This is a genomic window from Flavobacterium praedii, assembly GCF_026810365.1.
GTDB lineage: Bacteria > Bacteroidota > Bacteroidia > Flavobacteriales > Flavobacteriaceae > Flavobacterium > Flavobacterium praedii.
In genome coordinates, this window is record NZ_CP113948.1 from 1,531,717 (window position 1) to 1,762,402 (window position 230,686).

200 protein-coding genes and 2 tRNA genes (2 of these 202 running past the window's edge) are annotated in these 230,686 nt (G+C 33.3%); 120 read left to right on the forward strand and 82 right to left on the reverse strand.

Going from position 1 to position 230,686, the window contains the following annotated elements:
* Window positions 1-383 (forward strand): peptide chain release factor 2 gene (prfB, locus tag OYT91_RS06495; RefSeq protein ID WP_281239989.1); it begins 716 nt to the left of the window's first position. Within the gene, window positions 1-383 belong to an annotated coding region that runs on past the window's edge; the region does not span the whole gene.
* Between the two features lie 92 nt (window positions 384-475).
* On the opposite strand, the gene OYT91_RS06500 is transcribed toward prfB, so the two are convergent.
* From OYT91_RS06500 to OYT91_RS06530, 7 genes are all read right to left on the reverse strand, one after another.
* Entirely contained in the window at window positions 476-1,186 is a 711-nt protein-coding gene (locus tag OYT91_RS06500) for an aromatic aminobenezylarsenical efflux permease ArsG family transporter (RefSeq protein ID WP_281239990.1), read from the reverse strand.
* A 112-nt stretch (window positions 1,187-1,298) separates the two neighbouring features.
* Window positions 1,299-1,598, reverse strand: coding sequence for a hypothetical protein (locus OYT91_RS06505; protein ID WP_281239991.1), 300 nt, complete (start codon window positions 1,596-1,598; stop codon window positions 1,299-1,301).
* A gap of 172 nt (window positions 1,599-1,770) precedes the next feature.
* Window positions 1,771-2,745 (reverse strand): permease, encoded by a 975-nt coding sequence (locus OYT91_RS06510; protein ID WP_281239992.1) that lies wholly within the window; start codon window positions 2,743-2,745, stop codon window positions 1,771-1,773.
* Window positions 2,746-2,760: 15 nt separating this feature from the next.
* Window positions 2,761-3,147, reverse strand: a complete 387-nt coding sequence (locus OYT91_RS06515; protein WP_281239993.1) for a rhodanese-like domain-containing protein — start codon at window positions 3,145-3,147, stop codon at window positions 2,761-2,763.
* A 7-nt stretch (window positions 3,148-3,154) separates the two neighbouring features.
* Entirely contained in the window at window positions 3,155-3,388 is a 234-nt protein-coding gene (locus tag OYT91_RS06520) for a thioredoxin family protein (protein WP_281239994.1), read from the reverse strand.
* A gap of 82 nt (window positions 3,389-3,470) precedes the next feature.
* Window positions 3,471-3,776: an ArsR/SmtB family transcription factor gene (locus OYT91_RS06525; protein WP_281239995.1), complete on the reverse strand. Its 306-nt coding sequence runs from the start codon at window positions 3,774-3,776 to the stop codon at window positions 3,471-3,473.
* A 78-nt stretch (window positions 3,777-3,854) separates the two neighbouring features.
* Window positions 3,855-4,769, reverse strand: coding sequence for a phospholipase A (locus tag OYT91_RS06530; RefSeq protein ID WP_269222558.1), 915 nt, complete (start codon window positions 4,767-4,769; stop codon window positions 3,855-3,857).
* Between the two features lie 316 nt (window positions 4,770-5,085).
* Here OYT91_RS06530 and glgP point away from each other — a divergent pair, with 316 nt between their 5' ends.
* From glgP to OYT91_RS06550, 4 genes are all read left to right on the forward strand, one after another.
* On the forward strand, window positions 5,086-6,750 hold the full coding sequence (gene glgP / locus OYT91_RS06535; RefSeq protein WP_281239996.1) for an alpha-glucan family phosphorylase: 1,665 nt from the start codon (window positions 5,086-5,088) through the stop codon (window positions 6,748-6,750).
* Window positions 6,751-6,955: 205 nt separating this feature from the next.
* The gene (locus OYT91_RS06540; protein ID WP_281239997.1) at window positions 6,956-8,584 is read left to right on the forward strand and encodes an acyl-CoA carboxylase subunit beta; all 1,629 of its coding nucleotides are present in this window, start codon (window positions 6,956-6,958) and stop codon (window positions 8,582-8,584) included.
* Between the two features lie 430 nt (window positions 8,585-9,014).
* The gene (locus tag OYT91_RS06545; protein ID WP_281239998.1) at window positions 9,015-9,653 is read left to right on the forward strand and encodes a hypothetical protein; all 639 of its coding nucleotides are present in this window, start codon (window positions 9,015-9,017) and stop codon (window positions 9,651-9,653) included.
* Window positions 9,654-9,834: 181 nt separating this feature from the next.
* Entirely contained in the window at window positions 9,835-10,266 is a 432-nt protein-coding gene (locus OYT91_RS06550; RefSeq protein ID WP_281239999.1) for a DoxX family protein, read from the forward strand.
* A gap of 107 nt (window positions 10,267-10,373) precedes the next feature.
* Here the strand turns inward: OYT91_RS06550 and OYT91_RS06555 are convergent, their stop codons facing one another.
* Window positions 10,374-11,423, reverse strand: coding sequence for an AMP-binding protein (locus OYT91_RS06555; RefSeq protein WP_269222553.1), 1,050 nt, complete (start codon window positions 11,421-11,423; stop codon window positions 10,374-10,376).
* A gap of 40 nt (window positions 11,424-11,463) precedes the next feature.
* Window positions 11,464-12,378: a CPBP family intramembrane glutamic endopeptidase gene (locus OYT91_RS06560; protein ID WP_269222552.1), complete on the reverse strand. Its 915-nt coding sequence runs from the start codon at window positions 12,376-12,378 to the stop codon at window positions 11,464-11,466.
* 104 nt (window positions 12,379-12,482) lie between these two features.
* On the opposite strand from OYT91_RS06560, the gene OYT91_RS06565 reads away from it, so the two are divergent.
* Window positions 12,483-12,824: an ArsC/Spx/MgsR family protein gene (locus tag OYT91_RS06565; RefSeq protein WP_281240000.1), complete on the forward strand. Its 342-nt coding sequence runs from the start codon at window positions 12,483-12,485 to the stop codon at window positions 12,822-12,824.
* 80 nt (window positions 12,825-12,904) lie between these two features.
* Window positions 12,905-15,400, forward strand: a complete 2,496-nt coding sequence (locus tag OYT91_RS06570) for a TonB-dependent receptor (protein WP_281240001.1) — start codon at window positions 12,905-12,907, stop codon at window positions 15,398-15,400.
* 72 nt (window positions 15,401-15,472) lie between these two features.
* Here the strand turns inward: OYT91_RS06570 and OYT91_RS06575 are convergent, their stop codons facing one another.
* A complete protein-coding gene (locus OYT91_RS06575; protein WP_115810362.1) occupies window positions 15,473-15,640 on the reverse strand; it encodes a hypothetical protein in 168 nt (55 codons plus the stop codon).
* A 291-nt stretch (window positions 15,641-15,931) separates the two neighbouring features.
* On the opposite strand from OYT91_RS06575, the gene OYT91_RS06580 reads away from it, so the two are divergent.
* Complete coding sequence (locus tag OYT91_RS06580; RefSeq protein WP_281240002.1) at window positions 15,932-17,359, forward strand: L-serine ammonia-lyase; 1,428 nt, start codon at window positions 15,932-15,934, stop codon at window positions 17,357-17,359.
* A 168-nt stretch (window positions 17,360-17,527) separates the two neighbouring features.
* Here the strand turns inward: OYT91_RS06580 and OYT91_RS06585 are convergent, their stop codons facing one another.
* From OYT91_RS06585 to OYT91_RS06595, 3 genes are all read right to left on the reverse strand, one after another.
* Window positions 17,528-19,471, reverse strand: coding sequence for a KUP/HAK/KT family potassium transporter (locus OYT91_RS06585; RefSeq protein ID WP_281240003.1), 1,944 nt, complete (start codon window positions 19,469-19,471; stop codon window positions 17,528-17,530).
* Window positions 19,472-19,582: 111 nt separating this feature from the next.
* A complete protein-coding gene (locus tag OYT91_RS06590) occupies window positions 19,583-20,269 on the reverse strand; it encodes a response regulator (RefSeq protein ID WP_281240004.1) in 687 nt (228 codons plus the stop codon).
* Window positions 20,262-21,374 carry a sensor histidine kinase gene (locus OYT91_RS06595; RefSeq protein WP_281240005.1) on the reverse strand — a complete coding sequence of 371 codons (1,113 nt, stop codon included), beginning with the start codon at window positions 21,372-21,374 and terminating at the stop codon, window positions 20,262-20,264. Before OYT91_RS06595 ends, OYT91_RS06590 begins: the two co-directional genes overlap by 8 nt.
* 321 nt (window positions 21,375-21,695) lie before the next feature.
* Between OYT91_RS06595 and panB the strand changes: the two genes are divergently transcribed.
* The 11 genes from panB (at window position 21,696) to OYT91_RS06650 (ending at window position 35,800) form a co-directional block, all read left to right on the forward strand.
* Window positions 21,696-22,514 (forward strand): 3-methyl-2-oxobutanoate hydroxymethyltransferase, encoded by an 819-nt coding sequence (gene panB, locus OYT91_RS06600; RefSeq protein WP_269222546.1) that lies wholly within the window; start codon window positions 21,696-21,698, stop codon window positions 22,512-22,514.
* A 30-nt stretch (window positions 22,515-22,544) separates the two neighbouring features.
* Window positions 22,545-23,234: an RluA family pseudouridine synthase gene (locus tag OYT91_RS06605; protein ID WP_281240006.1), complete on the forward strand. Its 690-nt coding sequence runs from the start codon at window positions 22,545-22,547 to the stop codon at window positions 23,232-23,234.
* Window positions 23,235-23,304: 70 nt separating this feature from the next.
* On the forward strand, window positions 23,305-24,633 hold the full coding sequence (locus OYT91_RS06610; RefSeq protein WP_281240007.1) for an aldehyde dehydrogenase: 1,329 nt from the start codon (window positions 23,305-23,307) through the stop codon (window positions 24,631-24,633).
* Entirely contained in the window at window positions 24,624-25,361 is a 738-nt protein-coding gene (locus OYT91_RS06615; RefSeq protein WP_281240008.1) for a nitroreductase family protein, read from the forward strand. The genes OYT91_RS06610 and OYT91_RS06615 overlap by 10 nt, the downstream gene beginning before the upstream one ends.
* 29 nt (window positions 25,362-25,390) lie before the next feature.
* On the forward strand, window positions 25,391-26,158 hold the full coding sequence (locus OYT91_RS06620) for a DUF2189 domain-containing protein (RefSeq protein ID WP_269222543.1): 768 nt from the start codon (window positions 25,391-25,393) through the stop codon (window positions 26,156-26,158).
* Window positions 26,159-26,327: 169 nt separating this feature from the next.
* On the forward strand, window positions 26,328-30,281 hold the full coding sequence (locus OYT91_RS06625) for a PAS domain S-box protein (RefSeq protein WP_281240009.1): 3,954 nt from the start codon (window positions 26,328-26,330) through the stop codon (window positions 30,279-30,281).
* Window positions 30,278-31,129: a KPN_02809 family neutral zinc metallopeptidase gene (gene ypfJ / locus OYT91_RS06630; RefSeq protein ID WP_281240010.1), complete on the forward strand. Its 852-nt coding sequence runs from the start codon at window positions 30,278-30,280 to the stop codon at window positions 31,127-31,129. Before OYT91_RS06625 ends, ypfJ begins: the two co-directional genes overlap by 4 nt.
* Before the next feature lie 196 nt (window positions 31,130-31,325).
* The gene (locus OYT91_RS06635) at window positions 31,326-32,615 is read left to right on the forward strand and encodes a DEAD/DEAH box helicase (RefSeq protein ID WP_269222539.1); all 1,290 of its coding nucleotides are present in this window, start codon (window positions 31,326-31,328) and stop codon (window positions 32,613-32,615) included.
* 879 nt (window positions 32,616-33,494) lie between these two features.
* The gene (locus tag OYT91_RS06640) at window positions 33,495-33,833 is read left to right on the forward strand and encodes a type II toxin-antitoxin system RelE/ParE family toxin (RefSeq protein WP_281240011.1); all 339 of its coding nucleotides are present in this window, start codon (window positions 33,495-33,497) and stop codon (window positions 33,831-33,833) included.
* Entirely contained in the window at window positions 33,817-34,122 is a 306-nt protein-coding gene (locus OYT91_RS06645) for a type II toxin-antitoxin system RelB family anti-toxin (protein ID WP_281240012.1), read from the forward strand. Before OYT91_RS06640 ends, OYT91_RS06645 begins: the two co-directional genes overlap by 17 nt.
* Before the next feature lie 289 nt (window positions 34,123-34,411).
* Window positions 34,412-35,800 (forward strand): hypothetical protein, encoded by a 1,389-nt coding sequence (locus tag OYT91_RS06650; protein WP_281240013.1) that lies wholly within the window; start codon window positions 34,412-34,414, stop codon window positions 35,798-35,800.
* Between the two features lie 259 nt (window positions 35,801-36,059).
* On the opposite strand, the gene OYT91_RS06655 is transcribed toward OYT91_RS06650, so the two are convergent.
* The 3 genes from OYT91_RS06655 to OYT91_RS06665 all read right to left on the reverse strand — a co-directional run bounded on the left by OYT91_RS06655 (window position 36,060) and on the right by OYT91_RS06665 (window position 39,422).
* Window positions 36,060-36,776 carry a pseudouridine synthase gene (locus tag OYT91_RS06655; protein WP_281240014.1) on the reverse strand — a complete coding sequence of 239 codons (717 nt, stop codon included), beginning with the start codon at window positions 36,774-36,776 and terminating at the stop codon, window positions 36,060-36,062.
* Window positions 36,777-37,178: 402 nt separating this feature from the next.
* Entirely contained in the window at window positions 37,179-37,787 is a 609-nt protein-coding gene (locus OYT91_RS06660; RefSeq protein WP_281240015.1) for an REP-associated tyrosine transposase, read from the reverse strand.
* A 99-nt stretch (window positions 37,788-37,886) separates the two neighbouring features.
* Window positions 37,887-39,422 (reverse strand): YifB family Mg chelatase-like AAA ATPase, encoded by a 1,536-nt coding sequence (locus OYT91_RS06665; RefSeq protein ID WP_281240016.1) that lies wholly within the window; start codon window positions 39,420-39,422, stop codon window positions 37,887-37,889.
* A 482-nt stretch (window positions 39,423-39,904) separates the two neighbouring features.
* Between OYT91_RS06665 and OYT91_RS06670 the strand changes: the two genes are divergently transcribed.
* From OYT91_RS06670 to OYT91_RS06705, 8 genes are all read left to right on the forward strand, one after another.
* Complete coding sequence (locus tag OYT91_RS06670; protein ID WP_281240017.1) at window positions 39,905-42,901, forward strand: amidohydrolase family protein; 2,997 nt, start codon at window positions 39,905-39,907, stop codon at window positions 42,899-42,901.
* Window positions 42,902-42,914: 13 nt separating this feature from the next.
* Window positions 42,915-44,222 (forward strand): amidohydrolase family protein, encoded by a 1,308-nt coding sequence (locus OYT91_RS06675; RefSeq protein ID WP_281240018.1) that lies wholly within the window; start codon window positions 42,915-42,917, stop codon window positions 44,220-44,222.
* An 8-nt stretch (window positions 44,223-44,230) separates the two neighbouring features.
* Window positions 44,231-44,608 (forward strand): PH domain-containing protein, encoded by a 378-nt coding sequence (locus OYT91_RS06680; RefSeq protein WP_269222530.1) that lies wholly within the window; start codon window positions 44,231-44,233, stop codon window positions 44,606-44,608.
* Between the two features lie 189 nt (window positions 44,609-44,797).
* Complete coding sequence (locus tag OYT91_RS06685) at window positions 44,798-45,808, forward strand: dipeptide epimerase (protein ID WP_281240019.1); 1,011 nt, start codon at window positions 44,798-44,800, stop codon at window positions 45,806-45,808.
* Between the two features lie 5 nt (window positions 45,809-45,813).
* Window positions 45,814-46,884 carry an aminotransferase class I/II-fold pyridoxal phosphate-dependent enzyme gene (locus OYT91_RS06690; protein WP_281240020.1) on the forward strand — a complete coding sequence of 357 codons (1,071 nt, stop codon included), beginning with the start codon at window positions 45,814-45,816 and terminating at the stop codon, window positions 46,882-46,884.
* Between the two features lie 360 nt (window positions 46,885-47,244).
* Window positions 47,245-48,561: an ammonium transporter gene (locus tag OYT91_RS06695; RefSeq protein ID WP_281240021.1), complete on the forward strand. Its 1,317-nt coding sequence runs from the start codon at window positions 47,245-47,247 to the stop codon at window positions 48,559-48,561.
* Between the two features lie 533 nt (window positions 48,562-49,094).
* Entirely contained in the window at window positions 49,095-50,420 is a 1,326-nt protein-coding gene (locus tag OYT91_RS06700) for an ammonium transporter (protein WP_269222526.1), read from the forward strand.
* 235 nt (window positions 50,421-50,655) lie between these two features.
* Window positions 50,656-53,553: an aminotransferase class III-fold pyridoxal phosphate-dependent enzyme gene (locus OYT91_RS06705; RefSeq protein WP_281240022.1), complete on the forward strand. Its 2,898-nt coding sequence runs from the start codon at window positions 50,656-50,658 to the stop codon at window positions 53,551-53,553.
* A gap of 55 nt (window positions 53,554-53,608) precedes the next feature.
* Here the strand turns inward: OYT91_RS06705 and OYT91_RS06710 are convergent, their stop codons facing one another.
* From OYT91_RS06710 to OYT91_RS06720, 3 genes are all read right to left on the reverse strand, one after another.
* Window positions 53,609-55,633, reverse strand: coding sequence for a protein-disulfide reductase DsbD family protein (locus OYT91_RS06710; protein WP_281240023.1), 2,025 nt, complete (start codon window positions 55,631-55,633; stop codon window positions 53,609-53,611).
* 9 nt (window positions 55,634-55,642) lie between these two features.
* Window positions 55,643-56,953, reverse strand: a complete 1,311-nt coding sequence (gene tilS, locus OYT91_RS06715) for a tRNA lysidine(34) synthetase TilS (RefSeq protein WP_281240024.1) — start codon at window positions 56,951-56,953, stop codon at window positions 55,643-55,645.
* 85 nt (window positions 56,954-57,038) lie between these two features.
* Window positions 57,039-58,328, reverse strand: coding sequence for an anthranilate synthase component I family protein (locus OYT91_RS06720; RefSeq protein ID WP_281240025.1), 1,290 nt, complete (start codon window positions 58,326-58,328; stop codon window positions 57,039-57,041).
* Window positions 58,329-58,794: 466 nt separating this feature from the next.
* Here OYT91_RS06720 and OYT91_RS06725 point away from each other — a divergent pair, with 466 nt between their 5' ends.
* Window positions 58,795-59,172, forward strand: a complete 378-nt coding sequence (locus OYT91_RS06725) for a DoxX family protein (RefSeq protein ID WP_269222524.1) — start codon at window positions 58,795-58,797, stop codon at window positions 59,170-59,172.
* 172 nt (window positions 59,173-59,344) lie between these two features.
* On the opposite strand, the gene lpdA is transcribed toward OYT91_RS06725, so the two are convergent.
* A complete protein-coding gene (gene lpdA / locus OYT91_RS06730) occupies window positions 59,345-60,748 on the reverse strand; it encodes a dihydrolipoyl dehydrogenase (protein WP_281240026.1) in 1,404 nt (467 codons plus the stop codon).
* Between the two features lie 536 nt (window positions 60,749-61,284).
* Between lpdA and OYT91_RS06735 the strand changes: the two genes are divergently transcribed.
* Window positions 61,285-64,104: a starch-binding protein gene (locus OYT91_RS06735; protein ID WP_281240027.1), complete on the forward strand. Its 2,820-nt coding sequence runs from the start codon at window positions 61,285-61,287 to the stop codon at window positions 64,102-64,104.
* A gap of 330 nt (window positions 64,105-64,434) precedes the next feature.
* Here OYT91_RS06735 and OYT91_RS06740 read toward each other — a convergent pair whose 3' ends face one another.
* On the reverse strand, window positions 64,435-64,893 hold the full coding sequence (locus OYT91_RS06740) for an Lrp/AsnC family transcriptional regulator (protein ID WP_269222521.1): 459 nt from the start codon (window positions 64,891-64,893) through the stop codon (window positions 64,435-64,437).
* 445 nt (window positions 64,894-65,338) lie between these two features.
* On the opposite strand from OYT91_RS06740, the gene OYT91_RS06745 reads away from it, so the two are divergent.
* Complete coding sequence (locus OYT91_RS06745) at window positions 65,339-66,541, forward strand: aminotransferase class I/II-fold pyridoxal phosphate-dependent enzyme (protein ID WP_281240028.1); 1,203 nt, start codon at window positions 65,339-65,341, stop codon at window positions 66,539-66,541.
* A 77-nt stretch (window positions 66,542-66,618) separates the two neighbouring features.
* Here OYT91_RS06745 and OYT91_RS06750 read toward each other — a convergent pair whose 3' ends face one another.
* Both OYT91_RS06750 and OYT91_RS06755 read right to left on the reverse strand, forming a co-directional pair.
* On the reverse strand, window positions 66,619-66,846 hold the full coding sequence (locus tag OYT91_RS06750; RefSeq protein ID WP_281240029.1) for a CDGSH iron-sulfur domain-containing protein: 228 nt from the start codon (window positions 66,844-66,846) through the stop codon (window positions 66,619-66,621).
* Between the two features lie 379 nt (window positions 66,847-67,225).
* Entirely contained in the window at window positions 67,226-69,157 is a 1,932-nt protein-coding gene (locus OYT91_RS06755; protein WP_281240030.1) for an amino acid permease, read from the reverse strand.
* Between the two features lie 924 nt (window positions 69,158-70,081).
* Between OYT91_RS06755 and OYT91_RS06760 the strand changes: the two genes are divergently transcribed.
* Entirely contained in the window at window positions 70,082-70,489 is a 408-nt protein-coding gene (locus OYT91_RS06760) for a hypothetical protein (protein ID WP_281240031.1), read from the forward strand.
* Between the two features lie 21 nt (window positions 70,490-70,510).
* Here OYT91_RS06760 and OYT91_RS06765 read toward each other — a convergent pair whose 3' ends face one another.
* Window positions 70,511-70,753, reverse strand: a complete 243-nt coding sequence (locus OYT91_RS06765; protein ID WP_281240032.1) for a hypothetical protein — start codon at window positions 70,751-70,753, stop codon at window positions 70,511-70,513.
* A gap of 3 nt (window positions 70,754-70,756) precedes the next feature.
* Window positions 70,757-71,092: a helix-turn-helix domain-containing protein gene (locus OYT91_RS06770; protein ID WP_281240033.1), complete on the reverse strand. Its 336-nt coding sequence runs from the start codon at window positions 71,090-71,092 to the stop codon at window positions 70,757-70,759.
* A gap of 569 nt (window positions 71,093-71,661) precedes the next feature.
* Here OYT91_RS06770 and OYT91_RS06775 point away from each other — a divergent pair.
* The 13 genes from OYT91_RS06775 (at window position 71,662) to OYT91_RS06835 (ending at window position 86,330) form a co-directional block, all read left to right on the forward strand.
* Window positions 71,662-73,134, forward strand: coding sequence for a glycoside hydrolase family 10-like protein (locus tag OYT91_RS06775; protein WP_349293196.1), 1,473 nt, complete (start codon window positions 71,662-71,664; stop codon window positions 73,132-73,134).
* Window positions 73,135-73,377: 243 nt separating this feature from the next.
* Window positions 73,378-74,712: an MFS transporter gene (locus OYT91_RS06780; protein ID WP_281240035.1), complete on the forward strand. Its 1,335-nt coding sequence runs from the start codon at window positions 73,378-73,380 to the stop codon at window positions 74,710-74,712.
* A 395-nt stretch (window positions 74,713-75,107) separates the two neighbouring features.
* A complete protein-coding gene (locus OYT91_RS06785; RefSeq protein WP_281240036.1) occupies window positions 75,108-76,706 on the forward strand; it encodes a glycoside hydrolase family 3 protein in 1,599 nt (532 codons plus the stop codon).
* A gap of 124 nt (window positions 76,707-76,830) precedes the next feature.
* On the forward strand, window positions 76,831-77,469 hold the full coding sequence (locus OYT91_RS06790; protein ID WP_269222511.1) for a peroxiredoxin: 639 nt from the start codon (window positions 76,831-76,833) through the stop codon (window positions 77,467-77,469).
* Window positions 77,470-77,553: 84 nt separating this feature from the next.
* A complete protein-coding gene (locus tag OYT91_RS06795; RefSeq protein ID WP_281240037.1) occupies window positions 77,554-77,862 on the forward strand; it encodes a thioredoxin family protein in 309 nt (102 codons plus the stop codon).
* Window positions 77,863-77,930: 68 nt separating this feature from the next.
* A complete protein-coding gene (locus tag OYT91_RS06800; RefSeq protein WP_281240038.1) occupies window positions 77,931-78,188 on the forward strand; it encodes a DUF6952 family protein in 258 nt (85 codons plus the stop codon).
* Window positions 78,189-78,565: 377 nt separating this feature from the next.
* A complete protein-coding gene (gene tpx / locus OYT91_RS06805) occupies window positions 78,566-79,063 on the forward strand; it encodes a thiol peroxidase (RefSeq protein ID WP_269222509.1) in 498 nt (165 codons plus the stop codon).
* An 8-nt stretch (window positions 79,064-79,071) separates the two neighbouring features.
* On the forward strand, window positions 79,072-79,446 hold the full coding sequence (locus OYT91_RS06810; RefSeq protein WP_269222508.1) for a diacylglycerol kinase family protein: 375 nt from the start codon (window positions 79,072-79,074) through the stop codon (window positions 79,444-79,446).
* Window positions 79,447-79,464: 18 nt separating this feature from the next.
* Window positions 79,465-81,909, forward strand: a complete 2,445-nt coding sequence (locus tag OYT91_RS06815; protein WP_281240039.1) for a DNA translocase FtsK — start codon at window positions 79,465-79,467, stop codon at window positions 81,907-81,909.
* Window positions 81,910-82,293: 384 nt separating this feature from the next.
* Window positions 82,294-82,935 (forward strand): outer membrane lipoprotein periplasmic chaperone LolA1, encoded by a 642-nt coding sequence (gene lolA1, locus OYT91_RS06820; protein ID WP_281240367.1) that lies wholly within the window; start codon window positions 82,294-82,296, stop codon window positions 82,933-82,935.
* Between the two features lie 8 nt (window positions 82,936-82,943).
* Entirely contained in the window at window positions 82,944-84,392 is a 1,449-nt protein-coding gene (locus OYT91_RS06825) for an LptF/LptG family permease (RefSeq protein ID WP_281240040.1), read from the forward strand.
* A 1-nt stretch (window position 84,393) separates the two neighbouring features.
* Window positions 84,394-85,527 (forward strand): 3,4-dihydroxy-2-butanone-4-phosphate synthase, encoded by a 1,134-nt coding sequence (gene ribB, locus OYT91_RS06830; protein WP_269222507.1) that lies wholly within the window; start codon window positions 84,394-84,396, stop codon window positions 85,525-85,527.
* Window positions 85,528-86,245: 718 nt separating this feature from the next.
* A tRNA-Ser gene (locus OYT91_RS06835) sits at window positions 86,246-86,330 on the forward strand.
* A 304-nt stretch (window positions 86,331-86,634) separates the two neighbouring features.
* Here OYT91_RS06835 and OYT91_RS06840 read toward each other — a convergent pair.
* Entirely contained in the window at window positions 86,635-87,333 is a 699-nt protein-coding gene (locus OYT91_RS06840) for a DUF1826 domain-containing protein (protein WP_281240041.1), read from the reverse strand.
* A gap of 607 nt (window positions 87,334-87,940) precedes the next feature.
* Between OYT91_RS06840 and OYT91_RS06845 the strand changes: the two genes are divergently transcribed.
* From OYT91_RS06845 to OYT91_RS06865, 5 genes are all read left to right on the forward strand, one after another.
* Window positions 87,941-89,482 carry a pyruvate kinase gene (locus tag OYT91_RS06845; RefSeq protein ID WP_281240042.1) on the forward strand — a complete coding sequence of 514 codons (1,542 nt, stop codon included), beginning with the start codon at window positions 87,941-87,943 and terminating at the stop codon, window positions 89,480-89,482.
* Window positions 89,483-89,550: 68 nt separating this feature from the next.
* Window positions 89,551-90,111 carry a DUF6642 family protein gene (locus OYT91_RS06850; RefSeq protein ID WP_281240043.1) on the forward strand — a complete coding sequence of 187 codons (561 nt, stop codon included), beginning with the start codon at window positions 89,551-89,553 and terminating at the stop codon, window positions 90,109-90,111.
* A gap of 66 nt (window positions 90,112-90,177) precedes the next feature.
* A complete protein-coding gene (locus OYT91_RS06855; RefSeq protein ID WP_281240044.1) occupies window positions 90,178-90,738 on the forward strand; it encodes an AraC family transcriptional regulator in 561 nt (186 codons plus the stop codon).
* 125 nt (window positions 90,739-90,863) lie between these two features.
* Complete coding sequence (locus OYT91_RS06860) at window positions 90,864-93,278, forward strand: heavy metal translocating P-type ATPase (RefSeq protein ID WP_281240045.1); 2,415 nt, start codon at window positions 90,864-90,866, stop codon at window positions 93,276-93,278.
* Between the two features lie 71 nt (window positions 93,279-93,349).
* The gene (locus OYT91_RS06865; RefSeq protein ID WP_281240046.1) at window positions 93,350-93,586 is read left to right on the forward strand and encodes a heavy-metal-associated domain-containing protein; all 237 of its coding nucleotides are present in this window, start codon (window positions 93,350-93,352) and stop codon (window positions 93,584-93,586) included.
* On the opposite strand, the gene flxY is transcribed toward OYT91_RS06865, so the two are convergent.
* The 31 genes from flxY to flxA all read right to left on the reverse strand — a co-directional run bounded on the left by flxY (window position 93,583) and on the right by flxA (window position 123,807).
* Window positions 93,583-94,881: a flexirubin biosynthesis putative acyl-CoA ligase FlxY gene (gene flxY / locus OYT91_RS06870; protein WP_281240047.1), complete on the reverse strand. Its 1,299-nt coding sequence runs from the start codon at window positions 94,879-94,881 to the stop codon at window positions 93,583-93,585. The genes OYT91_RS06865 and flxY overlap by 4 nt on opposite strands.
* Complete coding sequence (locus OYT91_RS06875) at window positions 94,878-96,542, reverse strand: C45 family autoproteolytic acyltransferase/hydrolase (protein WP_281240048.1); 1,665 nt, start codon at window positions 96,540-96,542, stop codon at window positions 94,878-94,880. The genes flxY and OYT91_RS06875 overlap by 4 nt, the downstream gene beginning before the upstream one ends.
* A 19-nt stretch (window positions 96,543-96,561) precedes the next feature.
* Entirely contained in the window at window positions 96,562-98,082 is a 1,521-nt protein-coding gene (locus OYT91_RS06880) for a phytoene desaturase family protein (RefSeq protein ID WP_281240049.1), read from the reverse strand.
* Complete coding sequence (locus tag OYT91_RS06885; RefSeq protein ID WP_281240050.1) at window positions 98,079-101,837, reverse strand: 1-acyl-sn-glycerol-3-phosphate acyltransferase; 3,759 nt, start codon at window positions 101,835-101,837, stop codon at window positions 98,079-98,081. The genes OYT91_RS06880 and OYT91_RS06885 overlap by 4 nt, the downstream gene beginning before the upstream one ends.
* 4 nt (window positions 101,838-101,841) lie before the next feature.
* Window positions 101,842-103,023: a DUF2062 domain-containing protein gene (locus tag OYT91_RS06890; RefSeq protein WP_281240051.1), complete on the reverse strand. Its 1,182-nt coding sequence runs from the start codon at window positions 103,021-103,023 to the stop codon at window positions 101,842-101,844.
* Between the two features lie 129 nt (window positions 103,024-103,152).
* A complete protein-coding gene (locus OYT91_RS06895) occupies window positions 103,153-103,635 on the reverse strand; it encodes a hypothetical protein (RefSeq protein ID WP_281240052.1) in 483 nt (160 codons plus the stop codon).
* Window positions 103,636-103,866: 231 nt separating this feature from the next.
* On the reverse strand, window positions 103,867-104,238 hold the full coding sequence (locus OYT91_RS06900; protein WP_281240053.1) for an ApeI family dehydratase: 372 nt from the start codon (window positions 104,236-104,238) through the stop codon (window positions 103,867-103,869).
* Window positions 104,239-104,241: 3 nt separating this feature from the next.
* The gene (locus tag OYT91_RS06905; RefSeq protein WP_269222461.1) at window positions 104,242-104,841 is read right to left on the reverse strand and encodes an outer membrane beta-barrel protein; all 600 of its coding nucleotides are present in this window, start codon (window positions 104,839-104,841) and stop codon (window positions 104,242-104,244) included.
* A 17-nt stretch (window positions 104,842-104,858) separates the two neighbouring features.
* A complete protein-coding gene (gene lolB2 / locus OYT91_RS06910; RefSeq protein WP_281240054.1) occupies window positions 104,859-105,494 on the reverse strand; it encodes a flexirubin biosynthesis protein LolB2 in 636 nt (211 codons plus the stop codon).
* Entirely contained in the window at window positions 105,472-106,107 is a 636-nt protein-coding gene (gene lolA2 / locus OYT91_RS06915) for a flexirubin biosynthesis/transport protein LolA2 (protein WP_281240055.1), read from the reverse strand. The genes lolB2 and lolA2 overlap by 23 nt, the downstream gene beginning before the upstream one ends.
* On the reverse strand, window positions 106,097-106,870 hold the full coding sequence (locus tag OYT91_RS06920; protein ID WP_281240056.1) for a polysaccharide deacetylase family protein: 774 nt from the start codon (window positions 106,868-106,870) through the stop codon (window positions 106,097-106,099). The genes lolA2 and OYT91_RS06920 overlap by 11 nt, the downstream gene beginning before the upstream one ends.
* Complete coding sequence (locus tag OYT91_RS06925; protein ID WP_281240057.1) at window positions 106,867-107,931, reverse strand: beta-ketoacyl synthase chain length factor; 1,065 nt, start codon at window positions 107,929-107,931, stop codon at window positions 106,867-106,869. Before OYT91_RS06925 ends, OYT91_RS06920 begins: the two co-directional genes overlap by 4 nt.
* 9 nt (window positions 107,932-107,940) lie before the next feature.
* Window positions 107,941-109,143 (reverse strand): beta-ketoacyl-[acyl-carrier-protein] synthase family protein, encoded by a 1,203-nt coding sequence (locus tag OYT91_RS06930; RefSeq protein WP_281240058.1) that lies wholly within the window; start codon window positions 109,141-109,143, stop codon window positions 107,941-107,943.
* Between the two features lie 79 nt (window positions 109,144-109,222).
* Window positions 109,223-109,480 (reverse strand): ApeE family acyl carrier protein, encoded by a 258-nt coding sequence (locus tag OYT91_RS06935; RefSeq protein ID WP_219318555.1) that lies wholly within the window; start codon window positions 109,478-109,480, stop codon window positions 109,223-109,225.
* A 2-nt stretch (window positions 109,481-109,482) separates the two neighbouring features.
* Window positions 109,483-110,100, reverse strand: coding sequence for a 3-oxoacyl-ACP synthase (locus tag OYT91_RS06940; RefSeq protein WP_281240059.1), 618 nt, complete (start codon window positions 110,098-110,100; stop codon window positions 109,483-109,485).
* Complete coding sequence (locus OYT91_RS06945; RefSeq protein WP_281240060.1) at window positions 110,100-111,230, reverse strand: beta-ketoacyl-[acyl-carrier-protein] synthase family protein; 1,131 nt, start codon at window positions 111,228-111,230, stop codon at window positions 110,100-110,102. Before OYT91_RS06945 ends, OYT91_RS06940 begins: the two co-directional genes overlap by 1 nt.
* A gap of 1 nt (window position 111,231) precedes the next feature.
* Window positions 111,232-111,681 (reverse strand): acyl-CoA thioesterase, encoded by a 450-nt coding sequence (locus OYT91_RS06950; RefSeq protein ID WP_281240061.1) that lies wholly within the window; start codon window positions 111,679-111,681, stop codon window positions 111,232-111,234.
* The gene (locus OYT91_RS06955) at window positions 111,656-112,939 is read right to left on the reverse strand and encodes an ABC transporter permease (protein WP_281240062.1); all 1,284 of its coding nucleotides are present in this window, start codon (window positions 112,937-112,939) and stop codon (window positions 111,656-111,658) included. The genes OYT91_RS06950 and OYT91_RS06955 overlap by 26 nt, the downstream gene beginning before the upstream one ends.
* On the reverse strand, window positions 112,929-113,627 hold the full coding sequence (locus tag OYT91_RS06960) for an ABC transporter ATP-binding protein (RefSeq protein ID WP_281240368.1): 699 nt from the start codon (window positions 113,625-113,627) through the stop codon (window positions 112,929-112,931). Before OYT91_RS06960 ends, OYT91_RS06955 begins: the two co-directional genes overlap by 11 nt.
* 66 nt (window positions 113,628-113,693) lie before the next feature.
* Window positions 113,694-114,335, reverse strand: coding sequence for a hypothetical protein (locus OYT91_RS06965; RefSeq protein WP_281240063.1), 642 nt, complete (start codon window positions 114,333-114,335; stop codon window positions 113,694-113,696).
* 31 nt (window positions 114,336-114,366) lie between these two features.
* Complete coding sequence (gene darH / locus OYT91_RS06970; protein WP_281240064.1) at window positions 114,367-115,365, reverse strand: BtrH-related acyltransferase DarH; 999 nt, start codon at window positions 115,363-115,365, stop codon at window positions 114,367-114,369.
* Window positions 115,365-115,769, reverse strand: coding sequence for a flexirubin biosynthesis protein DarG (gene DarG / locus OYT91_RS06975; protein ID WP_269222453.1), 405 nt, complete (start codon window positions 115,767-115,769; stop codon window positions 115,365-115,367). The genes darH and DarG overlap by 1 nt, the downstream gene beginning before the upstream one ends.
* A gap of 9 nt (window positions 115,770-115,778) precedes the next feature.
* A complete protein-coding gene (locus OYT91_RS06980) occupies window positions 115,779-116,249 on the reverse strand; it encodes a hotdog family protein (RefSeq protein WP_281240065.1) in 471 nt (156 codons plus the stop codon).
* Window positions 116,250-116,260: 11 nt separating this feature from the next.
* Complete coding sequence (locus OYT91_RS06985) at window positions 116,261-116,701, reverse strand: hotdog family protein (protein WP_281240066.1); 441 nt, start codon at window positions 116,699-116,701, stop codon at window positions 116,261-116,263.
* Window positions 116,701-117,834: a dialkylresorcinol biosynthesis protein DarB gene (gene darB / locus OYT91_RS06990; RefSeq protein WP_269222451.1), complete on the reverse strand. Its 1,134-nt coding sequence runs from the start codon at window positions 117,832-117,834 to the stop codon at window positions 116,701-116,703. Before darB ends, OYT91_RS06985 begins: the two co-directional genes overlap by 1 nt.
* A gap of 6 nt (window positions 117,835-117,840) precedes the next feature.
* Window positions 117,841-118,746 (reverse strand): NADPH-dependent FMN reductase family protein, encoded by a 906-nt coding sequence (locus OYT91_RS06995; protein ID WP_269222450.1) that lies wholly within the window; start codon window positions 118,744-118,746, stop codon window positions 117,841-117,843.
* A 298-nt stretch (window positions 118,747-119,044) separates the two neighbouring features.
* On the reverse strand, window positions 119,045-119,926 hold the full coding sequence (locus tag OYT91_RS07000; RefSeq protein ID WP_281240067.1) for a lysophospholipid acyltransferase family protein: 882 nt from the start codon (window positions 119,924-119,926) through the stop codon (window positions 119,045-119,047).
* Between the two features lie 61 nt (window positions 119,927-119,987).
* Window positions 119,988-120,239: a phosphopantetheine-binding protein gene (locus OYT91_RS07005; RefSeq protein WP_269222449.1), complete on the reverse strand. Its 252-nt coding sequence runs from the start codon at window positions 120,237-120,239 to the stop codon at window positions 119,988-119,990.
* On the reverse strand, window positions 120,208-121,467 hold the full coding sequence (locus tag OYT91_RS07010) for a beta-ketoacyl-[acyl-carrier-protein] synthase family protein (RefSeq protein WP_281240068.1): 1,260 nt from the start codon (window positions 121,465-121,467) through the stop codon (window positions 120,208-120,210). Before OYT91_RS07010 ends, OYT91_RS07005 begins: the two co-directional genes overlap by 32 nt.
* 15 nt (window positions 121,468-121,482) lie before the next feature.
* On the reverse strand, window positions 121,483-122,214 hold the full coding sequence (gene flxB, locus OYT91_RS07015) for a flexirubin biosynthesis SDR family reductase FlxB (RefSeq protein WP_281240069.1): 732 nt from the start codon (window positions 122,212-122,214) through the stop codon (window positions 121,483-121,485).
* Window positions 122,215-122,286: 72 nt separating this feature from the next.
* Complete coding sequence (gene flxA, locus OYT91_RS07020) at window positions 122,287-123,807, reverse strand: flexirubin biosynthesis tyrosine ammonia-lyase FlxA (RefSeq protein WP_269222447.1); 1,521 nt, start codon at window positions 123,805-123,807, stop codon at window positions 122,287-122,289.
* Between the two features lie 205 nt (window positions 123,808-124,012).
* Here flxA and OYT91_RS07025 point away from each other — a divergent pair, with 205 nt between their 5' ends.
* From OYT91_RS07025 to OYT91_RS07095, 15 genes are all read left to right on the forward strand, one after another.
* Window positions 124,013-125,080, forward strand: a complete 1,068-nt coding sequence (locus tag OYT91_RS07025; protein WP_281240070.1) for a class I SAM-dependent methyltransferase — start codon at window positions 124,013-124,015, stop codon at window positions 125,078-125,080.
* 99 nt (window positions 125,081-125,179) lie between these two features.
* Window positions 125,180-126,418 (forward strand): NAD(P)/FAD-dependent oxidoreductase, encoded by a 1,239-nt coding sequence (locus OYT91_RS07030; protein ID WP_269222444.1) that lies wholly within the window; start codon window positions 125,180-125,182, stop codon window positions 126,416-126,418.
* A 183-nt stretch (window positions 126,419-126,601) separates the two neighbouring features.
* Complete coding sequence (locus OYT91_RS07035) at window positions 126,602-127,036, forward strand: hypothetical protein (protein ID WP_281240071.1); 435 nt, start codon at window positions 126,602-126,604, stop codon at window positions 127,034-127,036.
* A gap of 104 nt (window positions 127,037-127,140) precedes the next feature.
* The gene (locus OYT91_RS07040) at window positions 127,141-127,473 is read left to right on the forward strand and encodes an ArsR/SmtB family transcription factor (protein ID WP_281240072.1); all 333 of its coding nucleotides are present in this window, start codon (window positions 127,141-127,143) and stop codon (window positions 127,471-127,473) included.
* A gap of 29 nt (window positions 127,474-127,502) precedes the next feature.
* Window positions 127,503-127,973 (forward strand): DUF6428 family protein, encoded by a 471-nt coding sequence (locus OYT91_RS07045; protein ID WP_269222441.1) that lies wholly within the window; start codon window positions 127,503-127,505, stop codon window positions 127,971-127,973.
* A gap of 214 nt (window positions 127,974-128,187) precedes the next feature.
* On the forward strand, window positions 128,188-128,820 hold the full coding sequence (locus OYT91_RS07050; RefSeq protein ID WP_281240073.1) for an arsenate-mycothiol transferase ArsC: 633 nt from the start codon (window positions 128,188-128,190) through the stop codon (window positions 128,818-128,820).
* A gap of 122 nt (window positions 128,821-128,942) precedes the next feature.
* Entirely contained in the window at window positions 128,943-130,022 is a 1,080-nt protein-coding gene (arsB, locus tag OYT91_RS07055) for an ACR3 family arsenite efflux transporter (RefSeq protein ID WP_281240074.1), read from the forward strand.
* A 469-nt stretch (window positions 130,023-130,491) separates the two neighbouring features.
* Window positions 130,492-130,782, forward strand: a complete 291-nt coding sequence (locus tag OYT91_RS07060; protein ID WP_281240075.1) for a hypothetical protein — start codon at window positions 130,492-130,494, stop codon at window positions 130,780-130,782.
* Window positions 130,783-130,885: 103 nt separating this feature from the next.
* A complete protein-coding gene (locus OYT91_RS07065; RefSeq protein ID WP_281240076.1) occupies window positions 130,886-131,359 on the forward strand; it encodes a lipocalin family protein in 474 nt (157 codons plus the stop codon).
* A gap of 32 nt (window positions 131,360-131,391) precedes the next feature.
* Window positions 131,392-132,138 carry an SDR family NAD(P)-dependent oxidoreductase gene (locus OYT91_RS07070; protein WP_281240077.1) on the forward strand — a complete coding sequence of 249 codons (747 nt, stop codon included), beginning with the start codon at window positions 131,392-131,394 and terminating at the stop codon, window positions 132,136-132,138.
* Between the two features lie 219 nt (window positions 132,139-132,357).
* Window positions 132,358-133,353, forward strand: coding sequence for an NADP-dependent oxidoreductase (locus tag OYT91_RS07075; protein WP_281240078.1), 996 nt, complete (start codon window positions 132,358-132,360; stop codon window positions 133,351-133,353).
* A gap of 23 nt (window positions 133,354-133,376) precedes the next feature.
* On the forward strand, window positions 133,377-134,063 hold the full coding sequence (locus tag OYT91_RS07080; protein ID WP_281240079.1) for a type 1 glutamine amidotransferase domain-containing protein: 687 nt from the start codon (window positions 133,377-133,379) through the stop codon (window positions 134,061-134,063).
* A gap of 4 nt (window positions 134,064-134,067) precedes the next feature.
* The gene (locus OYT91_RS07085) at window positions 134,068-135,450 is read left to right on the forward strand and encodes an NAD-dependent succinate-semialdehyde dehydrogenase (protein WP_281240080.1); all 1,383 of its coding nucleotides are present in this window, start codon (window positions 134,068-134,070) and stop codon (window positions 135,448-135,450) included.
* Between the two features lie 16 nt (window positions 135,451-135,466).
* Window positions 135,467-136,069, forward strand: a complete 603-nt coding sequence (locus OYT91_RS07090) for an SOUL family heme-binding protein (RefSeq protein WP_281240081.1) — start codon at window positions 135,467-135,469, stop codon at window positions 136,067-136,069.
* Window positions 136,070-136,150: 81 nt separating this feature from the next.
* A complete protein-coding gene (locus OYT91_RS07095) occupies window positions 136,151-137,251 on the forward strand; it encodes an alkene reductase (RefSeq protein ID WP_281240082.1) in 1,101 nt (366 codons plus the stop codon).
* Between the two features lie 823 nt (window positions 137,252-138,074).
* Here the strand turns inward: OYT91_RS07095 and OYT91_RS07100 are convergent.
* The 3 genes from OYT91_RS07100 to OYT91_RS07110 form a co-directional block, all read right to left on the reverse strand.
* Entirely contained in the window at window positions 138,075-138,380 is a 306-nt protein-coding gene (locus OYT91_RS07100) for a type II toxin-antitoxin system RelE/ParE family toxin (RefSeq protein ID WP_281240083.1), read from the reverse strand.
* Entirely contained in the window at window positions 138,374-138,592 is a 219-nt protein-coding gene (locus OYT91_RS07105; RefSeq protein ID WP_269222422.1) for a hypothetical protein, read from the reverse strand. The genes OYT91_RS07100 and OYT91_RS07105 overlap by 7 nt, the downstream gene beginning before the upstream one ends.
* A gap of 383 nt (window positions 138,593-138,975) precedes the next feature.
* Window positions 138,976-139,527, reverse strand: coding sequence for a DUF4494 domain-containing protein (locus OYT91_RS07110; protein ID WP_269222421.1), 552 nt, complete (start codon window positions 139,525-139,527; stop codon window positions 138,976-138,978).
* A gap of 710 nt (window positions 139,528-140,237) precedes the next feature.
* Between OYT91_RS07110 and OYT91_RS07115 the strand changes: the two genes are divergently transcribed.
* Complete coding sequence (locus OYT91_RS07115) at window positions 140,238-140,672, forward strand: acyl-CoA thioesterase (RefSeq protein WP_269222420.1); 435 nt, start codon at window positions 140,238-140,240, stop codon at window positions 140,670-140,672.
* 22 nt (window positions 140,673-140,694) lie between these two features.
* Window positions 140,695-141,084 (forward strand): DUF1398 domain-containing protein, encoded by a 390-nt coding sequence (locus OYT91_RS07120; protein ID WP_281240084.1) that lies wholly within the window; start codon window positions 140,695-140,697, stop codon window positions 141,082-141,084.
* Window positions 141,085-141,153: 69 nt separating this feature from the next.
* Here the strand turns inward: OYT91_RS07120 and katG are convergent, their stop codons facing one another.
* Window positions 141,154-143,370, reverse strand: coding sequence for a catalase/peroxidase HPI (gene katG, locus OYT91_RS07125; protein ID WP_281240085.1), 2,217 nt, complete (start codon window positions 143,368-143,370; stop codon window positions 141,154-141,156).
* 238 nt (window positions 143,371-143,608) lie between these two features.
* Between katG and OYT91_RS07130 the strand changes: the two genes are divergently transcribed.
* The 21 genes from OYT91_RS07130 (at window position 143,609) to OYT91_RS07230 (ending at window position 168,378) form a co-directional block, all read left to right on the forward strand.
* Complete coding sequence (locus tag OYT91_RS07130; RefSeq protein ID WP_281240086.1) at window positions 143,609-143,974, forward strand: iron chaperone; 366 nt, start codon at window positions 143,609-143,611, stop codon at window positions 143,972-143,974.
* Between the two features lie 8 nt (window positions 143,975-143,982).
* Window positions 143,983-144,348, forward strand: a complete 366-nt coding sequence (locus tag OYT91_RS07135) for a VOC family protein (RefSeq protein WP_281240087.1) — start codon at window positions 143,983-143,985, stop codon at window positions 144,346-144,348.
* A 327-nt stretch (window positions 144,349-144,675) separates the two neighbouring features.
* The gene (locus OYT91_RS07140; RefSeq protein ID WP_281240088.1) at window positions 144,676-145,362 is read left to right on the forward strand and encodes a hypothetical protein; all 687 of its coding nucleotides are present in this window, start codon (window positions 144,676-144,678) and stop codon (window positions 145,360-145,362) included.
* Window positions 145,363-145,364: 2 nt separating this feature from the next.
* Window positions 145,365-145,952: an outer membrane beta-barrel protein gene (locus OYT91_RS07145; RefSeq protein ID WP_281240089.1), complete on the forward strand. Its 588-nt coding sequence runs from the start codon at window positions 145,365-145,367 to the stop codon at window positions 145,950-145,952.
* Between the two features lie 550 nt (window positions 145,953-146,502).
* Window positions 146,503-146,802 carry a nucleotidyltransferase family protein gene (locus OYT91_RS07150; protein WP_269222414.1) on the forward strand — a complete coding sequence of 100 codons (300 nt, stop codon included), beginning with the start codon at window positions 146,503-146,505 and terminating at the stop codon, window positions 146,800-146,802.
* On the forward strand, window positions 146,795-147,148 hold the full coding sequence (locus tag OYT91_RS07155; RefSeq protein ID WP_269222413.1) for a HepT-like ribonuclease domain-containing protein: 354 nt from the start codon (window positions 146,795-146,797) through the stop codon (window positions 147,146-147,148). Before OYT91_RS07150 ends, OYT91_RS07155 begins: the two co-directional genes overlap by 8 nt.
* A 591-nt stretch (window positions 147,149-147,739) precedes the next feature.
* Window positions 147,740-148,264, forward strand: a complete 525-nt coding sequence (locus tag OYT91_RS07160; RefSeq protein WP_281240090.1) for a GNAT family N-acetyltransferase — start codon at window positions 147,740-147,742, stop codon at window positions 148,262-148,264.
* 515 nt (window positions 148,265-148,779) lie between these two features.
* Entirely contained in the window at window positions 148,780-151,287 is a 2,508-nt protein-coding gene (gene nirB / locus OYT91_RS07165; RefSeq protein ID WP_281240091.1) for a nitrite reductase large subunit NirB, read from the forward strand.
* A 300-nt stretch (window positions 151,288-151,587) separates the two neighbouring features.
* A complete protein-coding gene (gene nirD, locus OYT91_RS07170) occupies window positions 151,588-151,965 on the forward strand; it encodes a nitrite reductase small subunit NirD (protein WP_281240092.1) in 378 nt (125 codons plus the stop codon).
* Window positions 151,966-151,996: 31 nt separating this feature from the next.
* Window positions 151,997-152,584, forward strand: coding sequence for a DUF4202 domain-containing protein (locus OYT91_RS07175; protein WP_281240093.1), 588 nt, complete (start codon window positions 151,997-151,999; stop codon window positions 152,582-152,584).
* Between the two features lie 406 nt (window positions 152,585-152,990).
* Window positions 152,991-154,742: a sensor histidine kinase gene (locus tag OYT91_RS07180; protein WP_281240094.1), complete on the forward strand. Its 1,752-nt coding sequence runs from the start codon at window positions 152,991-152,993 to the stop codon at window positions 154,740-154,742.
* A gap of 343 nt (window positions 154,743-155,085) precedes the next feature.
* Window positions 155,086-155,745, forward strand: a complete 660-nt coding sequence (locus tag OYT91_RS07185) for a response regulator transcription factor (protein WP_281240095.1) — start codon at window positions 155,086-155,088, stop codon at window positions 155,743-155,745.
* Window positions 155,746-156,225: 480 nt separating this feature from the next.
* Entirely contained in the window at window positions 156,226-156,639 is a 414-nt protein-coding gene (locus OYT91_RS07190) for a c-type cytochrome (protein WP_281240096.1), read from the forward strand.
* Between the two features lie 388 nt (window positions 156,640-157,027).
* Window positions 157,028-158,506: an MFS transporter gene (locus OYT91_RS07195; protein WP_281240097.1), complete on the forward strand. Its 1,479-nt coding sequence runs from the start codon at window positions 157,028-157,030 to the stop codon at window positions 158,504-158,506.
* Between the two features lie 432 nt (window positions 158,507-158,938).
* Window positions 158,939-162,454, forward strand: a complete 3,516-nt coding sequence (locus OYT91_RS07200; RefSeq protein ID WP_281240098.1) for a nitrate reductase — start codon at window positions 158,939-158,941, stop codon at window positions 162,452-162,454.
* Between the two features lie 259 nt (window positions 162,455-162,713).
* The gene (locus OYT91_RS07205) at window positions 162,714-164,141 is read left to right on the forward strand and encodes a rubredoxin (RefSeq protein WP_281240099.1); all 1,428 of its coding nucleotides are present in this window, start codon (window positions 162,714-162,716) and stop codon (window positions 164,139-164,141) included.
* Between the two features lie 675 nt (window positions 164,142-164,816).
* Window positions 164,817-165,677 (forward strand): hypothetical protein, encoded by an 861-nt coding sequence (locus OYT91_RS07210; protein ID WP_281240100.1) that lies wholly within the window; start codon window positions 164,817-164,819, stop codon window positions 165,675-165,677.
* A gap of 221 nt (window positions 165,678-165,898) precedes the next feature.
* Window positions 165,899-166,144 (forward strand): type II toxin-antitoxin system ParD family antitoxin, encoded by a 246-nt coding sequence (locus OYT91_RS07215; protein WP_269222403.1) that lies wholly within the window; start codon window positions 165,899-165,901, stop codon window positions 166,142-166,144.
* Entirely contained in the window at window positions 166,144-166,443 is a 300-nt protein-coding gene (locus tag OYT91_RS07220; protein ID WP_281240101.1) for a type II toxin-antitoxin system RelE/ParE family toxin, read from the forward strand. The genes OYT91_RS07215 and OYT91_RS07220 overlap by 1 nt, the downstream gene beginning before the upstream one ends.
* 521 nt (window positions 166,444-166,964) lie before the next feature.
* Window positions 166,965-167,801, forward strand: coding sequence for a helix-turn-helix domain-containing protein (locus OYT91_RS07225; protein ID WP_281240102.1), 837 nt, complete (start codon window positions 166,965-166,967; stop codon window positions 167,799-167,801).
* Between the two features lie 76 nt (window positions 167,802-167,877).
* Window positions 167,878-168,378: a cupin domain-containing protein gene (locus OYT91_RS07230; RefSeq protein WP_281240103.1), complete on the forward strand. Its 501-nt coding sequence runs from the start codon at window positions 167,878-167,880 to the stop codon at window positions 168,376-168,378.
* A 99-nt stretch (window positions 168,379-168,477) separates the two neighbouring features.
* On the opposite strand, the gene OYT91_RS07235 is transcribed toward OYT91_RS07230, so the two are convergent.
* Entirely contained in the window at window positions 168,478-169,788 is a 1,311-nt protein-coding gene (locus OYT91_RS07235; protein ID WP_281240104.1) for a M28 family metallopeptidase, read from the reverse strand.
* 129 nt (window positions 169,789-169,917) lie between these two features.
* Complete coding sequence (gene cobA / locus OYT91_RS07240; RefSeq protein ID WP_281240105.1) at window positions 169,918-170,760, reverse strand: uroporphyrinogen-III C-methyltransferase; 843 nt, start codon at window positions 170,758-170,760, stop codon at window positions 169,918-169,920.
* Window positions 170,761-171,235: 475 nt separating this feature from the next.
* Between cobA and OYT91_RS07245 the strand changes: the two genes are divergently transcribed.
* Window positions 171,236-174,235, forward strand: a complete 3,000-nt coding sequence (locus OYT91_RS07245) for a SusC/RagA family TonB-linked outer membrane protein (protein ID WP_281240106.1) — start codon at window positions 171,236-171,238, stop codon at window positions 174,233-174,235.
* A gap of 10 nt (window positions 174,236-174,245) precedes the next feature.
* A complete protein-coding gene (locus OYT91_RS07250; RefSeq protein WP_269222396.1) occupies window positions 174,246-175,607 on the forward strand; it encodes a RagB/SusD family nutrient uptake outer membrane protein in 1,362 nt (453 codons plus the stop codon).
* 298 nt (window positions 175,608-175,905) lie between these two features.
* Here the strand turns inward: OYT91_RS07250 and OYT91_RS07255 are convergent, their stop codons facing one another.
* Together OYT91_RS07255 and rocD are read right to left on the reverse strand one after the other, a co-directional pair.
* Complete coding sequence (locus tag OYT91_RS07255; RefSeq protein WP_281240107.1) at window positions 175,906-176,868, reverse strand: arginase; 963 nt, start codon at window positions 176,866-176,868, stop codon at window positions 175,906-175,908.
* Window positions 176,869-176,941: 73 nt separating this feature from the next.
* On the reverse strand, window positions 176,942-178,225 hold the full coding sequence (gene rocD / locus OYT91_RS07260; RefSeq protein WP_281240108.1) for an ornithine--oxo-acid transaminase: 1,284 nt from the start codon (window positions 178,223-178,225) through the stop codon (window positions 176,942-176,944).
* A gap of 239 nt (window positions 178,226-178,464) precedes the next feature.
* Between rocD and OYT91_RS07265 the strand changes: the two genes are divergently transcribed.
* From OYT91_RS07265 to OYT91_RS07295, 7 genes are all read left to right on the forward strand, one after another.
* Complete coding sequence (locus OYT91_RS07265; RefSeq protein WP_281240109.1) at window positions 178,465-178,917, forward strand: Lrp/AsnC family transcriptional regulator; 453 nt, start codon at window positions 178,465-178,467, stop codon at window positions 178,915-178,917.
* 11 nt (window positions 178,918-178,928) lie between these two features.
* Complete coding sequence (locus OYT91_RS07270; RefSeq protein WP_281240110.1) at window positions 178,929-180,020, forward strand: cyanophycinase; 1,092 nt, start codon at window positions 178,929-178,931, stop codon at window positions 180,018-180,020.
* Window positions 180,021-180,048: 28 nt separating this feature from the next.
* The gene (locus OYT91_RS07275; RefSeq protein WP_281240111.1) at window positions 180,049-180,915 is read left to right on the forward strand and encodes a cyanophycinase; all 867 of its coding nucleotides are present in this window, start codon (window positions 180,049-180,051) and stop codon (window positions 180,913-180,915) included.
* A 1-nt stretch (window position 180,916) separates the two neighbouring features.
* Window positions 180,917-183,115: a penicillin acylase family protein gene (locus OYT91_RS07280; RefSeq protein WP_281240112.1), complete on the forward strand. Its 2,199-nt coding sequence runs from the start codon at window positions 180,917-180,919 to the stop codon at window positions 183,113-183,115.
* 95 nt (window positions 183,116-183,210) lie between these two features.
* Window positions 183,211-183,984 carry a dienelactone hydrolase family protein gene (locus OYT91_RS07285; RefSeq protein ID WP_281240113.1) on the forward strand — a complete coding sequence of 258 codons (774 nt, stop codon included), beginning with the start codon at window positions 183,211-183,213 and terminating at the stop codon, window positions 183,982-183,984.
* A 29-nt stretch (window positions 183,985-184,013) separates the two neighbouring features.
* On the forward strand, window positions 184,014-185,030 hold the full coding sequence (locus OYT91_RS07290; RefSeq protein ID WP_281240114.1) for a M28 family peptidase: 1,017 nt from the start codon (window positions 184,014-184,016) through the stop codon (window positions 185,028-185,030).
* 240 nt (window positions 185,031-185,270) lie between these two features.
* Window positions 185,271-186,368: a PAS domain-containing sensor histidine kinase gene (locus OYT91_RS07295; RefSeq protein WP_281240115.1), complete on the forward strand. Its 1,098-nt coding sequence runs from the start codon at window positions 185,271-185,273 to the stop codon at window positions 186,366-186,368.
* A 207-nt stretch (window positions 186,369-186,575) separates the two neighbouring features.
* On the opposite strand, the gene OYT91_RS07300 is transcribed toward OYT91_RS07295, so the two are convergent.
* The 5 genes from OYT91_RS07300 to OYT91_RS07320 all read right to left on the reverse strand — a co-directional run bounded on the left by OYT91_RS07300 (window position 186,576) and on the right by OYT91_RS07320 (window position 189,577).
* A complete protein-coding gene (locus OYT91_RS07300; RefSeq protein ID WP_281240116.1) occupies window positions 186,576-186,788 on the reverse strand; it encodes a hypothetical protein in 213 nt (70 codons plus the stop codon).
* Between the two features lie 333 nt (window positions 186,789-187,121).
* Window positions 187,122-187,195 (reverse strand) — tRNA-His (locus OYT91_RS07305).
* Window positions 187,196-187,272: 77 nt separating this feature from the next.
* Window positions 187,273-187,989, reverse strand: coding sequence for a bacillithiol biosynthesis deacetylase BshB1 (gene bshB1, locus OYT91_RS07310; protein ID WP_281240117.1), 717 nt, complete (start codon window positions 187,987-187,989; stop codon window positions 187,273-187,275).
* Between the two features lie 80 nt (window positions 187,990-188,069).
* Window positions 188,070-189,146, reverse strand: coding sequence for a chorismate-binding protein (locus OYT91_RS07315; RefSeq protein WP_281240118.1), 1,077 nt, complete (start codon window positions 189,144-189,146; stop codon window positions 188,070-188,072).
* Window positions 189,147-189,148: 2 nt separating this feature from the next.
* Entirely contained in the window at window positions 189,149-189,577 is a 429-nt protein-coding gene (locus OYT91_RS07320) for a hotdog fold thioesterase (RefSeq protein ID WP_281240119.1), read from the reverse strand.
* Between the two features lie 117 nt (window positions 189,578-189,694).
* Here OYT91_RS07320 and OYT91_RS07325 point away from each other — a divergent pair, with 117 nt between their 5' ends.
* The 6 genes from OYT91_RS07325 to OYT91_RS07350 all read left to right on the forward strand — a co-directional run bounded on the left by OYT91_RS07325 (window position 189,695) and on the right by OYT91_RS07350 (window position 200,999).
* Entirely contained in the window at window positions 189,695-191,227 is a 1,533-nt protein-coding gene (locus OYT91_RS07325) for a hypothetical protein (RefSeq protein WP_281240120.1), read from the forward strand.
* Between the two features lie 192 nt (window positions 191,228-191,419).
* Entirely contained in the window at window positions 191,420-193,267 is a 1,848-nt protein-coding gene (locus tag OYT91_RS07330) for an endonuclease (protein WP_281240121.1), read from the forward strand.
* Window positions 193,268-193,379: 112 nt separating this feature from the next.
* Complete coding sequence (purL, locus tag OYT91_RS07335; RefSeq protein ID WP_281240122.1) at window positions 193,380-197,033, forward strand: phosphoribosylformylglycinamidine synthase; 3,654 nt, start codon at window positions 193,380-193,382, stop codon at window positions 197,031-197,033.
* A gap of 267 nt (window positions 197,034-197,300) precedes the next feature.
* Complete coding sequence (locus OYT91_RS07340; protein WP_281240123.1) at window positions 197,301-197,744, forward strand: hypothetical protein; 444 nt, start codon at window positions 197,301-197,303, stop codon at window positions 197,742-197,744.
* 194 nt (window positions 197,745-197,938) lie between these two features.
* Window positions 197,939-199,720 carry an AMP-dependent synthetase/ligase gene (locus OYT91_RS07345; RefSeq protein ID WP_281240124.1) on the forward strand — a complete coding sequence of 594 codons (1,782 nt, stop codon included), beginning with the start codon at window positions 197,939-197,941 and terminating at the stop codon, window positions 199,718-199,720.
* Between the two features lie 229 nt (window positions 199,721-199,949).
* Complete coding sequence (locus OYT91_RS07350) at window positions 199,950-200,999, forward strand: proline iminopeptidase-family hydrolase (RefSeq protein ID WP_281240125.1); 1,050 nt, start codon at window positions 199,950-199,952, stop codon at window positions 200,997-200,999.
* 82 nt (window positions 201,000-201,081) lie between these two features.
* Here the strand turns inward: OYT91_RS07350 and OYT91_RS07355 are convergent, their stop codons facing one another.
* Window positions 201,082-201,543 carry a VapA/VapB family virulence-associated protein gene (locus OYT91_RS07355; RefSeq protein WP_281240126.1) on the reverse strand — a complete coding sequence of 154 codons (462 nt, stop codon included), beginning with the start codon at window positions 201,541-201,543 and terminating at the stop codon, window positions 201,082-201,084.
* Window positions 201,544-201,990: 447 nt separating this feature from the next.
* Here OYT91_RS07355 and OYT91_RS07360 point away from each other — a divergent pair, with 447 nt between their 5' ends.
* From OYT91_RS07360 to OYT91_RS07380, 5 genes are all read left to right on the forward strand, one after another.
* A complete protein-coding gene (locus OYT91_RS07360) occupies window positions 201,991-202,458 on the forward strand; it encodes a MarR family winged helix-turn-helix transcriptional regulator (protein ID WP_269222374.1) in 468 nt (155 codons plus the stop codon).
* Window positions 202,442-204,832: a 3-hydroxyacyl-CoA dehydrogenase/enoyl-CoA hydratase family protein gene (locus OYT91_RS07365; protein ID WP_281240369.1), complete on the forward strand. Its 2,391-nt coding sequence runs from the start codon at window positions 202,442-202,444 to the stop codon at window positions 204,830-204,832. The genes OYT91_RS07360 and OYT91_RS07365 overlap by 17 nt, the downstream gene beginning before the upstream one ends.
* Before the next feature lie 72 nt (window positions 204,833-204,904).
* Window positions 204,905-206,086: an acetyl-CoA C-acyltransferase gene (locus OYT91_RS07370; protein ID WP_281240127.1), complete on the forward strand. Its 1,182-nt coding sequence runs from the start codon at window positions 204,905-204,907 to the stop codon at window positions 206,084-206,086.
* Window positions 206,087-206,128: 42 nt separating this feature from the next.
* Window positions 206,129-206,476 carry a four helix bundle protein gene (locus tag OYT91_RS07375; RefSeq protein WP_100431394.1) on the forward strand — a complete coding sequence of 116 codons (348 nt, stop codon included), beginning with the start codon at window positions 206,129-206,131 and terminating at the stop codon, window positions 206,474-206,476.
* 38 nt (window positions 206,477-206,514) lie between these two features.
* Window positions 206,515-208,305: an acyl-CoA dehydrogenase FadE gene (locus tag OYT91_RS07380; RefSeq protein ID WP_281240128.1), complete on the forward strand. Its 1,791-nt coding sequence runs from the start codon at window positions 206,515-206,517 to the stop codon at window positions 208,303-208,305.
* 141 nt (window positions 208,306-208,446) lie between these two features.
* Here the strand turns inward: OYT91_RS07380 and OYT91_RS07385 are convergent, their stop codons facing one another.
* From OYT91_RS07385 to OYT91_RS07400, 4 genes are all read right to left on the reverse strand, one after another.
* Window positions 208,447-209,691: a BamA/TamA family outer membrane protein gene (locus OYT91_RS07385; RefSeq protein ID WP_281240129.1), complete on the reverse strand. Its 1,245-nt coding sequence runs from the start codon at window positions 209,689-209,691 to the stop codon at window positions 208,447-208,449.
* A gap of 38 nt (window positions 209,692-209,729) precedes the next feature.
* Window positions 209,730-210,818, reverse strand: a complete 1,089-nt coding sequence (locus OYT91_RS07390) for a calcium:cation antiporter (RefSeq protein ID WP_281240130.1) — start codon at window positions 210,816-210,818, stop codon at window positions 209,730-209,732.
* A gap of 154 nt (window positions 210,819-210,972) precedes the next feature.
* Window positions 210,973-211,479, reverse strand: coding sequence for a DUF4251 domain-containing protein (locus tag OYT91_RS07395; RefSeq protein WP_281240131.1), 507 nt, complete (start codon window positions 211,477-211,479; stop codon window positions 210,973-210,975).
* Between the two features lie 34 nt (window positions 211,480-211,513).
* Window positions 211,514-211,945 carry an META domain-containing protein gene (locus OYT91_RS07400; protein ID WP_281240132.1) on the reverse strand — a complete coding sequence of 144 codons (432 nt, stop codon included), beginning with the start codon at window positions 211,943-211,945 and terminating at the stop codon, window positions 211,514-211,516.
* Between the two features lie 127 nt (window positions 211,946-212,072).
* Between OYT91_RS07400 and OYT91_RS07405 the strand changes: the two genes are divergently transcribed.
* The 4 genes from OYT91_RS07405 to OYT91_RS07420 all read left to right on the forward strand — a co-directional run bounded on the left by OYT91_RS07405 (window position 212,073) and on the right by OYT91_RS07420 (window position 215,180).
* Window positions 212,073-212,597 carry a DUF8685 domain-containing protein gene (locus OYT91_RS07405; protein ID WP_269222366.1) on the forward strand — a complete coding sequence of 175 codons (525 nt, stop codon included), beginning with the start codon at window positions 212,073-212,075 and terminating at the stop codon, window positions 212,595-212,597.
* Window positions 212,598-212,668: 71 nt separating this feature from the next.
* The gene (locus OYT91_RS07410; protein WP_269222365.1) at window positions 212,669-213,196 is read left to right on the forward strand and encodes a superoxide dismutase family protein; all 528 of its coding nucleotides are present in this window, start codon (window positions 212,669-212,671) and stop codon (window positions 213,194-213,196) included.
* 8 nt (window positions 213,197-213,204) lie between these two features.
* Complete coding sequence (locus OYT91_RS07415; protein WP_349293197.1) at window positions 213,205-213,780, forward strand: YdeI/OmpD-associated family protein; 576 nt, start codon at window positions 213,205-213,207, stop codon at window positions 213,778-213,780.
* Window positions 213,781-213,977: 197 nt separating this feature from the next.
* The gene (locus tag OYT91_RS07420) at window positions 213,978-215,180 is read left to right on the forward strand and encodes an LETM1-related biofilm-associated protein (protein ID WP_281240133.1); all 1,203 of its coding nucleotides are present in this window, start codon (window positions 213,978-213,980) and stop codon (window positions 215,178-215,180) included.
* A 53-nt stretch (window positions 215,181-215,233) separates the two neighbouring features.
* Here the strand turns inward: OYT91_RS07420 and can are convergent, their stop codons facing one another.
* Together can and OYT91_RS07430 are read right to left on the reverse strand one after the other, a co-directional pair.
* Window positions 215,234-215,872, reverse strand: a complete 639-nt coding sequence (gene can, locus OYT91_RS07425) for a carbonate dehydratase (RefSeq protein WP_281240134.1) — start codon at window positions 215,870-215,872, stop codon at window positions 215,234-215,236.
* Between the two features lie 589 nt (window positions 215,873-216,461).
* A complete protein-coding gene (locus OYT91_RS07430) occupies window positions 216,462-216,932 on the reverse strand; it encodes a Dps family protein (RefSeq protein ID WP_281240135.1) in 471 nt (156 codons plus the stop codon).
* Window positions 216,933-217,071: 139 nt separating this feature from the next.
* Between OYT91_RS07430 and OYT91_RS07435 the strand changes: the two genes are divergently transcribed.
* Entirely contained in the window at window positions 217,072-218,013 is a 942-nt protein-coding gene (locus OYT91_RS07435; RefSeq protein WP_281240136.1) for a hydrogen peroxide-inducible genes activator, read from the forward strand.
* 867 nt (window positions 218,014-218,880) lie between these two features.
* Here OYT91_RS07435 and OYT91_RS07445 read toward each other — a convergent pair.
* Entirely contained in the window at window positions 218,881-219,078 is a 198-nt protein-coding gene (locus OYT91_RS07445; RefSeq protein WP_269222360.1) for a hypothetical protein, read from the reverse strand.
* A 151-nt stretch (window positions 219,079-219,229) separates the two neighbouring features.
* Window positions 219,230-219,889: a tRNA (5-methylaminomethyl-2-thiouridine)(34)-methyltransferase MnmC2 gene (mnmC2, locus tag OYT91_RS07450; RefSeq protein WP_281240137.1), complete on the reverse strand. Its 660-nt coding sequence runs from the start codon at window positions 219,887-219,889 to the stop codon at window positions 219,230-219,232.
* Window positions 219,890-220,199: 310 nt separating this feature from the next.
* Between mnmC2 and OYT91_RS07455 the strand changes: the two genes are divergently transcribed.
* Window positions 220,200-221,267, forward strand: a complete 1,068-nt coding sequence (locus OYT91_RS07455) for a branched-chain amino acid aminotransferase (RefSeq protein WP_269222358.1) — start codon at window positions 220,200-220,202, stop codon at window positions 221,265-221,267.
* Window positions 221,268-221,341: 74 nt separating this feature from the next.
* Here OYT91_RS07455 and OYT91_RS07460 read toward each other — a convergent pair whose 3' ends face one another.
* Entirely contained in the window at window positions 221,342-221,722 is a 381-nt protein-coding gene (locus tag OYT91_RS07460; protein ID WP_269222357.1) for a pyrophosphohydrolase domain-containing protein, read from the reverse strand.
* A gap of 81 nt (window positions 221,723-221,803) precedes the next feature.
* Here OYT91_RS07460 and OYT91_RS07465 point away from each other — a divergent pair, with 81 nt between their 5' ends.
* On the forward strand, window positions 221,804-221,992 hold the full coding sequence (locus OYT91_RS07465; RefSeq protein WP_269222356.1) for a hypothetical protein: 189 nt from the start codon (window positions 221,804-221,806) through the stop codon (window positions 221,990-221,992).
* Window positions 221,993-222,127: 135 nt separating this feature from the next.
* On the opposite strand, the gene OYT91_RS07470 is transcribed toward OYT91_RS07465, so the two are convergent.
* Window positions 222,128-224,164 carry a dipeptidyl-peptidase 3 family protein gene (locus tag OYT91_RS07470; protein ID WP_281240138.1) on the reverse strand — a complete coding sequence of 679 codons (2,037 nt, stop codon included), beginning with the start codon at window positions 224,162-224,164 and terminating at the stop codon, window positions 222,128-222,130.
* Between the two features lie 215 nt (window positions 224,165-224,379).
* Between OYT91_RS07470 and OYT91_RS07475 the strand changes: the two genes are divergently transcribed.
* The 4 genes from OYT91_RS07475 to OYT91_RS07490 all read left to right on the forward strand — a co-directional run bounded on the left by OYT91_RS07475 (window position 224,380) and on the right by OYT91_RS07490 (window position 227,043).
* On the forward strand, window positions 224,380-225,486 hold the full coding sequence (locus OYT91_RS07475) for an SRPBCC family protein (RefSeq protein WP_281240139.1): 1,107 nt from the start codon (window positions 224,380-224,382) through the stop codon (window positions 225,484-225,486).
* A 63-nt stretch (window positions 225,487-225,549) separates the two neighbouring features.
* Entirely contained in the window at window positions 225,550-226,092 is a 543-nt protein-coding gene (locus OYT91_RS07480; RefSeq protein WP_269222354.1) for an RNA polymerase sigma factor, read from the forward strand.
* A 33-nt stretch (window positions 226,093-226,125) separates the two neighbouring features.
* Complete coding sequence (locus tag OYT91_RS07485; RefSeq protein ID WP_281240140.1) at window positions 226,126-226,548, forward strand: hypothetical protein; 423 nt, start codon at window positions 226,126-226,128, stop codon at window positions 226,546-226,548.
* A 36-nt stretch (window positions 226,549-226,584) separates the two neighbouring features.
* A complete protein-coding gene (locus OYT91_RS07490) occupies window positions 226,585-227,043 on the forward strand; it encodes a sensor of ECF-type sigma factor (protein WP_269222352.1) in 459 nt (152 codons plus the stop codon).
* Window positions 227,044-227,101: 58 nt separating this feature from the next.
* Here OYT91_RS07490 and OYT91_RS07495 read toward each other — a convergent pair whose 3' ends face one another.
* Window positions 227,102-228,166, reverse strand: coding sequence for a sialidase family protein (locus OYT91_RS07495; RefSeq protein WP_281240141.1), 1,065 nt, complete (start codon window positions 228,164-228,166; stop codon window positions 227,102-227,104).
* A gap of 115 nt (window positions 228,167-228,281) precedes the next feature.
* On the opposite strand from OYT91_RS07495, the gene OYT91_RS07500 reads away from it, so the two are divergent.
* Together OYT91_RS07500 and OYT91_RS07505 are read left to right on the forward strand one after the other, a co-directional pair.
* The gene (locus OYT91_RS07500) at window positions 228,282-229,499 is read left to right on the forward strand and encodes a hypothetical protein (RefSeq protein ID WP_281240142.1); all 1,218 of its coding nucleotides are present in this window, start codon (window positions 228,282-228,284) and stop codon (window positions 229,497-229,499) included.
* 124 nt (window positions 229,500-229,623) lie between these two features.
* A protein-coding gene (locus OYT91_RS07505) for a KUP/HAK/KT family potassium transporter (protein ID WP_269222349.1) crosses the window boundary here: on the forward strand, window positions 229,624-230,686 show its 5' portion. 908 nt of this gene lie beyond the right edge of the window; the window shows 1,063 of its 1,971 coding nt (coding positions 1-1,063); its start codon is at window positions 229,624-229,626; its stop codon lies off the right edge, out of view.

Here is a 230,686-nt window from a genome sequence, read left to right on the forward strand (position 1 = left end):
GTTCCAGTGGTGCTGGTGGTCAAAATGTAAACAAGGTAGAAACCAAAGTACAATTGACACATAAACCAACCGGAATTCAGATTCAGTGCTCCGAAACACGCTCGCAACATGATAATAGAAATCGAGCGATGCAAATGTTACGTTCGCAATTGTATGAAATTGAGTTGAAAAAGCAACAAGAGCAACGTTCTGACATCGAAGCTGGAAAGATGAAAATTGAATGGGGGTCGCAAATACGCAATTATGTAATGCAACCTTATAAACTAGTCAAAGACGTTCGTACTGGACAAGAAACTAGCGATGTTGATAGCGTAATGAACGGAAACATAGACGGATTCCTAAAAGCATACCTCATGATGATGGGACAGCGCGAAGAGGAATAAATCCCTACTATGTATAACGAAATAACATTAAAAATGCCTTTCAAAACTTCTGAAAGGCATTTTTTTATCAATACAATTTAACAATCGTACTACTAACCAATAATTTTTAAATAAATATTTATGTAATACACTCCTGTAATTATAAAAGTAAATCCAGTAATTAACCGCATCACTTTCTCCACTTTTCGGATAGCATGAAAGTACTTTCCTAATTTCTCCAAACTAAAGGCAATCACAAAAGCAAAAAACAACACTGGCAACCCAGTTCCCAAAGCAAATACAATTGGCAAAGCCAAACCTTCATTTGCCGAAAGTGTCATCGGAATAAGCATTCCAAAAAATAATGCGCCACTGTAAGGACAAAAAGCCAAAGCAAACAAAGCGCCTAAAAGAAAAGAGCCAAAAACACCTTGGGTCCTAAATTTTTCAGATAATTTCTCGGTCAGATTTGCATTGGATAAAAAATTCAATTTAATAACATCCAGCAATACAAGACCAATTACAATCATTACTGGACCTATAAATTTCTCTCCATTTCCTTGAAGTAATTTGGCAACTTGAAATTTACTTAGCCCAAAATAAACAAGAGCTCCAATTGAAGTATAGGTGAAAACCCTTCCAAAAGTATACAGCAATACGCTCAAAATCACCTTATATTTACTATTTACAGTTTTGGAGATGTAGGCTGTAGCAGTAATATTTGTTGCCAAAGGACAAGGACTGACCGCCGTAAGCAAACCCAATGCAAAAGCAGCCAAGAGCGGTACATCATTGTTTTGCGCCAACTCATTCAGCCATTCCATGTTATTTGAAGGATTCTATTTTTTTCTTCAACTCTTTGACAAATTTTTCCTTATCCCCAGCATTCATAAAAGCCAAATCTGAGACATCTTGTTTCTTTAGGGTTTTAGGATTTTACAGAAATAGCGCCGTACCAGCAGCTTCAAATTGAGTAGCTATTTTTTCATTCTTCTTATCATCAACATTCACTAATAAAAAAGGAACATTTGGAAAACTTTTTAACGTTTCAAGGGTTAATTCCTCAATTTTAATACAAGTTGCGCAACGATGATCCGAATGAAATTGAATAATTTCAATTGTTGCAGGAGCTTTGCTTTTTGTTGTAACTGCTATTTTACCTTGAGCAACTATATTTACAGTTACAAACAAAAGTATTAAAGTTAAAAAAACAGGCAGTAAGATATTCTTTTTCATTTTTATTAGTTTTTATATGTTGCTGAATTAATTATTGTCATTGTTATTCTCATTGCTCTTAGACTCATCGTTTGATTTCTTTTTCTGAAATTGAAGTTTATAAACTACCCAACCAAAGCCTACTATAATATGGAGCAATACGATTCCGAAAATTATTTTTTCCATTTTAATATTATAAAATTATATTGAACAAATAACCAGATAGAATCATAAAGAAGGTAATTGTTCCAAAATAAATAGCTATCATTTTTAAATTCATTACTTTTTTAAGAAGCATTGCTTCTGGTAATGATAAGCCAATTACCCCCATCATAAAGGCAATAGCCGTTCCAAGAGGAACTCCCTTTGCAACCAAAACTTGAACAACCGGAATAACACCTGCAGCATTACTATACATCGGAACACCAATGATTACAGCCAAAGGCACAGCATACCATTGTCCTTTATTGATGTATTGTTCAAAAAAACCTGTGGGCAAAAATCCATGCATTAATCCGCCAATGGCAATACCGATAATAATATAAAGAGAAACTCCCTTTACAATAGCAAAAGCTTCTTTTAAAATAGCAGGAAATCGTTGTACTAATGTTAGCCTATCTTCTTCTAATTCGTCTTCTGTTTGAGCGTTTGCAATTATATTTTGAACCCAAGGCGATAATTCTTTTTCCAATTTTAATTTACCTAACGTAAAACCGCCAATTACTCCTAAAACAATACCTGAAATAACATAGATTGCCGTTATCTTAAATCCAAAAGCGCCTAAGAAAATAGCAATTGCCACTTCATTTACTAATGGAGCAGTAATCAAATACGTAAAAGTAATCCCAAGTGGAATGCCTCCTTTTACAAAACCAATAAATAATGGAACGGATGAACACGAGCAAAAAGGAGTGATAACCCCAAAAGCAGAAGCAAACAGATATTCTAATCCGTACAATTTATTTCGACTTAAAAAATTCCGAACTTTATCGACTGGAAAATAAGAATTCACAATACCCATTACCGTTGTGATTACATAAAGCAATAAAGCAATTTTTAAGGTATCAAAAACAAAGAAATTTAGAGCATCTCCAAATTTGGTATGTTGTTCAACTGAGAACAGTGAATAAATAAGCCAATCTGCGAAATTTTGTAACCAGTCAAACATAACAAGTTATTTAAATTAACAACCAGAGCACGAACAAGAATGAGAATTACCATTAATCAACACAGAGGAGGCATCACCTATAGTTGGAAATCCTTTTTGTACCCAGCGAATGATACCATGTTTCATATTAACTACTTGGTCATAACCGTTATTTATCAAAAAGGCCGCAGCTCTTAAACTACGCACACCACTTTTACAAACAACCACTACTTCCCTATCCCTTGGAATTTCGGCAAATCGTTCTTCGAATTCGGTTAGTGGGATATTCACAATATTAGGCACATTATAAGCCAATTGTGCTACTTCCTCTTTTTCTCGAACATCTACTAATAATGCGCCATTATTAATCCACAATTGTGTTTTGGTTGGGCAAATTTCTTTTACCAAAGTTTGATTTTCCATTCTATATTTATTTTAAAAATTCTTTAATTTCATTAACCTGCGCAATCCTTCCTTTCACTTTGACAACTTCGTCAATCATTAATACAGGAGTTGTCAAGATATTATACCGCATCATTTCTTCAATATCTTCAATTTTGATTACTTGAGCTTCAATACCTAATTGTTTAACCGCTTCTTCTGCATTATTAAATGTTATTTTACATTTAGGACAACCAGGCCCTAAAACCTTAATAGTTTTCATTGTTTTTACTTTTACAAATCATTCGTAAAATTACGAACAATTATTTTACTATTCGTTCTTTTGCGAATAATATTTTAGCAATTTATTTCAAGAAAGTGACAAATAGTTTTTTAGCCAAAAGCCAATTTTCTTTGTTTATACAATATTTAACCGTAGGAGGTGTAATATCCCCTTGAATAAGACCAGCGTCTTTCAATTCATTCAAATGTTGGGACAAAGTAGATTTTGCAATAGGCAATTCTTCGGCCATATCGCCATGATAACAGCAAGACTGAGTATCCAATAACTCCAAAATAGCAATACGAACGGGATGTCCCAAAGCTTTGGCAAAACGAGCCATTTGTTTCTGATCTATTGTAAAATAATCTTCTTTTATATTTTTTTCCATCAATTAATTTATCAATTCGCAAATATACGAACAAAATAAAAAAAAATCATTTATATCTTACTAGATTATCAATGCTCTTTATTGCCATTCAATTAATGAAACTCCAACACCAACTGTCGTTTGATCGTGATTATAATCAATCAATGAATTTCCATATCCGTGTGAAACCTGCAAATAACCTCTCAGATTTCCTTTTATAGGATAAGCCCAAGAAAAAGTGGAACTTCCTCTCATTTTACCATTAAAACTAAAATTATGACTTCCAATAAATGTATAAACACTTCGGTTTTTAGAATAAATAATATTTACGTCAGCGTTCCCTATGTAGTTTGAAATATCCGGATTATCACCTTTGGATTCAGGAATTACATACCAAGGTCTTACATAAATATTCCAATTTTTCCGTTCAAATCCCGTCATCAATATAACTCGGTTCCAACTTCTTGTATACGGAAAACCTTTACCATTAGATTCATGATCAAACGAGACGCCAATCATTCTGGTTTTAAAACCAAAAACATTAAACTTAACTGGAAAATTTAATATAATTTCCGGCTCATAATTTATTTCACGGAATGGACGAGATAATTTTTCATTATAAATTTGCCAATGTGATATTTGAGTGTAAGCTACCCATAAATCGGCTTTTCCCCATAAAAAACCTTGTAGAATTTTGGTTTTGAAACTCAATTGAAATTTCATTTCTACTACATCATAATCGACTTTTGTTGGCGGAATATATTCTGGCGAGGTATTTCCTGAATGTGGTTGCTCATTTGGATTACTTGTCCACACAAATGGCAAAACATAAATTGCTTTGTATGGTGTTACCAAAAAAGTTCCTCTTGCAGCAGTAGAATCTAATTCCCAACGCGCAACCATCGTTTTTAGTTCAACTTTATCATTAAACAATGCTTGAACTTGAGCATTTGATGCAGAATAGAAAAGTAGAAAAAGGAATATAAACAAATATAGTTTTATAGGTGTTTGCACAGTTTTAAATTTTAAATAAAAATAGTGCCATTACAAACCAAACTGTTATATATTTAGTTTAATATATTGCATAATTCACATATTTTACTCTTCGATCCCCTTTATAAAATAAGAATAATTTACAAATCACAATTACAAAAAACTCTTTTCGTATAAAAATCCAATTCTTTTATATATTATGTCATAACTAAAACGATATAGAATAATAAACTGATAAATAACACCTTAAAAACAAAATATCTAGCCTTTATAAATCTACATCACAAACAAATTCTTTAAATTTGTTAGGTATCAAACTTTAAATACCAAATATATTATGAGCAAGAATTTACCAGAAAAATACAGACATCCCTATACATTTGACAAAAAATACAAAAAATCAGCGGTTTACTTTTCAATGGAATTTGCAATCGATCAATCTCTTAAAATTTATTCTGGAGGGCTAGGTTTTCTAGCAGGATCGCACATGCGCTCTGCATATGATTTAAAACAAAACTTAATCGGAATTGGGATTTTATGGAAAAAAGGATACTATGACCAATATCGAAAAGAGGATCTCTCCATGGGTTCTCTTTTTAGAGACAAAAGTTATAGTTTTCTGGAAGACACCAACATAAAATTCACAATAAAGATAAACAATCACGATGTTTGGATCAAAGCTTTTTTCTTGAAACCAGAAACTTTCGGAACGGTTCCCATGTTTTTCCTATCAACCGATTTGCCAGAAAATGATTATTTGGCCAAATCAACCACTTTTAGATTGTACGATTCTGATCCAAGTGCAAAAATTGCACAAACCATGGTTTTGGGATTGGGTGGTGCCAAATTACTCGATGCATTGGATTACGAACCCGATATTTATCATTTAAATGAAGCGCATGCCGTTTCTTGTGTTTTTCATCTATACAACAAATTCAAAAGTGTTGAAAAAATTAGAGAGAAAATGGTTTTCACCACGCACACTCCGGAAGAAGCTGGTAACGAAAAACATGATATCAATTTATTGAACAGTTTAAGCTTTTTTGATGGAATTCCACTTGAAAAAGTACGAGAGATAACTGGAATAAAAGACAATACTTTCAATCATACTATGGTTGGATTGAGATTAAGCCACAAAGCAAATGGAGTCTCCAAATTACATGGAGAAGTATCTCGGGATATGTGGAAAGAAGTACCTGGTGTTTGTTCAATTGACCATATTACCAATGCCCAAAACAAGAAATATTGGGTAGACCCTTGGCTTGACAATGCTCACGCTACCAAAGACAGAGAAGCATTAATCGACAGAAAAAAGAGATTGAAAACCAAACTTTTTGAATTGGTAGCCGATCAAACTGGTAAAATGTTTGATCCTGATATTCTGACCATAGTTTGGGCAAGACGATTTGCCGATTACAAAAGACCTGATTTGATTACTCGCGATTATGACAAATTCAAAAATCTAATGAATAACAAAGAAAGACCGGTCCAAATTATTTTTGCAGGAAAACCATACCCAATGGATTATGGTGCTATTCATAATTTTGACAATCTTTCGCACATGAGTAAAGACATCAAAAATATGGCCGTACTTACGGGATACGAATTAAAATTATCCCGTCAATTAAAAAAAGGATCAGATGTTTGGCTGAACAATCCAAGAGTAACAAGAGAAGCCTCTGGAACTTCTGGAATGACAGCAGCAATGAATGGATCCATAAATTTCTCTACCAATGATGGATGGATTCGCGAATTCAAAGAGATGAACAAGACTCAAAATTCTTTTGTATTACCAATTGTCGATCACAATTTACCAATTTACCAACAAGACCAAATGGACTTGGATAATTTATATCAAATGCTAGAAAACGAAATTCTACCCTTATATTATGATACTCCAGAAAAATGGTGGACTTTAGTAGAAACCAGCATGAAACAAATTGTACCCTATTTTGATTCGGCTAGAATGGTTGATGAATATTACACTAAAATGTACAATTAAAATTCAATGCCAAAATTAAATCAAACATTGACTTAATAAAAAAAACAAAACCTCGTTATTTACAAAAATACGAGGTTTTTATTTTTATATAATTTTAAAGAACATTAAATTGCTAAAAATTTAAAAATGACGATTAAAATGCAATAATTTCAATCGTTTTCGTAAATTAGCATTTATTACAAAAAAAAAACATCTCTAAATAAGCATGGATTTAAACTTCAACAAAAACGAAGATCATAATAAACTATTATTGTCTGAAATGAGACAAAAATTAGCCAAAGTCAAATTGGGTGGTGGCGAAAAACGAATCGAAAAACTTCATGCCGAGGGCAAAATGACCGCTCGAGAACGCATAGATTATTTGCTGGATGAAAATGCAAAATCGATCGAAATTGGTGCTTTTGTTGGCAAAAAAATGTATCCAGAACACGGAGGCTGTCCATCGGGAGGTGTAATTGTAAAAATAGGATACATAAAAGGAAAACAATGCATAGTTGTTGCCAATGATGCTACCGTAAAAGCGGGTGCTTGGTTTCCTATAACAGCAAAGAAAAACCTTCGAGCTCAGGAAATAGCTATGGAAAACCGTTTGCCAATCATCTATTTAGTCGATAGTGCTGGTGTTTATTTGCCTTTACAAGATGAAATTTTCCCAGACAAAGAACATTTTGGTCGCATCTTTAGAAACAACGCTCAAATGAGCAGCATGGGAATCACCCAAATTGCTGCTGTTATGGGAAGCTGCGTTGCTGGCGGTGCTTATTTACCTATAATGAGCGATGAAGCATTAATCGTAGACAAAACTGGAAGTATTTTCTTGGCAGGAAGTTATTTGGTCAAAGCAGCCATTGGAGAAAGTATTGACAATGAAACTTTGGGCGGTGCAACAACACATTGCGAAATCTCTGGAGTGACAGACTATAAAGCCAAAGACGATAAAGATGCTTTGGACAAAATAAAAAATATTGTTGATAAAATCGGTGATTTTGACAAAGCAGGATACAATCGAATAAAATCTGAAAAACCAGCTTTGGACGAAAAAGAAATCTACGGAATTTTGCCAAAAGCCAGAAACGAACAATATGACATGATGGAAATCATCAATCGATTGGTCGATAATTCCGAGTTTGAAGCGTACAAAGAAGGATATGGTCAATCATTGATTACCGGTTATGCCAGAATTGACGGTTGGGCAGTAGGAATTGTGGCGAATCAAAGGAAAGTAGTAAAGACTACCAAAGGCGAAATGCAGTTTGGAGGAGTTATCTATTCGGATTCTGCAGACAAAGCGACTCGTTTTATAGCTAATTGTAACCAAAAGAAAATACCATTGGTTTTTGTACAAGATGTCACTGGTTTTATGGTAGGTTCCAAATCCGAACATGGTGGCATAATAAAAGACGGCGCCAAGATGGTAAATGCCGTATCCAATTCGGTAGTACCAAAATTCACCGTCATTGTTGGAAACTCTTATGGAGCAGGAAACTATGCGATGTGTGGAAAAGCATTTGACCCACGATTGATATTTGCATGGCCAAGTGCTGAATTGGCTGTAATGGGAGGAACACAAGCTGCAAAAGTATTGGCGCAAATTGAAGCTTCATCCTTAAAAGGGAAAGGAGAAATTGTGGACGAAGCCAAAGAAGCCGAATTGTTTGCCAAAATTAAAGCCCGTTACGATGAGCAAGTTTCTCCTTATTATGCAGCTGCCCGTTTGTGGACAGATGCCATAATTGATCCATTAGAAACTAGAACTTGGATTTCTATGGGTATAGAGGCGGCTAACCACTCTCCTATCGAAAAGAAATTTAATTTGGGTGTGATTCAAGTATAAATCACCTTACATTAAACCAAAAAATACATTATACTATTTCCTAATTTTTAATGAGTTGAATAGGAATTTTCAATTAAGTAATACTATTGCATTTTGGTTTTAAAAAATGTATTTAAGCCCCATTTTAAACAAAAAAAAATCAATTGAATTCAGATACAATAGATTTAAAATATCAATTCTAGTTTAGCAATGAATTCGTAAAATCATATCTATTATCTTTTAGATTTTTTCGCATTAGAAATTAAAATATATTTTCTGTCAAATGCAACAAATTAGACAGTTTAAAAGATCGCTAGGCAGTTTAAAATTAAACCAATAATCCTATGTTTATATAAAAAAAATGACTAAATTGTAATAGATATTACCTACTGGCCCCAAAGTACTTTTTTTTCGGTTTTATTAAACAAAACTTCAAAAAGACCCAGTAAAGATGGAAGCAAAAAGAAATCTATTCTATCTTATATATGTAATGTTTTTTATTACTCATTTGATGTTGGCACAAAATGAAGCCAAAAAATATTTTTCATCAAAAGACTACCAAAAAATATATTTTCAGACCGGAATTAATCTATCAATACCGGCTCATGACGATTTAATGCGTACCCATTTATTTGCTATTGGAATTAATATAAGAATAGCAAAAATAATTTCAGATAAATTAGAAATTGGTGTTCGAATGGATTACGACTACAGATTTTCTAGAAAAAATATTCCTGATTCAATACCACTATTTAAAGCTGCTCACCGTAATTTTAGTATTGCCAGTTTTAAACCAAACTTACAATTAAATTTGAAAAAAAATTGGTATTGGGGTTTAGAAACAGGAATAGGATTTGTATTTTCAGATGAAGATAACAAAACAGGTTTTGGATTTGTTGAAGAATACGATGGAAATACCCGAATTGGATCTTGTTCTGCACTATATATTGGTAAACATATTTCATTAGACACAAAAATCAACAAACTTGATTTGTCTCTAAATTGGTCTAATTTTTTTACTGAAAAACATGCTGAAAATTTTGCCTGCATAAAATTAAATTACAGTTTCGATAAAATAAATAATCATTAAAATTCAATTATGATAAAACAAAAAAAGATAGTAGAGATTTATAAAATCTCATTTATTATTACAAAAAAATAACAATCAATTCATAGGAAAATCTTATTGTAAAATAAAATTAATACTTGTTTTAAAAACATATATCATTAATTATTAACAACTTAGTACTTAAATTTCTAACTTATATATTATGAACAGCGTAAAACATTTAAATAAATGGGCCAATGCGCACACTTATTTACCAGTTGATTTATTTCGGATGGCTTTGGGTGTTTTCTTATTTATTAAAGGAATTATTTTCATCACAAACATCCAGTATTTAGTTGATTTAATATCGCCAATTGACAATATTAACAAAGGGGTCTTTGGATGGTTTATCATTCATTATATTGCTTCAGCACATTTTCTTGGAGGAATATTAATTTTCTTTGGATTACTTACACGTTGGGCAATAATAGTACAATTGCCAATTCTTATTGGCGCAGTAGTGATAAATTTTATGGGAGACATGCACCATCAAAACTTACTTTTAGCCATTCTTACTCTTTGTGTATGTATTCTTTTCTTAATTTATGGTAGTGGTAAAAATTCGGCAGATTATTTTTTTAAAATGGAACAGTAGATCCTACTGAAAACTATTAAATAAAAAAACTTCAAATGGTTGAAACCAATAAAAAAGAGAGGACAAATCCTCTCTTTTTTATATCATAGAACATTAAAATACTATTTTTATGCTACCAATTCTTTGCTTTCTGTTCTCATTATTTTCCCAGTTGCAGTTTCTTTAAACTTAGGAATAAATACGATATCCTTTGGTTTTTCATATCTGTCTAAAACATCAAAAATAGAATTATCAATATTTATAGGTTCTCCCTCTACAAATAGCACAACTTTTTCACCTAAATTTTCATCTTGCAATCCATCAACAAAATAGCGTCTTGGAATCAATGTAGACAATTTACTTTCTACTTGTTCGGGCATGATTTTTATACCTCCACTATTGATTACATTATCATAACGTCCTAACCAAATAAATTGAGTATCAGAAATAAGTTTAACAATATCATTAGTAACGATTTTTTCATTTCCAATATTTTTAGCCAAAATTTCTAAACATTGATTTTCATTTTTAGAGACCGTAACATTAGGCAATGTTGTAAAAGCCTCTTGACCCACTTTTTTTGCAGCAATATGAGTTATTGTTTCTGTCATACCATAAGTTTCATAAATCTCTATTGGTAATTTCACCAATTCTTGTTCTAATGACTTATGAATTTTAACTCCACCAATAATTACTTTTTTGATATTCGTTAATTTATTTATTGAATTTTTTGCTTGAAGTGGCACCATAGCTGCAAAATCATACTTTTCATCATTATTTTCTAATGGATAAGAACTTGGTGCTACAAAATCCATATCCAACCCTAAAATAAAAGAGCGCACAAACATCATTTTTCCAGCTATAAAATTTACAGGTAAGCAATGTAATACCCTGTCTCCTGGCTGTAAACCAAAAAAATCACCTGTAGAAATAGCTGATTGCACCATGGCATTTTTTTCTATTCTTATTGTTTTTGCATCTCCAGTTGTCCCAGAAGTATACATATCGATATATGACTTGTCATCAAACCAATCTAAAAGAAAATCTCCAACAGCTTGTTCAAAATCTTCACCTTCTTTAATAAAACTATAAGCAACTCTGCATAAATCTTCTTTTGTCAAATGATACCCATTTAATTTAAATTGGTTGTGTACATTTTTGTATGTTACTGTATTCATGATAATTATATTAATTGTTTTTAGATTATTATTTTCTTAACTATACTATGGATCCCGTTAATTTTCCTTTCCAATCCGACCATCTGTATTTTAACCCAAATATAATTAAAAGTAAAGGATAAACAACAATTACAGGAAAGATAATATCAAATCCTGCTTCAGGTTTGGACACATCTTTTAGAATAGAATAAGTTTGAAAAGCTGACCAGTCCGATGTAACTAACAATGCGCCGATTAAATTATTAGCTGCATGAAACCCCAATGCTAATTCCATTCCTTCATCCATCAAAGTAAGAATTCCAAGAAAAAAACCAGTACCTATATAGTATATCATAATAACATTTCCCATTTTTAAAACTTCAGGATTGGATAGATGCATTAATCCAAAAATAATGGAAGTCATCAATAAAGGAAACCATTTATTCATGGATAAATTTGCAAAACCCTGCATTAAATATCCTCTAAAAACTAATTCTTCAACACTAGTTTGTATGGGAATTAATAATGTAGCCACAACAACCAAAATCAAAAAGGGAAAGAGTTGAAAATTAATCTTAAAATCTACTGGAAACAAATAATAAGAAACGATTGTAGAAATTAAAGTAATTAATGTCCAAACCCCAAAAGAGAAAAATACTCTTTTCCAATCGATTTTATATCTAGAGGTAACTATCGAAAGGAGTGATTGATGATGTAAAAAACGAACAACAAAATAAATTCCGATTAAAGCAAAAACAAACGAAATAAGCAATAAGAATAAATTCAAATTAGGTTCGAAAAAATGAAATAGTTCTTCATCATTTTTAGGATATACTTTCCCTTTAAACATCGTTTGGTATAATAACGCTAAAAACATGGGGATTTGCCCTATTAAAGAAGCAATAATTATAATAATGGATCCTAATAGATACTTCCCAAATTTGTTGTTTTTATCAATCCCCTGTTCTATAAACATTTAATATTTTTTCAATAATTATTCTTGCTTTCTTTTTGCAAATGGTATTTTTGTTGGCGCTAAAATAGTGTAATATTTCAGTTCAAACTAATTCCAATATTAAAATGATACAAGTTTACCATAATCAACGTTGCGGAAAATCAAGAAATTGCTTGCTTTTTTTAAAAGATTCAAACACTCCATTTGAAATCATCAACTATCTAGAAACCCCACCTAATGCTGAAAAATTAAAAGAAATACTTCAAAAATTGAATTTTTCTGCTATTGAATTAGTCCGTCAAAAAGAAAAAATTTGGATCGAAAAGTACAAAGGAAAAATTTTAACTGAAGATGAAATCATTCAAGCCATGATAGAAAACCCAATTCTTATCGAAAGACCCATTTTAATCAAAGAAGACAAAGCAATCATAGGCCGTGATTTGGAAAAAGTTAATTCGTTTTTATAAACATTAACAAAAGATTAAGATTCTAACTTTAAACTATTTTTCTTTTCCATCATCTTATTTGGAAATCTTACTCAATACTAATGAAAAAAATTAAACTTACTGCACTGCTTTTATTTCTATTTATTGGACTTTCAAACTTTGCACAACAAGGACCACCAGCCATTAACAAAATTAAAGTAACTGGAAAAATTGTTGACAAAAAAAGCAATCAACCACTTGAATACGCTACCATTACATTAAAAAACATCAAAAATCCAAAGGCCTTAACTGGAGGAATAACAAACAGCAAAGGTGAATTTGAAGCTGATGTTATCCCTGGAATTTACGACATTACAATTGAATTCATTTCATTTAAGCATGTCGATATAAAAGGGAAAAATATTACCGAAAAAACTTCATTAGGAACCCTAGCACTTGAAGATGATGCTTCACAATTAAACGAAGTTGTTGTTCGTGCCGAAAAATCATCAGTAGAAATTAAGCTGGACAAGAAAGTCTATAACGTTGGTCAAGATATGATGGTAAGAGGCGGAACTGTGAGTGATGTTTTAGACAATGTTCCTTCTGTTTCAGTTGATACCGAAGGAAACGTTAGTTTAAGAGGAAGTGATAATATCCGAATTTTAATTGATGGAAGACCCTCTTATGCAGTCAACATTGCTGAAGCGTTAAAACAACTTCCTGCAGATGCCATTGATAAAGTAGAAGTTATCACCAATCCATCTGCACGATATGATGCAGAAGGTGGTTCAGGAATAATCAATATCATCCTTAAAAAAGGTAAAAATCAAGGCTTCAACGGAACTATCATAGCTTCAACTGGTATTCCAGAAACGTATGGTTTAAGTGCCAATGTGAATTACAAAACAGAAAAATTAAACTACTTCACTACTGCAGGTTATAATCATAGAACAAACGAAGGTGGAGGTAAAACCAATTCAGAATATTTTAATAATGACGGTACCATTAAAAACTTCTTAAATGAAGATCGCAACACAAAGAGAACCAGAGATGGTTTTAATGGAAGAGCCGGTATTGAATGGACAATTGCGCCAAATATGTATTGGACAAATGCCATCAATTATGAAAAGAATACGGGTGAAGACAATGATTTAATTAACTACAACAATTATGATGCGGCTCATAATTTTACAGGTACAACTTACCGTTTAAATAATGGAGATACCGGTAGCGAAAACACCTCATTTACTTCAAACTTAATTAAAAATTTCAACGACAAAGGGCACAAACTTACCATTGATGCTTCTATTTCAAGAAATACGGATGATAGCCAAAGTATTATTACAGATTCTAACAATTATAATAATACTTTAAATAATCAAATTCAAAAACAAGCACAGTTACAGGCAGATTACGTTCTTCCATTAGGTGAAGGAAGTCAGTTTGAGGCTGGATACAAAGGAAGTTTTGGAGATTTAAACAACGAATATTATGTTCTTGACGATCAAGGAATCAAAATCAATAACTTGTCTAATACTTTAGAATACAAAGAAAATATCAATTCACTTTATACCCAATATGGTTTCAAGAAAAATAAATTCTCTTATTTATTTGGTTTACGTTGGGAAGACACCAATGTTCAAGTAAATTTATTGGATACCAACGATTTCAACACTAAAAAATACAACAACTTTTTTCCGAGTGCTTTTATTAGTTATGAAGTTTCAGATCAAAGCAACATTACTACAAGCTACAGTAAACGTTTGACAAGACCAAGAGGTCGTTTCATGAATCCAGCTGTAAACTATTCAAGTATCGTGAATATTTTTCAAGGAAACCCAGACCTAGACCCTTCCCTAACAGACAAATTTGATTTTGGTTTTATCAAGCGTTGGAAAAAAATAACATTCAACACTTCTGCTTATTTTGAAAGCACAAAAGATGTTTTCAGCTTTGTACGATCTCCTACAGGTGACATTGTAACGCCTGATGGTAAAGTAGTAACGCCTATGCCTGGCGAAGTAATTGAAGGTATTCCTGTTATAAAAAGCAAACCAATTAACTTAGGAAAAGAGCAAAAATATGGTTTTGAGTTTACATTAAATTACAACCCTTTTAAAATATGGAGAATAAATAGTAATTTTAATTTGTATAATGTAAAAACAACAGGAGAACACAGTTACACGGATACAAAAGGAAATTTGATAATACAAAATCTAGACAATCAAGCCAATACTTGGTCTGCAAGAGTTAGTTCAAAATTAACATTACCTTACAAAATCGACTGGCAATTGAATGCTAATTACAATGCCGAACAAAAAACGGCACAAGGAAAAAGTTTAGATCAGTTTAGTATGAACACCGCTTTTAGCAAAGATTTACTAAAGGATAAAGCAACATTAGCTTTTAATATCAGTGATATTTTCAATACTAGAAAAATGAGGTCATACACCTATCTTGATAATCAATCTTCGTATGGTGAAATGCAATTTCGTAAACGTCAATTCAATTTATCATTCACTTACCGTTTTAACAAATCGAAAAGTGAAAAAGAAAAGAATGCGCAACCTAAAAATGAAGGTGGTGGAGATGGTGGATCAGATTTCCCAGGATAATCTCAAATTAAGTATAAAAAAAAGGATTCGTAATTACGAATCCTTTTTTATTTTGACAAAGTAAAAAAAAGACTAAGCTTCTTCTTCTTTTTGTTTTGCTTTCTTTTCTTTATAAGCTTCCCAAGTTGCTCCACCTACCCAATAGGATACGAAACCAACTAAAAAAAACATTAACCAAAATCCCATTGTAAGGATGGTTAAGAAAAGTAAAAAGCCTAAATACTGTTGAAATTCAAACATGTTTTCCGGAATTTTTGAATGAAGCAACAAATATATGTTTTTATATCTTTTTGTACCAATAAAAAATACAAAAAGTATAAAGCTATTTTTATTGGTTAATAGCTTTGTATGTCAAAATCATTTCTCAAAATGCATAATTCTATTTTTTATGAAACAATAGATTTCTAACAATACTTTAAATCGGCTGCCCATTTTTACCCTAAACATTACCAAATTATCATTTTTAACAGAAATTTTCAATTTTTATACATTAATTAATAGCTATATTTGTTCATCAAAAAAATAAATTTTATGGAAGAATGCATCTCTGTTTTTGATATGTTAAAAATTGGTATTGGGCCATCAAGTTCTCATACACTTGGTCCTTGGAGAGCAGCTGAACGTTTTTTAAAAGAACTACAAAATGAATATGACATCAATACAATAAATAGAATAAAAGTTGATTTATATGGTTCCCTTTCGTTAACGGGCAAAGGACATGCAACCGATTTAGCAATCATGCTTGGCTTAAGCGGTCAAGATCCTGAATACATTCCTGTTCAAAATATTGATGAAATTATTAAATCCATTGAAAATAAAAATGAAATTCATTTAAGCAATCAATTTTACATTCCTTTTAATGTACATCAAGACATCGTTTTCAATAAAAACTTTCTTCCTTTTCATGCCAATGGACTCACCTTTACAGCTTACTTTAATGATGAATCCGAATATAGTTCTACCTTTTATTCTATTGGTGGAGGATTTGTAGTCAAAGAAGAAAGAGAAAATGCCCAAAAGAAAGAAGCAATTAAATGTGCTTTTCCCTATCCGATTGATAAAGCTACTGAGCTTTTAGTTTATTGTGCAAAAGAAAATAAAACCATTTCGGAAATCGTTTATGAAAACGAAAAATCGATGCGAACAGAAGCAGTTATTAATCACGAATTAATACGCATTTGGCACACTATGTTAGAATGTATGTATATTGGTTGTCACTCTGAAGGCATACTTCCGGGTGGATTGAATGTACGCAGACGTGCTTTCGATATGCATCAAAATTTGATTGGTTTGTCTAATTATTCCAATCCACAAGAATGGTTAGAAGAAATAAGAAAAACCGAAGTTAAGTTTCGTCAAATTCTAAAATGGGTAAGTTGTTTTGCCTTGGCCGTAAACGAAGTAAATGCAGCATTAGGACGCGTTGTAACAGCTCCAACTAATGGAAGTTCAGGGGTTATTCCTGCCGTATTAATGTATTATTTGGTTATTGAAAATCATCAAGCAGGTGAAAAAGAGATCAAACAATTTTTGATGGTTGCAGGTGAAATAGGCAGTATTTTCAAAAAAGGATCTACTATATCTGCAGCAATGGGCGGTTGCCAAGCCGAAATTGGTGTTTCTAGCGCAATGGCCGCGGCCGCATTATGCGAATTGATGGGCGGGACACCAGACCAAGTTTTAATGGCTGCCGAAATAGCGATGGAACATCATTTGGGATTGACCTGTGATCCTATTGGTGGCTTGGTTCAAATTCCTTGCATTGAAAGAAATACCATGGGCGCTATAAAAGCCATTAATGCAGCTGAACTAGCCTTAGAAACCAATGCGAAAAATGCAAAAGTATCTTTGGACAAAGTAATAGATACCATGTGGCAAACTGCAAAAGATATGAATTCTAAATACAAAGAAACTTCGGAAGGAGGACTTGCAATTGCTGTAAATATGGCCGATTGTTAAGAAAGTTTTATGTCGCAGTAAGAGTTTCCGAATAGCTGAAATAAAAACAGAATATACATGAATAAAAAAATCAGATTAAGATGCCATAACATCTAATCTGATTTTTTTATTCCTTTCTGAAAACGAAATTATAATTTATCCTTATTTCAGAAAACAAAAATTAAAAAACTAATTAACCACTTTTCGTTCCAAATCTAATTTAGCAATAGGTTGATAAACGATTGGAATTTCTTCAATCACAACATCACTTTTATCTAGACCAAAAGCTCTAGTATCCGAGAGTGACATGTTTTTTAGGATGTAGTAGGAATTCAATAAAAGTCCATCTCTTACAGCAAATTCATTTTCTACCGACAAGAATTTTTCAATAATTACAAATTTAAAATCAGGTTCTGGATTGTATTTTGTTGAACCATCAGCACGAATATGTAAATTCAGTTCTTTGTTGTCAACTAGATTTTGAACAATTCTTTTGAAATACAATTCCACTTTTGGTTGAATTCTGAAACCAATATTTAATACAATTTTGATCACTTTATCATCCAATAATTCAATAACTTCATAATTCAAATCAAAAGGGGAATTGGTTCTATTGATATGGAAAAACCAATACACATCAGCTCTTTTTGGCTTTTTAGAAAAGATTGAATTCAATATTTTCTCTTCAATTTCATAATTCCGGTCTGCTTTTGACAGGTAAATTAAATGAGTAGAATACTTCGGAATGGAAACATCATTACTTAATTCCTCAAATCTCGTAGTATATTCCGTTAAATTGGTGAATTTTACAAATTTATTATTGATTTTTCGAGAAAAGAACCAAACATACATGGTCATAAATATGAAAAGCTCAAAAAACAAAAACATCCAACGTTCTTTTATTTTTACAATATTGGCCACAAAAAATGCAATTTCAATAGCTGCAAAAACGGTTATGATCACACCAATAAGAATTCTATTCATCTTTTTGATATAAATCAAATAATAATTTAGAAGAACAGTGGTCATCAACATCGCTATGGTTATCGAAAATCCATAGGCAGCTTCCATGTTTGCAGAAGTTCTAAAATACAAAACCATCAAAATACAACCAACCCACAAAATGGTATTCACCGATGGAATATAGATTTGACCTTTCAAGTTGGTTGGGTTTTTCATTGTAACTCTAGGCCAAAAATTAAGGGAAACTGCTTCGTTAATTAAAGTAAATGATCCACTAATCAATGCTTGAGAGGCAATAATGGCAGCAAAAGTAGCTATTATAACTCCTGGTACCAGAAACCATTGTGGCATAATAGCATAAAAAGGGTTTTTCCCTTCCAAGAAATGATTACTTTGATTCATTAACCAAGACGCTTGCCCTAAATAATTAACAACCAATGCTACTTTTACAAAAGTCCAAGTAACGCGAATATTTTTTTTACCACAATGCCCTAAATCCGAATATAAAGCTTCTGCCCCTGTCGTACAAAGAAAAACAGCTCCTAAAAGCCAAAAACCATGAGGATATTCTACTAATAATTCATAAGCATACATGGGATTCAAAGCGGTTAAGATAGCAGGATGCTGCAAAATCTGAGTAAATCCTAAAACAAAGAGCATAGAAAACCAAACCACCATGGCCGGGCCAAAAAAGAATCCCACTTTTTGAGTACCAAATCGTTGAAAAAAGAACAGACCCGATATAATTACGATGACAATAGGCAAAATTGGAATATTTGGCACAACATCCCCCAATCCTTCAACGGCCGAAGTAACAGAAATTGGAGGTGTAATAATTCCATCTGCCAACAACGTTGTTGCTCCTAAAATGGTCGGTATAATTAATTTTCCTTTACCAAATCTTTTGACCAAAGCATAAAGAGAAAAAACGCCTCCTTCACCATGATTATCGGCAGAAAGTGTTAGCAAAACATATTTAAAAGTGGTTTGAAAAGTTAGTGTCCAAAAAACACATGAAATTCCACCATATACTAATAATTTTGATATTTCTCTTTGCCCAATAATGGCTTTCATTACATATAGCGGACTGGTCCCAATATCTCCGTAAATAATACCGAGTGCTACTAAAAGTGACGCTGCAGTTACTTTTTGAACTGTTGATTTATTCATTTTATTCTATTATTTATTCATTTAATTCATTCCTTTTAAGCCAAAGCAAACCCCATACGGGATGCTTTGAACACTCCATATCACAAACTTGTAAAGTCTATTTATTTGATTTTAACTTGTATTAAATCGGTATCCTACCCCCGATTCGGTGATAATAAATTTAGGTCGGTTAGGATCCTCTTCAATTTTCTTTCGAAGTTGCGCTACAAAAACACGTAAGTATTGTGTTTGATCTGCATAACTATTTCCCCAAACCTGTTTCAACAAATATTGATGGGTTAATACACGTCCTTCATTTTTTATAAAAATAGAAAGTAAGTTGTATTCGGTGGTAGTAAGTTTTAAAATCTCATTATTCAATCTTACAATTCTAGACGAAAAGTCAATAGAAACAGACCCAAATTCGATTATAGGATCCTTTTCAATACTGACTAAATTTCGTAGAGCTGTTCGAATTCTAGCTAGTAATTCTTGTGTACGAAAGGGTTTAGTCAAATAATCATTTGCACCGTTGTCAAGAGCTTTTACAATTTCATCTTCGGTACTTTTAACCGTTAATATTATTATTGGATTTTTGTACCATTCTCTTAATCTTTTCAAAACATCTTGTCCATCTTCATCGGGCAAACCCAAATCAAGGATAACCAAATCAGGCTGATAATTCGCAACCATAGCCATTCCTTCTTTTGCATTTACAGCAAAAATTGTTTTGTAATCATTAGAATTTAAAGTAATTTCAAGTAGTTTTCTAATCTGAATCTCATCATCAATTACTAAAATTTGAGCACTATTATTCATTTGAAATTTCTTTAGTATTCATAATTACTGTTTGAAAACTAAGGGTAAAAATAGAACCCCCTTCTTCTCTATTTTCAAGTTTTACTTTTCCATGTTGGGCTTCAACAAAACCTTTTACGATAGACAAACCTAGTCCTGTACCGCCCGTTTTAGAGTTTTGCAATCGGTAGAATTTATCAAAAACTTTATCAATTTCATTTTCTGGAAACCCAATTCCATCATCGGTAATAGTAATCACACAGGGGCATAATTTATCAGGATTGTAATCAAAATCGACATCCAGATTATAAGAAACCTTGATTTCTATTTTAGCGCCTTTGGGTGTGTATTGAGAAGCATTAAAAACCAAATTAAAAATTATCTGTTGCATCAAACCATAATCCAATTTAAAAAGGGGTAAATTTTCGTCTGTTTTTACAACCACTTTATGAAATTTTAAATCATCTTTTAGGTGATCCAAAACATTATAAATTAATTCTTCAAGATCACACCAATCCATTTTGGGCTGAATAACGCCCGATTCCAAACGAGACATGTTGAGTAAATTCTCTACTTGGTGATTCAATCGCAAGGAAGCTTTTTCTATTTCTGCATATAAATTTTCTTTATTTTCTTCCGAAATAGGTACCGATTTGCTTTGAATAGTATCAATAGCTCCCATAATTGTAGATATCGGAGTTCTCAATTCATGCGATAAAGAATCGAGCAGCGCATTGTAAAGTTTCATCGTATTAACTCTAAGTTCTTTTACCTGTAAAATCTTTTCGGCTCTTCTAATTTTATGGGTTAAAACCGCATTTACAAGAGTAATAATGAAGAATAAAACCAACAACAAAGAGTCTTCTGCATCACTAATATGAAAAGTATAATACGGTTGAATGAAGAAAAAATTTAATATCAATGTACTCAAAATAGCGCTAAGTAATAATGGTTTGATGGCCAAAAACATGGACAACACTGAAACAACCACCAATAAAATATAACCAACAATTTTAAAATCTAAATAATCTCTGGTAAACAAACACAACAAAGCAACAATCCCAACCGACAAAATGCTTATTAAATATTGGTTTTTAATTTTAATTTGATCCAAAATACTACTCATATCCTTGTGTTAATTTGTTAAGGCAAAGTTAAAGGATATGATGTAAGTATTTTATAATATATCAAACTAGGATATAAAGATTTTATAAAGATTTAATTTTTACTCAAAACCAGTTTTTTGTTTTTTAGAAAATTAAATTATAAACTTTTTTTTAAAAGAATATCTTAAAAATATATTAGTAAAATAGCAATCTCATAATTTCAACAACCTAATTTTTGATATTCCTTATAAAAATTCAATTTAAAAAAATTCAATTTATTACTTTTACAGTCTGAAATTAAAATCAATACCGAGCGTTTCGGAATTAAAATCATAATCACAATGTCTGCAATAAAAAAAGATTACAAAAGAATTACCACTAAGTCTTTGATCGAGATGAAATCCAATGGGGAAAAAATCTCTATGTTAACAGCTTATGATTATACGATGGCCAAAATCGTGGATACTGCCGGAATTGATGTAATTCTAGTGGGAGATTCGGCTTCAAATGTTATGGCAGGTCATGAAACAACATTACCAATCACTTTAGATCAAATGATTTACCATGCTTCATCTGTGGTTAGAGCTGTCGAAAGAGCTTTGGTAGTAGTTGATTTACCCTTTGGAAGTTACCAATCTGATTCTAAAGAAGCTTTACGCTCTTCAATCAGAATTATGAAAGAAAGTGGTGGTCATGCTGTAAAATTAGAAGGTGGCAAAGAAATCAAAGAATCGATCAAAAAAATCTTAAATGCAGGAATTCCAGTTATGGGACATTTGGGATTAACACCTCAATCTATTTATAAATTTGGAACTTATACGGTACGCGCCAAAGAAGAACAAGAAGCCGAAAAATTAATAGAAGATGCCAAATTATTGGAACATTTAGGATGTTTTGCATTGGTCCTTGAAAAAATACCAGCTCATTTAGCCAAACAAGTTGCAGAAAGCATTTCGATACCGGTAATCGGAATTGGTGCTGGTGGCGGTGTAGACGGACAAGTATTGGTAATTCATGACATGTTGGGAATGAATAATGAATTTAGCCCTCGTTTCTTAAGACGTTATATGAATTTATACGATGGAATGACAACTGCTATCAGTCAGTATGTCGCCGATGTAAAATCGGAAGATTTTCCAAATTCAAATGAACAATATTAAGACTCCTAGCCCCCGAATAGGGAATCTATAATGAAAATAATTTCAAACAAATCCAATCTCCAAATTCTACATGAAGACAATCACTTAATCGTGGTTAATAAGCGTGTAGGTGATATTGTGCAGGGAGACAAAACAGGAGATAAACCTTTGAGTGATGTTGTAAAAGAATACATCAAAGATAAATACAACAAACCTGGTGAAGTTTTTCTAGGTGTGGTTCATCGTTTAGATCGTCCTACCTCTGGAATTGTTGTTTTTGCAAGAACTAGCAAAGCTTTGACACGTATGAATGAGCTATTTAGCAATAGAGAAACTCAAAAAACCTATTGGGCCGTTGTTAAAAATAAACCCTCCAAGAACGAAGACAAACTGGTACATTATATCAAAAGAAACGAAAAAAACAACACTTCAAAAGCCCATCTCAAAGAAGTACCTGACAGCAAGTTGGCTAGTTTAGAATATAAAATTATCAAAGAGTTAGACAATTACTTTGGCCTCGAAATTCTTTTACACACAGGAAGACACCACCAAATACGTGCACAACTCGCTGCTATTGGTTCTCCTATAAAAGGGGATTTAAAATACGGTTTTGATCGTAGTAATCCTGATGGAGGAATCCATCTTCATGCCAGAAAACTTGTCTTTATTCACCCCGTTACAAAAGAGAATATAACTATAATAGCTCCTACTCCCGAAGATGTAATTTGGAATGCCATTTAATTTTTGAAGAAAAATACATTTATTTGAATTTTAAAATTTATATTGCATTGTACTTACAAACTTCTTTACAATGAATTACAAATCAGACATTCAGTCCAGAAAAGAATCCCTTATTAAACTTTTGGATGTCATAATCAAACATGAAAATGAAATCATCCAAGCTTTATATGATGATTTCAAGAAGCCTAAATTTGAAGCTATAGCTACTGAAACGAGTTACATTATAACAGAATTAAAAGATACTATAAAAAATATCCATAATTGGTCTAAACCAAAAAGGGTAAGACCATCTCTACTAAATTTTCCTTCCACCGACTATATTATTAAAGAACCTTATGGAAAAGTATTAATAATAGCGCCATGGAATTATCCTTTTCAACTGGCACTTTGCCCAATGATTTCAGCTGTTGCAGCAGGTAATCAAGTGGTTTTAAAACCCTCAGAATTAACCCCAAAGACTTCTGCAATAATTCTTGAAATTATAGAAAAAGTATTCCAACACGAACAGGTAACAGTAATAGAAGGCGGTGTAGAAGAAACACAAAATTTACTAGCCCAAAGATGGGATTATATCTTTTTTACGGGAAGTGTAGCCGTAGGTAAAATTGTAGCCAAAGCAGCAGCAAAACACCTAACTCCTGTAACTCTTGAACTAGGCGGAAAAAACCCATGTATTATTGACGAAACTGCCAATTTAAAACTCGCCGCTAAGCGAATTGTTTGGGGTAAATTTTTAAATGCAGGACAAACATGCATTGCACCCGATTATATTTTGATACAAAAAGACATGAAAAGTCATTTTGTCGATTTTATGAAAAAAGAAATCACAAAAGCATTTGGAATAAATCCAATAGATTCTCCCGATTTTGCCCGAATTATAAATGAAAAAAACTGGCATCGATTGAGTAGTATGATCGAACCTCAAAAAGTAATTTTTGGTGGTGATACTGCCATTAAACAATGTTATATAGCGCCAACTCTAATTGTTGAGGATAACCTTGACAGTTTATTGATGAAGGAAGAAATATTTGGTCCAATTTTACCAATCATAAGCTATAAAGAAGAAATAGAAATCTCTAAAATTATTTCAAATTATGAAAAACCTTTAGCGCTGTATGTTTTTTCAGATGATAAAATATTTGCTAAAAAAATGGTTTCCACTTTTTCATTTGGTGGAGGTTGTATAAATGATACTGTCAGTCATTTTTCTAATAAAAGATTGCCTTTTGGAGGTGTTGGTCATAGCGGAATGGGAGCTTATCATGGGCAATTGAGTTTTGACCTTTTTTCCCATCATAAAGGAATAGTAAAAAAAGCAAATTGGTTGGATATCAAACTTAGATATGCACCCTATACAAATAAAATAGAAACACTAAAAAAATTATTGAAATGGCTATAACAAATGAAAAATCAGTAAGCGAAGCCATACAATATCGTCGCTCCGTAAGAATTTTTAAAAAAGAACCATTAGACGAGCAAAAAGTAAAAGAGTGTATCCATTTAGCGACATTAGCAGCTACGAGCAGTAATATGCAACTTTGGGAATTCTACCACATAACTACCAAAGAGATAATTGACCAAATTGCTACAGCCAGTTTTGACCAAAACGGAGCAAAAACGGCACAACAATTGGTTGTTGTAGTAGCTCGAAAAGATTTATGGCGCAAAAGAGTTCAATCCAACATATCCTTTTTAAAATCACAATACGGCAACAAACCAGAAACCGAATATTCTAAAAGAGAAAAATTTGCTTTAAATTATTATAAAAAAATTGTTCCAACTATTTATTTCGATATTTTTGGTGTTTTAGGCTATATAAAATATTTTGCCTTTCAAATTATCGGGCTTTTCAAACCAATCTACAGACAAGCTAGGGAAAGTGACATGCGCGTTGTTGCTCATAAAAGTGCTGCACTAGCCGCCCAAAATTTTATGATAAGCATGGCAGCCATAAACTACGATACTTGTCCAATGGAAGGATTTGATTCATTAAGAGTCAAAAAAATAATAAATTTACCCAATAGTTCAGAAATCACAATGATTCTGGGTTGTGGCATTCGAGATGAACAAGGCATTTATGGAGAACGTTTCCGAATTCCATTTGAAGATGTCTATCATAAAGTATAATTCAACATAATAAATTAACCCCAAAAAAAATGAACCAAACTTTAGAACAATTAGAAAATATTGAAAAAAATGGATACCAATTGGATTTTGGAAATGTATTCAATCATGCCTTTGAAAATTATAAAAAAATAGCGTTATATGCTGGATTAGTACTCTTTGTTTTCTTTGTATTTCTTACAATTCTTATTGCTGTCTCTTTAATTTCGTTTATGGGAGTTACAGCAATGACTCAAGAATTCAATCCTGAAAAATTGAAAATTGAAAATTTTTCTGAAACCAAATTATTAATTTTCGGTTGTGTTTCTACATTTGTTACTTGCATATTAGCTCCTTTTAATGCGTCTTTTTTAAAAATGGCAGCATGCGGAGAGAACGATCAAGAATTTCATATTTCGGACTTATTCAGTTATTATAAACTTCCTTATTTTACTGGAATCTTTGGTAGCACTTTTATAATTTCTTTTACTGGTTTGGCAATAAGCCTTTTTATGAATTATTTAAATTTAAGCTTTTTAGGTACATTAATTCAATGGTTTATATCATTTATCTGCATCCTTACAATTCCACTAATTATTTTTGGAAAACTAAAATCTTTTGATGCTATTAAATCCAGCATACGTATTGTTTTCAAACAACCCATAGTTTTATTAGGATTAATGATTGTAGCCATTATTGGTTCATTCGTTGGTATTATGGGGTGTTGTATTGGTGTCTTTTTTACTATTCCATTTGTTTTCTCAATGAATTATGCAATATATTCTTCAATTATTGGAATAGATTTACAAAAGGAAAACTAAAATTCGACTCTATATCAAACTGTACTTCTTATTAGTAAACAATCTATTGTAACGGTAAATTTTCAATCCTTAAGACATGTTCTTATATTATAACATATTTTCTTTTTTTAAAACTACTAAACTATGTTTGGCAAGCAAGACTATGTTTTTAAATAGGATAAAAATCGACATGAAAGAATTATTTCACAGCAATTTATTTTTATTAATACTATTTCTATTTTTAATATATGGAATGTTTTATGCTTATACTAAAACATATACTATTTTAAAAAACAAAGACAACGTTTCTAGTGATGATTCTGAAAAAAGAGAATACCAACTATATTTGTTGTTTTTTGGATTAGTAATCCCCTTCATAGAGATAGTTTTTGAAGTATCTCATGTTAGACCAAAAAGCTTATTAATTAATAATTTTGGAATTGGACTTTTCTTTTTATTATTATTTTTATTAAGTGAGAGATCAACGTATTTATACAATAGAATTAAAAGCATTTATATGTTCTTATTCTATGTCTACTTTATTTTAATTGGATATAATATCATCCAATTACCAGAAGATCCAATTCCTTCTTTTGCTTTCATAGTAGCATTCTTCTTTTCGTACATCATCATAAAACCTGTAAAAAAGTATTTAATTTTTTCAGGATTAATTTTATGTTTTTTGATGACAATTTATGTTTTTGATTTAGTCAACATCAAAAAAATTGCTACCCTTTTTAACTACTCCATTTTAGCATTTATTATAAATTATATCAGACATGTTTCGTTAACTAAAATTCAAGAGAAATATAATTTTACAAATGAAATTGTAAACAAAGGAAACTCCCTTACCATTGCTACAAACAAAAAGGGTGAAGTTTCTTTTTGCAGTGAAACCATTACATCCATTTTAGGTTATACACCAATTGAAGTTATGGGAATGGGATTTTGGGAACTTACAGAGGACCCAGAATTTATAGGATTAGATTATCATAATAATTTCATCGACAATCGTCTTTATGTTCGAAAATTAAAATGTAAAAATGGAGAATACAAATTTATTCAATGGATTGATAAAAAGTTCGATGATGATTCTATTATCGGAATTGGGCAAGACGTTACAAATGAAATTAACATTAGAAAACAATATGAAAACTTGGTTCAAGCTGCCAATGATATCATATATGAAGTAGACAATACTGGAACATTTACTTTTGTTAATGATTATACTATAAAATTACTCGGTTACGCAAAGGAAGAATTTCTTACAAAAACTTTTCCATCCATCATCAGTAAAGGCTATGTTTATAATACAATGAGTTTTTACAGAAGGATAAAAGATATTGAAGAAAATTTTACTACTCTAGAGTTTCCAATTATAAAAAAGAATGGCGAAGAAGTATGGATTTCTCAAAACGTATTTATTAGAAAAAACAGTTTTGATGAAATCACGGGTTATTCCGGAATTGCTAGAGATATCACCTTGTTTAAAAATCTTGAATTAGAAAACTATAAAAGACAACAAAAAGTTGAAAAATATAGCAAAACTTTAAAAGAAATTGCAGTATTAAATCACTCTAATCCCGATAATAACGAACTGACTTTTGATAAAATTTTAAAAGAAACATCTAAAACTTTAGATGTAAATAGAGCTAGTTATTGGGAATATGAATCTGAAAATTTTGTTTGCAAAAAATTATATGATTCCAAAACAAATACTTTTGACAAAGGTGTTTTTTTTGGTAAAAATGAAAATTTAAGTTATTTTGAAAAATTAGAAAACAAACTTCAATTTGTAGTTTCAAATATTAGATCTCATACTACAAACAATAAAAAAAATCAAGATTACATCTATAAAAACCACATATACTCAACAATCGATACACCAATTTTTATCGATGGAAAACTAAAAGGTATCTTGTCTTTTGAATCAACTTATCAGATAAGAGAATGGGACAATGAAGATATCAATTTTGCAAAATCCATTTCTGATTTAATTGTAATTGCTTTGGCTTCACAAATGAGAGCAGAAATAGAAAGAAGACTAGCTTATAAAAGTGAGCTCCTTTTAATTATCAATGAAAATACTAATCAATTTTTATTACAAAAAAACAATAAAAAACTCATTAAGAAAATTATAAATGAGGTTGGAAAAATAACAAAGTCAGAACGCATTTCCTTTTTTCAAAAAAACCCAAAAACCAATTTATTTGATCAAAAATGCATGTGGATTAATGCAACTCAAGATTTTCAAAATATACATCCTAATTTAATAAACATCGAATTTTCTGAATTTGAAAATATAATAAAAGATATACCATCACATCAATTTTTTGAAAACATTAAAGATAAAATCCAAAACAAAAACATTAAATCATATTTAAACCAATTGAACCCAAATTCAATGTTGTTTTTTCCTGTTTTTATAAAAAATGAGTTAGATAGCTTTTTTGTTTTTGATGATTCTGCTAAAGAACGTATTTGGAATAACGATGAAATTTCTATTTTGCAATTATTAGTAAAAAACATTTCGACTTCTATGGAGCGAAATATAAATGAATCAATCATTGAAGAAAGTGAAGAACGCTTTCGATTATTGGCAAACAACATACCTGGAACCGTTTATTTATCTAATTATGATGAAAAATATTCAAAAATCTATTTAAATGATGAAATTGAAAAACTAACGGGTTACCCTAAATCTGATTTTCTAGAAAACAAACTATTTTTTGTTGATTTGATTCTCCCTGAAGATTTTGAAAATGTAATTTTAAAAAATAAAGATGCCTTAAAAGAAAAAAAATCTCTACATATAATCTACCGAATTAAACACAAAAACGAATCAATTGTTTGGGTCGAAGAATTTGGAGATTCCATTATCAAAAATGGAAAAATTGCTTTTATGGAAGGAATTCTTATTGATATTACTCAAAAAAAGAAAAATGAATCTATTATTAAAGAAAAAGAATTGGCCGAAGCAGCTAATAAAGCAAAATCAGAGTTTCTAGCAAATATGAGTCACGAGATTCGAACTCCATTAAACGGGATTATTGGTTATACCGATTTATTGATGAATTCAAAGCTTGAAAATACTCAAAAAAAATACATGAATACCATCAATCAATCTGCCAATTTATTGATGGAAGTAATTAATGACATTTTGGATTTTTCAAAAATTGAATCCGGAAAACTTGAACTGAATATAGAAAAATATTCTATAAATGATATTGTTACTCAAATTAAAGAATTAATTAATTATCAAGCCAATTCAAAAAACTTAGAAATAAGTTACACCATAGACGAAAACGTACCAAAATGTGTATGGGTAGATTATATTCGTTTAAAACAAATATTAATAAACTTATTGACGAATGCTGTAAAATTTACAAACGCAGGGAAAATTGAGTTATTGATTTCAACAGTTGAAGCACAAAGAAACTATTCAACACTTCGTTTCTCTGTTATTGACACAGGAATTGGAATTAGAAAAAGCAATCAAAAAATTATTTTCCAAGCTTTTTCTCAAGAAGATAGTTCAACTACCAAAAAATTTGGAGGAACTGGATTGGGATTAACAATTTCCAATCAATTATTAAGTTTGATGAATAGTCATTTACAAATCAAAAGTCAATTCAATGTTGGAAGTACCTTTTATTTTGATATAAAATTAAAAAGTTCAAACAAATTCAAAAACGAAAAATCAATTGAAGTTACTTATCCTGAAATACTAAATCCTATTTTAAAATTCAACACCCTAAAAACTAAAATATTAATCGTAGAAGATAACAAAATAAACATGTTATTAACTAAGACATTATTAAAACAAATTATACCAAATTGTATTATATTTGAATCGGAAAATGGTGAAATAGCTATTGCAAAAACATTTGACATTCGTCCAGACATCATTTTTATGGACATTCAAATGCCTATTGTAAATGGTTATGAGGCCACAACAAAAATAAGAGAATCTAATGATCATAAAAACACATTAATTATAGCGTTAACAGCAGGTACTGTTGTTGGGGAACGAGAAAAATGCATAGCAGCAGGCATGAATGATTATCTTTCTAAACCAATTATAAAAAAAACACTCGAGGATAAATTAGAAAAATGGCTAATAACTAATAATAGTATCTTATGAAATGGATTGGCAGACAACAAAGCGATAATGTAGAAGACCGTAGAGGAATGTCCTCTGGAGGCAAAACAATTGTAGGTGGAGGAATAATAGGTATTATTATTTTACTTCTCAATGTTTTTGGTGGTGAAAATGCAAAAATGATAACACCTGTTTTAGAGCAATTCAACCAACAACAAACCACTCAAACAGAATCAAGAACTTTGACAGAAGAAGAAGAAAAACTAAGTGAATTTCCAAGAGTTGTTTTAAAAGATACTGAAATTATTTGGACCAAAATATTTGAAGAAAACAATATGCAATATACCAAACCAAAAATGGTTTTATTCACTGGTTCTGTTGAAACAGCTTGTGGTGGTGCATCATCAGCCTCTGGTCCTTTTTATTGTCCAGGTGATCAAAAAGTGTACATGGATTTGGGCTTTTTTGATGAATTACAAACCAAATTTGGAGCCTCAGGAGGCGATTTTGCAACAGCGTATGTGATAGCTCACGAAGTAGGTCACCACATTCAAACTTTATTAGGGACCTCAGCTAAAATGCGTCAAGCCCAAGAAGGCAAAAGTGAAGCAGAAGCCAATAAATTATCTGTAGCACTAGAATTACAAGCCGATTTTTATGCAGGAGTTTGGGCAAAATACAACCAAGAAAACCTCGATATTGGCGATATTGACGAAGCATTGAGTGCTGCACAAGCTGTTGGAGATGATGCCATCCAAAAAAGAATGCGGGGGCATATAGTTCCTGAATCTTTTACACATGGAACATCAGAGCAACGCAAATTCTGGTTTATGAAAGGATACACAACTGGAGATATCAAACAAGGAAACACTTTTTCTGAGCTAAATTAAAATAGGTTTTCAATGATTATTTTGGAACATTATTTAGTCCACAGCAATGATTTATAATAACATAAAGTATCCCATTGCCTGTCTATAAATAAACAAAGTACTCCAATCAAAGGCACATCGAATAAATTAGCAGTACCTTTGCGCCAACTTAAAAGGAGTAAACTAAAAAATAGGGTCTACTTCATAAACACAATTTATGTCATTTCAATCATTAGGCTTATCTGATGCTCTATTAAAAGCAGTCAGCAAAAAAGGATATACAACTCCTTCTCCAATACAACAAAAAGCAATTCCACCAGTCTTAGAAGGCAAAGATGTATTAGCATCCGCACAAACGGGAACAGGAAAAACAGCTGGTTTTACATTACCCATATTACAATTATTATCCCAAGGAAAACATTTAAGTCACAGACCAATTCGTGCCTTAATTTTGACACCTACAAGAGAATTAGCCGCTCAAATATTAGCGAATATAAAAGAATACAGCGAATTTTTAGACATACGCAGCACAGTCATTTTTGGTGGTGTAAATCAAAACCCACAAGTGAGTCAATTGCGTCAAGGTGTTGATATTTTAGTAGCAACTCCTGGTCGATTAATTGATTTACAAAATCAAGGTTTAATTACTCTTTCAAAAGTAGAAATCTTAGTTTTAGATGAAGCGGATCGTATGCTAGATATGGGTTTCTTGAGAGATATCGAACGCATTCTAAAAGTTTTGCCTACCAAAAGACAAAACTTGATGTTTTCGGCAACCTTCTCCAAAGACATCAAGAAATTGGCAATGGGCATTTTGCACAATCCAGTTCATGTAGAAGCAACTCCAGAAAACACAACGGTGGAAGCTATTACTCAAAAAGTATATCCTGTTGCAAAAGAGAAAAAAACAGAACTGATCATTAAACTAATTACAGAAGGAAAATGGCAACAAATATTGGTGTTTACCCGTACCAAACAAGGTGCCAACAAACTGACTGAAAGCATGATTAGTGCTGGAATTAAAGCAGCAGCAATACATGGAAATAAAGGCCAAGGTGCTCGAACAAAAGCCCTAGCTGGTTTCAAAAACGGAAGCCTAACCGCATTGGTCGCTACAGATATTGCAGCTCGAGGTTTGGATATTCCGTTATTACCGCATGTTATTAATTTTGAATTGCCTAATATCCCCGAAGATTACGTTCACCGAATTGGAAGAACCGGAAGAGCTGGAGCAAGTGGAGAAGCTATTTCATTGTTTAGTCCAGACGAAACTGTTTTTTTACGCGATATAGAAAAATTGGTTGGTCTGAAATTACCTAGAGAAACTATCAAAGGTTTTGAGCCGGACCCAAACGCATCTACCGAACCCATTAAACAAGGTCAAGGAAGACAGCAACGCAATTCGACTCCTAAAAAAACTACCACAACTACTTCTAGCAGAACTGGTAATAATAGCTTTGGACCAAGACGTCCTAGTCAAAATAACGACAGACGCTCTACTAAATAATTACATTTAAAAACAGGATTTATTTTTTATTAGGAGCAGAGAATTTTCGTTTCTTTTGAAGATTCCTCCCGCTATCCACTACAATCTTATGGGGGCAAAATGCAAGCCCCCACAAGGATTTTCGTTTCTATCGGGGCTAAAATACACGTTTTTTACTTCTTTCAAATTTTCTGAAATCTAAAATCTTCGCCCCACAACCATTCAACCCGATCCCGCAAATATATCATCGCAACGATAACATGAATATGCACACGAACGAAGTGAATTGACGAAGTAATCCGTGCACACACAGCACATCGACAAAGTGAGAAAATGAGAAAAGGAAAGATTAAAACAAATTGGTCTTGATAATTGAAATGGGCACGGATTGCACCCGAGCGATAGCGAACGGACGAAGTAAATCCGCGATCAGGTACTGAAATTGTACATCAAAATAATACTACTTTACAATAACGCAAAGTACTCAGCAGTAGTAATCAAGCTGTCCGATGACCGTAAAAGTCCATCCGAAGCAGAAAATTAATTGTCCGAAGATTGCAAATGGCATTCCGAAGCATGCGTCAGGCGTTCCGAAGCTCGTATCAGGCATTCCGAAGCTCGTATCAGGGCATACTTTTTTCTTCGGATGCCCTATTTTGCTGGGCGGAGCATAAAAAGGGTTGAAATGAATAAAATTTAAGTTTTGTAAGTTTGTGATTATTATTATCTATATTTGGGAAAAGGTATAAAGAGGCATTTGTCAGGACAAGCTACCTAAATTTGGGTAGATTGGAGTGATTTTATCTATCCTGTAAATGAGTTATAGGTGATTTCGACTCCAAAACAAAAATTTCACATTCAATAAGTTTCACTTTAGTACAATTTACGTATATTTGTATTATGGATAAGCAACGAACAATCATTTTTTATAAAGATTACTTTGACGAATTCTTTGAAAAACAACGAGAAAAAGTCAAGGCGAAAATTATCTGGACGTTAGAACTAATTCAAGAATTGGATAGAATTCCTGAAACGCATCTTAAACACATTGAAAATACGGACGGGCTTTTTGAAATTAGAATTCAACAAGGAAGCGATATTTTTAGAATCTTTTGCTTTTTTGATCAAGGACAATTAATAATTCTAACAAACGGATTTCAAAAGAAAACGCAGAAGACTCCAAAAAAAGAAATTAAAAAGGCACTTAAAATCAAACAAGACTATGAAAACGAAAAATAATAATATCAAAACACTCGACCAATTTAAAGATAAACATTACGGAAAAATTGGAACTGTAGAAAGGGACGAACTTGATGCTGGATATGAGAACTTTAAAATTGGCGCAATGATTCAAGAAGCTAGACTTCAAAAAGGTTTAACACAGGAAGAACTTGCTGAAAAAGCTGGAACTACAAAATCCTATATCTCTAAGATTGAAAACAACATTAAAGAAGCTAGATTTTCAACTCTGCAAAAAATTGTTGAACTTGGTTTAGGTGGACATTTGGAACTATCAATTAAACTTTAAGGAATCAAAAGAAATCACCTATAACAGCACTACAACGGATTTAGGCATTAGGCTTAATGGGAAGTTGGTTTTGTATTTGGGATGATTTGGCAAATCCGAAAATAGGGCTTAATTTAGCCCCAAACCGCGTGTAGCGCGAGAACGTGAGACTGTGAAAAAACCTCCTTATATTTAGAAAGTATTAGCAGGGCTACCAAATAAAAATCTCAAATATGAGATTCCAAATAGGCTGATTTTAGTTTTTTCACAGACTGAAGTTACCGGCAATCTACCACAAAATGAACTATTAATGAAAGACAAAAACGTATCACGAACAGTTGAAGTAATAGAAAATCTTTTTAATGATAGATACTATGAGGTCGATTTTGATAACGTTGCTATTAATAAAGCTATAACTAAAACCCATCATAATCACGAAGGATTTCATTTTGAAATATCTAAAATGATATTGACATCTTCTGAGGATGCAAAAGATCTAATTGATAGAGATAACGAAACTATATTTTTCAATGATTCCCAAAACAAACTTTCCTTTAAAATAAAAGACTGTCGAGATGTTAATATTTCTGTTAGTTTAACTGGATATACTTCGGTAAGTGGATATATTAAAGATTTGAAATTTGAAAAAAAAGACTACGATCAACCTAAATGTTTTCGTGCCGTAATTCTGACTAAAGAAAAACATATACTCAGTAAATTATTTAGTGATGTAAAAAGTCTAAAAATCGATGAAGCTATATACGGTTCGGGATTATTAAGTTTAGAAATCAACAATTTATCAATTGATTTATTTTCCTATCATAGTGAAATAACGGATAGAAACTATTTTATAGTAGAGACAAATGACTCCTCAAATTATGAAGATTTCACATCAATTATCGATGAGTTAATTTTAGCAATCTTATATTTAGATGGTAAATTTCTTGGCAATTCAGTGTACTTTCTTGGTAGTGAAACACAAGATTTTCAAGATAACAGAATACTCGGAATAAAGAGATTTTTTGATGAGTTAAGTGACGGTTTCTCCGTTATTCCTGACGTTCATTTTTTAAGGCATATTACTGGTAATGTTGATACTTTTACAAACAGTTCAATTTTAAAATCACTAACAGAAAAAATCATATCAGACATTGTTTTTAAAAGAACAGTACTAATTCTTTGTCAAGCGCACAGCGAACCTTATTATGTCCAAGCCTCTTTGTACTCTGTCGCATTAGAAACCATTTCAAATATAATTTCTTCATTGATTGAGGAAAAAAGTAAACCAATTCAAGATAAGACTATAGCAAAACGGTTACGAGATGAATTAAAAACTTCACTTTCTAAATTTCAATCAGAAATAAGCGCAGAAGCGTTTATAAAAATAAACGGTGATATTGAAAGAATAAATTCCCTTACGAACAAACAAAAATTGTTACTGCCATTTACCTTTTACAATTGCAGTTTAACTGAAATGGAAACTACAGCAATCCAAAATAGAAACGATTTTTTACATGGACGTATTCCTGATAACGCAGATCGACATCACTTGCCAACTACAGTAGGACGATTGCTATTTTGTGTTAATTGTCTCGTTATGAAATATCTTGGATACGAAGGTTATATTTTCCATCCATCATCTATGTATCAGTTTAATAATAAGCTTAAAATTGAAAGAGATTTACTTGTGAAAATTTAGACTGCTACTAACAGCTACAACGGATTTGGGCATTTGGCTTAATGGAAAGTTGGTTTTGCATTTGTGATGATTTGGCAAACCCCGATCCCACAGATATGACATCACAACGACAGCCCGGATTTGCAATCCGTGCACACACAGTACATCGACAAAGTGAGAAAAGGAGAAAAGGAAAGATTAAAACAAATTGGTCTTGATAATTGAAATGGGCACGGATTGCACCCGAGCGATAGCGAACGGACGAAGTAAATCCGCACAATCAGGCTTCAGTCCTGGCGATTTGATACTTTTTCAAATCTAGATTAAGAATAGAACCAACTCTACTAAACTCTTCATTAATCTTTGCATTCAAGATTAGTTGCTCATTTGTAATTGGATGATTAAAAATTAACTGATGTGCATGCAGCATCATTCCTTTCAGGTCATAATTCTCCAACCATAATTTATTTTGTTTGTTACAACCATGTGGACGACTTCCTAAAATGGGATGAAAAATATGTTTGAAATGTTTTCGTAATTGATGCATACGTCCAGTTTCAGGAATCGCTTCTACCAAACAATATCTTGACGTTGGTTTATTGTTAAATTCTAACTCAATTTCTGTACTTTGCAAACGATGAAAATATGTTATTGCATTTTGTGTAATGTCATCATCATTGGTTAAATCATAATCTATCGTAAGTTCTTCGGGTGACCAACCACGTAAAATTGCTAAATATTTTTTTTCGACTTCGCGTGTGGCAAAACGATCATTCATGATTTTTAAAACATCTTTATCTAATGCAAATAACAAAACACCAGATGTTTTGCGATCTAACCGATGAATAGGAAAAACATGTCGCCCTCCTATTTGATTTCTCAGTTCTTGAATAGCATAAACTTTTGCATCGCGCGCATAAAATGATTTGTGAACCAACAATCCACTTGGTTTATTAATTGCAATAATATATTCGTCTTGGTAAAGAATTTCTAACATCTGGCAAAAATAAAAGAGATTTCTTTTGAAATCTCTTTTTTGACGTATTTATTTCTATACTTTTCTTTTTCTATTTTAGACTCGATCGCTCGGGTATCTCACCGGAACAATAGCACAGATCTCCATACGAACGAGGTGAACTACCGAAATAACCCGATTGCGGATTTACAATCCGTGCACACACAGCACATCAACAAAGTAAGAAAATAAAAAAAGAAATGATTAAAAAAATTGCTCATGATAATTGGAATGGACACGGATTGCACCCGAGCGATAACGAACGGACGAAGTAAATCCGCGATCAGGTATCTGAAATCTGCAAACCGAAATCTAAAATCTTCTACCCCTACGCTCCGCATAGTCTTCGACTTTGCGGATGTGATAAAAGGTCTCCGACCTTCGTTACCAACTATAAATAGTGCTAATCGATTGTGATTTTAAAACGTCTATTACTGGATTATCAACTTTTGTAATTGCTATAATTCCATTATCTTCCACATAATTGGAAGCACTGGAATAAACATAATGAGAAGCTTTGGCAACAATTCCTGCTCGAACAGGATTCAAATGCATATAATCCAATTTCGACCAAAAGAACTTTTCTGAAAAAATTTCTTCTGGATGATTTCCATATTGCCAAAACTGATGTTTTTCATTTCGACTATGACTTTTACAAGCAAATTCAAAACGTTTCAGCATCCAATCAGCCCTGCTTTCTGGCTCAGTTTCTATTTTATTCAAAATGGTCTTTGCCGTAAACTTCTTAAAATCCCGTATCAAATCGGATAACGTACTGTTTTCTGACTGAATGATTAAATGAATGTGATTGGACATAATTACAAATCCATACAAAATCATTCCTTTATTTTTTATACAAAAATCAAGACTTTCGATGATACAATCTTTATAGGTTTTTCTAGAAAAAACATCAACCCAATCCACAACCGTTGCTGTTATAAAATGGGCTTTGGATTGATCTCGAATTATGAATCCTTGTTTATCATCTTTCATATTGTTTTTTTTAAGGTCAGTCAGAGACTGAAAATCACTACCTCAAAGTCGGAGACTTTGTGGATCATTACTATAAAAATGAACACTGAATACTAAAAACTACCCCAACCAACCATCACGATCCAAACTTCGATATTGAATGGCTTCGGCAATATGCCCAGAACCAACCACTTCTACTCCCTCCAAATCGGCTATAGTTCTAGCAACTTTCAGGATTCTATCAAAAGCTCGGGCCGAAAGGTTCAATCTTTCCATGGCAGTTTTCAACAGTTGTAACGAAGCGTCATCCAATTCGCAATGCACTCGTATTTGTTTCGAATTCATTTGTGCATTGTAATGAATGTGCTCCATTTCTTCGAATCTCTTAGACTGAATCTCACGGGCGGCTGTAACTCGTTTTCTAATTTCTACACTACTTTCCCCATTTCTTTTCTCGGTTAATTTGTCAAAAGGTACTGGCGTTACTTCAATATGAATATCAATTCTGTCCAACAAAGGTCCAGAAATTTTACTCAAATAGCGGGTCATTTCATGAGGAGATGAAGTATTAGGAGAATCTGGATCATTAAAAAATCCGCTTGGGCTCGGGTTCATACTCGCTACCAACATAAATGAAGAGGGATACGTTATTGTAAACTTTGCTCTCGAAATGGTTACTTCCCTATCTTCCAATGGTTGCCGCATTACTTCCAGCACTTCTCGTTTGAATTCGGGCAATTCATCCAAAAACAAAACTCCATTGTGCGCCAACGAAATTTCGCCAGGTTGGGGATAGCTTCCCCCGCCTACAAGCGCCACACTCGATGCGGTATGATGCGGACTACGAAACGGCCGTTGGTTCATTAATCCCACATCCTTAACTTTTCCGGCAACACTGTGTATTTTGGTTGTTTCCAAAGCTTCTCTCAAAGTCATTGGAGGCAAAATACTTGGCAATCTTTTGGCAATCATTGTCTTTCCTGAACCTGGCGGACCAATTAATATGATATTATGTCCACCAGCGGCCGCTATTTCCATGCAACGTTTTATGGATTCTTGTCCGCGAACCTCAGAAAAGTCAAATTCTGGAAAATCTAAGGTTTTGTAGAATTCATCCCGTGTATTAATAACCGTAGGTTCAATTGTTCCTTTTCCTTCAAAAAAATTAATGACTTCCAATACATTTTCCACTCCATAAACGTCAAGACCAGCGACAATGGCAGCTTCTTTTACGTTCTGTTTGGGCAGAAAAAAACCTTTAAAACCTTCTTCTTTGGCTTTAATGGCAATTGGAAGTACTCCTTTTATAGGTTGTAAACTTCCATCGAGCGAAAGTTCACCCATGATGATGTATTTATCGACTTCATCGGATTTGATTTGTCCCGATGCGGCAAGAATTCCTATGGCAAGTGTCAAATCATAAGCAGAACCTTCCTTTCGTAAATCGGCAGGAGCCATGTTGATGGTTATTTTTTTTACCGGAAGATTGTAACCATTATTTTTTAAGGCAGCCGCAATTCGGTAACTGCTTTCTTTTATAGCATTATCCGGCAAACCCACCAAGTGGTAGCCTACACCTTTATCAATATTGACTTCAACAGTAATAGTTGTTGCTTCCACTCCAAAAACTGCACTTCCGTAAACTTTGATTAGCATATAAAATAGTTTGGTTTAAATGTAAATACTATTTTACTTTAAACCAAAAAATACCAACAATTTTCTTACTTGATTAAAAAAAAGTAAGAAATCAATCGAATTCTAATCCAATTTGAGTTTTTACCCCACTCCGAAGTCTCATGGGCTTTGCGTTTTATTAAAAATTCCTAAAAACCATAAATAGGATAAAAGTCTCCCTAAAGTTCTTGTGTACTTGCGTAAGGGATAGGAGCAAGTTACCTTGTAACGCGGAGAGCCCGACCGCATAAGGGCAAAAGGCCGAATGAGCACAATACAAATGAGGCCTTTTGCGCTTATGGGGTTACGCCCAAATTACTTTTTTAGCAATCTAAATTTGTTATTAAAAAATCAGGTTTATTTGCAAAATCATTATTTAAATGTAACAAAATGGTACTTTTACCTACATATTATAACAGTTATGAGTTAATTATCATAATTTAGCCCAACTAAACAAAACCAAAATGAGAAGAACCCTATTAGTATTATTTCTGTGTGTATTTTTGCCCCAAATACATGCTCAAGATTACTTTCCTAACAGTGAAAGTGTTCAGAATAAAAACAACAATTACACCGCTTTTACCAATGCCAAAATTTACGTTTCTCCAACTCAAATTATTGAAAAAGGAACTTTATTAATTCAGAATGGAAAAGTAATTGGCACTGGAAACTCAATATCTATTCCAAAAAACTGTACTGTAATTGATTTAAAAGGAAAAAGTATCTATCCTTCGTTTATTGACATTTTTACAAATTTTGGTATCGAGAAACCAAAAAGAAACAACTATTCGGATGATGGACCATTATACAACACCAAAAGAGTGGGTTTTTATTGGAATGAAAGCATTAGAGCTGAAGTTAATGCGTACGAATCATACAAATATGATACCGCAAAGGCAGAGGATTTATTAAAGGCCGGATTTGGTATGGTTCTCACCCATTTTCCTGATGGAATTGCTCAAGGTTCTGGAACTTTACTCGCTTTAAACAACAACGTAAGTACAAATCGTGTGGTTTCAAATAAGATAAGCAATCAACTGTCTTTTTCAAAAAGTGCTTTGACAAACCAAGCGTATCCAACTTCTTTAATGGGAAGTATGGCATTGCTTCGTCAGATGTATTTGGATATGAATTGGTACAAAAATGGAAATTCAACTACCAAAGATTTGTCTCTGGAAGCTTTGATTGAGAATCAAAAACTCATTCAGATTTTTGATGCAGGAGACAAACTTAACAGCCTTCGTGCATCCAAAATCGGAAAAGAATTTGGTGTCAACTACATCATAAAAGGAGCTGGTAATGAGTTTGAAAGAATTGATGAAATCAAGAAAACCGATTCAAAATTCATTATCCCTATTAATTTCCCAGAAGCGTATGATGTTTCCAATCCGTACTTAGCCAATCAAATGGATTTGAAAGATTTAAGATATTGGAATCAAGCGCCAAGCAACCTAAAAGTTTTATCAGACAACGGTATAATTTTTGCTTTGACCACTGATAAATTAAAAAAGACAGAAGATTTTAGACCTAACTTATTAAAAGCAATTAAATTTGGTTTTGACAAAACAAAAGCTCTCGAATCATTAACAACTATTCCAGCTTCATTACTGGGGAAAAGTGATGAAATTGGAAGTTTAAAAAATGGAAGTCAAGCCAATTTCATTATCACTTCGGGAGAATTGTTTGATGAAAAAACTATTGTTCACGAAAATTGGGTTCAGGGAACAAAATTTGTAGTTAACGAAATTGTACCAAATGACATTCGCGGGAGTTATGATTTAGTAATTGCAGATGACACTTACAAATTGAAAATAGAAGGCGAAATATCGGCTCCAAAATCAGAAATCACTACAAAAGAGGATCAAAAAGTAAAGTCGAGTCTTACTCTAGAAAACAACTGGATTACAGCTTTGGTGAAATCAAAAGACACTATTAATCCAAATTTCATTCGTCTAAATGGTTTTGTAGAAAACACAAATGTGCTTTCTGGAAAAGCGATATTGGCTAATGGAAATGAATCCAAATGGACTGCTACAAAAACTTCCCCGTTTGAAATCAAAAAAGATTCTACAAAAGCTGAAAAACTAAATCGAATCATTCCGATTTCTTATCCAAATATCGCTTTTGGAAATCAAAAAAAATTAACCCAACAGACATTATTGTTTAAAAATGCTACGGTTTGGACCAACGAAAAAGAAGGCATACTTGAAGAAACAGATGTGCTTGTCAAAAATGGTAAAATTGCATCAATAGGCAAAAAACTATCGGATGGTTCCGCTACAGTTGTAGATGCCAAAGGCAAACACTTGACTTCAGGGATAATTGATGAACACTCTCATATTGCCATTTCTGGTGGTGTGAATGAATCGGGACAAAACAGTTCTGCAGAAGTAACTATTATGGATGTTGTTGATTCTGAAGACATCGATATTTATAGAGATCTAGCAGGTGGAGTTACTACATCACAATTATTACATGGTTCTGCAAATCCAATCGGTGGCCGTTCGGCAATAGTAAAATGGAAATGGGGACTTACAGCCGATGAAATGCTATACAAGGATCAGCCAAAATTTATCAAATTTGCTTTGGGTGAAAATGTAAAACAAGCCAATTGGGGTACAGACAATCCAACCCGTTTTCCTCAAACCAGAATGGGTGTAGAACAAGTATTTACGGATTATTTTCAAAGAGCTAAGGAATATGAAACTACTTGGAAAAACTACAATTCGAATGCTAAAAAAGACAAAACCAAAGCCCCAAGAGTGGACTTAGAAATGCAAACTTTGGTAGAAATTTTAAACAAAGAGCGATTCATCACTTGTCATTCTTATGTGCAATCAGAAATACTCATGATGATGGAAGTAGCTGAGAAATTCAATTTTAGAATAAACACTTTTACCCATATATTAGAAGGTTATAAAGTAGCTGATAAAATGAAAGAACATGGTGTAGGCGCTTCGACATTTTCGGATTGGTGGGCTTATAAATTTGAAGTTAATGATGCCATTCCTTATAATGGACCAATATTACACAATCAAGGTTTAGTGGTTGCCTACAACTCTGATGATGCCGAAATGTCAAGACGTTTGAACCAAGAAGCTGGTAAAGCTGTAAAATACGGAAACATTTCTGAAGAAGAAGCTTGGAAATTTGTCACTTTGAATCCAGCCAAATTATTGCATTTGGATGATAAAATTGGAAGTATAAAAGTTGGCAAAGATGCCGATATTGTGTTGTGGAATAACAATCCGTTGTCTATATATGCCAAAGCAGAAAAAACAATTATTGAAGGTGTAGTCTATTATGATTTGCAAAGAGATGAAGCGCAAAGAATTGCAATTGCAAATGAACGAAATGAAATAATTGCTCAATTATTGTTGGAGAAAAACAAAGGAATGATCACACAAGAGCCTAAAAAGAAAGAAAAAAAGGAATATGAATGTGATACTTTAGAACAATAAAAATAAACAGAAAATGAAACACAAAAATATAGCAATCGTTCTTTTGGTTTTACTTTTATCCATAGCGACAAAAGCACAACAAATTACGGCTCCAAAACAAAGCAAATCAATTTTAATACGCAATGCAACGGCCCATTTAGGCAACGGAAAAATTATAGAGAATAGTGCTATCGGATTTAAAGACGGTAAACTAATACTTGTTGCGGATGCCACCACGATTCGTTTGGCTAGTGGCGCTTACGACACTACAATTGACGCTAGTGGAAAGCATGTTTATCCCGGTTTTATTGCACCAAATTCCACTCTAGGATTGGTAGAAATAGATGCCGTAAAATCATCGGATGATGAAGACGAAATTGGCTTATTCAATCCTCATGTTCGCAGTATTATTGCATACAATTCTGAATCTAAAGTAATTGAAACAGTTCGTCCGAACGGGGTTTTGATTGCTCAAATTACACCTCGAGGTGGTCGTATATCAGGAACATCATCTATTGTTCAATTGGATGCATGGAGTTGGAAAGATGCACTTTTAAAAGAAAATGATGGTATCCATTTGGATTTCCCTTCTAGTTTCAAAAGAAGTGGAAGTTGGTTTGAACCTGGAACAAAGGAACCAAACAAAGATTATAAAACACAAATTGAGGAAATTAATTCTTTTTTATCGAATGCTAAAGCCTATAATTTAGATACAGCTAAAGAAAGAAACCTCATTTTAGAAGCCACAAAAGGATTGTTTGATGGAACTCAAACCTTATTTATTCATGCCGATGAAGAAAAGCAAATTAGAGACGGAATCCAAGTAGCCCTATCAAATGGAATTTCAAAAATAGTTATTGTGGGTGGATATGATGCCTATAAAACTACCGATATTCTTCAAAAAAATAATATTGGAGTATTATTAAGACGTGTTCACGATATGCCTTTAAGTGACGATCAAGATGTAGATTTACCCTTTAAAATGGCAAAACTATTGACGGATAAAGGAATTCTGGTTGGTTTGGAAAACAGTGGAAGTCATGAAAGAATGAATACCCGTAATTTACCGTTTTTGGCAGGGACTTGTGCTGCTTATGGTTTGGACAAAGAAATAGCCTTACAATTGATAACTTATAATACCGCAAAAATTTTAGGAATTGACAATTTATGCGGAACTTTGGAAATAGGTAAAGATGCGACTTTATTTATTTCAGAAGGAGACGCATTGGATATGAGAACAAATAAATTGACTCAAGCTTTTATTCAAGGAAGAGGAATCAGTTTGGAGACACATCAAAGTCAATTGAATACTAAGTTTAAACAAAAATACAATCAAAAATAACACCGATTATGGGACTATTTAATGCAATTTTAGGTAATGCTTCTGAAGTAAACAACGAGAATCTTTCAAAAGAATTTGAACCTTTACTAATTGAAGGAGAAACTATTGAGAAAGGGTATAAAGTAATAAAAGACATGTTTGTTTTTACCAATAAAAGATTGATTTTGGTCGAAAAACAATTAGTAGGAAGCAAAGTTGATTACCTCTCGATTCCGTATTCATCCATTAAAAAATTCTCTAAAGAAAGCGCGGGAATACTTGACATGGATGCTGAATTAAAGATTTGGTTAACTGGTGAAGATGCTCCAATTTCCAAACAATTTGGCAAAGGCGGAAATAACATCAACGAAGTATATCAAATCCTGAGCCAGCATATTTTGAAATAATCGTAGCTTTTCAATTACTGATTTTAATTATTAGAGAAAAGAAGATAGAGAAAAGAAAACAGATTGTAAGACGTTGATTTTAGAATACAGAATTTAATTTTAGTACTCTAACTATTGAATCTTTTTTCTTCTCTTTATTCTATATTCTTTTCTCTATTTTCTATTAAAAAAATCTTAAAACCCACTCTTATGAAAATCATTATTCGAACTTTTAAGCTAAAATTAAAACACACCTTTACAATTTCTAGAGAATCACATGATATTCAACCCACTTTAATCGTTGAATTACAAAGCGACGGATATTCTGGTTTTGGTGAGGCTACTTCAAATCCATATTATAACATTACTGTGGATTCTATGAGAGCCAATTTAGAAGCGATCATTCCGTTTATTGAATCACATAATGATGAAACTCCTGAGGAATTCTGGGATAGCGCTTCGGCATTATTAAAAAACGACATGTTTGCTTTATGTGCTTTGGATATGGCTTACAACGATTTGTATGCCAAGAAAAAGGGCAAGAAACTATACGAACTTTGGGGAAATTCTCCATCGCACAACCCAAAAACCGATTACACTATTGGGATAGACAAAATAGACAAAATGGTCATGAAACTCAAAGAGATGCCATGGCCCATTTATAAAATTAAATTAGGTACCAAAGACGATATTGCTATTGTAACAGAATTACGCAAACATACTGATGCTCGTTTTCGAATAGATGCCAATTGCGGTTGGACGGTTACAGAAACGATTAACAATGCTGTTGCATTAAAAAAGCTAGGGGTCGAGTTTTTGGAACAACCCATAAAAGCAGATCAGTGGGCGGCCCACAAAGAAGTCTTTAAACATTCTGTCTTGCCAATTATTGCCGACGAGAGTTGTATCATAGAGGAAGACGTTGCCAAATGTCATCATCATTTTCACGGTGTGAATATAAAATTGGTGAAATGTGGTGGGCTTACACCAGCCAGAAGAATGATTGCCGAAGCCAAACTCTTGGGTATGAAAACTATGGTGGGATGTATGACAGAATCCTCGGTTGGAATTTCGGCAATTGCCCATTTATTGCCACAATTGGATTTTGTAGATATGGATGGCGCTTTGTTATTATCAGAAGATATTGCCTCCGGAGTAACAATTACTGATGGAATTATACATTATGCAGATTCTAATGGAATTGGAGTTACACTAAATTAAATAACATGGATGTAAACGAGATTCCAAATAGAGTGTTTTATAAGGATGAAAAAGAATATCTATATTTTGGTGGTACCAATTATTTAGGAGTTACTACCCTACCAGAATTCCAATCAATACTTTGGAAAAGTTTGAAAAAATGGGGAACAAGTTATGGAAGTTCGAGATCAGCAAATATTCAATTAGAAATTTATAAAACCGCCGAAGATCTACTGTGCAAATTGATGCGTACGGAAGCTACTGTTACCGTTTCATCTGGGATGTTGGCTGGAAAACTGGCATTAGAACAATTACAACACACCACTGATTTAATTTTTCACTTCCCCGGTACTCATCCTGCTTTAATACATCCTTCTTCTTTGCCGTTACTTCTAAATGGAAAATTAAATCCATTTCTTTTTGACAGTACTGTTTTAAAAATAGGAATAGTTGCCGATGCGATTCCTTCATTAGAGGTCACTCCTATTGATTTAAGTATTATAAATAAAATTCCAAATGAAAAAAAAATAACGTTACTACTAGACGAATCTCATAGTATTGGAATAATGGGTAATGAGGGCCAAGGTATTTTGAAGCAATACGAGTTACCAAACATTATCCAAAAAATAGCCATTGCATCCTTTGGTAAAGCCTTAGGGTTATCAGGCGGATATATCTCAGGTGATTTGGATTTTATAAATGGAATAAAAAAACTACAAAATTGTATTGGCGCTTCAGGAATGAATCCAGCATTTCTAGAAACTTTTGTAAACGCACAAGAAATCTACCAATTGCAAAGACAACTTTTAAAGCAAAATATAAAGCATGTTGCTGAAAATTTAATACCAAATCCAGCTTTTACTTTTTCAAAAGAATATCCAGTAATCTATTTTGACAATGAAGAAGTTTTACAATTAGTATTAGAAAATAATATAATACCAACCTGTTTCCCCTATCCCACTTCCTCGGGAAAATTAAGCCGAATTGTTATCTCCGCCCATCATACAAAAGAAGACTTAGATAAAATGATTCAGCAATTGAATATTGCAACAAAATTATCTTCAGATTTTGAAGGCGATATCCGATTTGTGTTGTAATTTATGAATCAGCATTTTTCAAAGTGTATACTTAAAAGTATAACTGCAAAGAATTATGCACTTCAAACACATTAAACTTAAAATGCATTTTTAACATTAAACAACATTCTTATTTGATTTATAACATATCCATATATTTTGAAACAATTACACTCTTTTAAAAAGAAAATCTGATACAAATAAGCTTGTATAATTACATAAAATTATACATTTTTCGATTTAAATACGAATTTAAACAAATGACCCCTAATTTAATGGGGTCTAAATGAAAATATCATAAAAATTAAAAACCAACACCCATTTTAACTACCGCTTATGAATGATTTTTTATTTTTGCAAAAAAAATTAATTTTTAAAACAATGCGAAAAATAGTTTTAACTGTGATTCTAGTCACAATTTTGGTATTAACCTATTTCTCTAATTTTTTCCTGACCAACAACACAATAAACCCATCCGAAGTTGCAAAATTCAACACCGGTGACATTGCATGGATGCTTGTAGCCTCAGCCTTAGTGTTATTAATGACACCAGGACTTGGGTTCTTTTACGGTGGAATGGTTGGAAAAAAAAATGTTATTAGTACAATGCTCCAAAGTTTTATGGCAATGGTTATTGTAACCGTATTATGGGTCCTTATTGCATTTGGATTATCCTTTGGCCCATCAATAGGAGGCATAATCGGTAACCCATTACCTTACATACTATTTCAAGGGGTAGGAATTGGAACTTCCTGGAAACTTGCCCCTACAATTCCATTTTTATTATTTGCTTTATTTCAAGTTAAGTTTGCAATAATTACACCCGCAATAGTAACAGGTGCTTTTGCAGAACGCATTCGTTTTTGGGCTTACATGCTATTTATGGTTTTATTCATATTATTTGTATATGCTCCACTTGCACATATGACTTGGCATCCAGACGGAATATTATTCAACCTTGGTGTACTTGATTTTGCCGGTGGAACGGTAGTACATATGAGTGCAGGATGGGCAGCATTAGCAGGCGCAATGTTTCTTGGAAAACGCAAAGTTCCCAAAGCAAATCCGGCGCGTATCACTTATGTGCTATTAGGCACAGGATTACTTTGGTTTGGATGGTTTGGTTTTAATGCAGGTTCAGCTATGGGAGCTAATGGTCTTGCTGCTCAAGCATTAGGCACAACAACAGTAGCAGCCGCAGCCGCCTCAATGGCATGGGTATTTATTGATAAAATAATGGGCCACAAACTTTCAGCAATGGGAGCTTGTATAGGTGCTGTAGTAGGTTTAGTAACTATTACTCCAGCTGCAGGATATGTTAGCATGCCACATGCAATAACAATAGGCGTGTTAGGTAGTTTAATTAGTAACATTATGGTAAGTAAATTTCCAAAAGGCAAAATTGACGATGCTTTAGATGTTTTTGCCTGCCATGGCGTTGGAGGAATGGTAGGAATGGTATTAACAGGCGTCTTTGCTTCAAAAAATATAAATCCAGCAGTAGTAGATCAAGGTTTGGCTTTTGGAGAAACAAAGTTATTCACCAACCAAATGATTGCATTAGTAGGGGTTTCAATATTTGCATTTACAATGTCTTACTTCCTTTTCTTTATTGTTAATAAAATAACTCCTTTAAGAGTTTCTGAAGAAAGAGAAGAATTAGGACTCGATATCAGTCAACATGGCGAATACCTATAATACTATTAAATTTTAATAATTCTAAGCACTCTAAAAATCATTTTAGGGTGTTTTTTTTTACCAGCAATACTCCTAACTACAATTCCACAAAAAAAACAACATATTGAATATAATATCAATTTCATCATTCAAAAGATATGATAGATATTAAAAACAATATTTCATATCATTTAGTCTAAAGATTTCCCTTATAGTATTCAATTATAACTAAAATATTTGAAACACAAAAACATAAAGTAAGCTTCATACAAAATGCAATACTGAATAAAAATTAAGTTAACATTAACATTTTTACCGTTCAATTACCCAAAAAGTCGATAATCCCAACCAATACTTGCTTATTTAAGAATAAACTATCAAAAAATACTTAACTATTCATTAACACATTCTATATTTATCATTCAAAAAATATTTACCCCTCAAAATTCATGGGTATATAATTATAAATTCATAAAAATACGCCATCACACCCTATTTTTTTTGCATGTGTCAATACATTTAATACTTTTATAAAAAAATTAAAACCAAAAACTATGCGAAAAATTATTTTAGGTGTGATACTAATCACCATTCTGGTATTATCAATTTTCTCAATTCATTTCTTTGTAGAATCTCCAACATTAGGCGCTCATGTTGTCGAATTAAAATTAGACACAGGAGACACTGCTTGGATGATAGTTGCCTCAGCTCTTGTATTATTAATGACTCCAGGATTAGGATTCTTTTACGGAGGGATGGTTGGCAAAAAGAATGTAATTAGTACCATGTTACAAAGCTTTATGGCAATGGTTATAGTAACTGTATTATGGGTTATAATCGGATTTGGATTGTGCTTCGGACCTTCTATTGGAGGTATTATTGGAGACCCAACTTCGAACATTTTCTTTCAAGGTGTTAGTGCAAATACCGCTTGGGAACTAGCACCAACAATTCCATTCATTTTATTTGCACTATTTCAAGCAAAATTTGCAATCATTACTCCTGCATTAATAACTGGAGCATTTGCTGAACGAGTTCGTTTCTGGGCTTACTTATTATTCATGGTATTGTTCATTTTATTTGTGTACGCTCCATTATGTCATATGACTTGGCATCCTGATGGATTATTCTTCGGATGGGGAGTATTAGATTTTGCTGGAGGTACCGTGGTTCACATGAGTGCTGGTTGGGCTGCTTTAGCTGGAGCTATCTTCTTAGGAAAAAGAAAAGTACAAAAAACAAACCCTGCTCGTATCACTTATGTTTTATTAGGAACTGGTTTATTATGGTTCGGATGGTTTGGTTTCAACGCTGGATCTGCTGTAGGTGCAAGTAGTCTTGCTGCTCAAGCATTAGGAACCACAACTGTTGCTGCAGCTGCCGCTGCCATGGCATGGGTATTTATGGATAAAATCCTTGGACATAAACTTTCTGCAATGGGAGCTTCCATCGGAGCAGTAGTAGGTTTGGTTGCCATTACCCCTGCAGCAGGATTCGTAAGTATTCCTCACGCAATAGCCATTGGTATTATCGCCAGTATCATAAGTAACTTTGTAGTGAGTAAATTCCCTAAAGGCAAAATTGATGATGCCTTAGACGTATTTGCTTGTCATGGAGTTGGAGGTATGGTAGGTATGCTTTTAACTGGTGTATTTGCATCAAAAGCCATAAACCCAATTGTAGGTGATAACCAAGGTTTAATTTTTGGTGATGCTACATTATTTTTAATCCAATTGAAAGCATTAGTTATAGTTTCTATATTTGCTTTCACAGTATCATATGCATTATTCTTCATTGTAAATAAAATCACTCCGTTACGAGTTACCGAAGAAAAAGAAGAATTAGGATTAGACATCTCTCAACACGGAGAATTCCTTTAAAAAAAACCACTAACCAAACCATTTTTCAAAAACACTCTAGAATTTATTTTAGAGTGTTTTTTTTTATTTAGTCTTAGATTAAAATTTTTTAATTTTCAATTCACCTACCCTATTAATTATCATACATACCAATATTAACAATATTACAATATTTTATATTTAGCTTGTAAAATATACATATTTTTACTTAATTTATAAAAAATTTACATTAAGCCATTTTATAAATTAATTTCACATGAATATCTCCACATGCCCTGCATTCACACCTAAGGACGCTTTATTGGTATTAGAAAAACACTGGGGAATAACCGGTCTTTTAAAACCACTTGACAGTTATTTGGACCAAAACTTTTTAGTAAAATCAAAAGATGGCCGTAAATATGTACTTAAAATTGCCAATATAGAAACGCCAGAACTATGGTTGGATCTTCAAAATCAATCATTAAATCATTTACAAGGAAATACAATTCCCCAAATAATTAATTCTAAAGATGAAAAACAGATGCTTTTTATCCAATCACATTGGTGGAGAGTTTTAAATTTTTTAGAAGGCACAATGTTATCTACGGTTCCTTATCGGTCTCAAAAACTATTACAAAATATTGGAACTTTTGTTGGACAAATTTCAAATCAACTAGCTACTTTTTCACATGAAGCTGCCGAAAGACCTTTGCAATGGGATTTACAACAATCGGCTTCATTATTAGAAAATTGGGTCACTTTTGTTGACGATAAAAAAACAAAAAGTACAATATTGTCTATCATGGAAAATTGGAAAAGCAAAATTCCAGAAATTAGTAAAGTCCGCAGAAGCATCATCCATGCCGATTTAACCCGTTACAACCTTTTACTCGATAATTCAGGAAGTCAAATACAAGGGATTATTGATTTTGGTGATGTTTGTCTTTCCTGGACAATCGGAGAATTAGCCGTTTTAGTTTTAGAATCAGCTATGACGGGAAGTCCAACCCCATTTGCCGATGCCTACGAAGTAATAAAAGCGTATCACGATGTCTTTCCGATTACAAAAGAAGAAGTCCAACTGTTATATCCTTTAATTCAATTGCGGTCTGCAACCATTGTAAGTGCATCAGCCAGACAATTATCCATGGAACCCGATAATGAATATGTTAAAAAACAAGCAATAGCCGATCGCGAAATGTTTCAGCAACTTTCTTTAGCAAAAAATGATTTTGCAACTGCTCTTTTTTTAAAAGCCTGCAATTTTGAAAGTGATGTAATGAAAAAATTTGATGCTTATTTTGAAACCAAAAAAATAACTTCTCTTTTTAAAGAAGCCATAAACTTTAAAACAATTGACATTAGTCCATCTTCCGATATCTATAATAATGGAGCATGGACAAATCCTGAAACTTGTAAAGAAAACATCAAATCCAAGCTGGAAAATGGTTTCGGAATTACTGCAGCATACTCTACAATTATAAAACCTTATGCAAATAGTATAAAAGAAACCGAAACTATTGCTTTAGGAATATATGCTTTTGCACCAATTGAGACTATAATTTATGCACCAACAGACTGTACTTTTATAAAACAAACCACCGAAAAACTGATTTTTAAAGCCAGTGATTTTTACATTTATATTTCTGGAATTACCTCCAATTTAGAAATCGGCACTAATTTAAAAAAAGGCGAAATTTTAGGAATAATAACATCCGAGAAAACAGATTCACCATTTCCTCCTCATGTTTTTATACAAATAGACGCATCTGGCAATGCGCCAATCTATTGTCTGCCTAGCGAAAGAATGGGTTGGGAAATTTTATGTCCTGATCCTGCTGTCTTTCTACAATTAAAATCTAAAAAAGATGTTATAAACAACCAAACATTAGAAACACGCAGAAGCAAAATTATTCAACAAGCTCAGGAATACTATTATCAAAAACCGATGAATCTTGTGCGTGGTTGGCAGCAATACCTCATTGCAGATGATGGTCAAGTCTATTTGGATGCTATAAATAATGTGGCACATATTGGACATTCTCATCCAAAAATAGTAGAAGCAGCCACCAAGCAACTTCAAAAACTGAATACCAATGCCCGCTTTTTGTATGAAGACAACATCAATTATGCTGAACGTTTATTACATCATTTCCCAGAATCTTTACAAGTGATTTTCTATACTTGTACTGGAAGCGAGGCCAACGATCTCGCTTTACGATTAGCAAGAGCATACACCAATCAAAATGACATACTGGTTATTGATGGCGAGTACCACGGAAACACAACTGCTGTAGATGAAATAAGTACCTGCTTGATGGATAATCCCACTGCTTCCAAAAGCATACGACCCTTTACACATCCGCTACTACAACCCAATACATTTAGAGGAAAATACAAAGCTGACACTCCTAATGTAGCTGAACTTTATGCGGAAGATGTTGATGAAAAAATAGCCTTTATTCATTCTCAAGGACGTGGTGTTGCCGCTTTTATATCCGAATCTTTATTGGGTTCTGGCGGCGGAGTAGAAATGCCAAAAGGGTATTTAAAAAAAGTATACGAATCTGTTCATCAAGCGGGTGGCGTATGCATAGCAGATGAAGTACAAATTGGTTTTGGGAGAATGGGAAGTCATTTTTGGGGTTTTCAAAAAGAAGAAGTTTTGCCAGACATAGTTACTCTAGGAAAACCCATGGGGAATGGACATCCTATTTCGGCGGTTATTACAACTCGAAAAATTGCTGATGCCTATAAAGAAAAATATACGTATTTCAACACCTTTGCGGGTAATCCAGTTTCTTGCCAAATTGCGAATACAGTTTTGGATGTTATCGAAAATGAAAAATTACAACAAAATGCTGCAGAAGTAGGCCAATTCTTAAAACAAGAATTAGAAAAACTAATTGATGAATTCGAAACTGTAGGTGCTGTTTACGGACACGCTATGTATTTGGGAGTAGATTTGGTCAAAGACAAAAAATCAAGAACTCCAGATAGTCAAAAAGCATTATGGGTGTCGGAAGCGATGAAACAAAATGGAATTATAATTTACCCAACAGGAGATTATTACAATATTCTTAAAATAAAACCGCCCATGTGTTTTACCAAAGAAAATGCAACTTTTCTGGTCGAATCCTTACGAATGATTTTGACAAAAATGGAAAATTAAAACACTTACGTTCGATACAAAAAAACCCAATCTTTTAAAGGATTGGGTTTTTTACTTATTTTTTAAAATTGGCTATTCCTGTTTTTAACCAACTAAGATATTCTTCAACTGAAACATAACTTATAGTAGGCTGTTTAGTATTTAAAGAGTTTCCCTGTAAATCAGTCAAAACATACAATGGCTGCGTGTTGGTATTGTATTTTGTGATCATAAAATCAGTCCATTTATCTCCAATTGTTTCAATTTCTGAACCTGTTGATTTTGAAATAAATTGTTCCGATTTTGGTAATGGCCTTTTATCATCTACATATAAAGAAATAAGTACTACTTCATTATTCAATATAGGCAGAATACTTGCATCCGACCAAACATTGTTTTCCATTTTTCGGCAATTTACACAGGCATGTCCAGTAAAATCGAGCATAATGGGTTTATTTACTGTTTTGGCATAAGCCAATCCTTTGTCATAATCATCAAACACAACAATTTGATGCGGACCCAATTTGGCTCCCTCAGGCAAAATAGTTGTTGATGTACTGGCTACATTTACACTACCAACACCCAGCGGACTTTCACTATATTCCATTGGAGGTGGAAATGCACTAATTAATTTAAGTGGTGCACCCCAAAGACCAGGAATTAAATAAATCGTAAAAGAAAGAACAATCAAACCCAAAGACAATCTCCCAACCGAAATATGACTTAAAGGACTATCATGTGGTAATGTAATTTTTCCGAATAAATAAAAGGCTAATGTTCCAAAAATAGCAATCCAAATCACCAAGAACACTTCTCTTTCCAATAAATGCAATTGCAATACCAAATCGGCATTCGATAAAAATTTAAAGGCCAAAGCCAATTCCAGAAATCCCAAAACCACTTTGACTGTATTTAACCATCCACCCGATTTTGGCAATGAGTTTAACCATCCAGGAAACATTGCAAACAACATAAATGGCAAAGCCAAAGCTAATGAAAAACCAAGCATACCAATTATAGGAGCAATTCCACCTTTGGAAGCCGCTTCTACCAATAAAGTACCAACTATTGGCCCGGTACATGAAAATGACACAATAGCCAAGGCTAAAGCCATGAACAATATTCCAATAATTCCTCCTCTATCTGCTTGACTATCTACTTTGTTTGCCCAAGAATGAGGCAACATAATTTCGAAAGCTCCCAGAAATGAAGTTGCAAAAAACACTAGTAAAACAAAGAAAATTATATTAAACCAAACGTTGGTTGACAAAGCATTTAAAGCGTCAGCCCCAAAAATCCAAGTCACTAAAAATCCCAATAACACATAAATCAATATGATGGAAACCCCATAAATGATGGCGTTTTTAATTCCTGCCGCTCTAGTTTTGCTTTGTTTGGTAAAAAAACTTACAGTCATTGGAATCATAGGAAAAACACAAGGAGTCAATAAAGCCGCAAAACCAGAGAAAAAAGCAATAAAGAAAATCGACCACAATCCTCTTTTCGAATTGTGTTTTGGTATTTCTACTTCCTTTTTTTCGACCGTAGTTGCTGTTTCTGCTTTTACAACTGCAACAGTTTTTGAAGTATCTACTTTGGCTGAATCCAATTTTACTGAAGTAGAAACTGGTGTTATAGCAGAAATCGCTTTTTCAACAGGTATTTTGAACGTAAACTTCTTTTCCAGATTGATGCAAACCTCTTTACAAACCTGATAATTCAACACAACTTGGATAGCAGTAATCTTTGGGTTTACAAGCGTTATTTCTTGTTGAATTTGGGCTTTATCATGAAAGAACGTTTCATTAACCCCAAAAATATCATTAAAAGCAGTAGTTGTTTTACTTTCTTTGGCTTTGCCAACTAAATCAAAATTTCCTTTTTGATCCTTAAAAACAATTTCTAATGGCAGCGGTCCCCCATCAGGAGTAAATTGAGAATACAAATGCCATTCTTTTTCAATAACTCCATTAAAAGTTAAAATGTAATTAGTTTCTGATATCTTTTCAACTTTAGTTTTCCATTTTACAGGATCTAAAAGCTGTGCATTTCCTTTGGCGAAAGCAAAAAAAGCAAGAAGTATAAATAGTAGTTTCTTCATTATATAAATCTAAATTAATTCTATTTTTAATATATTTTTAGTTGAATCTGCAATTCTAAAACGGTTATCAGCTCGTATTCCAATTACCCAAACAATTTGATTATTAGAACACAAAATCCAAACATTTTCTTTTTCAAGAAGGGATAATTTTTCGTCTTTAAAAAGTTTACTGACTTTTTTTGACTTTCCGTCCATTCCAAAAGGAATAAAAATATCACCATTTTTCCACTTGCGTATCTTCAACGGAAAAACCAATTGATCAGCGTCGACAAAGATAGTTTTATTTGTAGCAACCGAAATGTCAGATACTTTACAAAACGTGATATTTAAGGGAATCTTAACTTCATTTTGGCATTCATCAATATAAAAATCCTCCTCTATTTCCGAATCTTCAATTGGTACCAAAACCAACGAATCTCTATCTTTGAGTAATCGAAAACCATTGGTGAAAATCTGTTTTCCCGATTGGCTTTTAACCAAATCATAAATATCGTCCCATGCAGTAAAACCAAATTCTTTCAACCATTGATACAAATACGATTTATAATTTGGTAATTGCAACAATTTAACCAAATCAAAATAGATTAGATCTCCATCTTCTTTTGCCACTTGCTGATAGACCATAATTGCAGCATCTTCAACCATTACCAATGATTCTTGCAGATAACTTTCGGTTTTCAAAAAGGAAGTTATAAAACTGGGATTCAATTCTTTCAGTACAGGAATTAAATGATGCCTTATTTTATTTCTTAAATATTTATCCGATGCATTACTACTATCTTCTCTCCAAGAAATAGTCTGCTCTTTGGCATAATTGTCAATTTCGTTTCGAGAAAAATATAATAAGGGCCGAATAATTTTGTCATTTTGCTCAGGAATACCGGTTAATCCCTCCAATCCAGTTCCTCTCGTAAGGTTAATCAAGAAAGTTTCCAGATTATCATCGGCATGATGTGCTGTCAGGACATAATCATAATTCTCCGTATCCATCAACTCATAAAACCAATTGTAGCGCAATTCTCGAGCAGCAACTTGAGTCGATAATTTATAATCTTTGGCAAAAGCAATGGTATCAAATTGAGTTACATAAATAGGAATCGAATGTACCTCAGCATAATCTTGAATAAATTTTTGATCTCCAAAACTTTCAATACCTCGAAGCTGAAAATTACAATGTGCTATTGCAATTTCGTATTTTAGTTCCTTAAACAGATGCAACAATACCATACTATCTAACCCTCCACTTACTGCTAGTAATAGTTTTTTTTGTTTCAAAAAAGGAATTTCTGTATCGATATGATTTTGAAGTGCATTTTTCATTTATCAAAAATACTCATTATTATTAAGATTTAAAATCGGACTAAGCTTGAAAACAAAAATCAAAATACCTTGAAATAAAACCGCTCTATTCTTGCAAAACTTCCAGCATTGCTTTGGCTTTAAGCAGACATTCTTCATATTCTTTTTCTGGAACCGACAATGAAGTTATTGCACTTCCAACTGAAAATGAAACGTATTGATTTTCTTTATTATACAAAATACTTCGAATTACTACATTGAAATCAAAATCGCCGTTGGGTGCAAAATATCCGACAGCACCGGAGTACAATCCGCGTTTGGTTTCCTCTAGCCCTTCGATAATTTTCATAGTGGCATATTTAGGAGCTCCAGTCATACTTCCCATCGGAAATGTAGTTTTCAAAGCATCAATAGCGGTATATTGTGGATCCATTTTTGAAGTAATCGTAGAAATCATTTGATGCACTTGTAAGAAAGAATAAATTCCACAAAGCTCTTTTACCTTTACCGTTGCTTTTTGAGCTGTATGCGATAAATCATTACGAACCAAGTCGGTGATCATAATATTTTCGGCACGCTCTTTTGGATCTGAAGCCAGATCATTTTTAGATTTTTCGTCTTCCAGTGGATCCAAAAATCGTTTGGCTGTTCCTTTTATTGGCTGAGAAATTAAGTTTTCTCTTTCTTTTTTCAAATACCTTTCTGGAGAAGCTGAAAGTAAATATTGCATATTATTTTTAAAAAAAACAGCAAACGGAGCTTTAGAAATAGCATTCAGTTTAATGAATTTATCTAAAGGATTAATACATGCATTTTCGGCATAAAACTCCATACAAAAATTGGCTTCATACAAATCCCCCTGATGAACATGATCCAGTAATTTATCAACTTTTTTAATATAATTCTCTTTTGAAATACGCTGGTTAATAGTTAATTTACCTTTGCTTTCACCTTTTGATATTTCCCTTTTGACAATGTCATTAAAATCAGCTTCAACTTCATCATCACACATGTTGAGATATTTAATTTCCAGTTGATTTCCTTTGCATAAAAAAAGTTTTTTAGGCTGGAAAAAGAATAAATCCGAAAAATCTAAACCATCATAATTATTGGATTGCAAATGCTCCACATCATTTTTCAAATCATACGACAAATAACCAAACAACCAATCTTTAGTGGTTTGTTGGTATTGTTTTAAATCTTCAAAAGCACTGTGGTAATCGGTTTTTATTGAAGTAAATGCATCGACAGCTAATACGTAATCATAACTTGAATATTCGTCTGAAAATGAATTACTATCCAAGAAAGTTATTTCACGAAACTGTTGTGCCCAAGCTATAAGTTGTTGCTTAAACTGCAAGGGTTGCTCAATAAATTTGTATATGGAGGTTCTCAAAAAATAAACTATTTATGGACTTCAAAATTACAATAAAAAAAGTCGCTTCTCAACAAGAAGTTTCATAAAACTATTGCTCTGTTGAATAAATATAAAAAAAGAGTAATCATTAAAATTATTCCTTTTTTTTATTAAGTAATATTTAAAATCAAAGTAAAACACATACTATTAAAGAAACAAACAAATATCGTTTGGTAATTTCTTTTTCATTAGTATTAATTAAAAATTAAATTTGGTTTAAAAAAGATAATTTTTCTAAAAATAAAAGACATTAAACTACTTTATTGCAATATGTTATAACAAATAAAATCATTCTAATTACTGAAAATTTTAACAAAATTACTTATATTTGATAGTGAAATGGAAATAGCTTTTATTCAGAGAAAGCTATTAATAGTTTTTTTCTATACAATTGTCAAAAAAAAAAAAATAGTTCTCTAGACATTTAACCAAAAATAATTTTGCTATGAAAAATGTTATTCTTTTTTTCCGAATCACACTTGGTCTAATATTGATCTCTTTACCTGTTTGTTACTTTTTCAACCTAATACCTGAACTCGAAAACACAGGGAATTTTAAAGCAATTGAAATCGGATTAATTCCTTCGACATACCTAACGCCAATCACCAAAGTTGTTGAATTCATTTGCGGTCTATCCTTTCTTTCAAAACGATATGTAACTTTGTCCAATATTATAGTACTTCCCGTTACGATAAACATTTTATTCATTAATTATTTTACTGCATCACCAATTGGATTTGCCATCTCAATTTTTATATTTTCAGGAAGTTTAGTCATTTTTTATGCCTATTGGAAAAATTATAAACATCTTTTTGTTGCTTAAACAATATTTTAGTACCAAAAAAAAAAAAATAATTTATAATACTGCTTACTATATCGACTATCAAACAAATTCTGATTGTATAATTTATAGCACTTTAGAATCCTTCTTTTAAAAATCAAAAACCCCAATAGTGCATAAAATCTATTGGGGTTTTACAATATAAAATCAAAATCTATACGTGTAAAGCTCTATTATCCGTAGCTGCCAATGCTGCTTCTTTTATCGCTTCCGCAAAAGTAGGATGCGCGTGTGACATTCTGGATATATCTTCGGCAGAGGCTTTGAATTCCATTGCAGTAACAGCCTCAGCAATTAAATCAGCTGTTCTGGCACCAATCATGTGTACTCCTAGAACTTCATCGGTTTTGGCATCAGCAAGAATTTTTACAAATCCGTCAAGATCTCCACTTGCACGAGCACGCCCTAACGCTTTGAATGGAAAACTTCCTACTTTGTATGCTACTCCAGAGGCTTTCAATTGTTCCTCTGTTTGACCTACAGCAGCCACTTCTGGCCAAGTATAAACTACACCTGGAATCAAATTGTAATCAATATGCGGTTTTTGGCCCGCTATAATTTCAGCAACCATAGTTCCTTCTTCTTCGGCTTTGTGAGCTAACATTGCACCACGAACCACATCACCAATAGCATAAATATTTGGTGTAGAAGTTTGTAAATGATCGTTTACTTCTACTTGTCCTCTATCGGAGATTTTTACTCCGGCTTTATCGGCATTCAATCCATCGGTATACGGACGACGACCAACAGAAACTAGAGAATAATCGCCCTCTAAAGTGATGGTTTCTCCTTTTGCGTTTTCTGCTTGAACAATTACTAGATCTCCATTTCTTTCTACTGATTTCACTTTATGCGAAACGTAGAATTTCATTCCTTGTTTTTTCAAGACTTTCGTCAATTCTTTAGACAAAGCGCCATCCATTCCCGGAATAATTCTATCCATGAATTCTACAACCGAAACTTGTGCTCCCAATCGTAAATATACTTGACCTAATTCGATACCAATAACCCCTCCACCAATAATAACAAGGTGCTTAGGAACTTCCTTCAGAGCTAATGCTTCTGTCGAAGTGATGATTCTTTCTTTATCAATTTTAATAAAAGGCAAAGAAGATGGTTTTGAACCAGTCGCGATAATAATAGTTGTACCTTCAATCGTTTCTGAAGTTCCATCAGCTTTTGCAATAGCAACATGAGTTGCATCTACAAAAGATCCTAAACCATTAAAAACAGTTACTTTATTTTTGTCCATCAAGAAATTAATCCCGCCTGATGTTTGATCAACTACGCTTTGTTTGCGGGCAATCATTTTCTCCAAATTTACTTTTACCTCTCCTGAAACTTCAATTCCATGATCAGCAAAATGTTTAATTTCTGCATAATGATGAGAAGATGACAACAATGCTTTTGATGGAATACATCCAACATTAAGACAAGTACCACCAAGAGTGGAGTATTTTTCTATAATGGCAGTTTTGAAACCCAATTGTGCACAACGAATAGCTGAAACATATCCTCCTGGCCCAGAACCTATAATGACTACGTCAAATGAACTCATAGTATCTATTTTTTATTTTTAGTGTTGCAAAATTAAGGAATAAAGTTTTGTTTAAACTTTATTTATTGAGGTTTTTTGTTCGAATTATAACGAATACAGTAAGGATAATCTATAAAGTCATTAAATAATACAATAAATCAAGATTTCAAATCAAACTACTTTTTTTAAAAAATGTAGTACTCTTTTTTAAGCTAATCAACCTTAAAATACAATTAAATTGAAAAAAAACTATCAATACCGCTTATGCATTCTATATAATCCAATAAAAATAAACTATTTATACTATAACTGCATTATATTATTTGGCTTTGGACTTTTAATTACAAATAAATTACTTATGCATCTAAAATTAAATTTAAATCCGATGTTTCGGTTTTAAATTTAAAACAGTATTCATTTTTTTGTTACAAAAAATAAAGTTACAAACACTATAACGTAATAGTAATAATCTAAAAAACAAAACTTACAAATAAGATGTTAATTTTTTTAATTTTATAAAAAAAAGACCCCAAAAAACTATCAAATACCAAAAAACCATGAATAAAAATTTACTACTACTATTTCTGTTTTTATCTACTTTTTTTTGCGCACAAGCTCAAGTCCACACATCTTATCTTTGGCATTTGCACCAGCCAACTTACTGGGGAGACATCAGTAAAAAAAATCCAAACAGATACCAAATTATCAAAGAATCGCAAGATTTAAAAATATCTGGAGCGAATAATGACAAAAATGGATTAGCGCACCCTACAAACAACTTACAAGAGATTTTTGGTGCAGGAGACCGTGTGGCAGCCTATCAATTCGCTCCAAAAAATGCTATCAATTCCATCAAAGATTTACCTGAGGCCGGAGCACAAATCACATATGGAGGTTCCTTATTAGAAAATGTAAATGAGCTTGCACAAGCCAATCAGTGGGGATATACTCCAGCTTGGATTCAGAATATAAAAGACGCCAAAAGCTGGAAAACATCCGGTGGTTTTCCACGTATGGAAATGGTATCTTTTACAATGCACCACGCCCTATCTCCTTTGTTAAGCGATGAATCATTAAAAAAAGAAATTTTAGCACACCAATATTACTCCACTCAATTATTTGGTTCACATGATTCAAAGGGGTATTGGCCTGCAGAATGCGCTTTTTCTGAAAGAATAATAAAAACATTAACTGAATGTGGCATTGAATGGTCTGTAATTGCCAATAGTCATTTATCGAGAACACTTTCAGACTATCCTTTAAAATATGGTACCGGCGGTACCATGTGCGACATTCCCAACAAAGCAGATCAAGTAGACACAAAAGGAAACGACTGGCTTTCTGCTCAAAAAGATGCACGTGGAGGGCAATTTGCAATCCCATATAGTTATTTACCATACAAATCAAAATATATTGATCCAGAAACTGCACAAGAATACAAAATAACTGTGGTGCCTATGGCTGATTATGAAAGTTATGAGGACGGTTACGCCGCAATTGGCACGACATTAGTAGATCCAATAGTTGCAAAAGCATCTTCTTCCCCAAGACCTCCTCTTGTTTTGTTTGCCCACGACGGAGATAATGCTTGGGGTGGCGGATCTTCGTATTATGATGAATCTGTAAAAGGCTTTTCTCATGCTGCGTCAACAAAAGGAATAATCCCTACAACTATTCCACAATATTTGAAGGATCATCCCGTAGCTGACTCTGAAGTAGTTCATGTCGAAGATGGAGCTTGGGTAAATGCTGATGGTGATTTTGGTCATCCTCAATTTACAAACTGGTTGTGGCCATTTTACAACACAACAACCTACAAATTCAATCCAACGGGATGGACAGAAGACATGATGAACCAAGCTATAACTACCGCTGGAGAAAATCATGCAATCATGGCAGAACAATTAGAAGGGAATGCGCTTCGCATGAGTGAAATTGTAAATCCAACAGCTGCAGTAAGCCCAGCCGAAAAAGCATGGCATTTCCTGATGGCTGGTTACGATAGTGGAAACGCTTATTATGGTCTTGCTGAAGATTTGGAAATAAAAACCACACTTGCAGTAAACCGATGTGTAGAATTTGCTAAACCAACCATCGATGCCCATCCAGGTGTAGATAACACAAAACCTTCTGTATTTATACCGCAACGCTGGCCGTACAATCCTGGAGAAATGGGTTTTGGAGCACCATATGCCTACAAAGCATTTCTAAACTCTGCCGATTTTACCGTTTATACTTTTGCTTATGATGTCAGCGGTATTCAAAAATCGGAATTAAAATACCGTATTGATACAGATGGTAAAAATAACCCAGGCTCAAATCACAACGAAATTTATGCAGGAGGTAACGAAGTTGGAAATTGGATCACGTTACCAATGACCGAAAGGGTTTTTCCAAAAGGAAATATAACAAGCAATACTCAGGCTGATTTATACATGCTTCCAGATGTTATTGCCAATCAATATTCTGCAGAAATTGCTGGTCTATCTGAAAAGCTTGTTGATTATTACGTAGAAGTGACCGATAAAAAAGGGAATATCACAAAATCTAAAATTCAACATGTTTGGGTTGGTAAAAATTTAGACGTAGCGCCAAAAGTAACTTTTGCACCTAGTACAAATTACTCGGCAATACCATTAGATGTTACTATTGCGGCTACTGATTCTACAGATCCTAATCCAAAAGTATATTACACGACAGATGGAAGTACTCCAACAACATTATCTGCTACTTTTACATCGACAAAAACCATAAATATTACCACAACCACTACGTTCAACGTTTTGGCAATTGACATAGAAGGTAATCAAACTACGGCCAGCCAAAAGTTCACAATTGGAGGAAACATTACTCCTATTACAATTTATTTTAAACCAACAACCGCTTGGGGAACTCCAAAAATCTATTATTGGGCTGCAGCACCAACAGGTAGTGTTCCAACAATTACTTGGACACAATCTGAAGCCATGACTGCAACAACAGATGGATGGTTTAAATATACTTTTCCAGGTGTTACATCAATAAACCTAATTTTAAGAAACGAAGCGGGTAATGCACAAAGTCCAGATTTAACAGGAATAACATCAGACAAATGGTATGATTCATCCTATAAAGAAGTTGTTCTTTCTCAAAATGAGAATGTATTACTTAAAGAAAATATAAGCCTTTACCCTAATCCTACTTTTGGTACGGTACTAATTCAATCAAAAGAAATAATTAAGGAAGTTGGAATATTTGATATGAGAGGCACTTTGGTTTCGTTTCAAGCCATAGACAATCAAAAAATAGAATTAGGCGATTTGCCGACAGGAATTTACAATCTAAAGATGATTACTGAAGATAAAAAAACCATCTTCAAACAAGTGATTAAAAAATAACCTTTTTGCCCTGAAAAAAGAGACAAACTTTAATTAGTTGTCTCTTTTTTTTTAATGTTTATTTTAGATGACTGTGAATACTTTTGAACAAAATTATCAAAATGAAATAGTTGCACTTTAAAGAAAAACACTGCTCCTAATCCCAATACCATTAAGTTAAGGATTTCTTACTAGGGTTTTTAAAATATAACTCTCGCAGAGACGCGAAGACGCTAAGTTGACATTGTCCCAAACCCCTCTAATGAATTAAATTCGATTCTACTAACAATCAACTTTTGCTGGTTTATTGAGTAAATAAGACGATAAATTAATAGAAAAAAACATTAAATATTACACCTCAACAACTGTAGTGTATTTTACTTCGCTGATCATAAACGTACTGTGTGTACTACCAATATGCTGCAAAGTAGTCAATTTGGTAACCAAAAATTCGCGATAGGCCTCCATATCTTTGACCACAATCTTTAAAATATAGTCATAATCACCGCTTACATGATGACATTCCAATACTTCCTTGAGTTTGACCACTTCGCTTTCAAACTTAGATATAAATTCAATGGTGTGTTGAATCAATTTGAGATGACAAAAAACAACAAATCCCTTTTCGATTTTTGAATGGTTAAGCAAAACCACATATTTATCTATAATCCCTTCTCTTTCTAATTTTTTTATCCGTTCATAGACAGCTGTTACAGAAAGATTGAGTTTAAGCGATAATTCTTTTGTGGTTTGTTTGCAATCTTTTTGCAATAAATGCAATAGTTTTTTGTCGGTGGAGTCGAGTGTCATTTTTTTTTGTTTTTGAGTTATCGGTTTTGGGTTATCGGTTATGGGTTATTGGTTATGAGTTAAAAATTATGAGCTTTGTTGAATTCTCAATTTTAGCTTTCTGATTATTGCTTCTGATCATACTACTGAATACTGACCACCGACCACTGTCTACTAATCATTAATTAAAAAATGAAATAAAATCTATCTGCATCTTATTTTAATAACAAATTTAGAAATATAATTTAAATAAATGATTTTCAATAGTTTTATAATCTAATATTTACTTCATGTATTGACTAATTATCTAAACTTTTTTTATTTTGAAGTAGAATTAACAACGAAAAGCCCTAGCCCCGATAGTAGTGAAAATCCTCCCGCTTTTTTTCGGGAGATTGCAACGGATAGCGGGAATAGCTCCAGATTACTACATACCTAGTAATGAAATAATTAAATAAATAAAAACATGAAAAATTTCAATCCAGCAGACAACATTCAGGATTTGCAATACTTTGGTGAATTTGGCGGGGTAAATCCTTCTATCTCGGATTCATCAACCTATACGTTTCTTTCGGCCAAAACCATGTTTGACACTTTTGAAGGCAATATGGAAGGCTGTTATTTGTATTCTCGCCACTCGTCACCAAGTAATTTATATTTGGACAAAGCTCTTGCCGCAATGGAAGGAACCGAAGCGGCCAATGTATCCGCTTCAGGAATGGGCGCCATTACTCCTACTCTTTTGCAATTGTGTGGTGCTGGGGATCATATTGTTTCGAGCCGAACTATTTATGGTGGAACATATGCTTTTCTTAAAAACTTTATTTCACGATTTGGAGTCCAAACCACCTTTGTAGATATCACAAAACTAGATCTAATAGAGGCAGCAATTACTCCACAAACTAAAGTTTTGTATTGTGAAACAGTCAGCAATCCATTACTTGAAGTAGCCGATATAGCTCGTTTATCTAAAATAGCAAAAAAACACAATTTGACTTTTGTAGTAGACAATACATTCTCACCCTTATCGGTTTCTCCCGCACGATTGGGTGCCGATATTGTGATTCATAGTTTGACTAAGTACATAAATGGCAGCAGCGATACATTGGGTGGCGTTACCTGTGCCTCTAGAATATTTATTGACAGTTTGAAAAATGTTAACTCTGGTGCAAGTATGTTATTAGGCCCAACAATGGACAGTTTGCGCTCGGCCAGTGTAATGAAAAACCTGCGAACCTTGCATATCCGAATGAAACAACACAGCTACAATGCCCAATTCTTAGCCGAGCGATTCGAAAAAGACGGCATCAAAACGGTGTACCCTGGCTTAAAAAGTCACCCAAGTCACGAATTATATGCTGGTATGATCAATCCCGAATATGGGTTTGGAGGTATGATGACGCTTGATGTTGGAACTTTGGAAAAAGCCAACGCGGTAATGGAGTTAATGCAAGCGCGCAATCTAGGATATCTAGCTGTAAGTTTAGGTTTTTACAAAACATTATTTAGTGCACCAGGAACATCAACTTCATCTGAAATTCCATTGGAAGAGCAACACGAAATGGGATTAACAGATGGATTAATTCGTTTTTCTATTGGATTGGATAATGATATTGAACGAACTTACCAAATGATGAAAGCGTGTTTAGTGGAACTTACCGTTTTGTAGGCTAAGACAGAAAAAAGTAAAAAAAAGCTGCATTATTGAAAATGCAGCTTTTTTTATTAGGCAAAACAGAAAAAAATCTATTTTGTTTTCATTGGCGGTAAATCAAATGCTTTTGCATCATGTTCAAAACCATTACGATGTGATCCATCACAAAAAGGTTTATTGGCGGATAATCCACAACGGCAAAGTCCCAATGCTTCTCTTCCTTGCAAACCATAAACGTTACCGTCTTGGTCGACTATTTCAAAATCTCCTTCAATTTTTAAAGATCCATTTCTATTGATTGTTAGTTTAGTTTTGCTCATAATGCTATTTAGTTATTTTGAGGTCAAAGATTGTAAAATATATCCTGATAGTTTAGCAATAATAACCTTTTTTATCAAAACTTCTTATTTATTCTTTACCCCTATTTATTTAAAACAAATTAACTCAAAAAAAAACCGTTCCAAAATAAATATGAAACGGAAATTAATTTTTAGGTTTACTACGAATTGTGTGAATTTTTAAATTTAAGATTAAATTTAAAACTCTAAACCATCAAGGAATTAAGATTCATTAAGCCATTGTAACCTTTATGAATCTTAATTCCTTGATTTGTTTTCTTTTAATATTTCATTCTTAAATAAGTCCTATTTGATAAAACCCAAGCAATTGGTAGTGCCAATTTTTGTAATTATCTTTCGATTATGATTCTTGAACGTTTAATTTACTGTTTTTGCGACTGAAACTAAAGTAAATCACTAAACCTATAATTAACCAAATTCCAAAGTATATCCAATTCCAAACGCTCAATTCCGCCATCATATACAAACAACAGATTAAACCCAAAAGCGGAATTAAAGACAAGTTTTCTTTGTAGGACCAAAAAACCAATCCAACAATTACGAAAAGGAAAATCCACATTGGAATTTTATGTTTAAACAAATCAAAACCACTTTCATATTTTATAGAATCAGAAATAGGCAATCCAGCAACAACTGATTCATATTTAGCGTCATCTTGTTGATATTGACTTAATAAATGCTCCACGTCTAGTTTTTCAGTAGCATTAGTTTTACCTTCAATACTTACTAAATAATTGTATACTTTTTGAGTTTCCTCTTTATTTAAAGAAGTAATAATAAATTCAGAATCATTGGTTTTGGTTTCGTTGGTAATAAAACCCATTGTTGCTTTTTTATTATATCCAAAAGAAAAGATTAATGCAACAACAATCAACAAAGGAAAAATATATTTTGAATTGATATAAGGAGTTTTGAATTTACCCCTTGGAATATCGGTTCTATTTTGCAAAGCCAAAACACCAGCACAAACCAAAACAAAGGCAAATAATGTTCCTATACTACATAAATCTGTAACCATAGTTAAATTCATAAACAATGCAGGAACAGCAACTACAAAACCTGTAACGATTGTAGCATAAGAAGGGGTTTTGAATTTTGGATGAACCGTTGAAAAGCGTTTTGGCAACAAACCATCACGACTCATGCTCATCCATATACGAGGTTGTCCCATTTGAAAAACCAATAAAACACTAGCCATTGCAACAACAGCACTTACTGCAATAATTCCTGACATCCATTTTAAATCCAATTGATCAAAAACAAAAGCCAACGGATCACCAACATTTAGAGTATTATAACTAACCATACCTGTTAATACCAATGCAATTGCAATATATAAAATCGTACATATAATAATGGCCCACATCATTCCACGAGGCAAATCACGTTGCGGATCTTTACATTCCTCGGCAGTTGTCGAAATAGCATCAAAACCAATATAAGCAAAGAACACAGCAGAAACTCCTTTCAATACTCCAGAAACTCCGTTTGGTGCAAAAGGGTGCCAATTGGTAGTATCTACATAAAAGATTCCAACTGCAATTACCAATAGAACAATACACAGTTTAACAACAACCATGATATTACTCGCATTACGCGATTCTTTCATACCGCGATAAATAAGGGCAGTAATCAAAACAATAATCAGTAAAGCAGGTAAATCGGCAACAAAATGAAAAGAACCAATAACGGGTGAAGTAGTCCAAGCGGTATAGGCATTTTGCATACCTGAGCTTAAATTTTCAAATGTTTTACCAGCTTCCATTAAAGCAGTAGCATCTTTAAAACCATTTGAAGCCGTTAAGTAATCCATTTGCACCCATTGCGGCAAATCGATACCACCACTGGAGAGCAATCCGGTAAAATAATCACTCCATGAAATTGCTACCGTAATATTTCCGACAGAATATTCCATAATAAGCGCCCAACCAATAATCCAAGCTATTAATTCGCCAAAAGCAACATAAGAATAGGTATAAGCACTTCCGGACACGGGAACCATCGAAGCAAATTCGGCATAAGCAAAAGCAGCAAAACTACAGGCAATTGCAGTAAACAAAAACAAGAAAATTACAGCAGGCCCACCATCAAAACTAGCCTTCCCAATTGTACTAAAAATACCTGCTCCAACAATAGCAGCAATACCAAACGCCGTTAAATCTTTGGCAGTTAAATGTTTTCCTAATGCATCATGCCCATCTAAATTGTTTTTCTCGACTTGTTTTAAAATATCTTGAACTGTTTTTTTTCTAAAAAGCCCTTTTAATGCCATGTTGTAAATTTTACCGTTAAAAACTATTTTTTTGTATTATTTGCAATATTTTTTTAATAAAAAAGAAAAAATATTAAAGTTCAAATATATAAAACAAATTCAATCTTTAATCTTAAGATTTTAATTTTTTATAAAATTGGGATATAAATACAATATTTCTCTTTTTTACCTTAAATAAAGTCAAATATACATTTAAAAAAGACTATAAAACAAAATTAAATTCAAATTTTACTAAAAAACAAATAAAAATTCTATATTTTGTAAAATGAAACTTAATAAATACGAAAAGAGAATACCGTATTAAGCGAATATTTTTATTGTATTAAGAAAAAAGTGTTTGTTTTTAATATTATATTAATTCAAGAGGCAGGACTTATGTTATCGATACAGGACTTCTCAAAATAGATAAACCAGACAATCCCATTGTTGATGTTTTGAAGCCCAGTTCTTTTACCAAATACAATTTGTATTAATTTTATTGTTCATTTTTAAAATTCCTGAAATACTTTAGATTCATCATATGTTCACGGAAAAAGTCGGGAGACTTTTATTAGATTTACTGCTTTAAAAGAACATTTAAAAAAAGTTCGAAGTCGGGAGACTTCGCAGAGCGGGTTCATCATATGTTCACTGAAAAAGTCGGGAGACTTTTATTAGATTTACTGCTTTAAAAGAACATTTAAAAAAAGTTCGAAGTCGGGAGACTTCGCAGAGCGGGTTGAAGCTAAATCAGGTAGATATTGGGAAGATCAACTATCGACTTCTACAGGAATTGAAAAGTTTAAATCAGATATGGGATCAAGATTAAAGATAGCTACTGATAATGGTGCTAATTATGAATTGTTCACTAACACAACAATTCCAACATCAATTAAAACTTGGCTTGAAAGTAAAGGTATTAAATATTATGAAATTTTAGAGTAGATGGGATTAGTTGCGTCAATTGACATTAAATTTAATCAAACTTATAGTTTCGATGTAATCATTGAAAAATTAATTTCTAATCACTGGTTACTAAATGATAATGGAAAAATAATATTTTTAGACAACAATGATTACGATTGGAAAGAGTCTGATTTAAATAATCAAGAAATTGTTTTAAGTAATCTTAAAAATAAATTTGATAATAATAACATTGTTGCTTTAAATTTTCTATATAAAGGTGTGACGGGTGGTAATTTTATATTTATTAATGACCGCACAATATCTATTAATTTAAATATTAATAGAAAAAAAATAGATGGCACTAATCGTACTGATTTTTCTTTTTATATATCTGGTTTGAATCAAATTATTAGCAACTGTAATATTACTTGTTCCGAACTCGTATAATTTATAATCAAATGAAAACCCTCAGCTTTGAGGGTTTTCTATTATTGGGACTTTAAAAATTTTCAAGTAAAGAATATCATTTTCGGTAAACAAGTCAATATAGCCTTTCTCTTTCCAAAGTGTTAAATCTTTTTCAATAAGGTCAAAATTGTTTTTGATGTTTTCGGGTAATGAACTCCATTTCCAAGTAGGGTTGTAAAATCCAAAGTCATGTTCAATACATTTTATGAGTTGTTGCAGTACTTTTTTTCTTTGTGATGCCATAACTCAAATTGCTTTAAGTTTAACATTATTAATCATAGCGTAAAGAGCGTAAAGAATACAAGTTTTATCTTGTTCGGAAAATTTAGCGATGTCATTTAATCGCTTCATCATCGAAGGATCTTTTAAAAGTTCTCTATCTTCCGTTTCTCCTAAAAGATAACCTACTGTTGTTTCTGATAGATCAGCTAATTTTTTAACCACATCAATAGTTGGTTTTACTTCATCACGTTCATACTTACCTACAATAGAATGATGCGAATTTATTCTACGAGCAAGTTCCGCTTGTGAAAAGCTTTTTGCTTCCCTGCCTACCCTTAATTTTTGACCGAAAGTATCCATATTCTACGCATTTATGGTGTTAAAAAGCCTTTAAAGCTTTGATATGGCAAATATACAGACAAAATATGAGTTATAAACCCCGCTCCGCGAAGTCTCATGACTTTGCGTTTTTTTAAATGTTCTTGAAAATCGTAAATATGTCAAAAGTCTCCCGACTTTTTCCGTTAATGTTTTTAGAATTAAGCATTTTTAAAATAAACTAAAAGTTCCATCAATGCACCAATGCCCCGCCCCAGATAGTAGCGGCAGCCCCGAGAATTGGAACACTATTTTTTACAGCCGATACAGAGCGACCGCAGGAAGCTCCTGTAGTGGCTAGTAAAAAAAGGGTTGCAATCGAGGGCTATAGCGGATAGCTGGATCAGGCGCATAAAGATTCTTTTTAGCAATACTGCAAAACCAAAAAGCAAATCCGAATTTTATTGGTAATTAATTTAATAAACTTAGCTAAAAAAACTACTTTTGAATGCTGGATAAAAAGAGTAAAAATGATTGTAAAGAAGTCCCTGTTATTCCCAACTATATACCTTCTGTTTTTTGCTGTCATTGGACAGGCCCAAAAAAGGGAGATGCACCCCAAAAACGAATTCAGAGCCGTATGGATTGCCACGGTGGTCAACATTGATTGGCCTAAAAGCAGTACTGACTCCGTGGAGAAACAAAAAACCGACTTCATCGAGATTCTAGACACGTACCAAAAACTGAATTACAATGCGGTGATTGTGCAAATTCGTTCTGTGGGTGATGCAGTATATCCAACGATGCTCGCTCCATGGTCCCGCTACCTGACAGGAAGAGAAGGAAAAACGCCTAATCCTAATTATGATGTACTCGAATGGATGATTACCGAAGCTCACGCTCGTGGTTTTGAATTTCATGCCTGGCTCAATCCTTACCGTGCCACTTTTGATTTGAAAACCGAAACTTTGAGTCCCAACCATGATTTTTACAAACATCCCGAATGGATGATTGAATATGGTGGCAAATACTACTACAACCCTGCCCTGCCTGAAGTGCAGCAACACTTAACCTCTATTGTAGATGAGGTGGTCATTAAATACGATATTGACGCGATACATTTTGATGATTATTTTTATCCGTACAAAATAAAAGGAATTGAATTTAATGATACTGCTTCCTATCAAAAGTTTGGAAACGGGCTTTCATTGGCGGATTGGAGACGATTGAATGTGACCACTTTTGTCAAAAATATTTCTGCTAACATCAAAAAATTAAAACCTTGGGTACAATTTGGAATCAGTCCGTTTGGCGTTTGGCGTAACAAATCGGTTGATCCAAGAGGTTCCGATACATCTTCAGGGCAAACCAATTATGATGATTTATACGCCGATCCCGTTGACTGGATGCAAAACAATTGGATTGATTACATAGTGCCACAATTGTACTGGAGTATTGACCACAAAACAGCTTCGTATGCCAAATTAATCAAATGGTGGTCTGAGAATGTACCGAGCAACACCGCATTATACGTAGGAAACAGCTCTTATAAAATCAAAGCCGATTCAGACAAACATTGGAATAATAAATATGAAATTCCAAACCAAATTGACCTCACCCGCAGTTATGATAATGTACAAGGAAACGGATTTTTTAGTGCCAAATGGTTTATAAACAAAAACCAAGATGTGGTCAAGGTGCTTCAAGATTATGAATACAAATATCCAGCACTTCCTTTACCTGTACCCAACTTCAAAAAAGCGATTACAGAGAGTTTATTGATCAATTCCATCACTAAGGATACCAGCAGTTATTATGTTTCGTTTCAGAAACCAAAACAGTTGGCAAAAGTTAGATATATAGTGGTGTATGGCGCCAAAGATGTTTCGAAAATCAACATCAATGATGCCAGTCAAATTCTGGACAAAATTGCCGTAACAGAAGAAAATGAAGCATTCAACATCGAAGTACCCGAATATAGAATGATAGGAAAAACGGCTTTTGCCTTCACCTTCGTAGATTATTATGCCAACGAAAGTCCAGAAACAATAATCGATTTGCAAGTAGAAACACAAACGAAGTAAAAATTTAAAATGGTTTAATTACTAAGCCGTTTAGACAATCAAAATTTTAATGGTTATTTAAAAAAGAAACATTAATAAAGTCTTGATGAATCTCTAACCTTTGTCAAAGTTTTAAACTTTGACAAAGGTGCTAGACGAAATTATATGATCCTATAATTTTTGATTTACAATTACTATTTGCCAAATCCAAACAATTAAACAATTTAACTTTAAACAATTTAAACGATTAAACAATATAAAAAAATGAAAGACAACAAACCGTGGTATTGGATTCCGTTTTTAAATTTTGCTTCGGGTTTTCCGTATGCCATTATTATTTCAGTTTCGGTAATTATGTACAAAAGTCTAGGGGTTGCTAATGAAGACATTGGCGTTTACACCAGTTTATTGTACTTGCCTTGGGTAATCAAACCGCTTTGGAGTCCTTTTATCGATTTGTATGCCACCAAAAGAAAATGGTTCCTAGCGATGCAATTGGTGATTGCCATTGCGTTCTTGATTGTGGGATTGACCATTCCGATGAATCATTTTTTTATGTTGAGTTTAGCACTTTTTTGGGTAGCGGCATTTGCCTCGGCATCCAATGATGTGGCGAGTGATGGCTTTTATATGCTGGCTTTATCCAAAGACCAGCAATCCTTTTTCTTAGGAATTAGAAGTACTTTTTACCGCCTTTCGATGCTTACCGCCAATGGATTGATTGTAATTCTTGGAGGTTTTTTGGAGCAAAAATTTGGCGACAAAACTAAGGCTTGGTCCTACACAATGATTGTTGTAGCGTTGATTATGGCTTTTTTAACGATATATAACTTTTTTACGACACCTAAAGTGGAGGAAATCACGGAAGCTGAAGTAATTCACAAGGCTAGTTTTGGTGAAGTGTTTGCTACTTTTTTTCAAAAGAAACAAATTGGTCTTGTATTAGCTTTCATATTACTTTTCCGCTTGGGGGAATCGCAATTATTAAAAATGCTGACTCCTTTCTTGATTGATGAAAAAGCCAAAGGAGGAATGGGATTGACCACCGAAGATGTGGGGATAATATACGGAACATTTGGAGTAGCAGCACTTGTTGTAGGTGGAATTTTGGGCGGAATAGCCATCTCCAAAGGAGGATTACGAAAATGGATGTTACCGATGTTTTTGGCCATGCATTTACCTATTTTGGGATTTGTATACTTATCCCACTTTCATCCTGCTGCAACTTTCAATTTGCATTTAGAGATGTTTCATTACACTTTTGATTATGTTTTAAACCCATATATCACTTCAGTAGTAATTATCGAACAGTTTGGATACGGTTTTGGTTTTGCGGCCTTTATGATGTACTTAATTTACGTTGCGGAAGGAGAATCAAAAACTTCTCACTACTCTATTGCAACAGGATTTATGGCTTTGGGAATGATGCTTCCAGGTATGGCGAGCGGTTTTATACAGCAATATTTAGGCTATGGCAATTTCTTTATTTGGGTGTTTTGTGCCACTATTCCTGGATTGATTTTATCTCAGTTTTTGATTTATCCAGCGGAATTTGGTAAGAAAGTGAAGGAGAATGATTCGTTATCCCAAAAAAAGTAAATAGAACACAGATTTCACAAATTTGCACAGATTTTTTTTATAAACTATAAAGTCTATATGAATATATTTATAAGGAAGGGCTTTAAAACAGAGTGAGTTCTTCCAATAAAGTTTACGCAACTTCAATTTCGTCAACACAGTTGACTAAATTGAAATTAATGAGTCAAATAGATTCAATTACGCAGAAGGCTTCTGCGCAATTACAAAGTAATGATAATCAATTCAACTCAAAACGACAGAAGCCCTCTGTCGAATTAAGATTTATTAACTTTTTACCAAAATTAAATTGAACATCGATATCCTAAATTGAAAATTTTTACAGATTATTTCGAGAATTTAATCTGTGTAAATTTGTGAAATCTGTGTCTCAACTTTAATCTAATATTCATTTCAAAATGACACTAGAACAAAAAATAGGACAATTCTTTTTCCCTGCCGTTTTTATCAACGACACGGAAGAGAACATTCAGGAAACAGAGCGATTAATCAAAGAACACAACATTGGTGGATTGACTTTTTTTCATAGCAGAGCCAGTGCGGCTACTAATTACGAATCTAAGAAAAAAGTGGAATTCAACGACGATAGTTTTCAGCGATTGAAAGACCTGATTGTGCGCTATCAAAAATGTGCCACCACTCCCCTATTGATGAGCATTGATGCCGAATGGGGCTTGGCGATGCGCGTGGAGAAAACGCCGCAATATCCGTATGCCATTACTCTTGGCGCTTTGCCCGAAAGAAAAATAGATTTGGTTTACGAAGTGGGAAAACAAATTGCATTGGATTTAAAATCGGCCGGGATTCATTATAATTTAGCCCCATTGGCAGACATTAACAACAACCCCAAGAATCCCGTGATTGGATACCGCTCTTTTGGATCCAATAAAGATAAAGTAGCTCAATATGCTATGGAGTACCTTCGCGGAATGTCCGATGTTGGAATTTTGGGCTGTCTCAAACACTTTCCAGGACATGGCAATACCAGTGTCGATTCGCATTTAGGATTACCGGTTTTACAGGAAAGTCTCGAAGAATTACTCGAAAATGAATTGGTACCCTTTATAAAAGGAATAGAGAATCATGTTGACTCTATTATGATAGGACATTTGGCTGTTCCTTCTTTGAATGATGGAAAAGAAACCTCCGCCACATTGTCCAAAAATATAATTGAAAAATTACTGCGTCAGCAATTGGGTTATGATGGTTTAATTATTTCGGATGCTTTGAACATGCATAGCGTTTCAAAATTATATGATGTTAAGGGTCAACTGGAATGGGAAGCCTTCAATGCTGGAAACGATGTGCTGTGTTTTGCCGAAAACGTAGCTGAAGGCATTCAGGAAATCCTCAAGAATGCTACGCCAGAACGAATTGAAGCGAGTTTGAATCGTATCCTGAAATGCAAACAAAAAGCTGGTCTTTTTGAAACAGAACCCACCATTACTCGTGATTTTGACTTTAAAATTACTTCTGATTTAAATCGAAAAATAGCCGATTATTGTATTACCGATCTCAAAGACAACAACAGTTCTGTCGTTATTTTTGACGCTAAAAATAGAGAACGTCTGGCTAAGTTGAGTATTTATAAAACAATCGACAATCCATTTTTCAAAACATTAGCTTCATTCTTACCATCCCCGGAATATGCTATTGAAAACGCAATTGATTTAATTGACACCACACTAAAAGAAGACCTTGCTCCTTTTGACACCGTTCTTATTTCATTATTTGTCCCAAAAGCCAAACCACTTAATAAATTCGAATTAGAGGATTCGGTTTTAGAATTTCTAGGGCAATTATTCCAAACCAAAAAATGTATTTTATATGTTTTTGGAAATCCATATGCTTTGCAAGTCATACCAAACTTAGATCAAACCAACGGGATTGTAGAAATGTATCAAGATTTTAAAGAATTCCAAGAAAGTGCCGCCGAACAATTATTAGAGGACAAAAAAGGAAAAGGTAGCTTACCTGTCTCAATTACTGCAATTTAACCCGTCGCTATAGTTGTTTACTATTGTTAAATAAATATTAATAATTAATATTTATTTAATCAACCTTTTAATATGCCTTATATTTGCAGCAGTTAAAAAAACAAACCATTAAAATTTATAAAACATGTCATTAGTAGGTAAAAAATTCCCAAGTATTGCAGTAGACGCTATCTCAGAAATGGGAGATAATTTAAAAATCAACATTTTTGAAGAAGCTACAAAAAACAATAAAAAAGTACTTTTGTTTTGGTACCCCAAAGATTTTACTTTTGTATGTCCAACTGAATTACACGCTTTTCAAGCCGCTTTACCAGAATTTGAAAAAAGAAATACAATTGTAATCGGTGCTTCTTGTGATACCAACGAAGTTCACTTTGCTTGGTTAAACACTCCAAAAAACAACGGTGGAATCGAAGGCGTTACTTACCCAATCCTTGCTGACACTAACAGAAACCTATCTAACATATTAGGAATTCTTGATATCGATTCAACTGAATATAGCGAAGAAACTGATTCTGTTATCATTGAAGGTTCAAATGTTACTTTTAGAGCTACTTACTTAATTGATGAAACTGGTAAAATCTTCCACGAAAGTGTAAACGATATGCCACTAGGTCGTAATGTAAACGAATACTTGCGTATGGTTGATGCATATACACACATACAAGAAAAAGGTGAAGTATGCCCTGCAAACTGGGAAGCTGGTAAAGAAGCGATGAATGCTGACAGAAAAAGTACTGCTGAATACCTAAGTCTTAACTAATAAAATCAATGGCAATGACAATGGCAATTTCAATAGTTAAGAATTGCCATTGTTATTGAAATTGACATTGAAATTTAAAAATCTATGTTAATCGAATTAAACGAAGATACGTTAGGGGCTTTAATAGCCCAAAACGAAAAAGTGGTTGTTCAGTTTTCGGCCTCATGGTGCGGAAATTGTAGAATTATGAAACCAAAATTCAAAAAATTAGCTTCAGAAAACGAAGCTTTGACATTTGTTTTGGTCGATGCCGAAAATTCTCCAAAATCACGAAAACTAGCCAATGTAAGCAACTTGCCTACTTTTGCAACTTTTGTGAACGGAAAATTGGTCAACGAGACCCAAACCAATAAACAAGAAGTTTTAACACAATTGGTTCAAGAAATACTATAATTAAGTTAGAGGTTAGATTTTAAAGGAATTACATTATTTCTAACCTCTAAAATCCAACCTCACAACTTATGAAGTTACCTGTAATAAAACACTTAACCCAATTCATAGAAGAAAACGATCAAGATTACATCATCGAAACTATCGAAGTATTGGAAGCCATGACCGAAATTGCCTCATTAAAAGATGAAGAACTGGATGTCATAGGAGAATTAATTTCAAATATGTATGGTGCACTTGAAGTTCATAAATTGATTAAAGACGGAACCGACAAAAAAGAAGCCTTAAACACTTTTATGAAAAGAGTTCTTGGTTCTATCGATAAATAAAATCATTTGACAAGCATAGCAAAACGTACTCCATTTCAGAGTGCGTTTTTTTTATTTAAGAATAATTTCCTTCGTCAGTTCGCAAAAGTTCGTTTGGGCGAGACACCAAAAAGAAAAGTGGCCAAATTTAGATACCGCACATTCGGCCACTTCCCTTTATGCTGTCAGGCTGTATGCGCTACTTCGGTAGCCAGCGTCCATCCTTCTCGCAAAAAGAAGAACTTTTTTGATCAAAAATCAAGTTTCTAGTTTCAAAGACACACACAACCGAAATCTCAAAACCCAAAACCCAAAACCCAAAACCCACAACTAACAACAAATTCTTTCAGTTTCAAATATTAATCCTTACTTTTGAACCTCATTAAAAAACAAACATCATGGCTACAATAACATTAGGAGGAAATCCAATACACACTTCAGGTGAATTACCAAAAGTAGGTTCTAAACTTGCTGATTTTAAATTAGTTCAAAATGATTTATCGGTTGCTGATTTAAGCACTTTTGCCGGTAAAAAATTAGTTTTGAATATTTTTCCAAGTATTGACACAGGAACTTGTGCTACTTCTGTTAGAAAATTTAATGAAAGTGCAAGCAACTTGGCAAACACAACCGTTTTATGCATATCTAGAGATTTACCATTTGCACAAAAACGTTTTTGTGGTGCGGAAGGTCTAGAAAATGTTGTCAACTTATCTGATTTTCAAGAAGGATCTTTCGGAAAAAGCAATGGTTTAGATATTGTAGACGGTCCATTGGCTGGATTGCATTCTCGTGTTATCATTGTTGTTGATGAAAACGGAGTAGTAACTCATACAGAACAAGTAGGTGAAATTGCAAACGAACCTAATTATGAAGCAGCTTTAGCCGCACTTTAAAAAAAAATATGGAATTCCAAAAAGACAACACTTTATTTACAGGCCGATTGAAAAGCATGAAATTTGCTTTTCAAGGCGCTGTAAAATTAATTACCACCGAGCACAGTATTATGGTTCAATTTTCTATTGGAATCATTATGACCATAGCCGGTTTTTATTATCATATTACCACTACCGAATGGCTTTTTCAAACCATGGCAATTGGTCTAATAATGAGTATTGAAGGATTGAATACTGCAGTTGAAAAAATTGCCGATTTTATTCACCCCAATTACCATGAAAGAATAGGTTTCATTAAAGATATTGCTGCTGGGGCTGTATTTTTTGCAGCATTGACAGCAATTGCAATTGGTCTTATTATTTATATCCCAAAATTTTTATAGGCGCAATTTAATTTAAGAATGGCAAAATCTACAAAAAAGGAAACTTTAGACAAAAAAAACGAAGCAGAATCTAAAGGTATAAGGTCATGGAAATTATCCAAACAACACCGAATTGTTTTGGGTTTTTTGTTGGTATTATTTTCAATAGCTTTATTCGTTGCCTTTGTTTCATTTTTCATTTACGGACAAATTGATCAAAGTGCAGTAACCGAATTATCGAATAGAAAAGAAATAGTTCAAAACTGGCTAGGTAAATTTGGAGCGTATTTATCAGATTTTATAATATATAGAGGTTTTGGAATCGCTTCCTTTTTATTTGTTCGTTTATTTTTCTTAACAGGCATGTATTTAGTTTTAGATCTTTCGATAAAGAAACTAAAAGCCGTTTGGTTTTGGGATCTATTTGTAATTATTATTATATCGGTTTTGTTTGGTTTTTTTGCCACTTCTTTACCAGAATTGGGAGGAACTATCGGATTCGAATTGAATCTTTTAGCCCAAGATTACATAGGAAAAACGGGGACGCTATTGGTTTTGATATTTGGATTAATCATTTATATTATTTTCAAACTTCAAGTTTCGCCAGAAAAAGTGCAATCTTTTTTTGAAAACACAAAAAAAGAAATCAAAGATGATATGACAAAAAATCCAGTTTTGTCATCAAATGATAGCTTTTATAATTTGGAAGAATTTGCGGTAGACGAATCTGAAGAGGAAATAGTAAAGGATGACATCCATTTAAAAACTACTGGATCTCAATTCGAGATCAACAAAGAAGCTTTAAAACCAACAATTTCAAACGCCTCCGAAATAAATCTAGAGCCTACGCTTAAACCGCTTGACATGACCATTCTGCCAACGGTACAACCTATCAAAGAAGAAGCTTTTGTGATTGAAAAAGCAATTGAAGAAGACATTATTGAAGATAATTTAGCTTCACGATTGGTGTCCGATTTTGGTCTGTTTGATCCTACATTGGATTTATCCAATTACAAATACCCAACTATTGATTTATTAAAAGAATATTCTACTGGTGGAATTACCATCAATCAAGAAGAACTTGAAGAAAACAAAAACAGAATTGTAGATACCCTACGCAATTACAAAATAGAAATAGCGCAAATCAAGGCGACTGTCGGGCCATCGGTAACTTTATATGAAATTGTCCCCGAAGCTGGAATTCGTATATCAAAGATTAAAAGCTTGGAAGATGATATTGCGTTGTCACTTTCGGCATTAGGGATTCGAATCATAGCTCCAATTCCCGGAAAAGGAACTATTGGTATTGAGGTTCCCAATAAGAATCCAACGATGGTTTCTATGAAAAGTGTAATTGGTTCGGCAAAATTTCAAGAAGCCGAAATGGAATTACCCATTGCGCTAGGAAAAACCATCTCGAATGAAACCTTTGTAGTTGACCTTGCGAAAATGCCTCACTTATTGATGGCGGGTGCAACAGGACAGGGGAAATCAGTTGGATTGAATGCTGTATTAACTTCGCTTCTATACAAAAAACATCCTGCAGAAGTAAAGTTTGTCTTGGTAGATCCTAAGAAAGTAGAACTTACCCTTTTTAATAAAATAGAAAGACACTACTTGGCAAAATTACCAGATACCGAAGATGCCATCATTACTGATAATGCCAAGGTTGTAGCCACTTTGAATTCACTTTGTGTAGAAATGGACAATCGTTATTCTTTATTGAAGGATGCGATGGTAAGAAACATTAAAGAATATAATGATAAGTTTAAAGCTAGAAAATTGAATCCTGAAAATGGGCACCGATTTTTACCTTACATCGTTTTGGTAGTAGACGAGTTTGCCGATTTGATCATGACTGCAGGTAAAGAAGTAGAGGTTCCTATTGCGCGTTTGGCTCAGCTGGCTCGTGCTATTGGTATTCATTTGATTATAGCTACTCAAAGACCTTCGGTAAATGTAATTACCGGTTTGATTAAAGCCAACTTTCCGGCTAGAATCGCTTTTAGAGTAACCTCAAAAATCGACTCAAGAACAATTTTAGATACCGCTGGAGCCGATCAATTAATAGGTCGTGGAGATATGTTATACACAAATGGTAATGATGTGGTTCGGGTACAATGTGCATTTGTAGATACGCCAGAAGTAGAAAAAATTACTGAATTTATTGGTTCGCAAAAAGCATATTCTACCGCGTATTTGCTTCCTGAATTTATAGGAGAAGATGGTGGAATAAGTTTGGAAATGGACATATCTGATAGGGACACATTATTTAGAGAAGCAGCAGAAGTTATCGTAAATGCTCAACAAGGCTCAGCTTCTTTATTACAACGAAAACTTAAATTAGGATACAACAGAGCGGGTCGATTAATCGATCAATTGGAAGCAGCTGGGATTGTAGGTCCTTTTGAGGGCAGCAAAGCCAGAAGTGTAAACATACAGGACATGACAGGGTTGGATCAGTTTTTTAGTAATGAAAGTTAGAGCTTAGAGCTTAGAAGTTATAAGTTATAAAATAGATTACAGAAAGCTGTTTTCGATTTAGAGAATTGACAATAATAGTGGATTTCAAAGTCCCTTGTGATTTTTTGTTTTTTTTATATTTTTTAAATTTTCATAAATAAAATAAATTTATTGATTAACGTACATGCGTGAGGGATAGAAGCTAGCTACCGAAGTAGCGCGAATAGCCCGACTCTTTTTAGGAAAGGGGCTAATAGCGACAATGAATGTTAGCCCCTTTTCTAAAAAGAGTCACGCCCAAAAAGCCATAATCTACTACTGAAGATTTCATATCTAAATAATAGACAACAAAAGAGTACTTTTGCAGCAAATAATTATTAAATGACACCACAATTCAAAACAACAATGAAACAATTTATCAGCCTTTTATTCGTTTTTTTTATTGGATTTTCGGCACAATCGCAAGATAAAAAAGCCAAAGATTTGCTAGACAAAGTAACATCTAAAGTAAAAAGCTACAACAACATCACTATCGATTTTAAATACTCCTTGAACAATGCAAAAGAAAACATTAATCAAGACAGTAAAGGCAAAGTGGTAATGAAAGGGAATCAATATGTACTGGATTTTATGGGTATCAAGAAAATTTTTGACGGAAAAAAAACGTACACAATTGTTCCTGAAGATGAAGAAATTACTATTTCAACCGTTAATGAAAAAGATGATTCGGCAATAACTCCATCAAAAATGTTAACTTTTTTCAATACCGGTTATAAGTTTAATATGGATATTGTTCAAAATGTAGGCGGCAAAAAAATACAATATATCAAATTGATTCCGACCAACCCAAAAGACCAAAGAAAAGAGATTTTACTTGGCATCGATTCTAAAACAAACGCAATCTATAATGTAATTGAAATAGGCAAAAAAGGAACTAAAACAACTTTAACCGTTAATTCTTTTAAAACAAATCAACCATTACCGAAAAATCAATTTACATTTACCGCAAGCAAATATCCCAATTATTACATCAATACATTAGACTAAATATTTAGGTGAAGATTCTAGACAAATACTTATTAAAAACTTTTTTGGGCACATTTACAACGGTATTTGTGATCCTTTTTTTTGTGTTCGTTCTGCAAACCGTTTGGCTATTTATTGCTGAACTAGCTGGGAAAGATTTGGATATTTTCATGGTATTAAAATTTTTAATACTTGCAATGCCAAGAATTGTACCTTTGGTGCTCCCACTTTCTATTTTATTGGCAGCCATTATGTCTTTTGGAAGTTTATCCGAACATTATGAATTTGCAGCAATGAAATCTTCTGGAATTTCGCTACAAAGAGCCATGAGAAGCTTGACGGTTTCTATTGCCATATTGAGTGTTATTGCATTTTTATTTGCCAATAATGTAATACCTTATGCCGAATTTAAGTTTGTTAATTTTAGAAAAAACATTGCGCAAGCTAAACCAGCACTTGCTATTGCAGAAGGACAATTTAGCGACGTTGGTTTATACAATATCAAAGTCAATAAAAAATCGGGAGAAAATGGGAATCATTTAACTGGAATAACGATCCATGAAAAATCACAAAACGGTGACGGAAGTAAAACAGTAATCAAAGCCAAAGATGGAGAATTGATTAGTAGCGACAAATCGAGTATTTTACAATTGGTGCTTAATGACGGAAATTATTACCAAGACATTGTTCCAAAAAAGTATGAAGACCGAACCAAGTTGCCTTTTGCCAAAAGCTCTTTTAAGAAATACCGCATAAACATAGATCTGTCTAATTTGAATAAAGTAGACAATGACCAATCTGTTTCTACAACAAACAATATGCTTAATGTAAGCGATTTGAAATACACACTGGATTCCTTGAGTAAAAATAGGGATACTGAAATTATTTCATTCTCAGAAAATAGCGCTGCTAGACTAGGCATTTTAACGGATAATAAAGCCCCTGAAGTTGCTAAGAAAAAAACTATAACTAAAAATTTATTATCTCTATTTTCCAACAAACAAAAAACAGAAATTCTAAATGCTGCCAGTAGTAATATTCAAAGTTTAATGTATTCAATTGATGCCACAAAAAGCGAACTGGATAACAAAAAGAAAAATATAAACAGCCACATATTATCCTTAAATGATAAATTTGTAATCGTTTATGCTTGTTTTTTGATGTTTTTTATTGGGGCCCCATTGGGAGCTATCATTCGAAAAGGAGGGCTTGGACTACCAATAGTATTTGCTGTTTTGATTTTTATATCCTTTCACTTTATTAACACATTTGGGAAAAGGATTTCTCAGGAGGATGGATTATCCCCATTTTTAGGTTCTTGGATGTCATCTATAATACTGACCCCATTAGCCATTTTATTGACCTATCGAGCCACAAATGACATTGGTTTGATTAATATGGATGTATTACTTGCTCCAATTCAAAAAGTATTTCAAAAACTGTTTCAAAAATTAATTCCATCTCAAAATAAAGAATAAGATGTCTACCAACAAAATACAACTCAACACTATAGAAGAAGCCATTGAGGACATTCGTCAAGGCAAAATAATCATAGTTGTTGACGATGAAGATCGCGAGAATGAAGGTGATTTTCTGGCTGCTGCTGAGAAAGTAACACCCGAAATGATCAACTTTATGGCGACACATGGCCGAGGTTTAATTTGTGCGCCGCTTACTGAAAGTCGTTGTAAAGAACTTGGATTACATGTGATGGTAAGTAACAATACCGACCCTATGGAGACTGCATTTACCGTTTCGGTGGATTTAAGAGGTAATGGGGTAACGACAGGAATCTCAGCAGCCGATAGAGCCAAAACAATACTTTCATTAGTAGATTCAAATACCAAACCGCATGATTTAGCACGTCCAGGCCACATTTTTCCATTGATAGCCAAACAAGGAGGTGTCTTGAGAAGAACTGGGCATACCGAAGCAGCAATTGATTTTGCAAGATTGGCCGGATTCAAATCTGCTGGAGTAATTGTCGAAATAATGAATGAAGATGGAACAATGGCTCGTTTGCCACAATTGGTAAAAGTCGCTAAGAAATTTAATTTAAAATTGGTTTCCATCGAAGCATTAGTGGCGTATAGAATGCAACACGACAGTTTGATTGTCAAAAAAGAAGATTTTGATATTGAAACCCGTTTTGGTTCATTTAGATTAAGAGCGTACCAACAAACCACCAACAAACAAATCCACATTGCTTTAACCAAAGGAACTTGGAATATAGGTGAAGCGGTATTGACACGAATCAACTCTACTTCGGTTAACAATGACATATTAGGAACGTTGACCAATGATGCCAATAAAAAATTGGATGACATGTTTCAATTGATTAACCAGGAAGGTAAAGGTGCTGTATTATTCATTAATCAAGAAGTGGCTTCAATAGATTTACTGAACCGCATATCCGAATTAAAAGTTTTACAAGCACAAGGGGAATTCAAAGCGCCACAAATCAAGATGGACAACAAAGATTTTGGTATAGGTGCTCAAATATTACATGATATTGACATTTCAAAAATTCGATTATTATCAAATACCGAACAAACGAAACGCGTAGGAATGATAGGATACGGCTTGGAAATAAAAGATTTTGTGAAGTATTAGTTTTAGGAACTTAATTATTTGCAAAAATGAATAAAATCATCCTTCTGAAATATATTTAGAAGGATTTTTTTATGCTCTTTTTTGATTGAAACCAAACCACTCTGCACTGAAAGCACATAGATTTGACGGACCATACAGAATCTACAAGGTAAAAGCACTCATTTATAGAATACAAATTACAGAATTTAGCACAAATTATTACCGATTACTTATCCGCTATGGTCCAATAAAAATAGAGCATTTTTATACTCTATCAGTATTTTATCGCTAGTAATAGGACAATTTAAAAAATTAGAGATAAGACATGTAAAAAATTGTTTGATTTGTAGCTAATAATGTTTTGAAGGAAAAGAAAACACATTATTATATATTGCTTTAAACTATATCTAAAACCAATTAAAAGTATAGCTATTGGAAATACAATATCGTTTTTTATAATTAGCCCTCACTCCGACTCCATCCGAAAGAGATAAAACTGGATTTTAATTTATTTCTAAATGGTATCATAGCATCATTCAAAGCCAATTTTCAATCACTTTTCACTAATCACAAAATGGCCACTAAACTTTTTTGAAAATTATTTTTCGCCTAAAGCAAAGCAAATGAAACAATTAAAAAAATCCTTAAAAAAAAGATGAATTTTTTCTAAAAATACACTTGCACAACCAAAAAAGGTTCTTATATTTGCACTCGCAATCAGCAATGATAGCAACATACTGGAGAAATGGCAGAGCGGTCGAATGCGGCAGTCTTGAAAACTGTTGACTGTAACAGGTCCGGGGGTTCGAATCCCTCTTTCTCCGCAGAATAACTTTCAAAAGTTATCAAAACCTCGAAAATCTTATGATTTTCGGGGTTTTTTCTTTTTAGAAACTTTCAAATTATTCAATAAATGACAAAGTTCAAGGAGTCTATCAAGGAGTCACCTAGGATCAATTCTAAAAAACTTCTATTTTTTACATCTACTATCCCAATTTGCCATTGAAAATTCCGTCTGTAACACTTTCTTAATAAACATTTCCCTTATAGAATGCAGGAAACCTTTTCTATTGAATTGACATGAAATAAATTCAAAACCAATTAAAAAATACTGTTACTTCCTTTTTTTTAACAAATCAACAACAAACGATATTCGCCTTCATTTTCTATGGGGGCTCTATGAATACAAGGTAGCACTTGTTGTTTGGGATGATCTACCGCTAGGCGCCAAAGATGACCTATTCCTAAATTAACAGGCATAGCATTTGGTTTGGTTTGATAATGCAAATCAAAATAATTTTCCTTTAAAAAAATTTCAAATTCCTCCGATGGGCCGTTATGCAATTCATTAAGCTTTTTCCGAATTTCAGGTATTAGAATTTTTTGCTCTACATGATCATTTGAAATAATATCACTTGCAGCTCCGTGATACGTACATAAAAAGGTATCTGTAGCGATGGGTGAACGATCTACATGATAGGAATACACATCTGTGGAGATGAAATCAAATTCATCATCGCGTTCATAGCATTTAAGTAAATTAAGAGAGGGAGAAGCTCCAAAATCGGTTAATAATTGTAAATCATTTAAAATAATTTCCCTTGCAATATTCCCCTTTTCTGATAGCTGAAGTGCCACTAGATCTTTAGGATAAACCTCTGTTATATTTTCTTTTAGTTGCAGTTGACCTACGATTTCTTTAAAATCGCCTTCCAAATTTCTGTACCAGCATAGGGCATTCTTTTCTCCCTTAAAATCCGTTTGTACAAGTTCAGAAAAAGTGGAGATCATTCCAATTTGACTGTAGTCAGAAAATGTATTGCTCATAGTATGTTATCAAGAAACTAGTTACTTCGTGTACTACAAAAATAAGGAATTGCAAGCAGCCGCAGCAATTATATAACTATATACTTTAGACTGTAATAGGTTTTCAAAATACCAACACTTTCTAAAACCCACTAGCGATGCCCTAATTTTTTCACACAACGTACACATTACCGAATGGGCACAAGTAAAAATATAAGCTTCAAAAATATTATAATACAAAATAAAATTTGAATTCTAATCACTTTAATAAAATATAAAGAGTATGATTTATATTGTAGTTGATATAAAAAAAACGGAACAACAACAAGAAATTAACTACAATTAATGCAAGCAATCTATGTTTCTTGATAACTATCCATTTTGTTTGAAATCTATATGCAATCTGAAATTTTGAAACCCTTACATTTTAAACTGCAAAAACATTATAATTAATTATATTCCTATCATCCAATCCGAACCAAATTCACAATAAAATTTCAGCAATATAAGTTGGAATTCATATAAAAGTTGGGAAACATTTTAATAATCAAAGAACAATTTTCAATTAAATTTGTATTCATGAAGGAACGTTAAGGAATTACGGGAAAGTGAATATAAAATATCCAAGATGAAAATTGAAAAATTAACTAAAGAATTAAATGATATACTGCAATGTATCATTGAAAATGAGTCAAAAATAGATCAAACCATCTCAGGAATACACGAAAATTATCGATTAAGTGCAAAGAATTTATGTCGTTATTTAATCTTGCGTAGTTTTGATTTAAGAAAATACCACAACAGTCTTTCTGATTATGGAGTGTCCTCTTTGGGAACATCCGAAGGATATGTATATAGCAATCTTTATAATGTAATCAAAAATTTAAAATTAATTCAAGGTCTTCCATTTCAAGAAAAATCAAAAATAGAAATCATTGGCTACCAAAGAAGTAAGAAATTAGTAAAGAAAAATGCCAATAAATTATTTAATGCCGTAAGGAAAAATCATTTTACGGAAATAATGGTTACGCTCCCGAACGAAGCTGCAGAAGACAAATGTATTATTGAACAAATGGTTCAAAGTGGAATGGAAATTGCAAGAATAAATTTGAGTCATGGTGACATTACTATTTGGACAAAAATGGTTCAATTTATTCAAGAAATCAAAAAAGAATCTAAACAAGAAATTAAAATTTACATGGACTTATCGGGTCCAAAATTAAGAACTGCCTCTATTGAAATACCTAAAAAGAATGGTGCTATAAAAAACAGTATTCCAATTAGAGTTGGCGAACATATCATCTTGACCAAAAGAGAAACTTTAGGTAAAAAATCAAAATTCGGAAAAAATGATATTCAACTTTCAAAAGCAGAAATCGGTATATTACTTCCCGAAATAATCGATGATGTTCAAATAAATGACACCGTCCTATTTGATGACGGCATGATAAAATCGATTGCCATTTCAAAAACTGAAGACGAAGTAGAACTTCTTATAACCAATTGTTATAAATCAAAATTATCAGCTCAAAAAGGGATAAACTTACCTGACACTAAATTAAATCTCCCTGCTTTAACCGAAAAAGATATTGAAAACTTACCATTTATTTGCAACAATGCTGATATAGTGGGGTATTCTTTTGTACGAACGGAAAAAGATGTTCACTATTTATATGAACAATTAGATCAAAATAACGCAAAGGATTTGGGTGTTGTTTTCAAAATCGAAAATAAAGAAGCCTTTGAAAACCTACCTTTTATACTACTCAAAGGCATGAAAAGAGACAAAATAGGCGTTATGATAGCAAGAGGTGATTTAGCCGTTGAAATAGGTTTTGAACGAATTTCGGAAGTACAAAATCAAATTCTATGGCTTTGTGAAGCCGCTCATATTCCAGTAATTTGGGCTACTCAAGTATTAGATAATCTTGCCAAAACAGGAATTCCTACTAGAGCAGAAATAAGTGATGTCGTTCAAGGATTACAAGCAGAATGCATAATGCTAAACAAAGGACCTTATATAAATGATGCGATCAAAATGCTAAAAAACATTTTGATCCGGATGGAAGCCCATTCTTTCAAGAAAAAAAATGCTCTTAGAGCTTTAAACATTGCAAAAAATGCAATAAATCAAATTATTGGCGATAATAGTTCTATTCCAAAAAGTTAAAACCATCCTGATCAATATAAATAATAATTCACTAACTATGCTCATCTTATAGTAGTATTGTATAAAAAATGGAAAACAATCAATTTATTTTCTGCCTCGAAGCCGTTCCTGATATAGAGAACACTACCAAAACTGCCGTTATCAAAAACCTCGAAAACCTCGTTTTTGAAGAAGGCATCGCCAGTATTTACAAAACTTGTGATACTATAGAAGGTTTAGTAGATGGTTTAAATGCCCTACTTTATGACGACCATAACTTCAAAGATTATGAAATAATCTATTTTGTCATGCGTGGCGAAAGAGATTCTATTTGCTTGAATGACTATTATTATAGTTTTCAAGAATTAGCGGAGCTTTTTGAAGGTAAACTCAAAGGAAAAATACTGCATTTTGCCAATGCCAAAACTGTAGATTTAAATGAGGAAGAAGCCCAATATTTTTTAGATATTACAGGTGCCGCAGCAGTTTCTGGCTATGGAGTGGCATTCAATATTGTTAGCAGCAATTCTTTAGACAAAGCATTTTTTAGTTTATGTCAAGAATATGATGATGTTACCGAAATTGTAGAAGAATTACATCAAAAACACCTCGCTCTTTGTAAATTATTGGATTTCAGATTGTATTACTAAAAAGGAAATCTCAACAGTCAAATCATCCTTTTAAAGTACCTTTATCACTAATAAACGTTTGAAAATATGATTCTATATATCAAAAATATGGTTTGCAACCGATGTAAAATGGTAGTCAAATCTGAATTGGAAAAACTTGGCATGGTCACTCAAAGAGTCGAATTGGGCGAAGTTACGATTGACAAAGATTTAGATCATACCGAAAAAGAACAACTAGACCATGTACTTAAAGAATTAGGCTTTGAATTAATTGATGATAAAAAAAGTAGGTATATTGAAAAAATAAAATCTTTAATTATCGAATTAATCCAAGAGCAAAACAATAATTTAAAAATCACCTTATCCGATTATTTGAGTCAAAAAGTACATCACGATTATTTCTATCTTTCGAATCTTTTTTCAGAAATTGAAGGTACCACTATCGAGAAATATTTTATTGCCCAAAAAATTGAAAAAGTCAAAGAATTATTAGCTTACAAAGAATTGTCTTTGGGAGAAATTGCATTTCAATTGAACTATTCGAGTGTAGCACACCTAAGCAATCAATTTAAAAAAGTAACAGGCCTTGCTCCTAGCCATTTCAAGAACATACGATTAGGAGGTAGAAAATCTTTGGATGAAGTATAAATGAATAAAAATTCTTTTATTGCCTATTTTTTTTATTACAAAGTATTGCAACACTTTTCCAAAAAGCTGTAACTTCTTTGGATAAAAACTCCTGAACTTTGACGTGTAAATCAAATTTATACAAAATGACAACTGATCAAAGAATTACATTTCATATTCCATTGGAGAATGTAGAAAGCGAACATTGTGCGCTTATCGTCGATAAAGGTCTAGATAAAATAAAAAGTATCAGTTCCCATAAAGTGGAACTTAACAATAATAGAGCCATTATTACAGTAACAAAACCCGAAGCGTTGTTTGACGCTGTTGCTGCAATTCGGAGTTTAGGATATGGCGTGACTACCCTAAAAAAAAACATCCCCGTTCTCGAAATGAGTTGCGCTTCCTGTGCAATTGGGGTAGAAACGGCTATAAAAAATCAACCAGGAATCGTTAGCGCGTCGGTCAATTTTGCTACAGCTACGGTAGCCATCGAATATTTGCCCAACATTATTACTGTACCCGAAATCAAGAAATCGGTCCAGTTGGCTGGTTATGATTTATTTATAGAAGAAGGAAATAAAGAACAAGAATCGCTGGAAGAAATACACGAAAAAAAATTCAGCCAGTTGAAATTGAAAACCCTTTGGGCTGGATTGCTTACAGTACCATTGGTAATCATTGGGATGTTTTTTATGGATATTCCGTACGCAAACGAAATCATGTGGGTTTTATCGACTCCAGTAGTCGTTTGGTTTGGTCAAAACTTCTACATCAATGCTTGGAAACAAGCCAAACATCGTTCGGCTAATATGGACACATTGGTGGCTTTGGGAACAGGAGTCGCCTATGTTTTTAGTGTATTCAATACTGTATTTCCTAATTTTTGGCACGAAAGAGGTTTACATGCCCACGTCTATTTTGAAGCCGCAGCAGTAATCATAACATTCATATTGTTAGGTAAATTACTCGAAGAAAAAGCCAAAGGAAATACATCGACAGCGTTAAAAAAACTTATGGGATTACAACCCAAATCGGTTACTGTGATAACCAAAGATAATCAACAAATTACAATTGCGATTGATAATGTAAACGAAGGAGACATTATTCTCGTCAAACCAGGAGAACAAATTGCAGTTGATGGCATCGTAACCAAAGGAAACTCTTATGTAGATGAAAGTATGCTGAGTGGGGAACCTATTCCGATATTGAAAAAAGAGCATGAAAAAGTATATGCTGGAACGATTAACCAAAAAGGAAGTTTTCAATTTTGTGCAGAGAAAGTTGGTTCCGAAACGATGTTGGCTCACATAATTAAAATGGTCCAGGAAGCACAAGGCAGCAAAGCGCCTGTACAAAAACTAGTCGACAAAATAGCAGGAATTTTTGTTCCTATTGTAATTGGAATTGCAATTATCACATTTGTTACATGGATTATTTTTGGCGGTACAAATGGTTTCTCTCAAGGATTGATAGCTTTTGCTACTGTTTTGGTGATTGCCTGTCCATGTGCCTTGGGATTGGCAACTCCTACCGCAATTATGGTTGGAATTGGTAAAGCTGCCGAAAAAGGAATTTTGATTAAAGATGCTGTAAGTTTGGAATTGGCACATAAAGTGAATGCTGTTGTTCTGGACAAAACGGGTACAATTACTGAAGGCAAACCAATTGTAACCAATTCACATTGGATAAACGATACAACAGCTCTAAAACAAATCTTAGTCAGTATCGAAAAACAATCCGAACATCCATTGGCGGAAGCCGTACTACACCATTTTGATGACAACAATAGTATTGATTTAGAACATTTTGAAAGCATCACTGGAAAAGGAGTTGCTGCAACTGTAATGGGCAAAACGTATTTGGTAGGAAACAAAAAATTATTGCAGGAAAAAAATATTGAAATTTCAAATGACCTTATTGCAAAAGCAAACGAATGGAGTGGCGAATCAAAAACTGTAATTTGGTTTTCGGATGATACTCATGCAATTGCAGCAATTGCCATTGCCGATAAAATTAAGGAAACGTCTATAGCTGCTATAAAGCAATTACAAGAGTCTGGAATAGCCATTTATATGTTGACAGGTGATAATGAAACTACGGCAGCAGCAATGTCTAAAAAAACAGGAATTTCGAACTATAAAGCCGAGGTTTTGCCCGAACAAAAGGCCGCTTTTGTAAAACAATTACAAAACGAAGGAAAAATTGTAGCAATGGTTGGAGACGGAATTAACGACAGTACCGCTTTGGCGCAAGCTGATGTCAGTATTGCAATGGGAAAAGGTAGCGATATTGCAATGGATGTGGCCAAAATGACCATCATTTCATCAGATCTCAATAAAATCCATGAAGCCATTATACTATCCAAACAAACCGTGGCGACGATTAAACAAAACTTATTTTGGGCATTATTTTATAATGTGATCAGTATACCAATTGCGGCGGGAATTTTATATCCCATCAACGGATTTCTGCTGAATCCCATGCTTGCAGGAGCAGCAATGGCGTTGAGCAGTGTAAGTGTGGTGAGCAACAGCCTTAGACTAAAATGGAAAAAATAATATAGCTTAAGGTCAATAGTAATTATACCTGCTAAAACTAAAAAATTAAAATAACGATAAATTAAATAGCAATGAACATTAATCTAAACGAAAAAGAAACCACATTTCATTTCAAAACAAATATAAAATGTGGCGGTTGCATAGCTACAGTAACACCTTTTTTAAATGCTGCAAAAGGAATTACTAAATGGACAGTAGATACTACAGCTAGTGACAAAATACTTACTGTAACTTCCAATGGTATTTTGGAAAGTGAAATTATTGATATAGTTCAAAAAGCAGGTTTTAAAATTGAAGTTTTAAACTAAAGAATGTTTTTTCTGTTATCGAAAAAATGAATTGGTTTCCGACTCATTGGATTAAAAATAAGTGGTTTTAGGGCTTCACTTGTTGTAAATTCTATTTTAGGAGTTACACGCAATTTGGCTCTAAAATGATCTTTTAATTCCTGCATAAAAACAGGTGTTGGATTTTTAACCACAATCTTTATCAGAATTTCATCTGTTCCCAAATCATTGGTCGAAATTTCGATAATGTAACTTTCAATGTTATCAAAATCGTTCAAAACATCATTCATCGCAGGCGGATACAAAGTTGTTCCTTTGTATTTTATCATTTGTTGTTTCCTTCCAATAACGGGTCCCACTCGCATTGTTTTTCGACCACACAAACAAGGTTCGGTATGCAATTGTACAATATCACCTGTTTTAAAACGGATCAACGGCATGGCTTCTATTCCCAAAGTGGTAAATACTAATTCACCAGATTCACCATTTTTTACTGGATTATTAGCTGCATCCAGTACTTCAATAATAATCAATTCGGGATGATGATGCCCTCCTACTCCATGTTCACATTCTGTAAAGGCTGTACTCATTTCGGTAGAAGCATAGGTTGAAAACAACTTGATGTTCCATTTATCCGTAATTTTTTTGGATAACACATTCATGCTGAAATCTTGATTTCGGAGAGGTTCTCCAATACAGATAGCGCCTTTTACACTCGAATTATTCAAGTCAATACTGTGATTTTCGGCATATTCGATCATTTTCAATAAAAAGGAAGGAACAGTAATTAAATACGTAGGTTTGTATTTTAAAATAGAATCCCACTGCAATTCTGGTATTCCCGCACCAACACGAATCACTCCTACTTTCATTTTTCGAAGACCCAAGAAATAAGCCAATCCTGCCATAAAACGGCGATCAATAGTGGTCATTAGTTGCACAACATCACCTTCTTTTATACCCGCACAATCAAATGAAATGGCTTCGTTATAAGCCAATCGATCCAAATCTTTATCGGTCAATCCAAAAGTAACAGGATCGCCCAAAGTTCCAGATGTAGTGGCATAATCTATAATTTTATTTGCAGAAACACACAAAAAATCATCATTGTGCTTTTGTAAATCTTCTTTTTTGGTAAGGGGCAAAAGCGATAAATCCTCAAGGGTTTTTATACTGGAAATATCAATATTTTTTTTAGAAAAAAGAGCTTTATAAAAAGGAGAATTGCTATTGACATAGTTTAATATTTCTACTAATTTTTGTTCCTGAAACGATTTTATTTCGGTTGTAGTGGCTAGTTCTATCTTTGGAATCATAATCGTTTTGTTTTTATTTTCTTAATATAATGGCTAATCTTTTCTCTTTCAGGAAGTGTGGAAATCTCTTTGGTCAATGTTTTTTCAAATTGTTCTTTAGCCAAAGTATATTTTTTATTTTGATAAAAGTACAATCCAACTTTATAATAAACAACCCAATAATCAGGATTTAACGATTGATAATAGTTGATATAATCAGGAGATAATTCTTTTTTGTTTTCTAAAAAAAAGTCCATTTTTTTATCTTCTACCCGAAATTGTTCATAGTTTTTGTATTCGACTGTTTCTAAAAAAGGATCAGCAGCAATATTTTTAAATTCATCTTCTATGGAAACTAAGTTGCCATTTGCATTGCTGTTTTTAAAAATAGCAGACAAATCATAACAGACAAATTCACCCAATTGATAAGGACTAGACGAAACCCAAACTAATTGTTTTGCAGGCTGAAAGACAATTCCATGATGAGCTAATAAATGATTTAAAGCCTTATCATTCCCGTAGCCCAAAGGTATATTATTTAGTCCCTCTTTGTTTCGTAATATATCCACTGCAATTTGAGGAGTAATTTTTGAACTTTGATCCAATAACTGGTTCATTCGATCAAAACGATATTGGGAATGACTGTTTTTAATTTGTTTTTTATTACGTTCATTCCCTTTTAAAGCATCACTTTGAAAATGATTGGTACTTACCAACTGAGTACCATTGGACACTTCAAAAACTCCCAAATTATCAGGTGTAATTTCAATTAAAACGGCCCTATTATCCTTGGCACTTCCCACCATAATTGATTCTGAAACAAATACTTTTTTCTTTTTTGCAATTGCAATTGCTTCATCAATGGTTTTTGCATATTGCACTATTTCTCGAGTCAAAATAGAGATTGGAGTTTTGGCAATCAATGGAATTTTTGACTTACCCGCATTTATGGTTACTGTCAAACCTTCGACATTCATACCAGAGCAGACTCCTATCATTCCAGGCCAAGTTAGCATCATAAAAGGGTAGCCGTCTTTTGGATTGACAAATGCCACTATTTTATCTTTTGCGAAAGCATCACCAACATAAAAATCAAAATTTCGTCCAAGAATTAAATTTCCATCTTCGGTTTTATCACCCCAAGCAGCAAATGATGAACAACCTACTAAAGCTAAGTCCTGAACAGCATGACCAATATCATGAGCACCATGCAAATACAAATCTCTTAAAAAACTTGGAGCAATATAGTTTAAATCCTGAGGTGAATATTGTGAAAGCCCATAAATTTCGGCTTGAAATTCATTTTCTACATTTAAGAATAACTTCCGATTGTACCAATTTAAAAAGTCAACCATTACACGCTTTTTAAAATTGGAAGGAACCAAATCATTTACTTTTTCAAAGAAAACATACTCTTGTTTTTTTAATAAAGAATCCGTCAAACTGCCAATAGCCAAACCACGCTCCAGAGGATCTCCTTCAACGTAGAGTTCCCACAATTTTTGTTTGTTTTTAAGTAAAAAATTATGACCTGTATAAAAAGCAGTATTGGACTTTTTTTCAACAATGGGGATGGTGCTGTTGTAATTTGCGATATTAGGTTGGTGTCGCATCGATTTTGAAGTGCCACAAGAAGCAACCATAAAAAAGAGAAATACAATATAACAAAGATGTTTTTTCATGCACTTTAAACTAATGTCATTAGGCGTTTTGATTGATTTTATTGACCAAATATGTTTTTCCTAAAATCTCTGAGCAAGTAACAACAGCACCTATTGTGACTCCCAAAACACCGTGCATATTAACACTTTGACCTGTAAGATAAAGATTATCTAACTTTGTTTTGGAAGGAATAAAAGTTTTCATCGGATTATTGGAATCCTTTTCATAACCATACATATTTCCGTTATGCCCTCCTATATAATCTCTATATGACAAAGGTGTCGAATTATGTACTGATCTAATACAAGTTTTAATTCCAGGAAACTTTTGTTCTATTGCTTCCAAAAAACGATTTGTTTTTCGAATTTTGAAAGCTTCATAACTCTCTCCTCTGTCATTTTCATTTGCAACAGTATTGAATGTTTCTTTCCAAGAATCCATCTCAGAAAATTTCATATAAGTTAAAAATGTCATTCCCTCTGCCCAACCATCATCATTTTTTGAAGCATTCATCGAAGCCATAAATGCTTTTGGCCAAGTATCCTCCGTATAGTCCTGTGCTGTCCAAACCTCGTCACTATGTGTAAAATGGTAATAATTTCGATTGGAATACTTAAAAGTTTTTGGTTTAAATACGATATACAAACTAAAGGCTGAAACTCCTCCTTCTAAACTAGAAATTCTATTAACGAAGGCTTTCCTAAAATGATCTTCACCTGCCATTTTCAAGGTGGTTTTAGGATCCACATTAGATATGAAATACTTTGCAGAAACACTCGTACCGTCTTTTATTATAGCTTTTGTAACAGCATTATTCTCAATGGCCAATTCTTGTACTTCTTTATATTTAAAAACTACTCCACCGTGTTTTTTGAGTTGTTTTAATAATTGTTTTGTTATTTGGCTACCTCCATTTATACAACGCCATGCACTTTGCATATAACTATTCACCGTCAATGCATGTACATAAAATGGGGATTTATCGCCACTCCCGGCATATAGAAAATTACTGCCCGAAAAAACGGATCTCAACAATTTATTTTCAGTTAATCCGTCAATAAACACTTTGGCATTTACTCCCAAAATATCAGTATCATATTGCCCTTCCGATCTTAAATTATAAAGTGGAAAAGAATTACAGGTTGCTATTATAGCATCACAATATTTGCGTATTGCTTCTTCTTCCTCAGGAAAAAAATGAGCCAATTGTTGTATAAAATTTTGATAGCCTTGCGCATGAGGAAACTCCTGACTTACATCACCGAAAGAAATCATATCATGTCCATTCTCGTCTAATTTCTTTAAATTTAAATCATCCATTATTCCAATATATTTGAAATAGCGATACAGATTCTGACCTTCACTTAAACCACCGATGTAATGAATACCGGTGTCAAAAATAGTTTTGTCCCTTACAAATGTTTGCAGATTCCCACCATACTGATTGTTTTTTTCCAAGACACAAACACTATAACCTTCTTTGGCCAAAATGATTGCCGAAACGAGTCCTCCCAATCCGCTTCCAATTATAACGACATCATAGTGTTTCTTTATTCTCATTCTACTTTTTTCTTAAGAATAATTAAATTTTCCATCTCAAATTCAATGCTAAAACCAAATTTCAAAATTATCGGTTTTAGATTATCTGCTTTTAATAATAGGACTGTTGGTGCTAAATTGCAAATGGTTTCCAAATTGTAATTGTCAATTGCACTTTCATCTGAAATCAAAACAATATCATATTTCTTTAGAACAATTAACTCCATTGGCGCCCCATAAAGTATCTTTCTTTTCCCTACAATATAATTGTTTTGGGCAACAGCACGATTTTTACCCGAAACGAGTATCGCATCAATTTTTCTCTGTGGTTCCTGCAAAGCTAATAAAACATCTAATTGCCCATAATCATTGGCAAAATGCGCTATTTTAGCTTTAGCATCAATCCATTTATTTAAATTATAGTATAATGTTAAATGCTGCTCTAAGTCTACTTTTACCGCTTGTATAATTTCAGATTCTTTGAAAGCATAACTATTGATTAACTTTGCTCTAAAATAATCCTTTCCTTCTAAATCCAAACGTAATTGTTTATAATGTAACTTAAAAAAAGTACTTATTTTTTTGGTACGTTCTGCCAAATTATTTCCAAAACTGGTATCATTAAATGAAATACGATCCAAAATAGTCACAGTTGTAACACCTCCGTTAATTACAAAATCCCCCTTGGGCAAAACCTCCGAATAGCCATGAATGACTATCGGCACAATGTCTAATTGCAATTGTTCTGCCAAATAAAAGGCTCCTTTATGAAAACGTTTAATCGAATTATCATCAGATCGTGTACCTTCTGGAAAAACCATAATAGAAAATCCTTCGGCTACTTTGGTTCGTAAATGTTCTATTCCATTATCCATTCCGCTGGACACTGGATAAAATCCTGCCAATCGAACTCCTTTGCCAAAAACAGGTGAGTTATACACCCAATCACTGACCAAAAAAATGATTTTTGGGTTCAACATACCAATGGCTAATATATCCAGAAACGAACTGTGATTGGCAATAATTACAGCTGGTTTATCAAACTTTTCGTTAGAAACATTTGTGATTTTGCGTTTTATCGAAGGATAAGTCATCAAGACTGAATGCATAAACTTGGATAAAACAAAATGAAAGGCTCTACGTTTTGTTTTATCCGAAAAAGGAATAATTCGCATCAAAATCCAACTGACCATTGACAATAAAAAACCACCTAAACCAAAGTAAGAAAATGACAAAACCGAATGTAATAATAGTCTGATTTCAAAAGGTGCTTTTCCTTTTTTTACTCGATTGGTAACAAAAAAATGAAACACCAAAGGTTGTAGAATAAAGGTAATCATCAATGCCGAAAATATTCCAATTATCGCAATTAAAGAAATGGATTTTAAGGCGGGATGATGAGCAAAAATAAGTACACCAATCCCTAAAATTGTCGTAGCTACCGATAATAAAATTGAGGTTCTATAACTAGGCAATTCAATTTTTCCAAAAGTATATTCCTTTTGCAAAGCCGAAGTCATAAAAATGCTGTAATCAACTCCTATTCCAAATATCAAGGTACAAACAATGACATTGACCACATTAAATTGCAAACCAAAGATTCCCATTAGCCCTGCTGTAAATATCCAACTTATCAAGATTGGAATAATGCTAATAATAGCCAATTCTACTTTTCTAAATGCCAACAACAATACAAAAAACACGGCAATAAAAGAATAATTAACCAAATCTTCAAAATTTGTTTTTAGCGTACCCAGAAATGTTTCATTGGTTTGTTGTCTATCAATAACAACTAGATTGGGTTGTTTTTTAACTTCGTTTACAAACCAATCCCTTTTTTCAACAGGAACTTTCACCAAGGTAGAAATGGTATAAAATCCATTCTTTTGAGCTATAAATTCATCCAAATAAAAAGATTTCACTCTAAGATATTCTTCAATGGTTATTGGCTTAAAACTTTTATTCAATAACTCATAAAAACCATCAAATGTAGTGGCTTTAAAACCATATCGACTGCCTTCGCTTTGTAACGATTGAGTTAAACTGGCTTTTTTTTGGGTGTCCCAGAAAGTATTCCACTCTGCAATTTTTTGTTTTTGCACTTCGGCCGAAAAAACAATTCCACCTATCGAGCTAAAATTTAAAATTCCGTTTGCTTGTTTGTCTTTTACCAAAACTTGGAAAAGAGCATTATTATTTGCTACGACTTCATTATAACTTTTTCCATATGTTGCTAAATAAATCGATTTTGAGGAGTCACTATTGGCAATATGGTCCAATTGTTTCTCAGCCATTTTCAATTTAGGTGTCATAAAATTCAAAGCAGAAAGATCATTATTGAAAGTCACTTTTGAATAGGTAAAAAGCGACACAACCAACAACAATAGCATGGAACCAATCAACACTTTATTTTTGTGATAGGAATACCCTCCCAATGTATCAATTATATTTTGCCCTTTTGCCTTTGAAAATGAAAATTGATGAACTGAATTGGAATTTGATGGTTTTATAGCTGTTTCAATAATTTGTTTTGAAGATTGCGGACGATACAAAATTGGTATCAAAACCAATGAAAACACAGATGTTGAAACCACGCTTAAGGCAGCAAAAATCCCTAAATCCTGCAAAGCTTCCGATTTGATAAAAAACAAACACAAAAAAGTAATCGACGTTGTGATTCCGCAAAGCAACAATGGTTTTGTAATGTCTTTATATAATAATTTGACATCTTTATTATTTCTCAAATGTGTCAAAACATAAATAGAATAATCTGTAGTTTCTCCTAATAATATCGAACTTATTCCCAATGAAATTGCCGAAATACTACCTTTGCAGAAATACAAAACAGTCAAAGCAAAAAGAGCTCCAAGCAATGATGGAATGAAAATAATTATTGGTGTAGACAAACTTCGATAGAAAAAAGCCAAGAGCAAAATCAATGTAATTCCAGCAAAAATGGAAGTGTTTTGCACATCAGCTTTGATTTGAGTGGCGTTGGCAACAGCAACAGGTGTTGACCCAAAATAAGTCATTTCAACTTTGCCTTTGAAATGTTCATTCAAATTTATTCTAATTTTTTCCAGTTTTGAAATGAAAATGGAATTTTTATCTGTTTCATTTGTAGCCAATTTTGGAGTTAGAAAAAGTAATAAATGCTGTTTATCCTTGGTTAACACAAAACCATTTTCAATTGCAAAATTATCCCCAATGCTGAGTTGTTGCATTTTCTTCAATGCAATAAACGAAATACCAAGCGGATCACGAAGAATAAAATCTTTGGAAACCAATCCCGCAGGAGAAATTAATGATTTATAATCGCTGGCAACGCTATTTGCAATACTATCCTTTTGCAATTTATTTTGAATTGCCACATAATCCTTTTGATCTAAAAATAACGGCAAATTGGCATACACAAAATCAAAAGTCTCTTGTATATTTTCTTCTTCAATTTTACCTTGTACTTTGTCCACAAAAGGCTGACAATTTACATCCAGACTGTCTATAAAAGTATTGGCAAATGCTGTTAAATCCTCGGTCGAACCCTGCTTCTTGTTGGAAATAATAATGGTGATTTTATCAGCAAAATTAACCTGATCCAATACTTTTGTAGTTATGCCAGATGTATCGTTCGAAGGAATTAATTGATTTATATTCTCCTGAAATGAAATTTGGGAAGCAAAGAATCCCAAAAACAAAACTATAGCAACTGCTATACCAATTGAAAATAATTTTCTCTTGGCGATGAATGAATTTAAAAAGAATAGATATTGGTGCATACTGCTACTTTTTATTTTTTAAATTATCCATCAAAGTGAGTAACAAATAACTCGTTAAGCCGAATAAAATAGCCATAAAAGTAGCTAGAACAAAACTACCAACAACGTATTGCATAATATTCTTTTGAATATCTGCCAATGTCATATTCATATTAAGAATCAATGGTTTTTCATTTGTTATAAAATAACTGCCGATTTTTAACGATGCATAAATAATAAATGGAATGAAAGGCGGGAAACTCACATTGGAAAAAGCAAAAGCAATTGCTTTATTCAACTTTAACAAAACAGCCAAAAACAAAACTAGAATCGTTTGAAATCCCCAAAAAGGTGAAATCCCAATAAAAACGCCTAATGCTATTGAAAATGATTTACGGGCATTTGAATCATTGCTTTCTAGTACATTTTCAAGGAAAAATTTTTTAAGTCCTTTTTTTTTTAATTTCTGAACAAAATTTCGCGGTTTTATATAAATCAAAGTAATAGTTACCAAAACAGTATTGAGAATACTAATTCTCGTAAAATCTTTGAAAGGTCTAAAATGAGAAACTCGTTCTACGGGGTCATACAAAACCTGTACCGGTATGTTCTTGACAGGAATATTTTTCCAAGCTGAACGTACGATTATTTCTATTTCAAACTCAAATTTATTGGTAAAAAAACGATTTGGGATTTTTTGTAAAGGATACAATCTATAACCCGATTGGGTGTCTTCTAACTTATTTCCAGTTTCAAACCAAAACCAAAAATTAGAGAACTTATTACCAAAACTACTTTTTTTGGGTACATTTTCCTGAGTCATATTGCGACTTCCTATCAAGAGTGCATCGGCATCTTTTTCAAGAGCTGCGATAAAACTGGGAATATCCGAAGCAAAATGCTGACCGTCTGAATCTATAGTTATGGCATAATTGTAATTCAATTCCAATGCTTTTTTTATACCATTCCGTATCGCCCTTCCTTTTCCGGTATTTTTAGTATGGTGAATTTGTTCCAAATGCGAGTAAACTTCCAAAATTTCATTCGTACTATCGGTAGAGCCATCGTTGACCACAATAACATTTGAAGTATATTGCAAAACCGAATCTAAAACACGCTTCAACGTTTTGTGATTATTATAGGTCGGTATAATAACACAAACTTTTAATTGCTCCATTCGTTCTGTTTCTGGAAAACTAGCACTCATTTACTCTTTCTTTAAACTTTTTAATCCAATGTTGTTTAAGTTACAATTTTACTTCTTCTGTAAACAATCACAATATTTGCTAAACCTAGATTGCGATCCATTTGAAGACTTCAGCTATTTATCAAATAATTATTTTACCAAAAGTTTTTCGGTAGCTGTAAAACTTTTTGATTGCGTAATAAAATCACCAATATAGGTTTTCAAAGCTCCTGATTGTTCTTTAAAATGGTCTAATAGGAACTTTTTATCTTCCTTTTTATTTCCTCTATAATTTACAATCTTAGGTACATTTTCCTGAACACTCAATCGGATCATTCTAATTTCTATTGAATTTGGCTCATTTGCAACAGCATATTCAATTAAACTTGAACCTTCTTTAAACTTCTTAGATTTATCTGAAATCTTTTTTTCTAATTTAGAAATAATTGCCAAAGAAGCTCCTTTGTATGCAACCAAAGTTTTACTGTCTTCTTTGCCTACCTCATTTAGTTTTGCGGCAAACTCTTTAGCATTAATTTCAGAATCAGTAGCGGTTGTATATAATTTCCTGATTTCAGTTATAGAAGGAGTACTGGAAAGAAATAAAAAAAGAAATAAAAAAATAGTTTTCATATGTAGATCATATTTGTTTTTTATAGGAATATGGCATCGCTAGATCTTCATAGGTGTTTGAGACAGCTTCTGTCATGGCGATTTCATTTTTATAAATTAAAATTTCATAAAATTATACATTGATGACCAATTATTCTCTAAGACAAAAAAAAGTTTGTTATTTATCTCGAAATAACGAAATGACATTAAGAAAAAAAATCATTACTACATAAGTATCGAGAGGTTTTAAAACTAAACTTTTCTATATACACTGCTTAATTTTAAAGCCACAGTTTCACCAAAATAACTCACATTTTTCACTTTTATCAAATTATCTTCTGTAGCGGTGACATCCAAATCCAAAAGTAATTCTGGTGTATTAAATGGATTAATCAAAGCCATGAATTTAACATTTGATAATGATTGCATAAATAGTGCACTTCCTGTAATTTGCTCTGTCAGTTCTTTTATAATTTGCATCATACAAACTCCAGGCATTATCGGATTTCCAGGAAAATGTCCTTTAAAAACTTCATGCTTTTCATTGACTAAAATTACAGCTTTGTATTTAGAATCTGCAGTGTTTTCCAACGAAATTATAGTATAAAAATCTTTTAATAACATAGCTTATTTTACATCAAAAGTATAAGTTCCTCCTAAAGAAAAAACGACATTAGTATGGTTCTCATTAAAATCAGCAACTGGAATAATACCTTTTTTTACTCTAGCTTCTATTCCAAAATTGGGTGTCAAATTTAATCCCACACCTAATACAAAAGCCATATCAAAATTGGTATCGGTATCAAAGTTTTTATTTGTAACAAAATCGAGTGTCGGGCCTAAATGCACGTTGAATCGATCTGCAAATGTAAATTTATTTACTACTCCTATCGATAAATAATCAACATCTAAAGTAGTATTCGTATTAATTGATCTATACTTTGATCCTTGAGCAGAATAATTGATTTCTGGCTGTAAAGTATAAAATCTTGAAAGTTTTATTGCACCATAAAAACCAATATAAAAATCTGTTTTTGTATCAAACTGAATATTCGTTGTACCTAGATTTGATGGATTATTAAGGTCAGTATAATAATTGTCTCCTTTTGTGAAGTGGCTAAAATTGGCACCTCCACGCAATCCAGGTCTGAAACTCACTTGAGCATGCGCTTGAATTGTTCCAAAAAAAGTAAAAAGTAAAATTAATAATCCTTTGGCAATTTTCATTTTAAAATTCATAGTAGTTAATTGTCTTGTTGGTTAAAATAATTTAGTGCAATTGTTAATTTAATATTTTTATGTTGGATGCTAATTTTTTCTGCAAAAATATTGTTTTCCGAACTAAAAAAAAGGTTTATTATTTCTTTTCTTTTAGATGCATGTACAATTTTACTTAATTTATTTGTTGATTTGGAAAAGAACAGATAATTCATTTTAGTTTTATCTAATGATAAATAAACACTATTCTCAGCATTTTCATATTGTTCGCTAATCGTGTAATGACATCTTAAAAGCAATCTAAAATCAGTTATTAATGTATTTATCACAATATTTCTATCCAATTCCTCCAAAATATAATTGACTTTGAAATCATTCTCTGAAATTTCAAAATCCATGAGTTTATTGCCAAATTCTGTTGTAAAAACGACTCTGTGCGTACTGTCATCAATTTTTTTTGCGATAAAAATACCGGTTAATTCTTTTCCATAAACTGTTATATTAGCCTTGTAAACATAATCCAATTGAGGATTAGAAAAATAAGGCACTTCCAAAAAAGTTTTTTCTAAAGCTACAGTTTTATATTCCTTCAACACTTTATTGGTAGAACAAGACGACAATACAAGAACCAGAATACTACTAATTTGTAAAAGAAGCTTCATCGACTTTGGTATTGATTATTTTGTTTTTAAATACAATTCGGGTAAAATCTGCTGAGGATTCCAATAACTTAACTTGTATAACCGTTGCATCGCCTTTGTTAAAAGTCAATTCTATTTGTTTGATATATTTCTTTAGTGTCGCCTCATTTGGAATAAACTTGGCCGTATTTTGGTCTTTATTTTTAAAGTATGAAATAGAAAATTCCTTATCATCAAATAAATCACCACTCACACTACCCACAATTAGCTTATTTATTTTTCCGAATAATTTACTGTTTCCAATATCTACGGCGCTTTTCTTTCCTTCATCATTAATCAATATTTTTCCGTTTTTAAAAACAATCGAATAATTATAGGGTTTTTTGTACTGCCAAAGCAATAAATTAGGCTCTTTGAAAACCATTTTACCAGATGTTTCAATGTCTTTCGAAAGAAAATCAAGATGCTTGTATTGAATAAAATCTGTACTTAAAGTGTTGATTTTTTTAGAAACAACAGCAACAGATTGTTTGAAAGAAGCAATCTCACTTTCGCTCATTTTTTGCTCTTGCGCCAATGATTTAAAAGGACCGACACTCAAAAATAGTAATAGCAGAAAAAATTTAATTCGCATAAGCTTTTATATTCAGGAGTTCCTCTAAGGGAACAACAGTGTAATTATTTTTTTGTAAAAACGATAACAATTCTTCTAGGACGCTTACCGTTTGACTCGACGTATCGTGCAAAAGTACAATTCCTCCAGGTTTAATTCTTTTTACAATTCGATTCAAAAGAAACTTTTCGTTTTTGATAATCCCATCCAATGATCGAATATTCCAACCAATCGTTTGGTGCTCGGTTACCTTCAATGCTCTTCGAATGGAAGGATTGGTTACCCCATAAGGCGGTCTGAATAATTTTGGTTTCAAACCCGAAACAGATTCAATCAAAGCATCGGTTTGTTCAATTTCAGCAATAATTTGATTTTTATTATAAAAATCAAAAAAAGGAGAATGACTATAGGAATGATTTCCAACGGCATGTCCTTCCTTTATCGTGTTTTTTAAAATATCGGGGTGTTTTGCTATATTTTTTCCAATACAAAAAAAAGTGGCTTTAGCATTGTACTTCCGTAATACATCTAAAACCGTAATTGTTATTTCATTTGGTCCATCATCAAAGGTAATCGCAATTTTCTTTTCGTTTTCCAATGGATTACTGCAATAGGTTTTGACATGATAATTGGAAGCCACAAACGTAGAGCCCCAAAATACAATCAAAAACCAAAAACAAGCAACAATAATAAAAAAATGGACTTCTATTACTACAAAGAAGCTAATCAAAGCGAGTAGTATTAGAAACAAAATAAAAAAAACAGTTACAATTTTATGTTTCAACAGCTTGATATTAAAGTAAAACTATGATCTTTTCCATTGCGTTGATTGTACAAAAGTATAGTTTTATACGTTGCTTTATCAAGTGCATTTATTTTTACAATATCGGGAATATTTTGCGTTTGGATAATTTTTGAACCAATCCATAACCCAAATGCAGAAGCAGTATCATACTCCCCACTTAAATGTTTGTAATATACTTGCGGGATATTTGCAAAAGTAATTTTAGAAAGATTTTTATAATACAAATCAGATTCAACATCGCCATTATATCCTAAAATTATAGCGTCAATTTCATTAATTTTCAGATCATTTGAAGCTAAAAAAGAAATAATCTTTCCTTCAACCTCGGATACATCCAATTTATTCAGGATTTCTACATCTAAAATTTCGGCAATTGTATTTTCTTTTATTTCATTTTCTAAAGCAAAAAAAGTAGCCCCTTCCCCAAAAACAACTCCATTAGTAGTTGATTCTAAAACGGAATAAGGTCCTTGATTTTCTTTCTTTAAAAATCCAGCCAATTTAAACAAAGACAACGTATAATCAGCAGTTTCATCAATTCCTCCAACTAATATAGAAGATGCTTCCTGCTCTTCAATCTTCATTTTTGCATCAAAAAGAGCAGATTCAAAAGATACAGAACCGTTTACATAGGTCAAATTATACGATTTGCATTGCAAGCCCAAAGCAATTTGTCCTCCAACCGTATTGTGTGTCGATTGGATAAACGAAGTGGGTGTTAAAAACTGTTCATCATTATCTAAAATAGCTTTCAAAAATTTTTCAGAATCTTCAATACAACCCATTCCGGTTCCAGTAATAATTGCATCAACAGTTTCTAACTTGGCTTCACACAATGCAAGAGTCGAAGCTACAATTCCGTTTTTGACTCCTTTTGCCATTCTTCTAATCGCAACAGGAGGAATAAAATCTTTATAAATGGGAACTTTTAAAGCAAAAACAGTGTCATTTTCGTTTAATTCTGCTTCTTCCAAAAAAATAGTATCGAACGTTTTTTGAGCCGAAATACAACCTAGTCCGTTAATATATGTCTTTTTCATATTGAAATACTATTCGCTTTTTGAAAATATAAGAGTCGAACAATTTCCTCCAAATCCAAAAGAATTAGAAAGAACATGTTCTATCTTTTTATGTTTTAAAGTAGTTTGAGGTATCAAATTGAATTCCTCCATTGGTGTTTTAAAATTCAGATTTGGGAAAACCACATTGTTTTGTATTGCCAATACGCTATAAACCGCTTCAACAGCCGCTGCGGCCGCTAATGTATGTCCGGTAAAAGGTTTGGTTGAACTAAAATCTGGAGCGTTATTTTCGCCAAACAATCGAACAATCGCTCTTCCTTCGGATAAATCATTATTGGGTGTTGCAGTACCATGAACATTGATATAATCGATTTGTTCTGGTTTTAATTGGGCTATTTTAAAGGCTTTTTCCATTGCCAAAAAAGCACCGTCTCCATTTTCGGAAGAGGCAGTTTGATGAAAAGCATCATTTGCATTTCCATAACCAGAAACTCTAGCCAATACTTTTTTATTTTCTTTTTTGACCAATTCCTCCGATTCTAAAACCAAATAAGCAGCTGCTTCGCCGAGATTCAAACCCGTTCTTTCATTATCAAAAGGTTTGTTGTAACCATCTGATAAAATCATAAGTGTTTTAAAACCATTAATGGTAAATTTGGATAAAGCATCGGTTCCTCCAACAATAACACGATCGAGTTTTCCTGATTGTATCAATCGAGCGCCTAACATAATTGCATTTGCAGCAGAAGAGCAGGCTGTACTAATGGTTGTTACCATGCCTTTCAATCCCAATTCATGCGCCATTTTATCAGTATTATCTCCGGCATTGTGACTGCTAATGTATTTTACAACTTCTGGATTTTCAAAGTATTCATGATAATAACGTTCCGTCATATCCATTCCGCCCACACTAGTAGCAGAAATCAATCCTGTTCTGTATTCGTTTATTGAAGTTATACCAGCATTTTTCAAGGCTTGTTTCGCTGCGATTGTACCCAGCATAGCCGTTCTTGTAAAATTATTGTCTTTGTCTAATTGCAATTCTTCAATTAACTCCTGATTGCTTTTTTTTATTTCACCAACCTTTATTACATCAGCATGCACTGTAGTAATATTTTCGATAGTGGTGATCCCAATTTGACTATTCAATAATGCATTGTAATTCTCCTCAACCGTATTACCGATTGAAGAAATAATACCCATTCCTGTTATGGCAACTCCTTTAGACATTTTAGATTTTAGATTGCAGATTTTAGATTAATTTTAGACTCCAATTAATCTAAAATCTACACTCTAAAATCTTAAATTATTACTTAACTCTGTTTTCAGAAATATAAGCAGCCATAGTTTCTATAGACTTAAAAATAGTTTTCCCTTCTTTTGGGTCAACCAATTTGATTCCGTAATCTTTATCCAACATTACAATAAGTTCCAAGGCATCAATAGAATCCAGCCCCAATCCGTCACCAAATAAGGCATCATCATCATTTATATCTGCTATTGCAATATCTTCCAGGTTTAAAACTTCAATGATTTTACTTTTTAATTCTTGCTTTAATGCTTCCATAATTAATGTTTGTATAATTTTTTTAATAATTCTTGATTGTGTTCTAATTCATCTTTGGTATCTACTACATACAGAAAGGCTTTATACTCTTCCTTATAATATTCAACCCAACCGCACAAAACTTTATCTGCTTTTTGGGTTTTCAAAAGTATGTTGCTGTACTTTTCCATAAATTCAGGATTGTAATCCGCAAATATAAAGAAAGAATTTTCGCTTTTCAATTGATGTTTGATACTAATTTCTCCTAAACAAATATTCGGCAATGTATAAACAAATACCGCTGGACTCGGATAATAATTTTCGGTGTCAGAAATTGAATTTTGATATTTCACATCAGTATCCAAACTTGATGATTTGTTGGCAAATACCAATGCCGTATTATTCTCTTTAGACGATTCACCTTTAGTTCTCAAAAGCAATTCTGCTCCTAAAAAAGCCAATTTACTCAAATTATCCATTTTAAAAAATTTAGGATAATTCATTTCCAAAAACTGATAGGCTTTCTTTGAAAAATCGGTAAACACAGTCTGTTCCGTACCGAAAACAGTTTCACCATTCAGTGAAATTTGATTATTCTGAATCGTACAAAAGGATTTTATATAGGTTCTGTTTGCTGCCATTAGTTAACTTTTTCGAATAAAACTGCTGTATTGCAACCACCAAAACCTGAAGCTGTTTTTAGAAAATAACGAATATTTTTATCCTCATTTTTTTCAATAATATGAATTGGCTGACTCACTCCAATAGTGTCAAATCCCAAGGAAACAAACAATTTGCTTTCCTGTACCGATTGAATTCCGATAACGGTTTCTAATAATCCCGAAGCTCCCAACGTATGTCCATAAAATCCTTTCAGACTATTGACTGGAACATTTTCTAATCCTAATCTGTTCAAGGCTATAGCTTCCATTTCATCGTTATATAGAGTTGCTGTACCATGTGCTGAAATATAATCAATTTGACTGCTGTTTATTTTGGCTTCCGCCAAAGCACTTTGAATGCTTCTAAAAAGACCTTCACCAGTTCTAGATGGTCCCGAGATATGATTCGCATCATTGATAGAGCCATCTCCTATTACTTTTATTTTGGCGTTTTCTTTATTCGAAGAAACCAAAACCGCAGCAGCAGCTTCGCCTAATGTAACTCCAGTTCTGTTTATTGAATAAGGCTTACACGGCAAATCACTCATGGCCTGAAAAGAGTTGAATCCTGATAAAATAAATTTCGAAATTTCATCCCCTGCAACTATAAATACATTATCAAAAACTTCAGCCTGTAGTAACCTTTTGGCCACCGAAACAGCCAATATTCCAGAAACACAAGCATTTGAAACCACAATTGGCTCTGTTTTAAATTTAAAAAAATCAGCAATCGTTTGAGCTAATTGATGTAAATAAGCAGATTCTAAATTTTGATTTTCTAAAGCCGTAACATTCCCTTTTGTAGTTGACAGTAAAAAACCAGTTCGCTCACTGAAAACGAATTTAGCCTTTTTAATGATGGGATCTAAAGCCAAAATCATCATTTTCTCTAATCTAGAATAGTGAGTGGCTGCAGTAATTTTGGCGAAAGCTAAATCCAAATCGGCATCATCAATTATAGAAGCGTAAAATGGCACATGAAACAACTTTGGTTTATCATGCAATTGAATACCAGAAACTTCATCACCAATATTTTTTATATTGGAGGTCACATCAAACCCTATGGGTGTAATGCAATTCGTTTCGGTTATGTAAACTTCTTTTATCATTTTATTTTATAAGGCCTACTTTTCGTTTCCACTCTTCAAAAAAAGGAGGATTTGTTAGCATTAATTCTCCATCTTTATCCAAAAAAACCTGAACAGTTTCTCCTGAACAAGCAATTTCATTTTTGGCATCAAATATTTTGTATCTGTAAATCATTTTTGCCGCAGGAGTATCAACAATAGTAGTTTCTATGCGGGCTACATCACCATAACGCAATGACAATTTATGTTCACAACTTGATTTTACAATAGGTGTTGTATAGCCACTATCAAAAATATCCAAATAGGAAATCCCGTGATGACGACCAAAAGCCTCTCTCCCATCTTCAAAATAGGTAATATAATAGCCGTGCCACACTATTCCAAGCGGGTCGGTTTCATTGAAACGTACTCGAATCTCTAGTGAAACGGTTAAAGCGGTTGCTTCGTCAAACTGCTCTTTTCTTCTTTTCATACAGCAATGCTATCGTTGTGGTAACTATAAAAAATAAAAATAACAAACTCAATTCTGGAACTAAATCCCAAAAGGATGCGTTACGCAAAAGTACATCATAAAAAGCTTCAAGTCCCCAGTTCATTGGTGAGGATTGCGCAATAACTTGCATTATTTTAGGCATGGCAAATACGGGAACCCAAACGCCACCTATAGCTGCTAAAATAATCACGGCTGTAGCACCAAAAGGAGCCGATTGCTCTTGTGTTTTGGCAATAGTACCCAATAAAATACCAAAACCAATTGCCGCTAATCCAGAAAATAAGGCTACAACACTCATCAATAATAGATTTCCTTCTACATTCAGAGCCGGTAGTCCCAAATGAGGAAATAAAAATATGGCAACTGCAATCATCATATAAAACTGAATCAAACAAATGATTAAATACATAACTGTTTTACCTCCCAAAACAATCATATTAGAAACTGGATTGGTTCTTAAGCGAATAAAAGTTCCTTGCGTTTTTTCCTTTACTATATTGATTGACAATGGAATAACAATGAAAAATATAGCAAAAAGTGTCCAAGCTGGAACATTGTGTTGCACAGAATTTGGTTTATTATCTTTATTGTTGATTTTAGGAACGATTTCTTTGAATGTAATAAAACTCTTTTGTTCAAATTTACCATCTCCTTCTCCTAATTGATCTTGAAAAGTACTGTAAATGGATTTGGTTTCAATTTGAGAAATCATTTTGTCAATGCCATTCATAACGCCATTTTTAAAACTCAATTGCACTGCTGGATCAAAGTAGAGTTTGACTTCTTTTTGATTAACTAATTTTGTTTTTGAATCGGTTGTCAAAGAATCGGAAAAACCCAAACTACTGACAATTTTTTGAACATTTTGATCGATATTAGCTTGTAAATCAATACTTAAATGGGATGGAATAATAATTGCCATCTGATATTTTCCTTTAAAAACAGCTTCTTTGGCTATAGCCTCAGTAATCGGAATTTTATCTATGGTTGTAACTACACTAAAAACGTTGTTTTTTTGTAAATTATCAAAAATCGTTTTGGAAACATTTCCTTTGTCATAATCAACCAATAGTATTGGGATTTTAACCTCTTCACCTTTTTTATAAGTACTATCCTGAATAAGTGTAACTGTTATAATTAATACCAACGGCATCAAAAACAATGTCACAACCCCTCCCATATCTCGTTTCAGCAACAAGAATTCTTTATAAACTGACATCCAAATTTTATATAGCATCTCTCAATTCTTTTCCGGTTAATGAAATAAAAACATCTTCCAGATTTCTGGCATTTGGTGTAGCAGTAATTAAATCCTTTGGCGTTCCCTCAGCATATATTATACCTCTATCTACTATGGCAATGTTGGTACAAAAATCCTGCGCTTCGGATAAATGATGTGACGTATAAATAATGGTTGTACCCGTTTTATTAAGTTCCTTTAAATAATCAATAATAACATTTTTAGAATGTACATCAACGCCTACGGTAGGTTCATCCAGAAAAAGAATCTTGGGATTGTGTAGAATTCCAGCAATCAAATTGACGCGGCGTTTCATTCCTCCCGAAAAAGTTTCGATTCGTTTATCTGCAAACTTCAATAATCCTAAAAAATCAAGATTGTTAATTACTTTTTCTTTAAGGTCATTCCCTTTTAAACCATACATACTTCCAAAATACAGTAAATTTTCCCTTGCGGTTAATGTTGGATATAAAGCATATTCCTGTGGTACAACTCCAATTATTTTTTTTATACCATTGGCATTTTTTGCATACGTCAAATCATCAATGGTAAAAGTACCCGAAGTAGGTCTAACCAATCCACAAAGAATTGAAATCAGAGTGGTTTTACCAGCTCCATTCGGACCAAGTAAACCAAAAATCTGCCCCTCTTTTATATCCAAAGAAAAATTATCCAAAGAATACATTTCGGCATCTTTGTACATTTTGGATAAATTTGATATTTGTATGATGGATTTCAAAATTATTACCTTTTAGATTAAATCTTTATTTATTGTTTCTAAAATTTCTTTGTCATTCAAAATATCTTCAAACAATTTTGACATAGATTTTGGCATATAGGTTTCAAATGAACATGGACCAAATGCTATATTTCCGCCCAATTTATCTTTTCCAACAATTACTTTATGTTTTAAAAGTTCTCCTGATTTATTATATATGTACACATTAATGTTATAATATAAAAATTGAATTCCATAACCATTTGTATTCAATTGATTAAAAACAAAAAATATTTTTATATCTCCATTTAATGCCAATAATTTTGATTTAATCGTTTTTTCGTCATCTTGCCATTTTGTAATAACATTTGTAACTTTTACATTATATTTATCTAATGAATTTACTAAATTGTTTGACAAATCATCCATTAAATTATTTTTACTTAACGTTCCCATTGGCCAATGTATTCCAGCTCCACTTACCATATAACCAACAAAGTCTGGTTTTCTTGAACCATCAATCACAGCTTCACGATGGTCTAGAAGCGCTAAATCAATATTTTTGGTTTTGATACCCGTTAAATCTAATTTTACTCCATCATATTTTACTTTTCTATTAACAGCACAACTAGAGAGTAATACTAAACTCAAAATCCCTAATAAATAGATTCTCATATTGATAATTTTATTCTTTTTAAATATAATATTATTTAATTGCTAACCTTAACTTCTTAAAAAAAACTTCTTCTTTATCGGCAATAGCCAAAAGCTCGTCCGAAAGTGTATTGTAAACATCAACTTTGGTGCTTCTATTTTTATAAACACGAGACGCTTCTACAGCAAAATCCCTCCACATATCACCAATAGCAGTCATTTCCAGTGATAAAACTTGAAGTTCTTTATTATCTAAAATCACAGAAGCTTCCTGTAAAAAAGCAGCGTATATGAACCGAAAACCACCTCCACCAGTTCCTATTTCTTCCTGCATTCTAACAATTTGAGCCAAATAATGATTGGCTTTCTTGATTCCTTCTTTTACTGGCCATTTCTTAATTAGTTTGGCCACATATCGAATACCTCGCACTCCAATTATTGGCATTGGTGCCAGCATATCACGACAAGTATTTTTTATTCCTTTTATAATTGCACCTTTCAAATCTATATTAACAGGAATCTGAATAGGATAATACATTTGGCCTCTTGGCGCGAAGGCCCCTTTGGCAAAACGTACTTTATTTAATTCGGCATGCGTAAGTGTCGTTACGTTTTCCATAACGGGATCGCTAATCAAATAATCGGTTTCCGTTTTACCATAAACCACTAAGTTGTGGGCATTGAAATGAAAACGATATTCATCTGGAAAATAAGTCAAATTATACACTCCTACCTGCAATCCAGAAGGAATATTATTTTTTAAATTTTCGTCTAATGCTTTGATGGCATTGGTTTCGCTAGAGAATTTTTGCCTTTTGATTTTTAATCCCAAACGTTTCGCCAACTTATTAAAAATTAAACCTGGCATGGGTCTGTAACTGATAGCAGGTGCGTAATTTACTTTTAGAAATGGGATATAAACAAAGAAAAGTCCAGAACCAATTCCAAAAACCATTGGTTCACTAATATTCAATCCATTATGTTTTAACAAATTGGAAGCAACTCCATTTTCACAATGAGCCGATTGATGATGTGTAAAATTTGTTTCCATTAACTTGTTTTAATCTGTTTTAATTCTGCAATAGTGATATTGAAAGTTTCGGCATATTTTTTCAAAACAGATTCGCTTAAACCAGCAAAAACTTTGGGTTTGAAGTGTCTTTTCACCCGCCATTGCCACATTCCCACATAACTGGAAAGCACACCAATATCCATTCTACACAATTCCATATAGTAACAAATGGGGCTAACTTCATTATTCTCGACTTGTAATTTTGCAATTGCAATTCGCTCACTTATCTCTTCAATAGAATTTGATAACGCAATAGTTTTAGGTTCCCAACCTGTACTTAAAGCAGTGGTATAATTGCCTTTTTCGTCTGTGGCATAAACCAACTCTTTCATATTTTTGTTGGAAAGATTGCCTTTATCTTGGGGAACTTCTTCTGTTTTCATGGTATCTGTCTATGATTTATTTTCTTGAATAAACAAAGTAATCTCGCCTTCTAATAGCAATTCGTCTTTATTAAAACTTTCACATTTCATCGCACATAAACTATATGAATCAGTAATAAATTTTGAAACCAATACTGCTTTTGTAAAAATAACATCATTCACTTTAGGCAAAGAATGGATTTTTAATGTTTTGATACCACTAATGAAACCAACAACGTATACACCTGTTTTGTCCTTCTTATTTTCATCAATAAAATAATCTTTTGCAACAACAGAGGAACATGTTTGCGCCATATTTTCTACCAAACCTGATTCAGTAAGAAACCCATTTTTAAGAAAAATATTATCTTCTTTTATTTCAAAAATAGTTTCGACTTTTTCGTCATCCATTTCCAAAATCATATCCACCATAAGCATTGGTGCACGATGAGGCAAATATTTTTTTATATCAACCAAATTTGAAGTTTCTTTATAATTCACGTTGTTCTAATTTATTTAGCCAAAACAGTCTTCATTTGACCTTTGGCTATTTCAACATCGTTTAACGTGGTCACAACATCAACCAAAGTAATACCGGCAAACTCCTGTAAAATAGAAACCGTTGTTCTTATTTTATCCTGAACTTTGGGCAAAGCTATAATTTCGATACTTTTTATGGAACCAATGTAACCAGTAGGAGCTTGTTCTTTTCTTAAATAAAACTGATATCCAGTATGTAAGGCTACTGATTGCGCCATGTGTTCTATTATCCCAGACTCAACAAAGGATTTATTTTCGAAAAAAATTGCCTCTTCTTGTATCGTAAATCCAGAAACCAATTCTGTTTCGGAATAGGAGTACAATTTATCAACCATTACAAATGGAAACTGTTGCGGAATTAAAGATTCGACAAAATCTTTATCTCCTAATAAATTATTTCCAACCGTTGCCATTAACAAACCGTTAAATAAGCATACGCATACGAGAAACGTCCACTTTCTGGAACCGATAAAAGAATTTTATTTCCTTTTATTAATTTACCTGAATTCATCAATTCCTCTAAAGCTAAATAAATGGATGCTGCACCAACATTACCAACATGTGCCAAATTCATAAACCATTTTTCCATAGGAATATCCATTCCTCTTTCTGCCAATGATTTTCTTAATCCTTCAACAAAATAATGTGATGATACGTGTGGCAAGAAGTAGTCAATTTCATCTGATGAAATATTGTTTTTGGACAAAGCATCACGCATACTTTCGGCTCCTTTCACCAAAATAAATTCGTCTAATAATTTAACATCTTGCTTGAAAGCAAATAATGATTCATTCAGCCATTGATCTGGTTCGTAGTCATTCCAAGGTTTTATTTCGCCATTTTCTAATTTATCCCCACCAGCATACATACAAGTTTCTAGTTCGAAAGCATATGAAAAAGCTTCCATCCATTCCATCTTTAAAGAAATAGTACCACTTGGTTTATTTTCCAACAAAAATGCGCCAGCACCATCAGATAACATCCATCTCAAAAAATCTTTTTTGAAAGCTAGAATTGGTTGTTCTTCTAAGTTTTTTAAATTAACCACTTCATTTTCATACTTTTTGGCTAACATCCAATTAGATATTTTTTCTGAACCTGTACAAACTGCATTTTGAGTATTACCAGACTTTATAGATAAAAAACCAAATTTTAAAGCATTCATACCTGCACAACACACTCCTGAAGAGGAATTTAATTCTAAGCTTTTATTTTTCAACAATCCGTGCACCATTGCAGCATGAGAAGGTGCTAAAACATCTGGAGTGGTTGTACCACAAGATAATAATTCCATGTCTTGTGGCCCAAAACTATCATCAAACAATCCTTGAATAGCATTAGTAGTCAATTCCGCATTATTATGAGTACTTTTCCCTTTTTTATCTAGAGCATAATACCGGCTAACAATCTTGTTGTTTCTTAGTATTAGTCTTCGGGCTTTGGACGCGGTTTCATTTATTAACCCTAAATAACCTTCCATTTCATCGTTAGAAACAGCGTCATTTGGTAAACATTTAGCCGCTTTTGTAATATATACATCAAACATAATAATCTAATTTACTCCTTTATAATATTCTAATTCTTTTCTTATTTTTTGGATCTTTAATGGATAAGTAAGAATGTGCAATATATAAACTATTGGTGAGATTAACCAAATAGCTAGTAACAAATACACTTTAAAAACTTTCAACCAAGTTTTTCTAGATTCTCCCTTTTTTATGATCAAATTAGACCATTTATTAAAAATCTTATTTGCAGTTCTATCAACCGTTACCAAATAAGAACTAACCCTAACTGCATCAATACTAATTAATTCTGATTGTAAATTATCTAAACTATTTTGTTTCAAATTCGATAAAATTACAGCTCCAAACTTCGAAGATTCATTAATATCTTTATCTGAAACTCCAGGTAAAGGAAAAATACCAAGATATTTCTTTTTTATTCCTGAAAACATCCACTCTACAATAGTAATAACACTAATTAAATTACCCGCTCTGTCTACCAATGCTATATTTCCTTTAAGCGATGCATTATTAAGTTTTAATAATCCTTTGACTTTTTCCTGAGCCATAATCCACATGTTTCTTGAACCATTTATGGTAACAACTGGGGTATTATTCAATAAAATTTTAGCTTCGGAACTTTTCAAAAAAGAATTTATAGGAATAGATGGTGTTAAATACCAAACTTGATAATTCAAAAGAATTAAGTCAAATTTTGTGTTCATTATTTCTTTGGAAACTGGCAAAAGTGGCGCAGGAATTTGCAAAAATGTTTCAGGAAAAGCACCAAAAAAAGCTTCATTATCCCATGGAAATGGAAAAGGCTTTTCTAATTGAATTTCATGAAAAAAAACATTTACGTTGTCAGAATCTAAAAGTGGTTTTGCAATATTTCTAGCAATAGACTCCAATTGTCCCGATTGAGAATAGTAGATTACGAGGACGTTTTTCATTGCGGTTTTCGATTTAAAAAAGCGAAAATAACCTAAATTTATAATTTATACTAATAGTCTATTATTTCTTTAATGACAAAAACTAGCCTAGTTAAAAATAAAAAAAGCATCATTTTACTTTAACTATCTGTAAATCATAAACAAATGAAATAAAATAAAAAATTAGGTAAATAAAAATTGAGTTCCATCCACAAATCAACCTTTTTGTTTTTATCTATAAAGCAATAACAATCAAACTGTTAGTGTTATAAACTTAACAACCACTCTTAAAATGAAATAAAATGTAAATAAATTGTTATTAATCTTCGATTTGATTCCAGAAATCAAAATAATTAAACCATTGCAATGGGTATTTTTTAATCATACTTTCAAGGCTTTGAGTATATTCTCTCAACAATCCTTTTTCATCACGATGTTTAACTTTGGCTTCAATCGTATAAAGATGATAATGCAAATTGGGTTCCTTCATGACATATACAAAAACAACCGGAACTTTTAATCGAGAGGCAATTAGAAACGGACCTGATGGAAAAAGAGCTTCCTCACCTAATAGATTGTCGCTTAATGCTTTTACTCCCTCAAAATATCTGTCTCCTGTAAAACAAACTAATTCATTTCTTGCTAGAGCCGAATTAATTTCAAAAATATGAGACATATCATTACTAATGAGTATAAAATTTATTGTGGGCTTTTCGGTAATACTTTCTAGATATTTTTTAATGGTCGAATGCTCCAAATCGGTAGTGACCAGATTTATTTGAAAATTAACATCTAACTCACTAAAAAAATGTTCTGCTATTTCAAAATTTCCAATATGGGCACTAATAAGAACACCTCCTTTTTTTTCTTCCAAAAGTTTGATTAGAATTTCTCTTCCTTCATGCTCATAAGTAAACTTACTTTTCAATCCGGCACCAATAGCAATTTTATCTATAATCGTTTGCCCAAAAGTGTAATAACTATTAAAAACCATTCTTTTTGATTTAAAATAGGAATACCCCAGTCTTTTCCTAAAGTAATAAAAGATGGAGGCATTACTTTTTTTTAGAAAAATAAAATAATAGCTAGCAACAAAATAAAGAATGAGATAAGCTGATTTGACTCCTACATTTTTTATAAAAAAAACAAAGATTTTATATCCTAAAACAGTGCCTTTAGATTTTCCATCCCATTGACTCATTTTAAATTTTAGATTTTAGATTGCAGATTTTAGATTAATTGTCACATCTAAAAAATATAAATTATGCTTTAAGTTTTAGTTTGTTTTCTATTACATCATAAAAAGTTTGAAATGTAGAAACACCAACAAAATCAGCCTCTACTAATTTTACACCAAAGTTCGATTCTATCGAAACAACTAGATCAACATAGTCTAAACTATCCAATCCTAAAGTATCTTTTAATATAGCATCTGACTGAATATCATCACCATCCACCTCAAATTCATCAATTAAAAAACCATTAATTTTCGCTACGATTGCTTCCTTGTTCATTACTTTTTTTATACTTTTTAACTACTAATGCTGAATTTGTTCCTCCAAAACCAAAGGAATTCGACAAAAATATGTCAAATTTTTTATTTAAAGTGGTTTTAACTAAATTTAATTTTGCGGCATCTTCATCTGGAGTTTCCAAATTTATATTTGGAGCGATAAAATCATTTTGCATCATTAAAACGGAATAGATTACCTCACTGGCTCCAGCCATCCAACATTCATGGCCCGTCATTGACTTTGTGGAACTTACATAAGGATTGCTTTCGCCAAAAACCTGAAAAATAGCTTTCGCTTCGTTTTCATCACCTACTGGAGTCGATGTTGCATGAGCATTGATATAGTCTACTTCACTAGGCTGCAATCCTGCTTCATCCAATGCCCGTTGCATTGCAATAGAAGGACCATCAACATTTGGAGTAGATATATGCCCCCCATTTGATGAAAATCCATACCCCACAACTTCGGCCAAAATAGTTGCCCCTCTCTTCATAGCTGATTCGTAGGATTCTAAAATCAAAGTAGCACCACCACCACTTGGAATTAAACCATCACGATTAATATCAAAAGGTCTTGACGCTTTTGTAGGTTCATCTTCTCTAGCAGAAAAAACACCCAAACCATCAAAACTACTCATGGCATATTTATTGATTTCTTGTGCACCTCCACAAATTATGATATCCTGAAACCCACTTTTTATCAAAAAATAAGCCAATCCTATGGAATGAGATCCGCTAGCACAAGCTGCACTAACTGTCAAATTAATCCCCCTTAACTTAAAAATTGTTGAGAGATTCATCGTAACTGTAGAATTCATGGATTTGAAAATAGCTCCTGAACCTATCAAAGTAGTATCTTTTTTTTCACGAATAATATCTGTGGCTTCAATAACAGCCTTAGACACACTATCGTTACCATACATAATTCCTACTTCGTTTGTTTCAAAAAAAGCATCGTCGATATTCGCATTTTTTAATGCCTCTACCGTCGCCATATAGGCATATTCTGTTTCTTCCCCTAAACTTATTCTTTGTCTTCTGGTAAGTAAATTTTTCAAATCTGGTTTTGGAACCATACCGGTTAAAGCGGATCGAAATCCGAATTCTTTGCGTTCTGTATCAAACGAAATTCCTGATTTTCCTTGGTACAAAGACTCTTTTACCTCATCTAATGATGTTCCTATACAAGAATAAATTCCCATTCCTGTGATGACAACTCTCTTATTCATTCTCTTTATACTATTTTATGAATAAATTCCACCATTTATATTTATAATCTCTCCCGTAATATAGCTTGATTTTTTGGAAACTAGAAAACTAACCAAATCCGCCACTTCTTCTGCTTCTCCAAAACGATTTACAGGTACCATCTTTATTAATTCTTTTTCGTCTAGAGCACTAGTCATGTCTGTTTTAATAAAACCTGGAGCTACAGCATTTACTGTGATATTTCTTTTGGCCACTTCTTGTGCCAAAGCTTTAGTAGCAGCCACTAAGGCCCCTTTTGCAGCAGAATAATTAGTCTGTCCAGCAGTTCCTTTTACTCCCGAAAGCGACACCATATTTACAATTCGCCCGTATTTATTGCGCAACATTTTTTGCATAAAAAAGTTGGTCACATTAAAAAATCCGTTCAAACTCGTATTCACAACACTAGACCAATCTTCTGGACTCATCCACATGAACAAACCATCCTTTGTTATTCCTGCATTATTTATAATTGCTTCAACAATTGCTTCTGGATTTGCTTCTTGCCATTGTGTCAATACCGATTGTACTTCATCAAAATTGGCTACATCAAATTGAATGATTTCACCAGTAGCTCCATTTGCGATTACTTTCTCTAAAGTTTTTTCGGCAGCTTCTTTATTGGAATGATAATTAATCAAAATATGATAACTGCTATCATGTGCTAATTTTTCACAAATAGCGCTACCAATTCCTCTAGAACCTCCTGTTATCAATGCACATTTCATACTTTTATTTTAAATTACTTCGTCAGTTCACCCTTTGGATTCCTGTCTAGATTTTAGATTATTATGGAGGGATTAGTTATTAATCAAATATTCTTTTACTTTTTGTACAAAAGGATACATAACCTGATCTTTTTCAAACTTTGGAATAATGACACGAATATCATCGTATATTTTTCTGGTTACAGATGAAATTTGATCTTTTTGTTCCAAACAATCGATTGCTTGAACAATGGTTATCAATTCGATAGCCAAAACTTCAAATGCGTTTTCAATCACTTTTGATGTAATTACGGCAGCATTGGTTCCCATACTTACAATATCCTGATTGTCATTGTTATTTGGAATACTATGAACATACATCGGATTCGACAACATCTGATTTTCTGCTGTTGTTGAAGTGGCTGTAAATTGCACACCTTGCATTCCAAAATTAAATCCTAAAGTTCCCAAATTCACAAAAGGAGGTAGAATTTCGTTTATTTTTGAATTCAGCAAATAATTCAATTGACGTTCAGCAAGCATTGTTAACTTGGTAATTACGATTTTCAATTTATCCATTTCCAAAGAAATATAATCACCATGGAAATTTCCACCATGATAAACGTGCTGATTTTTTACATCAATAATTGGATTATCATTTGCAGAATTGAACTCTTCTTCCAAAATAGAGGCTACATTATTTATGGTTTCAAGCACTGGCCCCAAAATTTGAGGAACACAACGCAACGAATAATATTCCTGAACTTTTTCTTTAAAAATATCTTCGGTATTTTCTCCAGAATACAAATGATCTTCTCTCTTTCTGATTAGAGTACTGTCTTCAAGGTTTGTTCGCATTCTTTGCGCTACTTCCCGCTGACCATTATGGCGTTTTGTATTGTTTAATTCTTCTGAAAAATGATCGTCATACGCTTGCACGATTTCATTTATTGCGCAAGAAAATTTAATCGACCAATCTAATAATTTATTAGCATGATACACATTAACAACACCAATCCCTGTCATTACCGAAGTTCCATTCATTAAAGCCAGCCCTTCTCTAATTTCTACTTGAATTGGTTCTAGTTTTTCTATGGCAAAAACCTCTGATGTTGGTCTTCGTTCTCCTTTATAAAAAACTTCTCCTTCACCAATAAGAACCAAAGCCAAATGAGCCAATTGCACCAAATCACCACTTGCGCCTACTCCACCATGTTCAAAAATTAAAGGAGTAACATCTTTATTAATTAATTCTTTCATTAACAGAATCAATGAAGGATGAACTCCAGAATTACCTAAAGAAAGTGTATTAAGTCTAGCTAAAATTGCTGCTTTAACACAAGTTGCATTCAAGGGTTTTCCTGTGCCAGAGGCATGACTTCTAATTAAATTATATTGTAATTGTATGCGATCTTCATCTTTTATGCGGTATTGAGCCATTGGTCCAAAACCTGTATTTACACCGTAAATAATTTTATTAACTGAAAATGCTTTTAGAAAATCAAAACTTTCATTAACTCGATCTAAAACAGCTTCACTTATAGCTATTTTTTCATTATTAAAAATTACAGTTTCAAACTCTTTTAGACTTAAATATTCGTTTATAGTATTCATTCAATTCGTATTGTTTTTTTACAACTAAATAAATTAAAAATTTATTTTTATTTAGAATATAATTTGGTTAATTTGAATAAACAAATGTAGCATAATATCGCTAAAATTTGTAATTCAAAATATTTTTGTTTTCCTATTGTCAAATACACATTTAACTACAATAACTACAACAACTTACAACACAATTTAAAATAACAAAATACGAATGAAAGATTTTGGTTCTGACAAAAAAAATGTTATTCAAGCTAATTTAGATGCTCAAAAAATTGCTTTTGCCCCAATTATGTTTCAAGCAGCAAAGTCGCTAAGAAATCTTGGAATTTTGGAATATTTATTCAACAACAATAAGGCAACTATTGAAACTATCGCAACCGAATTGAATTTATCTGTTTACGGTGTAAAAATTCTACTCGAAGCTGGACTTAGTCTAGAGATGGTGTACTTAAAAGACAATGAATTCTTACTGACAAAAACGGGCTATTTTATTTTAAGAGATAAAATGACCAATATTAACATGAATTTCACCCAAGATGTCAATTATCTAGCAATGAATCATCTTGAAGAATCCATTAAAAATGGAAAACCTGAAGGATTAAAAGAATTAGGAAATTGGGATACCGTTTATATTGGCTTATCTGAATTACCCGAAAAAGTCAAAAAAAGTTGGTTTGACTTTGATCACTTTTATTCTGACTATACCTTTCCGGAAATTATGCCTATTTTATTTGGAAATAACCCTAAATCGCTTTTGGATGTTGGGGGAAATACCGGAAAATTTGCATTACAATGTGCCAAATACGATCCAAATGTAAAGATTACTATTCTGGATTTGCCCGGACAAACAACGGTGGCGCGAAAAATCATTGCCGAGGCTGGTTTTGAAAACAGAATTGATACAGTAGACATCAATTTATTAGACAATTCATCAACAATTCCAAAGGATTTTGATATTATTTGGATGAGTCAGTTTATTGATTGTTTCTCAATGGATGAAATTTTCACTCTTTTTAGAAAAACATACGATGCTATGAATGCCAATACCAGTTTCTATATTTTGGAAACATTTTGGGACTTACAAAAATTCCAAGCTTCGACATACAGTTTACATGCCACCTCTTTATATTTTACAGCAGTTGCCAATGGAAACAGTCAAATGTATCATTCTACAGATATTATAAAAGTTATCGAAAAAGCTGGGTTTATAGTAGATGAAATTCACGAAATGATCGGCATGAGTCATACTTTGATTAAATGTAAAAAAAGAATTATATAAATTGATAAATCTCTAAATTTGCATTTTATACAACGTATTTCTAGTATTGACTATAAATCATTGTTCAAATCTTTACAAAACTTTAATTGCAATACATAAATGTTACAAGAATTCGTAGATGTTTTAATCATAGGGGCTGGACCATCAGGATGTGTTTCTGCTTCTTATCTTCATAAAAAAGGAATCAAAATTAAGGTCGTTGAAAAAACAAAATTCCCTCGAATTGTTGTCGGCGAAAGCCTAATTCCCAGAGTGATGGATCATTTTGCAGAAGCCGAATTGTACGATTGTTTGAACGCCATGAATTACGAGAAAAAACTGGGTGCACGATTTATACGAGGCGAAGAAATTTGTGTATTTGACTTTAGCAATAAATTTTCCGAAGGTTGGGACTGGACATGGCAAGTACCAAGAGCCGATTTTGACAATACAATGGCTCAAGAAGTAATCCGAAAAGGAATTGATTTAGAATTTGAATCGGAAGTGATTTCGGTTACTTTCGAAGGAAAAAATTCGACAACAGTTGTAAAAGACAAAGACGGGAATTTAAAAGAAATCCACGCTAAATTCATCATAGATTCTAGTGGTTACGGAAGAGTACTCCCTCGCCTTTTAGATTTAGACACCCCTTCAAAACTAGATCCCCATTCTTCTATTTTCACTCATGTTGTTGATATCAATCGTCCCGCAGGCGAAGAAGGAACAATGATTTCTTTTGACATTCTAGAAACCGAAGTTTGGTTGTGGGTAATTCCATTTTCGAACGGCAATACCAGTCTTGGAGTTGTGGGGCCTACTCATTTCATCAATTCTCTTTCAGAAAATAAGGATAATGCCGAAGCATTAAAAAATGCCATTCAACTTTCAGATTATTATATCAAGCGATTTGCGGGAGTGGATTTTTTATTCGAACCTATCAAATTAGAAAATTACTCCAGATCTGTAAAAAAAATGTATGGAGATGGTTTTGCTTTAACAGGAAACAGTTCTGAGTTTTTAGATCCTGTATTTTCATCGGGTGTAGCATTTGCCACGGAATCAGGAATGCTTGCTGCCAAGTTATACTTCAAGGAAACACAAGGAATCGCAGTAGATTGGGAAGCCGAGTTTACAGCATACATGAAGAGAGGAATTGCTGTTTTTACGACTTATGTAAAAGAATGGTACACAGGAAACTTACAAACTTTATTCTTTCACCAACCTGAAAATCCAGATGTAAAAAGAAAAATATGTGCTGTTCTTGCTGGGTATGTTTGGGATGAGAGCAATCCTTTTGTAAAAAAACATGATAATCTAATCAAAAATATGGCTCACATACTCCAAATGGGAGGCGAATAAACATTAAGACTCCTAGTTCTGCTAGGAGTTTTTTTATTTAAATTGTTTGCTTTTCTTTCAAATTGCGCTGTTTCATCAATTCATTGGCTATTAAATAGTTAAATAGATATAACCATTTAAAAATCGTCCATTTTTTTATATCTTTATATTTCGTACAAAACAAACAATTAAATACGATCATTTATGAAAAAGAAACTTTTTATCACAGCCGTTCTTCTATTAGGAAGCTTTTCATTTGCCAATGCACAAAGCTTAGGAGACATTACAAAAGCAGCAAGCACCGCCAACAAAACAGCTGCAGCAGCCTCAGCCACTTCGTTTGATGTCGGTAGCATTTCCAATCAGGTAATGGGAGTATTATCACCAAAATTGAAATTAACTGATGCCCAAAAACCAGCAGTGAATTCACTGGTTAGTGAAATGCTAAACAAAAAGAAAAACATTTTACCGACTATGGCTACAGACAAAGCAGGCTACACTTCAAAAATGACAGCCAACAGAGAGTCCTTTACTACCAAAATAAAAAAACTAATTACTCCAGCTCAATTCCAAACACTTACACCTTTGTTGCCTAAATCGGCTCAATCTCTTTCGCCTTTAGCACAAATGTTATTTTAGCACCAAGAAAATACCTGATACTATTTCTTGAAAAGCAAAATTTATTCGATTTTGCTTTTTTATTATCAATCTATATCGTAATATTGCAATATAAATATATCACAATGGGCGCGACTAAAACAGAACATTTTACAGACGAGCAAAACGAATTGGCAATTTTGGCAAAAGCAATAGGACATCCTGCTCGTATTGCTATTATTGAATACCTGATTAAAGTCGAAAGTTGTATTTGTGGAGACATAGTAAACGAATTGCCTCTCTCACAACCAACCATATCCCAACACTTAAAAGAGCTAAAAAATGCAGGTTTAATAAAAGGAAACTTCGAAGGAAACGCCATCTGCTATTGCTTGAACGAAGTGGGATTCGATAAAATAAAAGGCTTTTTTCTAAATGTAAACACATATCTCGATAAAAGAAAAGACCGTTGTTGCTAAAAACTTTAAACTATTAAACTTTCTTCATCATGAAACTATCAGAAATTAAAAAACACTTAAGCACTGCTACGGGAGTGACTTTTCAGTTGCCAAACGGCACATTTGTTCCAGAACATTTCCATGTAACCGAAGTTGGAATGATTACCAAAAACTTCATCGATTGTGGTGGAACCGTTCGCAAAGAATCGGTTGTGAATTTTCAATTGTGGGATGCCAATGATTTTGACCACCGTTTGAAAGCTCAAAAACTATTGAATATCATTGCTCTTTCCGAAAAAGTATTGGGACTTGAAGATCTTGAAATTGAGGTAGAATACCAAGATACTACTATCGGGAAATACGATTTGGATTATAATGGTGAGACTTTTTTACTGTTGAACAAACAAACTGCTTGTTTGGCATTAGACCAATGTTGTCCTCCACAAGAAAAACAAAAAATACAACTCTCCGAAATAGGAAACGAAGCCAACTGTTGTACTCCTGGTGCAGGTTGTTGTTAGAACACTTCCTCCTGCAAGGTCTTTTTCCAGACCTTGTAGGTGTTTTTGCACTTAGCAATACCCACAAATTCAAAAATAGCCCACATATGACGCGGATTAAAAGGATTGGCGCGGATTTTTAAAAAAGATATTTAATCTGTGTGAAATCAGTTCAATCGGTGTTATCAGTGCCAAATATCCACCTTACAAGTAATAAACCAATAACCAATTCCAAATGACCCAAACCAAAAACACCCTATTCGCTCCCATCCAGAGCACTATTGATACTTTAGAATTCAAAAGCATTTCAGCTGAACGCTTAGTCATTTTGCAACCGCTTATCGATTTTATCCAATCCAAGGTAACAGCAGAACAAGATATTCGACTCAATTTTATCTGTACCCACAATTCCCGCAGAAGTCATTTGTCCCAAATATGGGCACAAACCGCAGCCGCTTTTTACAACATCAAAAATGTATTTAGTTATTCGGGCGGAACCGAAGCCACTGCTTTATTCCCCATGGTAGCGCAAACATTAACGAACACCGGTTTCCAAATCAAAACGCTGACCGAAGGCAACAATCCGGTCTACAGTGTAAAATACAACGAAAACGATCATCCGTTAATTTGCTTTTCCAAAACGTATGATGATGCTTTCAACCCACAAAGTGAGTTTGCCGCAATATTGACTTGCTCGTCTGCCGATAATGGTTGTCCGTTCATAGCAGGTGCCGAAAAACGAATTCCAATCACCTTCGAAGACCCAAAAGCCTTTGACAACACCCCACAACAAGCTCAAAAATATCAGGAACGTAGCATCCAAATTACAACCGAACTGTTTTATGTTTTCTCCCAAATAAAAAAATAAAATCAAAATTTGAACCATTAAGAAATTAAGAAAAATAAGTTTTAGAGTATTTCAAAACAATACTTAACTAATCTTAATCCCTTAATGGTTTAAAAAAATAAATGGTTCAAAAAAAATAAATTATGTCTGCAAATAATTGTGCTCCCGCTTTAGAGCGAAAAAAATTAGGCTTCCTTGACCGCAACCTTACCCTTTGGATATTTCTGGCCATGGCTCTAGGCGTTTCCATCGGCTATTTCATTCCGTCGAGCAGTGGATTCATCAACTCGTTTTCGAGCGGAACGACCAATATTCCACTGGCCATCGGATTAATTTTGATGATGTACCCGCCACTGGCCAAAGTCAAATACGAGCAAATGGGCGAAGTTTTCAAAAACACCAAAGTTCTGGGGGCTTCTCTCTTTCTAAACTGGGTTGTCGGCCCTATTTTAATGTTTACCCTCGCTTTACTTTTCCTAAACGGTTATCCCGAATATATGATCGGCGTTATCCTCATCGGCCTAGCTCGTTGCATCGCCATGGTCGTAGTCTGGAACGATCTAGCCGATGGAAACCGAGAATACGCTGCGGGTTTAATAGCCCTCAACAGCATCTTCCAAGTATTGCTGTATAGTGTTTATGCCTATGTTTTCATCACCATACTCCCACCCTATTTCGGCTACCATGGTTTTGAAGTCAACATCAGTATTGGACAAATTGCCGAAAGTGTCGGTATCTATTTAGGAATCCCTTTTGCACTAGGAATCATCAGCCGTTATGCCTTGATTGCCATAAAAGGAGCCGAGTGGTTTGAGACCAAATACGTGCCATTCATCTCCCCTATCACCTTAATATCCTTGCTGTTCACCATTGTATTAATGTTCAGTCTCAAAGGCGAATTAATCGTTCAAATTCCAATGGATGTGGTACGCATCGCAATACCATTAGTGATTTATTTCGTCATTATGTTTGTCATGAGTTTCTTCATTGGCAAGTATTTTGGTGCCGATTATTCCAAGTCAACCGCAATTGCGTTTACGGCTACCGGAAACAATTTTGAGTTGGCCATTGCTGTAGCCATTGGTGTTTTCGGTATTAATAGCGGCCAAGCCTTTGCGGGTGTCATTGGCCCCTTGGTTGAAGTTCCCGCATTAATCGCCTTGGTCAATGTCGCCTTCTGGTTCAGAAAAAAATACTACGCAGGCAAAGAGTCAACCAAATAACCCCACCAATGTCATCCAGAGCGAAGTCTAAGGGAGGAGCTATTTCCTGCTATCCGTTTCAATCTTATGAGCCGAACACCGGCTCATAAGGATTTCCACTTCTATCAGGGCTAGGGCATCCGTTTTCATAAAAACATTTGTTTTTAAAAATCACACAAACTGCAATTCCGTTTTTTTTCGGAGTTGCAGTTTTTTTATACAATTAAAAAAAAGACAAATCCTTTTCAAGCTCCCATAATCTCATTTTTTGACTTTATAAAACCATCTTTATAATGCTCTTGATTCAATGTTATAGAACGAAACAGACATTCGCAACTCCTTAATATTAAATAGTATACGCTTTTTTTTGTAACTTTAAAAAAGTGTAAATGATATAACTCTTTACAACAATTATATAAGGTATGATTAGTCAAAAAGAATAACCTTTAACCTATTGTGAAAACTCATTCACAGTGTGAAAAAATATGCAATGGAAAATAATCAAGAGTTAGTGGCCAACATTCAAAACACTATCAAAAAAGAAAAGTTATGGAATGCAACAATAAAAAACTTTGAAATCAAATCCTTAGTCAAAAAAATTGAAGTTACATTTCTAAGTCAATTGACAATCGTTTTTACTGAAATTTCAAACAAAGTCATGGTCAATTTAAAATCCAGCTGGTTACTCCCCGAAAACAAAGCTACCGTAAAGGTTCAAAATGGATGGTATACTTTAGAAAATGAACTGATAATTATATACAATTATGCTACTCCTTACTAAATCTGACCTAAGTAAAGAGAGCAAAATACCAATGCTTTCTCTCGGTAACAAAAAATTATCTTCCTTTTTGATTTTTATATTCTTCTTGTCTACAACAATCGCTATGTCACAATCCCTTCAAACAGTACCTTATGTCGATTTGAAAAAATATGCAGGAAAATGGTATGAAATTGCAGCATTTCCGCAATGGTTCCAAAAAGGCTGTTATTGCTCAACAGCTGAATATACTTTGACCGACAAAGGTTTTGTAATTGTTGAAAACAACTGCAACAAAAACAGCATTAACGGAAAACAATCAAACATTAAAGGCAAAGCATTTGTTGAAGAAAATAGTGGAAACGCAAAACTAAAAGTACAATTCTTTTGGCCGTTCAAAGCCAAATATTGGATCATTGATTTGGCAGACGATTACAGTTATGCGGTCATTGGTCATCCAAAGAGAAAATACTTGTGGATCCTTTCAAGAACGCCAACTATGGATGATGCAATCTATCAACAAATCATTTCTAGAATAAAAGAGAAAGGATTTGATATTTCAAAAATTAAAATGACCAAACAACAATTAAAAAAGGCATAAAACAATGCTATGAAAGCTAAAAAATTGGACTAATGAAACGATTAGAAAACAAAATTGTATTTATCACTGGTGGTAATTCGGGTATCGGAAAAGCATCAACTCTCGAAGCAGCGAGAGAAGGGGCAACAATTGTAGTGGCAGATTTAGAAAAAAACAATCACGATCAAACAATAAAAGAAATAAAGGCTTTAGGTGCTGAATGCCTTTTTGTACCAATTGATGTATCGGATGTAAATAGTGTAAAACAAGCAATAACAACAACAGTTGCAAAATTCGGAAGGTTGGATATTGCTTTTAATAATGCCGGTATTGGTGGTGTTTATTCTGGAATTCATGATTTGCCAGAATCCGTTTGGGACCGCTTAATTGCTGTAAATCTTACTGGCCAATTTTATTGTGTGAAATATGAATTGCAACAGTTTTTAAAACAAGGTGGTGGTGTTATTGTAAATATGTCATCACTCGGTGGCCTTAAAGCAGAACATGGTTTAGTGCCTTATACAGTTGCTAAACATGGCGTAATAGGAATAACCAAAAATATTGCGGTTCAATATGGTGCTCAAAATATCAGAGCCAATGCAATTTGTCCTTATTATGTCGAAACACCTCTTTTGAGTGCTGCTCCCGAAGAAGTGCACAAAGCCTGGATTGAAGGAACTCCTGCAAAACGTCTTTGCACCCCCGAAGAAGTGGCAAAGGCATTTGTTTATTTGGCCTCAAATGATTCAAGTTATTGCAATGGAACGCAACTCATTTTGGATGGTGGTGTAATGGCGTAATTAAAAATGGTTCTACCATGAATTGTGTTGGTAAGAAAAAAATAAAGAAAAATTTTTACCATTAAGAGATTAAGAAAAAATAAGTTGTCTAGGACTTAATGAACCTTAATGACTTAATGGTACAAAGAAAAATTAAATTTTTAATTTTTCAAACCCAAACGATTGAATGTAGAACCTCAAAAACAAACAAAAATCGAATATTTTAAAAAAATCATAATCATGAATAAAGTAATTCTATTAAACAAGCGTCCTTTTGGAAAACCAACACTAGATGATTTTAAAATCGTTAATGAAGAGATTCCCATTGCAAAAGATGGTGAAGTTTTACTAAAAACAATCTATGTGTCGGTTGATCCTTATTTGCGAGGCAGAATGAATGACAGCAAATCGTATGTACCTCCATTTGAATTAAATAAACCCATACAATCTGGTATTATAGCAGAAGTTGTAGAGAGTAAACATGCAAAATTTAAAACAGGTGACTTTCTAACAGGCAATTTAGAATGGAAAGAATACCAAGTTACTACTGGACAAGGACTTTATAAAGTGGATGAAAACGAATTTAAACTGTCGGCTTATTTGGGCGTTTTAGGAATGACAGGACTTACCGCTTACTTAGGACTTACAGAAATTGGATTACCAAAAAAAGAGGAAACCCTTTTTGTTTCTGGAGCTGCTGGTGCTGTTGGAACAATAGTGGGTCAAATCGGTAAATTACTTGGTTGCAAAGTTGTTGGAATTACTGGCTCTGATGAAAAAGCAGCATTACTAACTTCAAAGTTTGGCTTTGATCATGCCATCAATTACAAAACAACACCGGATTTAAAAGAAGCGGTTAAAAATGCAAGTCCAAATGGTATTGATATCTATTTTGACAATGTGGGTGGTGAAATTTCCGATGCTGTATTAGCAAACATAAATAAATATGCACGATTACCTGTTTGTGGAGCCATATCTCTTTACAATACCACTACGATAGATCTTGGCCCTCGATTACAACCTATTATTTTAACCAAAAGTGCCACTATGCGTGGATTTATAGTAGGTGATTTTTTTGAAAAATTTCCAACAGCTACCAAACAATTAACACTTTGGTTAAAAGAGAATAAAATCACCTTTAGCGAAACTATTGTTGAAGGTTTTGATAACATTCCTCAAGCATTCATTGATCTATTTGACGGAAAAAATGAAGGAAAAATGATTGTAAAAATTTAATAATTATTATAAAAAATAAAAAAATGAAAATACTAATTGTATTGACTTCTCATAGTGAAATGGGAAATTCTGGTGAAAAAACTGGTTTTTGGATAGAAGAATTCACAACACCTTATTATGTATTGGCCGATGCAGGAGCCAATATCACCATCGCTTCTCCAAAAGGAGGTCAGCCACCAGTTGATCCAAAAAGTGAATTAGCCGATGCGCAAACTCCCTCAACAGAAAGATTCTACAAAGACAATGTCCTTATCGACAAAGTAGCGTATTCTTTTAAACTGAGTGAAGTAAAACAAGAGGATTTTGACGCCGTTTTTTATCCAGGTGGACACGGGCCGTTATGGGATTTGGCAACAGATAAAGACTCCATTCAATTAATTGAAGCCTTTTACAATCATCAAAAACCAATTGCATTTGTGTGTCATGCCCCTGCAGCTTTAGTAAATGTAAAAACAAAAAATGGAGAATCCCTTGTCAAAGGAAAAGAACTAACTGGTTTTTCAAACACCGAAGAAGAAGCAGTCAAACTAACAAAAGTGGTTCCGTTTTTATTAGAAGATGAACTTAAAAAACACGGTGCTTTATATTCAAAAGGGAATGATTGGGCTTCATATGTAAAACAAGATGGGTTATTAATTACCGGACAAAATCCTGCTTCTTCGGGAGCGGTTGCCGAATTACTTTTAAAAACACTAACCGATAAAAAATAAAATCATGGCAATTCAAACAATCAATCCAACAACCAATAAAGTTGTAAAATCATTTGATGAAATGACTGTGACTGCTGTAGATAATGCAGTAGCAAACGCAGCAATTGCATTTGACGAATGGAAGCAAACAGACTATCAAACAAGAGCTCAGTTATTATACACGGTGGCGGGCTTGTTGCGAGCAAAAAAGAAAGAGCTTGCCAAAATGATTACATTAGAAATGGGTAAACTCCTTTCTCATGCCGAAGGAGAAATAAAATTGAGTGCAGAAATATTTGACTATTACGCCAAAAATGCTGAATCTTTTTTAGCAGATAAAATACTAAATCCAGTACATGGAAAAGCGCTCATAAGATATAGTCCTGTTGGTGTACTTCTGGGTGTACAACCTTGGAATTTTCCGTTTTATCAGGTGGCTCGTTTTGCGGCACCAAATATTATGATTGGAAATACCGTATTAATCAAACATGCTTCCAATGTGCCACAATGTGCTATTGCCATTGAAGAAATATTTATAGAAGCAGGAGCACAAATAGGGCTTTATACCAATCTATTAGTATCTGGTAAAAGGGCTACTGAATTAGTAGCCGACAAAAGAATTAGAGGGGTATCACTCACAGGAAGTGAAACCGCAGGCGCCAGTGTAGCTGCAGAAGCGGGGAAACATATCAAAAAATCAGTTCTCGAATTAGGAGGTAGTGATGCTTTTATTATTCTGGAAGATGCGGATATAGACAAAGCCGTAGAATGGGCAGTGGTTGGAAGAATTAACAACAACGGTCAATGTTGTGTCGCGTCAAAACGCTTTATAGCCGTAGAAAGTATTGCAGATTCATTCCTTGAAAAATTCAAAGCAAAAATGGCGGAACTGGTAGTTGGCGACCCTATGGATGATACTACAAGCTTAGGTCCACTTTGTTCAGAAGCAGCTGCGGTAAATATAGCCGACCAAGTGAAGAGAGCTGTAAATGGAGGAGCAAAAATAGTGTTGGGAGGCAAAAGAGTGGACAGAGAAGGAGCTTACATGGAAGCCACTATCTTAACCGATATATTGCCTGAGAATCCTGTTTTTTACGAAGAATTTTTTGGTCCAGTCGCACTTTTCTTCCAAGTAAAAGATGAAGCGGAAGCCATTGCATTAGCCAATAATTCTCCATTTGGTTTAGGCGGTTCCGTGTTTACAAAGGATATTGAAAGAGGAAAACGAATAGCCAATCAAATTGATACCGGTATGGTTTTCATCAATCACCCAACTTGGACTCAAGCCGATTTGCCTTTTGGAGGTACAAAAAACTCGGGTTACGGAAGAGAAATGGCCGAATTTGGATTGGACGAATTTGTAAACAAAAAATTGATCCGAATAAGTGAATTGAGTGATCCATTTTGATTAAAAAGCAATACCAATGAAAGTATTTATCACTATAGCGCTACTACTTATCGGAATATTCATTCTATTTCAAATCTACATTACTATGTCTAGCAATAAAACAGAAACTCAAGCATACAAAGTTATTCGGGTAGAGGAAAATTTTGAAATTCGATACTATCCATCTGCAACGATGGCAATGATTTCTTCTACTGCAAAATCATATCGCGATTTGGGACAATCAGGATTTGGAAAATTGGCAAAATATATTTTTGGAGGAAATAGCGAAAAGAAACAAATTGCTATGACATCGCCCGTGCACATGGATATTGGTGATGCCAAGTCTACAATGGCATTTGTACTTCCATCGACATACAACGAAACTAATTTACCAACACCAAATGATTCGAGTATATCCATTGTAACTTCAGAACCTGAATATGTTGCTGTCATACAGTTTGCAGGTTTTGCTTCTAATGAAAGTATTAATGAACATCGGATTTTACTAGAAGAATCCCTAAAGACTAAAGGATTGTCCTACTATGGTGATTTTCGCTACTTGGGTTACAATCCTCCTTATCAACTGTTCGACAGAAGAAATGAAGTGATTGTGGCTTTAAATGCAAATCAATTTGACTAAAAAAAGGTTAATCCAATGTACTATAATTGTTTATAAAAGCGTTTCATTAAAAATTAAGTTTAAAATTCTAATAAAATACAAATGAAAAAATACAAATTATTTAGTCCGATTAAAGTAGGTGCAATAGAATTGAATAATCGCATCGTTATGGCACCAATGACGCGTTGCAGAGCTATTGATGCTATTCCAAATGAACTCATGGCAACCTATTATCAGCAACGCGCTTCGGCTGGTTTAATAATCACCGAAGGTACTTCTCCTTCTCCAAATGGTTTGGGTTACGCACGTATTCCTGGCATTTTTAGCGAGGAACAAATACTCGGTTGGAAAAAAACAACAACCGCAGTACACAATAGTGGTGGAAAAATAATAATTCAATTGATGCACTCGGGAAGAATAAGCCACAAGCTGAATATGGCTGAGGGAACGCAAATAATAGCCCCTTCTGCCATAAAACCAGCCGGTCAAATGTGGACAGATGCCAAAGAAATGCAGGACTTCCCTACTCCCAAAGCAATGACTGCCGAAGATATAGTTTTGACCCAAGCCGAATATGTAACTGCTGCAAAAAACGCAATTGCAGCCCATTTTGATGGTGTTGAACTACACAGTGCAAACGGTTATTTGCTGGAAGAATTTTTGTCGCCCGTGAGCAATGTCCGAACTGACCATTATGGAGGCAGTATTGAAAATCGCTGTCGATTTGTTCTTGAAGTGACAAAAGCAGTCGCAATCGCCATTGGAAAAGAAAAAACAGGTATTCGTTTATCGCCTTATGGTGTAGCGGGTGATATGGCCAATTATCCAGAAATAGATGCTACTTATGATTATCTCACAAAAGAACTCAATAAATTGGGGATTGCTTATATCCATTTAGTCGATCATTCTGCAATGGGAGCCCCAGCAGTGCCTGTTGAAATAAAAAAAATGATTCGCAAAAATTTCAATAACATCCTTATCAGTTGTGGTGGCTATACCAAAGAAACTGCTGAAACCGATATTGAGAGCGGTATGTGTGATCTTGTTGGATTTGGACGTCCCTTTATTAATAATCCTGATCTCGTAGAAAGATTAGAACACAATCAAGAATTAACACAAAACCTCAAAATGGACTTATTCTATTCGGCAGGTGAAAATGGGTATACCGATTATCCCAATTTTAAAACATCCGATGTATATTAATAAAATAAATCATATTTAGTTTAGCAATAATGAAGGCTGATTTCAATTTTTTACTGCCAATATAAAATTGATTTATTATGATGTAGCATTTCGTGACAATGATTTACGAACCAGTAAATGGTTTGATGCGGATAAATTTTGAACACTGAATTTTAAAAGCACTTCATTTACCAAAATCAAAGGAAAAGTGTATAAACTCAAAGGCTTTTTAACAATGCATAGCATCAAAAGAAGTGGACTTTGATGCAACCTTTAACGGTTGGGCGGTTACAATGACCAAAAAAAATACCGCTGGATTTACAATAAAAGGAAAGTTACTTCCCATTGATTATAACCAGCGGTAAAATAATAGTTTTATAAGGAGCTATTTCCTGCTATCCACTTGTATCTTTTCTAGTCCCGTTAGAAAAAAACGGGACAAGAAAAGGATACCGCTACTATCAGGGCTAGGGCATTAGTTTTCATAAATTATTTTACTAAGATCTAGAAATTTGGGGAAATAAAAACAGGTTATTTCAAAAATAATTTTATCTTTAACGATACCCCTAGCTCTTCAAAGTCTTTAATAGTTCTTGATCACGCTGCGCAATCCCAAAAGCTTTCGGGGCTGACTTTGCGCCACATGCTGAGTAAGTATAATAAATGAAAAACCACAAAGTAAAGCTCTCTTTATTTTGTGGTTTTATACTATTTGCTATACAGATAAAACATTTCTAAATCCCTCCCGAATAGCTACTATTTCAATTATACCAACTATTTTCAAAGTGTTACTATATTTCAAACCTGATATATAACCATAAAAAAACCGTCTTTCTCGGACGGATTAATATTCAATTGGTTCTCTACTGGTATGCCTAACTCTTAGTATTCTGATTTGTGTCTCGGTAATTTTGTAAGCCACTCTATATTTAAATTTTACAAAAGCCCTAAAACTTCCATCATTATCATACTTAAATCGATCTTGCTCAAAAATATAAGGATTGTCCAATAATTCTTTTGTCGTTTTCAAAACCGAATTTTTTATTCGATTAGCATAACTTAAATTGCCTCCCATTTTTAACGAATCGTAAATTTCTTTTAATTGGTCAAATGCAAGTTTATCCCATACCAAAATTCTATTGTCTACCATTGACCAGTAATTTTGTCCACTTCTTCACTAGAATAAAAATCTCCGTCATCAATTCTTAAGTTCGCTTGATTTAATTCGATGTTGTATTGCTCTAAAGATACTGATTTTGAGCTTTTTTTGGACTCTAAAATCTGTTCCAACTTGTCAAACAAATTTTCATCTACATCAAATAATCGTTGTATAAAATTATATTTTCTTGTTGCTAAATCCATAATGCGATCCTTTTTAGTGTTCTACAAATGTACAAAATCTGTTCCAAAAATTTATGTTTTATGACATCGGATGAAAAGTACGGATCATTACATGCAGGTTTTCCAAATCACCAGACCCTTCAAAGTTCACCATAATTCCTACTCACGCTTTACAATCCCGAAAACTTTTGGAATTAAATTTGAGTCATTCCCTACTATCCATATTCATAAGAACGTTGATTTTCGCACATACGATAAACTGTAATTCATATATTTTTGGGATTAAAGTTTTTTTTATGACTAATAAACAAACAAAAGTTATTCAAAATGATTTAAAAATAAACTCTTATAAAACAAAAAAAGAGAGCCAAAAGCCCTCTTCAATCATATGTTGCATATTATAACTAAACCGTTTCGGCTACATATTCCGGATCAAATTCCATTGTGTCTTCAACGGCAACTGCTACAGGTTTTGAAGCTTTCAGTGCATTGAATCGTTCTAGTTGTTGTGTTTCTCCTTCTTCACCACTGAAATAAGGAAAAACATCCATAATTGGAGATTCTGATATTGCTGGTATAGAATAGTCACCCATAGTAGTGCTCATAACATGAGTCGTGTTGTCATACGCTTCTTTTACATCATTGGCTTGTACTAACAAATACATATTCGATCTGCGTTCTTTACCACTTTCTTCGTCATACGCCATTAAGGAAACTTTTGATTTAAACCAACGATCGGCATTTTCAAAAGGGTGAATCTCAGCGTAATTAGCCACTTTTATATTCGTAATTTTAAATTCTTCGCTAATGTAAGCCGACATTTCTTCATTGATTCTGCTCTCTGCTTCTGTATAAGACAAAGCATCTACCAAATACGGTTCTGTCGTAACCTTTTGTCCACCAGTTTCATCTGTTTTTCTATATTTTACTTTGCATTCGTACCAAATTGTGCTCATCTGTCTTTTTTTTAAGGAAGCCAAAGATAGATTTTACAGCAAATAAAAATTACATTTTAGAAAATAGATATTCACAATTTATTTCTGCCGAACCCAACATTCTGTAATTCAAATAAGTCTTCGAATTCTACAACTATTTTTCTATGCCGTCTCATGCGTGAAGTCAATGTCATTACGTTAAGCTTTTTTTCTCGCCAAGACGCAAAGGCGCAAAGTTTAGAGCCGATTTCTTTGCATCTTCGAGTCTTTACGAGAATTCCATTTTGAAAAAACGTAGTTAGAAATCCTTAATCCCAGATTCAGCATTAGACATTATTACGCAGAGACACACGAAGAATTTGGGAAGAATCACAACGTTTTTTAAGCTCCATTCAAAGAATTCGATTTTCCTTTGTGCATCTTTTCTAATCCTTTGCGCATCTTCTTGAAATTTTTCCTATTGCAGTATCTCGGTTAACATAATGACATTTTGCGTGAAGGATGGAAGCGGCATCTCCCGATTTAGAAAAACAAGGCTTTTTTTGCCGTAGTTTTTGTTAATCGGGAATATAGCGGACAGCCTGACCTCGTTGCTCCCAAACTATTGTCATAAACCCAAATGCTGTGCAACGAGGGCACGCCCAAAACCAACTACTTATACAATACCGCTTTGTCAATGCAAAAATCCTCTCTATCTTTGCTTGTAAAAACCGAATATAAATTAAAATCCTATGGCTACATTTAGCAAACAGCTGTCCTTTCGTTGGTCTGATTTAGACCCCAATTTTCACTTGCGCCACAGTGCCTATTATGATTTTGGAGCGCAACACCGTGTGGAGATTCTGGCACAATTGGGATTGACCCTGAGAGTCATGCAAAAGGAACATGTTGGTCCTATATTATTTAGAGAAGAATGTGTTTTTAGAAAAGAAATCAATCTTTCTGATGAAATAATCATGCAAACCAAAATGGCCAAAATGAAAGATGATGCTTCACGCTGGTCAATAGTTCATGAGTTTTACAGAGAAGAGGTTTTGTGTGCCGTGATCACTGTTGATGGGGCTTGGATGGATACCAAACTTAGAAAACTAGCTAGTCCTACTCCACAAATTGTGGTTGATGCTTTGAGTACTTTTCCTAAAACAGCCGATTTTATTGCCTTATAATTAATCCAAATTCAATCTCACTATGTTTACCATTGCCCAAATAAAAGAAGCCCATTCTAGAGTTCAATCGGGAGCCGACTTCCCGATTTACATACAGGAATTAATTGCATTAGGTGTTCTTGGCTACGACACTTTTGTCAATGATGGCCATGTTGAATACTTTGGTGCCGATAACTTTCGAGCGGTAGCAACCGAAACGTATTCCATCATCACCATTGCTCCGTTTGCCAACAAAGAACGCTTCATTGAATTTCTGGTAATGCACCAAGGCGGTCAAACCGATTACCTTACATTCTGCAATCATGCTGGACAATGTGGTATTGCAAAATGGAGCGTGAATATTGTTGAAATGACTTGTACGTATTTTGACTTATCGGGTGCTGCAGTTTTAATTGAAAAAATTCCGAGTTAGGTTTGCAAAAAAAACAATAAAAAAGGTGATCTGTTTCGAGATCACCTTTTTGTTTTTAAAATAGTCGAATTAAGCTAAATCAAAGCGATCCAAATTCATCACTTTGTTCCAAGCGGCTATAAAATCGGTTGTGAATTTCTCTTGCGAATCCGCACATCCATATACCTCAGCAATAGCGCGAAGCTCTGAGTTGGAACCAAAGATAAGATCGACGCGAGTTCCTGTCCATTTCACAGCTCCAGTTTTACGATCACGTCCTTCGAATACCTCTTGCGATTCTGAAGAAGCTTTCCAAGTTGTACCAAAATCAAGTAAATTAACAAAGAAATCATTCGTCAATGTTTCAGGACGATTTGTAAATACTCCATGTTTAGAATGATCAAAATTGGCATTCAGAACACGCAAACCACCTACCAATACAGTCAACTCAGGTACCGTTAGTGTTAAAAGTTGTGCTTTATCAATCAGCATTTCCTCTGCCGAAACGGTGTATTGAGTTTTTGCATAATTTCGGAATCCATCAGCTTCTGGTTCTAGAACAGCAAAAGACTCCACATCTGTTTGTTCTTGAGCTGTATCTGCTCTTCCTGGTGTAAAAGGAACGGTACTATTTCCCGCTTTCTCAATTCCTGCAACTCCTGCCAGAACAATCAAGTCGGCTAGTGAAACTTGCTTTCCGCCAGATTGAGCGCTATTGAAATCCGTCTGAATTCGTTCAAGAGTTGCTAAAACTGTTGCAAGTTGAGTTGGATTATTGACTTTCCAATCCTTTTGCGGAGCAAGACGAATACGAGCACCATTGGCACCACCTCGTTTATCAGACCCACGGAATGTTGATGCCGAAGCCCAAGCGGTGGAAACCAATTGAGACACAGACAATCCTGAAGCCAGTATTTTGGATTTCAATTTAGCAATGTCTTTGTCGTCAATTAATTGGTGTGTTACTGCAGGAATTGGATCTTGCCAAATCAATTCTTCTTTTGGAACTTCTGGACCCAGATAGCGCGCAATGGGTCCCATATCACGATGCGTCAACTTGAACCAAGCACGAGCAAAGACATCAGCAAATTCATTTGGATTTTCAAGAAAGTGTCTTGAAATTTTTTCATAAATCGGATCGGCTCTTAAAGCAAGGTCAGCGGTAAGCATGGTTGGTGCATGACTTTTTGAAGGGTTATGAGCATCGGGTACTGTTCCCGCACCGGCTCCGTCTTTGGGTTTCCATTGATGTGCACCGGCTGGACTTTTTGATAGTTCCCATTCGAATTTAAATAGGTTTTCAAAATAATTATTGCTCCATTTATTGGGTGTGGTTGTCCAAGCGCCTTCAAGACCGCTACTGATAGTATATTCTCCATTTCCAGTTCCAAAGGTGTTTTTCCAACCCAATCCTTGCTCCTCAATTCCAGCAGCAGCAGGTTCTGGACCAACGTAAACATTTGGATCGGCAGCACCGTGGGTTTTACCAAAAGTGTGACCTCCAGCAATAAGCGCCACTGTTTCTTCGTCATTCATTGCCATACGGGCAAAAGTCTCCCGAATGTCACGAGCCGATAAAAGCGGATCTGGATTACCGTTTGGCCCTTCCGGATTCACGTAAATCAATCCCATTTGGACAGCTGCCAACGGATTTTCCAATTCGCGGTCACCCGAATACCGTTTGTCGTCCAACCACTTCCCTTCAGACCCCCAATAGATATCTTCATTTGGTTCCCAAACATCGGCGCGTCCTCCTCCAAAACCAAAAGTCTTAAAGCCCATAGACTCTAGCGCACAGTTACCGGTAAGAATCATTAAATCGGCCCACGAAATCTTCTTACCGTATTTTTGTTTAATAGGCCACAATAACAAACGTGCCTTGTCTAAGTTCACATTGTCTGGCCAACTGTTGAGAGGTGCAAATCGTTGCATACCTGCTCCCCCGCCTCCACGACCGTCGGCAATACGATAGGTGCCAGCGCTATGCCAAGCCATTCGAATAAAAAATGGTCCATAATGGCCATAATCTGCCGGCCACCAATCTTGGGAGTCGGTCATTAAATCGAAAAGATCTTTTTTCACCGCAGCTAGATCAAGGCTCTTGAAAGCGGCAGCATAATCAAACGCCTCACCCATCGGGTTCGACAATGAAGAATGTTGACGAAGGATACCTAACTTTAACTGATTGGGCCACCAATCTGTATTTCTTGTACCAGATCCAGCACTTGGTTTTGATCCACCTCCTGAAAACGGGCATTTGCCTTCCCCGTTAGCAGTCGTTGTGCTTTGATTTTCATTATTTTCCATAATATGATGATTTTTAAAAAGTTACCTACGAATTTACCACATTAAATCTTATTTAAATTATTTTTTCAATAGATAAATTCTATAGTTGTAGTAAAAAACCGCAGTTTAGAATAGTTCTTTACTTGACTGAAATATCTTTTTTTAGTTGTATTTTCGTTTAGCAGAAAAAAATCAAATTCTAAATATTCTGATCTAAAAAAGTAAAAATAGCAGCTACATACCAATTGAAAATTGACCCATGAAAACTGATTTTAAAACCGTTGACGAATACATCACCACTTTTCCAAAAGAAACGCAACTTATTTTGGAGAATGTACGCGCAGCAATTAAAAACAAAGCTCCCAAAGCTATTGAAAGCATAGCGTATGGAATGCCAGCTTACCAAACAAACGGAAAACCATTGGTCTATTTTGCTGGCTATAAAAATCATATCGGATTCTACGCCACTCCAACTGGACATACTGAGTTTGCCAGTGAACTATCGAAGTACAAACAAGGAAAAGGCTCGGTACAATTTCCTATTGATCATCCAATTCCATACTGGTTGATTGAGCAAATCGTTGTATTTAGAGTAAAAGAAAACGAACAGAAATTTAAGAAATAATAAAAAACATGGAACATAAAGCAAAATCAATCAGACCATTTATAGGTTCCAAAAACTTTGGAATATCACGACGTTTTTATCAAGACTTGGGTTTTAAGGAAATTATCTTGACACCCAATTTCTCCTATTTCGAAACCGAAGGAATTGGCTTTTATCTACAAGATGCCAACGTCAAAGATTGGGTAGACAACACTATGCTTTTTTTGGAAGTCGAAGATGTAAATCGGTATTGGGAAGCACTCACGAAATTAAATTTGACCGCCAAATACAAAAGTGTAAAATTGGTCCCCGTTCGCGAAATGGATTGGGGCAAAGAATGCTTTATTCACGACCCATCGGGAATCCTTTGGCACATTGGGGAGTTTTACAAATAATTAGGAGCTAGTTCCTGCTGTCATTCCAATCTTTTTTTAGGCTAAAAAAAATAACCTAAAAAAAGGATTTTCCCTTCCATCAGGGCTAGGGTATCAGTTTTCATTAGAACATTTGCTACAAAAGAACTATAAAAGTTTAAAAACAAAATTCTGCTTAAGTATAGTCGCAATAAAAAAATAATTTAACTAAAATCAATACCAATTATTACAACCCCTAATCCTTTTTATAATTACTAATTTAACCTTAAATTTATAGTATAATACTGAAATATAACACAAAAAACACATGATAGATAACCTTTTTTTGTATGTTTATAAAAAAATGAAATGAAAAAAATACTAGTTGCATGTTGCATTCTATACACATTTATCTCCTGCGACATTCAATATGATGGAGAAACAAAACTGGTGGTCACTGGAAAATTAATAGATAACAAGGGAGTTCCCATTCCTGAAACTAATGTGGACATTCTTATTAACGGATTGGGAACATATTCCAATTCAGACATAATAAGCTACGGAAAAACAGATATAAATGGTAATTTCACCTATATCTTTCCTGCTCCAGGCTCAGAAAATGAAATCAATATTTCAATTAATAATTTCATTTTAAATTACAATACCAAAAACGCAACAAATGAATTTCAGAGTAAGCAAATTATTGCACTCCTAAAAAACTTCAAGAATTATAAATTAAATTTAAACACTATTACATTATATCGTAATGAAGATATTACACAGTTGCAAATTATTTTAAATCCAAAAACAGATAAAAAACAATTATTAGACGTTACTTTAGATGGAAATATTATTACTGATTTTTCTAACTTAAATCCACTCGCAACTCCAAACTACACTCCTCCTATTGAAACAAATTATTCAATATTAAAAAACCAAACCTTAATTTTAAAATATAAAGTTGTTGATTACTCTTCGGGAACATCAATTACAACAGAAAACAATATTTCCATTCCTGTTTCCAATGAAAAAGTAATCTTTACCTTAACCTATTAATTATGAATAAATTATTTTTAGTTATTGTATTTTGCATTCAATTTTCATACAGTCAGGAAAAAAAACAGCAATTGAAATTTCATTTTGAATCTAGAGTAAGTGCAATACTGCCATTTAATGTAGGTAACAATTATTTAGCAAAATCTAATGAGGCAAGTTTAGGTGTAGATTTGTCTTTCAATTTTATAAAAATGTACAATTTTAAGCTTGGTGGCGGATATGATTTCATACCATATTCAATTACGGATATATCAACTGGCGGCAATATTAACAGCAGTCGTTATAATTCAATCTTTGCAAATCTAGCTTATGAAATTCCTATATTTAAAAAAGTGAAATTAGAACCTAATATTGGAATAGGTTCTTCAAAAATAAATTTAAAAACCGGTAATCAAAGATTTGGACATCAAACCGGAACAGATTTTCGAATTGGCTTTAATTTAGATTATGAACTTAACGACTATTTTGCTTTTTTTATTGGAACTGCTTATGTCAAAACTAAGTATGACGTAAACACCTCTCCAGAATTTGTGTCTTTTTATGATAATTCCAGCTTAATTCAGATAAACTTTGGAATGAAATTTAATTAATCTCCTTTTCAGTAATGATGGCATTCATTTAATAAAAAATTTAAACAAACAAAAAGAAGCAATTGATAACATTGTTTCATAACCCTCATACATGTATTCGTTTGCAACTAGTACAAACTTATTACGCTTGCACACTAATTTAAGTGTATACAAAACGGCTATTTTACGACAAGATTTTAATATTTGCATTTCAAAAATTCAACATTATCTCACTTAATGCAAATTCATTTTCGAAATTGAAACGATTTTGAAAATCCGATAATCGAGCTTAATTTAGTCGCAAAACTACATTAGTAATAGAACCTTTACATTCAGACTATGAAATCTAAAATGTTAAATTTAACTTTGACAAAATGCTAAATAGAAGTTTAACACCAATAATACTCTCACATAGGTACGAAAAAACCTAATAAATAATATCTTACTTGCACCATACCAAGAAAAAAAACGATTATGGAGTTTTGATGGTATGGGGTGCGATATATCTACTAGTTAGTGGTAATAATTTGACGAATCGATTTTAAAAGATATTTTTGTTTAAATTTGTGGTATGGAGATTATTGACAACAATATAGATAACTTAAAAAAGCTTTGTGTAATATACAACGTGGAAAAAATGTATCTATTCGGTTCATCCCTCAATTCCAGTTTTAACGAAAAAAGTGATGTTGATTTATTAGTTAAGTTTAAGCAAATTGAACTTTCAAAATATTTTGATAATTACATAAACTTCAAAGAAAAACTAGAGTCTTTATTTGGTAGAGAAGTTGACTTACTTGAAGAACAGACTTTAAAAAATCCAATCTTAATTAAATCAATCGACAACTCAAAAGAACTAATTTATGGATGAAAGGATTCTTAAATGGTTGTTTGATATAAAAATGTCCATTGATGAAATAAACGAGTTCTTCCATAATGAAGAGAAAGATTTTTTCAAATATCGAAACAACTTAATGCGTAAAAGGGCTATTGAAAGAAATCTTGAAATTATAGGTGAAGCAATCAACCGAATTATTACTCGAGATGATTCTTTTGTTAAGAAAATATCAAACGCAAAAGCAATTATTAGTCTCAGAAATCATGTGATTCATGCTTATGATAATGTTTCTGACGAGAATATTTGGTCAATCTTAATCAATCACTTACCGAAATTGGAAATAGAAATTGATAACTTAATCCAAAAAGAAGAAAAATAACTACTGCCAACAGACGCTACAAGCAATTTGGGCATTTGGTTTAATTTGAAGTTGTTTTTGTATTTGGAATATTTGGCAAATCCGAAAATAGGGCCTAATTTAATCCCTAACCCGCTGTAAATATTCAACGTTAAAAAACAACTACAATGAAAATAATATTTTTCACTTCAATTATACTTCTTTCTACAATCTTAAATGCTCAGGTAAAAATTTCATTGAAAAAGATTCCTCAAAAATCGTAACACTTCAAAGAATTGCCAGTGATAGTGGAATTCCAATAATTAGCATTTCAGGGAATATAGGCATTACAAGGTATAAAAACGAGAACTTTCTTATTTGCGGAACTTTTATGAAGAACATAACTGAGGGAGAATATAAAAGGAATATTATTTTACTTCCTATTCCAAATGGGAACAATATTTTAATAGTTACCGAAAAATAAAGGATACAAACAACTAATACAACGGATTTAAGCAATTGACTTAAATGAAAAAGTGGTTTAGTTTTTAGCAAATACGATAATCGGCTTAATTTAGACTCAAACTCGGGCTATTACACCCCCACAATTTTGACAAATTTAACTTTGATAAAATGGTAAATAGAAGTTTCACATCTTTCCCAATTTTAACCACCGAAAGACTAACTCTTAGACAATTATCAAGTGAGGACGGGCAAGCTATTTTTACTTTACGTTCTGACACAGAAATAAACAAATATCTTAACAGACAAGCAAGTAAAACAATTGAAGATGCCATAAACTTCATCAACATGATTAATGATGCTATTAAAAAAAACGACTCGATTTATTGGGCAATAATTTTAACAAATAGCAAAGCTTTTGTTGGTACAATCTGTCTATTTGACTTTTCAAAAAAAAATAGTTGTGAAATCGGGTTTGAACTTATCACAAAATTTCAAGAGCAAGGAATAATGAAAGAAGCAGCACAAGTAGTCATTGACTATGCTTTTCATACTTTGAAGTTTCAAAAAATACTTGCTGTTACTCATTATGACAATCAGAATTCAACCAAACTTTTGACAAAATTTAATTTTGTAAAATCAAATGAAACGGATGTAGAAAACCCTGACTTAAATATTTTCACTTTGACACCATAAATTGGCAACAAGAAATCAAAACTTATTAGCAACAAAGACTTAATACACAACAGCTATTCCTGATTTGGTCAATTGTTTTTTCCTCCCTGAATCTCATTCGCAACGATCACCAATTTCAATCTACTTTAAAACACAGCTTTTACAATCTGTATACTTTATACGTACTGCTAAAGTTCTCTTTAAATACTTAGATTTCAATCCACAAAATTCTCTTTCATGCAGTCACTCGCGTGAAGGATGGAAGCGGCATCTCCCGATTTAGAAAAACAAGGCTTTTTTGCCGTAGTTTTTGTTAATCGGGAATACAGCGGACAGCCTGACCTCGTTGCAATAATACTGCTCTTGCTCACCAAAAATACTGTGCAACGAGGGCACGCCCCAATCCAACTCTATATATTCGAAACCGAATTACTGTTTATTAAAAATGAATCTATTTTAGAAAAAAAACAAATAATTAAGTACTGTAATTAAGTATTTATACGTATGTTTGCGTAGTAATACTTAATTAAAAGCTTATGATTAATGTGATAGTAGTCGGAAACGGCATGGTAGGTTATAAATTTTGCGAGAAATTCATTTCGAAATCTGGGCAAGAAAAGTATCAAATTACAGTTTTTGGTGAAGAGCCAAGACGCGCGTATGATCGCGTTCACTTGAGTGAATACTTTGCTGGCAAGACCGCCGATAATTTATCGCTATCCACCACATCATGGTATGAAGAGAACAATATCATTCTCAACACGGCTGAATTAGTTTTAAAAATTGACACTACAAACAAAATTATAAGTACGCACTTGGACAAAACGTATGCGTATGACTACTTAGTTTTGGCTACAGGATCGGCAGCTTTTGTCCCTCCGATTAAAGGAGTCGAGAAAGAAGGTGTTTTTGTGTACCGAACCATCGAAGATCTAGATGCCATAATGAGCTACGCAAAAAAAATACGAGCCAACGGTGCTACCGAAGCAGCCGTTCTTGGTGGCGGATTATTGGGGCTTGAAGCTGCCAAAGCCGTTCGTGATTTAGGATTAAATCCTCACGTAGTAGAATTTGCGCCTCGCTTAATGCCTAGACAACTCGATCAAAGCGCGAGCGATATGCTGCAATCCAAAATAGAAGAATTGAATATCGGAATCCATCTCAATAAAGCAACACAATATATAGATGGTGAAGAAAGTATAAAGGGAATGATGTTTGCCAACGATGACTTGCTGAAGGTTGATATGTTGGTTATATCGGCAGGAATTAAACCGCGTGACGAACTCGCTAGAGTTTCAGGATTAGTTGTCGGAGAGCGTGGTGGTGTTGTTGTAAACAATCAAATGCTAACATCAGACCCTTACATCTATGCCATAGGAGAAGTAGCTTTGTATACAGGAATGATTTACGGACTTGTGGCTCCTGGTTACGAAATGGCCGATGTGGCCGCCGAACAAATCCTGAATGGGAATAAAACGATGAGAGAAACCATCGATATGTCTACTCAATTGAAATTAATTGGAGTTGAAGTGGCGAGTTTTGGTGATCCCTTTATCGAAAATGAAAATGTGACCGCCATTGTTTACGAAAACAAATTCAGCGGTATTTACAAAAGAATCAATGTCACCAAAGACGGAAAAACATTATTGGGAGGAATACTGGTAGGCGATTCATCGGATTACAATGGACTGTTCCAAATTTATGCCAATGCGCTAGCTTTACCCGCAAATCCAGAAGACTTAATTCTAGGTTCTCGCGGTGGCGAAGGATCAACTTTGGGTAGTGCAGCCGACTTGCCTGATACTGCCGTAATCTGCTCTTGCGAAAACGTAACCAAAGGCGCTCTTTGTTGTTCGCTTATTGACGGAACAGCCAGTACTTTTGGCGATGTAGTAAAATTAACCAAAGCTACAACAGGCTGTGGCGGTTGCAAACCAATGGTTGTGGATATTGTAAAAGCCACGCAAAAATCACTCGGAAAAGAAGTAAAAGACACGATCTGCGAGCACTTTCACTACACCAGACAAGAATTATTTGATATTGTAAAAATCAATAAATACACTAACTATTATGAAGTAATCGATCATCACGGAAATGGTGATGGTTGCGAAGTTTGTAAACCAATTGTAGCTTCTATTTTCTCCAGTATCTACAACGATACGGCCAACAAACACGTTACAACCCAAGACACCAATGACCGATTCCTAGCCAATATCCAAAGAAATGGGACGTACTCTGTAGTCCCACGAGTTGCTGGTGGCGAAATCACTGCCGAAAAATTAATCGTGATTGGCGAAGTGGCCAAACAATTTGATTTGTACACTAAAATCACTGGTGCGCAACGTGTGGATTTATTTGGCGCTCACTTGGATGACTTACCTAAAATCTGGAAAATATTAATCGACAATGGTTTTGAAAGTGGTCACGCTTACGGAAAATCGTTAAGAGCTGTCAAAAGTTGTGTAGGTAATGCTTGGTGCCGCTACGGAATGGACGATAGCGCTGGTTTTGCAATCGAACTCGAGGATCGTTACAAAGGGATTCGAGCGCCTCACAAAATAAAAGGCGGTGTTTCGGCCTGTATTCGTGAATGTGCAGAGGCTAGAGGAAAAGATTTTGGTTTAATCGCCGTAGAAGGTGGTTGGAATCTTTACATCTGCGGAAATGGTGGTGCCAATCCAAAACACGCTGTATTATTGGCTGAACAAATCGACAAAGCTACTGTCATTAAGTATTTAGACCGTTTCTTGATGTACTACATCCGTACCGCAGGGCCATTGGTTCGAACAGCTACTTGGTTGGACAAACTGGAAGGCGGATTGGATTACCTAAAAGAAGTTATCATCTTTGACCGATTGGGAATCTGCGAAACACTGGAAACCGAAATGGAATCGCTAGTTGGCACTTTTGAATGCGAATGGAAACAAGTATTGGAAAAACCAAGATTATTGAAACGTTTCAGTCACTTTGTCAATACTGACGAGAAAGATGATAACATTGCGTTTGTTCCGTTAAGAGAACAAAAAATGCCGAGACCTTGGTAAAATAAGACCCGAGCGAAGCGAATGGTCGAAATAAATTAGCAAGAATTAAAAACCTGATTTCATTTATAAGTTTGGAGCAGAAAGATTTGGCTTTTTTGAAAATATCGTCCCGCTATTCGTTGCAATCTTTTTATTTTTAAAGGAAAAATAAAAAGGATTTCCACTTTTATCGGGGCTAAGAGCTAGCATTCTGTCTTATCAGTCATTATCTAAAAAAGAAAAAAAATTAAATAATATTTCTAAACTTGGCTTCGCTACTCCTTATGGTGGGACTGGGTCCAGAAAACAAAACTAAATCCCATGGAAGAACTATTAAATCAATACGAAACCGTAAATGCAACCGCAGTAAAAATTTGGTTCAAAGCCGGAACCATAAAAGATTTCCCAAGTAATAGAGGCGGTTGCATCAAATACAAAAACAAGCAAATTGCAGTTTTTAACTTCGAAAGAAGAAACGAATGGTATGCTTGTCAAAATGCCTGTCCGCACAAAATGGAAATGGTTTTATCAAGAGGAATGACGGGTTCTGCAGATGGCGTTCCAAAAATCGCTTGTCCGATGCATAAAAAAACATTTTCTTTGGTTGATGGATCCAATCTAAATGGGGAGGATTATAAAATTGCAACTTATCCCGTAAAAATTGAAGGAGATGAAGTATTCGTTGGCTTTTTAGAATAATCTACGTATATTTGAATATATACTATTCCAAATGAAAACTATACCATTTTTAAACGCCAGCGCGTGGATTGATGCCGAAAATGAAGCCGATCCAAACAACGAAATATACCAAGATGTAACCTATCCAAAGGAATTATTATATTCGGATAGAATGTACGAAAGGCTAATGACCTTTCAGCCTTCTGCTTCAGAAGCAGTTCAAATTGCAACCAAAGCGCAACACATTTGCCGTTGGAAAATGCCAAGGGAATCCTATCCAATGGATCGTGTGGGTTATTTAAAATGGAGAGAAGATTTAAAAAAATTCCACGCCAAAACCACAGCCGAAATCCTAACAAAAGCAGGTTATGAGCAAACCTTTATAGACCGCGTTTCCTTCTTGATTGAAAAAAAATTACTCAAAAAAGACGAAGAAACGCAACTTCTAGAAGATGTTATTTGTTTGGTATTTTTAGAGTTTTATTTTGATGCTTTTGCCTCCAAACATGATACCGAGAAAATGAAAAATATCATTCAAAAAACTTGGAATAAAATGTCAGACAAAGGGCAACAGGAAGCATTAAAAATAGACTTCTCACCAGAAAACCTTCAGTTGATAAAAGACGCATTGGGGCTTTAGTGTAAAAAAAAAACGCTTAATCTATAAGGTTCCACCATGAATTGTATGGGTAAGAAAAAAATAAAGAAAAATTTTTACCATCAAGAGATTAAGAAAAATTAAGTTTTCTAGGACTTAATGAACCTTAACGACCTAATGGTGCAAAGAAAAATTAAATTTTTAATTTTTAAGACCCAAACGATTGAATGTAGAACCATCTATAATAACATCATACACTTAAATGATCTTATATTTCTTATATGGTTAAAATTTAATGCAGTTTTTTATAAAATAAAGCAAAAAAACTAAGACAAGAATTCAAGTTAAAAAAATTTGCGCCCTTTCGCCTTTGCAGTAAAAAAAATTAGTTTTGAAAAAAAAATCCAAAGTATCTTTTGATAAAATTTCATTTATAAAATTAAGGCGGATGTATATATTCGCCTTAATTACTATTGCAGTGACAGTGCTTTTGAGTCAGCTCTTAATTCAATACAACCTCTACAGTCAACTGAGCGACTCGAGAATTATAAACACTTCTGGAAAACAAAGAATGCTCAGTCAAAAATTAACCAAGGAAGTTTTAATTCTGAATTTCATTACTGATTCTTTGCAAAAAAAGAACCAAATAAATGTTATATCCAAAACCATTTCACTATGGAAATTCAATCATTATTCTCTAGTAAACGGAAATGACAGTTTGGGTTTCCCAAAAGAAAAAAATCCGATCCTAACAAAGCATTTCGAAAATATAAAACCCAATTTCGATACGATAATTAAGGCTACCAATTCTTTTTTGGAGAACAAAAGTAAAAATCAAAACGAGCAGGAAAATCAAAAACTAGTTCAAACTATACTCGAAAATGAAACTATTTTTCTTTCGAAAATGAATCAAATTGTTAGCGAATATGACACCGAAGCACTAGAAAAAGTAACCCTACAACGCAAAACAGAATATGTCATTCTAGCTTTTACATTATTGGTATTACTGTTGGAATTTTTATTCATTTTCAAACCCACCAATAAACGGATTGAAATACTCATTCACAACCTATTGTCTTCCGAAAGAAAAGCTTTGAAATTGGCGCAAGACACTGAAATTATTAGCGAAGCAAAAGAAAATTCGGTTAAAGAATTGAAATCCCTCAATTATGCAATGGAGAATACTCTACTCTATTGCCGAATTGCGACTGATGGAACCATCATTCACATTGGTGAAAAATTTGCTAAACTACTGCAATATAACCCGTTTCTTTCCGATAAAAAATTTGGACAAGTACTAACTCCTATCGAAAAAGAACAACTCATAATCGACAGAATCGTTCTCGAAAACCACGGTAGAGGCTGGCAGGGGGAACTAAATATTACCACCCGAAACGAACAGTCGCTTTGGTTGGATTTGTCAATGGTCCCCGTTACAATTAAAAAAGACGAATCGGAACTTTTGATTATCTGTTTTGACATCACCGAACGTAAAAAAGCAGTACAAGAAGTGGAGCGTTTGAATGCCGCCAACATCGCCAACAAACTGAACCAACAAAAAGTAATATCGAGTAAAATTGTCGAAAACCAAGAAAACGAACAAAACCGAATTGCCCGAGAAATTCACGACGGAATAGGACAAATGTTGACTGGATTAAAATTCAGTCTCGAAAGTATCAATCTGGATGACAAAGAAAAATCTGCTATAAAAATTGATTATTTAAAACAATTATCCCTCGACATTATCAAGGGAGTTCGCACCGCAACTTTCAACTTAATGCCTCCAGAATTAAGCGATCACGGAATCAATTCGGCTCTTGCCAAATTAACTTCAGAACTTTCTAAACTCACCGGAAAGAACATTCTTTTTTACAACAAAACCGATTTCAACAACCGATTGGATTCGTTAATCGAAATCAACATTTATCGTCTGACACAAGAAGCCATAAACAACGCCATCAAATACGCCGATTCGACTCATATCATAGTGCAACTTTCACATAGCGCCACACTCTTGAGCATCACAGTTGACGATAACGGAAAAGGATTTGACATCAATGCCGTGGAGAAAAAGCGCAACAGCGAATCTGGAATGGGACTGCTCTTTATGAAAGAAAGAATCCAGTACATAAACGGTCGTGTATTCTTTAATTCTATTCCAAACGAAGGAACGAGGATCACCTTTAACGTGCCTATTTAAAAAAAGCAATGGCAATGGCAAAGGCAATAAAAAAATAATAAAAAGGAATTTGAGTACTGCTATTTAAAATACAATTCTACAAAAGTATTACCGTAATATTCTCAACCTGAAAAAAGAAGGATATTGGTGAAAATATTTCACGCAGTGTTTCTACAATTCTATCACAATCTATATACCTCGATAATGATATTAATAAGTTCTGGAATTTTGAATTTTAACTTTGAAATTGCCATTGAATTTGATTTTTACAATTGAAACTGGCATTGAAATTGAAAATTACGTATCTTAGCATCCTAAATTAGATGAATCTACGTAAAAAGTAGAATTGAACAATACGTATATTATGAATAATACAATTCGAGTAGTTCTTGCAGATGATCATGTATTTGTGAGAGATGGTATAAAATCATTATTAGAGAATGAAGCCAACATTACTGTTGTAGGCGAAGCTACAGACGGTCTTGAGGCCTTAACTTTAATAGACAGTCTCCAACCCGATTTATTAATTCTCGATATCAGAATGCCAAATTTAACGGGAATTGAAGTGGTTGAACAACTTCGCAGCAAAAATAATTTGGTAAAAATTGTTATGCTTTCGATGCACGAATCTGAGGAATACGTATTAAAATCGATTCAAGCTGGAGCTGACGGATACTTACTTAAAGGATCCAGCAAAGAAGAATTTCTAAAAGCACTTCATACGGTTGCCAATGGAGGAAAATATTTTAGCGGAGACATTTCATCTATATTAATTGGACAACTAACTAATCCAACATTTACTGCAGAACCGAAACACTCATTGGGCGAAGAACAATTAATTACCAAAAGAGAAAAAGAAATTCTAAAACTTTTGCTAACCGGAAAAGGAAACAAGGAAATTGCAGAAGCATTAGACATTAGCAAAAGAACTGCCGAAGTACATCGATTCAATTTGATGAAAAAATTAAAAGTAAAAAACCTAATGGAACTTTCAAACAAAGCTACAGAGTACTCGCTTTTGTAATGCTTTCTATCTAAAAAAAACAATTAGTTGCTCCAATAAAGGAAGGTGGCGACCATACTTTTACTTCAATTTCATTACTTTTAAAATAAAATCACCTACATTAAAAAATTCTCTTAAATAGGATAGTGCTTTACCACCAAACCAACTATCAAATCTAGTCTAATATCCCACCTTTTTATCTTTTTCAGTTTGTCAAATGCTGATTCTGAAAACCTTAGCAAATACAGGCTGTTCGTACTGAAAAACAACTCATTTGCAAACCGATATTCCTATCTCATTTTACTATTTTTTTTATCTTTTATTACATTATACATACTATTTGTTTGTTCAAAAAAATACAAATCTATTACTAAACTTTTTGAAAGAATTTCTCTGTATTTATAATACTAGTTTCCAATAAATTACGTAAATTCGAAGGTAATATTATAAAGCATTTTTTACATTATTTTTCAATTTAATTATTCTTAAATATATATTTTTATGAAAAACAAGGTTCAAAAACAAATCGTTACAAAATTAGCTTTCATTGCAATTGCATTCCTGTTTGCCTCTTTTGCTTCAGCACAACATAAGGCACCTTGGAATGCTCCCAAATCGGCAATTAATATGAAAAACCCATTTCCAGCAGATATCCATTCGCTTGAAAGAGGAAAACATTCCTATCAGATAGATTGTGTACGATGCCATGGAAAAGATGGTAATGGAGATGGATTAAAAGCTGAAAAAATTCAAAAAAAAGTGACCGATCTGGGTTCTGAAGCAATTCAGAAACAAACAGATGGTGAATTGTTTTGGAAAATATCTGAAGCTAGACGACCTATGCCATTAAAAGACATTACAGATGATCAGAGATGGGACATTGTCAACTATATTCGTACTTTTAAGAAAAAGTAATAGTATCCGACAAATAAACCAAAAGCAGGCATTTTAACCTACTAGCAAATGCCTCTAAATTTATACAACAAGTAAACTATTCAAAAACCTTGCTAAATAGCGAGGTTTTTTTTTGATAATTAGCTTGCATATAAAACCTATGTCATTATCCCAAGACTTTTTAGAGCTATGGAAAAGAATTAGTTTTATGCCTTTTTCAAAACTTAAATCAACATTTTGAAACACAATTAAATTCCACTTTTATAATTGTAAATAGAAATTTGACTACCAAAAATACTTAGCTAAAATAATTAAATACGTATTTATACTTAATTTATTTCTAAAAACTGCGTTTTCGCAGGTTTTAAATACGATATACTACTTAATTTTGTAAAAAAAAATAAGATTTATGTCAATAACAAACTCCCTTTCACAATCCCACCGTATTTTATTTTTAAATACATTAGCATTTACGGTATGCTTTGCCTGTTGGACGCTCAATGGCGTTTTGGTCACTTTCTTGGTAGATAATGGAATTTTTAAATGGGACGTTGTCCAAGTAGGATGGCTATTAGGAATTCCAATATTAACAGGATCCATTATGCGCTTGCCAATTGGAATCCTAACCGATAAATATGGAGGTAAATACGTATTCTCATTGTTACTTCTACTCTGCTCTATTCCATTGTTCTTGTTACCCTTTGCAGATAGCTTTTTCATGTTTGCACTTCTTAGTTTTCTGTTTGGTATGGTTGGAACCAGTTTTGCTGTTGGAATAGGTTTTACCTCTATTTGGTATCCAAAAGAATGGCAAGGAAGAGCTTTGGGAATATTTGGAATGGGTAATGCTGGTGCTGCTATCACCACGTTTTTGGCACCATCTTTATTAAATGAATTCTCTATTTCAGATCCTCAAAATGGTTGGAAATTACTACCTGTAATTTATGGAGCTGCATTAGTCGTAATTGGTGTTATCTTTTTAATTTTCACCAAAAACAAGAAACAAGAAAACCAAACCAAGAGTGTTCCTCAAATGCTGCAATCCTTAAAAAATGCCAGAGTTTGGAGATTTGGCGCCTACTATTTCTTAGTCTTTGGTTGTTTTGTAGCTTATTCGCAATGGTTATTGCCCAACTTTATGAATGTATATCAAACTAGTTTGGTCATGGGCGGAATGTTTGCCACTATGTTCAGTTTGCCATCAGGAGTGATTCGTGCTTTTGGCGGTTACTTATCGGATAAATTTGGGGCTCGAAAAGTGATGTATTGGGTACTGAGTTCTTCTGTAATCCTAAGTGCTTTATTAATGGTGCCAAAAATGGACATTACAACCTCAGGTCCTGGAGTTATGGCTACCAAAAAAGGAATCATCACTGCAGTAACAAGCACATTGGTGAAAGTGGGAGAAAAAGAATTTCCAATCCATTTGAAAACAAACAAACCGATTGAAAACACCATTTTCCCAACACATAATTCTTGGCAACAAGTTGTAGTAAGCCAAAATCAAGAAGTAAAGAAAAAAGAATTGATTGCCAAAGGAGTTACCGCAATTCATTTTAGCGCCAATATGTGGGTGTATTTAGTTTTGGTGATCCTTATTGGAATTTCTTGGGGAATTGGTAAAGCAGCGGTTTACAAACACATTCCAGAATATTTCCCAACCGAAGTAGGTGTTGTAGGCGGAATGGTAGGAATGATTGGCGGTCTAGGCGGTTTCTTTGGACCAATCATCTTTGGTTATTTATTAACCTGTACTGGAGTTTGGTCTAGTTCTTGGATTTTTATACTTCTTTTATCTGCTGCATGCTTGATATGGATGCACATGACCGTTACCAAAATCATGAACGAAAAACAATCTATCTTATCAAAAGAAATGGATAGAAAATAAAAATCTCCTCAATTTAATTACTTGTGTATTACTGCTCTTCAAATTGCCATTTGGGGAGCAGTTTTTTTTATAGAATCCAAAATTTCTTTTAAAACGAATAAGTTGAATGATTACGGTTTTGCGTGAGTGATGGCAGTGGAGCTCTTTTTTGAGAGGCTTTTTTCTAGCCTATCAAAAAAAGCGGGAACGTACAGCACGACCCGCAGGGACACGCCCAAACTTGCAAAAACACAATTATTAATCCACAATTGCACCCAATACTTGTAATAATTCAAAAAAAAGAACTGTTTTTTAGCATTCTAGTTTTTGTCCTCAAAACATCAAAATTAAATTAGTTTTATACGTATTTATACTTAATTATTACTTATTTTTGTTTTCATACAATATTTATTTCATGCTTTCAAGACTACTTTACCAATAAAGATATACCTAATGCAAAATACAGAAATCAAAACTACGTGTTCCTATTGTGGAGTAGGATGCGGAATTATTGTGAAAAATGATTCTAAAAATGGAGTGACGGTTACAGGTGACAAAGACCATCCCGTAAACAAAGGAATGCTTTGTTCTAAAGGGATGAACCTGCATTATGTGGTTAATGATACTTCGGATAGAATTCTGTATCCGGAGATGCGATGGAGCAAGTCTCACCCAAAAGAAAGAGTGAGTTGGGATACTGCTTTGGATCGTGCAGCCGCTGTTTTTTCTTCCATTATAAAAAAACACGGGCCAGACAGCGTTGGGTTTTACATCTCAGGACAATGTTTAACCGAAGAATATTATTTGGTTAACAAACTCGTAAAAGGTTTCCTGAAAACCAACAATATAGATACCAATTCCAGACTTTGCATGAGTTCGGCGGTGGCGGGGTACAAAAAGACCTTTGGCGAAGACTCGGTTCCTGTTGCTTATGCCGATATCGAACTTGCCGACACCTTCTTGATAACAGGAGCAAATCCTGCTTTTTGTCACCCGATTCTTTTTAGACGAATTGAACAACACAAAGAGAAAAACCCAAAAACTAAAATCATTGTTATCGACCCGAGACGCACCGACTCGGCTATGGCTGCCGATTTACATTTGCAAATACTACCCGGAACGGACATTGTTTTGTACCACGCCATCGGGAAACGCTTGATCGAAAAAGGCTATATGGACTCGGATTTTGTAAAAAAATACACCGAAAACTACCAACTGTACAAAGAGATGGTCTGCAACAGTTCGTTCGAAAAAGCGTCCAAATTATGTGGCGTTTCGGTACCTGATATCCATTTGGCGGCCGAAATTATAGGTAAAGCCAAAGGATTTATATCCATGTGGGCTATGGGATTAAACCAAAGCGCTATTGGGGTTGACAAAAATACTGCTTTACTGAACCTTTCATTGGTGACTGGACAAATCGGAAAACCGGGTTCAGGCCCTTTCTCTTTAACTGGACAACCCAATGCCATGGGCGGTCGCGAAGTGGGCGGAATGGCCAATTTACTGGCGGTTCACAAAGAATTAAACAATCCCGAACACCGCAAAGAAGTGGCTGATTTTTGGGGAGTGGAATCCATTTCTGAAAAACCGGGATTGACGGCAACCGAAATGTTTGATGCTTTAGAATCGGGCAAAATGAAGGCCATTTGGATCATTTGCACCAATCCGATAGTGAGTTTACCTGATGCCCGAAGAGTAGAAAAAGCACTGGCGAATGCCAAATTCGTAGTCGTTCAGGACATCTCTCACAATGCCGATACCGCTAAGTTTGCCGATTTACTATTACCCGCAGCTGGTTGGTTGGAAAAAGAGGGAACGATGACCAACTCGGAACGTCGTATTTCGTATTTACCAAAAGGAATTAACGCTCCCGGTGAAGCTTTATCGGATGTTGAAATCTTGTTGCATTTTGCCAAAAAAATGAAGTTTTCCGGTTTCAATTTCAATAACACCGAAGCGGTTTACAAAGAATACTGCCTGATGACCAAAGGCACCAATATTGATATTTCGTATTTAAATTATTCCCGACTGAAAAACGAAGGGACTTTTCAATGGCCCGTTCCCGATTATGGGCACCCCGGAACTCCTCGATTATTTGCTGATAAAAAATTCTTTACGCATTCGCAAAAAGCAATTTTCAATATCCCAACGAGTATCGAAAATACTTCGGCACTACCTTCCGAAAAATATCCTTTTATATTGACCACAGGACGTATTCGCGATCAATGGCATACGATGACCAAAACGGGTAAAGTGTCTCGATTGATGACGCACACTCCTAGCCCAGTTCTGGAAATCAATCCTATTGATGCTTACAAAGCCGAAATAAAAAATGGTGATATTGTTGTGGTAAGCAGCAAAAACGGCGAAGTTCGTGTCAAAGCCAAAGTAACTGAAACGATCAAAGAAGGCGTTTTATTTTTACCCATGCACTGGGGAAAACAATTGGATAACGATTTGAACAGAACCAACAATCTGACCAATACCATTGTCGATCCAATATCCAAAGAACCCGATTTTAAATACACCACGGTAGCGGTTGCCAAATACGTAAAACCGTTCCAGAAAATCGCCGTTGTAGGCGCTGGTGCTGCTGCTTTCCGTTTTATTCAAAATTATAGAGAAATCAATACTACCGATGAAATTATAGTGTTTTCCAACGAGGAAAATCCATTTTACAATCGCGTTTTATTGCCCGAATATGTTACAGCCGAATTGTCGTGGGAAAGCCTTTTGAAAATAAAAGACGAAGCGCTAGGCCAATTAAATATCACCATGAAATCGGGCGTTGCCATTGAAAATGTAAATGCAACCGACAAAGTAATAACCGACAGTCAAGGAAATATTCATCTATTTGATACCTTAATAATGGCAACCGGAAGTCGTCCCTTTATACCCGAAAATGCCCAATTGCATCTTCCAGGACGATTTACCATTAGAAAGAAAAATGATGCTGATCGATTAAAAGACTATTTAGACGGAACCAATTTACCGCCTGAAGAACAACACGTAGTGATTGTCGGTGGTGGATTATTGGGACTGGAACTGGCTGCAGCACTGAAACATAAAAAAGTCAAAATAACGATTATACAACGAGCGTCACGATTGATGGAACGTCAGCTGGACCGAATCTCAAGTAAATTATTGGCCGAAGAAGTGCAACTGCGAGACATTCAAATCTATTTTGATAACGAAGTTAGCACCGTATTCGAAACAGACAACTCCAACGAATTGGAAATCGCCCTAAAAAGTGGTCGAATCATTTCCGCCAATGCCATTGTGTACACCATTGGAACCATCCCAAACATCGAATTGGCAAAGGAAACGGGACTCGCTTGCGGACGTGGCGTAAAAGTCAATCAGTATTTACAAACCTCCGACCCCGATATATTTGCCATAGGTGAAATAGCCGAGTTCAACAATATGTTATTCGGAATCACCTCTGCAGCCGAAGAACAAGCCGATGTTTTGGCTAATTTTATTGCCGGTGACATCAGTAGTTTTTACAAAGGATCGGTTTTGATGAATATTTTAAAACTAGAAGACATCAATCTCTGTTCTATTGGTCAAATAGAAGTGCCGGAAAATGATGATACCTACGAAGAAATTGTTTTTGCCGACTTAGGAAAACGCTATTACAAAAAATGTATTGTCAAGAACGATTTACTCATAGGCGCTATCCTAATGGGAGATAAAAATGAGTTTGCCGAATTCAAAACAATGATCGAAAGTAAAATCGAATTGGCTGACAAACGAAATACTTTATTAAGAGGAAGCAGCGCCGAAGCCAAACCAGTACTAGGAAAACTCGTTTGCTCCTGCAGCCAAGTCGGAAGCGGCAACATCGAAAATTGCATCAAAAGTGGCGTTACCAATTTTACCGAATTGTGCAAAACCACCGGAGCGGGACTCGGCTGTGGCAGCTGCAAAACCGAAGTGAAGGAGCTATTGGCGAAGGTGAAGTAGGTTGCAGAAGGCAGAAGGCAGATTTTAGAAAATAGAAAAACGGAAATTCATAATTCACCACTAACTATTCACCACTAACTATTCACCACTAACTATTCACCACTAACTATTCACTTCTAACAATTCACCACTAACAACTCACCACTAACTATTCACTTCTAACTACTCACTTCTAACTATTCACCACTAACTATTCACCACTAACTATTCACTTCTAACTATTCACTTCTAACTATTCACTATTAACAACTCAAAAAAAATGGAATTAACAAGACTCATAGTAAAAGGTGGAGTACTGTCTCCGGGAGAATTACGAGAAATTGTAAATATGGGACTCGAGCAAGGTCTTGACGCCATCTCTTTTGGTTCCAGACAAGACATTATATTCCCAAAAGGATTTAAAAACAACACACCCGAGAAAATCGGAAAACATCATTTTGTTTTGCCCAACGAAAAAAGCGGTAACAACATCGTTTCCTCCTATGTTTCGACCGATATTTTCAGAAATACCCCTTGGCTTACCGGAAATAAATTTCTGTATATCTTAGAACAATTCAAGGAGCAGCCCCAATTAAAGGTCAACATCACCGACCCCAAACAGCAACTCGTTCCCCTATTCACGGGGCACATTAACTTTATCGCTTCTCACCATGAGGATTATTGGTTCCTGTATGTGCGCTTGCCAAAGTGGGACAAAATGGAACTTTACCCCGTTTTAATCTATAGCTGGGACATTGGAAAAGTGTATTACGAAATCGAAAAAATCCTTCAAGAAGAGCCCGATTCTACCGAAATGATTTTCCAACTCATCAGCGATTTGGACACCAACAACAGGACAATCGACCAACCCCTCAATATTCCTTTCTACCCATTTCCGTATTACGAAGGTATGAACCGACTCGGAATCGACCAATACTGGCTTGGGCTTTACTGGCGCAACAACATGTACGACCTCGAATTCCTAAAAGAAATGTGCGATTTGTGTTTTGATTGCAAAATCGGAAAAATTTGCATCACCCCTTGGAAATCCTTCATCATAAAAGGAATCCCCAAAGAACGCAAACTCGATTGGGAAAAATTCTTGGGCAAAAAAGGAATCAACGTACGTCATTCTCTATTGGAACTCAACTGGCACTTGCCCGTAGCGATGGAGTGGGCTTTGAATCTGAAAACCTTCCTCGTGCGCACCCTCGACCAATTCGACATCAGCACGTATGGACTTACTTTTGGTTTATCCGACTATAATCGAGATGGGCATTATTTCACCTCGGTTATTGTCGAAAAAAACGAATCGCCAAAAGACCTCGAATCCATCAAAATCCGAGACACCTTCAACGTTTTGTACGCCAAAAATTTCGACCCCAACACCAAGGAATACATCGTACACACCCAAGATGTCGACAAACTCGAATTGCCCAATATCCTGATCGAATTGAGTAAAAAGTATTTCGAAGAACTCGGTAACAGCGTACTCGAATTTGAAAATACCGCTACCAAAAAAGAAACCAAAGCACAAGACATTCACCAATGCCCAGAATGCTTGACGATTTACAATTCAGATTACGGAGACGTCATTCAAGGCATCGAAAAAGGAACGCTTTTCAAAAACCTTCCAGCCGATTACTGTTGTTCGTTATGCGAAGCGCCCAAAAGCAGTTTCACACCACTAACAGAAGCTACCGTTTAACCAATTCCTTTTGCATCATCAGTTCACCAAAGATCTTTTGGGCGAGCCACCATAAAGAAAATGGGCCTCCTTATCGTTGTGGTGAGTCGGCCCATTTCCTTTATGCTGTCGGGTCATCCGTGCTACTTCGGTAGCTTACTCCTACCCCTCTCGCGCAATGTCATTAAGTTAAGAGTTTCTCACTACGCTTTTTCAAAATATAACTCTCGCAAAGACGCGAAGACGCCAATAAATCAGCTCTTAACTTTGCGTCTTGGCGTCTTGGCGAGAAAAAACAAAGCTTAACTTAATGACATTGCCCTCTCGCGGGCTTCACGATACATAAGAACATATTTCATTAGTAATTTCAAATTTATTAAAACAAAAGTTTAAAAAAATTACTCCTCAAAACACAAATAAACTAGCTAAAAATAATAATCTTTTAAACTAAATTAACAAGTAGTATTGAGTAAATTAGCGATTATAAAATTTTGAAATATATTAGATTTATTTGCTGTTTAGTGATAATGCCCTATTAGTTCTCGTGCCTAATCCTCCAAAGCAAACAGCAGAAAGTTAAAGTGTAATTAATATATACAGGAAAAACAATATATTATAAAAATTTAATTTTCAAAAAATAATAAAAGCGCTAGTTTGAATCTTAAATTTAACTAATATAAGTGACATCTTACAACTATGAAACAGAAAAATCACAACCAAGTTCTACGTTTAACAATAGTAGTACTTTTAATTTTAATTTTTGCCACAAGATTTCTATTATCAAATAGGTTTTCTCTAGAATATGGAGAATTGATTTTTTTAATTATTGTAGGCTTATCGATGTTATTTCTTTATAACTTATTTAAAAAAAAGTACAGTGGAATGTGTTTTTTCTTTACTCTCTCTTTTCTACTAATTGGTTTATTTCCCTTTCTCCATTATTTATGCTATTCATCTAACAGAAATAATTATAGTTTTAATACTGATTATTTAAATCAAAGAGTTCTTGTTTACAAACAAGAACTTAAATACTATAAAGATTCAACGGAAATAAAAGAATTGTTTAATAAAGTTAATAAAACTGAAATAAATCTAAAATTGGATTATTCATTTATTGGTAAAAAACAAACTATTGGAGAATATACATTCATTTTAAATAAATTTAATAAAAAATGGTATCAAATCTCAGGTTTACCAAGACCTCCAAATTATCCAGAAGGCACAACAAATAAATTTGAAATTTATAAGGGAAATAAAAAATTCAACTTTGAAATAATAAATGACGACCTGAAAAGTGAAGTAATTTATTTTCTTAGTCAAAAAAAACAATTAGAAAATAAAATAAAAAAACCAAAACAATTTGTTACTTTTTCTGATATTTGGTTAGATTCAGTTACAGGTTTCATATTTGCTTTTATAAAACCTTTATCAAAAGTTTCGCAAATAATAAGAATATTCCAATTGATAGTAGCATATTTTCTTTTTCACATGATTTCTAGTTGGATAAAACAATCAAAAGGATTAAATATTGAAAAAATAGAAAAAGACTATTCCTAATAGTTGTACTAGTGATCTAGTCAATTGCCTTAATTTGAAAATGGTTTTGTATTTAAGATAATTTGTTTCGCCTGTTCGCTATCGTTCGCATGGCAAACCCCAGAATAGAGCTTAAATTAATCTCAAACCCAATCTTGTACTGGGAAGTCAAGAGTAACTTTTACACAAAAAAAAATTGATTTCAATACCAATTATTGGTATATTTGGTAAAAATAAAAATTATGGCACGAAATACATCAATCTTATTAGGAGACTATTTTGAAAACTTTATTAATGAACAAATTTCTACAGGAAAATATAGTTCAGTAAGTGAAGTTGTTAGAACTGCTTTAAGAGTTTTTGAGCAAGAAGAAAACAAAACAAAATCTCTAATCAATGAACTAAAAATTGGCGAAAAGAGTAGTAAAATCAGCAATTTTGACCGCAATAAAAATCTTGAAATGCTAAAAGCTAATTTTCAAAAATAATGCCAGAGTATATAATTAGTGAAAAGGCATTAGAAGATATTAATACCATTTGGATTTATACTGCGGAAAATTGGTCTGTTGAACAAGCTGATCGATATTATAACTTAATCATTGACGAAATTGAATATATCATCGATAATTTAGACATGGCTCATGACTTGGAGAAAATTCGAAAATCATATAGATATTCAAAAGTAAAATCACATTTAATTTTCTTTAAAAAAGAAAAAACAAATGAAATTGAAGTCGTTAGAGTTTTGCACGAAAGAATGGATATTGAAAACCGATTAGCGGAATAAATAAAAATCAACTACTAACAGCTAGCACAGCTACTACAACGGATTTGGGCAATTGGCTTAATGGAAAGTTAGTTTTGTATTTTTAATGATTAGCTTCGCTTGTTGGCTAGCCCTCGGGTGGCCAGAAAAAAACAAGGCTTACTTTAGTCTAAAGCCCAATATTCCCAAAACTTAAAACAATTACAAATAACCCCTTTTCAATAAAAAACCGATACCAAGTTTACTTTTTTTAAATACAAAACATGAAAACAACAATCCTAACATATATTACGCCAAACAAATAGACATCGTGGATTACATCAGTGCCTTTAATAATTTAAAATTTTCGGTCGATAAAAATAAGGTTTTCAATACCAGCTCGTTGACCATATATTTCAAAAAAGAAGGAAAAACATATTCGGTGCTTCCGGGGAAAATGTTAATTATTTCAAATTAAAAATAGCATTTCGCTGCAAATCAACAAAATACCGTAATTTTATATTTGATTATCAATTTATTAGATAGTTTTAAGTTTCTAAAATATGGTATTAAATGAATTTCAGCCCAGTCCCCATTTAAAAGAATATGTACGGGTTTACAGAGTGATTCGTTGTGTCTTTGATTCTAATTCATCTTTGCCATTCAAACCGTATGCACCAAAACCTGAACATTGCCTTAGCTTTTACCCCAGAGACACCGAAACGGTTGATTATACTCAAAGTACCAACAAAATATCCAATCTTTCAGCAGTTATTTTTGGCCAACAAAGTGAAGTAACCCATCGATTTATTGGCAAAGACTTTTTGGTTTTTCAGATCGTTTTTCGACCTGGAGCATTGTATCGTTTGACAGGAATTCCATCCTTTGAATTGACCAATAGTTTCCTTGATGCCGAAATGATTTTTTCGAAAAATTTGATTCAAGAGGTCAACGAGAAACTTTTTTATACTGAAGACTTTCCAAAAATGATTGCTATAGTCGAAGATTTTTTAAAAGGTCAATTTTCGAAAATCAAAATAGAGAAACATAAGATCGATTCTATTTGCGATATTTTGTTGTCAAATAAAGAAAACATTTCCTTAGACTGGTTTGCTAAAGAATCCTGTTTGAGCATGCGACAATTGGAACGTAAATTCCAAGAACGAATGGGAGTCTCTCCAAAATATTACAACAAAGTAGTGCGTTTTGAAAATGCCTTTCGGATGAAAAATGCAAACCCCAATTTGGATTGGCTGAGTATTGCCATTCAATGTGGTTATTATGATTACCAGCATTTGGTCAAAGATTACAAATCATTTACCCAACAAACCCCCATTGAATTTCACTTATTGGATCTAAATTCACCAGAGCGAAAATTTGGTGAAGCGGACACCTATTAAAATGTCGTTTTTTTACCAATACCAATTTTTATAATTATTACAATTTTGTATATCAATAACTTAAACAACTTTTAAGATGCAAAATGTAATTAATAACCCAGCGAACATTGACCTAAAAAAAGGTTTTGTAGTAAAAACAAATGAAAGTCGATTTTCTGAAACTACCAAAATTGGAGGTGTAAATCCAAATGATATTAAAATTTCATCAAAAGACACTAGTGGAAATCTCAGCATGTTTGAATACCAAGGCAATGAAAAAGGAGGCCCACCATTGCACGTACATCCCTATCAAGACGAAGTGTTTTATATTCTAGAAGGAGACTATCTTTTTCAAATTGGGACCGAAAAATTCAGTTTAAAGCAAGGTGACACCATTTTTTTGCCACGGCAAATTCCACATACATTCGCTCAACTTAGCGAAAAAGGTAAAATGGTATTCTTTTTTAATCCCGCTGGAAAAATGGAAGACTTTTTTAGAACTCTTGGAAATCTTCCTGGCCCTCCAACTCCTGAAGAAGGTGCCCAAATATTTGAATCACATGAAATGATTGTTGTAGGACCACCATTAGAGTATTGAAAAGTAACAAAACGTAGACTAAAACTTAAAACCCTTTACAAATGAATAGAAAAAATCATTTGAAAGGGTTTAGTAGCTTTTTAAAACAACAATTTAAATTTACCTCAATTGAGCAGTATCAACTCTTGAAGGAGTATCTTTTCCGCTTATAATACTAGAAGAACTTATGGCAATTGCTTTAATAATTTCTGTCATATTGTTTATATCGAGAGTGCCAATTTCGTCACTGGCTTTGTGGTAATTGGCTTCATTATCCATTTTTGAAGTAGAAATAGTGTGAGCAGGAACACCCAATTTTGCAAGCGTAGCATTATCCGATCTGTAAAATAATTCTTGTTCTGGATAAGGATCAGGATAAAATTTAAAAGCAGAGCCTTCTAAATTTTTCTGCAAAATGGCACCCATATTTGTTTTTTCAAAACCAGTAATGTATGCTGAATTCTTTCCCCATTTGGATTCTGTTCCAATCATTTCTAGATTAAACATGGCGATAACTTGCTCAGGAGCTAATTGTTTAGAAAAATATTTAGCACCATAACCTCCTAATTCTTCGGCTACGAATGTTGTGAAAATGATAGTTCGCTCATTATTATTCTTCTTTTTAAAATACTTGGCCAACATAATTACAGCTGTACTTCCTGCTGCATCATCATTGGCACCATTATAAATAGAATCGGTTGCATCATGTGGCACCCCTTCTTGTGGAGAACCTATTCCCAAATGGTCATAATGCCCAGAGAAAATTACATATTCATTCGGCTTACTTTTACCAGGCAAAACTCCAACTACATTATTCAACGGTTTTTTTGTGATGGTATTTTTAAGATCAATTGTAAATGTAGTAGCATCCGAAACTCCAAATACAAACAGAATCGTATTTTCACCAGGATTTGCAGTAATTCTATCAATCTGTTGAATATTAGGTAAAACATTTTTAAAAGATTCATCAACTAAGATCAATAGACTTTTGGTGCTGTTGTAATATTCATTGAATTTTTTACCAATGTTATCGCCTTTATTGATACTAACAACAGTAATATCGCTCTTTTCGGTCAACGAAACTTCGGGCTGATAAGAGAAAGTTACAACCTGATTATTAAATATTTCCTCACCATTAATTGTAATTTTTGATGAAACTGCTTTGGAAACCGTCATTGAAAACTCTTGTCTAAAATTGGTTGCTCCATTAAAAGGTTGCAATCCAATTCCTTTAAATTCGGATTCTATAAAGGCTGAAGCTTTGTCAATCCCAGGAGTAAAGGTTCTTCTGCCTTGCATATCATCTGCAGACAGTACCGTTTCTATTCGCGTTGCTTCTTTTGGAGTAATTAATTTATCTATGCTTTGACCTACAACAGTAAACTGAATCGACAAACTAAGAACAAGAAAACCTAATGCTTTTTTTTTCATATTTTCGTTATATTAAAAACTATATATTGAGTAAGACAAAATTTCAATCATTTTGTTACACCTTAAATATAGCATTAATTTAAGAAATGGTAATCAATATAATGAAACAAATTGGCAGAGTGTGAATTTCTAAAGTTCATCTTTTCTTTTTACAACCGCAAAATCAAAACTATCCAGATTTTGCAATATAAATTCATCTTCTAAAAAAGATTCCTTAGACAATTCATTTTTTAAATATGAAGTTAGTTTTGAAATAGAATGAACCACTTCACCAATGATGATAATTGCTGGAGAAGCCAATTCATTGTCTTTTACCAATTGTGAAATTGTACTAATAGTTCCAATTACTTTTTTCTCCGTATTTTTTGTTCCATTTTGAATAATAGCAATAGGCAAATCATCGGTTCGATTACTTTGATACAGAGAAACAATTTCGTCCAGTTTGTTCATTCCCATCAAAATCACAACAGTGGCTGAAGATTTAGAAGCCAAAGCAACATCCTTGGACAATTTATGATCCGAAGTTGTTCCGGTGATTACCCAGAAACTTTCGGCAATTTTACGTTGGGTTAAACTTATCCCATTAGATGCTGGCACTCCCAAAGCAGAGGATATTCCAGGAACAATGGCCGTTTCTATCCCAAATCGTTGTGCAAAATCAATTTCTTCACTACCTCTTCCAAAAACAAAAGGGTCTCCCCCTTTTAAGCGAACTACATGTCCATACTTTTGAGCCATCGATACAATTAAGTCATTAATTTGGTCTTGAGAATAGGCATGACAGCCAAAACGTTTCCCTACAAAGACAATTTCAGCCTGATTGGCATATTTTAGGAATTCTTCATTGACTAAAGCATCGTACAATACAACATTTGCATTTTCAAGTGCTTTTATAGCTTTCAAAGTAATTAATTCTGAATCTCCAGGACCCGCTCCTACTATTGTTAATTTTGGCTTATTTACTTGTTTCATATTAGCAATAAAAGTTACTTAAGTATTTTTACTTACGACAAATATAAGTATTATTTTTATTTAAAATATTATTTTAAGTCAAAATTTAAAGACATACTATTGAATGAAATATTTATTAAAGTTTTAAAAAATTAAATTTAAAAATAATGTTAAATAATTCAAAAATCTTAAAAACCACAGACCAAAGATAGTAATGAATGTGAAAATTAACTTTATTTTCCTTTTTTTACAGTTAAATTAAACTAAATTATAGCTTATTTTAGTCATATATTACTTTTCTGTCAAATATTTTAATACTAAATTTGTATTAATTTATTATTTTTTAAGCATATTTATCAAATATAACACATTTACACCGTGTTTAAAATAAATTATTCGCAATTATTAAGCAATAAAAAGATTTTTTATAAAATAATATTTTTTATTTAACAAAATATTGTGATATTTGACCCAACTAATCATAAAAAATCTAAACATGAAAATTAATTTTAAGTATTTTTTCGGCCTTTTATTTGTGCTTTTTGTACAAATAGCAAGTGCTCAAGAAATTAAAGTGACCGGAAAGGTTACGGACCAAGCTGGAATTCCAATTCCTGGAGCAAACGTTTTAATAAAAGGAACCAAATCAAGTGTTGAAACTGGATTTGATGGAGAATTTACTTTAGACGCCAAAAAAGGAGACAAACTTATTGTAACTTTCATTGGTATGAAAACTGTTGAAGTAGCTGCTGCTTCTACAATAACTGTAAAATTGGCAAATGCTACAAATGAATTAGAATCTGTTCTTGTAGTAGGATATGGTACTTCTACAAAAAAGAAATCAACTGATGCAATTGTTAGAGTTACAGCCAAAGACATTCAACAAGTCCCTGTAGCGAATGTTCAAAACGCATTGGTTGGTAAATTAGCTGGGGTACAAATTACTCAAACCAACGGTAAAGTAGAGGGCGGTGTAAGTATAAGAGTTAGAGGCGCTGCTAGTATAAGTGCTGGATCAGAACCGTTATATGTTTTGGATGGTATGCCTTTGATTACTTCAGACGAATCCAGCAATGGAGCACCAACAAATCCTTTATTAACTTTGAGCCCGAGTGAAATCGAATCCATAGATGTATTAAAAGATGCATCATCGGCAGCAATTTACGGAGCACGTGGAGCAAACGGTGTTGTAATTATTACCACTAAAAAAGGAAAAACAGGAAAAGGCACTTTTTCTGTCAATCTATCACAAGGTGTAAGCCAAGCAACACACAAAAGAAAATGGCTAAATGCAGCACAATATATTGAATTATTTAGTGAAGCTGCTATAAACGGTGCAGATGGAGATGGAACTGGTGACATTACAGATGTAACAGATGAATTTGATTATTTAGCCCAAGGAACAGATTGGAAAAATGGTGAAGTTGATACTAATTGGCAAGATCTTGCTTTTCAAAATGGAACAACTACAGATGCCGATTTTTCAGTTTCTGGTGGTGATGCAAAAACAAAATATTTCTTTTCGGCAGCCTACAACAATACCAAAGGAATTATTGTAACCAATGCATTAGAAAGAATTACTGCAAGAACCAATATCTCACATCAAGTCTCTAATAATTTTACTGCAGGTATGAATTTAAGCTTTTCAAGAGCTCAAATTGATCGAGTCCAAGATGACAATGCATTTGTAACTCCATTACAAGCTGTTGCTCAATCTCCTTTATCTCCTGCACGATTAGCTGATGGAACAGCGAATCCAAATACAGAATATGCAAACTTTTTGTTAGCAATAGACAACTCTTATTGGAAAACATTAGTTAGAAGAGTAACAGGAAAAGTATTTGGAGAGTTAAAAATTGTACCGTCGTTAAAATTTAACTCAGATTTTGCATACGATTTAATGTCCCAAACAGAAGATAGTTGGACAGGAAGTAAAGCACCTTTTCAATCAACAGATGGAGAAGTATTCGCTTCATCAGTAAATAATGAATCTTATATTTTTAGTAATTATTTGACATTTGACAAGACTTTTTCTGAAAAACACACTATTAATATAGTTGCAGGTACTGAGTTTAACAAATACAATCGTAGATACCAAGATGTAACAGGAATAGGTTTTCCAAATGATTCCTTTCAGACAGTTGATGGTGCTGCAGAAATATTAAATGGTGCAGGAAGTGAAACAGACTATACTTTTGTATCCCTTTTTGGAAGATTCAACTATTCATTTGACAATAAATATTTGTTTAAAGCAAGTATTCGTAGAGATGGATCTTCTCGTTTTGGAAAAAATGAAAGATATGGAATATTTCCAGCTTTTTCTGCTGGATGGATTATGTCACAAGAAAATTTCCTAAAAGACAATGAAATTGTATCCTTTTTAAAACTAAAAGGTAGCTGGGGACAATTAGGAAATGCTGAAATTGGAAATTTTGCATCTCGTCAATTATACGCACAAAATTCATACAATCTTAAAACCGGACTTTCTTTTACTCAGGCAGGAAATGATGACCTTACATGGGAGAAATCAAGCCAAGTTGATTTAGGAGTTGAAATTGGTTTTTTAAATCGATTTAATATAGACGCTGATTATTATAACAAAAAAACAAATGATTTACTTTTTCAATTACCTATTCCAATCAGTTCAGGTACATCAACAGTTAATGAAAATATCGGAGATATACAAAGTTCAGGATTTGAGTTTACTTTAAATTCTAAAAATATTGACAACGATAATTTCAAATGGAATACAAGTTTCAATATAACAACAAACAAAACGGAAGTTATAGCATTAGCTAATAACAAAGATGTTGTTGGGGCTTATACCATAAATAGAGTTGGCGAAAATGTATCTGCATTCTATTTAAAGGAATACGCAGGTGTAGACCCTGCAAATGGAGATGCATTATACATCAAAAACACTGTTAATTCAGATGGAACTATTGACAGAAGTACAACAAATGATTATTCTGAAGCACAAAGAGTAGTAACTGGAAACCCATTTCCAGAATTAATGGCTGGTCTAACCAATGTTCTTAATTACAAAAACTTCGATCTTTCTTTCACTTTTCAAGGAGAATGGGGCGCAAGTATCTACAATTCTGCAGGAAAATATCAATCGGTAAATGCAGATTATTTTGACAATCAAACCTTAGATCAATTGGACCGTTGGCAAAAACCAGGAGATATCACAAATGTACCTCAAGCTAGATTTGGTGGGGGGAATGGAGCAGGAGAATCAACACGTTTTCTAGATAGTGCTGATTTCATTCGATTAAGAAATCTTACATTAGGATATACTTTACCAACTCAAGCACTTAAAGAAACAGGCTTAAGTTCTGTAAGATTATACTTCACAGGGGTTAACTTATTAACTTTTACTGATTACAAAGGATACGACCCTGAAGCAAGAAGAGACGATCAAGGAGTTGGTGAAGAATTCTACTCTGCACCGCCTGCTAAAACAATGGCATTAGGTGTAAATATTAATTTTTAAATTTAAAAAAATGAAAACAAATAAATTAATCCTATTTATAATTCTAGCTTCATTTTTTGTAAGTTGTGAAAATGAATTAGAAATTGAACCTAAAAATTCAAAAGACGCAGTAGAGATATTAAAAACCGAAGCAGGTATAATTAATATTTTAAACGGAACATATGCTCAAGCAGCTGCAGGTAGTGGCTACGGCGGAAGAATATCAATTGTTTCTGATTTATTAGCTCAAACAGGAAAATCATCTTCTGAATGGAGATTTAGAGGTACAACTGGAAGCTTAAGAAATATATTCACAAAATCTATATTGGTAGACAATACTGCTGTAGAAGACATCTATACTAATAGTTATGCTATCATTAACAGCACTAACACGGTAATTGAGAATATAGATAAAGTAACCGATACAAATTTGCAAACTAGAATGATTGCAGAAGCAAAATTCCTTCGTTCATTAGTTTATTTCGACTTAGTACGATTGTTTGCCAAACCCTATATTGCAGGATCTATAAACAATCAATTGGGGGTTGTTATTAGATCAAAAGCGATATATGATTATAAAGCAGATTTATCTAAAGAAAGAAGTACTGTAGAAGAAGTTTATGCATTAATCATTTCTGATTTGAAAGATGCATATGCAAATCTACCTGATACAAATAGTTATTATGCTGACAAATATGCTGCTCAAGCAATTTTAGCTAGAGTTTATTTGCAACAAGGAAACTATGCCGAAGCAAGAGATGCTGCAAATGATGTGATTTTAAATAGTGGAAATGAATTAATGAAAAAATATTCTCAAGCTTTTAATCATGACACTGATCAATTAGAAGATGTATTTGCTATCCAAATGACTAAACAATCTGGTTCAAATCAATTAGTTAATTCTTATGCTTCTGAAGTAAACGGAGGTCGCGGGGGTGATATTGTAATCAATTCAGCATACATCAATAAATTTGAGACAAACGACGAAAGAGGTAGTTTTGTATATATAAATCCAGTTAATAATCGAAGACTTAGTTCTAAATACACAAGTGAATTTGGAGACGTTCCTTTAGTTCGTTTAGCTGAAATGTATTTAATTCGTGCAGAATCTAATTTCAGAGAAGGAACTGCTGTTGGTGATACCTACACAAATGACATCAATTTGTTAAGAAACAGAGCCAAAGCAACTCCATTTGCAAATCCAACTCTAACTGATATTTTAAGAGAACGCGAACTTGAATTAGGAATGGAAGGGTTTAGAATACATGACATCAAAAGAACAAAAGGATCTATTTCAGCTTCTTTACCTTGGGATTCTGATCTATTGGTTTTCCCTATTCCACTGTATGAAACCAATACTAATAAATTAATAACTCAAAATCCTGGATATTAATAACTTTTATTCTTGATTAAACTAAACCATCCGCCTCATCGGATGGTTTTTTTTTTATTACTCAAGTACAAATGACCACCAATAAAGTGTTTAAAGATCTACATGAGCTTTTAAAGCATCTATTCATTAGTCCTTATATAAATTTAAAATCATTTATAATTGGATTTATTAATCATAAATAATATAAAACCCGATGTACATATTTCAAAACTATAGTTAAAACAAAAAAAGCCTAAAAACAAAAATATGTTTTCAGGCTTTTAACCAAATTCAAAATATGTATAACCAAACTAACTTATTACTCAATAGGCAAAACTAAATTTACCGTTATGGCTTCTAAAACCTGAAATGCGGTTTCTGCCATTTTATTCCCTTTGGTATCCAAAAGTGGATTTACTTCAACCACTTCAAAACAAACCACTTTTTTGGATCGAATAATTTGATTAATGATTTCAATAATCTCATATTGATCAAACCCTCGAGAAACGGGAGTTCCTGTTCCAAATGAAATTAAATCACAATCCATAGAATCGACATCAAAAGAAACATACAAAACATCACAATGTGATAATTTTGCCAAGGCTTCATCTACACAAATCTCTAAACCTCTAAAACGAATTTCATCTACTTTGTAATTACGGATTTTCAATCTTTCAATCTGTCTGTCTTCTGCTTCTTCTGTATCGCGAACACCAAAATAAATCAAGTTTTCAGGCAAAACTTTAGCGCCTTCAATACCAATATTCTTCATTTCGTTCCAATGTTCCTGAGTGTCTACAGCAACAGCATTTACTTGACAATCCAAATTATCATCTGCAAGCGCTGCCGCCAATGGCATACCGTGAATATTACCTGATGGCGTTGTATAAGGCGAATGCAAATCGGCATGGGCATCTATCCATATTACACCAACAGTTTGATTTGGATAAGCTGCTTTTACTCCGCTTATAGTTCCTAAAGCCGAAGAATGATCTCCTGACAGAACTATTGGAAAATAATTAGTATTCAAGTTTTTTTTGACCGAATTACTCACACGTGTACATTGTTCTACAACATGTTCAATTCTTTTGGCTACAGAACTACGGTATTTGTCATATATGGATTCGTTATGCGTTTTAACATCTTCAAATTCATATTCATTAAAATATTCACTATTTTTATTAATCGCTGCTATTTCAATGGCATCAATCCCTAAATCCGAGCCTCTGGTTCCAGCTCCGATATCGGATCTGTTTTTTATTATTTTAATAGCTTTTTGCATGGATACTATTTTTGACTATTAGAGCATTAGACTTTACAAACTTAGAATCTCAGAATCTTAGAATCTCAGAATCTTATTTAAAATCATTTAAAGCTCTTTCGATAATAGCCAAACACTCTTGAATTTGAGTTTCTGTAATTACTAATGGTGGTGCAAAACGAATTTTGTTACCATGAGTTGGTTTTGCCAATAATCCATAATCTCTAAAACGAAGACATATATCCCAAGCCAAATCTGAATCTTCTCCACAATTGATCACAATAGCATTCAATAATCCTTTTCCACGAACCAATTCGATTAATGGATTTCTTTCTGCAATTTCATTCAATCCTTTTCTTAAAATAATACCTAATCTTTCTGCATTTTCAGATAAATTCTCTTCGCGAACCACTTCAAGAGCTGCAATAGCAACAGCGGCAGCCACAGGATTTCCTCCAAAAGTAGAACCGTGCTGTCCTGGTTTAATGACATTCATGATTTCATTATTGGCCAATACTGCCGAAACTGGATAAACACCACCAGAAATTGCTTTACCCAAAATCAAAATATCTGGTTTTACTTCAGGTCTATTTTCGCATCCTTTTTCACAAGAACAATTACCACAAGTTGCCAATAGTCTACCTGTACGAGCAATTCCAGTTTGAACCTCATCTGCAATAAACAAAACATTGTTAGCTTCACAAAGCGCTTTGGCTTTGGCCAAATAACCTTCAGTAGGTACATAAACGCCCGCTTCGCCTTGAATTGGCTCCACCAAAAATCCTGCAATATTCTTTGACGATTTTAATACATTTTCTAATGCTTCAGTATCGTCGTATGGTATTTTTATAAAACCTTCGGTAAAAGGACCAAAACTTTTACGAGCTCCTTCATCATTAGAAAAAGATATAATAGTAGTAGTACGACCGTGAAAATTATTTTCACAAACTATAATTTGCGCTTGATTTTCGGCAATTCCTTTTACTTCATACGCCCATTTTCTACATAATTTCAAAGCGGTTTCTACTGCCTCAGCACCAGTATTCATTGGTAATATTTTATCAAAACCAAAATAGTTTGACATATACTCCTCATAAACACCCAATTGATCATTATGAAAAGCACGCGATGTTAAGGTTAATGTTTGCGCTTGTTTTATCATTGCACCAACAATTTTTGGATGGCAATGTCCTTGATTTACAGCCGAATAAGCTGATAAGAAATCATAATATTTTTTTCCATCTACATCCCATACAAAAACACCTTCTCCTTTTTCTAAAACAACTGGTAGAGGATGGTAATTATGAGCCCCATATTTATTCTCTTTTTCAATTAAAACTTCCGATTTTGAAGAAAGTTCTTGCGCTGTATGTATCATGATTCAATAATTTATTAAAAAACTTTACACAAAAGTAACAAATATTTTTTATTTACCAAATAAAATACTAATTTTGACTTAAATTTAATCTAAATAAAGAAAATATTTTTTAAATTCATTTTAAATAAAGTCATTTTGGCCAATTCATAATTCATTTTACAGATTAATATAGGATATGAATAAAAAATAATTACTTTTATAACTCTAAAAAAAAGTGATTTTAACTTAAAAAACCAGATATGGACGTATTAGATGAATTTGACATCAGCATCATTAAAGAATTAGAAAAAGATGGTAGAATGGCCTTTTCGGCAATTGCGAGTAATCTTAAAATATCAAATACTATGGTGCATCAACGCATCAATAGACTAATAGAACAAGGAATTATTGTAGGAATAAAACCCGTTTTAAACGAAAAAAAAATAGGTTATGATTGGGGTTCTTTTACTGGAATCACTTTAAACAAAGATCAAGATTCTGACAAAGTTATTGAAGCTTTGAAAAACATACCCGAAGTAACCGAATGTTATTACATTACAGGATCTTTCACACTATACATTAAACTGATAGCAAAAGATCACGAACACATGAGAAAATTACTATATGAGAAAATAGATAATATTCCAGGCATTGCCAAAACCGATTCTATAATCGAGTTAGGTTGTGCTTTTAAGCGAAACGTAACTTTATAAACCACTATAAAATGTCCTCAGATTTATTCATTAAAACAATCCGAAAATTAACACTTGCCATTACTTATTTTAGCTTAACATTTACACTTTTATCTTGTGATAGTAGTTCAAATGAACCAAGCCCCTCTCCTACTCCAAAACCCGTTTTTAAACTACCATCATCAATTGGTATTGTAGGAGACACAAGTAATGTAAATGCACCGTCAAGTTTTGGTACTGTTTTAATGGGTGGATCGACAGATGTTGACGCTGCCATGAAATGGATGATCAACAAAAGCAAAGGCGGTGATGTCATTATTCTAAGATCAACTGGCGGCACAGGTTACAATCAATACCTTTATGACTTGGTTAAAGTTGACGCAAAAAGCCAAGTAAATTCGGTTGAAACTTTATTAATCAACAGTATTGAATTGGCCAATAATCCAAAAGTAGCTGAAAGAATCAAACAAGCCGAAATGGTTTTTATTGCTGGAGGAGATCAATCCAATTATATTAATTATTGGAAAAATACTTTAGTTGAAGATGCCCTAAATTATTTAATTGCGACAAAGAAAATTCCAATCGGAGGAACAAGTGCAGGTTGTGCCATTATGGGCGAGGCCATGTATACCGCCGAAAAAGGTTCTGTAACTTCGGACCAAGCACTAACAAATCCTTATAATGTCGACATGACGCTACAAAGAGATTTTGTAAACAACCCGTATTTAAAAAATACCATTACAGATACTCATTACAACAATCCAGATAGAAAAGGCAGACACTTTACTTTTTTGGCTCGTTTGATGAAAGATTTTTCTATTGCAACTCCAAAAGGAATTGGTGTTGAAGAAGAAACAGCTGTATGCATAGATGAAAATGGCATAGCAACAGTTTTTGGAATCGGTTCCGCTTATTTTTTAATTGCAAAAGAAGGTGCCCCAGAAAACTGCACTACAAATACCGCTCTAAATTGGGTTTTGAACAAAAAAGCTGTTCAAGTATATACCATTGTTGGAAATTCAACTACTGGCAACGGAAATTTTGACCTTACCAATTGGACTGCCGTTTCAGGAGGAACTACTAAAAATATGTACAGTACAAATGGTGTACTTACTATTGAATAATTTTAAATCCTTCTAAAACAAAACAGCTATGAAAACTACCCTTTTTACTACTACAACTATTTTCAAATTATTCACACTATTACTACTACTTTTGTTTTGTAATTACAATCAAGCCCAAACTCCTAAAGGGAAATTATTCATTATTGGAGGAGGAAAACGCTCTGATAAACTAATGAGTCAACTTTTATCCATTTCGAGTTTACAGAAAAAAGATTATATCGTTGTCCTGCCCATGTCAAGTGAAGAACCAGACAGTGCTTATATATATTTCAAAGAACAAGTACAAAAATTGACTTCCAACCCAATTGTAATGCTAAATTTCGACAAACAAACGGCAACAAATCCAGTTTTAGTTGACTCCTTACAAAAAGCAAAAATAATATTTATTAGTGGTGGAGACCAAACACGTTTTATGGGAGTTGTAGCTAATACTCCCGTTTTCAAAGCCATTCATCAAGCCTATCAAAATGGCGCCAGCATTGCTGGAACAAGTGCTGGAGCTGCGGTTATGTGCGAACACATGATTACAGGAAATCAAAAATTAGAAACCAAATATACCGAAACTTTTGACAACATTCGATATAACAATCTAGAAACTGCCGAAGGTTTAGGATTGATTAAAAACGTAATTATAGACCAACATTTCCTTAAAAGAAGCCGCTACAATAGACTCCTTTCCGGTTTAATTGAATTTCCAACTCACATCGGAATTGGTATTGATGAAAGCACCGCAATAATTGTACGCAATAAAGAAATTGAAATTGCGGGTGAAAGCGAAGTTATTGTGGTACAAAATCCAAAAGAAATTACAAAAGGACCAAGAAATAATACGATAGGAATAAAAAGTCTTGAAATGGGTGTTTTTTATGAAGGTCAAAAATTTAAAATCAAGTAATATGCAAATCTTTAGAAGAAATATAAAAGTTGGAATTCTATTTATTTGTTTTTCAACAATTGGTTTGGCTCAAAAACTGGATAGTAAAGAAATAAATAGACTGAATAAAATTGCTCAACAAGTTACTATTATCAGAGACAATTGGGGAATTGCTCACATTTATGGAAAAAAAGACTCAGATGCAGTTTTTGGAATGTTGTATGCACAATGCGAAGATGATTTCAAGAGAGTCGAAATGAATTATATAGACAAACTTGGTCGACTTGCCGAAATAAAAGGACAATCTGTTTTATATAATGACTTAGAGACCCGTTTATTAATTGATGTAGACGAGGCCAAAGCCGATTATAAGAATGCAGCTCCTTGGTTAAAAAAATTACTAAACAGTTATGCAGATGGTATTAACTACTACTTATACAAACATCCTGAAGTAAAACCATTAATGCTTACTCATTTTGAACCTTGGTTTCCTTTACTTTGGACAGATGGTAGCATTGGCGCTATTAGTACAGCAGATTTATCAAACGCTGAATTAAAATCCTTTTACGGAAGTGATGACAAATTTGCTTATATCGAAAAAGTAAAAGATATGCAAACAGGTTCCAACGGTTTTGCTATCGCTCCTTCAAAAACAGCCAGTGGAAATGCTATTTTGTATATTAATCCACACACTACTTTTTATTTTAGACCCGAAATACAAATCAATAGCGAAGAAGGTTTGAATGCTTATGGTGCCGTAACTTGGGGACAATTTTTTATCTATCAAGGATTTAATGAAAATTGTGGTTGGATGCATACTTCATCCAATGTCGATGTTGCCGATATGTACGCCGAAAAAATAGTAACAAAAAACAAAAAACTTTTTTATCAATATGACACCAAATTATATCCAGTTATAGAAAAGAAAATCACCATTAGTTATCTAGAAAATGGCAAATTAATTCCAAAAACATTTACTACTTTTTTTACCAATAATGGTCCAATAATGGCCAAAAGAGATGGAAAATGGATTAGTCTCAAGTCCAATAACCGTTCCATGAAAAGCTTAGAACAAAGTTGGGTTCGTACAAAATCCAAAAACTTTGATGACTATAAAAAAGCAATGGAATTGAAAGCCAATGCTTCAAACAATACGGTTTATGCCGACAATAAAGGAAATATCGGATACTGGCACGGAAATTTTATTCCGATTCGGGACAAAAACTTAAATTGGGCAAAAGTGATGGACGGAACTACTTCAGCAACACAATGGAAAGGTTTACATAATCCATCCGAAACTGTTCATCTTTTTAATCCTGCAAATGGTTGGCTGCAAAATTGCAATTCGACACCCTATAGCGTTGCGGGAATAAATAGTCCAAAAGAAGAAAATTACTTGCCGTATATGGCACCCGATGGCGAAAACTTTAGAGGAATAAACGCCGTCCGTATTTTAAGCCAAGGAAAAAATTATACCTTAGATAAAATAATTGCAGATGGATATGACTCCAAACTTTCTATTTTTGAAGTTTTAGTCCCTGCTTTGATTGCGAGTTTTGAAAAAAACATACAACCCGAAAATCCAATTTATACTGAATTAATAGAACCTATAACTTTATTAAAAAAATGGGACTATTATGCCAATGAAAACTCTGTTGCTACAACTTTGACCAATGAGTGGGCGTACAAACTTAATCCGATCATTCAAAAAGTATATATCGATGAAGGTGAAATGGACCAAGTTGAAAATACCATTCAATTTGCCAAAACTGCAACAGCTGACCAACTAATTCCGCAATTGCAAACTGTCGTAAATGAGTTAAAAACAAAATTTGGTACTTGGCAAATTCCTTGGGGCGAACTCAACAGATTTCAGCGCTCCTCTGGCGACATAGATTTAACATACAATGACAACCTTGAAAGCTTAGCAATTGGCAACGGATCTGCGCTGTGGGGCAGTTTACCTGCATACAAAAGCGCGTATCAAAACAGTACCAAAAAACGGTATGGTTATAATGGAAATAGCTTTGTTTGTGCAGTAGAATTTGGAACAAAGGTAACAGCAAAATCACTTTTAGCGGGAGGCAACAGTGGTGATCCAAAATCGAAACATTTTATGGATCAAGCAATACCATATCAAAAAGGACAATTCAAAGATGTATTATTTTACAAAGAAGACGTTCAAAAAAATGCTGAACGTACTTATCACCCTGGTGAATAATTCCAAAATAAATCAATCTCATAGAACCTTGAAAGAAGTAACTTTCAAGGTTTTTTTATATCATTATTATTCTGATATTTGTAAAAACTAAAGCCATGAAAAATTTAAAATTTTTACTATTCTTCTTATTATCAATTACAAATCAGACTTTTTCACAATTAAAACCCGTACAATACAAAGATGATAAACAAATTCTAAATGGTTTTAAAATCGCCCCGACAAAAAAAAGCACAGAAAAACCAGGGATTTTAATTTTACCAGCATGGAAAGGAATTGATAAACTCTCTAAAGACACTGCTGATAAACTTTCAAAAATGGGCTATTATGCCTTTATTGCTGATATTTATGGAGAAGGAAATTATCCAAAAGACAACAATGAGGCTGGAAATAATGCAGGATTTTACAAAAAAAACTATGAAGCTTACCAAAAGAGAATCTCATTAGCTTTAAACCAATTAATACTTGCTGGAGCCAATCCAGAAAATATTGTAGTCATTGGATATTGTTTCGGAGGAACTGGAGCACTTGAGGCAGCTCGCGGCCATCTTAATGTAAAAGGTGTTGTATCTTTTCATGGAGGTTTAGCCAAAGACGAATTTCGTGCCACTGAACCAATTACCGCAAAAGTTTTGATATGCCACGGAGCCGATGATCCTTATGAATCTATAGAAGAGATTTTAGCTTTTCAAAAAGAAATGCGAGATACAAAAGCCGATTGGCAAATGATTTATTACGCCAATGCTGTTCATTCTTTTACCAATCCAGAATCTGGAAATGACAATTCAAAAGGAGCTGCTTATAATGAAAAAGCTGCAAAACGATCTTTTGAACATTTCAAATTATTTTTAAATGAAGTATTAAAAAAATAAAATAACAAATTTAACTCCTCCAATTCTAAATGAAAAAAGCACTTGCTATAATTGCGTTTATCTCAACATTTTCCTGTTTTGCTCAAAAAAAAGAAGCTAACATTGACCCCACAATCCAATACATGAATACTATTACTGCAGAGAAACTAAAGACAAGACTCTACATAATTGCTTCTGATGAAATGGAAGGCCGAGATACAGGATCCAAAGGCCAAAAAAAAGCTGGAAAATATCTAATTGAACAATACAAAAAAAGTCAAATATCTTTTCCAAAAGGTGCTAAAAACTATTATCAACCAATTCCTGCTACCTACTTAAATGCTAAGCGAAACGAAAACTTACCCGATTCTGAAAACATCTGGGCCTATATTGAAGGATCCGAAAAACCAGACGAAGTAATAGTCATTTCTGCTCATTACGACCATGTAGGCGTGAAAAATGGTGATGTTTACAATGGTGCCGATGATGACGGTTCAGGTACTGTTGCAATCCTACAGATTGCAGAAGCTTTTCAAAAAGCTAAAAAAGAAGGTCATGGCCCTAAACGTTCTCTATTATTCTTGCATGTCACTGGCGAAGAGCACGGTTTACACGGTTCTCGTTTTTACTCAGAAAACCCTTTGTTTCCAATTTCAAATACTGTTGCCGATATCAATATCGATATGATTGGTCGTCGCGATGTAGAACATACCAATACCAATAATTATGTTTATGTAATTGGAGCAGATAGATTGTCAACCGATTTACACAACATTACTGTTGCACAAAACGAAAAATACACAAAACTTGATTTAGATTTCAAATTCAATGACCCGAAAGATCCAAATCATTTCTATGAGCGTTCAGATCATTATAATTTTGCAAAAAATGGTATTCCTGCTGTATTCCTTTTTAACGGTGTACATGCTGATTACCATCAAAAATCAGATGAACCAAACAAAATTGAATATGATGCTTTGGCAAAAAGAGCAAAACTTGCTTTTACAATTGCTTGGGATTTAGCCAATAGACCAGACAGAATCGTAGTCGACAAACCGATTCAATAGTTGAATTAGGGGTGATTCTCTACTTACAATTAATTAAAAAAAGAGTTTTAAAACAATTCAAAGCTCTTTTTTCATTACATTACAGCCATAATTACAGATAATAGTCTTTAAAAAAAGGGGCTATCGTCAAAATTCCATTAAACAATATACATAATGACTCTTAGTTTCGATAAATACTAGACAGTTTTTTTTTGCAATCCTTTTAATTGGCAATAAAAATTTAGAAAATTCTTAAATCAAATGATAACAGAAAAGTTCAATTCAAATTTAAATCCTAACAACAACTATATTTTCGAACATTTTTTCGAACTTTCAGCTGATTTGTTATGCATTGCTGGATTTGATGGTTATTTTGTAAAAATAAATCCAGCTGTTTCTAAATTATTAGGGTATACCAATGAAGAATTATTTTCTAAACCAATTAATGAATTTGTCTATATTGATGACAGACATTATACCACTATAGTTCGAAATGAACTTCTAAACAATAAACCGCTTTTGAATTTCGAAAATCGATATGTAACAAAGAGTGGTGAAATTGTATGGCTCTCATGGTCATCCATGCCAATCGCAGAAGAAAAATTAGTTTATGCAATTGCCAAAAATATAACTCACAACAAAAAACTGGAAGAGGAAAGAAACTTGCTACTTTCAAACATAACAAAAATTAACAAAGATTTAAAAAAATTAAGCTATACTAGCTCACACGACTTAAGATCACCTGTAAACAATCTTCTGTCAATTTTTGACATACTAGATCTTTCAAAAATTGAAGATCAGGAAACACTACAATTTATAGAAATGCTGAAATCAACCAGCGAAAATTTAAAACTTACTTTAAATGATTATGTTGATCTTTTAATTCAAGAAGACAACATGACTATACAAATTGAAGAATTAGACCTAGGTGAATCTCTAAATTTAGTCATAAAGTCAATTAGTTCTTTAATAAAAAATTCAAAAGTCTCCATTTCTATAAACTTTAGTGAATTAGAAAAAGTCTATTTTAATAAAGCCTACTTAGAAAGTATATTTCTAAACTTAATAACAAATTCCATTAAATATGCCAAACCGGGTTGTTCTCCCACTATTTCTGTTTATTCTAAAAGATATAATGATACAGATCAATTGTATTTTTCAGACGAAGGGATAGGCTTTGACATGGAGCTTGTAAAAGACAAAGTATTTGGTTTGCATCAAAAATTCAACAACCATATTGATAGCAAAGGAATCGGTCTTTATTTAATAAACAACCATATTACTAGTTTGGGAGGTAAAATTGAAGTGGAGAGCCAAATTAATGAGGGCGCAAAATTCACAATATCCTTTAAAAAATAATCAGTTCAATAAAATTACAGGACAAAACTTTACTCAACAAAAAATTAGTATTGAGTAAGCAAATGCTTTATGAAAACAGTTTACATTTTTATTATTATAATAAACAAATCAAAACATAAATATTCAAATCACTAAACAAAAAACTGTCCGAAAAAAGTAATTTTTCGGACAGTTTCTTTTTACAATTCATACTTCAAAAAATATTCCTTACTCATCATCATTAGAACAACTGCCTAAATAATCACCATGAGCAAGATGTGCAGGCACTGCATTTGAGCTAACTACTATTTCATGTGCGTTACTTGGATTTCCTGGAGGAATATGACAGATAGTGACCCTATCGTTTGAAGAATTATCTTTCTTTTCATAAGAAGTAAACATAAATAAAAACAACAGTGCTCCCAATACCTTTCCGATCATTAATAAATACCCTTTCATAACAAACTGATTTATTGATTAATACATCACAAAGTTATCTTTTTTTATTAATATCATAAAAAACTTAACAACATAATTGTTCATATGTAATATTTTCCCGTTCAAATACAAAAAAATATTTATTTGTGTTTTTGGAAGTTATAAATAAATATTTCTTCTATGAACTTCTAAAAAAAAATTTATTTCTAATTTTAATTTTTTAGGGGTCTACAATAATCCCTTTTTGCTTAATCCCCAACTTTTGGACCTGATCCTGACTTGATCTCTTTGTTCCACAAAAAAAGCCTTGAATTTCTTCAAGGCTTTTGACTTTTGGGTGGATGACCGGGTTCGAACCGGCGACCCTCGGTACCACAAACCGATGCTCTAACCAGCTGAGCTACAACCACCATTTGCGCTTAGCGGTTGCAAATATAGAACAAATGTTTACTTCTACAAACAAAAAATCAAAAAAAATTCAACAAATTTACATTAAATCTCCTAAACTATTGACTACCAAATACCTTTCAACAGTAAAACCTTCGGCATGTTCTACTCCAGTTAACCTTCCTAAATCCCTAGAACGATAATTCAAGCTTTCCATAAAGTTTTTACTCGATATGGGTGACTCTGGCTCATTTGAGTTTGGATCATAAAACTGGGAGCGATAAGCTAAAATTGAATCCATTTTTTTATCCGTAAAACCACTTATATCTACAACAAAATCAGGTTCAATGTTCTTCCATTGCATATAATGGTATACCACTTTCGGTCGCCACGCTTTCTGCATCTCGCCATCAAGAACAGTTTCAATTTTCAACAAACCGGACAAAAAACAAGCATCCGAAACCAATTTACTCCCTTTTGCATGATCAATGTGTCTATCATCAATCGCATTGCATAACACAATGTCGGGTTGGTATTTTCGAATCATTTTTATAATTTCTAATTGGTGTTTTTCGTCATTAACAAAAAACCCATCTCGCATATTCAAATTCTCTCGAACAGAAACTCCTAAAATTTTGGCTGCGGCATTTGCTTCTTGATCTCGAATTTCAGCAGTTCCACGCGTTCCAAGCTCGCCTCGGGTCAAATCAACAATTCCAACTGTTCTTCCCAAAGAAACTTCTTTTAGGATCGTACCAGCGCATCCCAATTCTACATCATCGGGATGTGCACCAAAAGCTAGTATATCTAATTTCATCTGTTTTATTTTAATGTTAAAAAGAGAAAATTTAAAATCAATTCTCTATAATATTTTTTCTAAATTCTAAATTCCGCATTCTAAAGCCCCCTCTTCATTGTCATTGACTTGTTTAGACTTTCCTCCCATTCTTTTTCGGGAATACTATCTTTGGTAATACCGCAACCCATAAATAAATTGACCTTTGTTATGCTGTTTACCAAATTAGTCTCAATTTCCATACAACGCAAATTCACAAACAAATCAGAACTGTTTTCATTTATTGAAGAACTACTATTCATTTCCCCTAAAAAACCAGTATAAAACCTCCGATCGTAAGGTTCATTATCCAAAATGAATTTTTTCGACTCAGCTTTCGGCAAACCACAAACGGCGGGAGTTGGATGTAATAAAGCAATCACTTCTTTCAAATTTCGGACAGAATTTAATGCTCCCGAAATATCCGTTTTTATATGCCAAATGCTCCCTGCTTTTAAACTATATGGATTTGAAATCTGAATTGATTTTGAAACCTTTCTCAATTCAGAAACAATAAAATCTGTTACAAATTGTTGCTCTTGTTTTTCTTTATTTTGCCAAACTACTTCTTCATTACCAATACTTTTTTGCGTGCCTGCCAAAGCCATAGTTTCAAAAAAAGCACCTTTTACTTTGATCAATTGCTCTGGTGTAGCGCCCATCCACAATCCTACTTTAGGATGATAAAAACAATAAACAAAAGTCGCTGGATACAATTGAACAAAATTTTCAAAAGTCGAAACCAAATCAAAATCAAATATGTCAATACTTTCTTTTCGGGACAAAACAACTTTTTGAAAAACATCATTCTGTATTTCTTCAATTCCTTTGTTTACTAATGCTTCAAAATCTTGTTTTACAATTTTATCTGGAGTAACAAACTTCATTTCAATTTCCGAAAACTCCTTTTTATCAATAATAAAATATTCTATAACAGAATTTTCTTCTAGGATTATATATTTTTCATTCCCATCAAAAGGAGCAAAAACAAAACCTTTCTCCGTAAAATCGATAATTTCACTTAAAACATCATTTTGCTGAAACATACCAATTACAGTATCTGAATTGGGTTTGCAATACATAGCAAATGGAAGTTTTTGCTCTAGTTGTAGAATTACTTTTTCAAAAAAATCATTCATAATTACTTAGTCTCTCGTGTCAAAACCATATTCGTCAATTTGCAAAGTGAAATTAAATTTCCCGCTTCATCCGTGATTTTAATTTCCCAAAGATGCAAACTTCGTCCTTTATGAATGATACGCGCTGTCCCAAAAACAACACCTTCACGAATACTCTTCAAATGGTTAGCCGAAATCTCAATACCACGCACTTCTTGATTTTTATCATTAATAAAAAAATGGGATGCAGCACTTCCCACACTTTCTGCCAGCGCCACTGAAGCGCCTCCATGCAATAATCCCATAGGTTGATGAACAGCCGAATCAACAGGCATCTTGGCAACAAGAAATCCCTCTCCTGCATCTATAAACTCGATTTTAAGCGTTTCCATCAAAGTGTTCTTGGAAAAGGCATTGCAATATTCGAGCATTTTATCTTTGTCTATTACCATATCTTGAATTTAAAGAATGTAAAATTACGCTAATTTGATAATTCAAAAAAGAAATAAATGGAATGCTAAAGAAACTAAAAATCTATTTTATTGCTATTTTTACAAAAAATAAAAATTATGCGCCACATCACCTTGCTTTTTTTAATTGGAATCCTATTCTCTTTCTGCTCTTGTCGCTCTGATTTTGAAACCATTCCAAGTTCTGGTGATTTGACTTTTTCTAAAGATACTGTTTATTTAGACACCGTTTTTACTAATTTGAGTTCAAGCACCTTTACCCTCAAAGTTTATAACCATTCCAAAAATGACATCAATATTCCCCTTATTAAATTCGGTAAAGGATTAAACTCAAAGTATCGGATGAGTGTTGATGGCGCACAAGGTAATCAAGGCAAAATATTTGAAAATGTTACGTTGTTAGCCAAAGACAGTTTGTATATTTTTATAGAAACCACTGTAGAGAGTGACAACACTACCCCTTCTGAGTTTTTATACACAGATCAAATCGAATTTGATGGAGGCACTAATCTTCAAAAGGTAGAATTAGTAACTTTAGTTCAAGATGCTATTTTATTATACCCCAACCGTAATTCAGATGGTACAACAGAAACGCTACCGAATGGAAATGAAAAAATAAACGGTTTTTATCTGGACAAAAACGATCCCATTCATGGCAATGAACTCCTTTTTACCAATAAAAAAGCCTATGTAATTTATGGTTATGCTGCAGTACCAGAGGGAGAAACAGTAACTTTTGAACCCGGTGCAAGAGTTTATTTTCATGCCGATTCTGGGCTAATTGTCCCAAAAAATGCTTCAATTGAGATCAACGGAACCAATTCAACTACAGATAAACTGGAAAATGAAATCATTTTTAGCAATGATCGTCAGCAACCTGATTTTGCTTATATACCAGGCCAGTGGGGAACAATTTGGTTACAAAATGGAAGCACCAATAACAAAATCCAAAATCTTACACTAAAAAATGCAACAGTTGGATTATTAATCGACGGTAATAATGGCAGCACTACTTCTATAAAAAATACACAAATTTACAATTGTACACATTATGGAATTCAAGCCAAAAATGCTTTAATTGAAGCCGAAAATATCGTCATTAATTATACTGGGCAAGCAAGTTTGGCCTGTACGTATGGAGGGAATTACAAATTTACCCACAGCACTTTCAACAACGACTGGTCTAGTCCAGAACAAGTTGCATTATACATTAGCAATTATAATACTGGAGCAACTCCCGAGACAAAAGACCTTAATCAAGCAACTTTCAACAATTGCATTATTTATGGCTCTTTTTCTAACGAACTTCTTTTGGATAAAAAAACAGGAGCTGCTTTTGAATATCAATTCAACAATTGCTTGATTAAATTCAACAATACCAACAATAAATATACAAAAGACGCAGATTATCAATTCGATACAGATCCGATTCATTACAATGCAATAATCCTCAATAAAGACCCAAAATTCTTTAATTCAAATATTAATAATTTTAACATAGACAATACTTCTTCCGCTTTCGCAAAAGGAAATTCGACGTATTTAGTTCCACTAGATATTATTGGAATTACAAGGGTTCTACCACCAGATTTAGGAGCATATCAAAGCAAACCCTTTCCTAAATCAAAATAGTTAAAAAAGATTCATTGACAATAAACCCTTAATAATCTTATTTAAAAAAATCAGAAAAAACATAATTTTATTACCTTTTCTTAACCTTTTATAATACAAAAAATTATATTTTTGTTTTTGAAAAACAAATACTAACCTGACAATCAGGCTTATATTTATTACCACAACACTAATAACCTAATTTTTTAAATTATGAAAAAAATTTACTCTTTATTATTTTTATTGTCCTTTGCTATAGGAATTGCGCAGATTCCAAGTGGTTATTACACAACGGCAACTGGTACAGGCTATACTCTAAAAACCCAACTTTACAATATCATTAAAGGGCATACTGATAATGGTTATGCAGGTTTATATACTACTTATCAAAGTTCTGATATTGATAATTTTTATGAAAATGACGGAACAATTTTAGATATGTACTCCGAGAAACCATCTGCAACAGATCCGTACAATTACACTTCGGGATCTACTCAAAGATGCGGAACCTATTCTACCGAAGGTGATTGTTACAACAGAGAGCATATCATACCGCAATCCGTATTTAATTCGGCTACTCCAATGGTATCTGATGCCCATTTTATTACACCAACAGACGGAAAAGTAAACGGACAACGTTCCAATTACCCGCATGGAACAGTAGCAACAGCGACATGGACATCTTTAAACGGAAGTAAACTAGGTTCAAGCTCGGTTTCTGGATATACTGGTACTGTTTTTGAACCGATAAATGAATTCAAAGGTGATATTGCTAGAATGTATTTCTATTTTGCAACACGTTATGAAAATACGGTTTCTGGATATTCTTATGCCATGTTTAACGGAACATCTAATCAGGTATTCACAACTGCATTTCTAAATTTACTTTTAACTTGGAACGCACAAGACCCTGTAAGTGCAAGAGAAATTGCAAGAAATAATGCCATTTACACCAAACAAAACAACAGAAACCCTTATATTGACCACCCAGAATACGTTCAAGCTATTTGGGGAGGAACTACTCCAGTTTCAGACACACAAGCGCCAACAACACCATCAAGTTTAGCAGTCACTACCAAAACAGCAACTTCGGTTTCATTAAGTTGGACTGCTTCTACAGATAATGTTGGAGTAGCCAGTTATGATGTTTATATGAATTCTGTTTTGAAAACGACTGTTGCCACATCAACTGCAACCATTTCAGGACTAACAGCCTCAACAGCTTATTCTTTTTACATAAAAGCAAAAGATGCAGCAGGAAATACATCAGCATCTAGCAATACCGTATCTGCAACTACAAACAGCAGTGGAGGAACTGGAACAGAATTACTTTTCTCTGAATATATTGAAGGTTCGTCCAATAACAAAGCATTAGAAATTGCAAATAATACTGGAGCCTCTGTTAATTTATCTGTTTATTCCGTTAAAAAACAAACCAATGGAGCTGGAGCTTGGAGTACAGGTTTAGCTTTATCTGGCACATTAAATAGTGGCAGTAAATTTACTATTGTTAACAGTTCAATTGCCTCAAGTTGTTATTCAATAAGTTTAGCCAATATTTCTACAGCAGCAACCGAATTAACTTTTAATGGAAACGATGCAGTAGGCTTATTCAAAAATGGAGTGCTTATTGACGTTATTGGAACTTTCAATGGTGGAACCGCAAACTTTGCAGCCGATGTTACTTTGAGAAGAAAATCAACTGTTACTTCACCGAGCACTACATTTAATTTATCTACTCAATGGGATTCATTTACTACAGATACTTGCACTAATCTTGGCAGCAAAATAAGCACCAAAGTAACAAAAGAGGAAATTGTTACAGAAGCCAATGGAATCGCTTTATACCCGAATCCTTCAAATGGTGAATTCACCGTTTCCTATACCAATTCTAACAAAACTTATGCTATCGAAATATTTTCAATGTTAGGTCAAACTGTTTATAGTAAAGAAAATATAAAGCAATCTTCAGTACAAATAAGCAATCTTCCAAAAGGAATTTATCTCGTTAAAATTACCGACGATTCTAAAACAACCAATAAAAAGATAATAATCAACTAATTATAAATTTAGCATCTTAAAAAAAAGCGACACAATTGTCGCTTTTTTTTTATTCCTTTTTTAATCTTAATTAACTAAATTTGCACCTTTCAATACAACAAACTACACAACAATGATTCATTTCTTTGAAAACCAAAGCAAAACTGTTTTTGCAGTACATACGCAAAACGAAATTTCGGCTCAAGATATTTCAAAACTCAACTGGCTTTTTGCCGACTCCAATAAAATAGAAAAATCCGTTTTGTCGGATTTTTTTGTTGGACCTCGTGCCACTATGATAACACCTTGGAGTACCAATGCAGTAGAAATTACCCAAAATATGGGAATTTCTGGAATCATTCGTATTGAAGAATTCCAAAGAGTTACGGCAGATTTCCATGATTTTGACCCTATGCTTTCGCAAAAATACACCGAGTTGAATCAAGATATTTTTACCATACACATTCAACCCGAAGCGATTTTAGATATTGATGACATTGCTGCCTACAACCAATCCGAAGGGTTATCGCTGAGTGCTGAAGAAGTAGAATATTTAGATAATTTAGCAACAAAATTAGGTAGAAAGTTAACCGATTCGGAAATTTTCGCCTTTTCACAAGCCAATTCAGAACATTGTCGCCACAAGATTTTCAATGGAACTTTTATAATTGATGGTGTAGAAAAAGAAACATCTCTTTTTAAATTAATCAAAAAAACATCTCAAGAAAACCCTAACGATATTGTTTCGGCATACAAAGACAACGTAGCTTTTGTAAAAGGACCAAGAGTACAACAATTTGCTCCAAAAACTGCCGACAAACCTGACTTTTATGAAATAAAAGAATTTGATTCGGTAATATCTTTAAAAGCTGAAACACATAATTTCCCAACAACAGTGGAGCCTTTCAACGGAGCTGCAACTGGATCGGGAGGAGAAATTCGTGACCGTTTAGCAGGTGGACAAGGTTCATTACCAATGGCAGGAACTGCTGTTTACATGACTTCCTATTCTCGTTTAGAAGAAAATCGTCCTTGGGAAGATGCTGTAGCCGAAAGAAAATGGTTGTATCAAACTCCAATGGACATCTTGATAAAAGCTTCGAATGGAGCTTCAGATTTTGGAAATAAATTTGGGCAACCGCTTATTACCGGTTCGGTTTTGACTTTCGAACACGAAGAAAACAACCGCAAAATTGGTTACGACAAAGTAATCATGCAAGCAGGTGGAATTGGTTACGGAAAATTAGATCAAGCTATAAAAAAGAAACCACAAGAAGGAGACAAAATTGTTATTCTTGGTGGAGAAAATTATAGAATCGGAATGGGTGGAGCAGCAGTTTCCTCAGCTGATACTGGAGCTTTTGGTTCTGGAATCGAATTGAATGCTGTACAACGTTCCAACCCGGAAATGCAAAAACGTGCTGCCAACGCCATTCGTGGTTTGGTAGAAAGCGATAATAATCCAATTGTTTCTATTCACGATCACGGAGCTGGAGGACACTTAAACTGTCTTTCGGAATTGGTTGAAGAAACTGGAGGATTAATTGATTTGGACAAATTACCTGTTGGTGACCCTACCCTTTCGGCAAAAGAAATTATTGGTAACGAATCTCAAGAAAGAATGGGATTGGTAATTGGACAAAAAGATATCGATATTTTACAACGAATTGCAGATAGAGAACGCTCGCCAATGTATCAAGTGGGTGACGTAACTGGTGACCACCGTTTTACTTTCGAGTCAAAAACTACAGGTTTGAAACCAATGGACTATGCTTTGGAAGATTTCTTCGGAAGTTCTCCAAAAACAGTTATGACCGATACCACTATCGATTACAACTATGGTGGTTTAACGTATGATAAAAACAATATTGGCACCTATTTAGAGCAAGTTTTACAACTGGAAGCCGTTGCCTGTAAAGACTGGTTAACGAACAAAGTAGACCGTTGTGTAGGTGGAAAAGTAGCCAAACAACAATGTGCTGGTCCTTTGCAATTGCCATTGAATAATTGTGGTGTTGTGGCATTAGATTATCTAGGGATAGAAGGAATTGCAACCTCAATTGGACACTCTCCTATTGCATCTTTGATTGACCCAGTTGCTGGAACAAGAACAGCAATTGCCGAATCCTTGTCTAATATTGTTTGGGCTCCTATAAAAGACGGAATGAAAGGAATTTCTCTTTCGGCCAACTGGATGTGGGCTTGTAAAAACGAAGGAGAAGATGCTCGTTTGTATGCTGCTGTTGAAGCGTGTTCGGATTTTGCAATCGAATTAGGAATCAATATCCCAACTGGAAAAGATTCGCTTTCGATGAAACAAAAATATCCAAACGACGAAGTTATTGCACCGGGAACGGTAATAATTTCTGCAGGTGGAAATTGTATCAATATCAGAAAAGTAGTGGAGCCTGTTTTGCAAAAAGACGGAGGTTCTATTTATTATATCAATTTGTCCCAAGACGACTTTAAACTAGGAGGTTCTTCTTTGGCACAAACATTGAATGTTATTGGAAACGATGCTCCTACAATTAAAGACGCTGCTTTCTTCAAAAATGCATTCAACACATTACAAGAATTGATTTTAGACAATCAAATCTTGGCAGGACACGATATCGGAAGCGGTGGTTTGATTACTACTTTATTAGAAATGTGTTTTGCAGATGTGAATTTGGGAGCTAAAATTGATTTCTCTGTTTTTGAAGAAAAAGACATTATCAAATATCTTTTTGCCGAAAACATTGCAGTAGTTTTCCAAGCCAAATCAGACGAAACTGTTGAAGCTAAATTAAAAGCAAATGGCGTTTCTTTCTTCAAATTAGGAACTGCAATATCCGAAGCTACTTTAGACTTTGGCCCTTGTAAATTAGACATTGCCAAATACAGAGATATCTGGTTTAAAACTTCTTTCTTATTAGACCAAAAACAAGCCAAAAACGGAACTGCCCAAGCGCGATTCGATAATTACAAAAATCAAGCATTAAACTATACTTTCCCTGCACACTTTACGGGTAAAGCACCAGTAATAGATAATTCAAAACCAAGACCGAAAGCGGCAATCATTCGCGAGAAAGGAAGTAATTCTGAACGTGAAATGGCCAATGCGATGTACTTAGCAGGTTTTGACGTGAAAGACGTTCACATGACCGATTTGATTTCGGGACGTGAAAATCTAGAAGACATTCAGTTTATTGGAGCTGTTGGTGGATTCTCGAATTCGGATGTTTTAGGTTCTGCCAAAGGTTGGGCTGGAGCATTCAAATACAATGAAAAAGCAAATACAGCATTGAAAAACTTTTTCAAAAGAGAAGATACTTTATCAGTTGGAATCTGTAACGGTTGTCAATTGTTTATGGAATTGGAAGTAATCAATCCAGAACATAAAGTTCACGGAAAAATGCTTCATAACGAAAGTCATAAACATGAAAGTATTTTCACGTCAGTAACGATACAAGAAAACAAATCTGTAATGTTGTCTACTTTGGCAGGAAGCACATTGGGTGTTTGGGTTTCGCATGGTGAAGGAAAATTCAATTTACCAATGTGTGAAGAAAACTACAATATTGTTGGAAAATATGGCTACGACAGTTATCCAGCAAATCCAAACGGATCTGATTTCAACACGGCAATGCTATGTGATTCAACAGGTCGTCACTTGGTAATGATGCCACACATTGAGCGTTCAACTTTTCAATGGAACTGGGCACATTATCCAAAAGACAGAAACGATGAAGTTTCGCCTTGGCATGAAGCCTTTGTGAATGCCAAAAATTGGTTGGATAAAAAATAAACCATTTTCTGTTCCAAATATTTTCAAAAAAACTCATTCGAATAACCGAATGAGTTTTTTTATCTACAATTCAGTTTGTATCTTAGCCAATTCAAACACCAATTTGAACTTTATAATAGCATTAATGGTATGATCCTCAGCCCAACCCTCTTTGAAGCAGAGGGAGATAAAATTAAATTATTATATATTTCGAAATAATTCAATCCTAACTTTGGTTTAAAAAGTAATGCCCTTTGCTCTTTAAACTTTTATAATTAACCTACATTCATGAAAAATTTTTACTTATTGACTGCTGCACTTCTTATAAGTGCAACAAACTCTTATGCTCAAATTAAAGTTACCAAAATTAAAAACAGCAACAAAGATCATTACATTGCCACAGTAATCGGTTATCCTATAACTGGGCTTTATACTTATGTAAATCAAATTGAACCTACAACACTACTCAACGAAGACGGCACAGGATTTATTCAAAATGAAGACCTCATAAAAGAAAACATCCTTTGGGGAATTGAATGTTCCGAATCGGGAATTCCAATTTTCAAAGAAGGCTTCAACAGTGCTTCATATTCTTTTTGGTATAGAAAAAGTGATCAAAATAATTCAAAATCAAATGATCAAAATGAGTGGGAATTAACTTCATTTTCCATTCACTACGATAAAAAGAAAATATATATTTCGGGAGAAAGATTCAAAGAATATATCGAGTAATAAACAAATCGTAATAACCTGAACACCTTATTATTCCGATTTATTTTAGTAGAATTCATTCAAATACAAAATATTTAAGAAATCGATTTCGTTGATTGTCAATTATGTAATTATATTTTTGATATTTATTCCTTGAAAAAAAATAAATATTAATAATTTTTATTTAATTTGCGACCTAAACCAATAAATATACGATGACAACGATCACCCGTCTCTTTGATTTTCCATACTTTCAGTTAGAAAATTATGACAAACAAGATGCTTTAGTAACCAAGCAAAATGGGGTTTGGGTGAAAACCTCTACTCAAGAATATATCGATAGCGCGAATGCTATTTCTAGAGCTTTGCTCCGAATGGGTATTCAAAAAAATGATAAAATAGCGATCATTTCAAGCAGTAACAGAACCGAATGGCACATCATGGACATTGGTATTCTGCAAACTGGTGCGCAAAACGTTCCTATTTATCCAACAATCGCTCAAGAAGATTATGAATACATTCTTAATCATTCTGAGGCAATGTATGTGTTTGTCTCGGATATTGAAGTATTGAATAAAGTAAACAATATAAAAGCGAATGTACCATCCTTAAAAGACGTTTATTGTTTTAATGAAATTGAAGGCTGCAAAAATTGGAAAGAATTATTAGTTCTTGGAGAAGATAAAAGTAATCAAGATGTAGTTGAGGATCGAAAAAACAACGTAAATCCAGAAGATTTAGCAACAATCATTTATACATCAGGAACCACAGGAAGACCAAAAGGTGTCATGTTATCCCATAACAACATAGTTTCTAACGTTTTAAATAGTGCTCCAAGAATCCCTTTTGAAGCTGGAAAAAGTGTGGCTTTGAGCTTCCTCCCAATCTGTCACATATTCGAAAGAATGATTTTATATTTATACCAATATTATGGTGTATCGGTATATTTTGGAGAATCAATAGATAAAATCAGTGACAACATAAAAGAAGTAAAACCAAATGTTATTACTGCAGTTCCAAGGCTTTTAGAAAAAGTGTACGATAAAATTTACGCCAAAGGACTAGAATTAAAAGGAATAAAAAGAATGTTATTCTTTTGGGCCATCAATTTAGGTTTGCATTATGCGCCTTATGGAGCCAATGGTTTTTGGTACGAATTCCAATTAAAAATTGCCCGTAAATTAATTTTCAGCAAATGGAAAGAAGGATTGGGTGGTAATTTGGATCTAATGGTTTCTGGAAGTGCTGCGCTTCAAAAAAGGTTAGCCCGTGTTTTTGCTGCTGCCGAAATTCCAGTAATGGAAGGCTACGGATTGACCGAAACCTCACCGGTGATTACAGTAAACGACATGCGAAATCGAGGTTTCAAAGTGGGAACTGTAGGGAAAGTGATAGATAATGTAGAAGTTAAAATTGCCGAAGATGGCGAAATACTTTGTAAAGGACCAAATGTAATGATGGGGTATTACAAAGATTCTGAAAAAACAGCCGAAGCTATCATCGATGGATACTTCCATACGGGAGATATTGGAAATCTTGATGAAGAGGGCTTTTTAACCATTACCGATCGCAAAAAAGAAATGTTCAAAACCTCTGGAGGAAAATACATTGCACCTCAAATTATCGAAAACACCATGAAACAATCTCGTTTTATCGAGCAAATTATGGTCATTGGTGATGGAGAAAAAATGCCGGGCGCTTTTATACAACCTAGTTTTGAATTTATCAGAGAATGGGAAAAATTACACGGAATTGAAGTGGGTAAAACCAATCAAGAAGTAATTGCCCATCCAAAAGTAATTGCCCGTATTCAAGAAGAAATTGATCACCTAAACCCAAAATTCGGAAATTGGGAACAAATCAAACGTTTTGAATTGACACCCGATGTTTGGTCGATTGAAGGAGGACACCTTACTCCTACTTTGAAATTGAAACGAAAAATTATATTGGAAATTTATAAAAACCTATACATAAAAATATACGGTCATTTTGAATAAAAACCAATTAAATTAAAATTCACAAGTCCTGATAGTCACTATCGGGACTTTTGTATTTAAAAACTTCTTATCTTCACAATAATTTTAAAAAAAAGTTTATAAATCAATCTTTCGCAAAGACACTAAGACGCAAATAGAAGGGTTCTAAACTTTGCGTCTTCGCGTCTTTGCGAGAAAAAACATTGCGTGATAACTGCCATAATCCATTAAAAACAAATACTACAAACCTATGAAAATCAAAATCTACACCCTGCTTTTCATCAGCCTCTTTTTAATGACAGGCTGTAAAGAAAAAACAGAAGACAGCGTAAAAGCCAATTATCTGAGTTTTGCAAAAAGAGACGATCAGTTTACCGGCGGGATCAAAATGATTCCGATTACCACTCCAAAAGGCACTTTCAAAGTTTGGACAAAAACGGTGGGCAACAATCCAACCATCAAAGTACTCTTGCTTCACGGAGGCCCTGGACTTACCCATGAACTATACGAAGCTTTTGACGGCTATTTCCCGAACGAAAGTATTGAGTACATCTACTACGACCAATTGGGTTCCTATTACAGCGACCAACCGAATGACACTAGTTTATGGACCAACGAACGCTTTGTCGAAGAAGTAGAACAGGTTCGAAAAGCGCTGGGTTGTGACAACACCAACTTTTATGTTTTAGGACAATCCTGGGGCGGAATCCTCGCGATGGAATATGCATTGAAATACCAAAAGAATCTCAAGGGACTGATTATCTCCAACATGATGGCCAGCGCACCTGCTTACAACAAATATGCCGAGGAAGTACTAGGACCCAAACTTCCAAAAGCTGTTTTTGACCAAATCAAAACATTCGAAAAAAACAAGGATTATACCAACCCAAAATACACCGAACTGCTGTTCAAATACTATTATACCGAGCACATACTGAGAATGCCTGTTGATCAATGGCCAGAATCCATAAACAGGGCTTTCAAGCACATGAACCCATCTGTGTATGTGTACATGCAAGGCCCAAGTGAATTTGGAATTACAGGAAACGCCACTTTAAAAGATTGGGATGTCACGGCTCGACTCAAAACGATTACCGTTCCGACTCTGGTTATTGGTGCCAAATTCGACACTATGGATCCCAAACACATGGAATGGATGTCCCACGAAGTACAAAACGGACGCTTTTTGTTTTGCCCGAACGGAAGCCACCTTTCGCAATACGATGACCAGAAAAACTATTTCAAAGGCGTGATTCAGTTTTTGAGAGATGTGGATAGTGGGGAGTTTAAAAGAGGGTAAATAATCTGAAAAATGATAGAAATATAAAAGCGTCTTAATACAAAGACGCTTTTAAAATTTTAAATAATAATTGTGAATGTAATTATGACCAAGAACCAGTTCCTCCACCAATACCAGTAACAGTAGATACAGAACCGCATTGAAAAGTACCTAAAACATTAGAATGATTATCAAAAAATATAAGACTTAAGTATACAGGTGTACTGGTAAATTGAAAACTTACTGTATTACTATATAAACGATTTATATCATCTGTGTAAATATCTCCAAAAAGAGCTCCTCCACCTGGAGTAGAAATACCCCCAGCTTTGCCATTAAAAGTTTTCCCATTATCAATACTTACTTGAAATTGGAGATAAAAAATCATACTTACTGAACTGCCCTTCGCAGGATAGGATGCAGTTGTAGTAAAAATTTGATCCTTGGCAGCATAAATTAATTCATTATCTAATTTACCATCCATAGCAACATGAAAATCATGAGCGATAATTTCTTTACTTACTCCCTGAACTAAATTATTAGTTCCATTTTGATTGTTTGACATAACTATTTTTTTTTACACCTACTCTATTTTTGGTTTTTCGGTTACCACCATTTTTCTGTATCAATATTATTACAATTTTAATTAATTTACATACGTGTTTCTACCTGTTTGGTTATCAATAAATAATGAATTTATTGTAAATAAAACATAAACAAAATGTAATTTTCATTATATAAAATATCGTTCTCCATTTTAAAGAATACTAAAAACCAATATTTTTTTGATAATCATTCATGAAATTTAATTGAGATTTCAGTCTAATTAACACTTTCAAAAAAAAACATCCTTTTTGTTAAAATCACGAAATACTGCGCATGCATAATATTTTCTAAAGTCCTTATTTCAAAGGAGTTTTTTATCTATATTTATAAAATATTAAAAAAAAACTAAATTTATTATGCGTGCATAGTATTTTTTTTATTACTTTTGAAATCGATATAGTAGAATATGAAAAACAAAACAATAGATTATATCCTAAGAGCAACTTGGCAAGCCGTATCCAGAATGTACAACGAAGAAGCTCATAAATATGAAGCCACAATGGCCACTGGATTTGCTTTATTAAGCATTGATAGAGAAACAGGAACACCATCAACTGCATTGGGTCCCAGAATGGGAATGGAAGCCACCAGTTTGACCAGAACGTTAAAATCGATGGAAGAAAAAGGGCTAATCACCCGCAAGAAAAATCCAGAAGACGGCAGAGGCGTTTTGATTTACCTGACCGATTTTGGGAAAGAAAAAAGAGAGCTTTCGAAGAATACCGTTTTGAATTTTAATGAATCCGTAAGAAAACACATTTCGGAAGAAAAGATAAACACTTTCATAGAAGTGGCAGAAATAATAAACGAACTAATTCAGAATAAAAACATATTTAATCAACAAGAAAACAGTAATGATGAATCGAACCATTAAAAAAGTTGCAGTAATTGGATCCGGAATTATGGGTTCAGGAATTGCTTGCCATTTTGCTAACATTGGTGTTGAAGTCTTACTTTTGGACATTGTACCAAGAGAATTGACTGATGCAGAAGCAAAAAAAGGATTGACTCTTGAGAGTAAAATCGTGAGAAATCGTTTGGTAAATGATAGTTTAGCTACGGCTTTAAAATCAAAGCCCTCTCCTATTTACAGTCAGAAATTCGCCAGCCGAATCACTACTGGAAATACTACGGATGATATGGCGAAAATTGCCAATGTAGATTGGATCATCGAGGTAGTTGTGGAGCGTTTGGACATCAAAAAATTGGTTTTTGAGCAAATTGAAAAATTCAGAAAACCAGGAACTTTGGTTACATCAAACACTTCTGGTATTCCAATTCATTTCATGAGCGAAGGACGTAGCGAAGATTTCCAAAAACATTTCTGCGGTACTCACTTTTTTAACCCGGCTCGTTACTTAAAATTATTCGAAATCATTCCTGGTCCACAAACTTCAAAAGAAGTATTGGATTTCTTAACGATATACGGAGAAAAATTCTTAGGCAAAACTTCGGTTGTTGCCAAAGATACTCCAGCATTTATTGGAAACCGTATTGGTATTTACGGAATTCAAAGTTTGTTCCACTTGGTAAAAGAATTGGGATTAACTATTGAAGAAGTAGATAAATTGACTGGTCCGGTTATTGGACGTCCAAAATCGGCTACCTTCAGAACTGTAGACGTTGTTGGATTGGATACTTTGGTGCATGTTGCCAACGGAATCTACGAAAACTGCCCAACAGACGAACAACACGAATTGTTCAAACTTCCGGAATTTGTTAACAAAATGATGGAAAACAAATGGTTGGGAAGCAAAACAGGTCAAGGTTTCTACAAAAAAGTAGACAAAGACATTCTTTCTTTGGACTTGGATACTTTGGAATACCGTCCTGCCAAAAGAGCTTCTTTCGCTACTTTGGAATTGACAAAAACAATTGACAAACCAATCAACAGATTTAAGGTTTTGGTAAAAGGAAAAGACAAAGCAGGTGAATTCTACAGAAAGAGTTTCGCTGGAATGTTTGCTTATGTTTCCAACCGTATTCCTGAAATCTCTGATGAATTATACAAAATAGACGATGCCATGAAAGCTGGTTTTGGATGGGAAAATGGTCCATTCGAAATTTGGGATGCCATTGGTGTTGAAAAAGGAATTGAAATCATGAAAGCCGAAGGTCTTGCCCCAGCCCCTTGGGTTACCGAAATGTTAGCTTCTGGAAGTACTAGTTTTTACAGTATTAAAGAGGGCGCAACTTATTTCTATAATATTCCAACCAAATCGCAAACTAAAGTTCCAGGCCAAGATGCATTCATCATCCTGAACAACATTCGCGAAAGCAAAAAAGTTTGGAGTAATAGCGGTGCTATCATCCAAGATTTGGGTGACGGAATTTTGAATTTAGAATTCCAATCCAAAATGAATACTATTGGAGGTGATGTTTTAGCTGCGATCAATAAAGCGATAGATTTATCCGAAAAAGAATACCAAGGTTTGGTTATTGGAAACCAAGCAGCGAATTTCTCTGTTGGTGCCAATATCGGAATGATTTTTATGATGGCAGTGGAGCAAGAATACGATGAGTTGAATATGGCTATCAAGATGTTCCAAGACACTATGATGCGTGTGCGTTATTCCGGAATCCCGGTTGTAGTTGCTCCTCACGGAATGACTTTTGGCGGTGGTTGCGAAATGAGTTTGCATGCTGATAAAGTGGTTGCTGCTGCAGAAACCTATATGGGATTGGTTGAATTTGGTGTTGGGGTTATTCCTGGCGGTGGTGGTTCGAAAGAATTGGCCTTACGTGCATCCGATTTATTCCGTAAAAATGATGTCGAACTGAATGTGTTGCAAGAATACTTTATGACTATCGCTATGGCAAAAGTATCGACTTCAGGTTACGAAGCATTTGATACTGGACTTTTACAACATGGTAAAGATATTATAGTTGTAAACAAAGACCGTCAAATTGCTGAAGCTAAGAAACATGCTTTATTAATGGCCGAAGCCGGTTATACACAACCGATTCGCAGAACAGATGTAAAAGTTTTGGGAAAACAAGCTTTAGGAATGTTCTTGGTAGGAACCAATCAAATGGTTGCCGGTAAATACATCTCGGAACACGATCTTAAAATTGCAAACAAACTGGCTTATGTTATGGCCGGTGGTGATTTATCTGAAGCTACTTTGGTGTCTGAGCAATATTTATTGGATATTGAAAGAGAAGCATTTTTATCACTTTGTACTGAGAGAAAAACGCTAGAAAGAATTCAGTTCATGTTAACCAAAGGGAAACCACTCCGCAATTAATTTTAAATTATAAATTATGAATTTTAAATGCCCTTTGAATTAATTTAAAATTCAAAATTCAAAATAATAATTATGAAAACAGCATATATAGTTAAAGCGTATCGTACTGCGGTAGGTAAAGCACCAAAAGGGGTTTTTAGATTTAAAAGACCTGATGAATTAGCAGCAGAAACCATTCAGTTTATGATGAATGAGTTGCCTGATTTTGACAAAACACGTATTGACGACGTTATGGTAGGAAACGCCATGCCAGAAGCAGAACAAGGTTTAAACGTAGGTCGTTTAATCTCTTTGATGGGATTAAAAGTAGATGACGTTCCGGGTGTTACCGTAAACAGATATTGCGCTTCGGGATTGGAAACAATCGGAATGGCAACTGCCAAAATTCAATCTGGAATGGCACATTGTATCATTGCCGGTGGAGCCGAAAGCATGAGTTTTATTCCAATGGGAGGTTACAAACCTACTCCAGATTATGCTGTTGCAAAAGCGGGACACGAGGATTACTATTGGGGAATGGGATTGACATCGGAAGCGGTGGCGAAACAATTCAACATCTCTCGTGCAGACCAAGATGAATTTGCTTTTCAATCACACAACAAAGCATTGAAAGCACAAGCAGAAGGTAAATTTGACAAACAAATTGTTCCAATTACGGTAGAGCAAACTTTTATCAATGAAAATGGTAAAAAAGAAACCAAATCATACGTTGTAAACAAAGACGAAGGACCAAGAGCTGGTACTTCTTTGGAAGCATTAGCAGGTCTTAGAGCTGTTTTTGCTGCCGACGGAAGTGTAACGGCTGGTAACTCTTCACAAATGAGTGATGGTGCTGCTTTTGTACTGGTTATGAGCGAAGAAATGGTGAAAGAATTAAATCTTGAACCTATCGCTCGATTGGTAAACTTCGCCTCAGCAGGTGTTGAACCAAGAATCATGGGAATTGGCCCTGTAAAAGCGATTCCAAAAGCGTTGAAACAAGCAGGATTAACGCTGAATGATATCGATTTAATTGAATTGAACGAAGCTTTTGCTTCACAAGCATTGGCAGTTACTCGCGAATTGAACTTGAATCCAGATATCATCAATGTAAATGGTGGGGCGATTGCCTTAGGTCATCCTCTAGGTTGTACCGGAGCCAAATTATCAGTTCAATTGTTTGACGAGATGAAACGCAGAGGAAGCAAATATGGAATTGTTTCTATGTGTGTGGGAACAGGACAAGGAAGTGCTGGTGTTTTTGAATTAATTTAATTTTATTATAAATTTTGAATTATAAATTTTAAATGAACGTGCATGAAGGAAAATATTATTGCAACAAAAACATTTGATTTTGCACTATCGATAGTAAACCTTTTTGTTCAGCTTAAAAAAGAAAATGAATTCATAATTTCTAAACAAATCTTAAGATCTGCCACAAGTATTGGAGCGAATGTTGAAGAAGCAATTGCTGCACAATCAAGAAAAGATTTTATTCATAAAATGTCCATTGCTTCAAAAGAAGCTAGAGAAACTAAATATTGGTTGCGATTATTAGATAAATCTGATTTAACAACAATTGAAATTAATCATTATTTAATTGAAGTTGAACACATAATTAATATAATAACCAAAATCATTAAAACATCACAAGAATCAAAATAATTTAAAATTTAAAATTCATAATTTAAAATAATAAAGCAATGAGCGACAAAACAAGAGGTGGTCAATTCATCGTAAAAGAAACAAAATGTGAAGATATCTTCACGCCAGAAGATTTCAATGAAGAGCAATTAATGATGCGTGACTCTGTAAAAGAGTTCGTAGATAAAGAATTGTGGGCACACAAAGATCGTTTTGAGAAAAAAGATTATGGGTATACACAAGAGTGTATGAAAAAAGCGGGAGATCTTGGTTTCTTAAGCGTAGCAGTACCTGAAGCTTATGGCGGAATGGGAATGGGATTTGTAAATACTGTTTTGGTATGTGATTATATTTCGGGAGCAACGGGTTCATTCTCTACTGCTTTTGGAGCACACACCGGAATTGGAACAATGCCAATTACACTTTACGGAACAGAAGAGCAAAAACAAAAATACGTGCCTAAATTGGCTTCTGGAGAATGGTTTGGAGCGTATTGCTTGACGGAACCGGGTGCTGGATCTGATGCCAATTCTGGAAAAACTAAAGCTGTTTTATCTGAAGACGGAAAAACATATTCGATCACTGGACAAAAAATGTGGATTTCGAATGCAGGATTTTGTTCAGTTTTCATTGTATTCGCAAGGATTGGTGATGACAAAAATATCACTGGATTTATCGTAGAAAACACTAAAGATAATGGAATCTCAATGAACGAAGAAGAACATAAATTAGGAATTCGTGCATCTTCGACTCGTCAGGTTTTCTTCAATGAAACTAAAGTCCCTGTAGAAAACATGTTGTCTGAAAGAGGAAATGGTTTCAAAATCGCCATGAATGCATTGAACGTAGGTCGTATCAAATTGGCAGCAGCTTGTTTGGATGCACAACGTAGAGTAATCAATGGAGCCGTAAACTATTCTAACGAAAGAATTCAGTTTAATACAGCAATTTCTCAGTTTGGAGCTATTCGTTCTAAATTGGCCGAAATGGCAACTTCTTGCTACGCAGGAGAAAGTGCTACCTATCGTGCTGCAAAAGACATTGAAGATAGAATTACTGCTCGTGAAGCTGAAGGTGTTTCGCACCAAGAATCAGAATTGAAAGGTGTTGAAGAATATGCTATCGAGTGTTCTATCTTGAAAGTAGCCGTTTCTGAAGATGTTCAAAACTGTGCCGACGAAGGAATTCAAATCTTTGGAGGCATGGGATTCTCTGAAGACACACCTATGGAAAGTGCATGGAGAGACGCTCGTATTGCTCGTATCTACGAAGGTACAAACGAAATCAACAGAATGCTTTCAGTTGGAATGTTGATCAAAAAAGCAATGAAAGGTCACGTTGATTTACTTGGACCTGCTTCTAAAGTACAAGAAGAATTAATGGGAATTCCATCTTTTGAAACTCCTGATTATTCTGAATTGTTTGCTGAAGAAAAAGAAATGATTACCAAATTGAAAAAAGCATTCCTTATGGTTGCCGGTGGAGCAGTTCAAAAATACGGCCCAGACTTAGATTCTCACCAACAATTATTGATGGCTGCCTCTGATATCTTAATCGAAATCTATATGGCCGAGAGTACTATATTGAGAACCGAAAAATTAGCTAAAGCAACTGGTGAAGACAAAGTGAAAGAACAAATTGCAATGGCAAAATTATACTTATACCAAGCGGTTGACATCATCACTCAAAAAGGAAAAGAGAGCATTATTTCTTTTGCTGAAGGCGATGAGCAACGCATGATGTTAATGGGACTTCGTCGTTTTACTAAATACACCAATATGCCAAATGTTGTTGGATTAAGAGAAACGATTACTACAAAATTAGTAGCAGAAAATGCTTACTGCTTCTAATTCATAATTTTTTTTAGTTTTTTATTTGTTTAAAAAGCCGCTATTGTCCCTGAATGACAAAGCGGCTTTTTTATTTTGTAAAAAAATTAAAAAATACAATTTTGAATAAGAGAGAACCAGTAAAGGTATTTTGTACAATAATTAAAAAGTTTCCCCTGCATTAAGATAGAACCCTTTAGAATGATTCCCAACTGCATAATCTAAAACCAAATTCGTACGAGTGGCCTTATCAATTAAAATTCTCAAACCCAAACCAAAAGCAGGTTGAATATATTGCAAAAGTCTAATGTTATTAATTTCATTACTAGCCGTGGTTAAATTTGTAAAAACTGTTCCACTAAGGAATTGATTACAAGTTATAGGAAAACGCAATTCAGCTTGAAAATAGGCTAAACTATTTCCTCTAAAAAGTCCTTGAGTATATCCCTCACCGCTTCGGCTTCTTTGGTCCCAACCAATTGAAGGTAAATTCAAATACGGAACAACTCCTTTGGTCACAAACTGCCCATAAGCCCAAATACCCAATACAAAATTTTCCTTTTTGGAATCTAATGGAAGAAAATATCGCAATTCCGAATAAAGAACATTACTAGCGCTTTGTTCGTTAAATAAATCAGCATTAAATCTATAATTTAATTTTGCATACCAACCTTTTCTTGTATTAATTTGATTATCTCTAGAATCATATATCAAATTAAGACTCAAGCCATTTACAAAATATTCATTTGTATTAAAGCCATATAAAATACTATACTCATAATGGTTGGTATAAATTCCGTTATTAACATCTAAGTTTGTATCAACTATTGTAGAATACCAATCCAGTTCTATTCCGCCTCCTACATAAAAATGTTTTTTTAATTCCCAAGAAGCCGTTTGATGAAACTTAAAATAGTTATAATCCATAGGTTCTTCAATCGATGTAATATCAAAATCAGGATCTTTATTATATTTTGGAATATTGTTTGTCCCTAACCCATAATTGGGTTGAGTAAAAACATATAATCGATAATCTCCACTTAAATATAATTTATTATCACTTAATAAAATATTATTTTTAACATTCAGTAATAATTGTTTTTTGGTTGTAAAAATCAAACCAAGATTAGTGGATGAATATTTATCTAAAACATCTCTACCTTTAAAAGTATATTGAATTGCTGCTCCAAAATTTAATCCCGTTGCAGGTTGAAATCCAATAACTGGCATTACTAGTAAAAAACTATTCTTTACTGGTTTTACCATTAAAATAGAATCTTTTTTATTAAACAATTCAAAAATAGTTTTGGGAGTACATGAATTGTCAATATCTGTAGCTATTTGAGCATAAATAACATTCTGATTCAGAATAAAACAAACAAAAAAAGAGATTAAATATTTAATCATATCGTTCTTATTTAAACAATTACAAACTGAACAACTAACTAAGGAATTATTGTTGTAAATAAATAGACTGAAAAAATAACTAACAAAACAACCCCTTGTATCATCGTGGTTTTTCCAGTGCGCAATGAAAGTGACAATACAAAAAGAGATAAAACAAATAGAACAGTAGATTTGATATCTATTCCCAAATAAAGGGGCATATCAAAATAAATGGATACAAATGCAACTGCAGGAATTGTTAGTCCGATACTGGCTAATGCAGAACCTAGAGCTAAGTTTAAACTAGATTGCAATCTATTTTTACGAGCTGCATTCAAAGCCGATATCCCTTCAGGCAGTAATACGACCATTGCAATGATAATTCCAACTGTTGATTTTGGAGCTCCAATTGAATCAATACCGGTTTCAATACTAGGAGACAATGCTTTAGCCGAAATAACGACTGCTACTAAACTAATTAACAATAAAACAGAACTTACAATACTAACCTTTAAAGTTGGGGGTGTTTCATGAATCTCTTCTTGCGCATCAGCATTTTCCGGCAAAAAATAATCGCGATGTTTGACTGTTTGCATCAATAAAAAAGAACCATAAAGTAACAATGAAATAATTGCTACAAAAAACAGTTGATTTGTATTGAATTCCGGACCTATAATACTAGTGGTATAATTTGGCAAAATCAAAGTCAAAACAGAAATCGCTGTCAAAACCGTCAAGGCTGCACTAACCCCTTCCAATCCATAACTTTGCTCTTTAAATTTCAATCCTCCAATTAATAAACAACCACCTACAATACCATTTATAATAATCATTTCGGAAGCAAAAATGGTATCTCTAGCCAAAACTGCTGTTTCTTTACCACCTGTAAGCATTAATGAAACAATTAAAGCTACTTCGATTGTCGTAATTGCTAAGGCTAACACCAAAGTTCCCAAAGGTTCTCCAACACTTAGTGCTATCACTTCTGCAAGATGTACTGCTGCCAGAATACAAACTATCAAACTTGCAGCTAGAAAAAACAAATACCAACTTCCAAAATTAAACGAAATTCCAGCATACAGTAAACAAGTTAAAATTGGGGCAACGACTGACCACAAAGGAAGATGAGAATTGATTTCTTTTTGCATAAGTATTTTATTTTATAAATATTTTAAAACAATTGTTGCGTCTATTGCTGTTACTTAAGAAAAAACTCAACTTAAGAATCTCCATCATTATCGTTCAACCTTTTTTTGTGTAATTATAATTTTAGATGATTATACTAAACATAAAAAAACCAACTTAATTGACTTTAATTTGGTCTACACGCCCTCGATAATTAATTGAATTTCGATTGGAAGAATTTATTGTTAACGATGCATTTCCTTCCAAAAAAACAATTAAAGTAATACTGTAATAATCTGAATTGTCTTTTACTTTTGCTAAAATGGTATAACTTTTCTTGTTTTTAGTTATCGAATAATCTTGAATAGGCCCTTTGAAATCCAATCCTCCACCTTTTCCAAAACCTATTCCAGCATAAGCCCTACCAAAATAGGGCATTTCACTAAAAATAGAATCTTTTTTAAAACGCAAATAATTAGGATTTGTAGTCAAATCAATACTTCTAGTCCCTAGAGGGTAAGCCGTACTAGCTACAAACTCATATTCTTTTGAATCAACAAGAGCTTGAATTTCATTTTGCTTTACAATTATTTTTTCTTGTTTGATTTGCTGCTTTGACTTTTCCTGAGCAAAACCAATAAACATTGAGAAAAAAAGTAAAAAAGTAACAAAAACAGTTTTCATGATTTGAAAGTTCAATTTATATAAAAATCAATCGTCAATCTTGATGGGTAAATCGCATCATAACAACGTCATTCATCAAAAAACTCAATGTTTTTCCTTCATCTGTAATCGTATAGGAATCAATCTTCTTTAGTATTTCCATATAAACAGAATCTCCATTTCCTTCACAAGCCATCATTGTCATACCCATTTTAGCATCTGCAAAATTAATTTTGGAACCATCTACAAGTAAAGCACCAAAATATTGATTACAACTATTGTTTCCTGCAACTTTATTTTCTTTTAAATCGAAGGAAATTGTTGGTTTATTATTAGGAAACAAACCATCAAAAGCAATTCTGGGGCCAGAAATATAATTCAATTGCCAAGTACCTTCCAATGAATACGATTTTACAGCAGATTTTGGAGTACCACAAGAAGCAAAATTCGCTCCTATAAACATAAATAATAATGCTATTTTTCTCATAATCTTGTAATTAAATTTATAATTATTTCTTGTAAAAATAAGAAAAATTACTAAGATAAAATATGTTTTGAATTCCTATTTGTTTTTTATAAAGGGTATTATTATTTTCGTAAAAAGATAAAAAATCATGATTATACTAGGAATTGGTTCTCGAATAGAACATCCCGAATACGGAAAAGGAGTAATTACCAATGTTTCATCCAAAGAATATTGGGTGACATTTATTGAAAACGGATTAGAAACTATCGCAATAGACGATGCGTTCAACGTTATTGAAGCTACTGTTGACGAAGTGGATACCGTTAGTTTTTCGGAAGTGGAACAAAGTTTAAGAGACCTTTTGAAAAAATGGTCTGATGTATCCGAAATAGTTCCAATAGGCGACAAATGGAAAGGTGGTAAACTTATTTTAGAACCTGGACAAGCTGGGTTGGCCTCCAAAGAAATTCCAATTGATACTTTTTTCCATAAAATTATAATGGTTCGAGATCGACTACGCGTAATGGAACAAAAAATAAATAGCAGCAAAATAGAAGAATTAGAAAAGATAGAATTACAACAATACCTTACCCGTATTTATGGTAGTTTGACATCTTTCAATATTTTGTTTAAATCTCCGACAAACCATTTTGTGGGTGAAAAATCAAAATAGAATTTAAGAAACAATTAATTTTAATACGCTTTTTTATACGTATTTTTATAGTCCAATTAAAATTTTAAATTATGAAAAAAATCGTCTTTTCTATCGTTATTATTATTGCTGTAATTATAGGTTGCAAAACCAAAGGTAACGCAAGTGATTCCAAAAGTTTAAACCTGATATTTGAATCCAAAAGCAATAGCAATGTAACAGGTACAGCTACATTTGTGGAGAAAAATGGCAAAGTAACCTTTGTAGCAAAAATTGCTGGGTTACAACCTGGAATTCATGCCATACACATACATGAAAAATCAGATTGTACAGCCGCTGACGGAAGTTCTGCAGGAGGACATTGGAATCCTACTTTCAAAAAACATGGGAAATGGGGCGTAGGAGAATATCACAAAGGAGATATTGGCAATTTTATTGCAGATGAAAAAGGAAACGGTACTATTACTTTAACTACAGACGAATGGACTATCGGCGGTGAAGATCCTACCAAAAACATTCTTGGAAAAGGACTTATTGTACACCAAGGAGCAGATGATTTTACAACTCAACCTTCTGGTAATGCTGGGGCTAGAGTAGCTTGTTCTGCAATTATCAAATAATTTTTTTTTTGGCCTTGAAAGAAAAGGAACATTATTACTTTAAAAACACAACAGCTTGGCGGGAATGGTTGCACAACAATCATCATTCGTCAGCTGGTGTTTATTTAATTTTTTATAAAGTAAATAGTCCTTTCGAAAGCATGCGTTGGGAAGAAGCTGTTCAAGTTGCCATTTGTTATGGATGGATCGATTCTACTGTTAAAAATATTGATGAACACAGCCGCAAACAAATGTTTACTCCTAGGAAACACAATAGCGTTTGGAGTAAACTCAACAAAACCTATATTGAAAAATTGATTGCAGACAATCTGATGCATGAAAGTGGATTGGCTAAAATTGAAATAGCTAAACAAAATGGATCTTGGACTTTCTTGGATGCTGTCGAAAATTTGCTACTACCCGAAGATTTAAAATTAGCATTCGAAAAAAATAAAATTGCTTTCGATAATTACAAAAATTTTAGTCCTTCCTATCAAAAAAGCTATCTGTACTGGCTCAACCAAGCCAAAAGAATTGAAACCAGAAACAATCGAATTACAATAATAATTGAACATTGTAAGCAAAATAAAAAATCTAGGGAATAAATTTATCAAAAAATTGAATATTCAAGACACTTAACAATAGTGATGATTTTCTATTAAAAAAAACCTTTTGCCAAATCTTAATTTACTTTACTTAAAAATTGAAGATTTCATAAAAATAGAGTGTACCCCATTTTATAAACCCTAGAAACAAACATTGATTCATAAAAATACATAGCTTTGCAAATCAAAACATAGCAATGATTAACCCTTCTGCACCTGGTTGGATAGATAAATTCTTTATTAAACTAAAGTTATCAGAACAAACTGTCTCTGAAACGGAAGATGATTTTTATCAAAAATTAAGAAATACCGGTTTCATATATGGTCACATCATTTCATTTGATATTCCTTTCAAAATTGAAACTAAAGGTTGGTTTCAAGAAGAAATTTCAAAAATCGCATTATTAAATGCTTTATATGGTGTATTTACAGAAACCAAAAAAGAAAAGGACTCAACACTTTTTATAGAACAAGTGAATGCCTTTTATAAACAGATGCATCCAGAAGGATTCAATTTATTCAAAAAGATTTTACCAAAAAGCACACCTTCGTTAACACTAGAAAAAATAATAAACCAACGGGTACAGACGAATGACAATATCATCAATAAAAACTTTTCCCATTTAGTTACCAATGCTCTTTTATTCATAGATGTTTTAGCTTTTCGCCAATATCTTATTCATGGTAATATTCCTGAAAAGTACCTAAAAAAGATCGAAGAAACGATTATTAATATTGTTACATTGGCTTTGAAAATAAAAACAAATAAATCTCAATACGATGATTTATTAATAAAATTATTTGAAGCTTCAATTCGGTATAGTAAATTTTCTAAAAACAAAAACACAACCCTAGAGACATTAGAACTTCATTACTTTACTGCTGATTTAGAAAAAAAATACCTTATTGATATTGCAGGAATGGCATTATGGAGTGATGGTGTTTTAGAAAATAACGAAGCCTATTTTTTATATACTTTGGCTCATACTTTTGCAATATCAAATGAATTTGTCTCACAAAGTATTTTGAGTACAGATGCATTTATTTCAAAATATAAAAAAGAGATTCCGTATTTTAACTTTTCCAATCCTGTTAAACATTTTTACGACCAAACGACCCAAAGTGTCGTAACACTTGTTTCAAGAAACAAAACAAGACTAGTAAAAGAAATCATTCAAAGCAAGGAATTAATGCTTCTTTTGGCCCATTCTACTCATAGAGATTTAGATGAAAAAGAAAAGAAAAAAGTCAAAAAACAAATATTAGACATTTGTAAAACCATTCCTTCTTTAACAATATTCTTACTCCCGGGAGGAAGTTTGTTATTACCAATTTTAATCAAATTTATACCTACATTACTGCCATCTGCATTTAATGAAAATTTAAACAATGATGACTAAATACAACAAAAGCTACCAAAAAAGTAGCTTTTATTGTTTTATAGGGATTTATATTATTCAAAATTCAATTGATACACTCCTGTAAGATCTTTGTTTGAACTAAAATTAACTCCTAAATCCGTAACAAAACCAGAATTTAGCCCATAAACCCATCCATGTATAGTTAATTCTTGTCCCGATCTCCACGCTGATTGCACTATTGACGTTTTAGCCAAATCATAGACTTGCTCTTTTACATTGATTTCAACAAACTTGTTAAATCGTTCCGTTTCATCTAAAATAGAATCCAGATACAAATGATGCAAACGATAAACATCTTTGATATGTCGAATCCAGTTATCTATAATACCAATTGAAGCATTTCCCATTGCTGCTTTTATACCTCCACAACCATAGTGACCGCATACAAGAACATGTTTTACTTTGAGAACATTTACAGCATAATCCAAGACACTTAACATATTCATATCCGAATGGACAACCATATTTGCAATGTTTCGATGTACAAATACTTCTCCAGGCTTAGCACCAATAATTTCATTTGCAGGAACTCTACTATCCGAACATCCAATCCACAATAACGGTGGTGTTTGGCTTTTGGCTAAATCCTTAAAATATTCAGGATCATTATTCAATTGATCTTCAACCCACTTTTTATTATTATCTAATATTTTTTTATAAAAATCACTCATTTTAGATGTATTATTTTTTTAGTAAATGTATATAGAAAATTTACAGACAGTAAAGTAAACCATTTTTACGCTGATTATCCAAAAAACACAACAAACTTAATCAATTTGAAACTCTTATTTCAATAGGGATTTTTTCTATAATCACCCTTTAAAAAAATTAAACCACTGTCGATTTAAAGTCCATAGATTGGTTTGGCAGACTGAAAGTCTTCGATGTTGAAAAGTAAAATCTACCACAAATTCACAAATTTAAAGACTTAGAAAGAAAAAAAAATTGAGAATTTGCGGTGGATATTTTTAGAACCTGAAAGGAAAATGCACTAAAGTACATAGTTTTAACTATTTTTGAGACCAATAAATACAATTAACAATTGAACCATAATGATAATTTGTAACGCTATTCTCAAGTGCTACTTCTTTCTTAAATCCTGCTAATTTAAATCTCAGTTTACTATTTTTCGATACTGTTTTTAATTCCAGTATAAAATTAAAACAAACCCATTTATAAAGATTAGATTCTAAATATAAAATGCCCACTTGATTTTAAACATCAAATAGGCATTCCTTTTTTATTATCAAATAGTAAAGTTTATTCTAACCAAGCATTCATCATCCAAATGGTTTTTTCCTGTTCTACAATAAAATCACTCATCATAGAAGAAGTACCTTCATCGTTAATTGCAGAAGCCTTTTCTAAAATTGTTCTTTCAATTTGTAACAATTGAGAAAGAGAGCTTACAATTAATTGAATACTAGTTTCATCATTTGAAATATTTTTACCAACTGCTAATTTATTGAATTTCAAGTAATCTTCAAAAGTATGCAATGGTCTACCACCTAATGTCAACACTCTTTCAGCAATTAAATCAATTTTTAATTGGGAATCATTGTATAATTCCTCAAATTTAAGATGCAAGTCAAAGAAACGTTTTCCTCTTATATTCCAATGCATCCCTCTTAAACTTTGATAATAAACTTGAAAATTTGACAAAAGAACATTCAATTCAACTATTATAACTTCTGATTCTGCTACCGGTAATCCTATTGCATTTAATTTCATCCTTGTTTAATTTAAAGTTTACTCTATTTATAAACCAGAGTAATTAGTTATTTTATTTAACAAATTTACAGAATAATTAAAAAAATTTACCATAAGTTAAATTGATTGTTTTTATATTTGCATAAAAAATTACTATTTCATGACTATCACACAACTTAAATACGTATTGGCTGTAGCCGAACATAAAAATTTCACTCAAGCTGCCGAAAAATGTTTTGTAACGCAACCAACATTGAGTATGCAAATTCAAAAAATTGAAGAAGAACTTAGTATTCAAATTTTTGATCGCACCAAAAAACCAATTCAATTAACCGATATAGGCCAAAAAATTGTCACTCAAGCAAAAAACATTGTAAATGAAGCTGATCGAATTCAAGATATTGTAGAACAACAAAAAGGTTTTATAGGAGGAGAATTTAGACTTGGAATTATTCCGACGATTATGCCAACATTACTTCCTATGTTTTTGAATAATTTTATAAAGAAATATCCAAAAGTTAAACTTATTATTGAAGAACTGAATACTGAAGAAATAATTACAAAATTAAAAAATGGGCATTTGGATGCTGCCATAGCCGCAACTCCATTGGAAGATGAGAAAATCAAAGAAATTGTGCTGTACTTTGAACCATTTGTTGCTTACATTCCAGAAAACAATGCTATTTTTCAGAAAGCAGAAATTGAAATAGATGATCTTAATATTAATGAAATTTTACTATTACAAGATGGGCATTGTTTTAGAGATGGAATTTTAAATTTATGCAAAAATCGTAACGAATCAGGCCTTAAGTCATTCCAAATTGAAAGTGGTAGTTTTGAAACATTAATCAAACTAGCCGATGAGGGATTAGGAACTACATTATTACCCTACTTACATACATTGGATTTGAATGATTCAGACAAATTAAAATTAAGACATTTTAAAGAACCAAAACCTGCGAGAGAAGTTAGTTTAATATATCCAAAAAGCGAATTAAAAATCCAAATCATCGATGCTTTAAGAAGTACAATAGCTGGAGTTGTAAAAGGGGCAATTGTTTTTCAGAATGTACAGATTGTAAGCCCACTGTCAAAAAAATAATTAAATAAAAAAGGAACCAAATTACGGTTCCTTTTTGCCTCTTTTTTAGTTTTTGATTTTGGACTTATTGAATTTAATATATAAAAAATATATTCTTAATTCTGGTTTATCTTTTGTGTAAAAAAACAACCATTTTTTTAAATTTTCCAACTCAAAAGGTAATAAATTTTTAGCAGCTATTTTTATCTCTTTAGCGAAAAGTTTGGGATCAAGACTCACTCTTTCGAGCACCATTTTGGTATAATCGTATATCATCCTAGACATAACAAAAACAGCTTAGAGGTTAAGTATAGTAAACACACTCAAAGTTAAATAAAAGTTTTAATTTACGAACAAAAAAACTCTATTAAATTCACAAATAATCGACAAAATACACATTATAAAACATTTTTGTAATTTTTTTTTTATATCTTAAAACAAGAAACAGCCAAAATAAATAATTCGAGTTCTTACTAAAATAGTAATTCTTACCTGTTGGGTGCAATTATTTTAAACACAAAGAAACATAGATTTTCTAGGCTCAAAAAAGAGGTGTTTGACCTATTTGAAACACACATAGTGCTCTATGCGAAATAAATATATTTTTTTTTAATATTCTTTTTTAAAATAAAGTTTATATTCCTCCTATGTTTTAAAAAAATTTTACGAATTACACTCAGTAGATTAATTCCTATAAAATCACTCTTCCCTATTATCTTTCGTGAATACGTATACTTTTGAGAAAGTGTATTTTATTTTTACAATTTAAACACAAAGAGTCATGCCCACATAAAAGAGGTGAATTCAATTTTTCTAATATTAAACATTGTTATCTATTATGTAAAAATGGCTATAAAAAAAGGAACCAAATTCATGGTTCCTTTTTTATTATTTATTTACAATTATCAAACATTGCTTTAATTCTGGTTTTTCTATTGTGTAGTTAAACAACCACTCTCTTAATTGATCCAGTTCGAAAGGCAGTAGTGTTCTTATAGCTTTTTCTAATTCTTTACAAAACAATACTGGATCAAAACTTACTCTTTCCAACACAGATTTTGTGTAATCAAACATTATTTTAGACATAATAAATTAAGATTTTTGGGGTTAGATCTTGTTTTTAATGTGTTGTAAATGTACATTATTTTTTAAATATAAATTATAACTTTAACATAGAAATTAAGAAATTTATGATTTTTAAAATAATTATTTATCAGCTAAAAGTCAATAAGTACAATTATTTTCTTGCTCTAAACATCTCTCGTTTTCCTGGGGGACCTGCAAGCTTTTCGACAGTAAAACCAACCTCTATCATGCTTCTTTTTACAACACCACGAGCTGCATAAGTCACTAATACTGAATTAGGTTTTAAAGCATTATACATTTTTTCAAAAATTGCAGTACTCCATAATTCGGGTTGAACGCGATACCCAAACGCGTCAAAATAAATCAAATCAAATTTCTCAATATCATCAATTGATTCAAAAAACTGTTTTCTTTTTGTTAAAGAAAAACGTTCAGACAATTCCATTTTTTCTTCCCAATTTATAGCATGCATCTTTTCAAAAACAGCCTTAGAATCTGATGCTTCCAATTCTTCTAAATAGTTCATCGATTGAAGTTCTAAATCCGATATCGGATACGCTTCAACACCAACATAATCTATTGTTTGACCAAGTTTCTGAGCTTCCAAAAAAGTAATAAAAGCATTTAAACCTGTACCAAAACCAATCTCTAAAATAGCTATTTTTTGATTTGGAAATAATGCCAAACCATTTTTAATAAAAACATGTTTTGCTTCTTGTATTGCACCATGTTTTGAATGATAACACTCATTCCATTCTTTAATATGGATCGTTGTTGAGCCATCCAATGTCTGTATAATTTCTCTTTCCAAAATATTTTTTTTGAAGCGATTTAGTTTTTTAAATCCCAATAATATTCCCAAAATTAATTAAAAGTATTTCTTATCGCTATTTATATCATAGAATATTTAAATATTTAATAGAATTTCATCTGAATTACTAAATAAATTTATACTATAAACAATTCACAAATAACCATTATAATTAATGATATTTTAGCAAGTATTTATATGATTTTTATTTAATTTTGCAAACAATATCTCAAGCAATAGAACGTATTTTTATTGCAACCGTTTTATTAACTAAACAACTATATATCTCAAAACAATTCAAGTAATAATTATGAGTACCACTCAAACCAACAAAATAGAAATAATAAAGGCTGCTACTTCAAAAATAAATGAAGTTGATTTTGATAATTTAAGCTTTGGAGCAGTATTTACTGATCATTTATTAGAATGTGACTACATTAATGGAGAATGGCAACAACCTGTTATAAAACCTTATGCTCCTTTTTTATTAGATCCTTCTGCCAAAGTATTCCATTATGGCCAAGCTATTTTTGAAGGCATGAAAGCTTACAGAGATAATAAGAATGATTTATGGCTTTTTAGACCCGATGAAAACTACAAACGTTTTAACACTTCGGCTGTAAGAATGGCCATGCCTGAAGTTCCTGAATATGTATTCATAGAAGGATTAAAACAATTACTTAAATTAGATGAAGCTTGGGTAAAAAACGACAATGGTAGTACCATGTACATAAGACCTTTCATGATTGCAACCGGAACTGGAGTTGTTGCAAACCCATCCGAAGATTATAAATTCATGATTTTATTGTCTCCTGCAAAAGCGTATTACTCTGGAGAAGTAAAAGTATTAATTGCAGAGCATTACAGTAGAGCAGCAAACGGAGGTATTGGTGCGGCCAAAGCGGCGGGTAACTATGCTGCACAATTCTACCCAACAACATTAGCAAATAAACAAGGATTCCAACAAGTAATTTGGACAGATGACGCTACACATACCAAACTTGAAGAAGCAGGTACAATGAATGTGTTTTTCAGAATAAACGATACTTTAATTACAGCACCTGTAAGCGAACGTATTCTTGATGGTATTACAAGAAAAAGCCTTATAGACATGGCCAAAAAAGAAGGAATATCAGTAGAGGTTCGCCCAGTATTGGTTTCTGAACTAGTTGAAGCTTCTAAAAACGGAACTTTAAAAGAGATTTTTGGAGCTGGTACTGCTGCCGTGGTAAACCCAATTGCAGGTTATTCCTATAAAGATGTTTATTATGAGTTACCAAAAATAGAAAACTCTTATGCATCCCAATTGAAAGAAAAGCTAACAAACTTACAAAACAAACTAACCGAAGATACTTTTGGTTGGACAGTTAAAGTATAGTTTACAATTTTTAGATATAACAAAAAAGCGATTTTCATTTTGAGAATCGCTTTTTTTATGGATAATTACAAATACTAAATCAACTTAGAAAAATCAGGTTTAAAATAATTTGGCCCTTTCATAACTTTACCATCTTCACGATAAATAGGATTACCGTCTTCACCCAATTTACTCATATTAGACCGTTGAATTTCATCAAACACTTCCTCAATTTTATGCTGCAATCCATGCTCGATAATGGTACCACAAAGAATGTACATCATATCCCCTAGCGCATCAGCAATTTCTACCAAATCATTATTTTGCACTGCTTCGAGATATTCTTCATTCTCTTCTTTCATCAAATTATAACGAAGTTCATTTTTGGCTTCGCCTAAACTAGCAATTGGAGTTTCGCTATGTCCTATCCTAAATGCTGTATGAAATTCTTTGACAGCGTTGATTTGTTTTTGCATCCTATTTAATTATTGATTTGAAATGGAAAATTAACAACTATTTCTAAACTATTACCTAAATTTGTCAAAAAATATTTCAACATGTTCAGCCAAGGCCAACTAATATTTGCAGTTTGTTTTTTCATCGCTTTTGTAATAGCAATGATTTTTGCTTATCGAAAAGATGCTAATTTACATAAAGTTTTTTATAAAGGAAATTATAAAATCTTGATTGGTTTTTTGGTTTTTATAAGCTTATTATTTGTCATCAAAATTTACTTTAAACATTAATTTTTTTTTTAAAATAATTTTCTAATATCCAAACAGAAGATTTAACCTGAGATTTCATATTATACGATTCCCAGTATCCCAAAAAAGAAAAACGTCCAACAATGTGGACGTTTTCTGTTATAAATTTTCTATGTTCTAATTCTCTAAAGGAAGAAAACCATAAATTTTAGAATAGTTCAACATTTGCTCAGCAAATGTTTTTGGTTGCTCAATTGCTATCGAAATTATCGCTCCTTTTGCATTTACTTTTGGCACCAATACTGGATTTACAAAACCATTATAAGGAGCATCTGGAAATTGTTTATTGCGTTCCAATACTTCGGCATGAAGTATTTGATCCACTTTTACACCATAATTCTCAACCAAAGCTTTTCCTGCTTCAAAATCACCTTCCGATTTAATACGCTGTACTTCTTTTAATAACTGTCCAAATAGTTCGTGCAATTTATCATAATCTGTGATATTGAAATAGGTTTTCCCATTACGGGTAAGTTTTTCGATTACATTGTCTTTTTTTCCTTTTTCAAAAACCCAAGAACTCACCATCTGGCGGTTTCGCATGTGGGCTTCCTCAATATCAGCTCCTAATTCAATTCGCACCAATTGCGTCATTAGTCCATTTCGAATATAATTATCATAACACTGCATCCCCAAATCTTTCCAATTATCAACCAAACCAATTTCTTGAATTTTTGGATTATATAAATAATACAAACCAACCAAATCAGCTCTTCCTTCTTCAAGAGCAGAAGAATAGTTTTTTAATGTTTGCTTTGGAGTCCCTACACCAGGATTAATTTGACCCGAAGCATGACCTACTACTTCATGTAAAGAAGTATGCAACTTACCTCCTAACTCAGCATATTTCTCGGCCAAACGTATTTCATCTGTATCGTTGGCAAACTCTTGCAATTTTCCTTTTCCACCAGCTTTAGAATAAGCGTCTATAATATTTCCTAATGAAACTGATTTAGAACCATAATCTGCACGAATCCAGTCTGCATTTGGCAAGTTTACACCAATTGGAGTACTCGGAGACGAATCACCCGATTCTCCAGCAACAACTACCGTTTTATAAGATACCCCAACTACATTTTTCTTTTTATGTTCCGGTGCCAATGGTGAATTATCTTCGAACCATTGCGCATTTTTAGAAACAACTTCCATCTTTTTAGACATATCAAAATCCTTTATTTGGACAATTCCTTCATAAGAACCTCTATATCCCAATGGATCATTATAAACTTCAATAAAACTATTAATATAATCAATATTCCCATCTGTAGCTTGCAGCCAAGCAATATTATAATCATCCCAAGTTTTGAGGTCTCCAGTTTTATAATACTGAATTAAAAGCCCAATAGCATCACCCTGCTTTTTATTTTCGGCAACTGTTTGTGCTTTTTCCAACCAAAAAATAATTTTATCGATTGCAGCTCCATACATACCTCCACTTTTCCATACTTTTTCTTCTAATTCTCCTTTTGAATTTCGAACTAATTTTGAATTCAAACCAAAAGAATATGATTTCTTTGGATCTGGACTTTTCTTTAGAGCATAAAAAGCTTCAACATCTTGTTGAGTTATCCCTTTGTCATAAAAATTTATCGCCGAACCTTCTAATAAACCTTTTGAAGCATCTAGATTCACTCTTTTTGAATCAACGTTATTGAATAAAATTTCAACAATCTCAGGAGACAAAGACGTTTTAGTAGCTTTCAATAACGCATTAAAATAGGCAATGGAAAAATCGGGCTTGATTTTTTCACTTGAATAATGATGGTGTATTCCATTTGAAAACCAAACTCTTTTTAAATAAATTTCAAAATTTTTCCAATCATTTGAACTTTTATCTCCTTTATAATTTTGATAAATATTCTCTAATGCCTTACGAATTTTTAAGTTATATTTATAATGTTGATCCCACATTATATCACGACCAGAATTTCCTGCTTGAGTTAAATAATACACTAACTCTTGTTCCTTAAGAGTAAGATTTTCCCATCCTGGAATTTGATACCGCAAAACTTTTATGTCTGAAAACTGTTCCACAAAGAAATCAAATGGTACACTTTCATTAACTTTCAATGTTGACTTTTTATCATTTTGTGCAATCCCAACAATAGAAATCGCAAAAGTCATAGTGAGACAGGCTATTTTAATTAATTTCATTATTTTTTTATTAGATGTTAAACAAATAAATACACAACAAATATAATGATTCTTTAAATAAATAATAAAAACACAATTAAGAACAATTGCAATTATAGACAATTCGCAATTTAGAAAACACAGTTCAACAAAAAGACTTTAACAATTTATGAATTGATGTTGTAGTATAATTAATTAAATTTCTAACTTTACAACAGAAAAAATCAAACCCAATTATGAGAATTATTAAATATCTTTTTCTTTTGTTTCTATTAAGTCTTGTGGCAATTACTGTATTTATTGCTACACAAAAAGGCAATTTTACAATTGAAGGTAATAAAATAATTCATTCTCCAAAAGCAACCGTTTTTAATTATGTCAATGATTATAAAAATTGGCAAAATTTTTGCTCGTGGATCTCAACAAACCCTACAATAAAAACTTCTTTTTCTCCAATTACATTCGGCAAAGGAAGTACGTTAAATTGGGAAAGCCCAAGCAATACAGGTAATCTTAAAACTTTATATACAAAAGGAAACGACAGCATTGTACAAAAAATGGAATTTAATGACGCTTCTTTTGATGTGTTTTTATCCTTTAAAGATACGCTAGGCGGTACAAAAGTGAGTTGGAAATCTAATGGTAAAATGGATTTTATGATGAAAGTAAATACATTTTTAACAGGAGGCACACAAAATTCCTTAACAAAACGCTTTGACAAAAGTTTAGCCAATCTTGATAAGACTCTTAATTTCGAAAACAATACGTTTAATGTAAAAATAAATGGTATCGTTAAAAAATTGGAGACTTTTTATTTAAGAGAAGCTTTTACCAGCAAAATTTCGGACATTACTCGAAATGCTAATGTAGTATTCCCTAAAATAGAAACCTTTTGCAAACAAAATAATATTGTTTTGAATGGTAAGCCTTTTATCATATACCACACTTATGATACAATACATAATTTAACTAAAGTTTCTTTTTGCATTCCTATTAAAGAACAAATATTCACAAGCCAAGGAAGCGAAATATTATCTGGTAAATTAACTGCTTTTGATGCTTTAAAAGTAAGCTTAACTGGCAATTACACCTATAAGGATAAGGCTTTAAAAGAAGCAACAACCTATTCAACCACTCACAATATCAAAACGGGATCAACATTTACCCATTTGGAAATATTTACAAGAGGCCAAAACGAAACCAAAAGTATTTCAAAATGGCTAACAGAGATCTATTTCCCATTACAGCCAAAAATTATCCCAAAAACTTTTAGACCAATAGTAAAAGACAGCCTTAATACTGCCACTGCCCCAATTATCAAAGAAGATAAATCTGAATTTTAATTTATTCAATTCCCGATTAAACCTTTTGTATTTATTTGCATCTAAGTTTAAAAAAAGAACAAATTGCTGGAAGAAAAGGAATTCATTACTAGTTTATTGAACCCGAAAACGCAAAACGAAGCGTTTGAATTACTCCTACGCGATTATCAAAAACCGTTATACAATCATATACGAAACATCGTTTTAAATCACGATGACACCGATGATGTATTACAAAATACATTTGTAAAAGTATTTCAAAACCTGAAAAATTTCAAAGGTGAAAGCAAACTGTTTTCATGGATGTATCGTATTGCGACCAATGAAGCACTTACTTTTTTAAACCAAAAAGCAAGAAAAAGTGGGATTACATCAGTTGAATTACAAAATAAAGCAATAGATAATCTAAAGGCTGATATCTATTTTGATGGAAATGAAATTCAAATCAAATTACAAAAAGCAATAGCAACATTACCCGAAAAACAACAATTAGTCTTTAAAATGAAATATTTTGAAGAATTAAAATATGAAGAAATATCTGAAATAGTGGGAACATCGGTAGGTGCATTAAAAGCATCTTATCATCATGCAGTAAAAAAAATAGAAGCATTCGTAACCCTAAATTAAACCTTTTGAATACGAATTAGTCAAACGAGTATTATGAAAACATTTAAATTAGAAAACCAACCCAAAATAGAAACTGGATTTAAAACTCCAGACCATTATTTTGAGAATTTTTCAGCAAATATTATACAACAAATAAAGGAAGAACCGGTTACCAAAAAGAGCAATGTCATTTCTATTTTCAGAAAAAGAAAAAACACACTAATGGCTGTTGCTGCAGTTTTAGTATTCGGCTTAATGATTCCTGCTTTTTACCAAAATAGCACGAAAAATACTGAAATAGATTTAAATACTTTAGAAAACTATTTAGCAGAGGAAACGCCATTAAATCAATACGAATTAATTGAAGATATTGAAACAAAAAAATTAATTGCAAACGAAAATAGCCTTGAAAAAGAAACACTGGAAGACCTATTAATTACCAATTCAAACCTTGAAAATTTGATCATTGAAAATTAAAACAAACAAATTACAAACTCTTCATACCAACATATTATGTATTTAAAAAATATTTACCCGATACTGCTTTTTATATTGTCCTTAAATATTCATGCACAAGGCGAACGTCTAAGAGAGAAAAAAGAACAAATAAAAGCAATGAAAGTAGCTTTTTTGACAAGTGAACTAGATCTTTCATCAAATGAAGCAGAGAAATTTTGGCCTATATACAACACTTACGATGACAAACAATTTGAATTGAGACATCAAAAAATGAAAAGCTATTTCAAAAGAATGGAAGAGGACGAACTCAATAAATTATCTGAAAAAGATGCTGCTATCCTTTTAAATCAGATAGAAAGCAATGAAGAAGATTTATTTAATTTAAGAAAAAAATTCATCATTAGCCTAAAAGGAATTTTACCTTCAGTAAAAATAATCAAACTTAGAAAAGCAGAAGAAGGTTTCAATAGAAAACTCCTTCAACAATACAGAGACAAAGCTCCAAAAAGGTAGTTTCGTTATTTCAACAAATAAGTCCCGTTTTATAAATACATTATAAAACGGGACTTTTTTACTTAAAACGAATTCGTATCAATTTATTTCGACCTGCTGCAATTGCGACAGTATCGGACAAAAAACGAATAGTATATAAACTTGGATCTTTAGAAAATTGAATCCAATTTATCCCTCCATCCGAAGAGTAATACAAACCCGAAGCTCCGACAACCACAATTCCTTTACTATCACTTTTTGGAACATATTGAACACAAGAAGCATATCCAAATCCCCCTCCGTTTCCTATAAGATCCCATGTTTTACCTCCATCTTTTGTTCTTGCTTTATTTTCAGTATTTTGATTCAATAATTCATAGTTCCCACCTGCAACAAAACCATTCTCTGCGTCATAAAAATCTGCCGTAAAAATTCCAGTCATTTGTTTGCCTTGAACAATTGGTGTATCATAAACATTCCAAGAAATCCCTTTGTCTGGAGAATAAAAAACCCTTGATTTCTTTCCTCCCGAAACAATCCATGTATCATTGCCTTTGATAACGATATTGGTATTACTAGCCGCAAAATGAGCTTCTCCTTCAGCAACTTTAGGTAATTTATCATCAGGTATTTTACGCCATGAATTACCTCCATCATTAGTTATAAGCACAGAAAGACAATCCTTTATAGGATCTCCAATAGCAATTCCCTCTTTATCATTCCAAAACTGCATGCTATCATAGAAAACTTTTTGATCTTTTTCTTGATAAACAAGTTTTACCTTTTTACCGTCTTTAGTGATTTGATAGAGTAAACCTGGATTAGCCACACTTAACACATAAATATGGATGGATGTTTTTGCAATACTTCTAAATTCTATTTCTAAAGCATCTTCAACAATCGAATTCTCAAATTTTTGATTGGTTTTCAAATCAAAAAAACCAAATCTATTCTTGTCACCAGCATACCATATTTTATCTTGATCCACCACAATTGCCCTAAGACTAATTTTATCTTGAAAAAGAGTATCAATTTTAATAGACCTAAAACAATTTCCTTCTATTTTTTTTTCATTTAAATTTTGAGCGTGTAAAAAATGCAAACCACTAAACAACAATGTACTTGCAAATATTTTTCTTATCATATCTTGATTATTTATTTTAAATATATAATATTATTAAAAAAACGTTGCTATAATTATTAATTTCTGGCACAGTTGTTGCTTATATCTCAAAACAAACCATTAACTCAAATTCGCCATGAAAACAAAATTACAATTAGCCGCCATTATCGCTTCCTTTTTTGCCTTTCAAATGAGTGCACAAAATAGAACAACTATAAATGCAATGAATTCTGAAATTAGCGATAATTTAGATTTAACAGCAGTATCGTCGATCTTTGGTGAATCTCAAAACTTAAGTGATTTCGAGAAACGCTTAAATGATCCTAAATTACAAATTTCAAATCTAGACTTAAATAACGACAATCGTGTTGATTATTTAAGAGTAATAGAATCTATAGAAAAAAGAACGCATATTATAATTATACAATCTATTATTGGTCGTGATTTATATCAAGATGTAGCTACTATTGAAATTGAAAAAAACAGACGCAATAACATTTCTATTCAAATAGTTGGTAATGCTTATATTTATGGACAAAATTACATTTACGAACCAGAATATTGCTATACTCCACAAATATTTACAACATTTTGGGCAGGCTTTTACAAACCGTATTATTCTAGCTGGACTTGGAATTATTACCCAACTTATTATTATGCTTGGAATCCATTTCCTGTTTACAGATACCAAAAAAACATCTATGGATGTGTAAATTACAACAACACATATAACTATGTAAGCTACAGAAGATGTAACAGGGCTCCATATATCTATAACTCATACAGCTGTAATAGTTATGAAAAACAATATCCTGAATATAATTTTTCAAGAAGAAACAGTAAAATATCAAATCGATATGAGTTAGATCAAAGAAGAACATATAATAACAACGGATTAAGAAATGAGCTAACTTATTCAAGAAATTATTCTGGTAATTCAAGTAACAACGGTAATTACAATTATAACAATAACTCACAAAGAGACTATTCTCAAAATAGAACTAACAATTCAAGAGAGATCAATACGCAAAGTGCATCACCGCAAAGGGATTATTCACAAAGTAGAACTAGTACTTCAAGAGATGTTAACCCACAAAGTACATCAACGCAAAGGGATTATTCACAAAGTAGAACTAGTACTTCAAGAGATGTTAACCCGCAAAGCACAACATCGCAAAGAGATTATTCACAAAGTAGAACTAGCACTTCAAGAGATGTTAACCCGCAAAGCACAACAACTCAAAGGGATTATTCACAAAATAGAGCAAGTTCAACAAGGGAAGAAAACACCCAAAGATCAGAACCTCAAAGAGGTAACAATTATTCTTCAAGAAGCACAAACAGAAGAATTTAAATAATTATCAACATTAACAAAAAGGCTAATTATAACAGAATTAGCCTTTTTTATTATTTTAAAAATAAGTCCTCTTATTTTATTTAATTATAGTAAATTTGACGTGTTTTTATAAATAATATACATGAGCGCAACGCACAAAGACCTCCATAGCAAATTAACTTTAGGTGGTTTATTAGTTTCTTTAGGAATAATTTATGGAGATATAGGAACTTCTCCATTATACGTAATGAAAGCCATACTTGGCGATTATATTATCAATGCAGATGTAGTTTTGGGAGGCATCTCCTGTGTATTTTGGACTTTGACACTGCAAACTACAATCAAATACGTTTTAATTACATTAAGTGCAGACAATCATGGTGAAGGCGGAATATTTGCCTTATATGCCTTAGTAAAAAAGACCAAAATTAAATGGCTGATAGTCCCCGCGATTATAGGAGGTAGTGCTTTATTAGCCGATGGAATTATAACCCCTCCAATTTCTGTTTCTTCAGCAGTTGAAGGTATGAGAAGTTATTTCCCAGAAATAAACACTGTACCAATTGTTATCGGAATCTTGGTAGTACTTTTTACTATACAACAATTTGGCACAAAATTGGTAGGTAAATTTTTTGCGCCTTTGATGCTTATTTGGTTTGGAATGCTAGCCATTTTAGGTATTTACCAAATCACCATGCATCCTGAGGTATTCAAAGCCATTAACCCTTATTATGCTTACAATTTATTATCCATTCATCCAGAAGGTTTTTTTGTTTTAGGTTTTGTTTTCCTATGTACCACAGGAGCGGAAGCACTATATTCGGACATGGGACATTGTGGAAGAAAAAACATACGTATAAGTTGGATTTTTGTAAAATCTGCTTTAGTACTTAATTACTTTGGACAAGCCGCATATCTAATTCATCATGAAGGCGTTACTTTAAAAGCATTAGGTGGTGATTTTGCGAATCCTTTTTATTTAATAATGCCTTTATGGTTCAAACCTTTCGGTATTGTTATTGCTACAATGGCTGCAGTTATAGCTTCACAAGCTCTTATTTCTGGTTCATTCACACTAATAAATGAAGCCATGCGCTTGAGTTTTTGGCCTAAAGTTAAAATTAAATACCCAACAGAATTAAAAGGCCAATTATACATCCCATCTATCAATTGGTTATTACTTTTGGGTTGTATTGGAATCGTAT

Bases quoted from the DNA above. Each gene is read 5' to 3' on its own strand.
- OYT91_RS06500 (WP_281239990.1), bottom strand. From the start codon at position 1,186: ATGGAATGGCTGAATGAGTTGGCGCAAAACAATGATGTACCGCTCTTG.
- OYT91_RS06505 (WP_281239991.1), bottom strand. From the start codon at position 1,598: ATGAAAAAGAATATCTTACTGCCTGTTTTTTTAACTTTAATACTTTTG.
- OYT91_RS06510 (WP_281239992.1), bottom strand. From the start codon at position 2,745: ATGTTTGACTGGTTACAAAATTTCGCAGATTGGCTTATTTATTCACTG.
- OYT91_RS06515 (WP_281239993.1), bottom strand. From the start codon at position 3,147: ATGGAAAATCAAACTTTGGTAAAAGAAATTTGCCCAACCAAAACACAA.
- OYT91_RS06520 (WP_281239994.1), bottom strand. From the start codon at position 3,388: ATGAAAACTATTAAGGTTTTAGGGCCTGGTTGTCCTAAATGTAAAATA.
- OYT91_RS06525 (WP_281239995.1), bottom strand. From the start codon at position 3,776: ATGGAAAAAAATATAAAAGAAGATTATTTTACAATAGATCAGAAACAA.
- glgP (WP_281239996.1), top strand. From the start codon at position 5,086: ATGAGCAAGAATTTACCAGAAAAATACAGACATCCCTATACATTTGAC.
- OYT91_RS06540 (WP_281239997.1), top strand. From the start codon at position 6,956: ATGGATTTAAACTTCAACAAAAACGAAGATCATAATAAACTATTATTG.
- OYT91_RS06545 (WP_281239998.1), top strand. From the start codon at position 9,015: ATGGAAGCAAAAAGAAATCTATTCTATCTTATATATGTAATGTTTTTT.
- OYT91_RS06550 (WP_281239999.1), top strand. From the start codon at position 9,835: ATGAACAGCGTAAAACATTTAAATAAATGGGCCAATGCGCACACTTAT.
- OYT91_RS06555 (WP_269222553.1), bottom strand. From the start codon at position 11,423: ATGAATACAGTAACATACAAAAATGTACACAACCAATTTAAATTAAAT.
- OYT91_RS06560 (WP_269222552.1), bottom strand. From the start codon at position 12,378: ATGTTTATAGAACAGGGGATTGATAAAAACAACAAATTTGGGAAGTAT.
- OYT91_RS06565 (WP_281240000.1), top strand. From the start codon at position 12,483: ATGATACAAGTTTACCATAATCAACGTTGCGGAAAATCAAGAAATTGC.
- OYT91_RS06570 (WP_281240001.1), top strand. From the start codon at position 12,905: ATGAAAAAAATTAAACTTACTGCACTGCTTTTATTTCTATTTATTGGA.
- OYT91_RS06575 (WP_115810362.1), bottom strand. From the start codon at position 15,640: ATGTTTGAATTTCAACAGTATTTAGGCTTTTTACTTTTCTTAACCATC.
- OYT91_RS06580 (WP_281240002.1), top strand. From the start codon at position 15,932: ATGGAAGAATGCATCTCTGTTTTTGATATGTTAAAAATTGGTATTGGG.
- OYT91_RS06585 (WP_281240003.1), bottom strand. From the start codon at position 19,471: ATGAATAAATCAACAGTTCAAAAAGTAACTGCAGCGTCACTTTTAGTA.
- OYT91_RS06590 (WP_281240004.1), bottom strand. From the start codon at position 20,269: ATGAATAATAGTGCTCAAATTTTAGTAATTGATGATGAGATTCAGATT.
- OYT91_RS06595 (WP_281240005.1), bottom strand. From the start codon at position 21,374: ATGAGTAGTATTTTGGATCAAATTAAAATTAAAAACCAATATTTAATA.
- panB (WP_269222546.1), top strand. From the start codon at position 21,696: ATGTCTGCAATAAAAAAAGATTACAAAAGAATTACCACTAAGTCTTTG.
- OYT91_RS06605 (WP_281240006.1), top strand. From the start codon at position 22,545: ATGAAAATAATTTCAAACAAATCCAATCTCCAAATTCTACATGAAGAC.
- OYT91_RS06610 (WP_281240007.1), top strand. From the start codon at position 23,305: ATGAATTACAAATCAGACATTCAGTCCAGAAAAGAATCCCTTATTAAA.
- OYT91_RS06615 (WP_281240008.1), top strand. From the start codon at position 24,624: ATGGCTATAACAAATGAAAAATCAGTAAGCGAAGCCATACAATATCGT.
- OYT91_RS06620 (WP_269222543.1), top strand. From the start codon at position 25,391: ATGAACCAAACTTTAGAACAATTAGAAAATATTGAAAAAAATGGATAC.
- OYT91_RS06625 (WP_281240009.1), top strand. From the start codon at position 26,328: ATGAAAGAATTATTTCACAGCAATTTATTTTTATTAATACTATTTCTA.
- ypfJ (WP_281240010.1), top strand. From the start codon at position 30,278: ATGAAATGGATTGGCAGACAACAAAGCGATAATGTAGAAGACCGTAGA.
- OYT91_RS06635 (WP_269222539.1), top strand. From the start codon at position 31,326: ATGTCATTTCAATCATTAGGCTTATCTGATGCTCTATTAAAAGCAGTC.
- OYT91_RS06640 (WP_281240011.1), top strand. From the start codon at position 33,495: ATGGATAAGCAACGAACAATCATTTTTTATAAAGATTACTTTGACGAA.
- OYT91_RS06645 (WP_281240012.1), top strand. From the start codon at position 33,817: ATGAAAACGAAAAATAATAATATCAAAACACTCGACCAATTTAAAGAT.
- OYT91_RS06650 (WP_281240013.1), top strand. From the start codon at position 34,412: ATGAAAGACAAAAACGTATCACGAACAGTTGAAGTAATAGAAAATCTT.
- OYT91_RS06655 (WP_281240014.1), bottom strand. From the start codon at position 36,776: ATGTTAGAAATTCTTTACCAAGACGAATATATTATTGCAATTAATAAA.
- OYT91_RS06660 (WP_281240015.1), bottom strand. From the start codon at position 37,787: ATGAAAGATGATAAACAAGGATTCATAATTCGAGATCAATCCAAAGCC.
- OYT91_RS06665 (WP_281240016.1), bottom strand. From the start codon at position 39,422: ATGCTAATCAAAGTTTACGGAAGTGCAGTTTTTGGAGTGGAAGCAACA.
- OYT91_RS06670 (WP_281240017.1), top strand. From the start codon at position 39,905: ATGAGAAGAACCCTATTAGTATTATTTCTGTGTGTATTTTTGCCCCAA.
- OYT91_RS06675 (WP_281240018.1), top strand. From the start codon at position 42,915: ATGAAACACAAAAATATAGCAATCGTTCTTTTGGTTTTACTTTTATCC.
- OYT91_RS06680 (WP_269222530.1), top strand. From the start codon at position 44,231: ATGGGACTATTTAATGCAATTTTAGGTAATGCTTCTGAAGTAAACAAC.
- OYT91_RS06685 (WP_281240019.1), top strand. From the start codon at position 44,798: ATGAAAATCATTATTCGAACTTTTAAGCTAAAATTAAAACACACCTTT.
- OYT91_RS06690 (WP_281240020.1), top strand. From the start codon at position 45,814: ATGGATGTAAACGAGATTCCAAATAGAGTGTTTTATAAGGATGAAAAA.
- OYT91_RS06695 (WP_281240021.1), top strand. From the start codon at position 47,245: ATGCGAAAAATAGTTTTAACTGTGATTCTAGTCACAATTTTGGTATTA.
- OYT91_RS06700 (WP_269222526.1), top strand. From the start codon at position 49,095: ATGCGAAAAATTATTTTAGGTGTGATACTAATCACCATTCTGGTATTA.
- OYT91_RS06705 (WP_281240022.1), top strand. From the start codon at position 50,656: ATGAATATCTCCACATGCCCTGCATTCACACCTAAGGACGCTTTATTG.
- OYT91_RS06710 (WP_281240023.1), bottom strand. From the start codon at position 55,633: ATGAAGAAACTACTATTTATACTTCTTGCTTTTTTTGCTTTCGCCAAA.
- tilS (WP_281240024.1), bottom strand. From the start codon at position 56,953: ATGAAAAATGCACTTCAAAATCATATCGATACAGAAATTCCTTTTTTG.
- OYT91_RS06725 (WP_269222524.1), top strand. From the start codon at position 58,795: ATGAAAAATGTTATTCTTTTTTTCCGAATCACACTTGGTCTAATATTG.
- lpdA (WP_281240026.1), bottom strand. From the start codon at position 60,748: ATGAGTTCATTTGACGTAGTCATTATAGGTTCTGGGCCAGGAGGATAT.
- OYT91_RS06735 (WP_281240027.1), top strand. From the start codon at position 61,285: ATGAATAAAAATTTACTACTACTATTTCTGTTTTTATCTACTTTTTTT.
- OYT91_RS06740 (WP_269222521.1), bottom strand. From the start codon at position 64,893: ATGACACTCGACTCCACCGACAAAAAACTATTGCATTTATTGCAAAAA.
- OYT91_RS06745 (WP_281240028.1), top strand. From the start codon at position 65,339: ATGAAAAATTTCAATCCAGCAGACAACATTCAGGATTTGCAATACTTT.
- OYT91_RS06750 (WP_281240029.1), bottom strand. From the start codon at position 66,846: ATGAGCAAAACTAAACTAACAATCAATAGAAATGGATCTTTAAAAATT.
- OYT91_RS06755 (WP_281240030.1), bottom strand. From the start codon at position 69,157: ATGGCATTAAAAGGGCTTTTTAGAAAAAAAACAGTTCAAGATATTTTA.
- OYT91_RS06760 (WP_281240031.1), top strand. From the start codon at position 70,082: ATGGGATTAGTTGCGTCAATTGACATTAAATTTAATCAAACTTATAGT.
- OYT91_RS06765 (WP_281240032.1), bottom strand. From the start codon at position 70,753: ATGGCATCACAAAGAAAAAAAGTACTGCAACAACTCATAAAATGTATT.
- OYT91_RS06770 (WP_281240033.1), bottom strand. From the start codon at position 71,092: ATGGATACTTTCGGTCAAAAATTAAGGGTAGGCAGGGAAGCAAAAAGC.
- OYT91_RS06775 (WP_349293196.1), top strand. From the start codon at position 71,662: ATGCACCCCAAAAACGAATTCAGAGCCGTATGGATTGCCACGGTGGTC.
- OYT91_RS06780 (WP_281240035.1), top strand. From the start codon at position 73,378: ATGAAAGACAACAAACCGTGGTATTGGATTCCGTTTTTAAATTTTGCT.
- OYT91_RS06785 (WP_281240036.1), top strand. From the start codon at position 75,108: ATGACACTAGAACAAAAAATAGGACAATTCTTTTTCCCTGCCGTTTTT.
- OYT91_RS06790 (WP_269222511.1), top strand. From the start codon at position 76,831: ATGTCATTAGTAGGTAAAAAATTCCCAAGTATTGCAGTAGACGCTATC.
- OYT91_RS06795 (WP_281240037.1), top strand. From the start codon at position 77,554: ATGTTAATCGAATTAAACGAAGATACGTTAGGGGCTTTAATAGCCCAA.
- OYT91_RS06800 (WP_281240038.1), top strand. From the start codon at position 77,931: ATGAAGTTACCTGTAATAAAACACTTAACCCAATTCATAGAAGAAAAC.
- tpx (WP_269222509.1), top strand. From the start codon at position 78,566: ATGGCTACAATAACATTAGGAGGAAATCCAATACACACTTCAGGTGAA.
- OYT91_RS06810 (WP_269222508.1), top strand. From the start codon at position 79,072: ATGGAATTCCAAAAAGACAACACTTTATTTACAGGCCGATTGAAAAGC.
- OYT91_RS06815 (WP_281240039.1), top strand. From the start codon at position 79,465: ATGGCAAAATCTACAAAAAAGGAAACTTTAGACAAAAAAAACGAAGCA.
- lolA1 (WP_281240367.1), top strand. From the start codon at position 82,294: ATGAAACAATTTATCAGCCTTTTATTCGTTTTTTTTATTGGATTTTCG.
- ribB (WP_269222507.1), top strand. From the start codon at position 84,394: ATGTCTACCAACAAAATACAACTCAACACTATAGAAGAAGCCATTGAG.
- OYT91_RS06840 (WP_281240041.1), bottom strand. From the start codon at position 87,333: ATGAGCAATACATTTTCTGACTACAGTCAAATTGGAATGATCTCCACT.
- OYT91_RS06845 (WP_281240042.1), top strand. From the start codon at position 87,941: ATGAAAATTGAAAAATTAACTAAAGAATTAAATGATATACTGCAATGT.
- OYT91_RS06850 (WP_281240043.1), top strand. From the start codon at position 89,551: ATGGAAAACAATCAATTTATTTTCTGCCTCGAAGCCGTTCCTGATATA.
- OYT91_RS06855 (WP_281240044.1), top strand. From the start codon at position 90,178: ATGATTCTATATATCAAAAATATGGTTTGCAACCGATGTAAAATGGTA.
- OYT91_RS06860 (WP_281240045.1), top strand. From the start codon at position 90,864: ATGACAACTGATCAAAGAATTACATTTCATATTCCATTGGAGAATGTA.
- OYT91_RS06865 (WP_281240046.1), top strand. From the start codon at position 93,350: ATGAACATTAATCTAAACGAAAAAGAAACCACATTTCATTTCAAAACA.
- flxY (WP_281240047.1), bottom strand. From the start codon at position 94,881: ATGATTCCAAAGATAGAACTAGCCACTACAACCGAAATAAAATCGTTT.
- OYT91_RS06875 (WP_281240048.1), bottom strand. From the start codon at position 96,542: ATGAAAAAACATCTTTGTTATATTGTATTTCTCTTTTTTATGGTTGCT.
- OYT91_RS06880 (WP_281240049.1), bottom strand. From the start codon at position 98,082: ATGAGAATAAAGAAACACTATGATGTCGTTATAATTGGAAGCGGATTG.
- OYT91_RS06885 (WP_281240050.1), bottom strand. From the start codon at position 101,837: ATGCACCAATATCTATTCTTTTTAAATTCATTCATCGCCAAGAGAAAA.
- OYT91_RS06890 (WP_281240051.1), bottom strand. From the start codon at position 103,023: ATGAGTGCTAGTTTTCCAGAAACAGAACGAATGGAGCAATTAAAAGTT.
- OYT91_RS06895 (WP_281240052.1), bottom strand. From the start codon at position 103,635: ATGAAAACTATTTTTTTATTTCTTTTTTTATTTCTTTCCAGTACTCCT.
- OYT91_RS06900 (WP_281240053.1), bottom strand. From the start codon at position 104,238: ATGTTATTAAAAGATTTTTATACTATAATTTCGTTGGAAAACACTGCA.
- OYT91_RS06905 (WP_269222461.1), bottom strand. From the start codon at position 104,841: ATGAAAATTGCCAAAGGATTATTAATTTTACTTTTTACTTTTTTTGGA.
- lolB2 (WP_281240054.1), bottom strand. From the start codon at position 105,494: ATGAAGCTTCTTTTACAAATTAGTAGTATTCTGGTTCTTGTATTGTCG.
- lolA2 (WP_281240055.1), bottom strand. From the start codon at position 106,107: ATGCGAATTAAATTTTTTCTGCTATTACTATTTTTGAGTGTCGGTCCT.
- OYT91_RS06925 (WP_281240057.1), bottom strand. From the start codon at position 107,931: ATGAAAAAGACATATATTAACGGACTAGGTTGTATTTCGGCTCAAAAA.
- OYT91_RS06930 (WP_281240058.1), bottom strand. From the start codon at position 109,143: ATGTCTAAAGGAGTTGCCATAACAGGAATGGGTATTATTTCTTCAATC.
- OYT91_RS06935 (WP_219318555.1), bottom strand. From the start codon at position 109,480: ATGGAAGCATTAAAGCAAGAATTAAAAAGTAAAATCATTGAAGTTTTA.
- OYT91_RS06940 (WP_281240059.1), bottom strand. From the start codon at position 110,100: ATGGCAGCAAACAGAACCTATATAAAATCCTTTTGTACGATTCAGAAT.
- OYT91_RS06945 (WP_281240060.1), bottom strand. From the start codon at position 111,230: ATGATAAAAGAAGTTTACATAACCGAAACGAATTGCATTACACCCATA.
- OYT91_RS06950 (WP_281240061.1), bottom strand. From the start codon at position 111,681: ATGAAAAGAAGAAAAGAGCAGTTTGACGAAGCAACCGCTTTAACCGTT.
- OYT91_RS06955 (WP_281240062.1), bottom strand. From the start codon at position 112,939: ATGCTATATAAAATTTGGATGTCAGTTTATAAAGAATTCTTGTTGCTG.
- OYT91_RS06960 (WP_281240368.1), bottom strand. From the start codon at position 113,627: ATGTATTCTTTGGATAATTTTTCTTTGGATATAAAAGAGGGGCAGATT.
- OYT91_RS06965 (WP_281240063.1), bottom strand. From the start codon at position 114,335: ATGAGAATCTATTTATTAGGGATTTTGAGTTTAGTATTACTCTCTAGT.
- darH (WP_281240064.1), bottom strand. From the start codon at position 115,365: ATGGAAACAAATTTTACACATCATCAATCGGCTCATTGTGAAAATGGA.
- DarG (WP_269222453.1), bottom strand. From the start codon at position 115,769: ATGAAAACAGAAGAAGTTCCCCAAGATAAAGGCAATCTTTCCAACAAA.
- OYT91_RS06985 (WP_281240066.1), bottom strand. From the start codon at position 116,701: ATGGCAACGGTTGGAAATAATTTATTAGGAGATAAAGATTTTGTCGAA.
- darB (WP_269222451.1), bottom strand. From the start codon at position 117,834: ATGTTTGATGTATATATTACAAAAGCGGCTAAATGTTTACCAAATGAC.
- OYT91_RS06995 (WP_269222450.1), bottom strand. From the start codon at position 118,746: ATGAAAAACGTCCTCGTAATCTACTATTCTCAATCGGGACAATTGGAG.
- OYT91_RS07000 (WP_281240067.1), bottom strand. From the start codon at position 119,926: ATGAGTCAATGGGATGGAAAATCTAAAGGCACTGTTTTAGGATATAAA.
- OYT91_RS07005 (WP_269222449.1), bottom strand. From the start codon at position 120,239: ATGAACAAGGAAGCAATCGTAGCGAAAATTAATGGTTTTTTAATTGAT.
- OYT91_RS07010 (WP_281240068.1), bottom strand. From the start codon at position 121,467: ATGAATAAGAGAGTTGTCATCACAGGAATGGGAATTTATTCTTGTATA.
- flxB (WP_281240069.1), bottom strand. From the start codon at position 122,214: ATGAAATGTGCATTGATAACAGGAGGTTCTAGAGGAATTGGTAGCGCT.
- flxA (WP_269222447.1), bottom strand. From the start codon at position 123,807: ATGAATACTATAAACGAATATTTAAGTCTAAAAGAGTTTGAAACTGTA.
- OYT91_RS07025 (WP_281240070.1), top strand. From the start codon at position 124,013: ATGAAAGATTTTGGTTCTGACAAAAAAAATGTTATTCAAGCTAATTTA.
- OYT91_RS07030 (WP_269222444.1), top strand. From the start codon at position 125,180: ATGTTACAAGAATTCGTAGATGTTTTAATCATAGGGGCTGGACCATCA.
- OYT91_RS07035 (WP_281240071.1), top strand. From the start codon at position 126,602: ATGAAAAAGAAACTTTTTATCACAGCCGTTCTTCTATTAGGAAGCTTT.
- OYT91_RS07040 (WP_281240072.1), top strand. From the start codon at position 127,141: ATGGGCGCGACTAAAACAGAACATTTTACAGACGAGCAAAACGAATTG.
- OYT91_RS07045 (WP_269222441.1), top strand. From the start codon at position 127,503: ATGAAACTATCAGAAATTAAAAAACACTTAAGCACTGCTACGGGAGTG.
- OYT91_RS07050 (WP_281240073.1), top strand. From the start codon at position 128,188: ATGACCCAAACCAAAAACACCCTATTCGCTCCCATCCAGAGCACTATT.
- arsB (WP_281240074.1), top strand. From the start codon at position 128,943: ATGTCTGCAAATAATTGTGCTCCCGCTTTAGAGCGAAAAAAATTAGGC.
- OYT91_RS07060 (WP_281240075.1), top strand. From the start codon at position 130,492: ATGGAAAATAATCAAGAGTTAGTGGCCAACATTCAAAACACTATCAAA.
- OYT91_RS07065 (WP_281240076.1), top strand. From the start codon at position 130,886: ATGTCACAATCCCTTCAAACAGTACCTTATGTCGATTTGAAAAAATAT.
- OYT91_RS07070 (WP_281240077.1), top strand. From the start codon at position 131,392: ATGAAACGATTAGAAAACAAAATTGTATTTATCACTGGTGGTAATTCG.
- OYT91_RS07075 (WP_281240078.1), top strand. From the start codon at position 132,358: ATGAATAAAGTAATTCTATTAAACAAGCGTCCTTTTGGAAAACCAACA.
- OYT91_RS07080 (WP_281240079.1), top strand. From the start codon at position 133,377: ATGAAAATACTAATTGTATTGACTTCTCATAGTGAAATGGGAAATTCT.
- OYT91_RS07085 (WP_281240080.1), top strand. From the start codon at position 134,068: ATGGCAATTCAAACAATCAATCCAACAACCAATAAAGTTGTAAAATCA.
- OYT91_RS07090 (WP_281240081.1), top strand. From the start codon at position 135,467: ATGAAAGTATTTATCACTATAGCGCTACTACTTATCGGAATATTCATT.
- OYT91_RS07095 (WP_281240082.1), top strand. From the start codon at position 136,151: ATGAAAAAATACAAATTATTTAGTCCGATTAAAGTAGGTGCAATAGAA.
- OYT91_RS07100 (WP_281240083.1), bottom strand. From the start codon at position 138,380: ATGGTAGACAATAGAATTTTGGTATGGGATAAACTTGCATTTGACCAA.
- OYT91_RS07105 (WP_269222422.1), bottom strand. From the start codon at position 138,592: ATGGATTTAGCAACAAGAAAATATAATTTTATACAACGATTATTTGAT.
- OYT91_RS07110 (WP_269222421.1), bottom strand. From the start codon at position 139,527: ATGAGCACAATTTGGTACGAATGCAAAGTAAAATATAGAAAAACAGAT.
- OYT91_RS07115 (WP_269222420.1), top strand. From the start codon at position 140,238: ATGGCTACATTTAGCAAACAGCTGTCCTTTCGTTGGTCTGATTTAGAC.
- OYT91_RS07120 (WP_281240084.1), top strand. From the start codon at position 140,695: ATGTTTACCATTGCCCAAATAAAAGAAGCCCATTCTAGAGTTCAATCG.
- katG (WP_281240085.1), bottom strand. From the start codon at position 143,370: ATGGAAAATAATGAAAATCAAAGCACAACGACTGCTAACGGGGAAGGC.
- OYT91_RS07130 (WP_281240086.1), top strand. From the start codon at position 143,609: ATGAAAACTGATTTTAAAACCGTTGACGAATACATCACCACTTTTCCA.
- OYT91_RS07135 (WP_281240087.1), top strand. From the start codon at position 143,983: ATGGAACATAAAGCAAAATCAATCAGACCATTTATAGGTTCCAAAAAC.
- OYT91_RS07140 (WP_281240088.1), top strand. From the start codon at position 144,676: ATGAAAAAAATACTAGTTGCATGTTGCATTCTATACACATTTATCTCC.
- OYT91_RS07145 (WP_281240089.1), top strand. From the start codon at position 145,365: ATGAATAAATTATTTTTAGTTATTGTATTTTGCATTCAATTTTCATAC.
- OYT91_RS07150 (WP_269222414.1), top strand. From the start codon at position 146,503: ATGGAGATTATTGACAACAATATAGATAACTTAAAAAAGCTTTGTGTA.
- OYT91_RS07155 (WP_269222413.1), top strand. From the start codon at position 146,795: ATGGATGAAAGGATTCTTAAATGGTTGTTTGATATAAAAATGTCCATT.
- OYT91_RS07160 (WP_281240090.1), top strand. From the start codon at position 147,740: ATGGTAAATAGAAGTTTCACATCTTTCCCAATTTTAACCACCGAAAGA.
- nirB (WP_281240091.1), top strand. From the start codon at position 148,780: ATGATTAATGTGATAGTAGTCGGAAACGGCATGGTAGGTTATAAATTT.
- nirD (WP_281240092.1), top strand. From the start codon at position 151,588: ATGGAAGAACTATTAAATCAATACGAAACCGTAAATGCAACCGCAGTA.
- OYT91_RS07175 (WP_281240093.1), top strand. From the start codon at position 151,997: ATGAAAACTATACCATTTTTAAACGCCAGCGCGTGGATTGATGCCGAA.
- OYT91_RS07180 (WP_281240094.1), top strand. From the start codon at position 152,991: ATGTATATATTCGCCTTAATTACTATTGCAGTGACAGTGCTTTTGAGT.
- OYT91_RS07185 (WP_281240095.1), top strand. From the start codon at position 155,086: ATGAATAATACAATTCGAGTAGTTCTTGCAGATGATCATGTATTTGTG.
- OYT91_RS07190 (WP_281240096.1), top strand. From the start codon at position 156,226: ATGAAAAACAAGGTTCAAAAACAAATCGTTACAAAATTAGCTTTCATT.
- OYT91_RS07195 (WP_281240097.1), top strand. From the start codon at position 157,028: ATGTCAATAACAAACTCCCTTTCACAATCCCACCGTATTTTATTTTTA.
- OYT91_RS07200 (WP_281240098.1), top strand. From the start codon at position 158,939: ATGCAAAATACAGAAATCAAAACTACGTGTTCCTATTGTGGAGTAGGA.
- OYT91_RS07205 (WP_281240099.1), top strand. From the start codon at position 162,714: ATGGAATTAACAAGACTCATAGTAAAAGGTGGAGTACTGTCTCCGGGA.
- OYT91_RS07210 (WP_281240100.1), top strand. From the start codon at position 164,817: ATGAAACAGAAAAATCACAACCAAGTTCTACGTTTAACAATAGTAGTA.
- OYT91_RS07215 (WP_269222403.1), top strand. From the start codon at position 165,899: ATGGCACGAAATACATCAATCTTATTAGGAGACTATTTTGAAAACTTT.
- OYT91_RS07220 (WP_281240101.1), top strand. From the start codon at position 166,144: ATGCCAGAGTATATAATTAGTGAAAAGGCATTAGAAGATATTAATACC.
- OYT91_RS07225 (WP_281240102.1), top strand. From the start codon at position 166,965: ATGGTATTAAATGAATTTCAGCCCAGTCCCCATTTAAAAGAATATGTA.
- OYT91_RS07230 (WP_281240103.1), top strand. From the start codon at position 167,878: ATGCAAAATGTAATTAATAACCCAGCGAACATTGACCTAAAAAAAGGT.
- OYT91_RS07235 (WP_281240104.1), bottom strand. From the start codon at position 169,788: ATGAAAAAAAAAGCATTAGGTTTTCTTGTTCTTAGTTTGTCGATTCAG.
- cobA (WP_281240105.1), bottom strand. From the start codon at position 170,760: ATGAAACAAGTAAATAAGCCAAAATTAACAATAGTAGGAGCGGGTCCT.
- OYT91_RS07245 (WP_281240106.1), top strand. From the start codon at position 171,236: ATGAAAATTAATTTTAAGTATTTTTTCGGCCTTTTATTTGTGCTTTTT.
- OYT91_RS07250 (WP_269222396.1), top strand. From the start codon at position 174,246: ATGAAAACAAATAAATTAATCCTATTTATAATTCTAGCTTCATTTTTT.
- OYT91_RS07255 (WP_281240107.1), bottom strand. From the start codon at position 176,868: ATGCAAAAAGCTATTAAAATAATAAAAAACAGATCCGATATCGGAGCT.
- rocD (WP_281240108.1), bottom strand. From the start codon at position 178,225: ATGATACATACAGCGCAAGAACTTTCTTCAAAATCGGAAGTTTTAATT.
- OYT91_RS07265 (WP_281240109.1), top strand. From the start codon at position 178,465: ATGGACGTATTAGATGAATTTGACATCAGCATCATTAAAGAATTAGAA.
- OYT91_RS07270 (WP_281240110.1), top strand. From the start codon at position 178,929: ATGTCCTCAGATTTATTCATTAAAACAATCCGAAAATTAACACTTGCC.
- OYT91_RS07275 (WP_281240111.1), top strand. From the start codon at position 180,049: ATGAAAACTACCCTTTTTACTACTACAACTATTTTCAAATTATTCACA.
- OYT91_RS07280 (WP_281240112.1), top strand. From the start codon at position 180,917: ATGCAAATCTTTAGAAGAAATATAAAAGTTGGAATTCTATTTATTTGT.
- OYT91_RS07285 (WP_281240113.1), top strand. From the start codon at position 183,211: ATGAAAAATTTAAAATTTTTACTATTCTTCTTATTATCAATTACAAAT.
- OYT91_RS07290 (WP_281240114.1), top strand. From the start codon at position 184,014: ATGAAAAAAGCACTTGCTATAATTGCGTTTATCTCAACATTTTCCTGT.
- OYT91_RS07295 (WP_281240115.1), top strand. From the start codon at position 185,271: ATGATAACAGAAAAGTTCAATTCAAATTTAAATCCTAACAACAACTAT.
- OYT91_RS07300 (WP_281240116.1), bottom strand. From the start codon at position 186,788: ATGATCGGAAAGGTATTGGGAGCACTGTTGTTTTTATTTATGTTTACT.
- bshB1 (WP_281240117.1), bottom strand. From the start codon at position 187,989: ATGAAATTAGATATACTAGCTTTTGGTGCACATCCCGATGATGTAGAA.
- OYT91_RS07315 (WP_281240118.1), bottom strand. From the start codon at position 189,146: ATGAATGATTTTTTTGAAAAAGTAATTCTACAACTAGAGCAAAAACTT.
- OYT91_RS07320 (WP_281240119.1), bottom strand. From the start codon at position 189,577: ATGGTAATAGACAAAGATAAAATGCTCGAATATTGCAATGCCTTTTCC.
- OYT91_RS07325 (WP_281240120.1), top strand. From the start codon at position 189,695: ATGCGCCACATCACCTTGCTTTTTTTAATTGGAATCCTATTCTCTTTC.
- OYT91_RS07330 (WP_281240121.1), top strand. From the start codon at position 191,420: ATGAAAAAAATTTACTCTTTATTATTTTTATTGTCCTTTGCTATAGGA.
- purL (WP_281240122.1), top strand. From the start codon at position 193,380: ATGATTCATTTCTTTGAAAACCAAAGCAAAACTGTTTTTGCAGTACAT.
- OYT91_RS07340 (WP_281240123.1), top strand. From the start codon at position 197,301: ATGAAAAATTTTTACTTATTGACTGCTGCACTTCTTATAAGTGCAACA.
- OYT91_RS07345 (WP_281240124.1), top strand. From the start codon at position 197,939: ATGACAACGATCACCCGTCTCTTTGATTTTCCATACTTTCAGTTAGAA.
- OYT91_RS07350 (WP_281240125.1), top strand. From the start codon at position 199,950: ATGAAAATCAAAATCTACACCCTGCTTTTCATCAGCCTCTTTTTAATG.
- OYT91_RS07355 (WP_281240126.1), bottom strand. From the start codon at position 201,543: ATGTCAAACAATCAAAATGGAACTAATAATTTAGTTCAGGGAGTAAGT.
- OYT91_RS07360 (WP_269222374.1), top strand. From the start codon at position 201,991: ATGAAAAACAAAACAATAGATTATATCCTAAGAGCAACTTGGCAAGCC.
- OYT91_RS07365 (WP_281240369.1), top strand. From the start codon at position 202,442: ATGAATCGAACCATTAAAAAAGTTGCAGTAATTGGATCCGGAATTATG.
- OYT91_RS07370 (WP_281240127.1), top strand. From the start codon at position 204,905: ATGAAAACAGCATATATAGTTAAAGCGTATCGTACTGCGGTAGGTAAA.
- OYT91_RS07375 (WP_100431394.1), top strand. From the start codon at position 206,129: ATGAAGGAAAATATTATTGCAACAAAAACATTTGATTTTGCACTATCG.
- OYT91_RS07380 (WP_281240128.1), top strand. From the start codon at position 206,515: ATGAGCGACAAAACAAGAGGTGGTCAATTCATCGTAAAAGAAACAAAA.
- OYT91_RS07385 (WP_281240129.1), bottom strand. From the start codon at position 209,691: ATGATTAAATATTTAATCTCTTTTTTTGTTTGTTTTATTCTGAATCAG.
- OYT91_RS07390 (WP_281240130.1), bottom strand. From the start codon at position 210,818: ATGCAAAAAGAAATCAATTCTCATCTTCCTTTGTGGTCAGTCGTTGCC.
- OYT91_RS07395 (WP_281240131.1), bottom strand. From the start codon at position 211,479: ATGAAAACTGTTTTTGTTACTTTTTTACTTTTTTTCTCAATGTTTATT.
- OYT91_RS07400 (WP_281240132.1), bottom strand. From the start codon at position 211,945: ATGAGAAAAATAGCATTATTATTTATGTTTATAGGAGCGAATTTTGCT.
- OYT91_RS07405 (WP_269222366.1), top strand. From the start codon at position 212,073: ATGATTATACTAGGAATTGGTTCTCGAATAGAACATCCCGAATACGGA.
- OYT91_RS07410 (WP_269222365.1), top strand. From the start codon at position 212,669: ATGAAAAAAATCGTCTTTTCTATCGTTATTATTATTGCTGTAATTATA.
- OYT91_RS07420 (WP_281240133.1), top strand. From the start codon at position 213,978: ATGATTAACCCTTCTGCACCTGGTTGGATAGATAAATTCTTTATTAAA.
- can (WP_281240134.1), bottom strand. From the start codon at position 215,872: ATGAGTGATTTTTATAAAAAAATATTAGATAATAATAAAAAGTGGGTT.
- OYT91_RS07430 (WP_281240135.1), bottom strand. From the start codon at position 216,932: ATGAAATTAAATGCAATAGGATTACCGGTAGCAGAATCAGAAGTTATA.
- OYT91_RS07435 (WP_281240136.1), top strand. From the start codon at position 217,072: ATGACTATCACACAACTTAAATACGTATTGGCTGTAGCCGAACATAAA.
- OYT91_RS07445 (WP_269222360.1), bottom strand. From the start codon at position 219,078: ATGTCTAAAATAATGTTTGATTACACAAAATCTGTGTTGGAAAGAGTA.
- OYT91_RS07455 (WP_269222358.1), top strand. From the start codon at position 220,200: ATGAGTACCACTCAAACCAACAAAATAGAAATAATAAAGGCTGCTACT.
- OYT91_RS07460 (WP_269222357.1), bottom strand. From the start codon at position 221,722: ATGCAAAAACAAATCAACGCTGTCAAAGAATTTCATACAGCATTTAGG.
- OYT91_RS07465 (WP_269222356.1), top strand. From the start codon at position 221,804: ATGTTCAGCCAAGGCCAACTAATATTTGCAGTTTGTTTTTTCATCGCT.
- OYT91_RS07470 (WP_281240138.1), bottom strand. From the start codon at position 224,164: ATGAAATTAATTAAAATAGCCTGTCTCACTATGACTTTTGCGATTTCT.
- OYT91_RS07475 (WP_281240139.1), top strand. From the start codon at position 224,380: ATGAGAATTATTAAATATCTTTTTCTTTTGTTTCTATTAAGTCTTGTG.
- OYT91_RS07485 (WP_281240140.1), top strand. From the start codon at position 226,126: ATGAAAACATTTAAATTAGAAAACCAACCCAAAATAGAAACTGGATTT.
- OYT91_RS07490 (WP_269222352.1), top strand. From the start codon at position 226,585: ATGTATTTAAAAAATATTTACCCGATACTGCTTTTTATATTGTCCTTA.
- OYT91_RS07495 (WP_281240141.1), bottom strand. From the start codon at position 228,166: ATGATAAGAAAAATATTTGCAAGTACATTGTTGTTTAGTGGTTTGCAT.
- OYT91_RS07500 (WP_281240142.1), top strand. From the start codon at position 228,282: ATGAAAACAAAATTACAATTAGCCGCCATTATCGCTTCCTTTTTTGCC.